General features: G+C 65.0%; 198 protein-coding genes and 1 pseudogene (2 of these 199 running past the window's edge). 128 read left to right on the forward strand and 71 right to left on the reverse strand.

Going from position 1 to position 230686, the window contains the following annotated elements; all coding sequences use genetic code 11:
• The 9 genes from APT63_04165 to APT63_04205 all read left to right on the forward strand — a co-directional run.
• On the forward strand, positions 1–444 hold the 3' portion of the coding sequence (locus APT63_04165) for an exclusion suppressor FxsA (protein AMA44873.1). 18 nt of this gene lie to the left of the window's left edge; 444 of the gene's 462 nt are visible here — the last part of the coding sequence; its start codon lies off the left edge, out of view; it ends in the stop codon at positions 442–444.
• Between the two features lie 269 nt (positions 445–713).
• Positions 714–1007, forward strand: a complete 294-nt coding sequence (locus tag APT63_04170) for a molecular chaperone GroES (GenBank protein ID AMA44874.1) — start codon at positions 714–716, stop codon at positions 1005–1007.
• 45 nt (positions 1008–1052) lie between these two features.
• Positions 1053–2696: a molecular chaperone GroEL gene (gene groEL / locus APT63_04175; protein AMA44875.1), complete on the forward strand. Its 1644-nt coding sequence runs from the start codon at positions 1053–1055 to the stop codon at positions 2694–2696.
• A 223-nt stretch (positions 2697–2919) separates the two neighbouring features.
• Positions 2920–3321 (forward strand): CopG family transcriptional regulator, encoded by a 402-nt coding sequence (locus tag APT63_04180; protein ID AMA44876.1) that lies wholly within the window; start codon positions 2920–2922, stop codon positions 3319–3321.
• Between the two features lie 138 nt (positions 3322–3459).
• The gene (locus tag APT63_04185; GenBank protein ID AMA44877.1) at positions 3460–4143 is read left to right on the forward strand and encodes an XRE family transcriptional regulator; all 684 of its coding nucleotides are present in this window, start codon (positions 3460–3462) and stop codon (positions 4141–4143) included.
• The gene (locus APT63_04190; protein AMA44878.1) at positions 4133–5461 is read left to right on the forward strand and encodes a histidine kinase; all 1329 of its coding nucleotides are present in this window, start codon (positions 4133–4135) and stop codon (positions 5459–5461) included. The genes APT63_04185 and APT63_04190 overlap by 11 nt, the downstream gene beginning before the upstream one ends.
• Before the next feature lie 103 nt (positions 5462–5564).
• Positions 5565–6245 (forward strand): SAM-dependent methyltransferase, encoded by a 681-nt coding sequence (locus APT63_04195; GenBank protein ID AMA44879.1) that lies wholly within the window; start codon positions 5565–5567, stop codon positions 6243–6245.
• Positions 6246–6250: 5 nt separating this feature from the next.
• Positions 6251–6949 carry an InaA protein gene (locus APT63_04200; protein AMA44880.1) on the forward strand — a complete coding sequence of 233 codons (699 nt, stop codon included), beginning with the start codon at positions 6251–6253 and terminating at the stop codon, positions 6947–6949.
• Positions 6949–7164, forward strand: a complete 216-nt coding sequence (locus APT63_04205) for a hypothetical protein (protein AMA44881.1) — start codon at positions 6949–6951, stop codon at positions 7162–7164. The genes APT63_04200 and APT63_04205 overlap by 1 nt, the downstream gene beginning before the upstream one ends.
• Positions 7165–7223: 59 nt before the next feature.
• On the opposite strand, the gene APT63_04210 is transcribed toward APT63_04205, so the two are convergent.
• From APT63_04210 to APT63_04240, 7 genes are all read right to left on the reverse strand, one after another.
• On the reverse strand, positions 7224–8321 hold the full coding sequence (locus APT63_04210) for a hypothetical protein (protein AMA44882.1): 1098 nt from the start codon (positions 8319–8321) through the stop codon (positions 7224–7226).
• A gap of 2 nt (positions 8322–8323) precedes the next feature.
• Positions 8324–9388, reverse strand: a complete 1065-nt coding sequence (locus tag APT63_04215; protein ID AMA44883.1) for an imelysin — start codon at positions 9386–9388, stop codon at positions 8324–8326.
• A 17-nt stretch (positions 9389–9405) separates the two neighbouring features.
• Complete coding sequence (locus APT63_04220; GenBank protein ID AMA44884.1) at positions 9406–10833, reverse strand: thiol oxidoreductase; 1428 nt, start codon at positions 10831–10833, stop codon at positions 9406–9408.
• A 173-nt stretch (positions 10834–11006) separates the two neighbouring features.
• Positions 11007–12341, reverse strand: coding sequence for a peptidase (locus APT63_04225; protein ID AMA44885.1), 1335 nt, complete (start codon positions 12339–12341; stop codon positions 11007–11009).
• Positions 12342–12502: 161 nt separating this feature from the next.
• The gene (locus APT63_04230) at positions 12503–14554 is read right to left on the reverse strand and encodes a diguanylate cyclase (GenBank protein ID AMA44886.1); all 2052 of its coding nucleotides are present in this window, start codon (positions 14552–14554) and stop codon (positions 12503–12505) included.
• 308 nt (positions 14555–14862) lie between these two features.
• Entirely contained in the window at positions 14863–15459 is a 597-nt protein-coding gene (locus APT63_04235) for a superoxide dismutase (protein ID AMA44887.1), read from the reverse strand.
• A gap of 251 nt (positions 15460–15710) precedes the next feature.
• Positions 15711–16310 (reverse strand): lysine transporter LysE, encoded by a 600-nt coding sequence (locus APT63_04240; GenBank protein ID AMA44888.1) that lies wholly within the window; start codon positions 16308–16310, stop codon positions 15711–15713.
• Positions 16311–16436: 126 nt separating this feature from the next.
• Between APT63_04240 and APT63_04245 the strand changes: the two genes are divergently transcribed.
• The 3 genes from APT63_04245 to APT63_04255 all read left to right on the forward strand — a co-directional run bounded on the left by APT63_04245 (position 16437) and on the right by APT63_04255 (position 19259).
• Positions 16437–17327: a LysR family transcriptional regulator gene (locus APT63_04245; protein AMA44889.1), complete on the forward strand. Its 891-nt coding sequence runs from the start codon at positions 16437–16439 to the stop codon at positions 17325–17327.
• Between the two features lie 49 nt (positions 17328–17376).
• Positions 17377–18369, forward strand: coding sequence for a 3-beta hydroxysteroid dehydrogenase (locus APT63_04250; GenBank protein ID AMA44890.1), 993 nt, complete (start codon positions 17377–17379; stop codon positions 18367–18369).
• A 71-nt stretch (positions 18370–18440) separates the two neighbouring features.
• Complete coding sequence (locus APT63_04255; GenBank protein AMA47788.1) at positions 18441–19259, forward strand: ATPase; 819 nt, start codon at positions 18441–18443, stop codon at positions 19257–19259.
• Positions 19260–19292: 33 nt separating this feature from the next.
• Here the strand turns inward: APT63_04255 and APT63_04260 are convergent, their stop codons facing one another.
• On the reverse strand, positions 19293–20342 hold the full coding sequence (locus APT63_04260; GenBank protein AMA44891.1) for an alkene reductase: 1050 nt from the start codon (positions 20340–20342) through the stop codon (positions 19293–19295).
• Between the two features lie 118 nt (positions 20343–20460).
• Between APT63_04260 and APT63_04265 the strand changes: the two genes are divergently transcribed.
• On the forward strand, positions 20461–21093 hold the full coding sequence (locus APT63_04265) for an ACP phosphodiesterase (protein ID AMA44892.1): 633 nt from the start codon (positions 20461–20463) through the stop codon (positions 21091–21093).
• A 323-nt stretch (positions 21094–21416) separates the two neighbouring features.
• On the opposite strand, the gene APT63_04270 is transcribed toward APT63_04265, so the two are convergent.
• A complete protein-coding gene (locus tag APT63_04270; GenBank protein ID AMA44893.1) occupies positions 21417–22214 on the reverse strand; it encodes a glycerol acyltransferase in 798 nt (265 codons plus the stop codon).
• Complete coding sequence (locus APT63_04275; GenBank protein ID AMA44894.1) at positions 22214–22969, reverse strand: hemolysin; 756 nt, start codon at positions 22967–22969, stop codon at positions 22214–22216. Before APT63_04275 ends, APT63_04270 begins: the two co-directional genes overlap by 1 nt.
• A 221-nt stretch (positions 22970–23190) precedes the next feature.
• On the opposite strand from APT63_04275, the gene APT63_04280 reads away from it, so the two are divergent.
• Positions 23191–23772: a hypothetical protein gene (locus tag APT63_04280; protein AMA44895.1), complete on the forward strand. Its 582-nt coding sequence runs from the start codon at positions 23191–23193 to the stop codon at positions 23770–23772.
• 1 nt (position 23773) lies between these two features.
• A complete protein-coding gene (locus APT63_04285; protein AMA44896.1) occupies positions 23774–24934 on the forward strand; it encodes a cardiolipin synthase B in 1161 nt (386 codons plus the stop codon).
• A 6-nt stretch (positions 24935–24940) separates the two neighbouring features.
• On the opposite strand, the gene APT63_04290 is transcribed toward APT63_04285, so the two are convergent.
• Complete coding sequence (locus APT63_04290; protein ID AMA44897.1) at positions 24941–25339, reverse strand: isopropylmalate/homocitrate/citramalate synthase; 399 nt, start codon at positions 25337–25339, stop codon at positions 24941–24943.
• 114 nt (positions 25340–25453) lie between these two features.
• Here APT63_04290 and APT63_04295 point away from each other — a divergent pair, with 114 nt between their 5' ends.
• Positions 25454–26044 carry a GNAT family acetyltransferase gene (locus APT63_04295; GenBank protein AMA44898.1) on the forward strand — a complete coding sequence of 197 codons (591 nt, stop codon included), beginning with the start codon at positions 25454–25456 and terminating at the stop codon, positions 26042–26044.
• 470 nt (positions 26045–26514) lie between these two features.
• Here APT63_04295 and APT63_04300 read toward each other — a convergent pair whose 3' ends face one another.
• Positions 26515–28038 carry a fumarate hydratase gene (locus APT63_04300; protein AMA44899.1) on the reverse strand — a complete coding sequence of 508 codons (1524 nt, stop codon included), beginning with the start codon at positions 28036–28038 and terminating at the stop codon, positions 26515–26517.
• Between the two features lie 262 nt (positions 28039–28300).
• On the opposite strand from APT63_04300, the gene APT63_04305 reads away from it, so the two are divergent.
• Positions 28301–29230 (forward strand): hypothetical protein, encoded by a 930-nt coding sequence (locus APT63_04305; GenBank protein AMA44900.1) that lies wholly within the window; start codon positions 28301–28303, stop codon positions 29228–29230.
• 41 nt (positions 29231–29271) lie between these two features.
• Here the strand turns inward: APT63_04305 and APT63_04310 are convergent, their stop codons facing one another.
• Complete coding sequence (locus APT63_04310) at positions 29272–30723, reverse strand: pyruvate kinase (GenBank protein AMA44901.1); 1452 nt, start codon at positions 30721–30723, stop codon at positions 29272–29274.
• Positions 30724–30889: 166 nt separating this feature from the next.
• Here APT63_04310 and APT63_04315 point away from each other — a divergent pair, with 166 nt between their 5' ends.
• The 3 genes from APT63_04315 (at position 30890) to sbcB (ending at position 33250) form a co-directional block, all read left to right on the forward strand.
• Positions 30890–31276: a hypothetical protein gene (locus tag APT63_04315; GenBank protein AMA44902.1), complete on the forward strand. Its 387-nt coding sequence runs from the start codon at positions 30890–30892 to the stop codon at positions 31274–31276.
• Between the two features lie 123 nt (positions 31277–31399).
• Positions 31400–31759, forward strand: a complete 360-nt coding sequence (locus tag APT63_04320; protein ID AMA47789.1) for a pilus assembly protein PilZ — start codon at positions 31400–31402, stop codon at positions 31757–31759.
• A 60-nt stretch (positions 31760–31819) separates the two neighbouring features.
• Positions 31820–33250: an exodeoxyribonuclease I gene (gene sbcB / locus APT63_04325; GenBank protein AMA44903.1), complete on the forward strand. Its 1431-nt coding sequence runs from the start codon at positions 31820–31822 to the stop codon at positions 33248–33250.
• 66 nt (positions 33251–33316) lie between these two features.
• Here sbcB and APT63_04330 read toward each other — a convergent pair whose 3' ends face one another.
• The gene (locus tag APT63_04330) at positions 33317–33694 is read right to left on the reverse strand and encodes an H-NS histone (protein AMA44904.1); all 378 of its coding nucleotides are present in this window, start codon (positions 33692–33694) and stop codon (positions 33317–33319) included.
• Between the two features lie 295 nt (positions 33695–33989).
• Between APT63_04330 and APT63_04335 the strand changes: the two genes are divergently transcribed.
• Positions 33990–34841 carry a formyltetrahydrofolate deformylase gene (locus tag APT63_04335; protein ID AMA44905.1) on the forward strand — a complete coding sequence of 284 codons (852 nt, stop codon included), beginning with the start codon at positions 33990–33992 and terminating at the stop codon, positions 34839–34841.
• A gap of 150 nt (positions 34842–34991) precedes the next feature.
• Here the strand turns inward: APT63_04335 and APT63_04340 are convergent, their stop codons facing one another.
• The 6 genes from APT63_04340 to APT63_04365 all read right to left on the reverse strand — a co-directional run bounded on the left by APT63_04340 (position 34992) and on the right by APT63_04365 (position 42252).
• Positions 34992–35984: a hypothetical protein gene (locus APT63_04340; protein ID AMA44906.1), complete on the reverse strand. Its 993-nt coding sequence runs from the start codon at positions 35982–35984 to the stop codon at positions 34992–34994.
• Positions 35981–36745 (reverse strand): deacetylase, encoded by a 765-nt coding sequence (locus APT63_04345; GenBank protein ID AMA44907.1) that lies wholly within the window; start codon positions 36743–36745, stop codon positions 35981–35983. Before APT63_04345 ends, APT63_04340 begins: the two co-directional genes overlap by 4 nt.
• Complete coding sequence (locus tag APT63_04350) at positions 36738–37859, reverse strand: glycoside hydrolase (protein AMA44908.1); 1122 nt, start codon at positions 37857–37859, stop codon at positions 36738–36740. Before APT63_04350 ends, APT63_04345 begins: the two co-directional genes overlap by 8 nt.
• 225 nt (positions 37860–38084) lie before the next feature.
• Positions 38085–39959, reverse strand: coding sequence for a chemotaxis protein (locus APT63_04355; protein AMA44909.1), 1875 nt, complete (start codon positions 39957–39959; stop codon positions 38085–38087).
• A 317-nt stretch (positions 39960–40276) separates the two neighbouring features.
• Positions 40277–41749, reverse strand: a complete 1473-nt coding sequence (locus APT63_04360) for a nuclease PIN (GenBank protein AMA44910.1) — start codon at positions 41747–41749, stop codon at positions 40277–40279.
• 302 nt (positions 41750–42051) lie between these two features.
• Entirely contained in the window at positions 42052–42252 is a 201-nt protein-coding gene (locus tag APT63_04365) for a beta-ketoadipyl CoA thiolase (protein ID AMA44911.1), read from the reverse strand.
• 597 nt (positions 42253–42849) lie between these two features.
• Here APT63_04365 and APT63_04370 point away from each other — a divergent pair.
• The 3 genes from APT63_04370 (at position 42850) to APT63_04380 (ending at position 46378) form a co-directional block, all read left to right on the forward strand.
• Positions 42850–43659: an IclR family transcriptional regulator gene (locus APT63_04370; protein ID AMA47790.1), complete on the forward strand. Its 810-nt coding sequence runs from the start codon at positions 42850–42852 to the stop codon at positions 43657–43659.
• Positions 43660–43811: 152 nt separating this feature from the next.
• Entirely contained in the window at positions 43812–45014 is a 1203-nt protein-coding gene (locus tag APT63_04375; protein AMA44912.1) for a beta-ketoadipyl CoA thiolase, read from the forward strand.
• Positions 45015–45088: 74 nt separating this feature from the next.
• Positions 45089–46378, forward strand: a complete 1290-nt coding sequence (locus tag APT63_04380; GenBank protein AMA44913.1) for an alpha-ketoglutarate permease — start codon at positions 45089–45091, stop codon at positions 46376–46378.
• Between the two features lie 311 nt (positions 46379–46689).
• Here the strand turns inward: APT63_04380 and gapA are convergent, their stop codons facing one another.
• Complete coding sequence (gene gapA / locus APT63_04385) at positions 46690–47694, reverse strand: glyceraldehyde-3-phosphate dehydrogenase (protein AMA44914.1); 1005 nt, start codon at positions 47692–47694, stop codon at positions 46690–46692.
• Positions 47695–47954: 260 nt separating this feature from the next.
• On the opposite strand from gapA, the gene APT63_04390 reads away from it, so the two are divergent.
• The 9 genes from APT63_04390 (at position 47955) to APT63_04430 (ending at position 58714) form a co-directional block, all read left to right on the forward strand.
• The gene (locus tag APT63_04390; GenBank protein AMA44915.1) at positions 47955–49781 is read left to right on the forward strand and encodes a phosphogluconate dehydratase; all 1827 of its coding nucleotides are present in this window, start codon (positions 47955–47957) and stop codon (positions 49779–49781) included.
• The gene (locus APT63_04395; protein ID AMA44916.1) at positions 49778–50752 is read left to right on the forward strand and encodes a glucokinase; all 975 of its coding nucleotides are present in this window, start codon (positions 49778–49780) and stop codon (positions 50750–50752) included. Before APT63_04390 ends, APT63_04395 begins: the two co-directional genes overlap by 4 nt.
• Before the next feature lie 29 nt (positions 50753–50781).
• Positions 50782–51504, forward strand: coding sequence for a two-component system response regulator (locus tag APT63_04400; protein ID AMA44917.1), 723 nt, complete (start codon positions 50782–50784; stop codon positions 51502–51504).
• Entirely contained in the window at positions 51485–52930 is a 1446-nt protein-coding gene (locus tag APT63_04405; GenBank protein ID AMA44918.1) for a histidine kinase, read from the forward strand. The genes APT63_04400 and APT63_04405 overlap by 20 nt, the downstream gene beginning before the upstream one ends.
• Before the next feature lie 171 nt (positions 52931–53101).
• Positions 53102–54364: a sugar ABC transporter substrate-binding protein gene (locus APT63_04410; GenBank protein ID AMA44919.1), complete on the forward strand. Its 1263-nt coding sequence runs from the start codon at positions 53102–53104 to the stop codon at positions 54362–54364.
• A 70-nt stretch (positions 54365–54434) separates the two neighbouring features.
• Entirely contained in the window at positions 54435–55343 is a 909-nt protein-coding gene (locus APT63_04415; protein ID AMA44920.1) for a sugar ABC transporter permease, read from the forward strand.
• Positions 55336–56172, forward strand: coding sequence for a sugar ABC transporter permease (locus APT63_04420; GenBank protein AMA44921.1), 837 nt, complete (start codon positions 55336–55338; stop codon positions 56170–56172). Before APT63_04415 ends, APT63_04420 begins: the two co-directional genes overlap by 8 nt.
• Positions 56173–56175: 3 nt before the next feature.
• Entirely contained in the window at positions 56176–57330 is a 1155-nt protein-coding gene (locus APT63_04425; protein AMA44922.1) for a sugar ABC transporter ATP-binding protein, read from the forward strand.
• Positions 57331–57370: 40 nt separating this feature from the next.
• Complete coding sequence (locus APT63_04430; GenBank protein ID AMA44923.1) at positions 57371–58714, forward strand: porin; 1344 nt, start codon at positions 57371–57373, stop codon at positions 58712–58714.
• Between the two features lie 8 nt (positions 58715–58722).
• Here the strand turns inward: APT63_04430 and APT63_04435 are convergent, their stop codons facing one another.
• A complete protein-coding gene (locus APT63_04435) occupies positions 58723–59595 on the reverse strand; it encodes a transcriptional regulator (GenBank protein AMA44924.1) in 873 nt (290 codons plus the stop codon).
• Positions 59596–59795: 200 nt separating this feature from the next.
• Here APT63_04435 and APT63_04440 point away from each other — a divergent pair, with 200 nt between their 5' ends.
• From APT63_04440 to APT63_04450, 3 genes are read left to right on the forward strand one after another with little or no spacing between them, the layout of a single operon-like run.
• On the forward strand, positions 59796–61268 hold the full coding sequence (locus APT63_04440) for a glucose-6-phosphate dehydrogenase (protein ID AMA47791.1): 1473 nt from the start codon (positions 59796–59798) through the stop codon (positions 61266–61268).
• Positions 61255–61968, forward strand: a complete 714-nt coding sequence (locus tag APT63_04445) for a 6-phosphogluconolactonase (protein ID AMA44925.1) — start codon at positions 61255–61257, stop codon at positions 61966–61968. The genes APT63_04440 and APT63_04445 overlap by 14 nt, the downstream gene beginning before the upstream one ends.
• Before the next feature lie 17 nt (positions 61969–61985).
• A complete protein-coding gene (locus tag APT63_04450; protein AMA44926.1) occupies positions 61986–62660 on the forward strand; it encodes a keto-deoxy-phosphogluconate aldolase in 675 nt (224 codons plus the stop codon).
• 114 nt (positions 62661–62774) lie between these two features.
• Here APT63_04450 and APT63_04455 read toward each other — a convergent pair whose 3' ends face one another.
• The 3 genes from APT63_04455 to APT63_04465 form a co-directional block, all read right to left on the reverse strand.
• Positions 62775–64448, reverse strand: a complete 1674-nt coding sequence (locus APT63_04455) for a 2-isopropylmalate synthase (GenBank protein AMA44927.1) — start codon at positions 64446–64448, stop codon at positions 62775–62777.
• A gap of 518 nt (positions 64449–64966) precedes the next feature.
• Complete coding sequence (locus APT63_04460; protein ID AMA44928.1) at positions 64967–65794, reverse strand: peptidase M23; 828 nt, start codon at positions 65792–65794, stop codon at positions 64967–64969.
• Positions 65795–65797: 3 nt separating this feature from the next.
• Complete coding sequence (locus tag APT63_04465) at positions 65798–67177, reverse strand: exodeoxyribonuclease VII large subunit (protein ID AMA44929.1); 1380 nt, start codon at positions 67175–67177, stop codon at positions 65798–65800.
• 143 nt (positions 67178–67320) lie between these two features.
• On the opposite strand from APT63_04465, the gene APT63_04470 reads away from it, so the two are divergent.
• From APT63_04470 to guaA, 4 genes are all read left to right on the forward strand, one after another.
• Entirely contained in the window at positions 67321–68085 is a 765-nt protein-coding gene (locus APT63_04470) for an N-acetylmuramoyl-L-alanine amidase (GenBank protein ID AMA44930.1), read from the forward strand.
• A gap of 135 nt (positions 68086–68220) precedes the next feature.
• Positions 68221–68769 carry a sugar ABC transporter ATPase gene (locus tag APT63_04475; GenBank protein ID AMA44931.1) on the forward strand — a complete coding sequence of 183 codons (549 nt, stop codon included), beginning with the start codon at positions 68221–68223 and terminating at the stop codon, positions 68767–68769.
• Between the two features lie 157 nt (positions 68770–68926).
• On the forward strand, positions 68927–70396 hold the full coding sequence (locus APT63_04480; protein AMA44932.1) for an IMP dehydrogenase: 1470 nt from the start codon (positions 68927–68929) through the stop codon (positions 70394–70396).
• 193 nt (positions 70397–70589) lie between these two features.
• A complete protein-coding gene (gene guaA, locus APT63_04485; protein AMA44933.1) occupies positions 70590–72167 on the forward strand; it encodes a GMP synthase in 1578 nt (525 codons plus the stop codon).
• A 1902-nt stretch (positions 72168–74069) separates the two neighbouring features.
• On the opposite strand, the pseudogene APT63_04490 reads toward guaA, so the two are convergent.
• The 4 genes and pseudogenes from APT63_04490 to APT63_04505 form a co-directional block, all read right to left on the reverse strand.
• Positions 74070–77846: pseudogene (locus tag APT63_04490) on the reverse strand (hypothetical protein).
• A 610-nt stretch (positions 77847–78456) separates the two neighbouring features.
• The gene (locus tag APT63_04495; GenBank protein AMA44934.1) at positions 78457–80454 is read right to left on the reverse strand and encodes a chemotaxis protein; all 1998 of its coding nucleotides are present in this window, start codon (positions 80452–80454) and stop codon (positions 78457–78459) included.
• A 126-nt stretch (positions 80455–80580) separates the two neighbouring features.
• On the reverse strand, positions 80581–82602 hold the full coding sequence (locus APT63_04500; protein ID AMA44935.1) for a chemotaxis protein: 2022 nt from the start codon (positions 82600–82602) through the stop codon (positions 80581–80583).
• 267 nt (positions 82603–82869) lie between these two features.
• A complete protein-coding gene (locus APT63_04505) occupies positions 82870–84816 on the reverse strand; it encodes a histidine kinase (GenBank protein AMA44936.1) in 1947 nt (648 codons plus the stop codon).
• Positions 84817–85006: 190 nt separating this feature from the next.
• Here APT63_04505 and APT63_04510 point away from each other — a divergent pair, with 190 nt between their 5' ends.
• Together APT63_04510 and APT63_04515 are read left to right on the forward strand one after the other, a co-directional pair.
• Positions 85007–85471 (forward strand): hypothetical protein, encoded by a 465-nt coding sequence (locus tag APT63_04510; protein ID AMA44937.1) that lies wholly within the window; start codon positions 85007–85009, stop codon positions 85469–85471.
• 174 nt (positions 85472–85645) lie between these two features.
• On the forward strand, positions 85646–86572 hold the full coding sequence (locus APT63_04515) for a hypothetical protein (protein AMA44938.1): 927 nt from the start codon (positions 85646–85648) through the stop codon (positions 86570–86572).
• Positions 86573–86833: 261 nt separating this feature from the next.
• Here APT63_04515 and APT63_04520 read toward each other — a convergent pair whose 3' ends face one another.
• Complete coding sequence (locus tag APT63_04520; protein ID AMA44939.1) at positions 86834–87112, reverse strand: hypothetical protein; 279 nt, start codon at positions 87110–87112, stop codon at positions 86834–86836.
• Between APT63_04520 and APT63_04525 the strand changes: the two genes are divergently transcribed.
• The 4 genes from APT63_04525 to APT63_04540 all read left to right on the forward strand — a co-directional run bounded on the left by APT63_04525 (position 87105) and on the right by APT63_04540 (position 91751).
• Positions 87105–87443 carry a hypothetical protein gene (locus APT63_04525; GenBank protein AMA44940.1) on the forward strand — a complete coding sequence of 113 codons (339 nt, stop codon included), beginning with the start codon at positions 87105–87107 and terminating at the stop codon, positions 87441–87443. The two genes, APT63_04520 and APT63_04525, sit on opposite strands and share 8 nt — an antisense overlap.
• A 497-nt stretch (positions 87444–87940) precedes the next feature.
• Entirely contained in the window at positions 87941–89680 is a 1740-nt protein-coding gene (locus tag APT63_04530) for a hypothetical protein (protein AMA44941.1), read from the forward strand.
• 194 nt (positions 89681–89874) lie between these two features.
• Positions 89875–91257, forward strand: a complete 1383-nt coding sequence (locus APT63_04535; GenBank protein AMA44942.1) for a copper oxidase — start codon at positions 89875–89877, stop codon at positions 91255–91257.
• Positions 91257–91751, forward strand: a complete 495-nt coding sequence (locus APT63_04540; protein ID AMA44943.1) for a zinc-binding protein — start codon at positions 91257–91259, stop codon at positions 91749–91751. The genes APT63_04535 and APT63_04540 overlap by 1 nt, the downstream gene beginning before the upstream one ends.
• A gap of 8 nt (positions 91752–91759) precedes the next feature.
• On the opposite strand, the gene APT63_04545 is transcribed toward APT63_04540, so the two are convergent.
• A complete protein-coding gene (locus APT63_04545; GenBank protein ID AMA44944.1) occupies positions 91760–93217 on the reverse strand; it encodes a murein transglycosylase in 1458 nt (485 codons plus the stop codon).
• 271 nt (positions 93218–93488) lie between these two features.
• Here APT63_04545 and APT63_04550 point away from each other — a divergent pair, with 271 nt between their 5' ends.
• Together APT63_04550 and APT63_04555 are read left to right on the forward strand one after the other, a co-directional pair.
• The gene (locus tag APT63_04550; GenBank protein ID AMA44945.1) at positions 93489–97385 is read left to right on the forward strand and encodes a phosphoribosylformylglycinamidine synthase; all 3897 of its coding nucleotides are present in this window, start codon (positions 93489–93491) and stop codon (positions 97383–97385) included.
• Between the two features lie 2 nt (positions 97386–97387).
• Positions 97388–97699 (forward strand): NGG1p interacting factor NIF3, encoded by a 312-nt coding sequence (locus APT63_04555; protein AMA44946.1) that lies wholly within the window; start codon positions 97388–97390, stop codon positions 97697–97699.
• Between the two features lie 1497 nt (positions 97700–99196).
• Here APT63_04555 and APT63_04560 read toward each other — a convergent pair.
• The 6 genes from APT63_04560 to APT63_04585 all read right to left on the reverse strand — a co-directional run bounded on the left by APT63_04560 (position 99197) and on the right by APT63_04585 (position 111259).
• Positions 99197–101308: a hypothetical protein gene (locus APT63_04560; GenBank protein AMA44947.1), complete on the reverse strand. Its 2112-nt coding sequence runs from the start codon at positions 101306–101308 to the stop codon at positions 99197–99199.
• 186 nt (positions 101309–101494) lie between these two features.
• Positions 101495–103543, reverse strand: coding sequence for a dTDP-glucose 4,6-dehydratase (locus APT63_04565; GenBank protein ID AMA44948.1), 2049 nt, complete (start codon positions 103541–103543; stop codon positions 101495–101497).
• Positions 103544–103730: 187 nt separating this feature from the next.
• Complete coding sequence (locus APT63_04570) at positions 103731–108269, reverse strand: filamentous hemagglutinin (protein AMA44949.1); 4539 nt, start codon at positions 108267–108269, stop codon at positions 103731–103733.
• A 26-nt stretch (positions 108270–108295) separates the two neighbouring features.
• Entirely contained in the window at positions 108296–109981 is a 1686-nt protein-coding gene (locus APT63_04575) for a TPS family activation/secretion protein (protein AMA44950.1), read from the reverse strand.
• A gap of 145 nt (positions 109982–110126) precedes the next feature.
• On the reverse strand, positions 110127–110687 hold the full coding sequence (locus APT63_04580; GenBank protein ID AMA44951.1) for a hypothetical protein: 561 nt from the start codon (positions 110685–110687) through the stop codon (positions 110127–110129).
• 17 nt (positions 110688–110704) lie between these two features.
• Complete coding sequence (locus APT63_04585) at positions 110705–111259, reverse strand: ADP-ribose pyrophosphatase (protein AMA44952.1); 555 nt, start codon at positions 111257–111259, stop codon at positions 110705–110707.
• Between the two features lie 127 nt (positions 111260–111386).
• Between APT63_04585 and APT63_04590 the strand changes: the two genes are divergently transcribed.
• The 5 genes from APT63_04590 to purT all read left to right on the forward strand — a co-directional run bounded on the left by APT63_04590 (position 111387) and on the right by purT (position 114608).
• On the forward strand, positions 111387–111986 hold the full coding sequence (locus tag APT63_04590; GenBank protein AMA44953.1) for a coenzyme A pyrophosphatase: 600 nt from the start codon (positions 111387–111389) through the stop codon (positions 111984–111986).
• 37 nt (positions 111987–112023) lie between these two features.
• Positions 112024–112548, forward strand: a complete 525-nt coding sequence (locus APT63_04595) for a gamma carbonic anhydrase family protein (protein ID AMA44954.1) — start codon at positions 112024–112026, stop codon at positions 112546–112548.
• Positions 112549–112550: 2 nt separating this feature from the next.
• Entirely contained in the window at positions 112551–112745 is a 195-nt protein-coding gene (locus APT63_04600) for a Fe-S protein (GenBank protein ID AMA44955.1), read from the forward strand.
• A 61-nt stretch (positions 112746–112806) separates the two neighbouring features.
• Positions 112807–113277: a preQ0 transporter gene (locus APT63_04605; protein AMA44956.1), complete on the forward strand. Its 471-nt coding sequence runs from the start codon at positions 112807–112809 to the stop codon at positions 113275–113277.
• A gap of 146 nt (positions 113278–113423) precedes the next feature.
• Positions 113424–114608: a phosphoribosylglycinamide formyltransferase gene (gene purT / locus APT63_04610; protein ID AMA44957.1), complete on the forward strand. Its 1185-nt coding sequence runs from the start codon at positions 113424–113426 to the stop codon at positions 114606–114608.
• Positions 114609–115254: 646 nt separating this feature from the next.
• On the opposite strand, the gene APT63_04615 is transcribed toward purT, so the two are convergent.
• The 3 genes from APT63_04615 to APT63_04625 form a co-directional block, all read right to left on the reverse strand.
• Positions 115255–116559, reverse strand: a complete 1305-nt coding sequence (locus APT63_04615; GenBank protein AMA44958.1) for an MFS transporter — start codon at positions 116557–116559, stop codon at positions 115255–115257.
• A 228-nt stretch (positions 116560–116787) separates the two neighbouring features.
• On the reverse strand, positions 116788–117993 hold the full coding sequence (locus APT63_04620) for a transporter (protein ID AMA44959.1): 1206 nt from the start codon (positions 117991–117993) through the stop codon (positions 116788–116790).
• Between the two features lie 9 nt (positions 117994–118002).
• Positions 118003–118812: a cytochrome C assembly protein gene (locus tag APT63_04625; GenBank protein AMA44960.1), complete on the reverse strand. Its 810-nt coding sequence runs from the start codon at positions 118810–118812 to the stop codon at positions 118003–118005.
• A gap of 239 nt (positions 118813–119051) precedes the next feature.
• Here APT63_04625 and APT63_04630 point away from each other — a divergent pair, with 239 nt between their 5' ends.
• The 12 genes from APT63_04630 to APT63_04685 all read left to right on the forward strand — a co-directional run bounded on the left by APT63_04630 (position 119052) and on the right by APT63_04685 (position 129020).
• The gene (locus tag APT63_04630) at positions 119052–120431 is read left to right on the forward strand and encodes an RNA-binding protein (protein ID AMA44961.1); all 1380 of its coding nucleotides are present in this window, start codon (positions 119052–119054) and stop codon (positions 120429–120431) included.
• Between the two features lie 232 nt (positions 120432–120663).
• Positions 120664–120915 (forward strand): 30S ribosomal protein S16, encoded by a 252-nt coding sequence (gene rpsP, locus APT63_04635; GenBank protein AMA44962.1) that lies wholly within the window; start codon positions 120664–120666, stop codon positions 120913–120915.
• Positions 120916–120920: 5 nt separating this feature from the next.
• The gene (locus APT63_04640; protein ID AMA44963.1) at positions 120921–121457 is read left to right on the forward strand and encodes a ribosome maturation factor RimM; all 537 of its coding nucleotides are present in this window, start codon (positions 120921–120923) and stop codon (positions 121455–121457) included.
• Positions 121458–121460: 3 nt separating this feature from the next.
• Positions 121461–122213 carry a tRNA (guanine-N1)-methyltransferase gene (locus APT63_04645; GenBank protein AMA44964.1) on the forward strand — a complete coding sequence of 251 codons (753 nt, stop codon included), beginning with the start codon at positions 121461–121463 and terminating at the stop codon, positions 122211–122213.
• Between the two features lie 42 nt (positions 122214–122255).
• Positions 122256–122606 carry a 50S ribosomal protein L19 gene (locus APT63_04650; GenBank protein ID AMA44965.1) on the forward strand — a complete coding sequence of 117 codons (351 nt, stop codon included), beginning with the start codon at positions 122256–122258 and terminating at the stop codon, positions 122604–122606.
• A gap of 100 nt (positions 122607–122706) precedes the next feature.
• Positions 122707–123117: an acyl-CoA thioesterase gene (locus tag APT63_04655; protein AMA44966.1), complete on the forward strand. Its 411-nt coding sequence runs from the start codon at positions 122707–122709 to the stop codon at positions 123115–123117.
• 185 nt (positions 123118–123302) lie between these two features.
• Complete coding sequence (locus tag APT63_04660) at positions 123303–124199, forward strand: recombinase XerD (protein ID AMA44967.1); 897 nt, start codon at positions 123303–123305, stop codon at positions 124197–124199.
• Positions 124200–124350: 151 nt separating this feature from the next.
• Positions 124351–125094: a protein-disulfide isomerase gene (locus APT63_04665; protein ID AMA44968.1), complete on the forward strand. Its 744-nt coding sequence runs from the start codon at positions 124351–124353 to the stop codon at positions 125092–125094.
• Positions 125095–125173: 79 nt separating this feature from the next.
• A complete protein-coding gene (locus tag APT63_04670) occupies positions 125174–126478 on the forward strand; it encodes a homoserine dehydrogenase (protein AMA44969.1) in 1305 nt (434 codons plus the stop codon).
• Between the two features lie 178 nt (positions 126479–126656).
• Positions 126657–128066: a threonine synthase gene (locus APT63_04675; GenBank protein AMA44970.1), complete on the forward strand. Its 1410-nt coding sequence runs from the start codon at positions 126657–126659 to the stop codon at positions 128064–128066.
• A gap of 151 nt (positions 128067–128217) precedes the next feature.
• A complete protein-coding gene (locus tag APT63_04680) occupies positions 128218–128658 on the forward strand; it encodes a hypothetical protein (GenBank protein ID AMA44971.1) in 441 nt (146 codons plus the stop codon).
• A gap of 80 nt (positions 128659–128738) precedes the next feature.
• Positions 128739–129020, forward strand: a complete 282-nt coding sequence (locus APT63_04685; GenBank protein AMA44972.1) for a hypothetical protein — start codon at positions 128739–128741, stop codon at positions 129018–129020.
• A 190-nt stretch (positions 129021–129210) separates the two neighbouring features.
• Here APT63_04685 and APT63_04690 read toward each other — a convergent pair whose 3' ends face one another.
• Entirely contained in the window at positions 129211–130410 is a 1200-nt protein-coding gene (locus APT63_04690) for a CoA-transferase (protein ID AMA44973.1), read from the reverse strand.
• Between the two features lie 129 nt (positions 130411–130539).
• On the opposite strand from APT63_04690, the gene APT63_04695 reads away from it, so the two are divergent.
• From APT63_04695 to APT63_04770, 16 genes are all read left to right on the forward strand, one after another.
• The gene (locus APT63_04695) at positions 130540–131082 is read left to right on the forward strand and encodes a hypothetical protein (protein AMA44974.1); all 543 of its coding nucleotides are present in this window, start codon (positions 130540–130542) and stop codon (positions 131080–131082) included.
• Between the two features lie 28 nt (positions 131083–131110).
• Positions 131111–132820 carry a single-stranded-DNA-specific exonuclease RecJ gene (locus APT63_04700; GenBank protein ID AMA44975.1) on the forward strand — a complete coding sequence of 570 codons (1710 nt, stop codon included), beginning with the start codon at positions 131111–131113 and terminating at the stop codon, positions 132818–132820.
• Between the two features lie 103 nt (positions 132821–132923).
• Positions 132924–134030: an oxidoreductase gene (locus APT63_04705; protein AMA44976.1), complete on the forward strand. Its 1107-nt coding sequence runs from the start codon at positions 132924–132926 to the stop codon at positions 134028–134030.
• Positions 134031–134195: 165 nt separating this feature from the next.
• Positions 134196–134972 carry a hypothetical protein gene (locus APT63_04710; protein AMA44977.1) on the forward strand — a complete coding sequence of 259 codons (777 nt, stop codon included), beginning with the start codon at positions 134196–134198 and terminating at the stop codon, positions 134970–134972.
• 110 nt (positions 134973–135082) lie between these two features.
• Complete coding sequence (locus APT63_04715; protein ID AMA44978.1) at positions 135083–136705, forward strand: chemotaxis protein; 1623 nt, start codon at positions 135083–135085, stop codon at positions 136703–136705.
• Between the two features lie 17 nt (positions 136706–136722).
• On the forward strand, positions 136723–137232 hold the full coding sequence (locus APT63_04720; GenBank protein ID AMA44979.1) for a chemotaxis protein CheW: 510 nt from the start codon (positions 136723–136725) through the stop codon (positions 137230–137232).
• Positions 137229–138479, forward strand: a complete 1251-nt coding sequence (locus APT63_04725; protein ID AMA44980.1) for a chemotaxis protein CheR — start codon at positions 137229–137231, stop codon at positions 138477–138479. The genes APT63_04720 and APT63_04725 overlap by 4 nt, the downstream gene beginning before the upstream one ends.
• Positions 138476–139153 carry a chemotaxis protein CheW gene (locus tag APT63_04730; GenBank protein ID AMA44981.1) on the forward strand — a complete coding sequence of 226 codons (678 nt, stop codon included), beginning with the start codon at positions 138476–138478 and terminating at the stop codon, positions 139151–139153. The genes APT63_04725 and APT63_04730 overlap by 4 nt, the downstream gene beginning before the upstream one ends.
• Complete coding sequence (locus tag APT63_04735) at positions 139150–141420, forward strand: hybrid sensor histidine kinase/response regulator (GenBank protein ID AMA44982.1); 2271 nt, start codon at positions 139150–139152, stop codon at positions 141418–141420. Before APT63_04730 ends, APT63_04735 begins: the two co-directional genes overlap by 4 nt.
• Complete coding sequence (locus APT63_04740; protein AMA44983.1) at positions 141417–142430, forward strand: chemotaxis response regulator protein-glutamate methylesterase; 1014 nt, start codon at positions 141417–141419, stop codon at positions 142428–142430. Before APT63_04735 ends, APT63_04740 begins: the two co-directional genes overlap by 4 nt.
• Positions 142431–142482: 52 nt before the next feature.
• Positions 142483–143487, forward strand: a complete 1005-nt coding sequence (locus APT63_04745) for a diguanylate cyclase response regulator (GenBank protein ID AMA44984.1) — start codon at positions 142483–142485, stop codon at positions 143485–143487.
• Between the two features lie 602 nt (positions 143488–144089).
• The gene (locus APT63_04750) at positions 144090–145004 is read left to right on the forward strand and encodes a peptide chain release factor 2 (GenBank protein AMA44985.1); all 915 of its coding nucleotides are present in this window, start codon (positions 144090–144092) and stop codon (positions 145002–145004) included.
• Positions 145005–145097: 93 nt separating this feature from the next.
• Positions 145098–146600, forward strand: coding sequence for a lysine--tRNA ligase (locus APT63_04755; protein AMA44986.1), 1503 nt, complete (start codon positions 145098–145100; stop codon positions 146598–146600).
• Positions 146601–147063: 463 nt separating this feature from the next.
• On the forward strand, positions 147064–147603 hold the full coding sequence (locus APT63_04760; protein ID AMA44987.1) for a hypothetical protein: 540 nt from the start codon (positions 147064–147066) through the stop codon (positions 147601–147603).
• Between the two features lie 23 nt (positions 147604–147626).
• Positions 147627–148904: a hypothetical protein gene (locus APT63_04765; protein AMA44988.1), complete on the forward strand. Its 1278-nt coding sequence runs from the start codon at positions 147627–147629 to the stop codon at positions 148902–148904.
• Complete coding sequence (locus tag APT63_04770; protein AMA44989.1) at positions 148876–149814, forward strand: alpha/beta hydrolase; 939 nt, start codon at positions 148876–148878, stop codon at positions 149812–149814. The genes APT63_04765 and APT63_04770 overlap by 29 nt, the downstream gene beginning before the upstream one ends.
• Before the next feature lie 454 nt (positions 149815–150268).
• Here APT63_04770 and APT63_04775 read toward each other — a convergent pair whose 3' ends face one another.
• From APT63_04775 to APT63_04785, 3 genes are all read right to left on the reverse strand, one after another.
• Positions 150269–151045 (reverse strand): hypothetical protein, encoded by a 777-nt coding sequence (locus tag APT63_04775; protein ID AMA44990.1) that lies wholly within the window; start codon positions 151043–151045, stop codon positions 150269–150271.
• 48 nt (positions 151046–151093) lie between these two features.
• Positions 151094–151507 (reverse strand): chromosome partitioning protein ParA, encoded by a 414-nt coding sequence (locus tag APT63_04780; protein ID AMA44991.1) that lies wholly within the window; start codon positions 151505–151507, stop codon positions 151094–151096.
• A gap of 251 nt (positions 151508–151758) precedes the next feature.
• A complete protein-coding gene (locus tag APT63_04785) occupies positions 151759–152127 on the reverse strand; it encodes a pilin assembly protein (GenBank protein AMA44992.1) in 369 nt (122 codons plus the stop codon).
• 142 nt (positions 152128–152269) lie between these two features.
• Here APT63_04785 and APT63_04790 point away from each other — a divergent pair, with 142 nt between their 5' ends.
• The 6 genes from APT63_04790 (at position 152270) to APT63_04815 (ending at position 158519) form a co-directional block, all read left to right on the forward strand.
• Complete coding sequence (locus APT63_04790) at positions 152270–154897, forward strand: phosphoenolpyruvate carboxylase (GenBank protein AMA44993.1); 2628 nt, start codon at positions 152270–152272, stop codon at positions 154895–154897.
• Positions 154898–155152: 255 nt separating this feature from the next.
• Positions 155153–155800 (forward strand): adenylate kinase, encoded by a 648-nt coding sequence (locus APT63_04795; GenBank protein ID AMA44994.1) that lies wholly within the window; start codon positions 155153–155155, stop codon positions 155798–155800.
• An 87-nt stretch (positions 155801–155887) separates the two neighbouring features.
• Positions 155888–156562, forward strand: a complete 675-nt coding sequence (locus tag APT63_04800) for a tRNA threonylcarbamoyladenosine biosynthesis protein TsaB (protein AMA44995.1) — start codon at positions 155888–155890, stop codon at positions 156560–156562.
• A gap of 111 nt (positions 156563–156673) precedes the next feature.
• Positions 156674–156958: a hypothetical protein gene (locus APT63_04805; protein AMA44996.1), complete on the forward strand. Its 285-nt coding sequence runs from the start codon at positions 156674–156676 to the stop codon at positions 156956–156958.
• Positions 156959–156961: 3 nt separating this feature from the next.
• Positions 156962–157828: a hypothetical protein gene (locus APT63_04810; protein ID AMA44997.1), complete on the forward strand. Its 867-nt coding sequence runs from the start codon at positions 156962–156964 to the stop codon at positions 157826–157828.
• A 1-nt stretch (position 157829) separates the two neighbouring features.
• Positions 157830–158519 carry an extensin gene (locus APT63_04815; protein ID AMA44998.1) on the forward strand — a complete coding sequence of 230 codons (690 nt, stop codon included), beginning with the start codon at positions 157830–157832 and terminating at the stop codon, positions 158517–158519.
• A gap of 2 nt (positions 158520–158521) precedes the next feature.
• Here the strand turns inward: APT63_04815 and APT63_04820 are convergent, their stop codons facing one another.
• Complete coding sequence (locus APT63_04820) at positions 158522–159142, reverse strand: energy transducer TonB (GenBank protein ID AMA44999.1); 621 nt, start codon at positions 159140–159142, stop codon at positions 158522–158524.
• 93 nt (positions 159143–159235) lie between these two features.
• Between APT63_04820 and APT63_04825 the strand changes: the two genes are divergently transcribed.
• Complete coding sequence (locus APT63_04825) at positions 159236–160018, forward strand: SAM-dependent methyltransferase (protein ID AMA45000.1); 783 nt, start codon at positions 159236–159238, stop codon at positions 160016–160018.
• A gap of 1131 nt (positions 160019–161149) precedes the next feature.
• Here APT63_04825 and APT63_04830 read toward each other — a convergent pair.
• From APT63_04830 to APT63_04845, 4 genes are all read right to left on the reverse strand, one after another.
• Entirely contained in the window at positions 161150–161839 is a 690-nt protein-coding gene (locus tag APT63_04830; GenBank protein AMA45001.1) for a hypothetical protein, read from the reverse strand.
• A gap of 158 nt (positions 161840–161997) precedes the next feature.
• Positions 161998–162468, reverse strand: a complete 471-nt coding sequence (locus APT63_04835; GenBank protein ID AMA45002.1) for a hypothetical protein — start codon at positions 162466–162468, stop codon at positions 161998–162000.
• A gap of 89 nt (positions 162469–162557) precedes the next feature.
• Positions 162558–163265: a hypothetical protein gene (locus APT63_04840; GenBank protein ID AMA45003.1), complete on the reverse strand. Its 708-nt coding sequence runs from the start codon at positions 163263–163265 to the stop codon at positions 162558–162560.
• Positions 163266–163347: 82 nt separating this feature from the next.
• A complete protein-coding gene (locus tag APT63_04845; protein ID AMA45004.1) occupies positions 163348–165834 on the reverse strand; it encodes a glycerol-3-phosphate 1-O-acyltransferase in 2487 nt (828 codons plus the stop codon).
• A 217-nt stretch (positions 165835–166051) separates the two neighbouring features.
• Here APT63_04845 and APT63_04850 point away from each other — a divergent pair, with 217 nt between their 5' ends.
• Positions 166052–166261, forward strand: coding sequence for a cold shock domain protein CspD (locus tag APT63_04850; GenBank protein ID AMA45005.1), 210 nt, complete (start codon positions 166052–166054; stop codon positions 166259–166261).
• 92 nt (positions 166262–166353) lie between these two features.
• Here the strand turns inward: APT63_04850 and APT63_04855 are convergent, their stop codons facing one another.
• The 4 genes from APT63_04855 to APT63_04870 all read right to left on the reverse strand — a co-directional run bounded on the left by APT63_04855 (position 166354) and on the right by APT63_04870 (position 171593).
• Entirely contained in the window at positions 166354–166728 is a 375-nt protein-coding gene (locus tag APT63_04855) for a hypothetical protein (GenBank protein AMA45006.1), read from the reverse strand.
• A 20-nt stretch (positions 166729–166748) separates the two neighbouring features.
• Positions 166749–167561, reverse strand: coding sequence for an SAM-dependent methyltransferase (locus tag APT63_04860; GenBank protein ID AMA45007.1), 813 nt, complete (start codon positions 167559–167561; stop codon positions 166749–166751).
• Positions 167561–168712, reverse strand: a complete 1152-nt coding sequence (locus tag APT63_04865; GenBank protein AMA45008.1) for a succinyl-diaminopimelate desuccinylase — start codon at positions 168710–168712, stop codon at positions 167561–167563. Before APT63_04865 ends, APT63_04860 begins: the two co-directional genes overlap by 1 nt.
• Before the next feature lie 280 nt (positions 168713–168992).
• Positions 168993–171593: a beta-(1-3)-glucosyl transferase gene (locus tag APT63_04870; protein AMA45009.1), complete on the reverse strand. Its 2601-nt coding sequence runs from the start codon at positions 171591–171593 to the stop codon at positions 168993–168995.
• A 246-nt stretch (positions 171594–171839) separates the two neighbouring features.
• Between APT63_04870 and APT63_04875 the strand changes: the two genes are divergently transcribed.
• A complete protein-coding gene (locus tag APT63_04875; GenBank protein ID AMA45010.1) occupies positions 171840–172664 on the forward strand; it encodes a tRNA cyclic N6-threonylcarbamoyladenosine(37) synthase TcdA in 825 nt (274 codons plus the stop codon).
• Here the strand turns inward: APT63_04875 and APT63_04880 are convergent.
• The 4 genes from APT63_04880 to APT63_04895 form a co-directional block, all read right to left on the reverse strand.
• The gene (locus APT63_04880; GenBank protein AMA45011.1) at positions 172643–173053 is read right to left on the reverse strand and encodes a Fe-S metabolism protein SufE; all 411 of its coding nucleotides are present in this window, start codon (positions 173051–173053) and stop codon (positions 172643–172645) included. The two genes, APT63_04875 and APT63_04880, sit on opposite strands and share 22 nt — an antisense overlap.
• Positions 173050–174255 carry a cysteine sulfinate desulfinase gene (locus tag APT63_04885; protein ID AMA45012.1) on the reverse strand — a complete coding sequence of 402 codons (1206 nt, stop codon included), beginning with the start codon at positions 174253–174255 and terminating at the stop codon, positions 173050–173052. Before APT63_04885 ends, APT63_04880 begins: the two co-directional genes overlap by 4 nt.
• A 75-nt stretch (positions 174256–174330) precedes the next feature.
• Positions 174331–175365, reverse strand: coding sequence for a 2,3,4,5-tetrahydropyridine-2,6-dicarboxylate N-succinyltransferase (locus APT63_04890; protein ID AMA45013.1), 1035 nt, complete (start codon positions 175363–175365; stop codon positions 174331–174333).
• A 35-nt stretch (positions 175366–175400) separates the two neighbouring features.
• Positions 175401–175748: an arsenate reductase gene (locus tag APT63_04895; protein AMA45014.1), complete on the reverse strand. Its 348-nt coding sequence runs from the start codon at positions 175746–175748 to the stop codon at positions 175401–175403.
• A 383-nt stretch (positions 175749–176131) separates the two neighbouring features.
• On the opposite strand from APT63_04895, the gene APT63_04900 reads away from it, so the two are divergent.
• On the forward strand, positions 176132–177778 hold the full coding sequence (locus APT63_04900; protein ID AMA45015.1) for a sodium:proton antiporter: 1647 nt from the start codon (positions 176132–176134) through the stop codon (positions 177776–177778).
• 9 nt (positions 177779–177787) lie between these two features.
• On the opposite strand, the gene APT63_04905 is transcribed toward APT63_04900, so the two are convergent.
• The 4 genes from APT63_04905 to APT63_04920 all read right to left on the reverse strand — a co-directional run bounded on the left by APT63_04905 (position 177788) and on the right by APT63_04920 (position 183330).
• The gene (locus APT63_04905; GenBank protein AMA45016.1) at positions 177788–178513 is read right to left on the reverse strand and encodes a hypothetical protein; all 726 of its coding nucleotides are present in this window, start codon (positions 178511–178513) and stop codon (positions 177788–177790) included.
• 84 nt (positions 178514–178597) lie between these two features.
• The gene (locus APT63_04910; GenBank protein ID AMA45017.1) at positions 178598–179791 is read right to left on the reverse strand and encodes a succinyldiaminopimelate transaminase; all 1194 of its coding nucleotides are present in this window, start codon (positions 179789–179791) and stop codon (positions 178598–178600) included.
• A gap of 22 nt (positions 179792–179813) precedes the next feature.
• Entirely contained in the window at positions 179814–182513 is a 2700-nt protein-coding gene (glnD, locus tag APT63_04915) for a [protein-PII] uridylyltransferase (protein AMA45018.1), read from the reverse strand.
• 34 nt (positions 182514–182547) lie between these two features.
• The gene (locus APT63_04920) at positions 182548–183330 is read right to left on the reverse strand and encodes a methionine aminopeptidase (GenBank protein ID AMA45019.1); all 783 of its coding nucleotides are present in this window, start codon (positions 183328–183330) and stop codon (positions 182548–182550) included.
• Positions 183331–183623: 293 nt separating this feature from the next.
• On the opposite strand from APT63_04920, the gene APT63_04925 reads away from it, so the two are divergent.
• From APT63_04925 to ispD, 22 genes are all read left to right on the forward strand, one after another.
• Complete coding sequence (locus tag APT63_04925; GenBank protein ID AMA45020.1) at positions 183624–184361, forward strand: 30S ribosomal protein S2; 738 nt, start codon at positions 183624–183626, stop codon at positions 184359–184361.
• A 180-nt stretch (positions 184362–184541) separates the two neighbouring features.
• A complete protein-coding gene (locus tag APT63_04930) occupies positions 184542–185405 on the forward strand; it encodes an elongation factor Ts (protein AMA45021.1) in 864 nt (287 codons plus the stop codon).
• Positions 185406–185588: 183 nt separating this feature from the next.
• Entirely contained in the window at positions 185589–186332 is a 744-nt protein-coding gene (locus APT63_04935; protein AMA45022.1) for a UMP kinase, read from the forward strand.
• Positions 186329–186886 (forward strand): ribosome recycling factor, encoded by a 558-nt coding sequence (locus APT63_04940; protein AMA45023.1) that lies wholly within the window; start codon positions 186329–186331, stop codon positions 186884–186886. The genes APT63_04935 and APT63_04940 overlap by 4 nt, the downstream gene beginning before the upstream one ends.
• A 15-nt stretch (positions 186887–186901) precedes the next feature.
• On the forward strand, positions 186902–187657 hold the full coding sequence (locus tag APT63_04945) for a farnesyl-diphosphate synthase (GenBank protein ID AMA45024.1): 756 nt from the start codon (positions 186902–186904) through the stop codon (positions 187655–187657).
• Positions 187657–188472, forward strand: coding sequence for a phosphatidate cytidylyltransferase (locus APT63_04950; protein AMA45025.1), 816 nt, complete (start codon positions 187657–187659; stop codon positions 188470–188472). Before APT63_04945 ends, APT63_04950 begins: the two co-directional genes overlap by 1 nt.
• Complete coding sequence (locus APT63_04955; protein ID AMA45026.1) at positions 188469–189659, forward strand: 1-deoxy-D-xylulose 5-phosphate reductoisomerase; 1191 nt, start codon at positions 188469–188471, stop codon at positions 189657–189659. Before APT63_04950 ends, APT63_04955 begins: the two co-directional genes overlap by 4 nt.
• Before the next feature lie 47 nt (positions 189660–189706).
• On the forward strand, positions 189707–191059 hold the full coding sequence (locus APT63_04960; protein ID AMA45027.1) for a zinc metallopeptidase RseP: 1353 nt from the start codon (positions 189707–189709) through the stop codon (positions 191057–191059).
• Positions 191060–191131: 72 nt separating this feature from the next.
• Entirely contained in the window at positions 191132–193495 is a 2364-nt protein-coding gene (locus tag APT63_04965; protein AMA45028.1) for an outer membrane protein assembly factor BamA, read from the forward strand.
• 45 nt (positions 193496–193540) lie between these two features.
• Positions 193541–194044 (forward strand): hypothetical protein, encoded by a 504-nt coding sequence (locus APT63_04970; protein AMA45029.1) that lies wholly within the window; start codon positions 193541–193543, stop codon positions 194042–194044.
• 2 nt (positions 194045–194046) lie between these two features.
• Complete coding sequence (locus APT63_04975; protein ID AMA45030.1) at positions 194047–195102, forward strand: UDP-3-O-(3-hydroxymyristoyl)glucosamine N-acyltransferase; 1056 nt, start codon at positions 194047–194049, stop codon at positions 195100–195102.
• Between the two features lie 114 nt (positions 195103–195216).
• Positions 195217–195657 (forward strand): 3-hydroxyacyl-[acyl-carrier-protein] dehydratase FabZ, encoded by a 441-nt coding sequence (locus tag APT63_04980; GenBank protein AMA45031.1) that lies wholly within the window; start codon positions 195217–195219, stop codon positions 195655–195657.
• Positions 195654–196430: an acyl-[acyl-carrier-protein]--UDP-N-acetylglucosamine O-acyltransferase gene (locus APT63_04985; protein AMA45032.1), complete on the forward strand. Its 777-nt coding sequence runs from the start codon at positions 195654–195656 to the stop codon at positions 196428–196430. The genes APT63_04980 and APT63_04985 overlap by 4 nt, the downstream gene beginning before the upstream one ends.
• A 1-nt stretch (position 196431) precedes the next feature.
• On the forward strand, positions 196432–197559 hold the full coding sequence (locus APT63_04990) for a lipid-A-disaccharide synthase (GenBank protein AMA45033.1): 1128 nt from the start codon (positions 196432–196434) through the stop codon (positions 197557–197559).
• The gene (rnhB, locus tag APT63_04995) at positions 197560–198183 is read left to right on the forward strand and encodes a ribonuclease HII (protein AMA45034.1); all 624 of its coding nucleotides are present in this window, start codon (positions 197560–197562) and stop codon (positions 198181–198183) included.
• 118 nt (positions 198184–198301) lie between these two features.
• Entirely contained in the window at positions 198302–201826 is a 3525-nt protein-coding gene (locus tag APT63_05000) for a DNA polymerase III subunit alpha (GenBank protein ID AMA45035.1), read from the forward strand.
• 105 nt (positions 201827–201931) lie between these two features.
• Positions 201932–202879: an acetyl-CoA carboxylase subunit alpha gene (locus APT63_05005; GenBank protein AMA45036.1), complete on the forward strand. Its 948-nt coding sequence runs from the start codon at positions 201932–201934 to the stop codon at positions 202877–202879.
• A gap of 380 nt (positions 202880–203259) precedes the next feature.
• Positions 203260–204555 carry a tRNA(Ile)-lysidine synthase gene (locus tag APT63_05010; GenBank protein AMA45037.1) on the forward strand — a complete coding sequence of 432 codons (1296 nt, stop codon included), beginning with the start codon at positions 203260–203262 and terminating at the stop codon, positions 204553–204555.
• Between the two features lie 270 nt (positions 204556–204825).
• Positions 204826–206454, forward strand: a complete 1629-nt coding sequence (gene pyrG, locus APT63_05015) for a CTP synthetase (protein AMA45038.1) — start codon at positions 204826–204828, stop codon at positions 206452–206454.
• Between the two features lie 255 nt (positions 206455–206709).
• The gene (gene eno / locus APT63_05020) at positions 206710–207999 is read left to right on the forward strand and encodes an enolase (protein ID AMA45039.1); all 1290 of its coding nucleotides are present in this window, start codon (positions 206710–206712) and stop codon (positions 207997–207999) included.
• 161 nt (positions 208000–208160) lie between these two features.
• Positions 208161–208439, forward strand: a complete 279-nt coding sequence (locus APT63_05025) for a cell division protein FtsB (protein ID AMA45040.1) — start codon at positions 208161–208163, stop codon at positions 208437–208439.
• Positions 208436–209143, forward strand: coding sequence for a 2-C-methyl-D-erythritol 4-phosphate cytidylyltransferase (ispD, locus tag APT63_05030; protein AMA45041.1), 708 nt, complete (start codon positions 208436–208438; stop codon positions 209141–209143). Before APT63_05025 ends, ispD begins: the two co-directional genes overlap by 4 nt.
• A gap of 33 nt (positions 209144–209176) precedes the next feature.
• Here ispD and APT63_05035 read toward each other — a convergent pair whose 3' ends face one another.
• Positions 209177–210073 (reverse strand): LysR family transcriptional regulator, encoded by an 897-nt coding sequence (locus tag APT63_05035; GenBank protein AMA45042.1) that lies wholly within the window; start codon positions 210071–210073, stop codon positions 209177–209179.
• Between the two features lie 107 nt (positions 210074–210180).
• On the opposite strand from APT63_05035, the gene APT63_05040 reads away from it, so the two are divergent.
• The 8 genes from APT63_05040 to APT63_05075 all read left to right on the forward strand — a co-directional run bounded on the left by APT63_05040 (position 210181) and on the right by APT63_05075 (position 217327).
• Positions 210181–211293 carry an S-(hydroxymethyl)glutathione dehydrogenase gene (locus tag APT63_05040; protein ID AMA45043.1) on the forward strand — a complete coding sequence of 371 codons (1113 nt, stop codon included), beginning with the start codon at positions 210181–210183 and terminating at the stop codon, positions 211291–211293.
• Between the two features lie 8 nt (positions 211294–211301).
• On the forward strand, positions 211302–212156 hold the full coding sequence (locus APT63_05045; GenBank protein ID AMA45044.1) for an S-formylglutathione hydrolase: 855 nt from the start codon (positions 211302–211304) through the stop codon (positions 212154–212156).
• Between the two features lie 99 nt (positions 212157–212255).
• Positions 212256–212729, forward strand: coding sequence for a 2-C-methyl-D-erythritol 2,4-cyclodiphosphate synthase (gene ispF, locus APT63_05050; protein AMA45045.1), 474 nt, complete (start codon positions 212256–212258; stop codon positions 212727–212729).
• Positions 212726–213784 carry a pseudouridine synthase gene (locus tag APT63_05055; GenBank protein ID AMA45046.1) on the forward strand — a complete coding sequence of 353 codons (1059 nt, stop codon included), beginning with the start codon at positions 212726–212728 and terminating at the stop codon, positions 213782–213784. The genes ispF and APT63_05055 overlap by 4 nt, the downstream gene beginning before the upstream one ends.
• On the forward strand, positions 213772–214521 hold the full coding sequence (locus APT63_05060) for a stationary phase survival protein SurE (protein AMA45047.1): 750 nt from the start codon (positions 213772–213774) through the stop codon (positions 214519–214521). The genes APT63_05055 and APT63_05060 overlap by 13 nt, the downstream gene beginning before the upstream one ends.
• Positions 214521–215195 carry a protein-L-isoaspartate O-methyltransferase gene (gene pcm / locus APT63_05065; protein AMA45048.1) on the forward strand — a complete coding sequence of 225 codons (675 nt, stop codon included), beginning with the start codon at positions 214521–214523 and terminating at the stop codon, positions 215193–215195. The genes APT63_05060 and pcm overlap by 1 nt, the downstream gene beginning before the upstream one ends.
• A 171-nt stretch (positions 215196–215366) precedes the next feature.
• On the forward strand, positions 215367–216215 hold the full coding sequence (locus APT63_05070) for a peptigoglycan-binding protein LysM (protein ID AMA45049.1): 849 nt from the start codon (positions 215367–215369) through the stop codon (positions 216213–216215).
• A gap of 104 nt (positions 216216–216319) precedes the next feature.
• A complete protein-coding gene (locus tag APT63_05075) occupies positions 216320–217327 on the forward strand; it encodes an RNA polymerase sigma factor RpoS (GenBank protein ID AMA45050.1) in 1008 nt (335 codons plus the stop codon).
• Positions 217328–217978: 651 nt separating this feature from the next.
• On the opposite strand, the gene APT63_05080 is transcribed toward APT63_05075, so the two are convergent.
• Positions 217979–218302, reverse strand: coding sequence for a ferredoxin (locus tag APT63_05080; GenBank protein AMA45051.1), 324 nt, complete (start codon positions 218300–218302; stop codon positions 217979–217981).
• A gap of 136 nt (positions 218303–218438) precedes the next feature.
• The gene (locus APT63_05085; GenBank protein AMA45052.1) at positions 218439–221006 is read right to left on the reverse strand and encodes a DNA mismatch repair protein MutS; all 2568 of its coding nucleotides are present in this window, start codon (positions 221004–221006) and stop codon (positions 218439–218441) included.
• Positions 221007–221163: 157 nt separating this feature from the next.
• Between APT63_05085 and APT63_05090 the strand changes: the two genes are divergently transcribed.
• From APT63_05090 to APT63_05100, 3 genes are all read left to right on the forward strand, one after another.
• Complete coding sequence (locus tag APT63_05090; GenBank protein ID AMA45053.1) at positions 221164–221646, forward strand: damage-inducible protein CinA; 483 nt, start codon at positions 221164–221166, stop codon at positions 221644–221646.
• Positions 221647–221749: 103 nt separating this feature from the next.
• Positions 221750–222817: a DNA recombination/repair protein RecA gene (locus APT63_05095; GenBank protein ID AMA45054.1), complete on the forward strand. Its 1068-nt coding sequence runs from the start codon at positions 221750–221752 to the stop codon at positions 222815–222817.
• 7 nt (positions 222818–222824) lie between these two features.
• Positions 222825–223292 carry a recombinase RecX gene (locus tag APT63_05100; protein ID AMA45055.1) on the forward strand — a complete coding sequence of 156 codons (468 nt, stop codon included), beginning with the start codon at positions 222825–222827 and terminating at the stop codon, positions 223290–223292.
• A gap of 99 nt (positions 223293–223391) precedes the next feature.
• On the opposite strand, the gene APT63_05105 is transcribed toward APT63_05100, so the two are convergent.
• A complete protein-coding gene (locus APT63_05105) occupies positions 223392–223808 on the reverse strand; it encodes a hypothetical protein (GenBank protein ID AMA45056.1) in 417 nt (138 codons plus the stop codon).
• A 201-nt stretch (positions 223809–224009) separates the two neighbouring features.
• Here APT63_05105 and APT63_05110 point away from each other — a divergent pair, with 201 nt between their 5' ends.
• The 3 genes from APT63_05110 (at position 224010) to APT63_05120 (ending at position 225992) form a co-directional block, all read left to right on the forward strand.
• The gene (locus APT63_05110; GenBank protein ID AMA45057.1) at positions 224010–224720 is read left to right on the forward strand and encodes a hypothetical protein; all 711 of its coding nucleotides are present in this window, start codon (positions 224010–224012) and stop codon (positions 224718–224720) included.
• A 185-nt stretch (positions 224721–224905) separates the two neighbouring features.
• Positions 224906–225556 carry a LuxR family transcriptional regulator gene (locus APT63_05115; GenBank protein AMA45058.1) on the forward strand — a complete coding sequence of 217 codons (651 nt, stop codon included), beginning with the start codon at positions 224906–224908 and terminating at the stop codon, positions 225554–225556.
• Between the two features lie 73 nt (positions 225557–225629).
• Positions 225630–225992 carry a diacylglycerol kinase gene (locus APT63_05120; GenBank protein ID AMA45059.1) on the forward strand — a complete coding sequence of 121 codons (363 nt, stop codon included), beginning with the start codon at positions 225630–225632 and terminating at the stop codon, positions 225990–225992.
• A gap of 3 nt (positions 225993–225995) precedes the next feature.
• Here APT63_05120 and APT63_05125 read toward each other — a convergent pair whose 3' ends face one another.
• Positions 225996–226922: a LysR family transcriptional regulator gene (locus APT63_05125; protein AMA45060.1), complete on the reverse strand. Its 927-nt coding sequence runs from the start codon at positions 226920–226922 to the stop codon at positions 225996–225998.
• Positions 226923–227041: 119 nt separating this feature from the next.
• Here APT63_05125 and APT63_05130 point away from each other — a divergent pair, with 119 nt between their 5' ends.
• The gene (locus APT63_05130) at positions 227042–227821 is read left to right on the forward strand and encodes a ferredoxin--NADP(+) reductase (protein ID AMA45061.1); all 780 of its coding nucleotides are present in this window, start codon (positions 227042–227044) and stop codon (positions 227819–227821) included.
• A gap of 346 nt (positions 227822–228167) precedes the next feature.
• Here APT63_05130 and APT63_05135 read toward each other — a convergent pair whose 3' ends face one another.
• The 5 genes from APT63_05135 to rimO form a co-directional block, all read right to left on the reverse strand.
• Positions 228168–228869 carry a tRNA-Thr(GGU) m(6)t(6)A37 methyltransferase TsaA gene (locus tag APT63_05135; GenBank protein AMA45062.1) on the reverse strand — a complete coding sequence of 234 codons (702 nt, stop codon included), beginning with the start codon at positions 228867–228869 and terminating at the stop codon, positions 228168–228170.
• Between the two features lie 4 nt (positions 228870–228873).
• Complete coding sequence (locus tag APT63_05140) at positions 228874–229335, reverse strand: hypothetical protein (GenBank protein ID AMA45063.1); 462 nt, start codon at positions 229333–229335, stop codon at positions 228874–228876.
• A gap of 45 nt (positions 229336–229380) precedes the next feature.
• Positions 229381–230091, reverse strand: a complete 711-nt coding sequence (locus APT63_05145) for an RNA-binding protein (protein ID AMA45064.1) — start codon at positions 230089–230091, stop codon at positions 229381–229383.
• A 78-nt stretch (positions 230092–230169) separates the two neighbouring features.
• Positions 230170–230622, reverse strand: coding sequence for an acetyltransferase (locus APT63_05150; protein ID AMA45065.1), 453 nt, complete (start codon positions 230620–230622; stop codon positions 230170–230172).
• Positions 230623–230676: 54 nt separating this feature from the next.
• Positions 230677–230686, reverse strand: the final stretch of a protein-coding gene (gene rimO / locus APT63_05155) for a ribosomal protein S12 methylthiotransferase RimO (protein AMA45066.1). The gene runs 1328 nt beyond the window's last position; 10 of the gene's 1338 nt are visible here — the last part of the coding sequence; its start codon lies beyond the right edge, outside the window — the gene reads right to left on this strand; the stop codon is at positions 230677–230679.

Raw genomic sequence — 230686 nt, forward strand, 5'->3', positions numbered from 1 at the left:
CTGTTCCTGATTTTCCCGGTGCTGGAGCTGTTCGTCTTCGTCAGAGTCAGCGCCGCCATCGGCTTTTTCCCGGCCTTGCTGCTGATCATCGCCGGGTCGGCGCTGGGCCTGGTGGTGATGCGTCTGGCGGGTCTGGCCACGGCGCTGCGCGCCCGTGAGAGCATCCAGCGCGGCGAGCTGCCGGCCGAAGACATGTTCCAGGGCCTGATGATGGCGCTGGGCGGCGGTCTGCTGCTGATCCCTGGCTTCATCAGCGATGTGCTCGGCGTGCTGTGCCTGATGCCGTTCAGCCGTCGCCTGATCGCCCGCAAGCTGCGCGAGCGCGCCGAGGCCCAGACCCTGCGCCAGCGTGCGTTCAACGACGACCCGCTGGCCGGCCGTCCTCAGCAGCCTGGCCACCGTCCGAACGTCATCGAAGGCGAGTACCAGCGACGCGATCAGTGATCGAATCGTTCATGCCCCTCCACGACGGCCCCGAAAGGGGCCGTTTGCGTAGGCGGGTGATCACGGTGCGAAAAAAATTCCAGAGCACACCCTTGTAATCGAAGTCGGCGACCTCATGTTGGAGTCACCGCAAGGTTTCTGGCGCCGCTGGCGCCGGACATAACTTCGGTGACCTGCCCAGGGCGGGTCACCTCCGGCCACGCCGGACCGTATCAAACCCGCCGGTGTCGACACCGGCCGATGAAAACCACAATTGGGAGAGATCGACAATGAAGCTTCGTCCTCTGCATGACCGCGTCGTCATCCGTCGCAGCGAAGAAGAATCGAAAACCGCTGGCGGTATCGTCCTGCCGGGTTCGGCCGCTGAAAAACCAAACCGTGGCGAGATCGTCGCCGTCGGTACCGGTCGTGTGCTCGACAGCGGTGAAGTGCGTGCGCTGGCCGTGAAAGTGGGTGACAAGGTCGTGTTCGGCCCGTACTCGGGCAGCAACACCGTGAAGGTCGACGGTGAGGACCTGCTGGTGATGAGCGAGAACGAAATCCTCGCCGTCATCGAAGCTTGATTCCCCGGTTTCCGGTAACCCCAGCATTTTAAGGATTGAACGATCATGGCTGCTAAAGACGTAAAATTCGGTGATTCCGCTCGCAAGAAAATGCTCGTTGGCGTCAACGTGCTGGCTGATGCGGTAAAAGCGACCCTGGGCCCGAAAGGCCGCAACGTGGTCCTGGCCAAGAGCTTCGGCGCACCGACCATCACCAAGGACGGCGTTTCCGTCGCCAAGGAAATCGAGCTCAAGTGCGCGTTCGAGAACATGGGCGCTCAGCTGGTCAAGGAAGTCGCTTCCAAGGCCAACGACGCTGCCGGTGACGGCACCACCACTGCCACCGTCCTGGCTCAGGCCATCGTCAACGAAGGCCTGAAAGCCGTCGCTGCCGGCATGAACCCGATGGACCTCAAGCGCGGCATCGACAAGGCTACCGCCGCCGTCGTCGCCGAGCTGAAGAACCTGTCCAAGCCATGCGCCGATTCGCGCGCCATCGCTCAGGTCGGCACCATCTCGGCCAACTCCGACAACTCCATCGGTGACATCATCGCCGAAGCCATGGAAAAAGTCGGCAAAGAAGGCGTGATCACCGTCGAAGAAGGCTCGGGCCTGGAAAACGAACTGTCCGTCGTCGAAGGCATGCAGTTCGACCGTGGCTACCTGTCCCCGTACTTCGTCAACAAGCCGGACACCATGGTTGCCGAGCTGGACAGCCCGCTGCTGCTGCTGGTCGACAAGAAGATCTCCAACATCCGTGAGCTGCTGCCGGTACTGGAAGCGGTCGCCAAAGCAGGCCGTCCGCTGCTGATCGTCGCCGAAGACGTCGAAGGCGAAGCCCTGGCGACCCTGGTCGTCAACAACATGCGTGGCATCGTCAAGGTCGCTGCGGTCAAGGCACCGGGCTTCGGCGATCGCCGCAAGGCCATGCTGCAGGACATCGCCATCCTGACCGGTGGTACCGTGATCTCCGAAGAAATCGGCCTGAGCCTGGAGACCACCACCCTGGAGCACCTGGGTAACGCCAAGCGCGTCATCCTGTCCAAGGAAAACACCACCATCATCGACGGTGCTGGCACCGACGCCGACATCGAAGGCCGCGTCAAGCAGATCCGCGCCCAGATCGAAGAGACGTCCTCGGACTACGACCGTGAAAAACTGCAAGAGCGTCTGGCCAAGCTGGCCGGTGGCGTTGCCGTGATCAAGGTCGGTGCAGGCACCGAAGTCGAGATGAAAGAGAAGAAAGCCCGCGTCGAAGACGCCCTGCACGCGACCCGTGCAGCCGTCGAAGAAGGCGTGGTGCCTGGCGGTGGTGTGGCCCTGGTTCGCGCCCTGGCTGCGATCGTCGACCTCAAGGGCGACAACGAAGACCAGAACGTCGGTATCGCCCTGCTGCGTCGCGCCGTCGAATCGCCGCTGCGTCAGATCACCGCCAACGCCGGTGACGAGCCAAGCGTCGTGGCCGACAAGGTCAAGCAAGGTTCGGGCAACTACGGCTACAACGCTGCGACCGGCGAGTACGGCGACATGATCGAGATGGGTATTCTCGACCCTGCCAAAGTCACCCGTTCGGCCCTGCAAGCCGCAGCCTCGATCGGTGGTCTGATGATCACCACCGAAGCCATGGTCGCTGACCTGCCGGAAGACAAGCCAGCGGCTGGCGGCATGCCAGACATGGGCGGCATGGGTGGCATGGGCGGCATGATGTAACAGCCGACCGGCCTGCATGACCCCCATGGGTCACACCCTGTAGCAGCGTCTGTACGAGTTCGACTACGCAGGTGAGCCCCTCAAAAATCCGGCATCAGTCTTCTGATGCCGGATTTTTTTATGTGATTCCATTTCTTTACCAACGGTTGCCGTGAAAAGCATCAGGTCTCGGGCAGGTTTAAAGTAATCAGGTTCCAGGCTTGCAAGCGCTTAGGAGGCAACCATGAGATACCCCATCTGCATCGAGTGGGGCGACGAACACACCGCCATCGGTATTCAGGTTCCTGATATTCCGGGAGCGGTGACGGCAGGAGATACGTTCGAAGAAGCGTATGCGGCGGCGGTTGAGGTGGCCCATATGATGCTGGAGGACATTGCAGCTTCTGGTCGGGCCATACCCATGCTCTCCGATGCGTCTGTCCATCGGAACGATCCTGAGTGGGCGGACATGGGTTGGGGCCTGTTGGACATCGACATCGCGCCGTACTTGGGCAAGACCGAAAAGGTCAACGTCACACTGCCAGGAATGGTTATTCAACGAATCGATCAGTACGTACGCGACCATAATGTCAAAAGTCGCTCCTCCTTTCTGGCCGATGCAGCCCTGGAGAAACTGAGTCGATGAGTCGGTAGCGGGGCACGCGCTTCGGCCTCCTCATGCGTCTCTCGCAAGGCTTTCTGTCCATGCAGCTTGAAGCCCTTCCCGTGATGCCCGTAAGCTGCGCCTGCCGCGCAGACCCACGAGCGCCGCACAGGAGACCCGATGCGCATCTTATTGGTTGAAGACAACCGCGACATTCTCGCCAACCTGGCCGACTACCTCGGCATGAAGGGTTACACCGTCGACTGCGCCCAGGACGGCCTGTCCGGGCTGCATCTGGCGGCCACGGAGCATTACGACCTGATCGTGCTCGACATCATGCTGCCGGGGATCGACGGCTACACCCTGTGCAAGCGCCTGCGCGAGGATGCACGGCGTGACACGCCGGTGATCATGCTCACCGCCCGCGACCAGCTCGACGACCGCCTGCAGGGCTTCCGTTCCGGTGCCGACGACTACCTGCTCAAGCCCTTCGCGCTGTCGGAGCTGGCCGCGCGCATCGAGGCGGTCCTGCGTCGCGCCCAGGGTGGTGGACGACGTGTACTGCAGGTCGCCGACCTCACCTACGACCTGGACACGCTGGAGGTCAGCCGCGAGGGCCGGCCGCTCAAGCTCAACCCGGTCGGTCTCAAGCTGCTGGCGGTGCTGATGCAGAAGAGCCCGCACGTGCTGCGCCGCGAGGTCCTGGAAGAAACCCTGTGGGGCGACGACTGCCCGGACAGCGACAGCCTGCGCAGCCACGTGCACCAGCTGCGCCAGGTCATCGACAAACCGTTCGACCGCCCGCTGCTGCACACCGTCCATGGCGTCGGCTATCGCCTCGCCGAGGGTCGTGATGGAGTTTAGACAGAGCCTTGCCCAGCGCATCATCATCGCCTTCGCCTTGATGAGCGCCCTGGTCGCCGGCGCCTTCGCCTTCGGCATCGTCGCCACCGTGCACTTGGTCGAGGAACGGCTGATCTCGGCGGTGCTCGGTGGCGACCTGCAGCGGCTGTTGCGCATGGACAGCATCAGCGACTGGAGCCACCGGCCGCGCCCGGACCAGCTGTTCTATTTCAGCGATGGCCGTGACGACTTCGCCTTGCCCAAGGACCTGCATCACCTGACGCCCGGTTTCCACGAAGTGTTCCGCGACCAGCTCTCCTATCACGCCATGGTCGAGATCGTCGACGGCCGCCACTACGTGCTGCTGCAGGACCAGAGCGACTTCGAAGAGCGCGAGCGGGTGCTGTTCGCTGTGGTGGTGGTCGGCTTCGTGCTGAGCCTGGCGCTGGCGACGTTCCTGGGCTGGGTGCTGGCGCGACGGGTCATGGCGCCGGTCATCCGCCTGGCGCGCCAGGTGCGCCACCGCGACCAGCTGCTGGGCCTGGCACCGCCCCTGGCGCCGGACTACGCCGCCGACGAGGTGGGGCAGCTGGCCGTGGCCTTCGACGACACCCTGGGGCGTCTGCGCGATGCACTGACGCGCGAGCGGTTGTTCACCAGCGACGTCAGCCACGAACTGCGCACGCCGCTGATGGTGCTGGCCACCTCCTGTGAACTGCTGCAAGAGAACCCCGCACTGGACAGCCGTGCCCGCAACCAGGTCGAGCGGATCGCCCGGGCCACCGAGGAGATGCGCGAGCTGGTTAAGACTTTCCTGATGCTGGCCAGGGCCCAGCGCGATGAAGGCGCGGTGGCCTCCCGCGCGTCGTTGCGGGAAGTGGCGGACGACCTGATCGGCGTCTGGCGCGACACCATCGAGCAGAAAGGCCTGACCCTGCACTACGAGGGCCGCGCCCATGCCGGTTCGGTGCTCTACAACGCGACCTTCCTGCAATCGGTGATGGGCAACCTGCTGCGCAATGCCGCGCACTACACCGACCATGGCTACATTCGCCTGACCCTGGAAACCGACGGCTTCAGCGTCGAAGACAGTGGCGTGGGCATTCCCGAAGAGCAGCGCGAAGCCATGTTCCGGCCCTTCGTGCGCGGTGACGAGCGCCGGGGGGAAGGGCTGGGCCTGGGGCTGTCGCTGGTCCAGCGGATCTGCGACGACCAGGGCTGGCAGGTGACGCTGACGACGACGTTGCCCCATGGCTGTCGCTTCCAGGTCAGCCTGGCGCCCGGCAAGACTGTGGGCACCGTGCCGGTGACCGTGTCCCCCGAAGATGACCCGTCGTGAACCGTTGGAGCAGCCCGAAAGCACCGACGGTTTTTTCACATCGAGGTGACCGGATGCCAACGTTCGCCTGCTTAAGGTGGCGCACCTTCTCCGGAGATGCGCGATGCACGACCCCATCAAGCTTGAGTTTTCCGAAAAATACGATTGGGAACACGCCCAGACCTACCTGCACAAGCATCAGGACAGCCTGGCCCGCAAGCTCTCGCACCAGCGTGACGAGCAGATGGCCAGGCGCGCCCTGGCCTTGGCAGGCGATCCTGGGCTGGTGCTCGACGTCCCCAGCGGGGCCGGACGCTTCTGGCCGCTGCTGGCCGAGAAGCCCAACCGTGTGATCATTGGCGCCGACTATTCGGCGGCCATGCTGGACACCGCGTGCGCCGCCCAGCCGCCCGAGGTGGTGGCCCGGGTCAAACCGTTGCAGACGTCCGCGTTCGCCCTGGACCTGCCGGACAATGCCGTCGACAGCATCTTCTGCATGCGGTTGTTTCACCATGTAGGCCAGGCCGCACACCGGCGGGCCTTGTTGCAAGAATTCAAGCGCGTCAGTCGCGACAGCGTGATCCTGTCGCTGTGGGTGGATGGCAATTTCAAGGCGTGGCGGCGCAAGCGGCTCGAAGCGCGGCGCCAGGCCGACCGCCAGGACGACCGGTATCAGAACCGCTATGTGCTGCCTGCCAAGGTGGTCGAGGCGGAGTTCGCTGCCGCTGGCTTCGCCATCCAGGAGCGTCTGGACTTTCTGCCGTTCTATGCGATGTGGCGCGTTTATCTATTGAGAAAGAGGTAGTGACGATGGCAGTAGCCCACGGGGCATCCCGACAGTTCGAGTTCTACTGGCAACAGCAGGGCGAATGGGTCGAGGAGCCCAACCAGCGTCGTGGCGGCGAGAGCGGTGTACAGCGCCTGCGCGACGAACAGGGGCAGACGCTGTATGCCAAGCGTCAGATCGGCCATGTGTACCGTACCCTGCTGCACCCGTTCGGGCGCCCCACGGTGCTGCGCGAACTCGACGCCCTGCGCAGTTGCCAGGCCCTGGGCGTGCGGGTGCCGGACATCGTGTTCTGCGGCGTGGAGCGCGACGTCGAACGGCAGTGGCGGGCGCTGTTGGTGAGCAAGGCCCTCGAGGGCTTCGTCGACCTCGATACCTGGCATGCCCAGGGTGCACGTCAGCAATACGAACAGGCCGTGCACGACGCCATGCTCCGGGAGCTGGCCGTGAACCTGGCGCGTCTGCACCAGGGGCACCGGCAACACGGCTGCCTCTACGGCAAGCATGTGTTCGTCCGCGTGACAGGCGAGGGCGCCCAGGCCACGGTGGAGGTGGCGTTGCTGGACCTGGAGAAAAGCCGCACGCGGCTGAGCCGTCAGCGTGCAGCAGGCAACGACCTGCGTCAGCTGAAGCGCCATTCGTCACTCACCGAAGCAGAATGGCAAAAGCTGCTCTACTTTTATCGAGAAGCGTTTGGCAGCGCTATCAAAGGGTTAGGGTAATGAAACTAGAAATAGCACGAGCTTTGTTTCTGGTGGCCGCGTTGGTGGTCACCACGGCAGCCGCCGCGGCCTGGCACGAGCCTCGACCGCAGGTGCTGAGCACACCGCAGTGCCTGGTGCCCCGCGAAGCCAAGGTCCACATCGCCGCCGAGCCGGATCAGGACCTGCTGCTGTTCTTGTTCGGCATGCGCCAGGGATTGCGCGCCGGGGGCTAGCCCCTGGCCCTCGGCAGGACAGACGGGACCTGGGCAGGCCCCGTGTTCACTGCCCGCCGTTAGACCAGATGCAGGTGGTTGTCCCAGAAGCCCGATGGCATCTGCAGGGGCTGGCCGATCGGTGCCGGTGTACGGCAATCGTAGTAACGGCACCGGCCTTGCCCCGAGGTCACCACGAACCCGTCCTTCACCGCCCCCACCCCGGCGCAGTCCGGCATGGGTGCATCCAGGCGTACCTGGCCATCGTCCAGGCCCCAGACGAACAACCGATTGGCACGCGGTGCGGTCAGCGCCACCAGGCGCAGCTCGTCATGGATGGCCACGCTGGCGGTGTACTGCGCCATCGAACGCAGTTGCGTCTCCGCCACCGGGAACGGCTGGAACGGCTGGCCCGGACGCTTGATCGCCAGCAGCTCGGCGGTCTCGTCGGCATCGCCCATGAACTGCTGGCAGGCCACGATGGTGCCGTCGCCGCCGATCGCCAGGTGGCGAACGCTGTTCATGGGTTGCGACAAGGTCTCCTTGCTGATCAGGCTGCCGTCGCGCCGCATCAGCACCAGGCTGGGCTCCATCGCGTCGAGGTTCATCTCCACACGGCTTTCCGCTTCGGTGCGAATGCCGCCATTGGCCACGACCAGCGTTTCGCCATCTGGCAACCAGGACACTTCATGGGGCCCGATGCCGTGGGTCGACAGCTCGCCCGTGTGGACCAGGCGCTCACCGTCGAACCGGTACACCCCCAGCACGCCGCGACCTGGATCGGACGTGTCGTTTTCGGTGGTGTACAACCACTCGCCGTCGCGATGAATCACCGCATGCCCGTAGAAGTGCCGGTTCGGCCGAGACGTGAGGGTTTGCAGCAGGCGTCCGTCACGCACATCGATCAGGTAGCTCTCGGTGCCGGGGCGACGGGCGACGAACAACGCCACCGGCAGCCTCGGGTGATCGATGATGGCGTGGCAGCGCTGTCCCACCTCGGTAGCGAACACCTGGCGGCCATCGAGTCGGTAGGCGACCGCATAATGCCTGCCGTCGGCATCGTCGCGCGCCGACAGCAGGAGCTGACCGGCAGTCGTGTCACGGCGCAGCGTCCAGCCACGCAATTTCAGGACGTCGAGCAAAGTACTACCGAACCGCTTGGCCTGGTCTCGCAGCATGATCAGTCACCGTCGTTGGCGTTGAAGCCCAGTTGGATGTTCAACGCCTTGGCCAGCTCGCCTTCATGCAGGCGGTGGACGACGTTGAGGCTGTCGTAGATCTGGTCGAGCGTTTGCTTGCCGGCATCGTCGGCCAGCAGCTCGCCCAAGGTTTTCTGATTGTCGGCCAGCAGCTTGAGCGAGGTGGCGTAGGCGTCGTCGATCTTGTCGGCCAGGGCCGCGTGTTCCTTGCCCAGCAGACCGCGCAGACCCTTGTTGTCGACACCCACCCACAAGGCTTGCGCCGCCTTCAGGCTGGCTTCGAGGCTCTTCATCGATGCATGGCTGCGCCAGGCCTCGGCCTGCAGCGGCTGGACGAAGCCCTTGCTCTGGCGGCCCATCGGCGCGCCGAGTTTCTTCTTCAGGGTGTCGAGGGCGGTGACCTGGGCGCGCAGCACGTCGGCGATCGCCTCATGGGAATCGGCGTAGCGCTGGTTGGGGAATTTGGTCATCTGCGAGAGCATGCCGTCGGTGGTGTTCCAGCCTTTGAGGATCTCTTCGGCCAGCGCCTTCTGGTGCTCGCCGATGGCGACCAGCAACGGGCAGTAGCGGGCCTTCTGTTCGGCGGAGGCGATGTCCGGCTTGCTGTCGAAGAGGATGTACTCGTAGGCCGACAGGCCGCGCACCACGACGCTGGATTTGCCCAGGGTCTGGGCGTCGACGGGCTTGTCGCCGTTGACCAGCTGCTCGACCTGGCGACCGACCAGGTTCTTCTTGTCCGGCCAGAACTGCACCTGCCAGGCGCGGTTGCCCTCGGCCAGGGGGCCGACCAGCAGCGGCTGCAGCTCGGCCCAGGCCTTCTGCGCGGCCAGGAAGTCGCCACGTGCCGCGTCCAGGGTTTCCTTGCCTTCGCAGAAGGCCAGGGCGCTGGCGGCCAGTTGCCGGTCGGCTTCGACCCAACGGCTGTAGGTCGGCAGGATCACCTGCTTGGCGATGGCCGCCGAGGTCACGGCTTGCGGGTCCTGCGGTGCGCAGGCGCCCAGGGCGAGTGCGGCGAGGCTGGTGAACAACAGTTTGGGTCGGAACATGCCCGGGTCCTTTGCGCTTAGAGTGAGTTCAGAAAAGCCAGCAGCGCGGCACGCTGCTCGGCGTCGAAAGTCAGTACGTGGTCACGGGCCGCCTGCGCTTCGCCGCCGTGCCAGAGCACTGCTTCGAGCAGGTTGCGGGCACGCCCGTCGTGCAGCAGTTGCGTGTGACCGCTCACCGCCTGGGTCAGGCCGACGCCCCACAGCGGTGGCGTGCGCCAGTGCTGGCCGCTCGCCTCAAACTCGCTGCGGCCGTCCGCCAGCCCCGGGCCCATGTCGTGCAGCAGCAGGTCACTGTAGGGGTGGATGACCTGGTTGGCCAGTTCGGGCTCGACGCCGTCGGCCGCCGTGGTGAAGGTGGGGGTGTGGCAGGCCTGGCAGCCGGCTTCGTGGAACAGGCGTTTGCCGGCCAGCACCCGGGGCGCATCGACATCGCGGCGTGCCGGGACGGCAAGGTTGCGTGTATAGAACGTCACCAGGCGCAGGATGTTGTCGCTGACCTCCTGCTCGCCATCGGCGCCGTTGCCATTGGGGGCATGTTGGCAGTCGACCTGGGCCGGAGTGCAGTCGTCATGGGGCAGCAGGGTCGTGGTCAGCCCCATATCACCCGCGAACGCATGGGCGTTCTGCTGATTGACGTTGGGTTGCCCGGCCTTCCAACCAAAGCGCCCCAGGACTGTCTCCTGTCGCGCCTGGTCCCAGACCTGATTCGGGCGCCCGCGGATACCATCGCCATCGCGGTCGTCGGGGTCGGCATGGGCCAGGATCGCCGCTTCAGGGATGGCTTCGAGCAGGCCGAGCCCGATCATTGGCGGCGCGACCCGTGCCGACAGGCGCGTATCAGGGTGCATCGGGCCGTAACCCAACTGGGTGATGCGCACATGGGGCCGGCGCAGCTCGACCGTGTAGCCGTCCGCAAAGCTGACCGGCTCGGCGCTGTAGTCGACCCGCACCTTGCCCTCCGGCGCGACACCGGGTACGGCCATGTCCTGCAGTTGCGTGCCGTAGGTGGGCTCGGGAACGACGCCGAGGCGCTCGATTTCCCGAAGGTAGGCGGGCTGGTCGGGGATCGACAGGCGCACCAGCATCGACACGGCATTGCGCGCGCCGGGCTCCGGTGGATGGCCCCGGCCGTCGCGCACATGGCAGTTCTGGCAGGCATTGGTGTTGAACAGCGGGCCCAGGCCGTCGCGCGCGGTGGTGGTGGAAGGGGCGATCACCCAGGGGCTGCGAAAGAAGCTGTTGCCGACGCTGAAGTCCAGCCGGCGCTCCGGGGTCAGGTTGGCCGAGGGCAGGGAAAACGCCTGGCGATCCTGTCGCTGCACGGTCGTGGCGCCGCCCGACAAGGCTTCGCCTGGCTCGGCCTGGGTGAAACGCGGCGCGTCATCACAGGCGGTCAGCGCACAGAGCAGCAGCAAGGGCGAGAGACGGATCAGCGGCGAGGACATCGACAATCCTGGAGGGCTCGAGCGAAAAACAGGGGGTGCAAGCTTAGCAGGCTGGCGAGGTATGAATAAGAGGGATTTGCGTTTGCCGGATGAAATCGACGTTAGTCAGGTGCCCGCCGCGGGGGAGGGGGCGGCCTGAGGCGCCGTCGACGACGCCCCAGGCCGGCGGCCGATCAGAACTCGTGATCAGCGGTATCCGGGCTCAGGTTGGAGATGCCCAGCTTGCCTGCCGCCTGCTCGATGGTGCCGGTCTGCTTGACCAGCGCCGCGATGGCGTCACGTACGATCTGGTTGCCCGCCGCGTTGTCCGGCGCGATCAGCTGGTCGTAGTGCTCGCCTTTGAGCGCGTGGTCGACCATGACCTGGATCTTCGCTTCGGTGGCTGCCAGGTCGGCCTTGAGTGCCGTGTCGGTGGCCGGGTCGGCCTTGGCCACCAGCGACGACAGGCTCGGACCGGTCAGCTGGGTGCCGTCGGCACGGGTGTACTCGCCCAGGTAGATGTTGCGGATGCCTTTGGCGTCGTAGAAGTGTGCGAAGTGGGTGTAGTCGCTGAAGCAGTCCTGCTCGTCTTCCGGCGAGTTGGCCTCCAGGGACACCTTCATGCGCTCGCCGGCCAGCTCGCCCAGCGACAGGCTGCCCATGCCGAACAGCATCTTGCGCAGGCCATCGTTGACCGACTCGCCTTCCAGCGTGGCGCGGTAGTTGTCGGTGACGTTCGGCGCCCAGTTGGCGACCATTTCTTCCAGGTCGCTGACCAGCAGGTCGGTGACCGCCTTGAGGTAGGCGCGGCGACGATCGTTGTGGCCGCCCGTGGCGCCTTCGCCTTCCAGGTAGTCGGACGCAGGGCGATTGCCGGCCCCTGGACCGGTGCCGTTGAGGTCCTGGCCCCAGAGCAGGAATTCGATGGCGTGGTAGCCCGTGGCGACGTTGGCTTCCGAACCGGCCAGTTCGTTGAGGCTGGCGAGTTTCTCGGGCGTGATGTCCTTGACGTCGACCTTCTCTTCACCCACCTGAATCTCGGTGTTGGCGATGATGTTGGCGCTGGCGGCCGGGTTGCCCAGGGCATGTTCGTAGCTGCTGTCGACGTAGTCGATCAGGCCTTCGTCCAGAGGCCAGGCGTTCACCTGGCCTTCCCAGTCGTCGATGATGGTGTTGCCGAAGCGGAAGGCCTCGGTTTGCAGGTAAGGAATGCGTGCGGCGATCCAGGCGTCCCGGGCGGCCTTGAGGGTCTGGTCGTCCGGCTTGGCCAGGAACGCGTCGACCGCGCTTTGCAGGGCCTTGGCGGTGCTCAGCGAATCGCCATAGATGACGTAGGCCAGTTCGGCGTAGTGCTTGACCACGGCCTTGCCGGCCGCTTCATCGACAGCGCCCGGGGCCGCAGCAGGGGCGCTGGCGGCAGCGGGTGCCTGAGCATTCGGCGCGGCAGTCTTGTCATCCTTCTCGCCGCACCCGGCGAGGGCGATGGCGATGGCCAACAGGCTGGCGGAGGCCAGGGGCATACGGATCATGGTCGGTGTTTCCTGCGTCAAGGGAATGGGACTGGGTGCCAGCGGCACGCGAAACCGGCACATAATGCGAAAGATTTGCATTTTATGTAAAGGGGTTGGCGCAAATCTCGAAGGTGAGGGTCGTTACAGGGCGCGTCGTCGATCCAGGCCCGGCGCCGGCATCAGATCGCCGAGACCTGCGCCAACTGGGTGTGTCGGATGAAGTGCGTCAACTCCCGCGCTGGCAGGGGCTTGCTGTAGTGGTAGCCCTGACCCTCGTGGCAGCCCTGGGCAATGATGTAGGCCTCCTGCTCGGCGGTCTCCACGCCCTCGGCGATCACCTGCATGCCCAGGCTCTTGCCCAGCTGGATGATCGCCCGCACGATGGTCGCATCGTCGTCGTCGTCCATCAGGTCCTGGACGAAGCTCTTGTCGATCTTGATCTTGTCCAGGGGCAGTGACTTCAGGTAGCTGAGGGACGAGTAGCCGGTGCCGAAGTCGTCGATGGCGATCAGCGCCCCGGAGCGGCGCAGGCTCAGCAGGTGCTGCGCCGCCGTGCTGATGTCCTCCATCAGGCTGGTCTCGGTGACTTCCAGTTCCAGGCTGCCGGGCGGCAGTCGATAGACCTGCAGCAGGTTGTTGACCACCCGCGGCAGTTCGTTGTGGTGCAGCTGGACGGTCGACAGGTTGACCGCCATGCGCAGCTCGCCGAAGCCTTGATCGTGCCACTCGCGCAACTGCCGGCAGGCCTGATCGAGAATCCATTCGCCGATGGCGACGATGCAGCCATTCTGTTCGGCCAGCGGGATGAACTGGTCGGGCGGGACCAGCCCCAGGCGTGGATGCTGCCAGCGCAGCAAGGCCTCGACCCCGACCACACGCTTGTCGCGGTAGCTGATCTGCGGTTGGTAGACCAGGTAGAACTGGTCGTGCGCCAGGGCTTCGCGCAGGTCTTTTTCCAGCTCGCGTCGGCGACGGATCTCGCTGTCCACGCTGGCGACGTAGAACTGGTAGCGGTTGCGCGAGCGCGCCTTGGCCAGGGTCATGGTCTGTTCGGCTTTCTGCAGCAGTTTCTCGGTGCTGTCACCGTCTTCCGGGAACAGGGTGATGCCGATGGTGGCGCGCAGACGAATCCGTTGCTGGTCGATGAAGAAGGGCGCCTCCAGGTCGTCGAGAATGGTCTGCGCCAGTTCGGCAGCCTCGTAGGGTTGCTCGATGTTGGCCTGGACCAGGGCGAACTGGTCGCCGCCCAGCCGCGCCAATGCACCCAGCCGGCCGCTGTGGGCGCGCAGGCGATCGGCCAGGGCCAGCAGCAACTGATCGCCGGCCTGGTAGTTGAACTGTTCGTTGATGCCCTTGAAGTCGTCGAGCCCGAAGCACAGCACCGCCACGCGCCGCTGCAAACGTCCGGCGTCGTCCAGGATCATGTCCAGTTGCTGTTGCAGTTGCTGACGATTGGGCAGGCCAGTGAGGAAATCGTACTGGGCCATGCGCTGCAGGCTGCTTTCGGCCTCGTGACGCAGGTGCGTGTTGCGCTCGATGGAGGCCAGCAACTGGTTGGCCGTGTCGACCCACAGGCCCAGCTCGTTCTTCTCGTTGCCCTTGAGCGGTGGGATCTGGTACTGGCTGGGGCGATCGGGGTTGATGTGCGTCAGGTGTTCGATGATCTTCGACAGCGGCTTGGTCAGCAGCCAGTGGTACACCAGGTACAGGACCAGACCCATGGCCAGTGCACGCAGCACGCCGGACACGAAGATGATCACCGCGTTGACCAGAAAGCCCTCGCCGTAGCTGGCGGTGTCCAGGGTGATGTTCAGGTCGCCATAGTATTCGCTGTAGGCACCACGGCCCACCAGTTGCGTGGTGAAGCTGCGCTCGCTGCCCAGGATCGGATCGGTGAGCCAGCGCGTGGGTGTTTCCTTCATCGGCCGGACCTTGTCCGCCAGCATGGTTTCGTTGGGGTGGCCGATCGAGGCCATGCGCACCGACTCGTCCTGGAACAGGCCTTCCATCACCTGCATGCCCATTTCCCGGTCCAGACTGTAGACCGCCTGGGTCGAGGGGTCGCGGAACATGTCGAGAATACGCTGGCCATCGGTGGCCACGGCCTGACGCGTCTTGTAGGCATCGAAGACGATTTGCGCGCAGCTGAGGACGACGCCTACCGCCAGCGCCGACAGCAACACGACCCTCAGCAGCTTGACCGACAAGCTGTTCTTGAATTCCAGCTTCAACGGAGGTGTCCTTCATCCATGCGCGTGACGGCATACTGCCATTAAAGTGGCTCGCGCACTATCCACCGATGGCTGCTTGGGCAGCGAGGTTCGTGTCGTGGGGCGCGGCGTCGTCCTGAGGACGTTATCGACCGCTGTCCGGCGCAGCATGAGCGCGTCATCGCGTCCACGGATTGATGTTAGCGTGCCATACGCGCGCGGCAAGTTGTCCCAGCGCACTTTGGAATGAAAAAAGCCCGGCGGTTGCCGCGACGACGTTCGGGATCGAACGGCATCACGGCACGCGCCGGGCTCAGGAAACGTCGGGATCAGGCGGTGAAGGGCGTGCCTTCGAACTGCTCGGCGACGAAGTCCCAGTTCACCAGGTTCCAGAACGCTTCGACGTACTTCGGACGTACGTTGCGGTAGTCGATGTAGTAGGCGTGCTCCCAGACATCGCAGGTCAACAGCGGGGTGTCGCCATTGGTCAGCGGGTTGCCGGCACCGATGGTGCTGGCCAGGGCCAGGGAACCGTCGGCCTTCTTCACCAGCCAGCCCCAGCCGGAACCGAAGGTGCCGATGGAGGTCTTGCTGAACTCTTCCTTGAATTTCTCGAAGGAACCGAACGCCTGAGTGATGGCCTCGGCCAGCGCACCGGTCGGCTCGCCGCCGCCGTTGGGCGACAGGCAGTTCCAGTAGAAGGTGTGGTTCCAGACCTGCGCGGCGTTGTTGAACACACCACCCGAAGAGGTCTTGACGATCTCTTCCAGGCTCTTGCCTTCGAATTCGGTACCTGGGATCAGGTTGTTCAGGTTCACGACGTAGGTGTTGTGGTGCTTGTCGTGGTGATACTCCAGGGTTTCCTTGGAGATGTGCGGCTGCAGGGCATCGTGGGCGTACGGCAGCGGCGGCAATTCAAAAGCCATGGTCGTTCTCCTGTTCAGGTCTGTTTGCGAGGGGACGCAAGGCCGATCACGGGCGGCCTTCAACGCGTCGGCGAGTTTGTACTCTTTGCGACGCGGGGCCGGATCATAGCATTTGGGGAGCAACAAGCTGCAAGCCGCAAGCTGCAAGCCAGAGCGTCAGCGTTGCCTCAACATCCTGCCAACGCCTGACGAGCCGCACTACCGTCAGCTTGAAGCTTGAAGCTTGAAGCTTGAAGCTCGAAGCTTGCCGCTCACCCCACCACCAACTGCACCGCCACCGCGAACATCATGACCGCGACCATGAGATCGACCAGGCGCCAGGTGGTCGGGCGGGCCAGCCAAGGGGCCAGCCAGGCGGCGGCCAGGGCCAGGGTGAAGAACCACACCAGCGACGCGCTGGCGGCGCCGGCCACGTAGGCGCCTGGCACGGGCTGCTGGGCACCGAGCGAGCCGATCAGCAGGACGGTGTCGATGTACACATGCGGGTTGAGCAGGGTCACCGCCAGGGCGCTGAGCAACACCGCCCGACGCGAACGCAGCCCCAGCCCCTGTTGCTGCTCGAGGCTCTGCCGGCTGCAGGCGCGCAGCAGTGCCTTGCTGCCGTACCACACCAGGAACGCCGCACCGCCCCAGCGAGCCACGGCCAGCAACGTCGGGCTGTCGGCCAGTACCGTGGCCAGGCCGAAGACGCCGGCGCTCACCAGCAGCGCATCGCACACCACACACAGTGCGGCCACCGGCAGATGGTGTTCGCGGCGCAGGCTCTGGGCCAGCACGAACGCATTCTGGGTGCCGATGGCCATGATCAGGCCGAGGGAGACCAACAGCCCGTTGAGATAACTTTGCCACATGAGAGAAACGCTCCCCTGGCGCTGGTCCTGATGGACAGCGCGATTTGTCGAGATGGATGCGAGCATTCTGGCGGCAGACGCGGTATAAGAAAAACAAATAACGCTGATCTGGCATTAGAGAAAACGATGTTCGACTACAAGTTGCTGGCCGCCCTGGCGGCGGTCATCGAGCAGGGCGGGTTCGAGCGTGCCGCGCAGGTGCTGGGGCTGTCGCAGTCGGCCGTGTCACAGCGGGTCAAGCTGCTCGAGGCGCGTGTCGGGCAGCCGGTACTGGTGCGGGCGACGCCACCCCAGCCCACCGACGTGGGCCGTCAACTGCTCAACCATGTCCAACAGGTGCGATTGCTGGAACGCGACCTGCAGCGCCAAGTCCCGGCGCTGGATGCCGAGGGCATGCCGGAACGGATGCGCATCGCCCTCAACGCCGACAGCCTGGCGACCTGGTGGGCAGGCGCGGTCGGGCCCTTCTGCGCTGCCCAGTCTCTGTTGCTGGAGCTGGTGGTCGAAGACCAGGACGTGGGGTTGCGACGCATGAAGGCCGGCGAAGTCGCCGCCTGTCTGTGTGGCAGCGAACGGCCTGTGGCCGGTGCACGCTGCCTGCCGCTGGGCGCCATGCGCTACCGGGCGGTGGCGAGCCCGGCCTTCATGACACGCCACTTCCCAAGCGGGTTCGACAAGGCACGGCTGAGCCGATTGCCGGCCATCGTGTTCGGGCCGGACGACTTTCTTCAGCACCGCTACCTGGCCTCGCTGGGCCTGGAAGGCGGGTTCGTCCACCACCTGTGCCCCTCGGCCGAAGGCTTTCTGCGCATGACCGAAGCGGGCCTGGGCTGGGGCATGGTGCCCGAATGCCAGATCCTGGCTCATCTGGAGACGGGCCAATTGGTGGAGATCTGCCCGGACACCCCCATCGACGTGCCGTTGTACTGGCATCATTGGCGCAATGGCGGGATGCTGCTCGGCCAACTGACCGAACACCTGCGACAGGCGGCGGCGCACTGGCTGGTGCCGTTGTAGGCCCGGCGGGCGTCTGTTGCATCTGGAATCTGGCAAGGCGAGGTCAAACATGCGAATTCTGGTCACCGGTGCGAGTGGCTTCATAGGCGGTCGCTTCGCCCGCTTCGCGCTCGAGCAGGGCCTCGATGTCCGCGTCAACGGCCGGCGTGCCGAGGGGGTCGAGCACCTGGTCAAGCGCGGTGCGCACTTCATGCCGGGCGACCTGGGCGATGCACGCCTGGCACGGCGCGTGTGCCAGGGCGTCGATGTCGTGGTGCACTGCGCGGGCATGCAGGGGCAATGGGGCGGTTATCAGGCACTTCATCACGCCAATGTGGTGACCACCGAGAACATCGTCGAAGGCAGCCTCAAGGAACATGTCCGGCGCCTGGTGTATGTCTCGTCTTCAGCGGTATACGGCACCGGTCAGCATCGCATCGAGATCCCCGAAGAGCCGATGCCGCGTCGTCTGCGCGGGCCCCAGGCGCTGACCCGGTTCCTCGCCGAGCAGAAGGTCTTCGGGGCCCAGGAGTTCGGCCTCGAGACGCTGGCCGTGCGCCCCCATCGGGTGACGGGGGCTGGTGATGCCGGGTTCTTCCCGCACCTGATGCAGCGCCATCGCAAGCGCCGCCTGGCGATCATCGGCAATGGCCTGAACCGCGTCGATTTCACCAGCGTGCACAACCTCAACGAGGCGTTGCTGGCCGCGGTCTTCGCCGAGGAGCAGGCGCTGGGCCAGGTCTACAACCTCAGCAACGGCCAGCCGCTGCCGCTGTGGGACGTGGTCAACTACGTCATGCGCCAGATGGGGATGCCGCCGGTGACGCGTTACTGCGATCCTGGGCTGGCCTATGGTCTTGGCGCCCTGAGCGAAGTCGCCTGCCGCGCCTGGCCAGGACGTCCACAACCCAGCCAATCGCGTCACGAGGTGCAGGCGTTGAGCCAGGATTTCACCCTGGACATCAGCCAGGCACGCCAGCGGCTCGATTACCGTCCCCAGGTCAGCCTGTGGGCGGCCCTGGATGAATTCTGCACCTGGTGGAAGGGGCAGGGCGGCCAGTAGACGCGCTGCCGAACACCGTCCTGGACGGTATACTGGCCCTTCTTTTGGTGGCCCCTGCGGTGAAGCTTCAGATGCGTAACGATACCCACGACGATCCCGATGATGTTCCCGCGCTGCATGTCGGCGCCCGTGACGACGCCCCGTTGCGCGCTGCCCATGGCCATCCGCGCCCGCCGCGAACGGCCAGCACCGGGCCGCTGTGGGCGCTGCTGGGCGCGGCGTGCATCGCCCTGGCCGGGCTGGGCTGGTGGAGCGCCCAGCAGATCGCCCTGCTCGAGCAGCAACTGGTCGCCACCCAGGAAAGCTTCGCACGCATCAGCGAGGACGCAGCGGGGCGGTTGAACGTCATCAGTGGTCGTGTCGAGGCCCGCGACTCCAGTGTCAGCACCGACACCGAAGCCCTGAAGCTGCAGATCCGCCAGCTGCAGACCGCGCTGGCCGAGCAAGGCAAGCAGCAAGCCGGGGTGGCAGGCCAGGCCGGTGATCTGGACAAGCGCCTGGAACAGGTGCTGGCCGAATCTCAGCGTCAGCAGACTGCCTTGGGCGAGGCGCAGGCGCGCATGCAGGCGCAGGTGGAGTCGATCACCACCGACCTGGCCGCGCTCAAGGCGGCTCAGGTCGATGGACGTGCCGTGGAAGACGGGCTCAAGCGCCTGGACGGCGAGCTGGCTGCGCTGAAGAAGCAGGGCGACCCGACGACGGCACTCAACGATCTGCAGCAGGACATGCTGGTGCTCAAGGCGCAGCTGGAGAACCGTCCGGCCGCGAGCGCGACCGGGGGCGCTTCGGTGCAGGAGTTCGATGCCTTCCGCACCCAGGTCAGCCGTAACCTCAATACCCTGCAGAGCCAGGTGCAGAACCTGCAGCAGCAGATCAATGCCGGACGCTAGCGCACGGCATCGACCTGTACAGGCGGGGTCGTCTCAGCGCCGGGGGTAATCGGTGTAGCCCACCGGCCCCTGGCCGTAGAACGTCTCGGAGTGAGCCGGGTTGAGCGGCGCGTCGGCGGCCAGGCGTTCGGGCAGGTCCGGGTTGGCGATGAAGGGTACGCCGAACGCCACTGCATCGGCGCGACCCTCGGCCAGCGCCGCCGTGGCACTGGCCTTGTCGAAGCCTTCGTTGGCGATGTAAGTGCCGCCGAAGGCGTGCTTGAGCTGCGGCCCCAGGCTGTCGTCAGCCACGTGTTCACGGGCGCACAGGAAGGCCAGGCCACGTTTGCCCAGCTCGCGGGCGACGTAGGTGAAGGTCTCGGCCCGGTTGGCGTCGCCCATGTCATGGGCGTCGGCACGGGGTGCCAGGTGCATGCCGACCCGCTGCGCGCCCCATACGCCGATCACCGCATCGGTGACCTCCAGCATCAACCGCGCACGGTTTTCCAGGCTGCCGCCGTAGCGGTCGTCGCGCTGGTTGGTGCTGCTCTGCAGGAACTGATCGAGCAGGTACCCGTTGGCACCGTGGATTTCCACGCCATCGAAACCGGCCGCCTTGGCATGCTCGGCGCCGACCCGGAAGGCCTCGACGATCTCGGCGATCTCCTCGGTCGCCAGGGCGCGGGGCGTCGGGTAGTCGGTGATCGGACGTACCAGGCTGACATGACCTTCGGGTTTGACGGCGCTGGGCGCGACCGGTGCCTGGCCGTCGAGGTAGCGCGGGTGCGAGATGCGACCCACGTGCCAGAGTTGCAGGAAGATCCGTCCGCCGGCGGCATGCACTGCCTCGGTCACCTGGCGCCAGCCCTGGACCTGTGCCTGACTCCAGATGCCCGGCGTGTCCGGATAGCCGACGCCCATCGGCGTCACCGAGGTCGCTTCGCTGAGGATCAGCCCGGCGCTGGCGCGCTGCGTGTAGTACTCGGCCATCAGGGCGTTCGGCACACGGCCTTCGCTGGCGCGGCAGCGGGTCAGGGGTGCCATGATGATACGGTTGGGCAGGGGCAGGTCGCCCAGGGTGATCGGATCGAACAGCGTCGTCATCGGTTGACCTCGGGTCAGGGCGCGCCAGGGCGCAGGTCCTGCATTCGAGACGGTGCGCAGGCGAGGGTTCAGTGCAGCGCATCACGGCAGGCGCGTCGTCGGTGCTAGACTCGCACGGATGAACTACCTGGCACATTTGCATCTGGGCGGCGACCAGCCGTCGCAGCTCCTGGGCAGCCTGTACGGCGACTTCGTCAAAGGCCCGCTGGAGGGCCGCTTCGCGCCTGCGCTCGAGGCGGCCATACGCCTGCATCGGCGCATCGACAGCCATACCGACAGCCATCCCCAGGTGCTGGCGGCACTGGCGCGCTTTCCCACGACGCGCCGTCGCTATGCCGGCATCGTCCTGGACGTGTTTTTCGACCATTGCCTGGCGCGGGAATGGTCCACCTATGCCCAGCCCCCACTCGCGGCGTTCACCGGCCGGTTCTATCGCATCCTGCTGGCGCAGCCGGACCTGCCTGGACGGTTGGCGCAGATCGCCCCGTCCATGGCGGCGGACGATTGGCTGGGCGCATATGCCGAGTTCGACACGCTCGCGTTGGTGTTTCGCGGTATCGGGCGGCGTCTGTCGCGGCCAGAGGCCCTGGCGGGCGTGATGGATGAGCTGGAGCCGCTGTACGAAGTTCTGCTCGACGATTTCCGGGCGTTCTATCCGCAGTTGCAACGGTTCGCACAGGAGGAGCAGGTGCGAATCGTGCAGGAGATCGACGCCAGAACGGCGCGTGAAGGGCGCGCGTTCATGGAGTGAAGTGTTTTGAGTGTACGGACCTTGCGGGCCCTTCGAGGACGGGCTTGCCCATGATGCAGGCGGTGTCGGATCGGACGCCATCGCGGGCAAGCCCGCTCCCACAAGCTGCTTGCGCAGCTATGCCTATACCTACAATCGGCTCGCGCAGCCATGCCTATACCGACAGGCTGCCGAGATCTGGGTGGGAGCTGGCTTGCCAGCGATAGGGCCCTGTCAGGCGCCGCCTGCATTGCAGGCAAGCCCCCCAAAAAAGCTTGTGATAGCCGGCCTCAATGCGATGTGATGAGCCGTAAGCAGACCTTGCCGAGGCCGCAGAAACCTCTTCAAGGCACCGTCAAAGCGGATCCGCGCGCAGCCTGGGCCTGTTCATCCTCACTCGGCCTGCGCAAGGCCGCTTTGATCGCCTGCTGCGCTTCGCGTGCCAATGCCGTGCGCTCCCGCCCCAGACTCACCAGCGGTTCCAGCACGTGAACCTGCACCGTCCCTGGCGGATGGGCCAGCAACCTCAGCACGTGCGACAGCAGGTCGTCGTCGCCCGTGAAGGGCGCCAGCGTATCGCGCCTTCCGTCACGCACGTAGGCGATGGCCACCGGCTGCACCGGCAAGCCCGCCTCGATCGCTCCACCCAGCAGGCGCCCATGGAACGTACGCAGCGCCTGGCCGTCGCTGGTCGTGCCTTCAGGAAAGACCAGCACCGGGCATCCCCCTTGCAAGCGGCTCGCGATCCGCTGGCGCAGGCGCGTCCCCTCATGACCCCCGCGGCGGATGAACAGCGTCCCGGCCCGGTGCGCCAGCCAGCCGGCCAACGGCCAGTGGCGGACTTCCTGTTTGGACAGGAACGACAGCGGGACGAGCGTGCCAAGCACGGGGATATCGGTCCATGACACGTGGTTGCTGACCCAGAGCATGGGCCGCGTCGGCAGTCGGCCGCTGACCTGGACCTGAAACGGCAATGCCGCCATCAGCCGCCCCATGAACAGGCGCGTCCAGCGCTGCCGCCGTCGCAGCGAGACCCGCAGGCCCAGCCGTTCGCCCACCACCACGGCGCAGGCCAGCGCCACGCCCAGGCCCAGTGCCGGAAGCAGTCGACAGGCGCGCAATGCCACTCGCCAGCGCCACATCAGACCGCGGCCTTGAAATGGCGTGCATAGCGTGGACACAGCTGATCCCGCTTGAGCAGGATGAACACGTCGGCCACCTGGAAGTCCTCGTCCCAGCAGGGCTCCCCGCACACCTTGGCGCCCAGGCGCAGGTAGGCCTTGAGCAAGGGCGGCAGTTCGGCGATGACGTTGGCTGGCACCTCGCTCATCGGCAGCGGCGTGCGCGGCTCGGCACGCAGGTGCTCATGGCACAGGTGGCGCTCGCGCAGGCGCTGCATGATCGCCTGGGCCTGCACGCCGCCGTCCTGCAGAGAGATGCTGGCGCAGCCCATCAGGTAGCGGTAGCCACCCTCGTTGAGCACCTCGGCCAGTTCGGCCCAGAGCAGGGCGATGGTGCCGCCGGTGCGGTAGGCCGGATCCACGCACGTGCGGCCCAGTTCGAGAATCGGCCCTTGCAGGTGCTCCAGCCCTTGCAGGCAGAACTCCTGCTCGCTGTAGAAGCGTCCAAGCCGGCAGGCCGCGCGGTGGTCCAGCAGGCGGGTGGTGGCGACCAGCCGGCCGCTGGCGGTGTCGCGCACACCCAGGTGCTGGCAGTGGACGTCGTAGGCATCCTGATCCAGCCCAGGCTCCGCGCCCTTGAAGGTTGCCTTGAAGTCGCGACTGAACACCTCGAAGCGCAGTGCCTGGGCCTCGCGCAAGGCGGCCCCGCCAGTCAGGCGCTCGGCCCGCAGGCGTGGCAGGGGAGGGTTACCAATCGAGCGAGCGGTCCGGGTCATGGGCGTCTCCGTGAGCCTGTCAGAAGGGGCCGCGTAGTCGAACCAGGCGGCACCGCCAGACTAGAAAGCCCGGGTGTCAGGCCCGTGACGCCCGGGTGATGCTTGCGTGACAAGGGGACAGGCTGCTTCGGCGTGCGGCGGCCCACGATGAGGCGCCGTGGATGCTTGCCGGGAACCCGACGGCTCGTTAATGTTCACAGCCTCTTTCCGAAGGGTTTCCCATGCTCAAGCTGTCACGTGTCCTGCTTGCCCTGTTGTGTGCCTCGAGCGTGCCGGCCCAGGCCGACTGGCACCTGGACGGCGAGTCGTCGCGGCTGTCGTTCATCGCCAGCCAGAATGGCGACACCTCATGGGTGCATCGCTTCCTGGTGCTGCACGGCAAGGTCGACGACGCCGGTGCCGCCCAGCTGCGTATCGAGGCCGACTCGGTGTTCAGCGGGGTGCCCCTGCGCGATGAGCGTATCCGTGACCACCTGCTGGAGGCCAAGCAGCACCCCGACGTCACGGTGCAAGCGAAGATCGACCTGCAGCCCATCCAGGACTTGGCCAACGGTGCCCAGGTCGAGCTGCGTCTGCCGCTGACCGTCACCGTGCGCGGGCGTCAGCACCGTTACGAGGCGCCTCTGTTGGCCACCCGTCTGGACCAGCGACGCTTTCAGGTGGTAACCCTTGAGCCTGTGTTGCTGCATGCCGAGGACTTCGGCCTGGTGCCTGGGCTGGACGCCCTGCGCAAGCTGGCCGACATCCGCTCCATCAGCCCGTCGGTACCGGTCAACGCGGTACTGATCTTCAACGCCCGCTGACATGGCCGGGCCGGTCTTCCCCTGGCGTGACGGCAACCAGTTCGAGCTGCTGGTCGATGGGCCGACGTTCTTTCCGGAGATGATCCTGGCGATCGTGCGCGCCGAGTACCAGGTCGACCTGGAACTGTACCTGGTCGAGGCGGGTGCCTGCGCCGAGGCCATGGTCGATGCCTTGGAGACGGCCGCCCGACGTGGCGTGCGCGTGCGTTGCCTGTTCGATGGGTACGGGTCGCTGGCGTTCTCCCCGAGCCTGCGCCAGCGCCTGCGCAAGGCCGGCGTCGAGCTGCGCCTGTACAACCCGTTGAACTGGCGCCGTGGCGTGCGCAACCTGTATCGCGACCACCGCAAGCTGTTGCTGGTCGACCAGCGCTGGGCCGTCGTGGGCGGCACCGGGGTCACCGACGAGTTCTGGCGGCCGAGCGAGCCGACCAGCGACTGGCATGAAGTCATGGTGCGTCTGGAAGGCCCCGTGGTCAGCGACTGGCAGGTGCTGTTCGACCGTCAGTGGCATGCCAACGAAGGCCGCACCGCCTGGCGGCCTCCGGAAGGGTTCGAGGGCCTGGCGCGTCTGCCCCGGCAGCCCGCCGAGGGGCAGGGGTTGGGTCGCGTGGCCTACGCCGATGCCCGCCAGCACCGCGACATCCTGCGCGCGTTGGTGCGGGCGCTGAGTACCGGCGAGCGGCGTATCTGGCTGGCCACGCCGTATTTCCTGCCCACCTGGAGCGTGCGTCGCTCGCTGCGCCGCGCCGCTCAACGTGGCGTCGATGTACGCCTGCTGCTGACCGGCCCGCGCACCGACCACCCAGCCGTACGCTATGCCGGCCATCGCTACTACCCTCGGCTGCTGCGCGCCGGGGTGAAGATCTTCGAGTATCAGCCGTGCTTCCTGCACCTGAAGATGGTGCTGGTGGATCAGTGGGTCAGCGTCGGCTCCTGCAACTTCGACCACTGGAACCTGCGCTTCAACCTCGAGGCCAACATCGAAAGCTTGGACCCGGTGCTGACCGGCCAGGTGGTGGCCAGCTTCGAGCGGGACTTCGCCCAGAGCCAGGAGGTCGACCTGGCCAGCTGGCGCGCGCGCCCCCTATGGCGACGAGCCAAGCAGCGGCTGTGGGGGTGGCTCGACCGGCTGGTGGCCAACCTGTTCGACCGTCGCAGCTAGGCGCGATCAGGCCACCTGCTCGAGCCAGTCGTTGAGGTTGAAGTACGTGCTCACCCGGGCGATCTTGCCGAAATGGACGTAGAAGAAGGCGCCGGCCGGCAGCACGTAGGTTTGGCCATGGGCGGCGGGCAGGCCGTCGTCACTGGCCAGGTACTCGCCATGGACGACGAATTCGGCGGCGGCGCGGTCGCCTTCGACGTTCTGCATCACCACCAGGTCGGTCAGGCGCTCGCGGTAGCAGCGGTTCCTCGTGTCCACGAAAGCGGCGAACGCCCGCTTGCCCATCTGCCGCTCGCCCTGGTTGATGTCGTGCACGACGTCCTCGCTGAGCACGGCGAGAAGCCCTGCGCTGTCACCGGCGTTGAGGGCGGTGTAGTAAGCCTGGACGAGTTCCGTAGCGGTCATGGCAAAGTTCCTGTCGTGTACGGGAAAGGGAAGGGCGAGGGGTGGATGATAGGGTCTCCCTTCGAGCCCGGCTTAGCCGAGTGCGCCATTCACATCGGAAAACGACTACTTCCCATGGAAATCCGCCTGCTGCATGGCGCCGCGACCGCGCCCTACATCGATGACCTCGCTCGCCTGCGCCTGACGGTACTGCGCGAGTTTCCCTACCTCTATGAGGGGACTGCGGCGCACGAGGCCGACTACCTGGCCCCCTATGCCCACTCCGACCGCAGCTTGCTGGTGCTGGCGCTCGATGAGGGACGCGTGGTGGGCGCCTCCACCGGTCTGCCGCTGGCCGACCAGGCCGAGGCGTTCCAGCAACCCTTCCTCGAACAGGGGCGTGACCCGGCTGCGGTCTATTACTTCGGGGGGGCACTGGTGCTGCCCGACTACCGCAACCAAGGCCTGGGCGTGCGCTTCTTCATCGAGCGCGAGTCCTATGCCCACAAACTGGGCGGGTTCGAATGCTGCGCCTTCTACGCGGTCGAGCGTCCGGCCGGGCATCCGTTGCGGCCGGTCGACTACAAGCCGCTACAGGGCTTCTGGCGCAACCGGGGCTTTCTTCACGAGCCGTCGCTGCGTACTCGCCATGCCTGGCGCGACCTCGATGAGGCGGATGCCTCGGACAAGATCATGTCGTTCTGGCTCAAGGCGCTGCCGGCCTGATTCGGCCAAGACATGTCTTCACGCTACTGAATCGTTGCTGAGCAGAGCAGGCATGCTGTTCGTCGGTGAATGCAAGGTCGGCGGCCGGTACCACCCGTAGCGTGACTTCAATGTGTTGGCGACCATTGTCATAGACGCGGTCACTGCGGGATATGAGAAACAGACCGGCTTCATCCAGTCCATGTGTGGCAAGTAGAAAGTATCGAAGCATGTGGCATACGTGCCGCTTCCTCTGTATTGACGAGGAAAGCGTACAGGCCGATCAAAAGGGCTCGATATGCAAGTACGTCTAGGTACAAGACGCTGGCCGTGAAGGCAAACGCTGTTTGAAACGCCGCGCAATATGATTCGTCACCGGCAAGTTCGCTAGATCCTGACGTGCAGGAAATTCAAAGCACGCGGGCGCAAGCAGTCTCCAATCAAACGAACGCCCGGCATTTGCCGGGCGCCGTAGGAACCTGTGCAACCGCTTATTTGACTTCGACCGCCAGACTTTGCGCGATCTTGCCCTGCCACAGCGCAGGCCCGGTGATGTGCACCGACTCCCCGTTGCTGTCGACCGCCACGGTCACCGGCATGTCCTTGACCTCGAACTCGTAGATCGCTTCCATGCCCAGTTCGGCGAAGGCCAGCACTTTGGACTTGCGAATGGCCTGGGCCACCAGGTAGGCGGCGCCGCCGACGGCCATCAGGTACACGGCCTTGTTGTCCTTGATCGCCTCGATGGCGGTCGGGCCACGCTCGGACTTGCCGATCATGCCCAGAAGACCGGTCTGCTCGAGGATCTGGCGGGTGAACTTGTCCATCCGCGTGGCGGTGGTCGGGCCGGCTGGGCCGACCACTTCGTCACCGACCGGGTCGACGGGGCCGACGTAGTAGATGAAGCGGCCTTTCAGATCGACCGGCAGCGTTTCGCCACGGTTGAGCATCTCCACCATGCGCTTGTGCGCGGCATCGCGGCCGGTGAGCATCTTGCCGTTGAGCAGGATGGTCTCGCCCGGTTTCCAGCTGGCGACTTCTTCCGGGGTGATCGCATCGAGGTCGACGCGGCGGGCGCTGGGGCCGGCTTCCCAGACGATCTCCGGGTAGGCGTCGAGCGAGGGTGCTTCCAGCTCGGCCGGGCCGGAACCGTCGAGCACGAAGTGCGCATGGCGGGTGGCGGCGCAGTTGGGGATCATGCACACCGGCAGGGAGGCGGCGTGGGTCGGGTAGTCCATGATCTTGACATCGAGCACGGTGGTCAGGCCGCCCAGGCCCTGGGCGCCGATGCCCAGCTGGTTGACCTTCTCGAACAGCTCCAGACGGATCTCTTCGAGGCGGTTCTGCGGGCCGCGGGCCTTGAGCTCATGGATGTCGATGGACTCCATCAGCACTTCCTTGGCCATCACCGCGGCTTTCTCGGCGGTGCCGCCGATGCCGATGCCGAGCATGCCCGGCGGGCACCAGCCGGCGCCCATGGTCGGTACGGTCTTGAGCACCCAGTCGACGATCGAGTCGGACGGGTTGAGCATGGCCATCTTCGACTTGTTCTCGGAGCCGCCGCCCTTGGCCGCGACGTCCACTTCGACCTTGTCACCCGGAACGATGGAGTAGTGGATGACGGCCGGGGTGTTGTCCTTGGTGTTCTTGCGAGCACCGGCCGGGTCGGCCAGGATCGAGGCGCGCAGGACGTTTTCCGGCAGGTTGTAGGCGCGGCGCACGCCTTCGTTGATCATATCGTCGACGCTCAGGGTCGCGCCGTCCCAGCGCACGTCCATGCCCACGCGCACGAAGACCGTGACGATGCCGGTGTCCTGGCAGATCGGACGGTGGCCGGTGGCGCACATGCGCGAGTTGATCAGGATCTGGGCGATGGAGTCGCGCGCGGCGGGCGACTCTTCACGCAGGTAGGCCTCGTGCATCGCCTGGATGAAATCGACGGGGTGGTAGTACGAGATGAATTGCAGGGCGTCGGCGACGCTCTGAATCAGGTCGTCTTGCTTGATCACGGTCATGCAGCGCGCTCCTCTGGATCCGGGAACATTCGTGGAGGCCTCGCGCTGGCGCGGGGCCACGACGCAAAACCTGGCAAGGCGCGCCGGCAGGTCAGGCCGACGCGAAAAAAGGCGCGGCAGTATAGCGCGCATCCCGGGTCGGTACACCTGCAGGTGGTCTGGACCAAGGTCGATTGCCAAGGGGCGGGGTTTCTGCGTCGCCGGCTGGCCGTGGCGCGCGCGAGCGCCTAGAGTGGCGGTTTGCCTGGATGAGGCCCGTGTCATGCCCCAATTGAGTGTCGGTGAGCGCTGCTGGCAGGTGCCGCTGGGCAGCAACCTGCTCGATGCCTTGAACGAGGCAGGTTTGAACGTCCCCTACGGTTGCCGGGCAGGCGCCTGCCAGACGTGCCGCGTCCTGTGCACCCAAGGGCAGCCGTTCGAGGCGCGGCCCGATACGCTGGATCCGGCGCAACGTGCCGAAGGCTGGCGGCTGGCCTGCCAGTGCACGGTGATGGAAGACCTGCGCCTCGTGCTCGACACCGGCCCCGAACGCCAGGCCACCGAGGTGATCGACGTGACCTGGCCGGCCGCCCACCGCGCCCGGTTGCGCCTGATGCCCCACGGGCCGCAGCGTCGTCAGGCCGGTCACGACCTGGAGCTGGCCGTGGGGCCACACCGGATGCCGGCGCTGCTGACCCATGTGGACGACGCGCGCTGGCTGGAGGTGTACGTGGAGGCCCAGGGCACCGACGAAGTCATCGAAGCGCTGCGTGGTCTGGCGCCTGGCGTCCAGGTGCACCTGAGCGCGCGGCGGGCCCGCACCCTGCATTACGACACCCAGTGGCAGGCACAGCCATTGTGGTTGCTGGGGCAGGGCGCCGGAATCGGGCCGCTGCTGGGCCTGGCCCATGAGGCGCGAGCGCAGGGGCATGAGGGCGATGTCTGGCTGGTGCAGGTCACGGACGCAGGGGAGCGATCCTGCCTGGAGGCGCCGCTGCAGCACCTGGCCGAAATCTGGCCGTGCTTGCGGGTCGAAACGCTGACGCGTGAAGGGGTGGAAGCGCGCTTGGCGAGTACGCGCGGGCTCGACCGAGGAACGGTGGCCCTGGTCTGTGGCGATGCGGGGCATGTCGAAGGGTGTGCCCGGCGCCTGTTCATGGCGGGGCTGCCCAGAAAGCAGGTGCTGACCGAGGTGCTGGAGGCACCTCGGTAGCGCGGTTCGCAGGCCGGACGGCACCTGCGAACCGATCAGGCTCAGACCAGCGGGTCGCCCACGTGCAGGATCTTCATGCCGTTGGTGCCACCGATGGTGTGGTAGCTGTCACCCTTGGTCAGGATCACCCAGTCACCTTGTTGCACCAGGCCACGCTGCAGCAGCTCGTCCACGGCCGCCTGGCTCACCTTGTCCGGCGCCAGGGCGGCAGGATCGAAGGCGATCGGGTAGACGTTGCGGAACATCGCGCTGCGCGCCTGGGTGGCGCGGTGCGGCGACATGGCATACACCGGCACGTGCGAGCGCAGGCGCGACATGATCAGCGGGGTGTAGCCGCTCTCGGTCAGCGCGATGATCGCCTTGACGCCGGGGAAGTGGTTGGCCGTGTAGATGGCCGCCAGGGCGATGCTTTCGTCACAGCGCTCGAAGGTGGTGTGCAGGCGATGGCTGGACTTCTGGCTGGTCGGGTGCTTCTCGGCGCCCAGGCAGATGCGCGCCATGGCCTGGACCGCTTCGATCGGGTAGGCACCGGCGGCACTTTCGGCCGACAGCATCACCGCATCGGTGTTGTCCAGCACGGCGTTGGCCACGTCGGACACTTCGGCGCGGGTCGGCATCGGGTTCTGGATCATCGACTCCATCATCTGGGTCGCGACGATCACCGCCTTGTTGTTGCGGCGGGCGTGCTGGATGATCTTCTTCTGGATGGCGATCAGCTCGGCATCGCCGATTTCCACACCCAGGTCGCCACGGGCGACCATCACGGCGTCGGAAGCCGCGATCAGGCCGTCGAGGGTCTCGTCGTCGGCCACGGCCTCGGCGCGCTCGATCTTGGCCACCAGCCAGGCGCTGCCACCGGCTTCGTCACGCAGCTGACGGGCGTACTGCATGTCCTTGGCGTCACGCGGGAAGGAGACCGCCAGGTAGTCCAGGTCCATTTCCGCCGCGAGCTTGATGTCGGCCTTGTCCTTTTCGGTCAGGGCCGGCGCGGTCAGGCCGCCACCGCGACGGTTGATGCCTTTGTGGTCCGACAGCGGGCCGCCGATCAGTACCACGCAGTGCAGGGCATCGGCCGTTGCGGTTTCGACGCGCATGACCACCCGGCCGTCGTCGAGCAGCAGTTCGTCACCGACGCCACAGTCCTTGACCAGGTCCGGGTAATCGATCCCGACCACCTCCTGGGTGCCCTCGGTCAACGAGTGAGCCGTGGAGAAGGTGAAGCGGTCACCGACCTTCAGTTCGATCCGCTTGTTGGCGAACTTGGCGATACGGATCTTCGGACCCTGCAAGTCGCCCAGCAGCGCGACGTGGCGGCCAAGCTTGGCGGCGATTTCACGGATCAGGCGCGCGCGCGCCTTGTGCTCGTCCGGAGTGCCATGGGAGAAGTTCAGGCGTGCGACGTCCAGGCCCGACAGAATCAGCTGTTCGATCACGTCCGGCGAGTTGCTGGCCGGGCCCAGGGTGGCGACGATTTTGGTACGGCGGATGGTCATGCACAGACTCCTATAGTGAAGCGCAGCGAAAGGCTACTCCTGAATCGGGCTGTAGTCATTGTTCGGATGCACTACCGTGGAGGGGGAGAGCAGGTCATCGCCGTCTTCGACCCTCCAGTTTCGCCCACTGCCGCCGATACACCGTGCAGCAAGAGGAGAGCGCCCCATGCGTGCCATGATCGTTTTGATGCTGGCGACCAGTGTCGTCGGCTGTACCCGTTGGTCGATGGACCATCACTTGAACAATGCCTACCGCGCCTATGAGCGGGGCGACTGCCAGCGGGTGATGCTGGAGTTGTCGCAGGTGGACCGTACCAGCCGTGCACGGCCGTTCATTCATCCGGAGGTCGCGTTGCTGCGCGGGCAGTGCCTGGAGCGCCAGAAGCTCTATGTCGATGCGGCGCAGACCTACCAGTACCTGATGCAGCGCTGGCCTGGCAACGAATACGCGTTTCGTGCCCAGGCCCGTCTACAAACGCTCGAGCAGTTGGGGCATTACCGCAGCTTTACCCCGGCGGTAACGGTGCCGCTTGCGACACCTGCTGGGCGGTAAGCGCCAAGGGCAGTGCAAACCGGGGCACAGCTGCCGAACGGTCTGGACGAATCCGTTGAATGAATGTAACGATCAAGGCGATTCCACGCCCATTGCCATCCGCGAAGGACAGTGACCGCCATCATGTTTATCGAGCGCCAGATAGAACGCCACCAACTTCCGCTCTATCTCACCGTCTACAACCGTTACACCGATCAGCTGCTGGGTTACCTGGGCAATGTGTCGGAAGCGGGCCTGATGGTGATCAGCGAGTTGCCGATCCTGGTCGGGCCGGATTTCGAGCTGCAATTGCGCATTCCACTGCCAGGTGATGGCTGGCAGTTCATCAACCTGACCGCCAGCTGCCTGTGGTGTCAGGAAGACCAGATGCCAGGCCATTACGATTCGGGATTCATGCTCTTGCAGGCGCCCGAGGAGTACAACGGCTTCGTACGCACCTTGCATACCTACTTCAGCTTCAACCCGCTCAACGCCTCTGCCTGAGGCTGGCCCACGCACGCCCGAGGCCCTAGACTCTGGTCGATCTTGTTACAGGACGACCCCGTGAGCGCGAGCATTTTCTGGCACGACTACGAAACCACCGGCATCAATCCCCGCTGTGACCGCCCCTTGCAGTTGGCCGGGATACGCACCGACCTCGACCTCAATGAAATCGAAGCGCCGGTCAATCTCTATTGCCGGCCCTCCGACGACATCCTGCCGCACCCGATCGCTTGCCTGGTGACCGGCATCACACCCCGGCAGCTGGCCGATCAGGGCCTGGTCGAAGCCGACTTCATGACCCGCGTGCACACTGAGCTGGCCCGTCCAGGCACCTGTGGCGCCGGCTACAACACCCTGCGTTTCGACGACGAGGTCACTCGCTACAGCCTGTACCGCAACTTCTTCGACCCGTACGCACGGGAGTGGCAGGGCGGCAACAGCCGCTGGGACCTGATCGATGTGGTACGCACGGCCTACGCCCTCCGGCCGGAGGGTATCGTCTGGCCGCAGCAGGACGGTCGTACCAGCCTGCGCCTGGAGCTGCTGAGCCAGGCCAATGGGATCGATCACGGCCATGCCCACGAGGCCTTGTCCGACGTGCGGGCCACCATTGGTCTGGCGCGATTGCTGCGTGAGCGCCAGCCCAGGTTGTACGACTGGTTGTTCGCCTTGCGCAGCAAGCATGCCGTCATGGAGCAGATCAGGCTATTGGAGCCCTTGGTGCATATCAGCGGGCGTTTCTCGGCCGCGCGTCATTATCTGGGTATTGTATTGCCGCTGGCCTGGCACCCTCGTAATCGCAATGCCTTGATCGTGTGCGATCTGCACATGGATCCCTCGCCCTTGACCACCGAATCAGCGATGGACTTGCGCCAGCGTCTGTATGCTCGGCGCGATGCGCTGCTCGACGGGCAACTTCCCGTGCCATTGAAGTTGATCCATGTGAACCGCTGTCCGGTCGTGGCGCCGTTATCGGTCGTCCGCCCTGCGGATCAACAGCGATTGGGGTTGGACCTGTCGCTGTATCAGGCCAAGGCAACCCAATTGGCGCAACAACGGGCCGTGTGGCAACCGGTACTGGATGAACTCTTCGCGCAGGAAGACTTCACGCCGAGCGACGATCCGGAACAACAGTTATATGAAGGGTTCATTCGCGACCGCGACCGCCGCGTGTGCGAGCAGGTACGGATGTCGGACCCCGAGCATTTGTCCAAGGGGCACTGGATGTTCGATGACGGGCGCCTGCCGGAACTGCTGTTCCGTTACCGGGCGCGTAACTTTCCCGAGACATTGAACCCTGAAGAGCGACAGCGTTGGTTGACGTTCTGCAAGGACCGACTCGACGATCCGGCCTTGGGCGCGCCGCTGACCCTGGACGCATTCGAAACGGCCTGGCAGCAAGCATGGCCTGAAGCCAGTGCGCCCCAGCGTGAGGTGCTGCTGGCGTGGCAGGCCCATGTCGCGGCCCTCAAGGCACGTCATCGACCTTGAACGCACGGGCATGAAAAAACGCCAGCAAGCTGGCGTTTTTCAGGTATCGGGAAACAGGTTCCGCGATCAGTCCAGCAGGCTGGACCAGCTTTCAACTTCGTCACCGCCCCACTTGGCTTTCCACTCTTTCAGCGTCTTGTGGTTGCCACCTTTGGTTTCGATGATTTCGCCGTTGTGCGGGTTCTTGTATTGCTTGACCTTGCGTGCACGCTTGGTGGTAGCAGGCTTGGCCGTGGCGCGTGGGCCTTTGCTCAACTTGGACTCTGGGTCGAGCAGGGCAATCACGTCGCGCAGCGACTTGGAGTATTCGCCCATCAGCGTGCGCAGTTTGCCTTCGAATTCCAGCTCTTTCTTCAGCTTGTCGTCTTGCGACAGATTGGCCAAACGGGCCTGAAGTTCTTTGATGGCTTCTTCGGTGGCGCGGTATTCGTTGATCAACGACATGAGGTATTCCTTGCGATGTATTCAGAGAGACAGTGGCGTCGATAGTAAACAGGGTTTATCGACAAGTAAACAATTAAAGCGTGCACGGCCGCGCTGCGAGAGTGTGGCTATATGTACTTTCCGGGTTAAGAAAAATTCACACTGTGTTTGAGAAATGCCGTTCTTGACCCTTGTCCCCCGCCACGCGGTTGTACACACCGGTGGTCTTTCCGGGCGACAGACACTGAATCACTACTGCAGATTTCCTGGCGAATCGTTAGACTAGGCCCCTTTGCAAGTTCTGGAGTTCTTGTTCATGCGCACCTTCCGACTGGTGATCGCCTGCCCCGACGGCGTGGGCATCGTGGCCAGCGTCAGCCATTTCCTGGCTTCTCATAACGGTTGGATCAATGAGGCCAGCCACCATTCCGATGAGCAGAGCGGCTGGTTCTTCATGCGCCATGAAATTCGCGCCGACTCGTTGCCGTTCGGTATCGAAGCGTTCCGCGAAGCCTTCGCGCCGATCGCCGAAGCCTTTTCCATGACCTGGCACATCACCGACTCGGCGCAGAAGAAGCGTGTCGTGCTGATGGCCAGCCGTGAATCGCACTGCCTGGCGGACCTGCTGCACCGCTGGCACACCGGTGAGCTGGACTGCGATATTCCGTGCGTCATTTCCAACCATGACGACCTGCGCAGCATGGTCGAGTGGCACGGTATTCCTTTCTTCCATGTGCCGGTCGATCCGCAGGACAAGCAGCCGGCGTTCGCCGAGGTCGCACGCCTGGTCGAGGCCCATGACGCCGACGTCATCGTGCTGGCGCGTTACATGCAGATTCTGCCGCCTCAGCTGTGCCAGGACTACGCGGGCCAGGTGATCAACATCCACCACAGCTTCCTGCCCTCGTTCGTCGGCGCCAAGCCCTACCACCAGGCTGCGCTGCGCGGGGTGAAGCTGATCGGTGCCACGTGCCACTACGTGACCGAGGAGCTGGATGCCGGGCCGATCATCGAGCAGGACGTGGTACGCGTCAGCCATGCCGACACCATCGACGACATGGTGCGGTTCGGCCGCGACGTCGAGAAGATGGTGCTGGCGCGCGGGCTGCGCTATCACCTCGAGGACCGTGTACTGGTCCATGGCAACAAGACCGTGGTCTTCGACTGATCGAGGTCGGCATGGCGGATCCGCGCGACAAGGCAACGGCCAGCGCACCCCCACGGGTGGGCGAGGGCTGCCTGGCACGCTACGACCCTGAGGCCATGGACGAGACGCTGGGGACCGCCTTCGAAGGCGCTGCCGAGCTGTGGCGTCAGCTCAGCTCGGTTGCCGACGCCAGCGTTTCAACAGGGGACGTGCCAGCAGGTACAGAAATACCGGACCGCCTGCCGCCAGGTAGAAGTAGTACGTGACGATTCGCCAGATGAGAATCGCCGCCGCTGCCGTCGAGCTGCCCACCAGCGGGGACAGCAAGGTCGCCGAGGTCAACTCGGCAGCACCGGCGCCGCCGGGCAGCAGGCTGAACTGACCGGCGCTCAAGGCGAGCATCTGCACCAGGAAACTGGGAATCCACGCCAGGTCCGACCCCAGGCCGCGCAGCGCCAGGTACAGCACGCTGTAACGCAACCCCCAATGCAGGCAGGTCAAGGTGAACACCATGGCCAGCGTGCGTTTGGGCAGCTGCCAGGTTTCCGCCAGGGCGCCCAGAAAGTGCAGCAGCTTGCGCGCCCAGCGTCGACGGCGCGCCTCGGACAGGCCTACGCGCCGCAGGCAGCGGCCGTTGAAGCGCATCACCTTACGGCGCCAGCGCAGCAGGGCGATGACCACGGTCAGGACGCCACACAACAGCAGGGCGCTGCTGATCAGCATCGACTCCTGGCTCCTGCCCAGGCTGTGGAACAGCGCGTAGCCCGCGATCCCCAACAGCGCACAAATGAAGAAGGCCAGGTCGTTGAGCTGGTCCATGGCGAACGCTGCGCCACTGCGTGCAGGGGCAATGCCCTCCTTGTTCAGCAGGGTGATCAGCGCCACCGGGCCGCCACTGCCGCCGGGTGTGGTGCAGATGGCGAACTCGGTGGCCATGAGCACACCCACGCTCTTGAGTCGACCCAGGTGGGCGCCTTGCTGGCCCAGCAGCAGGCGAAGGCGCATGGCGTTGAGGATCCAGCACAGCACGATCATGCCCAGCAGCCCGGTCATCAGCCCGGGTGGGAAGGTGCGCAGGCGCGGTAGCAGCTCGCTGCCACCAAGAAAGGCCGGCACCAGCACGGCCACGGCCAGGGCCACCCCCAGCCAGGCAAAACGACTCATGCGGCGACCCTGTGATCCAGCCAGGTCGATTTGGTCATGGGCACGCGACCTTGCGCCAGCAGCTCGCGCACGGCTTCGAGCCAGTAATCACGCGAGGAGGGATGGCGCATGTCCACCGGGTGCAGCCCCAGGCGCAGGCTGTCGGCGCTCTCGAGGCGTCGACGCTGCCAGTCGCACAGCAGGCGGGACAGCCCGCGACGCCAGGCGCTACGGGCACTCCAGACCAGGCCTGGGGCGGTGATCGGGGTGAAGTCGGGCAGGCTGTACAGATGCTGCGGCGTACTGGTGTAGCGCAGGGGCAGGGTTTTCAGGGCCTCGCGCGTGCCTTCGCTCATCAGCCAGGCCGGTGCGACGAACCCGGCCAGCGGCCAGCCCTGGCGCTCGAACAGCGCCATGCCCTCGTGCAGGCGTTCGAGTGCCTCCGCCTGGCTCAGGCCGTAGAACTCGCCCTCGTGGGTATAGATCCGACGCATGAAGAATTCTTTCGGCGAGCGGGCGGCCGGGCCATCGTCGGCGTGGTAGTAGCCATGCAGCGCCAGCTCGTCGCCCTTGGCCAGGCGCCGTTCGAGCAGGCTGCAGAAGTCCGGCGAGCGCGACAGTGCATTGCGGTGGTGGAAATCAGGCACCACCAGCCAGGTCATCGGTACATCGCCCATGGCGTCCACGGCTTCGACGAACGGGCGGTAGTCGGGCCACGTTTCCGGGGCGACGTCGTGCAGCACGACCATCAGGCTGCGGGTCGTTGGCGTGGCGTCATGCATGGGCCAGCACCTCGGGCTGATGGCCCAGCACGGCCTGGTAATGCCCCAGCAGACCGTTGACCACGGCATCCCAGGCGTAATGCTGTTCGACATGGCGACGTGCCTGGGCACCCAGCTTGCGCGTGCCTTCCTCGAAGGCTTCGCGCACGGCTTCGGCCATTGCCCGGCCATCATTGGGGCGGCAGAGCCGGCCACACTGCTCGTTGACCAGCTCGCTGAAGGCACCGGCACGCACGGCCACCACTGGCGTGCCGCTGGCCATGGCCTCGAGGATCACCAGACCGAAGGTTTCCTGGTCGCCAGCGTGCACCAGCAGGTCGGCGCTGGCCATCAGGCGTGCGACGTCCTGGGCCGGTGAGAAATGGTTGATGACCGTGACGTTGTCGGGCACAGCCGTGGGCATGTTCGAGCCCACCAGCAGCAGATGGTAGGGCTTGCCCAGTTGGCGCATGCAGTCGAGCAGGACCGGCAGGTTCTTTTCCCGCGAGCCGCGCCCGGCAAAGACCAGCAGGCGCGCCGTGTCCGGGATACCGAGCCGGGCCCTGATCTGCGTGTCGCGCTGATCGGGATGAAAGGTCGTCAGGTCGACGCCCAGGCGCTGCACGTGCACGTCCTTGACGCCCAGGCGGGTCAACTTGTCGGCCATGACCTGGCTGGGCGCCAGCACGCGGTCGAAGTTGCCGTACAGCTTGCTGACGTAGGCCTCGACATTGGGCGTGAACCAGCCGCCCATGCGGTTCTTGACCAGCAAGGGCAGGTCGGAGTGGTAGAAACCGATCACCGGCACATCGAGCTGTCGGCGTGCTTCCAACGCGGCCCAGGCCGTGAAATAGGGATCGCCGACCTCGATCAGGTCGGGCTGCAGCCGGCGCAGGACCTTGCACCACGGCGCCAGTCGAACGGGAAAGCGGTAGCCGTTGCCGAAGGGCAGGGCCATGGCCGGCACCTTGTAGACGCCATTGGCATCGCTGGGCTTGGGGCCGGGAATCAAAAGACTGTGTTGCACGCCTGGCATGTTGCCCAGGCGACGGTGCTTGGCATCGAGGTAGGTACGTACACCCCCGCTGGCCGGGGCATAGAACATGGTGATGTCAGCGATGTGCACGATCAGCATCCCTCCGGGATCGTCTTGGTGGTCTGTCATCCGGTAGTCACAGTCCGGAGATGACGCGCCTACCCATTGACCGTTCCGAAGGGTGGTTTGTTCGATCGGCAAGACGGCTGCACACCACGAATCGCGGCGGCGGCAGCGACCTGCATGCCCCCGCGCAAGCCGGTGCCTGCGCCGGGAAAGACGTGCCGTTCTTCGCAAGCACCTCATGCTTGCCTGCCGCCTGCTTCAGATCCTGAAGCTGCCCACTAGGTGCTTGAGTCGAGCTGCCTGCTGTTCCAGGTCGGTGCACGCACGCAGGGTAGCCTGCAGGTTCTCCACGCCTTCCTGGTTGAGCAGGTTGATTTCGTTGATGTCCATGTTGATCGAGTCGACCACGGCCGTCTGTTCTTCGGTCGCCGTCGCCACCGACTGGTTCATGCCGTCGATCTCGCCGATACGCTGGGTCACGCTGCCCAGGCGTTCGCCGGCCTGGTTGGCGATCTCGACACTGTCCTGGCTATGGCGCTGGCTTTGGCCCATGGTGTCCACCGACTCGCGCGCGCCGACCTGCAGCTCTTCGATCATCGTCTGCACCTGCTGCGCCGACTCTTGCGTGCGGTGTGCCAGGTTGCGCACTTCATCGGCGACCACGGCAAAGCCACGACCGGCTTCGCCGGCACGGGCCGCTTCGATCGCTGCGTTGAGCGCGAGCAGGTTGGTCTGCTGCGAGATACTGGTGATCACCTCGAGGATCTGACCGATGTTCACCGTCTTGCTGTTGAGCTTCTCGATGTGTCCACTGGAGCTGACGATCAGGTCGGACAGCCGCGTCATCGCCTGGATATTGCGGTCCACCACCTGTTGACCCTCTTCGGCCAGCAAGCGCGCCGAGCTGGCGTGCTGGGACGCCTGGGCCGCATTGTTGGCGATTTCCTGGGCCGCGGCGCCCAGTTCGTTGATCGCGGCGGCAACGCTGTTGGTGCGGTTGGACTGTTCGTCCGAGTTGCTCATCGACGAATTGGAGGCGCTGACCACGCGCAGCGCCACTTCGTTGACGTGCTCGGTGGCCGACGATACCTCGATGATGGACGTATGGATCCGCTCGACGAAGCGGTTGAACGCCATGCCCAGAATGCCGAACTCGTCCTGGTGATGGATGCGCAGGCGCTTGGTCAGGTCGCCTTCACCTTCGGCGATGTCCTCCATGGCCCGGGTCATGGTGTGCAGGGGCTGCATCAGCGCGCGGATCAGCAGGCCGAGCAGGGCGATGATGATCACCACCGCCACCACCGTGGCGATCACCGCCGAGGTGCGGAAGGTGCTGAGCATGGCGTAGGCATCGGCCTTGTCCACCGACAGGCCTATGTACCAGTTGGCATTCGGCAGGCCTTTGACCGGGGTGAAGCTCAGCAGCCGCGCGTTGCCATCGACGTCGACCTCACTCAGTTCCTGGGTCAGGCGTGGTGCCTGCCCAGGGAAGACGTCCGCCAGGGACTTCATCACCAAGGCATGGTCCGGGTGTACCAGGATCTTGCCTTGGTCGTTGACCAGGAACGCATAGCCCATGCCGCCGAAATTCAGCGAGTTGATGATCTGCACCAGCCCATCGAGTGCCAGGTCACCACCCACCACACCGATGTCACGCGAGACGCTGGAGAGAATGCCGATGACCATCTTGTTGGTGGTCAGGTCGATGTAGGGCTCGGTGAGGATCGCCCCGCTGGCGTTCATGCCATCCTTGTACCACGGGCGCGTGCGCGGGTCGTAACCGGCCGGCATCGGCGAGTCGGGGCGCACGCTGAAGCGGCCGTCGGTACGGCCCAGGTAGTCAGTGAGGAAGCTTGAGGTGACGGCCTGCTGGCCCATGAAGACTTCCGCGTTGTCCGGCGCCTGGGCAATGTTCTGCGCCAGGTTTTCCACCAGCCTGATCCGGCCATCGAGCAGGTTGCGGATGTTGGTCGACGTGGATTCGCCCATCTCGTTCAGGTAGCTCTCCAGGTCGGCGCGAATCGCGTTGCGCTGGAGGTAGTCGTTGTACAGCGTGAACAGGGTGAAGGCGAGTATGACGATCAGTGACGCCGCCAGCAGGATCTTATGGCTGAATTTCAAGCTTTTGTTCATGGCGTAATCGGTTCCGCAAGGGGATGGAACAGGTGTTCGAGCGGGTAGGATCGGCGCTCACCGCGCGCTGCCCGCGTGTCGTCCCGGACTCGTTCCTGGTATTCCGTTGGACATCGACAGGGGGTATCGGCTGGGGAGGGGGGAATCTTGAGGGTAGGGAGGGGAAAAGCGGAAGGACGAGCTGCAAGTGGCAAGTCGCAAGCGACAAGGAGAGGTCGAAAGGGTGTCGTGGCTGCGTAAGCGCAAGCGTGACGGTGCTCGCAGGACGGAACCGAAAGCGGCAAGCGGCGCTTGTTCGCCGCTTGCCGCTTGCCGCCTTACGCCAGCGCCTTGGATGCCAGCCAGAACAGCCCGGCGGCCAGCCCCATGGACGCCGGCAGGGTCAGGACCCAGGCCAGCAGGATGGTCTTCACCGTGCCGCCTTGCAGGCCGCTCTTGTTCGCCACCATGGTGCCCGCCACGCCAGAGGACAGCACATGGGTGGTCGAGACCGGCAGGCTGAACACGTTGGCCATGCCGATGGCGCAGGCCGCGGTGATCTGGGCAGCCATGCCCTGGGCATAGGTCATGCCCTGCTTGCCGATCTTCTCGCCCACGGTCAGCACCACACGCTTCCAGCCGACCATGGTGCCCAGGCCCAGGGCCAGTGCCACGGCCACGATCACCCAGAACGGGGCGTATTCGGTGGTCGCCGTCAGGTCCTTGCGCAGCTTCTCGAGGTCGGACTTCTCACGCGCATCGAGGCCTGGCAGCTTGCCGACCTTCTTCGCGGTGTCGTCCAGGCACAGCAGGTAGCGACGGACTTCGACGCGCTGCTCGGACGGCAGTGCATGGTAGTCGGTCACGCCCTTGAGCGTGCGCTGCAAGGCGGTGATGGTCGGCTCGGTCTGCTGCGGGTCGCAGCTGAACTGCTCCGGCAGGTCGCCCGTCTTGGCCTTGCCCAGGGCCAGGAACTCGCCCAGCGTCGCTTCGTTGCGCTGGTAGAACTGGCTCAGGTGCAGGGTGGCGTCACGGGTACGTTCGATCTGGTAGGTGCTGCTGCCCAGGTCGAGCACGAACTGCGACGGCACGATGCCGATCAGCACCAGCATGATCAGGCCGATGCCCTTCTGACCGTCGTTGGAGCCGTGCACGAAGCTCACGCCCATGGCCGAAATGACCAGCACCAGCCGGTTCCAGAACGGTGGATGCTTCTTGTCGTCGAGCTTGCGGCGCTGTTCCGGGGTCTTGTGCATCTTCGACAGCGGGCGCCACCACTTCAGGCCGATCAGCACCAGGGCCGCGACCACGAAGCCTGCCAGGGGCGAAACCACCAGGGAGAGCGCGATGTCGATCGCCTTCTGCCAGTTGACCCCATCGCCCAGCGGGATGCCGTTGATCAGGGCATTGGCCAGGCCCACGCCGAGGATCGAGCCGATCAGCGTGTGGGAGCTCGAGGCCGGGATGCCGAAGTACCAGGTGCCCAGGTTCCAGGTGATGGCCGCAGCCAGCAGCGAGAAGACCATGGCCAGGCCGTGACCGGTGTTGACGTTGATCAACAGCTCGACCGGCAGCAGGTGGACGATGGCGTAGGCCACGCCGACGCCGCCCAGCAGGACGCCGAGGAAGTTGAAGACACCGGACAGGAACACGGCCAGGTGGGGCGGCATGGCCTTGGTGTAGATGACGGTGGCTACCGCGTTGGCGGTGTCATGAAAGCCGTTGATGAACTCGAAGGCGAGCACGAAGGTGACTGCGAGCACCAGGCTCACCAGAACCCAGGCATCCAGTCCGCTGAATAAATCGATCATGAAGTTTGTCTGGCGGTCGTAGGGGGGCCGGATTATGCCAGAAAACACGGGCAATCGATCCCCCCCTGCGTCAGCCGGCGACGAACCGAGGCCCTGGCGCCTGCCACTGTCGAGGGGCTGGCCTCAAGCCGATCGAGCCAGGACTCGTTTTGATCGCCGGTGAACACGCGGCAAACAAGAACGAAATCGGTCGTTACAAAGCGGCCGGAAAAGTCACATGAAATTTGTCAAAATACGTGTCTGCTCTGGTTCGGACCCCTGCCTGGCAGGGGTTCCTGCGGACTTCGAGGGCAGGATTGCCTTCAGAGCTTGTGTTCACGCAATTCTTTTTCCATCTTTTCCAGTTCTTGCGCAAAGACCTGGTCTTGAACGGTAGAGCGCTTGCGCCACGGCTTGCGTTCAGGTTCCGATTGAGCGGCATAAGTGGTGACTTCGCCACCATACACAGCCTTGTAACGGTCGGCCTGACGCTCGAGTTCGGCGCGCAGTTCATCTTTCGTCACAGTAGTATCCATCATTTATCAATGAAGCCTGGCGACTGCATGCAGACGGCATGCGGCTACGTGGCCAAGGCAAATAACGCGTCGTAGCAACTCGGGTTCAAATACGATTCGAGACGGCAGCATACGTCTGCCGACCATGCACAGACATCGGGTGTGCGAAGTTGGATCCAGAATGGGCCTGATCATGGCAGCGCAAGTTGCTGATTATAGCAACTCCCAACAAGGTCACTCCAGAGTGCCTGTTCGATGCGCCATCAAGTTGAACATTCGGCACGTTGGCAAGCAACCAGAACCTCATGACTCTAAGAGGCTTTGCTTGTAAGAAAGTTCTGAAACAGCAAAAGAGAGGGTAAGACGGCCTCGCCACGGAGCAAGGCCGTGCCTGGGGACTTCCACGGTGGGTACCTGACCAGTCTCTCCAATAGAAGCCACATGGGCCCAGTCAAGGTATAAGCAAATGTATCGGCGGTCAATTGCGATTATCGGTCGATTGTCCGATAATCGCACAAACCACGTGCATCGAGATGAGCCATGAACGAACAAGAGCCGGCACTCTCCCAGGATCCGGGGCATCAGGCGCCGCCTGCTGCGGTAGGCCTGGCGCCCCCGATCGTCGCTTCACCTGCCAAGCGTATCCAGGCGTTCACCGGGGATCCGGATTTCATGACCTCGCTGGCACGGGGGCTGGCGGTGATCCAGGCCTTTCAGGAGCGCAAGCGCCACCTGACCATCGCCCAGATCAGCCACCGCACCGAGATCCCGCGCGCTGCGGTCCGACGCTGTCTGCACACTTTGATGAAGCTGGGCTATGCCACCACCAATGGGCGTACCTACTCGCTGTTGCCCAAGGTGCTGACGCTGGGGCATGCCTATCTGTCGTCGACGCCACTGGCCGTTTCCGCGCAACCCTACCTGGATCGCATCAGCGAGCAACTGCATGAAGCGGCCAACATGGCCACGCTCGAAGGCGACGACATTCTCTACATTGCGCGTTCGGCCACCGTCGAACGGCTGATTTCGGTCGACCTGTCGGTCGGTGGACGTTTGCCCGCCTATTGCACGTCGATGGGGCGAATCATGTTGGCGGCGCTCGATGATGCCAGCTTGCAGGAGTACCTCGACCGCGCCGACATGAAGCCGCGTACCAGCCGCACCCTGCACGAGCCTGTGGCCTTGCTGGCGTGCATTCGACAAGTCCGCGAACAGGGCTGGTGCGTGGTCGATCAGGAGCTGGAGCAAGGGCTGCGCTCGATCGCCGTACCGGTGTACGACGCCTCCGGGCAAGTGCTGGCCGCGCTCAACGTCAGCACCCATGTCGGGCGTGTGACGCGAGGTGAGCTGGAGCAGCGGTTTCTGCCCATTCTGTTGGCCGCCAGCCGCGACCTGTGCGCGCAGCTCTTCGCGTGAGCGGCCCTGGCCTGGTCTTAGGGACGACTGCCAGGCGCTCTAATCTGTTCGGTAATCGCACACAGATGCGCTGACTAGATTGTCGCCTCCGAGCGCGGCTCACTATGCTGCGGCCTCATCTGGCGCCACGGCCGAGAGGCAGGAGAACGACAATGCGCGATGTCTTCATTTGCGATGCGATACGAACCCCCATCGGCCGCTACGGCGGCGCCCTGGCCAGCGTGCGTGCCGACGACCTGGCTGCGGTACCGCTCAAGGCGTTGATCGAACGCAACCCTTCTGTGGACTGGGCGCAGCTCGACGAAGTCTTTCTCGGCTGTGCGAACCAGGCAGGGGAGGACAATCGTAACGTGGCGCGCATGGCCTTGCTGTTGGCGGGGTTGCCCGAGTCGGTGCCTGGGGTGACGCTCAATCGCCTGTGCGCTTCCGGCATGGAAGCCATCGGCACGGCATTTCGTGCCATTGCCAGCGGCGAAATGGAACTGGCCATCGCCGGTGGGGTGGAGTCCATGTCGCGGGCACCGTTCGTCATGGGTAAGGCCGAGAGCGGTTACGCCCGTGCGCAGCAGCTCGAGGACACCACCATCGGCTGGCGCTTCATCAACCCGGCAATGCGCGCGGCGCATGGGGTCGACTCGATGCCGCAGACGGCCGACAACGTCGCCGAGGACCACCATGTTTCCCGTGCCGACCAGGATGCCTTCGCCTTGCGCAGCCAGCAGCGCGCGGCCGCCGCCCAAGCGGCCGGTTTCTTCGCCGAAGAAATCGTGCCCGTGCGCGTGGTGCACAAGAAGAGCGAAACGTGGGTCGAGCATGACGAGCACCCACGGGGCGACACTACGCTCGAGGCGTTGGCACGGCTCAAGCCGGTCAATGGGCCTGACAAGACCGTCACGGCGGGCAACGCTTCAGGCGTCAATGATGGCGCCGCCGCGATGATTCTGGCGTCGGCCGAAGCCGTACAACGCCATGGGTTGACCCCACGGGCCCGGGTGTTGGGCATGGCCAGCGCGGGCGTAGCGCCGCGGGTGATGGGCATCGGCCCGGTGCCGGCGGTGACCAAGCTGGTGGGTCGGTTGGGGCTGGCCGTCACGGACTTCGACGTCATCGAACTCAACGAAGCGTTCGCCAGCCAGGGCCTGGCTGTGCTGCGCGGCTTGGGCCTGGCGGACGACGCTTCCCAGGTGAACCCCAACGGTGGCGCCATCGCCCTGGGCCATCCGCTGGGCATGAGCGGGGCACGGCTGGTCATGACGGCCCTGCATCAGTTGGAGAAGAGCGGCGGGCGCAAGGGATTGACGACGCTGTGCGTAGGCGTGGGGCAGGGGTTGGCGCTGGCGATCGAGCGCGTCTGAGGCCTGCCGCTGGGAACGGTGTTGTTACTAGTTGTGTCTAGACTCACACTATAACTATTCGGGAGCACCCCACCATGACCTCAACCTCTTATTCCCAGGACGAGCGCCGCAAGCGCATCTTCGCGATCGTGGGGGCCTCGTCGGGCAACCTGGTGGAGTGGTTCGACTTCTACGTCTATGCCTTCTGCGCCATCTACTTCGCGCCGGTGTTCTTCCCTTCGGACAATCCGACCGTGCAGCTGCTCAACACCGCCGGGGTGTTCGCGGCCGGCTTCCTGATGCGCCCGATCGGCGGCTGGATCTTCGGGCGCCTGGCCGATCGCCGCGGGCGCAAGCATTCGCTGATGATCTCGGTATTGATGATGTGCTTCGGCTCGCTGGTCATCGCCTGTCTGCCGACCTACGCCAGCATCGGGGCCTGGGCGCCGTTCCTGCTGCTGGTGGCGCGGTTGATCCAAGGTTTGTCGGTCGGCGGTGAGTACGGCACCACCGCCACCTACATGAGTGAAGTGGCTTTGCGTGGACAGCGCGGCTTCTTCGCTTCGTTCCAGTACGTCACCTTGATCGGTGGGCAATTGCTGGCGGTGCTGGTGGTGGTGATCCTGCAACAGCTGCTCACCGAGGAAGAACTGCGTGCCTGGGGCTGGCGCATCCCCTTCGTGGTCGGTGCCATCGCGGCGCTGATCTCGCTGATGCTGCGCCGCTCGCTGAAGGAGACCAGCAGCGCCGAAACCCGCCAGAGTGCCGATGCCGGCAGTGTCACCGGGCTGTTCCGCCACCATGGCGCCGCGTTCATCACGGTACTGGGCTACACCGCAGGCGGTTCGCTGATCTTCTACACCTTCACCACCTACATGCAGAAGTATCTGGTCAACACGGCGGGGATGCACGCCAAGGACGCCAGCTTCGTCATGACCGGCGCGCTGTTCCTGTTCATGTGCCTGCAGCCGCTGTTCGGCATGCTCTCCGACCGGATCGGCCGGCGCACCTCGATGCTGCTGTTCGGCGCGCTGGGGACCGTCTTCACCGTGCCGCTGCTGATGGCGCTCAAGACGGTGACCAGCCCGTTCATGGCCTTCGTGCTGGTCAGCCTGGCGCTGTGCATCGTCAGCTTCTACACCTCCATCAGCGGGCTGGTAAAGGCCGAGATGTTCCCGCCGCACGTGCGCGCGCTGGGCGTCGGCCTGGCCTATGCGGTGGCCAACGCCCTGTTCGGCGGTTCTGCCGAGTACGTGGCGCTGGGGCTCAAGTCCCTGGGGATGGAGAACACCTTCTACTGGTACGTCACGGCAATGATGGCGATCGCCTTCCTGTTCAGCCTGCGGCTGCCCAAGCAGGCCGAGTACCTGCATCACGATCATTGAGGGGTAGGGTGTTGGTCTGACCGACGCAGGGCTGCCTTGCAGCCCATCGCAGCCGGTTTGGCGCCGCTCCACGTGGGGGATTTTATGGCTTCTGCCAAGTGCCAATGTGGGCCCTGCGGGCCCAGTCGCGGCCGGTCCGGCGTCCCGGCAGGGGCCCCCCACAGGTGACCGCGATAGCCTGCAATCCCCCGGTGGGGCTACGGGTGTAGGAGCGGCCCCTGTGCCGCGATTGGGCCCGCAGGGCCCATGAAATCAGCCACGCCTTATCTCAGGCAGACCTGCCGTCAGCCGCCCTCATGCTTCAGCGCTTTTCATTCACCCGCACGCCACGCCGCCAGACAGGTGTCCAGCATCCGGTTGGAGAACCCCCACTCGTTGTCGTACCACGCCATGACCTTGAGCATCCTGCCGCTGATGCGGGTGTGATTGGCGTCGAAGATCGACGAACGAGGATCATGGTTGAAGTCGCAGGACACCAGCGGCAGGGTGTTGTAACCCAGCACCGGCGAATGCTCGCTGGCCTGTTTCAGCGCCTGGTTCACCGCATCGACCGTGGCCTCGCGTTCCAGGGTCACGGTCAGGTCCACCAGCGACACGTTGATCACCGGCACCCGCACCGCCATTCCGGTCAGGCGCCCCGCCAATTCCGGCAGCACCAGGCCCACCGCTTCGGCCGCACCGGTCTTGCTCGGGATCATCGACTGGGTGGCGGCGCGAGCGCGGTAGGGGTCCTTGTGGCTGACGTCGATCAGCACCTGGTCGTTGGTGAAGGCATGGATGGTGGTCATCAGGCCGTGCTCGATGCCGAACTCGCGGTGCAGCACCTGGGCCACCGGCGCCAGGCAGTTGGTCGTGCAGGACGCGTTGGAAATGATCTGGTGCGAGGCGCGCAGCTGGTCATGGTTGACCCCGTACACGATCGTCGCATCGGCGCCCTTGGCCGGTGCCGACACGATGACCTTGGCTGCCCCGGCAGTCAGGTGCGCCGCGGCCTTGTCGCGGTCGGTGAACAGCCCCGTGCACTCGAACACCACATCGATGCGCTCGTCCTTCCACGGCAGTTCGGCCGGGTTGCGGATGGCGCTGAAGGCGATGCGGTCGCCATTGACCGTCAGGCTCTCGTGGTCGGCGTGCACCTCGGCGTCGAACAGGCCGTGTACGCTGTCGTGCTTGAGCAGGTGGGCATTGACCGCGAGGTCGCCGAGGTCGTTGATGGCGACCACCTGCAGGTCCTGGCGATAGCCTTGGCTGTAGAGTGCGCGCAGGACGTTGCGTCCGATACGGCCGAATCCATTGATGGCGATGCGAAGTGTCATGGGCGATACCTCTGGCGAAGGGAAGAGAGCTGTGACAAGAATGTCGCGTCACTGAAACGATTTTGTTGTTGGAATTACAAGATTATTCGTTCAATGATAGAAAACAAGCCCCTGTGGTGGCAGAATTTTTATCAAACCTACAACGAGCAGTCGAGCACTTCAGGCTTACCGATGGTCCGGGCATCTGCTTTCTTGCCCTGGCGATGCGCGAGCCGGACGCTCAAGACCGCCCTGAACGTCAGCCTGGAGTCCAGACCATCATGCACCCGCGCATCCTTGAGGTTACCGAGCGACTGATCGCTCGCAGTCGTCGTACGCGTGAGCGTTACCTGTCGCTGATCGATGCCGCCGCCAGCGATGGCCCGGTCCGTGCCAGCCTGCAGTGCGCCAACTTCGCCCATGGCGTGGCCGGTTGCGGCGGCGAGGACAAGCAACGGCTGCGGCTGATGAACGCCGCCAACGTCGCCATCGTCTCGGCCTACAACGACATGCTTTCGGCGCACCAGCCCTACCAGTACTTTCCCGAGCAGATCAAGCAGGCACTGCGCGAGATCGGTTCGGTCGGCCAGTTCGCCGGCGGCGTGCCGGCCATGTGCGATGGCGTGACCCAGGGCGAGCCAGGCATGGAGCTGGCGATCGCCAGCCGCGAAGTCATCGCCATGTCCACCGCCATCGCGCTGTCGCACAACCTGTTCGATGCCACCTTGCTGCTGGGTATCTGCGACAAGATCGTCCCGGGTCTAATGATGGGGGCCTTGCGCTTTGGGCACCTGCCGACGGTCTTCGTTCCAGGCGGTCCCATGCCGTCGGGACTGTCCAACAAGGAGAAGGCCGACGTCCGCCAGCGCTACGCCGAGGGCAAGGCCAGCCGTGAGGAATTGCTCGAAGCGGAGATGCAGTCCTACCACAGCCCCGGCACCTGCACCTTCTACGGCACGGCCAACACCAACCAGCTGCTGATGGAGGTGATGGGCCTGCATCTGCCCGGCGCTTCCTTCGTCAACCCTTACACGCCACTGCGCGACGCGCTCACTGCCGAGGCCGCGCGGCAGGTCACGCGCCTGACCAAGGCCGGTGGCGCGTTCACACCCCTGGGGCGGATCGTCGACGAGAAGTCGATGGTCAACGCCATCGTCGCGCTGCATGCCACCGGCGGCTCGACCAACCACACCCTGCACCTGCCGGCCATGGCCCAGGCCGCCGGCCTGCAGCTCACCTGGCAGGACATGGCCGATTTGTCCGAGGTGGTGCCGACCCTGGCGCACGTCTATCCCAACGGCAAGGCCGACATCAACCACTTCCAGGCCGCCGGTGGCATGGCCTTCCTGATCGGCCAACTGCTCGATGCCGGTCTCCTGCACGAAGACGTGCAGACCGTGGTCGGCCCTGGTCTGCGCCGCTACACCCAGGAGCCGTTCCTCGATGAAGGGCGCCTGGTCTGGCGCGACGGGCCGCGGGACAGCCTCGACGAAAGCATCCTGCGCCCAGTGGCGCGGCCGTTCTCCGCCGAGGGTGGGTTGCGGGTGATGCAGGGCAACCTGGGCCGGGGCGTGATGAAGGTGTCCGCAGTCGCGCCCGAGCACCGGGTGGTCGAGGCGCCTGCGCGGGTCTTCCATGATCAGCAGTCGCTGGCCGACGCGTTCAAGGCGGGCGAGCTGGAGTGTGATTTCGTCGCGGTGGTGCGCTTCCAGGGTCCGCGCAGCAACGGCATGCCCGAGTTGCACAAGCTCACGCCGTTCCTCGGCGTGCTGCAGGACCGCGGCTTCAAGGTCGCGCTGGTGACCGATGGGCGCATGTCCGGTGCCTCCGGCAAGATCCCGGCAGCGATCCACGTCTGTCCGGAGGCGTATGACGGTGGCCTGCTGGCAAAAGTCCGTGATGGTGATAGGGTGCGCGTAGACGGTGCCGAAGGCACGCTGCAGGTTCTGGTGTCGGCCGAGGAACTGGCCGCACGTGACATGCCACCCACACCCACCGGGAACGACCTGGGATGCGGGCGCGAGCTCTTCGGTTTCATGCGCGTGGCCTTCAGCTCGGCGGAGCAGGGCGCCAGCGCCTTTACTTCGGCCCTGGAGAATCTGGAATGAAAGCCCTGCTGGTAGGCGACATCGGAGGGACCAACGCACGTTTCGCACTCTGGCAAGACCATCGACTGCACGCGGTGCAGGTGTTCCCGACGGCCGAACATGACAGCGTCGAGGACGCCATCGAGCTGTACCTCGAACAGCAGGGCATCGCCCGGGGCGGTCTGGCGGCCGTGTGCCTGGCGGTGGCCGGGCCGGTCGAAGGGGACGAGTTCCACTTCACCAACAACCCCTGGCGCATCCAGCGCGATGGCTTCTGCACGCGTCTGGCCGTCGAGCACTTGCTGCTGATCAACGACTTCTCCGCCATGGCCCTGGGCATGACCTGCCTGGCGCCGGACGAGTATCAATCGATCCGGGAAGGCCAGGCCGACCTGACACGTCCGGCACTGGTGATCGGGCCCGGCACCGGCCTGGGGGTGGCGGGGCTGCTGCACCTGGATGGGCGCCGCTGGCTGGCGCTGCCAGGGGAGGGCGGGCATGTCGACCTGCCGGTGAGCAACGTGCGCGAAGCCGCGATCCATCAGCAACTGCACGCTAGCCTGGGGCACGTCAGCGCCGAGCACGTGCTCAGTGGCGGCGGCCTGGTGCGCCTGTACGAGGCCATGTGTGCCCTGGATGGCGACCGACCCCGGCACGACTCGCCTGCGCAGATCACCGACGCCGCGCTGGGGGGCGAACCCCGGGCGCTGGCGGTGGTCGAGCAGTTCTGCCGCTTCTTCGGCCGGGTGGTCGGCAACCATGTGCTGACCCTCGGCGCGCGGGGTGGGGTGTACATCGTCGGCGGCGTCATTCCGCGCTTCGTCGAGCTGTTCCGCCAGAGCGGCTTCGCCGACAGCCTGTGCGACAAAGGGGTGATGGGCGATTATTTCGAAGGCATCCCGATCTGGCTGGTGACGGCGCCGTTCTCAGGCCTGCTGGGGGCCGGCGTCGCCTTGCAACAATCGCTCGACCATGGGTCACAGCGGGCGTAGACCCGCGTGCTTGTCAAAGGGAGTTAACGTTGAGCACTGCCGGACATTCGATTCTATTGGTCGACGATGACCAGGAGATTCGCGAACTGCTGCACACCTACCTCAGCCGTGCCGGCTTCGAGGTGCATGCCGTCGCCGACGGCCAGGCGTTTCGCCAGGCACTCGACACAGGGCACTGCGACCTGGTGATCCTGGACGTGATGCTGCCCGACGAGGATGGCTTCAGCCTGTGTCGGTGGACCCGCCAGCACCCCCGGCGGGGCCAGGTGCCGATCATCATGCTGACCGCCAGCTCCGATGAAGCCGACCGCGTCATCGGCCTGGAGCTGGGGGCCGACGACTACCTGGGCAAGCCGTTCAGCCCACGCGAGCTGCAAGCTCGGATCAAGGCTCTGCTGCGTCGCTCGTCGTTCGCCCGCGACACCGGCTCGGCAGTGCTGATCTTCGATGACTGGCGCCTGGATACGGTCAGCCACCGGTTGTTCCACCGCGATGGCGAGGAAGTGCTGCTGTCCGGGGCGGACTTCGCCTTGCTCAAGCTGTTTCTCGAGCGCCCGCAGCAGATCCTCGACCGCGACACCATCGGCAACGTGACCCGTGGTCGCGAGCCGATGCCCCTGGACCGCGTGGTGGACATGGCGGTACGCCGCCTGCGTCAGCGCCTGCGCGACGTGGACCGGCCTGCACGGCTGATCCGTACCGTACGCGGGAGTGGCTACCTGCTGGCCGCGCATGTCAGCACCGGTCGCTGAACGTCGCTGGCGCCTGCTGCCGCGTTCGTTGCTGGGGCGCATGCTGCTGCTGACGCTGCTGGTGGTGGCGCTCGCCCAAGGGCTTTCGAGCCTGGTCTGGGTCTCGCAATGGCGCGCCAGCCAGGTGCAGGGGCTGCAGGCCAGCGCCGGCAGTCTGGCCCATTCCATGGGCGCCAGCGCCAGTTACCTGCGCTCGCTGCCGGTGGCCTACCGGCCCATGGTGCTGGACCAGTTGCGGCACATGGGCGGCACACGCTTCTTCGTCTCGCTCAACCAGCACGCGTTGCAGATGCGCACGTTGCCGGCGACGCCACGCAAGCAGGCCGTGATCGACGTGTTTCGTCAGGTGCTGAGCCAGCGCCTGGGCGAGGGTGTGCAGTTCGAGGTGAACTTCGTCAGCCCCGGCGAGCTGCGCATCTTCAACAGCGGCCTGCGCCTGGACGAGCTGCCACGCTCCTGGGCGCACTATTCCCTGACCCTGGAGCCGCTCGACCCGCCCGTACTGGTCACCCAGATCCGCCTGGCCGAGAGCGAGTGGCTGTACATCGCTTCGCTGCTGCCGGCGCCCTACACCGAGCCGGAGCCGCCCGACCTGCCACGTCAGCAATTGCTGTTCATGGTCATCACCAGCGTGCTGCTGTTGCTGTTCATCGGCCTGCTGGTGCACTGGCAGAGCCGCCCGCTCAAGCGCCTGGCCCGCGCGGCACGGGACATGTCGCTCAGCGGCGAGGTGGCACCGATACCGGTGGGTGGCGGCAGCGAGGTGGCGGACGTGGCGCGGGCCTTCAACAGCATGAGCGAGCGCATCACCCGCTACCTGACCGAGCGGGGCCAGTTGTTCAGCGCGATCTCCCACGACCTGCGCACGCCGATCACCCGCCTGCGGCTGCGGGTCGAGCTGCTCGAGGACGAACAGGTGCAGGCCCGTTTCACCCGCGACCTCGACGAGCTGGAACTGCTGGTCAAGGGTGCGCTGCAATGCGTGAAGGACACCGACATCCACGAGAACATCGAGCCGGTGGACCTCGACCACGTGTTGCAGCTGCTGGCCGAGCCTTACCTGGAGGACGGGCGCGTCACCTTGGAGGGCCGCAGCCTGTCAGCGTATCCCGGCAAGCCTTTGGCGCTGCGGCGCTGCATCGGCAACCTGATCGACAACGCCATCAAGTACGGCGAACGTGCCCACCTGCGGGTGCTCGACAGCCCCAGCGGTTTCGTCCTGCAGGTCGACGACCAGGGGCCGGGCGTGCCGGCCCAGCAACTGGAGCAGGTCTTCGAGCCCCATGTCCGTCTGGGCCAGCAGCAGCAAGGGTATGGCCTGGGGCTGGGCATCGCGCGCAACATCGCCCACAGCCACGGCGGCGAAGTGAGCCTGCTCAACCTGCGCCAGGGCGGCCTGCGCGTGACCTTGAGCCTGCCCCGGTGAGTCATGGGCCATTGGCCATGCAATGTCACCATCCTGTGACATTTCTCCAACCTTTCGTGACCTGGCAGCTGTGTTGGCGTGGTTAGACTCTTTGCCCAATACCGGCCATGCCGTCATGGCCTGAATCGTTCGCTCGAAACGACTTCGCATAACAACAACAAGGTATTGCCCATGACTACGTTCACTCGTATCGCTGCTGCCATTTCCCTCGCTTCGCTGATGCCTCTGGCGGCCTTCGCCGACGACCAGGGCACCGTCGAGGTGCTGCACTGGTGGACTTCTGGCGGTGAAGCCGCCGCCGTCAAGACCCTCAAGGACCAGATCGTCAAGGATGGTTTCACCTGGAAGGACAATGCCGTCGCCGGTGGCGGTGGTGCGGCGGCCATGACCGTGCTCAAGACCCGCGCGGTCGCCGGCAACCCGCCTGCCGCCGCCCAGATCAAGGGGCCGGACATCCAGGAGTGGGGCGCCCTTGGCCTGCTCACCAACCTGGACGAGGTCGCCAAGGCCAACCAGTGGGACGCGCTGCTGCCGGCCAAGGTCGCCGGCATCATGAAGTACGACGGTCACTACGTGGCCGTGCCGGTGAACATCCACCGGGCCAACTGGCTGTGGATCAACCCGGCCGTCTTCGAAAAGGCCGGCGCCAGCGTGCCGACCACCCTCGACGAACTGTTCGTCGCCGCCGACAAGCTCAAGGCCGCCGGCTTCCAGCCGCTGGCCCACGGCGGCCAACCCTGGCAGGACAGCACGGTATTCGAAGACGTGGTGCTGAGTGTGCTGGGGCCGGTCGGCTACCACCGTGCATTCGTCGATCTCGACCCCGAGACCCTAACCGGTCCGGACATGGTCAAGGCCTTCAGCGTCCTGCAACGGCTCGGCACCTACATGGACCCGAACCGCGCCGGGCGTGACTGGAACATCGCCGCCGCCGAGGTCATCAACGGCAAGGCCGGCATGCAGATCATGGGCGACTGGGCCAAGAGCGAGTGGACCGCCGCCGGCAAGGTAGCGGGCAAGGACTATCAGTGCGTACCGTTCCCCGGCACCCAGGGCAGCTTCACCTACAACATCGATTCGCTGGCCATGTTCCAGCTCAAGAACGACAAAGACATCGCCGCGCAGAACGACCTGGCCAAGGTCGCCCTGGAACCTGCCTTCCAGACCGCCTTCAACCAGGCCAAGGGTTCGTTGCCGGTGCGCCAGGACATGGCCATGGACGCCTTCGACGCCTGCACCCAGCAGTCCTCCAAGGACTTCAAGCAGGCCGAGCAGGGCGATGGCCTGCAGCCGAGCATGGCGCACAACATGGCCTCCTCGCTGGCCGTGCAGGGCGCCATCTTCGATGTGGTCACCAACTTCATGAACGATCCCAAGGCCGACCCGGCCAAGGCCGCTCAGCAGCTGAACGCGGCGATCAAGGCCGCGCGCTGACGCGTTCGCGTGACGGGTGCGTGACGGCTTGACGCCGCGCACCCTGCCTCTCGTTTCTGGAGATCCGAGCATGACCACAGTCGCCGCCCCGTCGCGGGCCGCACCCCTGGACGCGTTGCAGCGCTGGCTACCGAAACTGGTGCTGGCGCCCAGCATGCTGATCGTCCTGGTGGGCTTTTACGGTTACATCCTCTGGACACTGGTGTTGTCCTTCACCCGCTCGACCTTCATGCCCAACTACCGGTGGGCAGGGTTCGAGCAGTACATCAAGTTGCTGGGCAACGACCGTTGGTGGGTCGCCAGCAAGAACCTGCTGGTGTTCGGCAGCCTGTTCATCGGCATCAGCCTGGTGATCGGCGTGGTCCTGGCCGTGCTGCTGGACCAGCGCATCCGCCGGGAAGGGTTCATCCGCACGGTGTACCTCTATCCCATGGCGCTGTCGATGATCGTCACCGGCACCGCCTGGCAGTGGTTGCTCAACCCAGGCCTGGGCCTGGACAAGCTGCTGCGCGACTGGGGCTGGGAAGGCTTTCGCTTCGACTGGCTGGTCGACCCGGACCGGGTCATCTACTGCCTGGTGATCGCCGCGGTCTGGCAGGCGTCGGGTTTCGTCATGGCGCTGTTCCTGGCCGGCTTGCGCGGTGTCGACCCCTCGATCGTGCGCGCAGCGCAGATCGATGGTGCCAGCCTGCCACGCATCTACCTGCGCATCGTCCTGCCGAGCCTGCGCCCGGTGTTCTTCAGCGCGGTGATGATCCTGGCGCACATCGCCATCAAGAGTTTCGACCTGGTGGCGGCGATGACCGCAGGCGGGCCGGGCTACGCCTCGGACCTGCCGGCAATGTTCATGTACTCGTTCACCTTCAGCCGCGGGCAGATGGGCATGGGTTCGGCCAGCGCGATCCTGATGCTCGCCGCGATCCTGGCCATCCTCGTGCCGTATCTGTACTCCGAACTCAGGAACAAGCGCCATGACTAGTCTTCGCTGGTACGCCCCCAGCCGCCTGGCCATCCATGCCACCTTGCTGGCGGCCTGCGCCCTCTACCTGATCCCCTTGGTGGTGATGCTGCTGACCAGCGTCAAGTCGCCCGAGGACATCCGCACCGGCAACCTGCTGAGCTGGCCCGACGTGATCACCGGGATCGGCTGGCTGAAAGCCTGGGACGCGGTGAACGGGCACTTCTGGAACTCGGTGAAGATCACCGTGCCTGCCGTGCTGATCTCCACGCTGGTCGGTGCCCTGAACGGCTACGTGCTGTCGATGTGGCGCTTTCGTGGCTCGCAGGTGTTCTTCGGCCTGCTGCTGTTCGGCTGCTTCCTGCCGTTCCAGACCGTCCTGCTGCCGGCGTCCTTCACCCTCGGCAAGCTGGGCCTGGCCAGCAGCACGCTCGGCCTGGTGCTGGTGCACGTGGTCTACGGCCTGGCCTTCACCACCCTGTTCTTCCGCAACTACTACTGCAGCGTGCCGCTGGCGCTGGTGCAGGCAGCGCGGCTGGATGGCGCGGGGTTCTTCACCATCTTCACGCGCATCCTGCTGCCGATGTCGTTGCCGATCATCATGGTGTGCCTGATCTGGCAGTTCACCCAGATCTGGAACGACTTCCTGTTCGGCGTGGTGTTCGCCAGCGGCGATGCGCAACCGATCACCGTGGCCTTGAACAACCTGGTCAACACCAGCACCGGGGTCAAGGAATACAACGTCGACATGGCAGCGGCACTGATCGCCGGGTTACCGACCCTGCTGGTCTACGTCGTGGCTGGCAAATATTTCCTGCGCGGCCTCACCGCCGGCGCGGTCAAGGGGTGAGACATGGCACGGCTCGAATTACGCAACGTCAACAAACACTACGGTAGCGGCCTGCCGGACACGCTCAAGGCGATCGATCTGGCGATCGACTCCGGCGAGTTCCTGATCCTGGTCGGCCCCTCCGGCTGCGGCAAGTCGACCCTGATGAACTGCATCGCCGGGCTCGAGGACATCAGCGGTGGCGCCATCCTGGTCGACGGCGCCGACATCAGCGGCATGAGCCCCAAGGACCGCGACATCGCGATGGTCTTCCAGTCCTACGCGCTGTACCCGACCATGAGCGTGCGCGACAACATTGCCTTCGGCCTGAAGATCCGCAAGATGCCCAAGGCCGAGATCGACGCCGAGGTGGACCGGGTCGCACGGCTGCTGCAGATCGAACACCTCCTGGCCCGCAAGCCCGGCCAGCTGTCGGGCGGCCAGCAGCAGCGAGTGGCCATGGGCCGGGCCCTGGCCCGCCGGCCGAAGATCTACCTGTTCGACGAACCGCTGTCGAACCTGGATGCCAAGCTGCGGGTGGAGATGCGCACCGAGATCAAGCTGATGCACCAGCGGCTCAGGACCACCACCGTCTACGTGACCCACGACCAGATCGAGGCGATGACACTGGGCGACAAGGTGGCGGTGATGAAGGATGGTATCATCCAGCAGTTCGGCACGCCCCGCGACATTTATACCAACCCTGCCAACCTGTTCGTGGCCAGCTTCATCGGCTCGCCGCCGATGAACTTCATTCCTGCGACCTTGCACGAGCGCGACGGTCTGGCGTTGGCGAGGTTGGACAGTGGCCAGGGGCTGCACGAATTGCCACTTGGGCGCATGACGCCCGAACTACGAGAACGAACGGTCACCTTGGGTATCCGCCCAGAACAGATCAGCACCAGCCTGGGACAGGGCACTGCCTTGCCCGGCATTCGCGCGCGCGTCCAGGTCACCGAGCCCACAGGCCCGGACCTGCTGGCATTCGTCACGCTCAATGACACCAAGGTCTGCTGTCGCCTGGCGCCGGATGTGGCCTGTCAGGCGGGCGATGACCTGGACCTGGCGCTCGACGCCAGCAAGGTATTGCTGTTCGACAGCGTCACCGGCGAGCGCTTGCGCCATTCGCCCGAGCTGTCGACCGAGCAGGGCGCGGCCCCGGTGCAACAGGGCTGCTGATACGCGTTGGGATACCCATAACAAGAAGAGGAAACACATCATGGAGCAGTGCAAACGCATGGGGGCGCTGGGAGCGCTGGGTCTGCTGGGCATCATCGCCAGCGGCGAAGCTCAGGCATTCGAACCGTTCGCGACGGATTCACCCTGGATGAGCGGGGATTGGGGCGGCACCCGCACCGAGTTGATCGAGAAGGGGTACAACTTCAGCCTGCAGTACGTGGGCGAGGCAGCGACCAACGTGCATGGCGGTTACGACCATGACCGCACGGCACGCTACAGCGACCAGTTCGCCTTCGGCCTGCTGACGGACCTGGACAAGATGCTGGGCTGGCAGAATGCCGAGTTCAAGATCGCCGTCACCGAGCGCAGCGGGCGCAACCTGTCCAATGACCGCATCGGCGATCCGCGCGCGGGCCACTTGAGCTCGGTGCAGGAAGTGTGGGGGCGTGGCCAGACCTGGCGTCTGACGCAGATGTGGTTCCGCCAGACCTACCTGGACGGCGCCCTGGACCTCAAGGTCGGGCGCTACGGGCCAGGCGAGGAGTTCAACAGCTTCCCGTGCGAGTTCCAGAACTTGGCGCTGTGCGGCTCCCAGGTCGGCAACTGGGTCGGCGACATCTGGTACAACTGGCCCGTGAGCCAGTGGGGCGGGCGCCTGAAGTACAACGTCTCGCCCGAGCTGGCGGTACAGGTAGGGGTGTTCGAGCAGAACCCGTCCAACCTCGAAACCGGCAACGGCTTCAAGCTGAGCGGCAGCGGCAGTCGCGGCACGATCGTGCCGGTCGAACTGATCTGGTCCCCGCGTCCGGGTGGGTTGCCGGGCGAGTACCGCCTGGGCTACTACCGCAGCAGCGCGTCGGCGGACGATCTGCACAAGGACGTCGACGGTCAGGAGCAGGCGCTCACCGGCAAGGCCTTCAAGTCCCATGGCAGCAAGCACGGGGCGTGGTTGGTCGCACAGCAGCAGCTGACCTCCCGGGCGTCGGACGCCAGCCGTGGCCTGAGCGTGTTCGCCAACGCCACCGTGCACGACAAGTCGACCAACCTGATCGACAACTACCAGCAGCTCGGCGTGCTCTATACCGGCGCCTTCGATGCCCGTCCCAAGGACGTGATCGGTCTGGGCGTGGCCCGCATCCATGTCAACGAGGATGTGCGCAAGCGGGCCACGCTGCTCAACACCCTCAGTGGCATCGACGACTACGACAACCCCGGGTTCGTGCCGCTGCGCGGCAGCGAATACGACGCCGAACTCTACTATGGCGTGCACGTCACCGATTGGCTGACCGTGCGCCCCAACGTGCAGTTCATCAAGCGTCCCGGCGGTGTCAGCCAGGTCGATGACGCCTGGGTCATGGGCCTGAAGGTCTCCTCGACCTTCTGAGTGACCTTTCAGCCAAGGTCGCTATCCTCGACGGGGTAGCGACTGGCGTTGAGGCTTTCCTTGATCTTGCGCAGGTGTGGCTGGAAATCCACGCCACGGCGCAGGGTCATGCCGGTGGCCAGCACATCGAGCACGGTCAGCTGGATGATGCGCGAGGTCATCGGCATGTAGATGTCGGTGTCTTCGGGCAGCGGGATGTGCAGGCTCAGGCTGCAGGCCTGGGACAGCGGCGAACCGGCCGCGGTCAGGCCAAGCACCGAGGCGCCGTTTTCCCGGGCGAGCCGTGCCACGTCCACCAGCTCGCGCGTGCGGCCGGTGTAGGAAATGATCACGAACAGATCCCCCGTGTGCGCCACTGAAGCCAGCATTCGCTGCATCAGCACGTCAGCGTGGGCGGAGACCGCCAGGTTGAAGCGGAAGAACTTGTGCTGGGCATCCAGGGCCACCGGCGCCGAAGCACCCAGGCCGAAGAAATGGATCTGCCGCGCCTGGATCATCATGTCCACCGCACGGCTGACCTGCTGCGGGTCGAGCTGCTGGCAGGCGCTGTCCAGCGACGCGATGGCGCTGCCGAAGATCTTCTGCGTGTAGGCCGCCGGATCGTCGTCCTCGGCGACCGCACGGCTCACGTAGGCCGCGCCGCTGGCCAGGCTCTGGGCCAGTTGCAGCTTGAGTTCGGGGTAGCCGCTGACGCCGAAGGAGCGGCAGAAACGGTTGACGGTCGGTTCGCTGACCTTCGCCGCCTGGGCCAGCGCCGCGATGCTGAAGCGCGTGGCTTGCTGGGGGTTGAGCAGGATGACTTCGGCCACCTTGCGTTCGGCCTTGTTCAGTTCCTCGAGGCGTCCCTGGATCTGTTCCAGGAGATTTCGCACACGGTCCATGGGGTGTCCTTGAGTCGAGAGGCGACCGACTGGCGAAGCAGCGGGCCGTTTGTGAGGTCTATCGTACTTGCAGCCGTCATGCGTGCACCACCTGTACACACGCGGCGCTCGAAAATGTTGTGTTTATTACTACATATTCCCTTGAAAAAAAGCCAATGAACCGGTATTCCTAGGGTCAATTTATGAAAGAACCCAACATCATGCCTGCGATCAACGTAGAACCTTGTACCTTCGGCCTGTTCGGCGCCCTTGGCGATCTGGCGCTGCGCAAGCTGTTCCCGGCGTTGTACCAGCTTGATCGGGCAGGCCTGCTGCACCCGGATACCCGGTTGCTGGCCCTGGCACGCGAGGCGGGCAGCGACGACGCGCACCTGGCGTCGATCGAAAGTCACCTGCGCCGCTACCTGCCTGCCACCGATGTGGACGAGACCGCCGTGCAGGGCTTCATGGCCCGCATCACCTACCTGCACCTGGATTTTCTCGAGCGCGAGGGCTACCGGCGCCTGGCCGACACGGTCACGCCCGAGCAACCCCTGATCGCCTACTTCGCCACCGCCGCCGCCGTATACGGCGCTATCTGCGAGCACCTTGACGGGGTCGGCCTCGCCGAGCGCACCCGCGTGGTCCTGGAAAAGCCCATCGGCCATGACCTGGAGTCGTCGCGCCGGGTGAACGATGCCGTGGCCCGGTACTTCCCGGAGAACCGCGTCTACCGCATCGACCATTACCTGGGCAAGGAGACCGTGCAGAACCTCATTGCCCTGCGCTTTGCCAACAGCCTGTTCGAGACCCAGTGGAACCAGAACTCCATCTCCCACGTGGAAATCACCGTGGCGGAGAAAGTCGGCATCGAAGGCCGCTGGGGCTATTTCGACAAGGCCGGGCAACTGCGCGACATGATCCAGAACCACCTGCTGCAGCTGCTGTGCCTGATCGCCATGGACCCGCCGGGCGATCTCTCGGCCGACAGCATCCGTGACGAGAAGGTCAAGGTGCTCAAGGCCCTGGCGCCGATCACCGGCGAGGGGCTGGGCAGCCGCGTGGTACGTGGGCAGTACATCGCCGGACACAGCGACGGCCAGCCCGTGCCGGGATACCTGGACGAGGACAATGCCAACAGCCAGAGCGACACCGAAACCTTCGTCGCCCTGCGCGCCGACATCCGCAACTGGCGCTGGTCAGGGGTGCCGTTCTATTTGCGCACCGGCAAGCGCATGCCGCAAAAGCTGTCGCAGATCGTCATTCACTTCAAGGAACCGACGCACTACATCTTCGCCCCGGAGCAGCGCCTGCAGATCGGCAACAAGCTGGTCATTCGCCTGCAACCGGACGAGGGCATTTCCTTGCGGGTGATGACCAAGGAGCAGGGCCTGGACAAAGGCATGCACCTGCGCAGCGACCTGCTGCAGCTGCACTTCTCCGACACCTGGCGCCGCAGTGCCCGCATTCCCGATGCCTACGAACGGTTGTTGCTGGAAGTGATGCGCGGCAACCAGAACCTGTTCGTGCGCAAGGACGAGATCGAGCACGCCTGGACATGGTGTGACCAGCTGATCGCCGGCTGGCAGCAGGCGGGCGACACACCCCGGCCCTATGCGGCCGGTTCCTGGGGGCCGATGAGTGCGGTCGCCCTGATTACACGCGATGGGAGGTCATGGTATGGCGATATCTGAACTGCAACTGCCGGCCAACGTGCAGGCACATACGTTCACCGAGGCCAGCGCCCTGGCCACCGGCCTGGCCCAGGACGTGGCCGAGCGGCTGCGTCAGGCCATCGAAGCCAAGGGGCAGGCGACCGTGGTGCTGTCCGGCGGTCGCAGCCCGGTACCGTTTCTCGAGGTCTTGTCCGGTCAGTCGCTGGACTGGTCCAAGGTGGTGGTGAGCCTGGCCGACGAGCGTTGGGTGCCGGTGGAACACGCCGACAGCAATGCCGGGCTGCTGCGCCGGCATCTGCTCAAGGGGGAGGCGGCCAAGGCACGCTTCGTGGGCCTGTACCGGGCGGCTGACACCCTGGACGCCGCTGCCGAGGCGGCCGACCGCGCCCTGGTCGATCTGCCGCCGATCGATGTACTGGTCCTTGGCATGGGCGACGACGGTCATACCGCTTCGCTGTTCCCGGCCAGCCCGCAGGTACGCGCCGGGCTGCAGCGCACCGGTGAGCACCGCTGCCTGCCGATGCTTGCGCCCAGTGTCCCCCACCAACGCTTGAGCATGACCCGCGCGCTGCTGGCCACTGCCGCCTTCACGGCCTTGTCCGTGCAAGGGCAGGGCAAGCTCGCGACCCTGCGCGAGGCACTGGCCGGCGACGATGCCGTGTCGATGCCCATCCGCGCGTTTCTTCAGGACCCGTTGCATCTGTACTGGTGCCCATGAGCCAAGGATCCCCAGCCATGCCCACGCTTGAACGTCCCCAGCCTCTGCTGACCATGCCCGAAAAGATGGCGCGCATCGACGCCCTGTGCGAGCGTGCCCGCATCTTGCCGGTCATCACCATCGCCCGCGAACAGGACATCCTGCCGCTGGCCGACGCCCTGGCCGAGGGCGGCATTCGTACGCTCGAAGTGACCTTGCGCTCAGAACATGGCCTCAAGGCCATCGAAGTGCTGCGCGAGCAGCGGCCCGAGCTGTGCGTGGGTGCTGGCACCGTGCTCGATTGCAAAATGTTCGCTGCCGTGCAGGCGGCCGGCGCGCAGTTCGTGGTGACCCCCGGCATCACGCCGGACCTGCTCAAGGCCGGGGTCGAGGGCGATATTCCGCTGCTGCCCGGTATCAGCACGCCTTCGGAGATCATGGCGGGCTATGCACTGGGCTACCGTCGCTTCAAGCTGTTCCCGGCCGAAATCTCCGGTGGCGTCGCCGCCATCAAGGCCTTCGCCGGCCCCTTCGGCGACATTCGCTTCTGCCCCACGGGCGGCGTGAATGCCAGCAATGCACGCCATTACATGGCCCTGCCCAACGTCATGTGCGTGGGCGGCACCTGGATGCTCGACAGCAGCTGGATCAAGAACGGTGACTGGGGTCGCATCACCGAGTGCAGTGCCGAGGCGATGGCCCTGTTCGACTGAGGGTACGGGGTCGAGCGCTCGATCTGCAGGGCGCTTACGGAATCCCACGCGTTCGAGCAGCCAGAAACGGAAAAGCCCGCATCCAGGATGCGGGCTTTTTCATGGGGCGATGACTCAGGCCGCCTTGGCCTGCTGCTGGCTCAGCGAGCGGTTCAATGCGCTGAACAGCGCCTTGAAGCTGGCGGTGGTGATGTTCTCGTCGATGCCCACACCGTGCACCGGACGCCCACCCGCTACGCGCAGTTCGATGTAGGCGGCGGCCTTGGCGTGGGTGCCCGCGCCAATGGCGTGCTCGTTGTAGTCCATGATCTCGACGGCCACCGGCAAACCGGCGACCAGGGCCTCCAGGGCGCCATTGCCCTTGCCGGACCATTTCAGGGTGGTTTCGCCTTCACCTGCGACGTCCACTTCCACGGCGCTGTGGCCGTTCTCTTCCCGCAGGCGGTGGCTGACCAGCGCGTAGGGCGTGTTGGCTTGCAGGTATTCCTTCTGCAGCAGGCTGTAGATCTGCTGGGCCGTCATTTCCAGGCCCAGACGGTCGGTTTCGCCCTGCACCACCTGGCTGAATTCGATCTGCATGCGGCGCGGCAGGCTGATGCCGTATTCCTGCTCGAGCAGGTAGGTGATGCCGCCTTTGCCGGACTGGCTGTTGACGCGGATCACCGCCTCGTAGCTGCGACCGATGTCGGCCGGGTCGATCGGCAGGTAAGGCACTTCCCAGCGCTCGCCGTCCTGCTGCTTGCTCATGCCTTTGCGGATGGCGTCCTGGTGCGAGCCGGAGAAGGCGGTGTGGACCAGGTCGCCCACGTAAGGATGGCGTGGGTGAACGGGCAACTGGTTGCACTCCTCGACGACCTTGCGCACGCCGTCGATGTCCGAGAAGTCCAGTTGTGGGTCGATGCCCTGGGTGTAGAGGTTCAGGGCCAGGGTCACCAGGTCGACGTTGCCGGTGCGCTCGCCGTTGCCGAACAGGCAGCCTTCGGCACGGTCGGCACCGGCCATCAGGCCCAGTTCGGTGGCGGCGATGCCGGTGCCGCGGTCGTTGTGGGTGTGCAGGCTGATGATCACGCTGTCGCGGCGGTTGACGTTGCGGCAGAACCATTCGATCTGGTCGGCGTAGACGTTGGGCGTCGCCACTTCGACGGTGGCCGGCAGGTTCAGGATGATTTTGTGCTCGGGCGTCGGGTTCCACACCTCGATCACCGCGTCGCAGACTTCCTTGGCGAACTCCAGTTCGGTGGCGCTGAAGGTCTCTGGCGAGTACTGGAACGTCCAGCGGGTCTCGGGTTGCTGCGCGGCGTACTTGACGAACAGCTTGGCAGCGTTGACCGCGATCTCCTTGACGCCTTGCTTGTCCTGGTTGAAGACTATGCGGCGGAAGGACGGGCAGGTGGCGTTGTACAGGTGCACGATGGCCTGCTTGGCGCCGCGCAGGGATTCGAAGGTCCGCGCGATCAGGTCTTCACGGGCCTGGGTGAGTACCTGGATGGTGGTGTCGTCCGGGATGTGCCCGTCTTCGATCAGCGTGCGCACGAAGTCGAAGTCGGTCTGCGAGGCGGAGGGGAAAGAGGCTTCGATTTCCTTCACGCCCACTTGCACCAGGGTCTGCCAGAAACGCAGCTTCTTCGCCGAGTCCATCGGTTCGATCAACGACTGGTTGCCATCACGCAGGTCGGAACTGCACCAGATCGGTGCCTGGGTGATGGTCTTCGACGGCCAGGTGCGATCGGGCAGGTCGATGGTCGGGAACGCGTGGTACTTGCGAGAAGGGTCTTTGAGCATGGACATGGTGCAATCCTTTAATGAGCGGCCGTGATCGGGCCTGCCAGACGATAACCGGTCGAAAGCGAGGTAACGCGGCTCAACCCGATAGTCGTGCGCTGACCAGGGAAAGGCTGCGATGCTGGCGGAGCAGGATGAGGGTGAGTGGAGTAATCATGCATCCAACCCTAACCACAGGCGCAGGGAATGGCAAGCATCGCAAGAAAATTGATAGGAATGGCCTGAAAGCCTTCATGGGGCCAAGTTGTCAGGCTTGTTTGTTAGGAAATTGTAATTTTTATTGCGCAAAGATTTTCGTGCCCGAAGTCATGCTGGCTGGCGGCTCAGGATTCGCTGATTCGTCAGGCTACCGTGTTGTGGGAGCGGGCTTGCCCGCGATGGCGTCAGTCGCCTCGCCATGGCTTCCTGCAAGGGCCGCTTGGCCGGCATCGGGTCTGTAGAGCCTGTGAAGTCAACGACTTCCCTTCGGCAGGCCCTCGAACGCTTTCACACCACCGCCAGTCCTTTTCGCGACATTCGAGACCTCAGGGCTGGAACGCCCCGATGAAGATCGCCGGGTCCACCCGTGCATCGTTCAGGCTCACGTTCCAGTGCATGTGCGGCCCCGTGGCGCGCCCCGTCGAGCCGACCCGGCCGACTACCTCGCCGCGACGCAGGTCCTGGCCTTTCTTCACGTCGATGCGCGACAGATGGCAGAACATGCTGATGAACCCCTGGCCGTGATCGACGAACACCGTCTGGCCGTTGAAGAAGTAATCACCGATAAGAATCACCTTGCCATTGGCCGGTGTCTTGATCGGCGTGCCCGCCGGCACCGCGAAATCCAGACCGGCATGGGGGTTGCGCTCTTCGCCATTGAAGAAACGGCGTACGCCGAACTTGCTCGACAAGGGGCCGTTGACCGGCTTGTCCAGCAGCAGGTTGCTCGGCAGGACCGGGCTGAAGCTGCGGTAGGCGGTGGTCTGCTCGGCCAGCTCGCGCTCGATCCGCTTGAGGTCGTTGGGCTCCGGGTTGACCTGGCGCTTGTTCTTCAGGGTGATGTGCTGTTCGGGGTACTTCTTGTTACCGACCGTGAACGGCAGGCTGCGCGAGCCTTGCGTCACCACCGCCTGACCCGGCTTGCGGGTCAGGGGGATGCCGACGATTGCCAGCCAGGTCTCCTGCTCCTTCACCACCAGCACGGGTTTGCCCTCAAAGCGCGCGCTGGGCGCCTGTGCCGAAGGGCCCAGGTCGACCACCGCCACGCCGCCCGGCACCGGCTTGTTCAGCTGGCGGGTGATGTAGCTGGCCTGGGCACAGGTGCCGACCAACAGCAGGATAAGGGCGAGCAGGGGGGCGATGAGCCTTGGCATGGGTCAGTCCAGAAGGGAGAGGGTGACGGGCGTCTGGTGGTTGTCTTCGACGCGCACCTTCAATTCGCCATCGTTCAGGCGAGCGGTCAGGCGCTGGCCGGTGTGGGTGTCGGCAGCGCTGCGGATGGCATGGCCCTTTTCATCGAGCAGGATGCTGTAACCGCGCGCGAGGGTCGCCAGCGGGCTGACCACCTGCAGGGTCTGCACCTGGGACTGGAGCCGCTGGCGGCGGTCCTTGAGCAGGTCGCGCATGGCCCGCGGCAGGCGCTCGGCCAGGGCGTCCAGGCGGTGGCCAAGCAAGGTCAGCGTGCGCCCCGGATGCTGCGCGCCCAGGCGTGCCTGCAGCCGCTCCAGGTGTTGCTGGTGCTGGCGCATGTGCAGCGTGAAGGCCCGGCGCAGGCGCATGTCCAGGTCATCCAGGCGCTGGGCCTGCTGGCGCAGACGCTCGCCCGGATGGCGCAGGCGCCGTGACAGGCCCTCCAGCCGCAGGCGATCGTGGGCCAGACGGTTACGCATGCGCATCAGCAGGCGTCGCTCCAGGCTCTCGAGGGTCTGGCGCAGCCCGCTGCTGTCGGGGGCCAGCAGTTCGGCCGCCGCCGACGGGGTCGGTGCGCGCACATCGGCCACGAAGTCACTGATCGAGACATCCGTCTCATGGCCCACGGCGCTGACGATGGGCGTGGTACAGGCGGCGATGGCGCGGGCGACGACCTCTTCGTTGAAGCACCAGAGGTCTTCCAGCGAACCGCCGCCACGGGCCAGGATCAGGGCATCGAAGCCCTGCACATCGGCTCGCTGCAGCGCCTTGACGATCTGGCCGATGGCCTCGCGGCCCTGGACCGCCGTGGGAATCAGGTTCAGCTCGACCTGCGGAGCGCGCCGACCGAACACGCTGATGATGTCGCGGATCACGGCGCCGGTGGGGGAGGTGATGATACCGATGCGCCGTGGGTGGGCAGGCAGGGGACGTTTGCGCTCGACGCTGAACAGCCCTTCGGCCCCCAGCTTGTCCTTCAAGGCTTCGAAGGCCAGGCGCAGGGCCCCATCGCCGGCGGGCTCGAGCGTATCGACGATCAGTTGGTAGTCGCCACGGCCCTCGAACAACGAGACCTTGCCGCGCACGCGTACCGCCAGGCCGTCACGCAGCGCCTGGCGCACCCGTGCGGCGTTCTGCCGGAACAGCGCACAGCGTACCTGAGCACCGCTGTCCTTGAGCGTGAAATAAAGATGCCCCGAGGCAGGCCGGGCAAGGTTGGAGATCTCGCCCTCCACCCAGACGGCACGGAACACATCCTCGAGCAGCACGCGTGCGCGGCCGTTGAGCTGGCTGACGGTGAGGACCTCGCGGTCCAGGCCGAGTCGTTCGAAAGGGTCTCTGATCATGCAGGCATCATAAAGGACAAGCCGGTCGGATGCACCGGCAGGGTGTCGTCGGGAAGCGTCTTACCGTACACGGCGAAATCGGCGGCTTATCCATTCGCAGGCAGGGTTCTAGCCTGGGTGCTTACAGTCCCTGGGAGGTGCCCATGTACGAGATCGATTCCACCACTTATCGCTCGACGGCCTTCAACCGACGCGTGCGGTTTCTGGTCTTCCATTACACTGCGCTCAACTTCAACGGCTCGATCAATGCCCTGGTCAAGGGCAACGCCGTCAGTGCGCACTATCTGCTGCCGACCCCCGACGACCCTACCTACCAGCGCGCAGGCTTCGATCAGGTGCGCATCTTCAACCTGGTCGACGAGCAGGAGCGGGCGTGGCACGCGGGCGTCAGCACATGGGCCGGGCGCAGCAACCTGAATGACACGGCGATCGGCATCGAACTGGTCAACGAAGCCTCGGTGAGCGATGGCCAGTTCACCTTCCCGGCCTATCACCCCGAGCAGATCGACGCGCTGATCCAGTTGAGCCAGGACATTCTGCGGCGGTATCCGGACATCACGCCGACGCACGTGATCGGCCATAGCGATATTGCCGTCGGCCGCAAGAGCGACCCGGGCGCGGCGTTCCCCTGGCAACGTCTGCACCAGGCGGGTATCGGGGCCTGGTACGAGGACGCCCGCAAGGCGCACTTTCTCGACCAGTTCACGCGCGCCCTGCCTTCCGACAGGGAGGTCCAGGCCCACTTGCGCACCTATGGCTATGACGTTCCGGCGCAACCAAATGCCAGTCAGATGCGTTCGCTGCTCCGGGCCTTCCAGCTGCACTTCCGCCCTGGCGACTATCGGGGCGTGCTGGATGCCGAGACGGCAGCGATTCTCTATGCGCTGGTAGAGCGCTACAAGACCTGAGCGTCAGAAGCTGCAGGCTGGACTGCAGGGTACAGGCAGGTAAGGTGAACCGGGCCGTGCGCTGCGCGGTCGCTATCTCGGTCTCCGGGCAGGCGCTAGAATGAGGCCACCCTTGCAGTCCAGGTTCACCCGCCCATGAGCACCCAACGCATCATCGTCCCCAAGCTGTCCACCCTGCCGTTTCACGAAGCCCGCGCCCGGGCCATCCTGCGCTGGCTGGTGCGGGAGAAGGTGGTGGAAGAAGCCTTGACCACCTGCGGTCGCACCGGCAACCGCATGGGCCATGCCCTGGCGGAGGGCGCTCGCACGTTCGCCCTGCACCCCGACAAGCTGCCGTTCGGCGAGCAGGCCAACGGTCTGGAGGTCGTGCTCAAGCGCTGCATCTATACCCCCACCGATGGGTTTCTCGAAGAGGCCGGCTGCCCGGAGTGCCGTCGCGAAGTCGGCGAGCCGCTGTTCGACAGCCTGGACGAATGGATGCCCGGGGTGAGCGACAACTTCACCTGCCCCCTGTGCGGCTTCGAAGACGACATCAATGGCTTTCTGTTCCTGCAGCCGTGTGCGTTCTCCAACCTGGGCTTCATCTTCAACGGCTGGGGCGAGGCCGGGTTCACCCAGGCCTTCGTCGACAGCTTCGCCGACTGGCTCGACCAGCCGGTGGCGGTGGTGAGCGTGGGACGGTAGAGGGGGGGAGGGGCTATCGGTGCAGTCGATCCACACGCGCAGGGATTGACATAAAAAGTCAGCCTTGCGCCCCACCACTCGGCATTTCGCGTTGAGCAAAGGCCCCGGCATGAGTATAATGGCGCGCTTCCATTTTTCCCGCCCGGGAGCATCCGCGATGCTGCGTATCAGCCAAGAAGCACTGACCTTCGACGACATTCTCCTTGTACCTGGCTACTCCGAGGTACTGCCCAACGAGGTCAGTCTCAAGACCCGCCTGACCCGCGGGATCGAGCTGAACATCCCCCTGGTCTCCGCCGCCATGGATACCGTGACCGAAGCCCGCCTGGCCATCGCCATGGCCCAGGAAGGCGGCATCGGGATCATCCACAAGAACATGACCATCGAACAGCAGGCCAGCGAAGTGCGCAAGGTCAAGAAGTTCGAGGCTGGCGTGGTCACCGACCCGATCACCATCGACGCCGACGCCACCGTGCGCGACCTCTTCGAACTGACCCGCCTGAACAACATCTCCGGCGTGCCGGTGCTGGAAAACGGCGACCTGGTCGGCATCGTCACCTCCCGTGACGTGCGCTTCGAGAGCCGCCTGGACGTCACCGTACGCGAAGTGATGACGCCCAAGGATCGCCTGGTCACCGTGCGTGAAGGCGCCAATAAGGAAGAAGTCCGCGAGCTGCTGCACAAGCACCGTCTGGAAAAGGTCCTGATCGTCGATGCCGCCTTCAACCTCAAGGGCATGATGACCGTCACCGACATCGAGAAGGCCAAGGCCTACCCGCTGGCCAGCAAGGACGACCAAGGCCGTCTGCGCGTCGGTGCCGCGGTCGGCACCGGCAAGGACACCGGTGAGCGCGTCGCTGCCCTGGTCGCCGCTGGCGTCGACGTGGTGGTGGTGGACACCGCCCACGGTCACTCCAAGGGCGTGATCGACCGCGTGCGCTGGGTCAAGGAAACCTACCCGCAGGTGCAGGTGATCGGCGGCAACATCGCTACCGGTGCCGCTGCCAAGGCCCTGGTCGAGGCAGGCGCCGATGCCGTCAAGGTCGGTATCGGCCCAGGCTCGATCTGCACCACCCGCATCGTCGCCGGTGTCGGCGTGCCGCAGATCAGCGCCATCGCCAATGTCGCCGAAGCGCTGGAAGGCACGGGCGTTCCGCTGATTGCCGACGGTGGTATCCGCTTCTCCGGTGACCTGTCCAAGGCCATCGTGGCCGGCGCTTCGTGCGTGATGATGGGTTCGATGTTCGCCGGTACCGAAGAATCGCCAGGCGAGATCGAACTGTTCCAGGGCCGTTCCTACAAGGCCTACCGTGGCATGGGCTCGCTCGGCGCGATGGCCCAGTCGCAAGGCTCCTCGGACCGTTACTTCCAGGACTCCTCGGCCGGCGCCGAGAAGCTGGTCCCTGAAGGTATCGAAGGCCGTGTCGCCTACAAGGGTGCCCTGGCGGCGATCATCCACCAGCTGATGGGCGGCCTGCGTTCGTCCATGGGCTACACCGGCAGCGCCAACATCGACGAGATGCGTACCCGTCCGGAGTTCGTGCGCATCACCGGTGCCGGCATGGCCGAGTCGCACGTCCACGACGTGCAGATCACCAAGGAAGCGCCGAACTACCGCGTAGGCTGACGGCCCGCTTCGAGCGGCGCGCCGTAAGCGGTAAGCCCCAAGAGAAGGTATGGCGGTGAGTGCGCATTGCGCAGTCACCGCGCTTGCACAGCAGCTTGCAGCCAGCCGCTCACCGCGTGCAACTGCTCTTCCTGTTTCCCCGATCAACTTGCGGCCCGTGGCTCGACGCCCCGGCTGCACCAGAGAGTTCCCCATGGCCCTCGACATCCACGCCCACCGCATCCTGATCCTGGATTTCGGTTCCCAGTACACCCAACTGATCGCCCGCCGCGTGCGCGAGATCGGTGTCTACTGCGAACTGCACCCGTTCGACATGTCCGACGAGGCGATCCGCGAATTCAACCCGCGCGGCATCATCCTCGCCGGCGGCCCCGAGTCGGTCCACGAAGCCAACAGCCCGCGCGCGCCGCAGGCCGTGTTCGACCTCAACGTCCCGCTGCTGGGCATCTGCTACGGCATGCAGACCATGTCCGAACAGCTGGGCGGCAAGGTCGAAGGTTCCGAGCTGCGTGAGTTCGGCTACGCCCGTGTCGACGTGGTCGGCAAGAGCCGCCTGCTCGACGGCATCGAAGACCACATCGACGCCGACGGCGTGCTGGGCCTCGACGTCTGGATGAGCCACGGCGACAAGGTCACCCAGCTGCCGGCCGACTTCCACGTCCTGGCCAGCACCCCGAGCTGCCCGATCGCCGGCATGTTCGACGATGCCCGTGGCTACTACGGCGTGCAGTTCCACCCGGAAGTGACCCACACCAAGCAAGGCGGTCGCATCCTGTCCCGTTTCATCCAGGACATCTGCGGCTGCGAAGCCCTGTGGACCCCGTCCAACATCGTCGAAGACGCCATCGCCCAGGTGCGTGAGCAAGTCGGTTCGGCCAACGTTCTGCTCGGCCTGTCCGGCGGTGTCGACTCCTCCGTGGTCGCCGCACTGCTGCACCGCGCCATCGGCGACCAGCTGACCTGCGTATTTGTCGACAACGGCCTGCTGCGCCTGCACGAAGGCGACCAGGTCATGGCCATGTTCAAGGAGAACATGGGCGTCAAGGTGATCCGCGCCGACGCCGAGGCCCAGTTCCTCGACAACCTGGCCGGCGAAGCCGACCCGGAGAAGAAGCGCAAGATCATCGGCCGCACCTTCATCGACATCTTCGATGCCGAAGCCAGCAAGCTCGAGAACATCCAGTTCCTGGCCCAGGGCACCATCTACCCCGACGTGATCGAGTCGGCCGGCGCCAAGAGCGGCAAGGCCCACGTGATCAAGTCCCACCACAACGTCGGCGGCCTGCCCGAGGAAATGAACCTCAAGCTGGTCGAACCCCTGCGTGAACTGTTCAAGGACGAGGTGCGCAAGATCGGCCTGGAACTGGGCCTGCCGTACGACATGGTCTACCGCCACCCGTTCCCGGGCCCAGGCCTGGGCGTGCGCATCCTGGGTGAAGTGAAGAAGGAATACGCCGACATCCTGCGTCGCGCCGACCACATCTTCATCGAAGAACTGCGCAAGGCCGACTGGTACCACAAGACCAGCCAGGCGTTCGTGGTGTTCCAGCCGGTGCGTTCGGTCGGCGTCGTCGGCGACGGCCGCCGCTACGCCTGGGTCGTAGCTCTGCGTGCGGTAGAGACCGTGGACTTCATGACGGCCCGTTGGGCACACCTGCCGTACGAGCTGCTGGAAACGGTCAGCGGGCGCATCATCAACGAGATCGAAGGGATCTCGCGGGTGACCTACGACGTGTCGAGCAAGCCGCCGGCGACGATTGAGTGGGAGTGATTCTGCTCTGTTAGCGTGATCAAGAAGCCCGCATCGTTGCGGGCTTCTTGCATTGTGCGTCTGGCATTTCCGGCAGAGCAAGCAGCCTGCGTAGCATGGGGTCGACTAAGCGCTTATCCATGGCGTGATGAATGAGATTGTCATGCTAAAAACGAAGTGCTGAGCGGTAGTGTTCTGGCCTTGCCAAATTGACTGCACTATCGTATTTTGCTGTCATTGAATGCATTTTTTGAGGTGTGACTATGGCAATCTTGACGGTAAGAAATGTACCTGATGAGGTGCACCGCGCCATTCGCGTTCGGGCCGCTCAGCATGGCCGTAGCGCAGAAGCAGAGATTCGGGAAATCTTGGCCAATGCGGTGAAGCCTGATCAGCGTTTGCGTCTTGGTGATGCATTGGCAGAGCTGGGTAAGAAAGTAGGCCTGACCCATGAAGATTTTGCAGTGCTTGATCAAGTGCGCGACACCGCACCAGCAGAACCTATGAGGTTTGAATGATCGTCCTGGACACCAATGTCGTATCTGAGGCGATGAAGCCAATACCAGACCCAAAAGTCCGGGATTGGTTGAATGAACAAGCCGCAGACACGCTTTATCTTTCCAGCGTGAGCATTGCTGAGTTGACGTTCGGAATTGCCGCACTGCCAGCAGGCAAGCGTAAACATATGCTGGACAACGCCTTTGAAGGTCTCCTGGGGTTGTTCAAAGGGCGAGTGCTGAACTTCGATACACAGGCTGCACGTTGCTATGCAGGGTTGGCTGTAACTGCCAGAGCCCGTGGAAGAGGATTCCCAACGCCGGATGGTTATATTGCAGCGATTGCTGCATCACGTGGGTTTATCGTGGCCTCACGTGATACTGCTCCTTATGAGGCAGCAGGTGTCACAGTCATAAATCCATGGGAAGGCAGCTGAACATTATTAACTGACACCGTCATTTAGGATTTGTACGAAAAGCCATTGTGGCCAAAATTGATGCCATGGCTGGTAGGAACCCAGATGGCAAGGCGTTACGAACTCTTTAATGCATAGTGGATACTGATTAAAGACTTAGTTTTTCAGAGCAGAAATGGGCAGTCCTTGCAACGATGATCGCTTGGTTTTACACGGAATTCTGCGAATTCTAAGCTCTGCCGCTCTGTGGCGTGATCTGCCTGAATGCTTTGGGCCTTGGTCGACGCCGCATCAGCGCTTTCATGACTGGTGCGACGACGGCACACTTGAGCGAGTGCTGGAGAGTCCGCACATCTGGCTGAACCGGGAAGGAATGATCAACTCGGACACCTGGATTAACGACTCTACCGCAGTACGAGCAACGTGAGCCTCTTCAGGCGTCGAAATAAAAGGGGCCTGAAGAACCGTTAGATCATGCTTCGGGACGTAGTCGAGGCGGTCTGACCACCAAGATTCATATGGTTTGCAATGCCAATGGCGTGCCACTGCATTTCAGGCTTTCATCAAGACAAGCCTGTGATGTCTCCCATGCTCAGCCGTTGCAGGCAATTGCAAGAATTGCTGGCAAGCCAGGGCAACCGTATAAATGCAGCTGGTGATTAGTGGCTGACAAGAGATACGATGCCGAAAACCTGCCTCGGCACTACGACTGCTGCTGGATGCAACCGGTGATCCGGTTGCATACCATGGCGCGCAAACCTCGGTCTGGTTTGCTCCGATTTTTGGCCGGCCAAGTGCCGCCAGCGGAACATTATTGAGTGGATGTTTGGCTGGCTGAAAGAGAATCGTCGGATCGTCACGCGCTTGGACAAGCTCGCAAAAAGCTACGCTGCTATGGCTTCACGGGCTTGTACCACGCGGTGTTTGCGACATTTTTTTCGTACAGAACCTACGATTCCGCGAAGACCGCGATCGGCATCAGAGCCGCGCTGGGGTGCGCGGATCAGTGGCTATTCGAAACTCTGCTCGCCTTCCTGATCGCGCTTGCTCTCATGTTCGATCCAGCGTTCGAGTTCGGGCAGCATGTCGGTGACCCATTGCCGAACCTCGCTTTCAGCATTTTCATACAGCGTGGTAATAGCCGCACGACGCCGAACCAGGATACCGGCTAGCGAGCCGCTCCAGCTGCGCGGATACAGCCGCGACCAGATGTCACCGAGGAACGCCCGCTTGTCTGGCGCGTGGTCCAAAATCTCCAAGAAAAGTGTGTAGACACTATTTTCCTCTTCGCCCTGCCGCCGCTTGAACATGGGGATGCTTTTGCCAAGCAGCGGATAGCGCCGATTCGGATCAATATTCGCCCACTGAACAAGGGTCTCGGCGCTGACATCTTCCACCGGCGTGCCAGACCCGAAGTCCTCCTCAAACAGTCCCTGATTTCTAGGCCTAAGTTCGGGGAGCAGGAATTCATCGAGTGCAATCAAGGGATGGGTCTCGAAGAGCGCCTTCAAGACATAACCAAGATCGTAGGACGATAGATAGACGGTCTCTAGTCCAGTCCGGATACGAGCGCAGATTTCCCGCAATGTCGCCTCTCCATCGGGTCCGGGGCAGCAGATCCTAATAACGGTATGCAGCCCAAAATCGCGCATCGACTGCTTCTTTCTGAAGTCAGCGCGCAGTAGCAGCTCACGGCCAACAGCGATCAAGGATGGCGCACATTGGCGGCCTTCTTTCCGATCGCAGTAGAAATGCATGTGTAGCAAATCAAGCGCGATCTCGACGCCGTCGGCCAAATTGCTAATGTCGATGAGTAGCAGGCCAAGTGCGTCGGGTGGAGACTCCCCGACACTGCCATTGGCGATGCTTTGAAAATTCCACGCCGAAAGGACGCCAATTTTGATCGCACGCCGAAGCCGCGCTATGCCTTGAGTATCGATAGCAACACACGCCTGAAGATACGGCAGACTTCCTGCAAGATCGGGATTCTGGATCACATTCTCTAGCGTAGCGTTGGCAAAGGTCGGAGTCTTGGCGTGCGCGCCATGGATGAACCCGCCCAGCACCGTCGGATTCCGATTGTCCGCCTTGGCTACAGAGAACAAATCCAACAGTTCACACCACATCGCGTCAAGATCGGCGGCACCATCTGAGAGACCAATGCCGCATTCATAGGCGCGCTGCGGATTTTGTTCGACGAGCAATTCGGCGATGAAGGCAACTCGCGTCTCCGGGGTGTTCGCGAGTGCGGTGCCGATTTCTTTCGCCTGCTGGGAAGCGCGTTCATACGGTTTCATGAGGTCGCTGTCATCAGCGTCGCCGTCAACCATATCCCAACCGTAACTGCTGCGCCCCAGTACGACTGCACGGGCCTGATGAAGAAGATCGGTGGGTTTCAAGCGTTCGATGAGTGCAACGAGACGGGTACGCACCTCATCCGGCATCTTGTCGCCCTCGAAGCGCAGCGCTTTGCGAAAGCCAATCCACCCCTCGATCCAAGGTCGCTCGGAAGAAAAATGGATCGCTGCCTGCTCGAGCGCATCGTGGCAGGCCCCGAAGTGCCACAGCGTTCTTACGCTGTGAGCAAGGTAGTCCCTGACGTTTTCGATGATTGGCGATAGCTCGACCGCCAGGTCGACCGCGCCGTTGTACCAGGCCCAGATGTCACCATAGGTCGGCGGGTGCCAGCCATAGTCCCGTGGCCGGGCGCCGAAGTCGAAGTCGCTGGATGAACTGAAATGGTGCGCCTTCAGCAGCGCACCGAGTGCGACGCCGGCGCAGCGTGCCAAAGCCGGATCACCCGATTGCGCGAATCGGCGTATGAGCGCTCGCCGCTGATCTGGTAAAGCCTTGGTGCCGGACAGGTGCAGGTGATACAGCTCGGCGAACATGTCCGAAGCCGAGTTGTTGTGGTGGTCGGGCGATTCAGCGGAAAGGAACCGCGCAAGCAGGGTTGCCGCGCGGTCGAACAGCGGCGGATCGTAAGCGAGGAGCTTGATCAACCGTATCCATTGCCACCGGTTGCTCGACTGCGGATCGATGATCTTGCCGCCATCTGGGCCGGCAATATCACGCTCGATCCTCGCGAGCACGGCATCGGGTGCAACCGGGGCGATGTTGGCGATGATCTGAAGGCCGTTTTTTCCCAGTGTCGTAAGATCGCCGAGTGGCCCGTCGGCACTGAGCCAACGCTCGACCGCGGCCCGCGCCTCGGCGCTGTCGTGCAGATAGCCGAGGCGGCGCGAAAGGGACTTCTGCATCCGCGTTGTAAGCGACGCGCAGAAGCGATCGAAATCGGCCGGCGGCATGCGTTCAAGGGCGAACCCGGCGAGCGGGTTGGCGATCGCATGCGGCAGGATAGCGCGCCACCGTCCCCGCAACTGCGCGACTCCCCGCTGTCGAAGCGTATTCAGCGCCTCATATATCCTTGCTACGGGAACACCGCGAATAGCGGCGACCCGCGCAAGCTCACCACCTTCCGAGGTATCCTCGCCATCGATCGAATAAAGCAGGGCAAGGTCCTCGGCAGCGGAAAGCAGATCCCGATCAGGATCGTTGCGCTGATGAAAAATCCGCCCGAAGAGGTCGCGGCTCTTGAGCTTTCCCAGGGTCTCGCCTTTTCCGAGCGTGTCGGCGAGAGCGCGCGCCACGCGGAAGTTGCCGTCGCTGAACTCTGATATGGTTCGCCTGTCGACCTGCGTCACATTGGGGGAGGTCTTTTCCAGCCACAGTTCTACCATTTCGGACGATGCTGATTGTAAGCGAAAGACCTCGGTACGCTCGGGTTCGTCGTCGCGAACATCATATTCGACAGTTAAGAGACTGACTTGGCTTCCCGCTTCCGAACAGATGTGTGCCAATTCGCTGTGCGTCGCCGGGTTACAGTTGTCGACGATCAGGATCGCACGGTGCCGTGCGATCACCAGCTGGCGCGCCATGTCCCGTGCGGTCGGGTCAGTCTCCGCCGAATAGTCGGTATAAACGGCGAGCCCCGGATCGAGCGGCACCTCGCCCACACCATCCTCGAACAGTGCCTGCACGAGACGAGTCTTTCCGAGACCGGACAAGCCGATCAACCGGATACATTGGCGAGCTTTGGTCAGAGAGGCGCGAAGCCGGGCGATACCCTCGCCGATGGTGAGTTGCTCGCGGTCGCTCGTTCGCTCATCGGTTAGGCAGGCCTTATCGTTGAAGAGATAGGATGTCTCCTTGCTCACGCCGACGCCGCACCAATCGCCGATGCTGCTCCAGCCCTACATACCGATGCCGAGCCGCGTGCGGACCCAGGCGGCAATTCCGGGATGGTGATTGACCCATGTCGCCAGCCGGTTGCGATCATAGAAGTCGCTATGCAACTGCCCGGACTCAGGCAGATCGTCGAGTTGCGCCCGGATCGCATCGCGACGATCGCTCAGCGGCTTGTCTGCTACTGACCCTTGCGCGCTGACGATGATGTAGGCGCCAGAGCGAGCGGCGAGTTCGGCGATGACCGGCCGTAGTACGCCGCCAGGACGCATCTCATCACGGATTGCGCTCGCCGGCATGTCGGGCTTTTTCACTTGAAACCCTGTGTGCTGGCGCGGCACGAAATCCGGGATCAGCAGTGCGGACGGGCACTCGATCCGGACGTCAAGTCCGCCATCGGCCGCATCCTGATTGCCGCCAGCCGTTACCGACGAACTGGGGCAGCCCTGCGCCCGCAATTCTGCCATAGCGAGACGTGCGACGAGTGTCCGCAGATCAGCATCATTGAGGTCGGCGACTTGTGCGCCAGTAATTTCGAACATCGCCCCAACCCCCTTTTATCAAATATTAGATAGCATGCGGGAGAACGAAGAGCAGTCAAGCGATAGTTGGTCCGCCACGAAGGCGACGGAACTGCCAGTGATCCCGTCGCCACGCATGATGCCGGCGACTGGCTTGTCGAGCTGACGCTCCAGCGCCGTTTGCCACGGCACGAGCGTGAACTCGCGCGATCCGTCGAAGATGCTGTTGGGCCGCCATCCGCGTGATTTATGCTAGGTGCGGAGCATCTGAAACCTCTCGAGATGCTTAAGCGCCGTGCTTTCCAGTCCGTTCTTGAAGAAAAAGCCCGGACCTTTAGTTCGAAATGAGTTCGAAGTATCGTATCAATCATGGCATTTTTGGTTGATTGATTTATATCATATTGATAAATATGGATTTTATATGGCTATAAATAATCGAGTGGGAGTAATTCTGTAGCGTGAAAAAAACCGGCTTCTGCCGGTTTTTTTCTATCTGTAGAGAGCAAAAGGATGCCTTCTGGCTCATCTCCGTACGTCCTGCTAACGATGCCTGCTTCGTGAGAGGCGAGGGCGTAGGCAGACCAGCACCAGCCCCAAGAAACTAATGCCCACCCACCTCTCAAAAACCTACTCAGCCCCCCCGACTCAACCCCCCCAAACGCGCCGAAATCGACTGCATCCCCCTACCCAGCTCCCGAAGAGTACTCGCATCCCGCGCCCCTTCCTCACTGGCCGCATGGATACGCACCGCCAGCTCATTGATTTCCTGCGTCACATGACTCTGCTCCTGGGCCGCGACGGCGATCTGTTGAGCGCGCTGAACAATGTCATCGAAACTGCCCACCGTAGTACCCAAGGTAGCGGACACGCCCACAGCCTGTTGCACCGACTCGCGGGTGCGCTGGGCGCCGTTCTGCATGGTCGTGACGGCCGCATTCGACGCCTGCCGCAGCTGAGTGATCATCTCCTGGATCTCGTTGGCAGACGTCTGGGTACGGCCTGCCAGTGTCCGCACCTCATCGGCCACCACCGCAAACCCCCGGCCTTGTTCACCGGCCCGTGCAGCCTCGATGGCCGCGTTGAGCGCCAACAGGTTCGTCTGTTGGGAGATCGACTTGATGACCTCCAGCACGCTGCCGACGCGCTCGATGTCTTCCCCCAGCTGAGTGATCGCGGTGGCCGCGCCCGAGATGTCGGTCGCCAGGCTTTCGATGGATTCACCGTTGCGGTTGACCTGGTGCTGACTCTTCTGCGCCTCTGCCAGCGAGCTGCGCGCCGTGTCCGAGCAGTCCGTGGTATTGCGTGCGACCTCATGGGCGCTGGCCGACATTTCGGTGATGGCGGTGGCGAGCAGGGTGTTGTCCTGGCGTTGTGCTTCTGCCCGTTCCGCCAGGCCGTTGGACAGTTGCGCCAGCTCGTTGGCCTGGGTTTCCAGGGACACCGACTCATCGGCAATCTGTCGCAGCATGGTCCGCAAGGAGCCGGCGTAATGGTTAACGGCGCGGCGCAGCGCACCCAGTTCATCCGACCGCTGAATCTCCAGCTCAGCACCAGCTTGACCGCCTTGGCCGAGCCGTTCGATTTGCGTGGTGGTTTCCTCGATCTGGGTGAGCAGTCGTTTGCCCGCCAGCCAGGCGAGCCCCAGCAGAATGCCCAGCAGCGGCAGGAGGAACAGCAGGATCTGCCCGGTCAGTGTGTTCGCCAGTCCGACCACGCGAGCCTCGGGCGTGACCAGCCCGATGCGCCAGCCGGTGCCTTCCATGGTGGCCAACGTGACGTAGGCCGGCCCCTCCAGGCGCGCGTCGTGTTCGAGATACAGCGTCGTCGTGCCGGCGCGCTGGCTCGACAGGCTGTCGGTGACTGGCTTCAACCACGGTTGTTCCTGGCTCAACCCGGCCAGGGTCGGCAGGCCCTTGGTGCTCTTGGCATCGGGGAAGAACAGCAGATTGCCTGACGTGTCGACCGCGAACGCGTAGCCGCCGGTGACCGTGCCGTTGGCCTTGAGAAAGGCTGCCAGGCCGTCCAGCTTGAGGTCGATCGTGGCGACACCGGCAAACGTGCCCTGTGCCTGATAGGGCACGCTACACGTCGTCATCGCCACACTACTGACCGGGTCCTGGTAGGCATCTGACCAGACGCAACGTCCCTGGGGCGCGGATTTGGCGCCGGTGTACCAGGACTCGGCCTGATACGACGGGGTTTGCGCGGCGTTGTACTCGTCCGAATAGTCCAGCCCATTGCTGGCGTTGCGCGCCCAGAAAAAGCTGCGGCGCTCGGTGCCGGCCGTAAAGCGGTTGGGTTCTGGCCACACCCCGCCGCCTGCGATGGCGGCATCGCCCTGGCTGTCGATCACGTTGGGCAGCGTGGCCTTGAACAGGGCTTCTTCGTGGGGCAGGGTCTCGGCCAGGTGCGCCATCGCCGCCGTGGTGCCTTCGATACGGTTCACTTGCATGGCCAGCTGACGGGTGATCGCATTGGCCGATTGTTCCGCAGCCTCGGTGCCTGCAGCGACCAACTGCGGCTTGCCGCCCAGGGTCATGACGGCGTAGATCGCCAAGGCAGTCAGCACCAGCAGCGTCAGGATACCCAGTGTCATGCGCCCTGAAATGCGGTCGGGAAGTAGCGGCATGCTGAAACTCCACAAAAATTGAGGTCGGCTGTAGTGGGTAACGGCAGTCGGGCGCGATAGTTGAGGCGCTACCTGAGGGTTTGCGTGATCAAGTGACGGTCGATCGAGAAAACACCGCCAAAGACGTCACGCATGGGTCAACCCGGTCAACGTGTCCGCAATGGTCTTGGTCCGCTGCGCCGTGCCCTCGGTCGCCCGACTCGACGCTTCCAGCGTGTCCAGCATCTCCCGCAGCGCACCTACCCCGGTGGACTGATCCTCGATCTGCTGGGCCACCCGCTGGATCTCTCCCGACAGCACCTCGATGTCCGCGCCAATGTCCGCCGCGTTCTTGCGTGTGATTTCCGCCAGCTTGCGCACCTCGTCCGCCACCACCGCGAAGCCCCGGCCCAGGTCGCCCGCGCGTGCAGCCTCGATGGCCGCGTTCAGCGCCAGCAGGTTGGTCTGCCCGGCGATCTGCTGGATCACCTGCACGATCGACTGGATCCGCAAGCTCGACCCTGCCAGCGCACGCGCACCTTCCACCGCGGTCTCTGCCTGGCTGGACAGCCCTTCGACCGTGGTCCCGGCCTGGACGGACACCGTGTTCTGCTGGCCAATGGTGCCCACCAGTTCGTCCATCGAGGCATGCAGTTCACCGGAGTACTGCTTGAGCTGCGACGCGATGTCTTCCTGTTGGCGCTCGGCCTGGGCCAGCACCTGGCCCAGGTCGGTCAGGCCTTCGAAGACGGGCAGGATCGTGCGGTCCAGGCCACGGGTATTGAAGGTGTCGGTGAAGTCGTTGTTCTTGAACGCGGCAATCTGCTTGACCACCACATGGTTCAAGCCCGCCAGCTTCTTCACCTGGCGCCGCAGGAAGAAGGCTTTGAACTCGCCGTAATGGGCGATGAAGTTGTCTACATACTCGGCCGTGAAGCTCGCCCCCTTGGCCATCCGAAAGAAGAAGATCGCCGTCAGCGTCTGGTTCAGGTTCAGGCCCAGGATTTCCCCGAAGGTCGAAAACCCTGCCAGCGGCACGTCACCGAACACACCGGTCATGTTGCCCAGCTCGGCGCCGTTGTTCAGCCGGCGCAGGATGCAGTCGTTCAGGATGCCCGCCACCGGCTGGCCGCCCTTGCCACGCAGGAACTGCTCATAGTCCAGGCGCGTCGCTTCCCGCAACGGTGTACGCCGCACCATCACCAGCTCTTCGCCCGGCGCCACGTCGCAGAACAGCTGCACGATCTGCTGTTCGTAGTCGATTCGCGCGATGGAGCGTACGAACAGCTCATTGCCCACCCGAATCGCGAATGAATAATCCGCCAGCTTCGATTCCAGCGCCTGTGGCGCGCAGGCGAACGCGTCGCACAGCGCCTGCACCATGCTCTTGATGTTGCCGCTGCTGTCGATCACCTGATCGATCGTGCGGTCCTCCACCGAGGCCGTCAGCACACTGAACGTCAGGTTTTCTGCCTTGAAGTTCTGGCTCTTGAACACGTCGAACCGCACGTTCGCCGCCGTCTTCAGGAACACGATCTGCACGTGGTTCTGATAGCTGCGCTGGCCGTCATGGATCAGCGTCTTCTGGAAGTCCGACTTGCCCCCGGCCGACCCGCCCACGAACAGACACGGAAAGCGCCCGGACTCGTACAGCGCCTCCATGAAGAACGACTCCGACGCCGACAACCCGTCGAACACCACGTACGCCAGCGTATCGCGGTGATCGATCGAGGTGCGCACCTGCGCTCGCTTGATATTGGCCACCAGCTTGGCGATCCGCTCCTGCATCCCCAGCCGCGGGCCCCCACCGCGAATGTCCTCGCACTCGAGCGGCACCATCACCACCTCGGCCGAGGCGATCACACTGTCGTCGAATAGCTGCAGCACGATCCGGTCCCAGCGCTCGCCCGTGGCGCAATACAGCGAGGTGGGCGCATTGCAGAGTTCGCCGGAGGTCGTGCACAGGCTGATGCTGGCGTGGGGGAACCGGCGCTTGAGCTTGGCGGCGATGGCATCGATGTCCAGGTGCGGCGAGATGAAGCCGGTGATCAGCAGCGGGGTGATGCGCAGGGCATCGAGCGCCGCGTCCAGGTCGTTGGCAGTGCTGGTGAGCGTGGCGGTGCCTGGGCGCGATGGCCGGGTTTTTTTCAGGAAGGCGAGTGGGTTCATGAAGGCTCGGTCGAAAAGGGGACGGCGTACGGTTAAAAGAACTATCGGCAAGTTGAAGAGGGGCTGGAGGGGATGCGACGGATGGACGCGTTACAGCACTTTCCCTATCCGCGACGGGCGACTGCCGATCGTTGGCGAGTACTCAAGGTGTTGATGACATCGGCAGCCGCCTGCGAGATGACGTCGCTCCCTACCGGACGAATGAAGGGCTATTCGCCCCAAGGCGCAACCAACACCCTCGGGCGAATGACCACCTTCATCGACGAATCAAACCGCCTGCACCCTGGCCAGTTGCTCGCCTTCGAGCCAGGCGCCGATCTCGCTGGCACGCATGGGTCTGGAAAACAGGTAACCCTGGGCCAAGGTGCAGCCTAGGTTTTTCAGGGTGCCGAGCTCGTCAGCGGTTTCCACGCCTTCCACGATGCATTCCAGCTGCATGTCCTGGCACAGGGTCACCAGCGACTTGACGATCTTGGAGCTGGCTGGATTGAGGTGGATGTGGGTGACGAAGGTGCGGTCCACTTTCAGTTTGGTCAGCGACAGCGCGTGGATCTGGCTCAGGCTGGAATAGCCGGTGCCGAAGTCGTCCAGGGAAATGCCGCAGCCCAGTTCGCGGAACCGGCCGATCGCACGCTGGGCTTGGGGCAGGTCCTGGATGACGGCGGTTTCGGTGATCTCCAGGTCGAGGCAGGTCGGGTCGAACCGGCTGCGCTGGATCAGCTCGACGATCTGCTGGGCGGCATCCTCAGACCCGCAATCGTGGGCGGACAGGTTGAACGACAGGCGAATCCCTGTCGGGAAGTTCGCGGCGGCGTCCAGCGCCTTGCTCAGCAGCGGCACCGTGAGCTGATTGACCATGCCGATGCGCTCGGCGATCGGGATGAAATCGCTGGGCGGCACGTGGCCCAGTTCCGGGCTTTCCCAGCGGGCCAGTGCCTCGAAGGCGACGGTGTGCTCGCGGTAGATGTCCACGATGGGCTGGAACACCATGTAGAACTCGCGATCCAGATCGGCCCTGCGCAGCGCCTGTTCGGTCAGGCCTTCGCGGTTGAGCTGCTGGCGATGGGCGCCGCTGAACAGGCAGACCGTGCCAGGGCGGTGGCGTTTGCTCTGGTACAGGGCATAGTCGGCGTATTCGTACGCTTGCGTGGCGCAGGATGCCTGGTCGGGGAAGGTCGCGATGCCCAGTGAGCCACTGATCTGGATCGGGATGTCCACCAGCAGGAACGGCTCGCGCAGGCGGTCGCAGATGTTCTCGCCGAACGCCCGCAATTGGTCGTCGCCCATGGCCCGCGTGATGATCAGGCCGAACTCGTCGCCCCCCAGGCGGGCCAGGTGCACCCCCTCGTCGAGCAGTCCGGTCAGGCGCTGCCCCACCTGATAGAGCAGCTTGTCACCGATGCTGTGGCCGTAGAGGTCGTTGACCGGCTTGAAGCCGTCCAGGTCGATCAACCCGACGGCCAGACGAGCCTCCTGCTCCGGGGCGTGGGACAGCAGGGTTTCGAGACGGGAAAAGAACTGCCGCCGATTGGCCAGCCCGGTCAGGCTGTCCTGATTGGCCAGGTGAAGGTTTTCTTCGCTGAGCTTGGCCGTCTGTGCCTGCATGTTCACCAGGCGGGTGAAGTCGGCGTACTGCGCCTTGAGGATGACCAGCATGGCGATGGACACCAGCAGGACATCGATCGCCGTGGCGATGAAGGTCGGGATGGTGGTGGAGGCGAAGAACACCACGAACGCCGTGTTCACCACCGCCGTGGTGGCCAGGGCCGCGGGCAGCAGGTGCATCATGCAGAAGATGCAGCCGATGACGGTGATCGCCATGTAGAAGGCGACATGCGCCTGGGTATAGCTGTTGCCATGGGGAAACAGCGCCAGGGACCAGGCGGTGAACGCCACGGCCACGAAGGGTGCGAGCATGTTGGTGCGCCTGAGCGCCGCCAGCATCTGTTCTGGCGTGCGGGTGCGCTTGCGCGTGCGTATCCAGTTCGCCGCACGGATCACGCCGAACAACGTCATGAGCAACGGGCAATACACCACCAGCCAGCGGGGCGCGACCTCAAAATGGGTGCCCGCCAGCATCAAGGTGTTGATCAGCAGGATGAAATACATCATCGGCAACTGGCGCGACAGCGAGATGTATTGCGCCTTGACCAGGCCAGGGTTGTCCTTGGGCACGGACATCGACGCTCGAAGACCGAGCAGTATGTTCTTCATTAGGCGATGCTCTGAAAAGACGACCAGGTGAACGACCGACTGGATTGCCCTTTCCAGCCTGGACCGAGCGGGGCTGAATGCATGCTCCCAGGAAGGATATCGGCCGATCCTGGGGTTTCTACAGCGTCTACGACTAGTGGCACTTTGACTTCGTTCCGTCAGCCGGTCGCTTTCGCCCCCTGAAGCGCGCATGCGCACTGCGTTTCTGGCGGCGCACCCATGTCGCCTGCCGTGCTACCTTGACCCGAACCTGGCAGTCCGGCCGCTTGCCAACCCTCACGCCACCCACACAGTTCACCTGCCCATGCCTGTGCGTCCTTCGTCCACTCCGCGTTCCGATGCCCTCAGCCTCCGTCGACTGCTGGGCTATTACACCCTGTTCATGCTCGGCATCGCCCTGTTCGCCGCCGCCCCCTTGCTCCTGGCGATCGGCGCAGGCACGATGGCCAGCCAGTTCGGCTGCCAGGTGGACGAGGGGAGCCCGCATGCCTGCTGGATCCTGGGCTGGGACGCCGGCCCGACGTTCTATCGGCTGGGCGTCATGGGCTGGTACATGTTGGTCACGTTACCAGCAGGCGCCATGCTGATGCTCGGGGCGACAGCGCTGCTGGTGGTGCAGCTTGTCCGCCACTGGGGCTCTGCTCGACGTCACTGATACGTAGGCACTGGGTGGGCGTTCGCCGAACAGGGCCGTCGCACAGGATCGCTGTCTTGGCCATACGGCATCGCCTGACAGTTCTGCCAGTTGTACTGCGTCTCTACAAACCACAAGCTGGGTGTCTGGTATGTAAAGAACACTGTGAGGTTGGGGGACTGCATGGACAGGCGGATGTATTTCTATCTTCATGACTCCTCTAGACAGGAGATCCAGCAAGCACTGAGCTGGACGTTCATGCACGGTCACGGGCAGCCACTTGTCGAGTTGATGCATGCAGGTGCAGCGTCCGATGCGTGCCCACTGGCGGTCGATGGCGCCGCTTCGGTGCTGCACACGAGCAGTGCAGGGCACAGGGTCGATCATGCCTATACGCCCTACGGTCATGTCTGGCGTAGGGATCGACAAACGCATCGGTTGGGATTCAAGGGCGAGCGTTACGATCCATTGAGCGACACGTATGCCTTGGGTCAGGGGTATCGTTTGTATGGTCCTGGCCTAATGCGCTTCCTGGCGCCCGATAGCTTCAGCCCCTTTGGCCAAGGAGCGCTTAACAGTTATGGCTTTTGTATCGGCGATCCGATCAATAGGTCGGATCCGACAGGCCATGTATCGGTGGAGGAGCTAAAATTAAGGATGAAAAGTATGGGGTTGAAGGCGACTGACCATTCGCCAGTCCTGCACAGATCGTGCGTTTCGTCAGCGCCTGAACGGTCTGAACAATCCCGGCAGAGTACATCTACCCCTGAAGACGCCCGGCCCAGCCAGGTGGCCAAGTCAAAAAAAACAGTCTCGTTCGAGGGCGTCGTGCGTGCGTTTGAAACCGACGAATTTACCGGGCTGCGTGCCCCCGTCGAGGTAAGGGCGTCTTTCCGCGAGCGTCTAGCGCTGTCTAAACAAGCAGGCGAGTTGTTCGGCCAGTATGAGGACCAACTGAAACAGTACACCACCGCGCTCTCCTATTCCCGAAGCGCGACCAATATCAGATTTACCAGAAATCCTTATTTTGCTGACAAGATGACTGCAATCAATAAGGAAAGACGCCACACAGTCCAGCGCTTGCTCGATGTGCAAAAGGCTATTGCAAAACTGCGCTATTAAGCCTGTCGGCAGGGGCAGTCTCGGCAGTTCCGTGGGGTTTTAAAGACCTAAGTGGGTGTTGCAAGGCAGCCGCACCCTGCATCATTGGAGGAACAGAAGATGACCAAGGACCTACGTTTCTACCAACACAAGCAGTTGAAGACCGAAGTGGAAAACGCGCAATGTCGAACGCTCTTCTCGAACGGTCATCAGGCGCTCGCCGAGTGGCGCAATGCGGGTGCAAAAGCGCACGGCCTGCTATTGGCAATCGATGCTTCTCATTCAGTGCTGTATACCCGCAGCCAGTCCGGGCTCGTTGGCCGAGCCTACTGCCCCTACGGTCATGGCGCCTTTGATGGGACATCCAACCAGGGATTCAACGGCGAGCGTTACGAAACGCTCATCAAGGCATATGCCCTGGGGCAAGGTTATCGTTTCTACAGTCCAAACTTGATGCGTTTTCTGGCTCCAGATACCGCGAGTCCGTTCGATCGTGGCGGTCTGAATAGCTACCTGTATTGTTCGGCCGACCCTGTGAACCGTCAAGACCCTGATGGGCATGCAGATTTCAGTCAGATGCGCAGAGTGCCGCAAAAATTCCTTGCAGAGGCAGCACGGCAGCGGACTGCACGGCAGCAGGTTGAAGCGTTTCGACGGCGCCGTGGTATCAATCAGCCTCCTCAGCCTCCTCAGGCGGCTCAGCCCCCTCAGGCTGCTCAAACACAGCCTAGAAATCCTCTGGCCTTACGCCATGGCGCTCAATTCTACGAACGACCTAACGTCACTAACAACGCGCTTGCCGTACCTGTACGGCCGCCTGAAGCAACGACTGATTCACGTTCTCCTGAATCGACCGCAGCTCGCACGCCGACAGCCCTGCATGAGGAATTGATAGAGCTCCATAGCCATATACAGCGCTACGAGAACTCTACACGTTATCTGACACCAGGAACCGAGGTGACCGATAATTATGTGGCCGATATCGAACGTTTCCGGCAGCGTGCCCACTCAATTCGGCAACAGCTTGATGTGAGTCAACTCAGCTGGTTTCATTTTTAAGCGTCTGCTGGATATGGTAATGACGACCCTGTCCATTCAGTGCGTAGCGCAAACGCTTACGTCCAGGCAACGATGCTGTAGGCTGGTACAGGTTCCATCCCAGCCAAAAGGATTCGCATGTCGCTTCGTCACTCCCCCGACTTTCTTCACGCAACGCATTGTCCCCAAGTCGTACAAGACCTAATCGAAGCGCGCTTCGACGCCGTCGATGGCCATTTGCAGAGCCTGTCGTCGGCAGGCGACAGTGCCAGCGAGCAGGCCCTTGGCACCCACTGCGCGACGCTTCAGGCGTTTGCCGGAGCCTGCCAGCAGTACGCTGAACAATGGCCCGTGTGGAAACACCAGTGCCCGGACAGCGTCTGGCCGGACGTCGTCGCCTGCCTGTTGTGGGAAAAGGCTGCCAGCGAGACACGCGGCCAGGGCTTGGCTGAAGACGTCAGCGAAGGGCAATGGCAGCAGGCCCAACTGGCCTGCGATGCGCTTTTTCTCCAGGCGTTGGACGTGGCCCAGCGTCAGCCTCTGCCCTGGGTGATGACCGTGAGCCTGATGCGCTCCGTGCTGGTATTCGGCGAACCCGATTGGCTGATGCCCTGGCTGACAGGCCAGTCGAGCGACGCCGAGCTGGCCGCGTTGCATCAGCGTCGACAGGCGGCGCTCGCCCACTGGCCGAACCTGCCACCTGTCCCGGCGCTGCCCGCCGTGCCCCCGACCCGCCTGGTGGCTGCCTTGGCCGCTTACCCCCGTCGCGAAGGCGAGCCGCAAGGGTTCTTCTGGCTGCATCAGGCGCTCCAGGCTTCGCCAGTCGGCGCCTGGGCCTTGGAGCTGTATGCCTTTTTGCGCACGCCGCGCTGGGGCGGCAGCCATGAGGAGATCCTCTGGCTGGCCGATTCGCCGCTGGCCGCGCGCCTGGATGAATCGCAGCGCAACGCGATCCGCCTGGTCGCCTGGCTCGACGACCTCGATGCCGACAGCGTGGACGTGGAGGACGACGCAGCCTGTCAGGCCGCCTTCCAGCGGGGCCGGCATTTGCTGGAGCGACCATTGCCGGCCTCGGCACGGGCCCGGGTCAGCCTGGCCTTGGGCGACCTGGCGTATCTGGCCGATCACATGGCGCACGCCCAGACCTATTACGCGCAGACCCTGGCCGAGTGGCCCCAGCTGACCGCGGCGGACGACGTGCTCTACCGCATGCTGTGCGTGGCGGCGCACAGTGGTATGGACCCCTGGTTTGGCCAGGTGGTGTCCCAATCGCGCCTTCAGTCGGCCTTCGCTTCGGTGCTTTATGGCCTGCTGTGCGACACCGGCTGGTGCGGCGTGCCGCGTGATCCCGCCCAGGCCGAACACTGGTACCGGCAGGCACTCACCTACGGGCCGATGCCGGTACCGGAAGGCGAATGCCCCTTCAATGACGTGTACTACGCCTTCGATGAAAGCCTGCACGGCACGGCCCTGCGGCACATGGTCGAGTACGCGGCCGGGCTGGGTGTGCCCGAGATGCAGTTCGCCCTGGCCTACCTGCACGAAGAGGAGGACCCGGTGACGGCTCTGCACTGGTATCGCCAAGCGGGTGCCCAGGGCTTTGGACGGGCGTTGTACAACCTGAGCGTGGTCTGCGACCGTGGCGTGGAGGAGGGCGGCCTGCCTGGCTGGAGCGTGGAAGCCTTGCGCGAGCTGGGCAACGACTGCGAGGTGGCGTGCCTGGAAGAGCTGGTCGACCAGCCGACGCTCACGCCTCGGGCGCTCAACCGCATTCCGAACTGCTTCATCGGTATTCACGGCTACCTGACCAAGCACAAGGTCGACTCCGAACGCGTGCGGCGCAACCTGGCGGTGTTGCGGCAGTATGCCGAGCGGGGCTGGGCCGAGGCCATGTACGTGCTCGCCGAACACTACCGCGCCGAGGACTGCCCGCAAGGCCATGACTACCCGCAGGCGGTCTACTGGTGCGAACAGGCCTGTCGCCTGCAGCCGGACGATGCGCGCAGCGTGCGATTGCGCGAGCGCTTGAGCGAAGGGCTGATGGGCGGTATGCGCTACCGGCGGGCGTTGGCCAAGGCAGAAAAGCGCTAGGCGCACGGGTCTGGCGGCTTAGGTGGATCGCTGCACTCCGTCCATCTGAGCCGCCTTGGGCAGGCCAACATGACATTTCTTTCAGCTCCAGCCATCACGCATCGCTTAATCTTTCGCAATTGCAGGTGTATCGTATTCGCCCTTCGCTGCCACGCTGTTGGCACAACGCTCCTGCATGACGAGGTACCCGCCCGATGTCCCTGACCCGCCGACAAATTCTCAAGGGCCTGACTGGCCTGGCCGTGGTCGGCCTAGGCGCAAGGGGCGCCACGCGCTATTGGCTGGGCAAGGTGGAAGACGAGAATGCCGGGCACGATTACGAACTGATCGCCGCGCCCCTGGACGTCGAGCTGGTGCCAGGCCACATCACCCCGGCCTGGGCATTCGGCCCCTCCGCGCCAGGCACCGAGCTGCGGGTTCGTCAGGGCACCTGGCTGCGGGTCCGCTTCATCAACCACCTGCCGATCGAGACCACCATCCATTGGCACGGCATCCGTCTGCCACTGGAGATGGACGGCGTGCCCTACGTCTCCCAGCTGCCCGTTAAACCGGGCGAATATTTCGACTACAAGTTCCGCGTGCCGGACGCCGGCAGCTACTGGTACCACCCCCATGTAGCCAGTTCCGAAGAGCTGGGCCGTGGGCTGGTCGGGCCGCTGATCGTCGATGAGCGCGAGCCGACCGGCTTCCAGCACGAGCGCGTGCTCAATCTCAAGACCTGGCACGTGGACGAGCAGGGCGCCTTCATGCCGTTCAGCGTGCCCCGCGAAGCGGCGCGCAACGGCACGGCCGGGCGCTTGATCACCATCAATGGCGACGCTGAATCGGTCACCGAGTTGCCGGCAGGGCAGGTGGTGCGGGTGCGTCTGCTGAACCTCGACAACACCTGGACCTACCGGATCAACCTCAAGGGCAATTGCGAAGCCCGGATCTACGCGATCGATGGCAATCCGGTCCGGCCCAGATCGCTGGAGAAAGAGTACTGGCTCGGCCCCGGCATGCGCCTCTGCCTGGCCATCAAGATTCCCGAGGCCGGCGAGGAAATCTCGCTGCGTGATGGTTTCGTGCGCCTGGGCACCTTGCGCTCGGTCGCCAGCGACCAGCCTTCTGGCGAGTGGCCACCGGCCTTGCCGCCCAACCCGATCGCCGAGCCGGACCTCGAAAACGCCGAGACGCTCAACTTCAACTTCGAATGGTCAGGCAAGCTGTCGACCGGGGTGGACGACGGCAAGCCGCCCAGCCTGTGGCAGATCAACGGCAAAGCCTGGGACATCACCGACAAGACCTGTGCGGACCGGCCCATCGCCACCTTGCAGCAGGGCAAGAGCTACATCTTCGAGCTGAAGAATATGACGCAGTACCAGCACCCGATCCACCTGCATGGCATGAGTTTCAAGGTGATCGGCTCCAATCGCCACAAGATCACCGAGCCCTGGTTCACCGACACCTACCTGCTGGGACGCAACGAGCGGGCCCAGGTGGCACTGGTGGCCGATAACCCGGGCACCTGGATGTTCCATTGCCATGTCATCGACCACATGGAAACCGGCCTGATGGCCGCGATCGCGGTGGTCTGATGCGGCCACGGATCATCGATCGCAGTCGCGATCAGGCCTTCATGGAGCTGGCCCTGGCGCTGGCGGCACAAGGCGCAGCCCTGGGCGAGGTGCCCGTGGGCGCCGTGCTGGTCCAGGACGGGCAGGTGGTGGGCCAGGGCTTCAACCGCCCGATCCTCGACAGCGACCCGAGCGCCCACGCCGAGATGGTCGCCATCCGTGAGGCGGCGCGCATGGCAGGCAATTACCGGCTACCGGGCAGCACGCTGTACGTGACCCTCGAGCCGTGCAGCATGTGCGCCGGGCTGATCGTGCATTCCCGGGTGGCACGCGTGGTGTATGGCGCGCTGGAGCCCAAGGCCGGCGTGGTGCAGAGCCAGGGGCAGTTCTTCGAGCAGGGGTTTCTCAATCACCGTGTGCTGTACGAAGGGGGTGTGCTGGGGGAGGCGTGCGGGCAGATGCTGAGCGCGTTCTTCAAGGCCAGGCGCGGGCGCAAGGCGAGCCCGCAGGACTAGGGCGGCCTTTACTTCGGCGCAGCGCCTTCGGTCGGCTTGCCCGGATTGACCGCCGGCACGTGCAGGCTGCCGTCGGCGGCCTGCCCCTCGAGCTGCGGCTGGGTCACCCAGGTGAGGATGTCGTAGTAGCGGCGGATGTTGGCGACGAAGTGCACCGGCTCACCGCCGCGCGCATAGCCATACTTGGTCTGGCGGTACCACTGCTTCTGCGCCAGGCGCGGCAGCATCTTCTTCACGTCCAGCCACTTGTTGGGGTTGAGCTTTTCGCGCTTGGCCAGGGTGCGCGCATCCTCCAGGTGGCCGCTGCCGACGTTGTAGGCGGCCAGGGCGAACCAGGTACGGTCCGGTTCCTGGATGCTGTCGTCGAGCTGTTCCTTGATCAGCATGAAGTACTTGGCCCCGCCTTGAATGCTCTGGCGCGCATCGAGCCGGTTGGACACGCCCATGGCCTGGGCCGTGCGCTGGGTCAGCATCATCAGGCCGCGCACGCCGGTCTTGGAGGTGACTTCCGGCTGCCACATGGACTCCTGGTAGCCGATGGCCGCCAGCAGTCGCCAGTCCACCCCCTCGACCTTGGCCGAAGCCTTGAAGTGCTTCTCGTAGCGCGGCAGGCGTTGCTGCAGGTGCTGGGCGAAGGTGTAGGCGCCGACGTAGCCCAGCACGTCCACATGCCCGTAGTAGCGGTCCTTGAGGCGTTGCAGCACGCCATTGCCTTCGGCTTCGTCGAGGAACGCGTTGACCTCGTTGAGCAGGCTGTTGTCTTCGCCTGGCGCCACGGCCCAGCGCTGGCTGCGTGCTTCGCCCAGGTCGAAGGCCACGCGCACGTTGGAGAAGTACACCTGGTTCATCGCCAGTTCGTTGGAGTCCACCAGGGTCAGGTCGATCTGCCCTTCGTCCACCATGCGCAGCAGGTCGACGACCTCGACCGCATCGGATTCTTCGTACTCGAGCGCCGGGTACTGTTTCTTCAGGGCGGCCAGCTGCTCGGCGTGGCTGCTGCCTTTGAGCACCATGATCTTCTTGCCGACCAGCCCCTGGGGATCGGTGGGCCGCGACCGGCCGTTGCGGTAGATGACCTGGGGCGAGACCTCGAGGTAGGGGTGCGAAAAGCGCACCTGGGCGTTGCGCTGTTCGCTGCTGACCAGCCCGGCCGCCGCCAGCACCGGCCCCGAGGGCGCACTCAGCTGGGCGAAGATGTCGTCGAGGTTGTCGGCGGTCTGGATCTCCAGCTTGACCCCGAGCTCGTCGGCGAAGCGCTTGACCAGCTCGTACTCGAAGCCGGTTTCGCCATTGCGGTCCTGGAAATAGGTCGCCGGGCTGTTGCGGGTGACCACGCGCAGCACGCCGTCCTCCTTGATGCGCTCGAGGGTGCTGGGTTTTTCAACGCAGGCACCGAGCATGAGGAAGAGGGCGGTTGCGAGGAGCCATCTGGCGCAACGCTGGCGCAAAGCAATGGTGGCGGACATAGGGTGCAGTATACGCAAAGCATTGGCTGCGCCATATCTCGACAATCGACTAGGGCTCTGGTAGCGGCTGCGAGCTGCGAGCGACACGTCACGCGCAGCAGCTGCAAGCGGACGGTAGGGCGGTGGGGCAGGTGGACAGGACATTGAGGTCGCGCTGACTTGCAGCTCGACCGCATCGCCGACCGCTCGTTCCAACCGGGTGCCGATTCCCCGTGTTTTACGCTAGAATGCCCGGCCTCCAAGCACACCCCTTCTTGAGGCTGTCCCGACGATGTTGATCCTGCGCGGCGCTCCTGCCCTTTCTGCCTTTCGCCACGGTAAATTACTCGAGCAACTGAGCCAGAAAGTCCCCGCTGTTTCTGGTTTGTATGCCGAATTCGCCCACTTCGCCGAGGTCGACGGCGAGCTGACCGCCGAGCAGCAGCAGGTGCTGGGTCGCCTGCTCAAGTACGGTCCGAGCGTCCCGGTGCAGGAACCTGCCGGCCGCCTGTTCCTGGTCGTGCCGCGTCTGGGCACCATCTCGCCCTGGGCGAGCAAGGCTACCGACATCGCCCATAACTGCGGCCTGGGCAACGTCCGTCGCCTCGAGCGCGGCATCGCCTATTTCGTCGCCGGCGAGCTGTCCGACGCCGAGGCCGCCGTGGTCGCCGCGCACCTGCACGACCGCATGACCCAGCGCGTGCTGGGCCAGCTGGAGCAGGCTGCCGACCTGTTCAGCCACGCCCAGCCACGCCCGATGACCTCCGTGGACATCCTCGGTGGCGGCCGCGCCGCCCTGGCCCAGGCCAACGTCGACCTGGGCCTGGCCCTGGCCGAGGACGAGATCGACTACCTGGTCCAGGCGTTCCAGGGGCTGAAGCGCAACCCGAACGACATCGAGCTGATGATGTTCGCCCAGGCCAACTCCGAGCACTGCCGCCACAAGATCTTCAACGCCAGTTGGGACATCGATGGCCAGGCGCAGGACAAGAGCCTGTTCGGGATGATCAAGAACACCTACCAGATGCACAGCGACGGCGTGCTCTCGGCGTACAAGGACAACGCCTCGGTGATCGTCGGCAACGTCGCCGGCCGTTTCTACCCCAATCCCGAGACGCGCCAGTACGGCGCGGTGCGCGAGCCCGTGCACATCCTGATGAAGGTCGAGACCCACAACCACCCGACCGCCATCTCGCCGTTCTCCGGTGCCTCCACCGGCTCCGGTGGCGAGATCCGTGACGAAGGCGCCACCGGTCGCGGTGCCAAGCCCAAGGCAGGCCTGACCGGCTTCACCGTATCGAACCTGCGCATCCCCGGCTTCGAGCAGCCCTGGGAGCAGGCCTACGGCAAGCCCGAGCGCATCGTCGACGCCCTCGACATCATGATCGACGGCCCGCTCGGCGGCGCAGCGTTCAACAACGAGTTCGGGCGCCCGGCGCTGACCGGCTACTTCCGTACCTTCGAACAATCGATCCAGACCCCCCATGGCGAAGAAGTGCGCGGCTACCACAAGCCGATCATGCTCGCGGGCGGCCTGGGCAACATCCGCGAAGACCACGTGCAGAAGGGCGAGATCACCGTCGGCGCCAAGCTGATCGTGCTCGGCGGCCCGGCCATGCTGATCGGTCTGGGCGGCGGTGCGGCCTCGTCGGTCGACACCGGTACCAGCTCCGCCGACCTGGACTTCGCCTCGGTACAGCGCGAGAACCCGGAAATGGAACGCCGCTGCCAGGAGGTCATCGACCGCTGCTGGCAGCTGGGCGAGCAGAACCCCATCGCCTTCATCCACGACGTGGGCGCCGGTGGCATTTCCAACGCCTTCCCCGAGCTGGTCAACGACGGGGGCCGTGGCGGCCGCTTCGAACTGCGCAACGTGCCCAACGACGAGCCGGGCATGGCCCCGCACGAGATCTGGAGCAACGAATCCCAGGAGCGTTACGTGCTGGCCGTCGGCGCCGACGACTTCGAACGCTTCAAGGCCATCTGCGAGCGCGAGCGTTGCCCGTTCGCAGTGGTCGGCGAAGCCACCGAAGAGCCGCACCTGACCGTCACCGACAGCCACTTCGACAACACGCCGGTGGACATGCCGCTGGACGTGCTGCTGGGCAAGCCGCCGCGCATGCACCGTTCGGTCACCCGCGAAGCCGAGCTGGGCGATGACTTCGACCCGAGCACGCTGGACCTGGACGAAGCCGTGGAGCGCGTGTTGCGTCACCCGGCCGTGGCCAGCAAGAGCTTCCTGATCACCATCGGCGACCGCTCCATCACCGGTCTGGTCGCCCGCGACCAGATGGTCGGCCCGTGGCAGGTCCCGGTCGCCGACTGCGCCGTCACCGCCACCAGCTTCGACGTCTACACCGGTGAAGCCATGGCCATGGGCGAGCGTACCCCGCTGGCCCTGCTCGACGCCCCGGCGTCCGGGCGCATGGCGATCGGCGAGGTGCTGACCAACCTGGCCGGCGCACGTATCGAGAAGCTGTCCGACATCAAGCTGTCGGCCAACTGGATGTCGGCTGCCGGCCACCCCGGCGAAGACGCGCGCCTGTACGACACCGTCAAGGCCGTCGGCATGGAGCTGTGCCCGGAACTGGGCCTGACCATTCCGGTCGGCAAGGACTCCATGTCGATGAAGACCCGCTGGAGCGAGGAGGGCGCCGAGAAGAGCGTCACCGCGCCGATGTCGCTGATCGTCAGCGGCTTCGCCCCGGTGGTGGACATCCGCGGGACCTTGACCCCACGCCTGCGCATGGACAAGGGCGAGACCGACCTGATCCTGATCGACCTGGGTCGCGGCAAGGACCGCATGGGCGCGTCCATCCTCGCCCAGACCTACGGCAAGCTCGGCGCCCAGGCACCGGACGTCGACGATGCCGAAGACCTCAAGGCCTTCTTCGCCGTCATCCAGGGCCTCAACGCCGACGGGCACCTGCTGGCCTACCATGACCGTTCCGACGGCGGTCTGGTGACCACCGTGCTGGAGATGGCCTTCGCCGGCCATTGCGGTCTGGACCTGCACCTGGACCCGCTGACCGACAGCCGCAGCGAAGTCCCGGGCATTCTGTTCAACGAAGAGCTGGGTGCGGTCATCCAGGTCCGCCAGGACGCCACCCCCGACGTGCTGACCCAGTTCAGCGTCGCCGGCCTGGGCGAATGCGTCGCGGTGATCGGCAAGCCGATCAACAATGGCGAGGTGTCCATCAGCCTCAACGGTGACGTGCTGTTCGACGACCAGCGCCGTCTGTTGCAGCGCCAGTGGGCCGAGACCAGCTACCAGATCCAGCGCCTGCGCGACAACGCCGACTGCGCCGACCAGGAATACGAGGCGCTGCTCGAAGAGAACAACCCAGGCCTGGATGCCAAGCTGGGCTTCGACGTCAACGAGGACATCGCCGCCCCGTACATCAAGACCGGCGTTCGACCCCAGGTGGCGATCCTGCGCGAGCAGGGCGTCAACGGTCAGGTCGAGATGGCCGCGGCCTTCGACCGCGCGGGCTTCGCCGCCATCGACGTGCACATGAGCGACCTGCTTGCCGGACGTGTCGATTTTGCCGACTTCAAGGGCCTGGTCGCCTGCGGCGGCTTCTCCTACGGCGACGTGCTCGGTGCTGGTGAAGGCTGGGCCAAGTCGGCGCTGTTCAACGCCCGTGCCCGCGAGGCCTTCCAGGCCTTCTTCGAGCGCGGCGACAGCTTCGCCCTGGGCGTGTGCAACGGTTGCCAGATGATGTCCAACCTGCACGAGCTGATTCCGGGCACCGAGCACTGGCCGCACTTCGTGCGCAACCGTTCGGAGCAGTTCGAGGCGCGCGTGGCCATGGTCGAGGTGCAGAAGTCCAACTCGATCTTCCTCGAGGGCATGGCCGGTTCACGTATGCCGATCGCCATCGCCCACGGTGAAGGCCATGCCGAGTTCGCCAGCGAACAGGCCCTGATCGACGCCGATGCATCGGGTTGCGTGGCGCTGCGCTACGTCGACAACCATGGTCGCGTGACTGAAGCCTACCCGGCCAACCCGAACGGCTCGCCGCGCGGGATCACTGGCCTGACCAACCGGGACGGCCGCGTCACCATCATGATGCCGCACCCGGAGCGTGTGTTCCGCGCCGTGCAGAACTCCTGGTACCCGGATGACTGGCAGGAAGACGGCGCACTGATGCGCATGTTCCGCAACGCGCGGGTGTGGGTGAACTAAGCGTGTACAAGCTCGCCTTCTTCGTTCCGCCCAGTCACCTGAACGTGGTCAAGGCCGCTGTGTTCGCCGCAGGTGGCGGACACCTCGGCGACTATGACCAGTGTGCCTGGCAGACGCTCGGCCAGGGCCAGTTTCGCCCGTTGGACGGCAGTCAGCCGTTCATCGGTCAGGCTGGCCAGCTCGAGCAGCTGGAGGAATGGAAGGTCGAGCTGGTGGTGACCGACGACCTGATCGCTCAGGTCGTCGGTGCACTCAAGCAGAGCCACCCGTACGAGACGCCCGCCTACGACGTCTGGCGACTTGTCGAGTTCTAACCCGCAATAACGATATTGACGACAGTTTTACCGCGACGCTAGGGGAACGTAGAGTACTTTGGTCGGCCTAAGGGATGTCCACTCCCCGGCAAGTGCTTTCGGTCTTAACCATCGCGCTAAAAGGTGAGGGGATGAAACCCGATGAATTTCAAGCAGCGATGGGGCAAATAATCGTGTTGAGCGTTCAGACGCGATAACCGAGTTTGAGATCATCAAGGCTGCCTGATGTTATCGACAATGGCCCTAATGTCTTCGAACCTTGAAAGAGCAAAAAGAGTCTGGCCTCCAACCCCCCCTAACGCTAGCGCCGCACCTGCTGCAAACGAACTTCCCGTCGCTGCAAATGTTCCGTATCCGGCGATAGCCGTTATGGCTGCGATAGTCGGCGCGTCACCAACTAAAGGCACCCCCGTGGTCCCGAGTACATCATAATCATCATTAAATACAGGCACCCCCGTGATCCTGGACCTCTCCTCATCAACCCTGCCGCGCAAGGCGATAATAGCGTTATTCACGACACCTATGTCCTCGTCATGCAATGCGATGGATATTTCAATATGAGATCCGGGCCGGTTGGGTGAGTTTTCCACGCGATGAACGTCGATGCCGGGACTCACAACGCCGTGCGTAGTCTGTACCGAAAAATTCGGTAACTGCCCAAGCACCCAATTTCCAGCTCTTCTCAACCAATGCCACCATTGGCCGCTTGGGTCTTCTCGATTGATGGGATCTCCTTGACAGTAGCTATAGGCATTGATACCGCCTTGACGAAAAGGGGATAACGTATCCGCTTGTAGGAAGCGCATTAATCGTGGACTGTAATATCGATGTCCATTTCCAAGCGCATAACAGTTCGAGAAAGGATCGAGTCGTTGTCCAGTGAAGGCTGCCAGAGAAGCAGCAGGCGAGGTGTACAGAAAACCATAGGGCGAATAGGTTTGGTGGAGGTTGCCAGGGAGGCGGCGTAGAACCGTATTTGTAGCATCACAGGGTAAAAGGTACTTGGCCCTCTGCGTGCAGCCGTCCTCTGCCAATACCATGCCAGCGGCCCGTATCAATCGGCGTGGTGAGTGACTGGACTCAGCTGTCAATTGGTTGTTCTGGTAGAAAAAGTCCCTTCTGTGCATCGAACATGTCATAGAGCGCATCGACGGAAACCCTGACCTTGGACGTTTATGACAGGGTTCTCTATAAGCCCGGAAGGTGTCTACTGATAGAAGTGCCAGGTGCATCCAACAGTGCCTTGGATGCGGACGGTGTGAGAGCGCTGAACGGCACGCGCGCCTAGCTTGCTTTGTATGTGTCAACAGACAAGGCTGAGACGGGGAACGTAGGCAAGGCCTGTAGAGAGGGCAATATTCGGAGCAGCCTCGCTGTGATCGATGACCTGATCGCTCAGGTCATCGACGCACTCAAGCGAAGCCCTTGCTCCCCGACAGCTGTCTGCGAGGTCTAAAAAGCGTCGGATAGTCCTCACAGGCTAGCCCTCTGTCGCGATCACAGGGGAATGAAGTCCGGTGCGAAGGTGGTTTGAATCCAGCTGGCCCCCGTCGCGTCCTCGATCTCCTGAATGAATTCGCCGGTTTCCTTCAATACCTTCGACAGCCGGTCACTGAGATGGCCTAGCTCGGAGAACTGCAGGGTCCGTAACGTTTCGATCGACGTGCCTTGCGCGACCTTGCGCGGGTTGTCTTGCGCCCATTGAACGACGGTCGCCTCCCACCAGGTCACGTCCCACGGATGCACGAGAAAGCCCTTGGCGATGTCGATCGGACTGTCGGCCTGCTCGGTATGCCCTGCCCAGTGAGCGTACATCGCCTGACCCACTTGCTTGACCGCCACGCCGGCCAGTTGCACGGCCAATGTGTGGAACGGGTGCGTGGCATGGTCCTTGGCCAGCTGTGAGTGGGTCAGGAGCGCCTCAGGGTCAGTGTTGGGATCCTTGTCCAGCAGCACCTGCAAGGTCGCGATATGGTCGCCGGCCCATTTCACCAACGGCTTCATGAGAAAGTTGCCGGCATAGTTCAAGGGCTTGAAGTGGTGCTGCAATGCGCCGGTCGTGGCGTTGTAGATCTTGTAGTAGTAGTTGCTGGCGATTTGTCGGCGGGCCTGCACGTAGAGCCCGTACAGCCTGAGCAGCAAGGGCAGTCCTTCTTCCTCCAGGATCGTCGTGACGATCTGGTCGAACACCGCCTGCTCGTCTTCGCTCTGGCTTTCGTCCAGGTCGGTGGGGAAGAAGTGGTTGGCCAGCGGGTCGAGCAGGCTGTTGATCAGGTCGAGCTGGCCGAACATGCCCGTCACTACAGGCCAGCCATGGCCCGAGGGCGCAACCTTTTCGAGCTTCGGGGTCCACACCAGCACCCGGTCATCGACGGCGCGCTTGAGGCACAGTTCGACGACGTTCGAGTGCGCGAAGTAGTCTTCCAGGACATGCAGCGCTTCACCCAGGTAGCGCAACCCGACAGGGGTCGGTCCTTCTTTCATGGCAGCGGACAGTTTTGCCTGCACGTAGGCGATGGAGCGGCGGATGTAGCGTTTGATCGAGCGCTTGGGCAGAAGCCCAAGCCGAGGGTCGCCCGGAAACACCAGGGGCAGGAAGTCGGGGTCGATCTGCCGAGGGTCGTAGGCCTGTGGGGTGGGCACTAGCGGATTGTCGATATGTTCATGGGGCCGGTAGACCCCGAGCCTGTCGGGGGTGACCTTGTAGGCGGCACGGCTGTCCGGCGTCGTCTGCAGAGGCGCGAACGCCTTCAGGGCCAACAGGTCGATGAGGGTCGTCAATCGTTCACGAGAGAACCGCAGCGAGGCTTTGCCGATCTGCTCGCGCGTCTCGGGCGTCAAGGCAGACATATCCGCGGGGCGTACGAGTTTCTGATCGATCAGTTGCGAGTGATCGCGCAGCCAGTTACCGAAATAGATGGCATCGCATTGGGCCGTGCTGAAGCCGACTTCGACCAGCAGACGTGAGAGCGAGCCATGCCCCGATGAGCCGGGCACATGCGCTTCACCGTAGCCGGCGGCGAAACGCTTGGTTCGGCGCCGGCGGCTTTCAGGCAGTTCCAGCGTGCCCAGCGAAATCGTCACCGCGGCGGCTTCGGCATTGGGGCGGTAGGTCGCCAGGACGTCACCTGGCTTGACGGGCTCTGCATAGAACAGCAGCGCTTTGGCGAAGGCGACAGCTGCCCCTTGATCCAGCGGACTGGGTGCGTCGCTTGTCTCGAGAGCGTCCGGACGCCGTGACAGGCTGTCTTCGACATAGCCAGCGAAGGCCTCGAGCAGTCCGGTCAGCAAGTCGAAGCCGGCTCTGGAGGTCTGGAGTGCGCTTTCGATGAGCGCTTCGCTCACGTCGATACAGCGGGTGTCGGGGTTGTACACCGCCGCCCGCTGCTGATCCGACACGAGGGTGTAGGCGGGCGGAGCGATGCGGTCATGTTTCAGATCCTCCCGGAAAGCCAGGAACGCTTTCAGCGTGCAGTGGCGTCCGACCATCGGCCTGAAGAGCAGGACGAACGACGATTCATCGGTGTGTGCGGCCACGTGCTTCAGCAGGTCGAGGGCCAGGCGGCTGGCGAAGGAGGCGGTCGGGGGCAAGGCGTACAGGTGGCTCATGACTCATGCTCGTTGAGGGATCGGACGAGCAGCATGCGCAATAGGTCCTTCGATTTTAACGATGGAAGATTACCGGGTCAGGCGCCGCGACAAGGGCGTCTTTGACCGTGTGACGCCGCGCGACAGGCCTGTCGTGCCTGCCGCGAGCCGCCTGAGGCAGACGCTCGGATGAGTAGGCCGCCGTGGTCAACCGACGCCGATCGGGCCGCCATCGTTGCGCTGGATCACCACTGTCGCCGAGCGGGGTCGCACGCGCTGGTGGGCAGGCGTGGCCACGGTCGCGTCATCGCGCCAGGGCCAGTTGTCCGGGTGCTGGATGTTGAGGAACAGCGTGGTGTGGTCCGGGGTGAACGCCAGGCCAGTGACCTCGCAGCCATTGGGCCCGACGAAGAACCGCCGCAGGTCCACCTGGTTTCGGGCATCGACCGGCACCTGCTTGCCGCTGGCATCCACCAGTTGCGTGGGAATGACCGCCAGCAGTTGATCGTTGGTGTAATCGGTCACCGAGGTCTCGCCATTGTCCGTCTCGAACCAGAGGATCCCGCGGCCATCGAAGCGCATCCCATCCGGGCTGGCGAACTGATTGAGTTCGGTCAGACCCGAGCGGTTGATGTCCGGGGCGCCTGTGGCGTTGGCGCCGAACACGAAGATGTCCCAGGTGAAGTGCGTGTGATCGTCGCTGTCGTGCCAGCGGATGATATGGCCGTGACGGTTGGGGCCGCGCGGGTTGGCCGCATCGACGTTCTCCGGGGTGCGCACGCTGTTGTTGGTCAAGGTCAGGTAGACGTCGCCGTTGAGCGGATTGACTGCCGTCCATTCGGGGCGGTCCATGGGCGTGGCGCCCACGGCGTCGGCTGCGCTGCGGGTGTCGAGCAGGATGCCGGCCAGGTCACCGTACAGGGTGCCCAGGGTCGCGCCGGAGACCGTGGGCGCGTTCACCGTCAGCGGCAACCAGACCCCGCTGCCATCGGCGTCGAAGCGCGCCACATAGAGTGTGCCCTTGTCCAGGTACTTGGCGCCGGTGGCCAGGCGATCGGCCGGTGAGGCATCGGCCGGATCCCAGACGGCATCGGACACGAACTTGTACAGGTACTCGTTGTTCGAGTCGTCGCCCATGTACCAGACCAGGGGCTTGCCGGCCACCGGAAGGCCGGGACAGCAGCCCTCATGGCGGAAGCGACCCAGTGCGGTGCGCTTGGTGGCCGGGGCCTGTGCATCGAACGGGTCGATCTCGACGATGTAGCCGTAGGTGCTGGCTTCGTTGCGGTAATCGTCGGTGGCGCTGTCGCCCCGCGGCGTCACGTCGAAGCGGGCGAACTCGTCGTCCACCTCGCTGGGGTCGCCTGCGGCGGTTTCCCAGCGGTGCTGGCCGCTGCTGGTGGCGATGCCCAGGCGGCGCTGGTCGGTCGGCAAGGGTGCTTTGTTGACGAAGATGCCCGGCCAGTTTTCTTCGCAGGTCAGGTAGGTCCCCCAGGGGGTATAGCCATTGCCGCAGTTGTTGTTGGTTCCTCGCGCCTGGGTGCCGTCTGGAGAAAACCGCGTCCTGACGTGCGCCGATCCACGCAGAGGGCCGGCGATGGCCATCGGCGTGGCCGTGGTGAAGCGCCGGTTGAGTGGATCGTTCATGACCACCTGCCAGCGCCCGTCGACCTTGTCCAGACGTACGACACCGACGCCATGGGCGTTGATCTCCTTGCGCGCTTCCTCGGCCGGACGCCTGCCCTGGGCATCCTGGGTCGGGCCGTTCGGGTGCAGGGCCTGGGTGTCGATGTACTCGAAGTTGATGGCCAGCAGCCCGGCATCGGAGCGGCCCTCGAGCGGGAAGAACTGCATGCCATCGTGGTGCATGCCCATGGCATTGGCCTGGTCGGCCGCGCTGTTGCTGCCGTCGGCTTTCCAAGGGGTGGCGCGATCGTTGAGGGGTGTGCCCCAGGGGGCGAGTACGTGAGCGCTGTAGCCGGGTGCGACCGTGCAGGCATCGGTGCGCGAGCCGGGGATCGACTGGAAGCCCAGGGCGAGCGGTGACGGGCTGGGTCCAGCGGGCGGCTGCCCGAGCGTCGTGGCCTGCGCATCGCCCAGCCAACTGGCCAGGCCTGTGCCGACCATCATCGTGACGGCGGCCCCCAGGCCACCACGCAGTACCGTACGACGACTGAGGTAGGCGTCCATCACGCTGGCCATCGGCGCGTGGTCGCTCGGGTTGCGGTTCAGGCTATCGCCAGACGCTCGACTCATCGGGAAATCCTTGCGGCTCTTAAGGGAAACGAACGGCGACTGTAGTACGTCAATGTGACGTTCAGTTGGCAGAATGATGAACGCCCCTGGCACGGGGCCAGGGGCGTACGGTGCACGGCTTGTGAGGCCTGCTCAGACGGGGAGGCACCAGGCCGACCGGGGTCGAACGGCCTGGCTCGGCCGTGGGTCAGCGATCCTGCTTGCCCCGGACCGTCGCGTCCCACTGTGCGGAGTTACTGTGACCGCTGGTGCGCAGCAGCCCCAGGTCCAGGGCGTTCTCGCCCGCCGCCGCGCCCACGTTCTGGCTGACCTGGACGATCGCTGTCCCCAGGTCCACCGGCGCGTTCGACGCATCCAGGCTGACGTCCCGACGGTAGTCATGCCCACTGAGGGTTTCCTTGCTCAGCGACGCGGTCTGCAGGTCGACGGCCCCGTTGACCGATTGCAGGCGCGCGCCGACCAACGAAGTGCTGCCGCCCACGTTCAGGTCGATGCCGTTCTGGCCGTTGATCGAGGTCTGCTGCGCGACCGTGTCGCGTTGCTGGTGCGAGACATCGACCTTGATCGTCGGCGAGAAGCCTGGCTCGGCTTTGCTCAAGGCCGGCCCGACCTTGTCCAGGACCTTGCCACTGGCCGGCCCCGTCACCGCGGCCACCGCGTTGGTGTAGCCCTGTGGGTTCTTCTCCTGGCTCAGGCGTGCATCGGCCTTGACCGACAGGGCATCGACGTGGTCCTTGCGGCTGGCCACGTGCAGGTCGCCACCGACCTCGCCCGAGACCTGGCCGGCCTGTACCTGTACACCCTCCAGGCGGGTATCGCCTTGACTGAGCAGGGTGAGGCGGTCAGCGCGCAGTTGGCTGTCGACGTGGGTGCGATTGTCGCGCTTGTCCAGGTCGACCTGCAGGCGACCGTGCAGCCCTCGAGTAGCGTTGTCAGGGGTGCCAGTCTTGCTCATGGCAAAACCGGCGCCACCTGTGACGTCGAGGTTGTTACGGTGCTCGCGGCTCTCGCTCGCCTCCACCCGCAGGCCGCCGTTGGGGGCTCGAAGGTCGATCTCGCCCGCCGTCATGTGCACCCCTTGCAGGTGCACGGCCTGATCGTCGCGGGCCTGACCGGCGACCGTGACCTTGCCTTTGGCATGGACTTCGGCCACCGAAGACGTGGAACTGCGCTCATCGATGCGCCCGCTGGTGAGGTGCCCGCCCAGGCTGCCGCCGCGGGTCGCGCCCTGCTTGTAGCCCACCTCGCCACCGCCGCCGAGGGTCGAACCGCTGACCTCGTGGGTGTCGACCGCCGCCACGACCTGGGTCACGCCGCCACTGTCCAGCTCGACGCTCGCCGCAGGCCGCTCGCGTGTCCCGATGCGCAGGCCTTCCAGGCGCAGGTCGCCAGCGCTGGTGAAACTCACCTGGCCCTCGGCCTGGGCCTGGGCGACCCGTGCCTGGGTATCGGTACCCTGTCGATGGGTGCGGTCCAGGTAGCCGCGTGCTTCTGCCCCGATGTTCGTCGGGCGGTTGCCACCCTTGGCCCAGGCATTGCCGCTGAGCTGGTCGATCTGCTCGGTCTGCGTGTCGTTGGCCTGTACGACGTCGAGTTTCCCTTCGCTGCGAACCGTCACATCGCCCTGGCCCCCCTCGAAGCCACTGCCTTCGTAGCGACCGTCGCTGCCCAGCTGGATCTGCACGCCCTGGCGTCCCTGGAACAGGGCCGGGCGCGCCGTGCTGCGCTCGGTGTGCTGCGTCAGCGAGCTTCCCTTGCCGGCCACGCGCAGGTTGATGTCTTCACCGGTGCTGGTGTCCACGCGGCCGTCGCCGTCCACGGCCAGCTCGTGCACCTGCCGGCGGGTAGTGTCCTGCGCCGCGCGTGCCTGGTGGGTTTCGGCTGCCAGATCCAGTCGCCCGGCGTCGGCCTTGTACGCCGTGCCCTCGTCCAGCAGCGTGTCGGCCTCGACCTTGACCGCGCTACCGGTGTATTGGGCTACCTGGGCCTGGGTACTCGCGTCGACAATCTCACGGCGCAGATGGCCACCGGTGACGTCGCCGCCCACACTGGGCGGCGCCATGGCGTCTTCCGGGCCGGCCTGCTGGAAGCGCGCGGCCTCTTCACCGGTGACCAGGCGCTCGATCGGCCGGGTCACGTCGCGGTATTCCAGGCTGGCGCCCAGCGTGCCCTGCCAATCGGTCTGCCGCTGCGTGCGCTCATGGGTGTCGCTGACCGCCTGGTTGTCGACGGTCTTGGCCACGGCGTGTACCTGCTTGCCGGCGCTCAGGTGCGCTGCCTGGTTGACCAGGTGCGGTGTCTCGATCGTCAGGTCACCGGCCGACGTGATCGTGGTGCGTGCCACCGTGGTGTCGCGCACCTGATCGACCTGCTGGCGGCGATGGCCTTCGAAGGCACTGCTGACACGGTCGATACCGCCCCCCACGACCAGGCCGCCGCCGGTGCGTGTGGTGGTGGTTTCGCTGTCGTGTTCATCATGGCTGGCGGCCAGTGTCACCTTCTGGCCCTTGACCGTGACATCGCCGCTGTCGGTGACAAGGGTGGCCGTGTCCAGGCGCACGTCACCGGCGCCATCGAGCACGATCTCGGCGCCCTTGAGCTGGCTGCCGATGGCGGTGTCCGTGCGCGTGCGGGTGGTGGTGTCGTCGACCTCATAGCCGACGCTGGCCGCGTACTGCTTCGAGCCTGGCGTGCCGTCCTTCGCTTCGCGCGTCTGCCCGGCGCTCGCGGTGAAGCCGCGGCGTTGCTCGGTGTCGTGCTGCGTCTGGACCTGGCGTTCGGGGGTGATGTCCAGGTCACCCTTGGCCTGCAGCTCGAGGCGTTGTCCCGCCTTGAGGTGCGCGCCACGGACCTGCAGTTCGGCCTCGCTGGCCAGGCGCAGGTTGGTGTCCGACGAGACATCGCTGACCAGCACGTCCTGACGCTCCTTCTGGCTCTGGGTACGCGTGCCGAGCAGGCCGAAGACCTGGCTGTCCTTCTGCTGTCGCTGTTGACGTTGAGTGTCGACGGCGGCTTCCACCGACAAGGCGCCGCTTCGGCTGTACAGCACGGCATCTCCCTGGCTGCGTACCTGGCTGCCTTGGATGCGGACCTGATCGGCCGTGACCTCGAGTGCGCCGCCGGCCTGTACCGCGCTGCCGAAGGTGCGTTCGCCCTGGGTGTCGTCGTTGCCGCGCCCACCGAAGAACGTCCCTGACACCAGATCGCCGCGGTAAGCCTGTTCGGTCGCGGTTTGCCGCATCTTCTGCCCATCGATGGTGACCTGCCGGGCCGTGAGGCTCATGTCGCTGCGGCTGGTCACCCGACTGCCAGTCACGTTCAGTGCGTCCTGGGCGGTGAGGGTGACCCGCTGGCCGGTCAACGTGGTCGGGTTGCCCGACTCCTGATAGCGCTCGGCCTCGGTATCGCCGCGCCACAGGTGCTTGCGGTGTTTTATGCGCTCTGCAACGTGCTGGCTGTCGAGGGTCGAGCCGAGGCTCAGCTTGCCCGCGCTGTCGAGACTCAGGTCGCCACCGGCCTCGATGCGTGCGCTGCGCACGTCGAGATCGCCGCCGGACTTCAGGCGTACATCGCTGCGCGCCAGCAGCTCGGTGCCCGCGTGCGTGCGCGTGGTGAGGGTCTTGTCGCTGTCGTAGGTTTCGTAGGTGACGAACAAGGTCTTGTTCTTCCAGTTCTCCCGTTGCCGCTCGATGTCCTGCCGCATCTTGGCGTCCAGGGTCAGTGCGCCGCCGGCGCTCAGGTCGATGCGCTCGGCGCGCGCCTTGACGTCACGCATGTACAGGCCGCGCATGGCCGCCAGCACCACGTCACCCCGTTCCGTGAGCAGCTGGCCGTGCCCGGTCTGGCTGCCTTCGATCTGCAGGCCACCAGCGGAGCGCACGTCGATCCCGTCCTGGGCCTGGATGTCGGTTCTGACCATGCGTACGCCTGCCCCATCGGTGGTGCTGACGATGCGCACGCGCCCGGCGCGCATGGCACCGAACAGCGTGGCGTCCAGCTCGGTGGACGGTGCACTGGCATGCGCTGCGATGCTGCCATCGACCCTGTCGACCCGGTTACGGCCGGCGATCACGTCCAGGTCGGCCTTGGCTTCCAGGCTGCCCAGGGCCTCGATGCGTGGCGCGATCAGGGCCAGGGCGCCCTCGCGATTGGCGGCGCCCTCCTTGAGCACGGTCAGGCTGCCTTCGGCGCCCAGGGTGTCGAGGTAACGGATCCGCCCGTCTTCGAGGATCGGAGTGCCGACCAGAAAGCCCGCGCGGGTGGTGTTGATGAACTGGCCGCCATTGACCGTGATGCCATTGGGGTTGGCCAGCACGTAGTCGGCCGGACGGCCGAAGATTTCCTGCCGGCCTTCGATGAGCGACGCATTGCGGCTGACCACTTCGTTGAGGATGGTCGAGGCTGACTGGCCCTGAAACTGCGGGTTGGCCGCCAGGGCCCCGGCCAGCTGTGAATACCCCGCCTCCAGGGCATTGTTCAGCACCAGGCCAGGCTTGCCGACGTTGTAGTCGAGGAACTGGTTGTGCGACAGGCCATTGGCCGTGGGCGGCACGATATCGATGACCGGCACGCCATGGGCGTCGTTGATGAGGGGCGTGCCCCCAGGGCCCGTCGTCGCCTGCAAGGGCCCGGCGGCCAGGGCAGGGGTGCTGCCCAGGACGGCCAGGAAGATGGCCCAGCGCAAGGGGTCGGGGTGTCGGGGGGAGGTGGGTGTGTGCTGTTTCACAGGGGTCTCTCTTCTTGTTGGATGAATCACAGATCGATGCTCAGCTCGGCCACCCAGAACCCAGGTTCCAGGCTGCCTCGGCGTGGCCCGTGAGCGGACAACGCACGCTGGTGGTCCAGGCGCAGCCGCGCGTGGGGCAAATCCAGGTGCAGGCCCAGGGCGGCGCCGACCAGACGTTGTGACGGTTCGCCCTGGGCATAGCGGCTCCAGCCGACGTCCAGCCCGGCGGATGCGCGCAGGCCCACGCCCTTGAGGTCGGGTTGCCAAAGGGGATGGCTGAACGTGTTGCGCCACAGGGCGCCCGTGGCGCCGGCCACGTAGTGCTGGCGAAAGCCGCGCACGGCCAGGTCGTCGCTCAGCGCCAGCTGTTCGAGGGCAGGCAGGCGGTCGGCGCTGTACTGCAGGTTCACGAGGCTCTGCCAACGCCAGTCGGTGGGGCGTTGCCCCTGGCGCAGGTGCAGCAGGCTGGCCCGGTACTTGCGAAAGTCCGGGCGGGGCGCCTGGCGCGAAGCGCTCGGCGCGTCGGCGCCCAGGGAGGGCAACCCCTGGGACACCCCCAGCGAGGCATGCCACAGGCCTGCTTGAAGCCAGAGCAGGTCCAGGCCGACATCGAGTGTGGTCAGGCGCGTACTCTGCAACAGGGTCTTGCGCGCGTAGAGGCGATTGAGGGTGTGCTTCTGGTCGAACCGTACCGACGCATTCAGCAGACCTTGCTGGTTGCGCCACAGCATCCGGTTCACGCTCAGGCCTTGGAAGCGGCTTTCGCCCTCGGGGCGTCCAGGCGTCTGTGGCGTGGCGCGATAGGCGATACGGCTGGCCATGGCGCCGAGGGTCCATGGCCCGTAGGGCACGCTGTAGTGCAGTGCCAGGGCCTGGCTCTGACCTGCGGTGCCGGGTGGTGCAGTGGACAGCGAGACGTTGAGGGCATCGTTCAGGTGGGCGGGCGAATCCAGACTGAACCGCAGGCCCAGGCGGTGGCGTCCGACGGTCTCACTGGCGCGGTTGTCGAGCGTGCCGGACAGGTGCCAGCGTTTGCCCACGTGCTGAGGGTGCAGCACCAGCCGCGAGCCACCGGGCAGCTCGCCCGGCAACAGGTCGGCCGACAGGGTGAAGGCCGGGAGGCGGTTGAGCTGGTCGAGCCCCTGTTCGAGGTCGGGCAGGTGTAGCGGCTCGCCAAGCATGTCCGGGAACGCGCCGCGCAGCGACAGGGGCAGGCTGGGGTCGGCCAGCACGATCGACTCGACGAAGCCTTCGACGATGACGACCTGCAGCGGCTCGCCCTGGCGTGGCGTGCTGGCCAGGTAGGGGCGCGCGGCAGGGTAGCCGGCCTCGACGTAGCGTCGGGTGATGGCGGCAAGCAGCTGGTTGATGTCGGCCACGCCCGTGCAGGGACGCAGGATCGGCTGGACGGCCGCCTTCAGGGCGGCGCTCGATACGACCTGGTTGCCGCTCAGGTGCAGGCCGGGGAAGGGCCAGCAGGCACCGTCCACGTCCGCCGACGTCTCGGCTTCGGGCGTTGGCGCCGTCTGCTCGCGCTGTTGCCAGCGTTTCAGGCGCTGCTGCTGTTCGAGGGTGCGAAAGTCCGATTGCTGTTCGCGCAGCAGCTGGCTGGCCGGGTCGATGCCCAACGCCACCGAAGGCAGGGCCAGGCAGCTGACCAGGCACAGCCGCCGCAGGGCCGTGGTGTGGGTGGACGGTGTGAGAAGGAACATGCCGCAGATACCCATCGTGGTGGATCTGCGACGACTGTAAAAAGCGGGGCGCGTGGGCGATGCCGTCCCGGGCCGAGAAACGTGTCGGCCAGGGGCGAGGGATCAGGTAGGGGGGTTCTGGAGACTTTTCCTACATCCTAGGACGTCAAGGACGAATCTCGATCAGCGTCCCATCCTTGACCAGGCTCCAGACCTCGCGCATGTCGTCATTGCGCATGGCGATGCAGCCTTCGGTCCAGTCCAGGGTGTGGAAGTACCACTCCGGGTACTGCGCGTCGATCGGCGTGCCGTGGATCATGATCATGCCGCCGGCCGGAACACCCTCACGGGTGGCACGGGCCGCATCGCTGATGTTGGGGTAGGAGATGTGCATGGCCAGGTTGTAGCGATCGCTGACCTTGCGCCAGTCGATCCAGTACAGCCCTTCGGGCGTGCGCTTGTCGCCTTCCTGCAGCTTGGGGCCGTTGGGCCGCTTGCCCAGCGAGATGCGGTAGGTCTTGAGCGGCTCGCCCCGGCTGATCAGCTGCAGACGGCGCTCGGACTTGATCACCAGCACCTTGTCCACCACGCGTTGGGTGACCTGGGCGGGCACGGTGGCCGGTGCCTGTCCCGGAGCGGGCAGGGGCTTGCGAATGAGGGTTTCGGTAAAGGCCGCCTGGGACAGGCTGGCGAAACCGACGCAGAGCAGGGCGAGCAACCAACGCATGGAGCGATCCTGTGGAACTAGCTATGGGGTGAGGCGAGCTGCATCGGCGGCAGGTATTCGTTGCCGATGGGGTAATGCTGCGTGAGGCGGTCACGATAATAGCATTGCAGGGTGCGTGTCACGGTGCGGAACGCCAAGTGCGACCAAGGGATCTCGTGTTCCTCGAACAGCCTGACTTCCAGGCTCTCGACGCCGATGGCGAAGTCCGTGTCGGCCAGCTCGGCGCGGAAGAACACGTGCACCTGGTTGATGTGCGGCAGGTCGAACAGCTGGTACAGCGCCATCTCGCCGACGCGTGCGCAGGCCTCCTCGACGGTCTCGCGACGAGCGGCCTGTTCGAGGGTCTCGCCGTTTTCCATGAAGCCGGCCGGCAGCGTCCAGTAGCCATGTCGCGGCTCGATGGCGCGACGGCACAACAGGACGCGGCCTTCGTGGGTCGGCAACACCCCGGCGACGATGTTCGGGTTCTGGTAGTGGATGGTATGGCAATGCTCGCAGACATACCGCAGGCGGGTATCGCCCTCGGGAATACGCTGGATGACCGGTTGACCGCACGCGCTGCAGAAATTCATGTCTGGCTTCCTGGTGGATGCCGCTATCTTGGCGTGCCGGTGCGGTGCGCCGCAAGTCGTGGCAGGGCTTGGGTTGCGTCATGGCTTTGGTGCATGATGCAGACAGGCCTTGATTCGAGACTGCGTGATGCTGGATGAGCTTGTTCGCCGGATGAGCACCCACACCCCCGGCACCCTGACCACCGACCGCCGCCTTCCGGAGGCTGCGGTGCTGCTGCCCATCACCCGTGGCGAGGAGCCGGAGCTGGTGCTGACCCTGCGTGCCAAGGGGTTGTCGACCCATGGCGGTGAAGTGGCGTTCCCGGGCGGTCGACGTGACCCTGAAGACCCGGACCTGATCTTCACCGCCCTGCGCGAGGCCCATGAGGAAATCGGACTGCCACCCGGCCTGGTGGAAGTGCTCGGCCCGCTGAGCCCCTTGATCTCCCTGCATGGCCTGAAGGTGACACCCTTCGTCGGGGTGATTCCGGACTATGTCGACTACGAAGCCAACGATGCCGAGATCGCGGCGGTGTTCAGCGTGCCGCTGGCGTTCTTCCGTGAGCCGCCCCAGGAGCACACGCACCGGGTCGATGCCCAGGGTCGGCATTGGTACGTGCCCAGTTACCGCTTCGGCGAGTACCGGATCTGGGGCCTGACCGCGATCATGATCGTCGAGCTGGTGAACCTGCTCTTCGATGCCGACATCGGCCTGCACCGGCCGCCTGCGCACTTCATCGAGATTTGACCGGCGTGCTTTTCCCTGCCGATTGCGAGGATTTTTCATGAACTACCGCCTTGGCGACCTGCGTGTCGACACCCACCCCAGCAGCTGGACCGCCCCAGGCGCGATCCTGATCGGCAAGGTCCGCCTGCAGGCGCAGGCCAGCGTCTGGTTCGGCGCCGTGTTGCGCGGCGACAACGAGCTGATCGACATTGGCGAGGACAGCAACGTCCAGGACGGTGCGGTCCTGCACACCGATCCGGGTTCGCCGCTGACCCTGGGGCGTGGCGTGACCATCGGCCACAAGGCCATGCTGCACGGGTGTCACGTGGGCGACTACAGCCTGATCGGCATCAATGCGGTGATTCTCAACGGGGCGCGTATCGGCAAGCATTGCATCATCGGCGCCAATGCCCTGATTCCCGAAGGGCGGGAAATCCCCGACGGCTCGCTGGTGGTCGGCTCGCCGGGCAAGGTCGTGCGTACCCTGAGCGATGCCCAGATGCGCCTGCTCGAAGCCAGCGCCGCGCATTACGTGGCCAATGCCCAACGCTATGCGCGCGACCTCGCGCCCCAGGAGGACTGAGCATGGAGGTCAAGGAACGGCCGGTCGCCTCGCCCTGCGTGAGCATCTGCGCACTGGACGAGCAGGACATCTGCACCGGCTGCCAGCGCAACGTCGATGAAATCACGCGGTGGTCGCGCATGGACAATGCCGAGCGCCGCCAGGTCCTGGCCCTGTGTCATACGCGTGCCCTCGAGGCCGGGCTGATCCTCGGCTAGCCAGGCTTGGCCGAGGGCAGCGACTCACGTACCCTGTGCGACCTGTCCGACGGTCCTGCTCATGTTCTATCTTCTTGCCTATGTCAGCAGCGTGGTGCTGATCAACTACGCGTTTTCCAGTGCGCCGCACCTGGACGTCATCTGGTCCGCCTGGGGCGGGTTGGTGTTCGTCCTGCGCGACATGGTCCAGACCCGCTACGGCCATGGCGCATTGCTGGCCATGCTGGCAGCGCTGGTGCTGTCCTACGTCACCTCCGAGCCGGCCATCGCCCTGGCCAGCGCCACCGCGTTCTTCGTCTCCGAGCTGATCGACTGGCTGGTGTTCAGCGTCACCCGCCGGCCTCTGCGTGACCGGCTGTGGTTGAGCTCGGCACTGAGCATCCCGGTCGACACCTTCATCTTCTTCGGCATGATCGGTGCCCTGACCCCAGCGGTGGCTGGCACGGCGCTGCTGTCGAAGTTCGCGGGCGTGACCGCCGTGTGGCTGATCATGAGCTGGCGCGACCGGCGCAGTGCCCTGGCCAACTCCTGAGTCACAGGCCGGCACCGTTCCGCTTCTGCTTGCAGCTCAAAGCGTGCAGCCCTTCACCCCCCAAACCAGAACGTCAGGTGTAAACTACCGGTCCTTTTCAGCGGCGGGCCCCAGCGGTCCGCCCCGCACGCTTTCGAGGACCTGAGATGACGACCCGTATCGGAACCCCCTTGTCGCCTACCGCGACCCGTGTACTGCTCTGTGGCTGTGGTGAACTGGGCAAGGAGGTGGTCATCGAGCTGCAGCGCCTGGGCGTCGAAGTGATCGGTGTGGACCGCTACGCCGATGCGCCCGCCATGCAGGTCGCCCACCGCAGCCATGTCATCGACATGCTCGACGGCGCCGCGCTGCGCGCAGTCATCGAGGCCGAGAAGCCGCACTACATCGTGCCGGAGATCGAAGCCATCGCCACCGCGACGCTGGTGGAACTGGAAAGCGAAGGCTTCAACGTGGTGCCCACGGCGCGTGCCACGCAACTGACCATGAACCGTGAAGGCATCCGCCGCCTGGCCGCCGAAGAACTGGACCTGCCTACTTCACCGTACCATTTCGCCGACACCTTCGAAGACTATGCGCGTGCCGTGGCCGACCTGGGCTACCCGTGCGTGGTCAAGCCGGTGATGAGTTCGTCGGGCAAGGGCCAGAGCCTGCTGCGCAGCGAAGGCGATCTCGAGAAGGCCTGGCAGTACGCCCAGGAAGGCGGCCGTGCAGGCAAGGGGCGGGTGATCGTCGAAGGCTTCATCGACTTCGACTACGAAATCACCCTGCTGACCGTGCGCCATGTGGGCGGCACCACCTTCCTGGCCCCGGTCGGTCATCGTCAGGAAGGCGGCGACTACCAGGAATCGTGGCAGCCCCAGGCCATGAGCCCCAAGGCCCTGGCCGAGTCCGAGCGGGTGGCCAAGGCGGTCACCGAGGCGTTGGGTGGGCGTGGGCTGTTCGGCGTCGAACTGTTCGTCAAGGGCGATCAGGTCTGGTTCAGCGAAGTGTCGCCACGGCCCCATGACACCGGCCTGGTCACCCTGATTTCCCAGGACCTGTCCCAGTTCGCCCTGCATGCCCGGGCCATTCTTGGCCTGCCGATTCCGGTGGTGCGCCAGTTCGGCCCATCGGCCTCGGCGGTGATCCTGGTGGAAGGGCAGTCGAGCCAGACGGCATTCGCCAACCTCGGCGCGGCCCTGGCCGAACCCGATACCGCGCTCCGCCTGTTCGGCAAGCCGGAGGTCAAGGGTCAGCGGCGCATGGGCGTGTGCCTGGCCCGGGACGAATCGATCGAGGCGGCCCGCGCCAAGGCGACCCGCGCATCGCAGGCGGTGTCTGTAGAGCTTTAAGAAACGATCAGTGGGTGCCGGACGCACGAGCCTCCCGGCAGGCGGCACCCACCGGGTTGGGTGAGCCTGCCCGCGATTGCCTCCCCCGAGTCACCGTCTGCATCGCGGGCAAGCCCGCACAAGCTGCTTGCGCAGTGAGGCCCATATTGATGGCTGCAGAGGTCTGGGTGGGAGCTGGCTTGCCAGCGATAGGGCCCTGCCAGGCGCTGCATGCGGTCGGGCATGTACCGAGTAGAAAAGACAGTTGCTCCCACAGGCGGCTTTGCCGTCATGTGGGTGCCTGCTCGAAATGGATATCTATGGAAGTCTGTCCGCCGCCTTGGCGCTGCGCTGTCGCGCAGAGAACATGGCGATAGCTGGCAGGATCCGAAGCTTCATTGCTGATCGATTTAAGGGCCGCCTTGCGGCCCATCGCGGCACTGGGGCCGCTCCTACACCCGTAGCCCCACTGCGGCGTTGCAGGCTATCGCGGTCACCTGTAGGAGCGGCCCCTGCCGGGGCGCCGGACCGGCCGCGATTGGGCCCGCAGGGCCCACAAAGCAGTCAATGCGGTGGAGCAGAAAAGGACAATGCCTCCCCCAGCGCGCGCGCACCCCGTTCATCCTGGCAACCCCCCTTGCGAGAGGCCGCCTGACCCGCCTGCCGCTCAGAGCGCCCGATCCCGTGTTTCCTTCAGGCACATCACCGCCACCAAGCTGATCACCGCCGCGCCCGACACGTACCCGCCGACCCAGCTCAACCCACCCAGGCTGACCAGCTTCTGCGCGAAGAACGGGGCTGCCGAGGCGCCGACGATTCCACCCAGGTTGTAGGCGGCAGAAGCACCGGTGTAGCGCACGTGGGTCGGGAACAGCTCGGGCAGCAGGGCGCCCATCGGTGCGAAGGTTACGCCCATCAGGAACAGCTCCAGCGCCAGGAACGCCGCCACGCCCATGCTCGAGCCGGACGTCAGCATCGGCTCCATGGCAAAGCCCGACGCGACTGCCAGCACGCCACCGATCATCAGCACCGGCTTGCGCCCGTAACGGTCGCTGAGCCACGCCGACAAAGGGGTGGCCAGGGCCATGAAGATCACCGCGAAGCACAGCATCGCCAGGAAGCCCTCCCGGGTATAGCCCAGGGTCGAGACACCGTAGCTCAGGGAAAACACCGTGGAGATGTAGAACAGCGCATAGCACACCACCATGGCCATGGCCCCCAGCAGCATCGGCTGCCAGTAGTGGGCAAACAGCTCGACCACCGGCAGCTTCACGCGCTCCTGGCGGGCGACGGCCTTGGCGAACACCGGGCTTTCCTCGAGCTTGAGGCGCACGTACAAACCCACCAGCACCAAGGCTGCGCTGAGCAGGAACGGAATACGCCAGCCCCAGTCGCGGAATTGCTCGTCGCTCAGCACCAGGGCCAGCGTCAGGAACAGACCGTTGGCGGCCAGGAAGCCGATGGATGGGCCCAGTTGCGGGAACATGCCGAACCAGGCGCGCTTGCCTGCCGGAGCGTTCTCGGTCGCCAGCAGGGCCGCGCCGCCCCATTCGCCGCCCAGGCCCAGGCCTTGGCCGAAGCGCAGCAGACACAGGATCACCGGCGCCCACAGGCCGATGCTGTCATAGCCCGGCAGTACGCCGATCAAGGTAGTCGAGACCCCCATCAGCAGCAGCGAGGCAACCAGCGTCGACTTGCGTCCGATGCGGTCGCCAAAGTGCCCGAACAGCGCCGAACCCAGCGGCCGCGCCAGAAAGGCGATGCCGAAGGTCATGAACGCCGCCAGCATCTGGGCGGTGCCTGAGCCCGAGGGGAAGAACACCGGCCCGATCACCAGGGCCGCCGCCGTGGCGTAGACGTAGAAGTCGTAGAACTCGATGGCGGTGCCGATGAAGCTGGCGGTGGCCACGCGGGCAGGAGAATTCACCGGCGCGGTCGGCGCGGTGGAGGCGAACGTGTCGCTGGAAGTCATGGCATCGATCCCTGGCAGTCTGGTGCTTCATGGCCTGCGCAGGCGCGCAGGCTGGAGCCTGTTCTTGTGATTCGACGTCTCGACGGGCGGGGCCGGATGGGGCCGGGAGGGCAGCGCTCAGGATGGCGAGGCGATGCCGCAGGTACGTCGAGCCGTGGACTGGCCGCTGACCCCCAGGCGCGGGTAGCAGGGGGGCGGCAGGGCTGGGTAAGCGTGGCTCGAGTATAGCTAGCGGGTCAGGGTCCAGGCCAGCACCTTGCTGGCGCGGTTGTCTTCGGTCTCGAGGATCTCCAGGCGATAACGCCCGACCTTCAGGCACACGGCGCTGGCCGGAATGCTTTCCAGCGCTTCGGTGACCAGCCCGTTGAGGGTCTTGGGCCCGCCATCGCAGGGCAGGTGCCAGCCCAGGCTGCGGTTGATCTCGCGCAGCGAAGCCACGCCATCGATGACGTAGCGCCCATCGGCCTGGGGGTGGACGTGGGGGTTGTCCAGCCCGTGCTCGTCCTCGAACTCGCCGACGATCTCTTCCAGGATGTCTTCGAGCGTGACCAGGCCCAGCACATCGCCATACTCGTCCACCACCAGGCCCAGGCGGCGCTGTTGCTTGTGGAAATTGAGCAGTTGCTGCTGCAGCGGCGTGCCTTCGGGGATGAAGTAGGGCTCGTGGCAGGCCGCCTTCATCTGCTCGACGGTCAGGCTGTCGGTCCTGAGCAGGTGCTCGATGGTCTTGCGGTTGAGCACCGCCTGCACCTGGTTGATGTCGGCGTGGTAGACCGGCAGGCGGGTATGGGTGGTGCGCTGGAGCTGGGCGGTGATCGCCTCGATCGGGTCGTCGAGGTTGATACCGTCGACCTCATGGCGCGGAATCAGGATGTCGTCGACGGTGATGCGCTGCAGGGCCCGCAGCCCCTCGAACAGGTCGGCGCGTGACGGTTCGTTGCGCGGCGGCTCCTCGAGCGCATCGTGCTGTTCGACCTGCGCAGGGTGGGCGACCGGCCCGCGCTGGAACGGCCGCAGCAACAGGCGCGCGCAGCCATCGAGCAGGCAGGCCAGCGGCTGGACGATCAGCAGCGGCAGGCGCAGCAGGCTGTGGCCCAGGCTCAGCAAGGCCCGAGGGTGACGGAGGGCCAGGCGTCGCGGCAGGTAGTCGGTGAGCACCAGCAGGGCCAGGGTCGCCCCCAGGCCGGCCAGCCAGAAGCCCTGGGCCGGTGCCTGGCGCTGGCCGATCAGCAGCGCGCTGCCCAGGACCAGCAGACGTCCCAGGCCGGCGCACAGGATCAGCGCGCGCACGGACAGTCGCGGTACGTCAGGGGAGGCGTCGGGCGAGGCCGTCGTGACCTGCCGCTGCGCCGCCTCGGCCGCGCTGAACAGCATCGACCACAACAGGGCCAGGACCAGAAGGGCGATCAACGGATCGAGCGTGGGAGCGTCCATGATGAGCGATCAGATGTGCAGGATGAATTCACGTACCAGCTTGCTGCCGAAGTACGCCAGCATTAGCAGGCAGAACCCGGCCAGTGTCCAGCGGATCGCCTTGTGCCCGCGCCAGCCCAGTCGATGGCGCCCCAGCAGCAGGACGCTGAACACCACCCAGGCGATGCACGACAGCGAGGTCTTGTGCACCAGGTGCTGAGCGAACAGGTTGTCCAGGAACAGCCAGCCGGAGATCAGTGACAGCGTGAGCAGCCCCCAGCCGGCCCACAGGAAGCCGAACAGCAGGCTTTCCATGGTCTGCAGGGGCGGGAAGTTGCGGATCAACCCCGAGGGATGCTTGTGCTTGAGCTGGCGGTCCTGCAGCAGCAGGAGCAGGGACTGGAACATCGCCATGGTGAACAGCCCATAGGCGAGGATCGACAACAGGATGTGCGCCAGGATGCCCGGTTGCTCGTTGACCAGCGGCACGGTGCCCGGCGGCGCGAACTGCGACAGCAGCGCGGTGATGGCGCCCAGCGGGAACAGCAACAGCAGCAGGTTCTCCACCGGGATGCGCAGGCAGGCCAGCAGGGTCAGGGCGATGACGGCAGTGGCGATCAGGCTGGCGGCGCTGAAGAAGTCCAGGCTCAGGCCCAAGGGGGTGAGCAGCTGGAAGAACAGGGCGATGCCCTGGGCCACGACGGCGATGCCCCCCAGTGCGCCGAGCAGCCGCTTGTCGGCACGCGTGCCCTTGGCCAGGCAGGTGCCCTGATGGAACGCGGCGATGGCGTACAGGCAGGCGGCGATCAGATTGGGGATGAGGCTGGGTGAGGAGAGCATAAGTCCTGGTAGGCAAGCCCTAAAGGCCGGAGTTTGGCATAGAACGCGCTCGCCTAGGAAGCCTGCCGGCCAGTCGGCGCCGGGACAGGCGGCGAGCGCCGTTCGGCATCGGCGCGCTGTCCGGGCAGGTGGGCGACGGCGCCAGTCTTGGTTATACTCGCCGGCTTGTTGCGCCCCCCGCGTGTCGTCTGCCGCCCCGGCGCCTGAAAATCTCGGCTCGCCAGCCTGAAAGGATCACCATGTTCGAAAACCTGACCGACCGCCTGTCACAGACGCTGCGCCATGTCACCGGCAAGGCCAAGCTGACCGAAGACAACATCAAGGACACCTTGCGCGAAGTGCGCATGGCCCTGCTCGAAGCCGACGTCGCGCTGCCGGTGGTCAAGGATTTCGTCAACAGCGTCAAGGAACGTGCGGTCGGCACCGAAGTGTCGCGCAGCCTGACGCCGGGCCAGGCCTTCGTGAAGATCGTCCAGGCCGAACTCGAAAGCCTGATGGGCGCCGCCAACGAAGAGCTGGCGCTCAACGCCGCGCCACCGGCGGTGGTGCTGATGGCCGGCCTGCAGGGTGCGGGCAAGACCACCACGGCGGGCAAGCTGGCCAAGCTGCTCAAGGAGCGCAAGAAGAAGTCGGTCATGGTGGTCTCGGCCGACGTCTACCGTCCGGCGGCGATCAAGCAGCTCGAGACCCTGGCCAACGACATCGGCGTGACCTTCTTCCCGTCCGACATCAGCCAGAAGCCGGTGGCCATCGCCGAGGCGGCGATTCGCGAAGCCAAGCTCAAGTACATCGACGTGGTGATCGTCGACACCGCCGGCCGTCTGCACGTCGACGCCGACATGATGGACGAGATCAAGGCGCTGCACGCCGCGGTCAAGCCGGTCGAGACCCTGTTCGTGGTCGACGCCATGACCGGCCAGGACGCCGCCAACACGGCCAAGGCCTTCGGCGATGCGCTGCCGCTGACCGGCGTGATCCTCACCAAGGTCGACGGTGACGCCCGTGGCGGTGCCGCACTGTCGGTACGCGCCATCACCGGCAAGCCGATCAAGTTCATCGGCATGGGCGAGAAGAGCGACGCGCTCGAACCGTTCCACCCCGAGCGGATCGCCTCGCGGATTCTCGGCATGGGCGACATGCTCAGCCTGATCGAGCAGGCCGAGCAGACCCTGGACAAGACCAAGGCCGACAAGCTCGCCAAGAAGCTCAAGAAAGGCAAGGGCTTCGACCTGGAAGACTTCCGCGACCAGCTTCAGCAGATGAAGAACATGGGCGGCCTGGGTGGCCTGATGGACAAGCTGCCGAGCATCGGCGGCATGAACCTGTCGCAGATGGGCAATGCCCAGGGCGCGGCCGAGAAGCAGTTCAAGCAGATGGAGGCGATCATCAACTCCATGACCCCGGCCGAGCGCCGCGACCCCGACGTCATCAGCGGGTCGCGCAAGCGCCGCATCGCCTTGGGTTCCGGCACCCAGGTGCAGGACGTCGGCCGTCTGATCAAGCAGCACAAGCAGATGCAGAAGATGATGAAGAAGTTCTCCACCAAGGGCGGCATGTCGAAGATGATGCGCGGCCTGGGGGGGATGCTGCCAGGCGGCGGCAACATGCCCAAGCTCTGACCCGATTCAGGTCGGTCGCGGGCGCCGCGATCGACCGGAAATCCCCGCCCCGGCGGGGCCATTGCCGCTTTTGCGAGCGGCGTAACCGGCAGGTCCGGACGCAGGCGAACGGCCTTTTTTCCAAAAGGCGTTTGCAAAAGCCCGTATATTCCCTGAGAATATGCGGCCTTTTGGGCACCCGTGCCCACTGTGCATTCAGATTTGCAGCACCGACTACAGGAACGATGTTCACATGGTAACCATCCGTCTTGCCCGTGGCGGCTCCAAAAAGCGCCCATTCTACCACCTGACCGTGACCAACAGCCGTAACGCCCGTGATGGCCGTTTCGTCGAGCGTATCGGTTTCTTCAACCCGATCGCAGCTGGCGGCGAAGTTCGTCTGTCGGTCGATCAGGAACGTGCTACCTACTGGCTGAGCCAGGGTGCGCAGCCGTCTGAGCGTGTTGCTCAGCTGCTGAAGGACGCTGCCAAGGCCGCTGCCTGAGCACTATGAACGCGACGCCAGAAAACGCGGACGACCTGATCGTCGTCGGCAAGATCTTTTCGGTTCACGGCGTTCGCGGCGAGGTGAAGGTGTATTCCTTTACCGATCCGATTGAAAACCTGTTGGATTATCCCCGCTGGACGCTTCGGCACGAAGGCGTGGTAAAGCAGGCAGAGCTGGTCAGCGGTCGTCCCTCGCAAAAGGGATTGGTCGTCAAGCTCAAGGGCCTCGACGATCGTGATGAAGCACGTCTTCTGAGCGGTTACGACATCTGTGTCGAACGAAGCCTTTTGCCCAACCTGACCGACGGCGAGTACTACTGGTACCAGCTGGTGGGTCTGAGTGTCATCAACCAGGACGAACACCTGTTCGGCAAGGTCGATCACCTGTTGGAGACCGGCGCGAACGATGTACTGGTGGTGCGGCCCTGCGCAGGCAGCCTGGACGATCGCGAACGCTTGTTGCCCTACACGGCGCAATGCGTGCAAGCCATCGATCTGGATGCAGGCGTGATGCGGGTCGACTGGGACGCGGACTTCTGACCGATGGGTAACCTTCGCGTCGATGTGGTCACGTTGTTCCCCGAGATGTTCTCGGCCATCACGGCGTACGGCATTACCAGCCGCGCGGTGAAACAGGGGTTGCTCGAAGTGACCTGCTGGAACCCGCGGGACTACACCACGGACCGACACCACACGGTGGACGATCGGCCCTTCGGTGGCGGCCCTGGCATGGTGATGAAGATCAAGCCTCTGGAAGATGCCCTGGCCAGCGCCAGGCAAGCGACCGGAGCACAGGCGAAGGTGATCTACCTGTCGCCGCAAGGCCGCAAGCTGACACAGCAGGCGGTCAAGGACCTGGCGCAAGAAGGATCGTTGATCCTGATCGCCGGTCGTTACGAAGGCATCGACGAGCGTTTCATCGAGACGCATGTCGATGAGGAGTGGTCGGTTGGCGACTATGTTCTGTCCGGTGGCGAGCTGCCGGCCATGGTGCTGATCGATGCGGTTACACGACTGCTGCCCGGAGCTTTAGGGCATGTGGACTCGGCGGAAGAGGATTCCTTTACCGACGGTCTGCTGGACTGCCCGCACTACACCCGACCTGAGGTGTATGCGGATCGGCGTGTACCCGACGTGTTGCTCAGTGGCAACCATGCACACATCCGGCGTTGGCGAATGAAGCAATCCCTCGGGAGAACCTTCGAGCGACGCGCCGATCTTCTGGAAAGTCGCTCGCTTTCTGGAGAAGAGAACAAGCTGCTCGAGGAATATCTCCGCGAGCGGGACGATAGTTAAACGTATCGATGGTGGATCGAACATCCGCCTTAGGAGCACAGCATGACCAACAAGATCATCCAGCAGCTCGAAGCCGAGCAGATGAGCAAGGAAATCCCGACCTTCGCACCCGGCGACACCGTTGTCGTCCAGGTAAAAGTGAAGGAAGGTGAGCGTTCCCGTCTGCAGGCATTCGAAGGTGTCGTGATCGCCAAGCGTAACCGCGGTCTGAACAGCGCCTTCACCGTGCGCAAGATCTCCAGCGGCGTTGGCGTCGAGCGTACCTTCCAGACCTACAGCCCGCAGATCGACAGCCTGGCCGTGAAACGTCGTGGTGACGTGCGTAAAGCCAAGCTGTACTATCTCCGCGACCTGTCCGGCAAAGCCGCTCGCATCAAGGAAAAACTGTCCTGAGTGCAGTTTGACCGGTGGCCCTGGCCACCTCGCGAGACAAAAAGCAGCCTTCGGGCTGCTTTTTTGCTATGTGCCCCTCCCGTTTTCGTGAAGCGATGCCATGACGACCCGTGACCATGAAATCCAGCGCCGTACCGAAGCCTCGGTCACGCGCGTGACCAAGGCGGTATTCCCGTCCACCACCAATCACCACAACACCTTGTTCGGCGGCACGGCCCTGGCCTGGATGGACGAAGTCTCGTTCATCGCCGCGACCCGTTTCTGCCGATTGCCCTTGGTGACGGTGTCGACCGATCGCATCGACTTCAAGCACCCGATCGCCGCCGGCTCCATCGTCGAGCTGGTCGGGACGGTGATCAAGGTCGGCAACACCAGCCTGCAGGTGGAGGTCGAGGTCTTCGTCGAGGACATGTACGTGGACGGGCGCGAGCGGGCGATCCACGGCGTGTTCAGCTTCGTGGCCATCGACGAGGACAAGCGGCCCGTGCCGGTGTTGCCGGTGGGGGAGTGAGCCGCAAGCCATAAGCCATAAGCCATAAGCTGCAAGCTGCAAGCTGCAAGCTGGACTGCGGCGCTGTTTGAATGTTGATTGAATGAATAATGTCGGCGCGACTTGCTCTAGCTTGTAGCTTGTAGCTTGTAGCTTGTAGCTTGTAGCTTGTAGCTCGAAGCTCGCCGCCCCCGCCCAGGTAGCCCATGCCCGCACTCGACCATCCTCTGATCGATCCCTTTCTCGACGCCCTGTGGCTGGAAAAAGGCCTGTCCGACAACACGCGTGTGGCCTATCGCAGCGACCTCGTCCTGTTCAACGGGTGGTTGCAGACGCAGGGCGTCACGCTGGAAGCGGTAGGGCGCGAGCTGATCCTCGATCACCTGGCCTGGCGCGTGGACCAGGGCTACAAGCCACGCTCCACGGCGCGCTTCATCTCCGGGCTGCGGGGCTTCTTCCGCTACCTGCTGCGCGAGGGGCACGTGGCGGTCGATCCGACCCTGCTGGTGGACATGCCGCAACTGGGCAAGCCGCTGCCCAAGTCCCTCTCGGAGGCCGATGTCGAGGCGCTGTTGCAGGCCCCGGACCTGGGCGAGCCGATCGGCGAGCGTGACCGGGCCATGCTCGAGGTGCTGTATGCCTGTGGGCTGCGGGTGACCGAACTGGTGAGTCTGCGGCTCGACCAGATCAACTTGCGCCAGGGTGTATTGCGGGTGATGGGCAAGGGCAGCAAGGAGCGCCTGGTGCCGATGGGGGAGGAGGCGGTGGTCTGGGTCGAACGCTACCTGCGTGGCGGCCGTGCCGACCTGCTCAACGGGCGGCCGAGCGATGTGCTGTTTCCCAGTCAGCGTGGCGAACAGATGACCCGCCAGACCTTCTGGCACCGGATCAAGCACCATGCGCTCGTGGCGGGCATCGACAAGGGCCTGTCGCCGCATACCTTGCGTCATGCCTTCGCCACGCACCTGCTCAACCATGGCGCCGATCTGCGAGTGGTGCAGATGCTGCTGGGGCACAGTGACCTGTCGACCACGCAGATCTACACCCACGTGGCCAAGGCGCGGCTGCAGCAGCTGCACGCCGAGCACCACCCGCGTGGATGAGCCGCGCTCATGTTGCGCCACACGGCCCGTGACTGTCGGTCAGCAGCCTCGGGTTGTGGTAGGCTTGGGCGCTTTGTAGCCTGCGCTGTCGAGTCGCCCCGTGGCGTCCACCCGGCAGCTGCGCCGTCCTTGTCCGCCCCCAGGAGTTTTCATGCGCGTGACCCCGCTTTTCGCCGCCGCCACCCTGGCGCTGGCCAGCACGTTCGCCGTCGCGGCGAGCCCTGATCCGGCCGCCGAGCAGGCCATCCGCAAGACACTCAAGACCCTCGAGCTGGACGTGCCGGTGGAAAGCGTGTCGGCCAGTCCGGTCAGCGGTCTGTACGAAGTCCAGCTGCAGGGCGGTCGTGTCCTGTACGCCAGTGCCGATGGGCAGTTCGTCATGCAGGGCTACCTGTTCCAGGTCCAGGACGGCAAACCGGTCAACCTCACCGAGAAGACCGAGCGCACCGGCGTGGCCAAGCTGATCAACAGCATTCCCGTGGGTGAGATGGTGGTTTATCCTGCCCAGGGCAAAGCCAAGTCGCACATCACCGTCTTCACCGACACCACCTGCCCGTACTGCCACAAGCTGCACGCCGAAGTGCCCGAACTCAACCGTCGCGGTATCGAAGTGCGCTATGTCGCCTTCCCGCGCCAGGGGCCCGGCTCGGCGGGCGATGAGCAGTTGCAGGCAGTCTGGTGCTCCAGCGATCGCCGTGCGGCGCTGGACAAGCTGATCGACGGCAAGGACGTCAAGGCCGCCAGTTGCGCCAACCCGGTCGCCAAGCAGTTCCACCTCGGTCAGTCGATCGGCGTCAACGGGACGCCTGCGATCGTGCTGGAGAGCGGCCAGGTCATTCCGGGGTATCAGCCCGCGCCACAGCTGGCCAAGCTGATCCTGGGCGAAGCCAAGTAATCTAATCTGACGCCGTCGCCATGGGGAGACGGCTGTTTTCACGGTCGGCACGTCGTCGGCCGTTCATGGGGAGTTGACAGTGAAACCGGTCAAAGTAGGCATCTGTGGGTTGGGGACCGTCGGTGGCGGTACCTTCAATGTGCTTCAGCGCAACGCCGAGGAAATCGCCCGGCGGGCCGGCCGTGGCATCGAAGTGGCGCAGATCGCCATGCGTTCGCAGAACCCCAACTGTCAGATTGCCGGTACCCCCATTACCGCCGATGTGTTCGAGGTCGCGAGCAACCCCGAGATCGACATCGTCATCGAACTGATCGGCGGCTACACCCTGGCGCGCGATCTGGTGCTCAAGGCCATCGAGAACGGTAAGCACGTGGTCACCGCGAACAAGGCGCTGATCGCCGTGCATGGCAACGAGATCTTCGCCAAGGCCCGCGAGCAGGGCGTGATCGTCGCCTTCGAAGCGGCCGTGGCCGGTGGCATCCCGGTGATCAAGGCCATCCGCGAAGGCCTGTCGGCCAACCGGATCAACTGGCTGGCCGGCATCATCAACGGCACCGGCAACTTCATCCTCACCGAGATGCGCGACAAGGGCCGCACTTTCCCCGATGTGCTCGCCGAAGCGCAGGCCCTGGGCTATGCCGAGGCCGACCCGACCTTCGACGTCGAAGGCATCGATGCCGCCCACAAGCTGACCATCCTGGCGTCGATCGCCTTCGGTATCCCGTTGCAGTTCGACAAGGCGTACACCGAGGGCATCACCCAACTGACCACGGCCGACGTCAACTACGCCGAGGCACTGGGCTACCGCATCAAGCACCTGGGCGTGGCCCGCAGCACCGACAGCGGTATCGAGCTGCGCGTGCATCCGACCCTGATCCCGGCCGACCGCTTGATCGCCAACGTCAACGGCGTGATGAACGCGGTCATGGTCAACGGCGATGCCGCTGGTTCGAGCCTCTACTATGGCGCTGGCGCCGGCATGGAGCCGACCGCCTCGTCGGTGGTGGCCGACGTGGTCGACGTGGTCCGCGCCATGACCTCCGACCCGGAAAACCGCGTGCCGCACCTGGCCTTCCAGCCCGACGCGCTGTCGGCCCATCCGATCCTGCCGATCGAGGCCTGCGAGAGTGCCTATTACCTGCGCATCCAGGCCAAGGATCACCCCGGTGTGCTGGCCCAGGTCGCGAGCATCCTGTCCGAGCGTGGCATCAACATCGAGTCGATCATGCAGAAGGAAGCCGAGGAGCAGGATGGCCTGGTGCCGATGATCCTGGTCACCCACCGCGTCATCGAGCAGCGCATCAACGATGCCATCGTCGCGCTGGAAGACTTGCAGGACGTGGTCGGCAAGGTGGTCCGCATTCGCGTCGAGCAACTGGGCTGAGGGGGTGAACGGCGAGTGGCAAGCTGCAAGCTGCAAGCCGTAATCCTTCGCTTTCGAGACCCTAGAATTCATTACAGTCGCGTGGGGCGACAGAACGTAACGCTCAGCACCGCTAGACGAGCTTGAAGCTCGCCACTTGCAGCTTACGTCCCCGCCCCGCGCCCAGAGGTTTGCACACATGCGCTACATCAGCACTCGCGGCCAGGCGCCGGCCCTGAACTTCGAAGACGTCCTGCTGGCGGGCCTTGCCAGCGACGGCGGCCTTTACGTGCCGGAGAACCTGCCACGCTTCACCCAGGAAGAGATCGCGTCCTGGGCCGGTCTGCCGTACCACGAGCTGGCCTTCCGGGTGATGCGTCCGTTCGTCGAAGGCAGCATCGCCGATGCCGACTTCAAGCGGATCCTCGAAGAGACCTACGGCGAGTTCGCCCATGCTGCCGTGGCGCCGCTGCGTCAGCTCGACAGTAACGAATGGGTCATGGAGCTGTTCCACGGCCCGACCCTGGCGTTCAAGGACTTCGCCCTGCAACTGCTCGGTCGCCTGCTCGATCACGTGCTGCTCAAGCGCGGCGAGCGTGTGGTGATCGTCGGCGCCACCAGTGGCGACACCGGTTCGGCCGCCATCGAAGGCTGCCGCCGGTGCGACAACGTCGACATCTTCATCCTGCACCCGCACCAGCGCGTGTCGGAGGTGCAGCGTCGGCAGATGACCACCATCCTCGGCGAGAACATCCACAACATCGCCATCGAAGGCAACTTCGACGACTGCCAGGAGATGGTCAAGGCCAGCTTCGCCGACCAGTCCTTCCTCAAGGGCACCCGTCTGGTGGCGGTGAACTCGATCAACTGGGCGCGGATCATGGCCCAGATCGTCTACTACTTCCATGCTGCCCTGCAGCTGGGCGGGCCGGCGCGTTCGGTGGCCTTCTCGGTGCCGACCGGCAACTTCGGCGACATCTTCGCCGGTTACCTGGCGCGCAACATGGGGCTGCCGATCAGTCAGCTGGTGGTCGCCACCAACCGCAACGACATCCTGCACCGGTTCATGAGTGGCAACCGCTACGTCAAGGAAACCCTGCACGCCACCCTGTCGCCGTCGATGGACATCATGGTGTCGTCGAACTTCGAGCGCCTGCTGTTCGACCTGCACGGTCGCAGTGGCGCGGCGATCGCCGAGCTGATGGATCGCTTCCGCCAGGGCGGCGGCTTCACGGTGGAAGAAGACCGCTGGACCGAAGCCCGCAAGCTGTTCGACTCCCTCGCGGTCAGTGACGAGCAGACCTGCCAGACCATCGCCGAGGTCTTCGCCCGGACCGGCGAGGTGCTCGACCCGCACACGGCCATCGGCGTCAAGGCCGCCCGCGAGTGCCGTCGCAGCCTCGACACCCCGATGGTGATCCTGGGGACTGCCCATCCGGTCAAGTTCCCGGAAGCCGTGGAGCAGGCCGGCGTCGGCAAAGCCTTGGAGCTGCCAAGCCACCTGAGCGACCTGTTCAGCCGCGAAGAGCGTTGCACGGTCCTGCCCAACGACCTCAAGGCCGTCCAGGCCTTCGTGGCGCAGCATGGCAACCGCGGCAAGCCGCTTTAATCCAGCGGTTCGGGAACGGCGCCAGAAGGCGCCGTTTTCAGGTCGCCTCTAGGCTATTTCCCTACGTCCTTCAGTTATTTCCTACAGACCGCTCTAGAAGACCTTCCCTACAGTGGCCGGCCGTCGTGCCCGTCTACTGCAGGAGAAATGCATGGACCGTCTGAGCGTCCTGATTCATCAGCACAGCCCCTTCCACCAGATTCACCTGCACCAGGCCTTGAACGCCCAGGGCGTGTACGACGTCCGGGTGAGCGACGACCTGGCACTGGCCTGCACCTGGCTCAAGCGTGATCGCCCCTTCGACCTGCTGGTGGTGGACCATGGCGTTCGCCTGGCAGAAGGCACGCGGTTGCTCCAGCGCATGGCCCGCAGTCAGGGCGCGCGTGCTGTCCTGTTCGTCGGTCATCCGCGCGACGGCGAACGCGACCTGGCCCGCCAAGCGCAGGCGCTCGGCCTCTGGGTGCTGGGCGAACTGGACTGGCCCTTGTCGACCCTGGCCCTGGCGCGTCACCTGCAGCGGTTGCGGCGCAGCAGCCCGCGCCTGAGCAGGCGCTGTCAGCAAACGGTCATGACGACCTCGCATGCTCGCTGAACCAGGCCAGGCATGCGCGAACTTTCTCTGCCCTGGCACGGTCAGTCTTCCTACCTAACCAGAACAAGCGAGTGAGTCGGATGGAACGAATCTGCAAACTGCTCAATGAAGCCTTGACTCCCTATCACGCCACCCTCGGTGAAACCGATGCCCGTTCGATGCGTGACCTGTCGCTCTTCGACCGTCAAGGTCGCCTGGTGCTGCGGCGCGCCGTGACCCTCTCGCAACTGCAGGACCAGCGCCTGCTGGTAGACCTGGTGGATGGGTTGCACCGCGACTTGCAAATCGCCGAAGGACGTCTGCAGCCCTGTGTGATCGCTGCCCTGCAGCACTGCCAGCAGTCGGTGGGAACCTTCGCCTGAGGGCGCCGTCAGACAGGTAATGGCAGTCGTGCGGCGCTTTGCTCCGGTGTTGGCTGGCTGCCTCGGAAAGCTCCCAAGGGCTTTCGCTTGACCCCGGGCGTCTTCCCCAGCGCCCGGGGTTTCTTTTTTCCGGCGTTCATGTGGGCGTGTGGAACGTCCCCGCGATACTTTCCGTCCGCGCCCCGCTGTACTAGACCACCCCGCGTGCCCGCAGCCCTGCGATGGCTTCAGCGTCGAATCCCAGCCCCGCCAGCACCGTCTCGGTATGCTCGCCCAGCGCCGGCCCCACCCACTCGGTGCCGCCGGGCGTTTCCGACAGTTTCGGCACGATCCCCGGCATCCGGAATGGCGTGCCATCGGGCAGCTTGGCCTGAAGGAACATCTCGCGTGCCAGAAACTGCGGATCGCTGAACATGTCTTCGGCCGAGTAGATACGGCTGACCGGCACGCCCGCCGCATTGAGTACGCTCACGACCTCGTCCAGGGGCAACCCGCCTGCCCAGCGATCGATCACGCCGTACAGCTCATCGCGCCGCCGATCACGGCCATCGTTGCTCGCCAGCGCCGGGTCATCGGCCAGGTCGGCGCGATCGATGGCGCGCATGAAGCGCTGGAAGATCGCATCGCCGTTGGCGCCGATCTGCACGTGGCGGCCATCGGCGCAGGTGTGGATGGAGGAGGGGGTGATGCCGGGCATGATGTTGCCGGTGCGCTCGCGAATGAACCCGAACACGTCGAACTCCGGCACCATGCTCTCCATCATCGCGAAGATGGCCTCGTACAGCGCCACGTCCACCACCTGGCCCTGTCCACCGTTGACGTCGCGATGACGCAAGGCCATGAGCGCGCCGATCACGCCCCACAGCGCTGCAATGGAATCACCGATGGAAATGCCCGTGCGCACGGGCGGGCGGTCCTCGAAACCGGTGATGTAGCGCAGGCCACCCATGGATTCACCGACCGCGCCGAAGCCTGGCTGGTCCTTCATCGGACCGGTCTGGCCGAACCCCGACAACCGGACCATGACCAGGCGCGGGTTGAGCGCGTGCAGCACCTCCCAGCCCAGGCCGAGTTTCTCCAGCACCCCGGGGCGGAAGTTCTCGATCAGGATGTCGGCCTCGGCCAGCAACCGCTTGAGCACGTCCAGGCCCTCGGGGTGCTTGAGGTTGAGCGTCAGCGACTGCTTGTTGCGCGCCTGCACGAACCACCACAGGGACGTCCCCTCGTAGAGCTTGCGCCACTTGCGCAGCGGATCACCCCCGTCGGGCGATTCGATCTTCACGACCTCGGCACCGAACTCGGCACAGATGCGCGACGCGAAGGGGCCGGCGATCAAGGTGCCGAGTTCGACGACCTTGAGGCCGGCGAGGGGTTTGCTGGGCATAGTCATGACGCATCCATGGCGGTGGGAACAGGCGCCCGGTTTTACCACAGGCCCTCGTCGGGCCGATACCGCTGCGACCCACCTGGCAGCAGGATCAGGTAGACTGTGCGCCTTTTCTTGCAGAAGCCCGCGTCCATGGCCCAGCCGTCCACCACCTACAAGTTCGAACTCAACCTGACCGACCTCGACCGAGGTGTCTACGAAAGCGTTCGCCAGACCATCGCCCGCCATCCGTCCGAGACCGAAGAGCGGCTGGCCGTGCGCTTGCTGGCCTACGCGCTGTGGTACAACGAGCAACTGGCGTTCGGGCGCGGTCTGTCGGACGTCGACGAAGCCGCCTTGTGGGAGCGCAGCCTGGACGACCGCATCCTGCACTGGATCGAAGTCGGCCAGCCGGATGCCGAGCGCCTGACCTGGTGCTCGCGCCGCACCGAGCGCACCAGCCTGCTGGCCTATGGCAGCCTGCGCGTCTGGCAGGGCAAGGTGGTCGATGCGGTCAAGGGCTTGAAGAACCTGAACATCGCCGCCGTGCCGCAAGAGGTGCTGGAGGTCCTGGCCAAGGACATGCCGCGCACCATCAAGTGGGACGTGATGATCAGCGAAGGCACCGTGTTCGTCACCGACGACCGTGGCCAGCACGAAGTCCAGCTCGAGTGGCTGCTCGGCGAGCGCGGCTGATGTCCCCCGATTCCAACTGAAGATGGCCATGCGTATCGAACCCCGTCCACTGCCTGACACCCTGCCGTTCCTCGGGCCGCTGCCGCCCTTGCTCACACGCCTGTACGCCGCGCGTGGCGTGCAGTGCGAAGGCGAGCTGGACAAGAGCCTGGCGCGCCTGCTGCCGTACCAGCAGCTCAAGGGGATCGACAGGGCGGTCGAGCTACTGGTGCAGGCGATCGAGGCGGGCCAGCGCATCCTCATCGTCGGCGACTTCGATGCCGACGGCGCCACCGCCAGCACCGTCGGTGTGCTCGGGCTGCGCCTGCTCGGCGCTGCCCACGTCGATTACCTGGTGCCCAACCGCTTCGACTATGGCTACGGCTTGACCCCGGAGATCGTCGAGGTCGCCCTGCAGCGCCAGCCGGACCTGCTGCTGACCGTGGACAATGGCATCTCCAGTGTCGAGGGGGTCGCCGCCGCCAAGGCCGCTGGGCTGACGGTACTGGTCACCGACCACCACCTGCCGGGGCCGCAGTTGCCCGACGCCGATGCCATCGTCAACCCGAACCAGCCCGGCTGTCCGTTTCCGAGCAAGTCGCTGGCCGGCGTGGGGGTCATCTTCTACGTGCTGATGGCGCTGCGCGCGCGCCTGCGCAGCCTGGGCCGCTACGACGCCCAGCCACAGCCGAACATCGGCGAACTGCTGGACCTGGTGGCATTGGGCAGCGTGGCGGACGTGGTGCCGCTGGATGCCAACAACCGCATTCTGGTCCACCAGGGCCTCGAACGCATCCGTGCAGGGCGCGCCCGTCCCGGCATCAAGGCGATCCTCGAGGTCGCACGGCGCGAGCCTCAGCGCATCAGTTCCACGGACCTCGGCTTCATCCTCGGGCCTCGGCTCAACGCGGCCGGCCGCCTGGACGACATGAGCCTGGGGATCGAGTGCCTGCTGTGCGACGACCCGGACCTGGCACGCGACATGGCCGCCCAGCTGGACGACCTCAACCGCGACCGCAAGTCCATCGAGCAAGGCATGCAGCGCGAGGCGCTGGCGCAGCTCAAGGACCTGCCCATCGAGTCCATGCCCTACGGCCTGTGCCTGTTCGACGCCGACTGGCATCAGGGCGTGATCGGCATCCTGGCCTCGCGCCTGAAGGAGCGCTACCACCGCCCGACCATCGCCTTCGCCGATGCAGGCGACGGCATGCTCAAGGGCTCGGCGCGTTCGGTGCCAGGCTTTCACGTGCGCGATGCCCTGGATGCGGTGGCGGCCCGTCACCCGGCGCTGATCAGCAAGTTCGGCGGGCATGCGATGGCCGCCGGGCTGTCGCTGCCCGCCGAGCATTTCCCGGCGTTCGCCGAGGCCTTCGACGAGGAAGTGCGACGCCAGCTGCGCGAAGAGGACCTGACCGGCCGCCTGCTGTCGGACGGTACCCTGGCGGTGGAGGAGTTCCACCTGGAGCTGGCGCGCGCGTTGCGCCATGCCGGCCCCTGGGGCCAGCATTTTCCAGAACCGCTGTTCCACGGGGTGTTCCAGCTGGTCGAGCAACGCATCGTCGGCGAGCGTCATCTGAAGGTGGTGCTCAAGAGTGAATGCGGCAGCGTGCGTCTGGATGGGATCGCCTTTGGCGTCGATCTCGCCGTCTGGCCCGACCCTGCCGTGCGTTGGGTGGAAGTGGCCTACAAGCTGGACGTCAACGAGTTTCGCGGCCAGGAAAGCGTCCAGTTGCTGATCACGCACCTCGAACCGCGCTGAACCGGGTACGGCAAAACGGGTCTAGGCTCAGAGAAGCCGGCATGCGGCTTGCCCTCCACGGGTGAGCACGGCCGGTCCCCTTGCCGCCTTCGGAGGACCTTCCATGAGCCTGCTGCTCGAGCCGTACACCCTGCGCCAGCTGACCTTGCCCAACCGCATCGCGGTCTCGCCGATGTGCCAGTACTCCAGCGTCGATGGCCTGGCCAACGACTGGCACCTGGTCCACCTGGGCAGCCGCGCCGTCGGTGGCGCAGGGCTGGTCATGACCGAAGCCGTCGCGGTGACGCCGGACGGCCGCATCACCGCCGAAGACCTGGGGCTGTGGCACGACGAGCAGATCGCGCCGCTGCAGCGCATCACCCGCTTCATCGTCGCCCAAGGCTCGGTGCCAGCCATCCAGCTGGCCCATGCCGGGCGCAAGGCCAGTACCCATCGCCCCTGGTTGGGCAAGCACGGCAGCGTGTCGGTCGAGCAGGGCGGTTGGCAACCCGTCGGGCCCTCGCCGATCGCCTTCGACCCTGAGCACACCGCGCCCCTCGAGCTGAGCGAGGGGCAGATACAGGACATGGTGCAGGCCTTCGTGGCCTCGGCCCGCCGCGCCCTGACGGCGGGCTTCAAGGTGGTCGAGCTCCACGCCGCCCACGGCTACCTGCTGCACCAGTTCCTCTCGCCTCTGAGCAACCAGCGGCGCGACAGCTACGGCGGCAGCTTCGAGAACCGTATCCGCCTGACGCTGGAAGTGACCGAGGCCGTGCGTGAGGTCTGGCCTCAGGACCTGCCGCTGTTCGTGCGCGTTTCGGCCACCGACTGGGTCGAGGACGGCTGGAACCCGGAAGAAACCGTCGAACTGGCCCGGCGCCTGAAGGCCTTGGGTGTCGACCTGATCGACGTGTCCTCTGGCGGCACCTCGGCCAACGCCGAGATCCCGACCGGGCCAGGCTATCAAACGCGCTTCGCCGAGAAGGTGCGCAAGGAGTCGGGGCTGGCCACCGGCACGGTGGGCATGATCACCGAACCGGCCCAGGCCGAGCACATCCTGCGTACCGGGCAGGCGGACATGATCTTCCTGGCCCGGGAGCTGCTGCGCGATCCTTACTGGCCCCTGCATGCCGACGACGACCTGGGCGGCAAGCAGGCGGTCTGGCCGGCGCAATACCAGCGCGCCACCCACCGCGATCAACCGATTCACGAGTCGGACCTGCGCGACTGACGGCATGGCCCTGGGCCGCTCGTCGCGTGCCCAGGGTCGCGCCCTGGCCCAGGGTGCGGGGCAGACGGCTCTCGTAGCCCACGCAACATCCCGAAGCACAATCTTTTAAGCGCCCGTTAAGCCAAGGACTCTAATCTGCAAGCCATTCCCTTCAGGAGACTGCAGATGAACACCCGTGCCTTGCTCGAAAACCTGTTCAAATCCGGCCAATCGCTGCTTCAGGACCGCGCCTCGGGCAAAGGGGGCGGGCTGAGCGATCTGCTGGGCGCCGCCAAGGGCGCCACCCAGGGCGGGGGTGGGCTGGGCAGCCTGCTCGGGGGCGGCAAAGGCCAGTCGGGTGGGTTGGGTGGCCTGCTGTCGGGGGCCGGTGGCGGCGCCATGGCCGCCAGTGCCCTGGGCGTGCTGATGGGCAGCAAGAAGGCCCGCAAGTACGGCGGCAAGGCGCTCACCTATGGGGGGCTGGCCGCACTGGGCGTACTGGCCTACAAGGCGCTGGGCAACTGGCAGGCGCAGCAGGGCCAGGCCAACGCTGCCGAGCCGCAGACCATCGACCGGCTGCCGGCCGACCAGGCCGAGCAGCACAGCCAGGCCATCCTCACCGCCCTGGTGGCCGCGGCCAAGGCCGACGGGCATGTGGATGAGCAGGAGCGCGCAGCCATCGAAGGTGAGTTCGTCAAACTGGACAACGATCCAGAGATGAAACAGTGGTTGCATCAGCAGCTCGAGCGCCCCCTGGACCCGGCCGAGGTCGCGCGCGCGGCGCAGACACCGGAAATGGCTGCCGAGATGTACCTGGCCAGCGTCATGGTGGTGGATCAGGAAAGCTTCATGGAGCGCGCCTACCTCGACGAACTGGCCCGCCAGCTGAAGCTGGAGCCTGCCCTGCGCCAGGAGCTTGAAAGCCAGGCCAAGGCCGCTGCGGATGTCACGCCTGGCCCGTGATGCCTGACAGGGCAAGGACGCCCGTTCGCAATCAGATCAGCCGCAACGTGTAGGACGCGTGCGCTATACTTCGGCGATTTTTCCGCTCGTAGTATCGTTGAGGGCTGACCGTGAAGAACTGGACACTGCGCCACCGTATCCTGGCAAGCTTTGCCGTGATCATCGCCATCATGCTGCTGATGATCGTGGCGGCCTATTCCAGGCTGGTGGCCATCGAGGCCAGCGAAGAAGCCGTCGGCTCGGATAGCATTCCCGGCGTCTACTACAGCTCGATGATCCGCAGCGCCTGGGTCGACAGCTACGTCACCAGCCAGCAGCTGGTCGGCCTCAGCGGCCATCGCGAGATCACCTCGACGGACCTGGAGCTCTACAAGAACTTCGAGGACCGCCTCAAGCAGCACATGGCCAGCTACCAGGGCACCATCCGCACCCCGGACGACCAAGCCAGTTTCGACGTCTTCGTCAAGCTGGAGCAGGACTACATGACCCTGGTCAACCAAGTGCTGGCAGCCTATCGGCAGCGCAACTATGCCCAGGCCGAACGGCTGATCACCGACCAGTTGACGCCGGTCTGGATGGAAGGGCGCAAGCACCTCAATACCGTCATCGAGCGAAACCGTGAAGCCGCCGATCAGGCCAGCGATGCGATCGTGGTCGCCGTGGCCACGGCCAAAGGCAGCATGATCGTGTCCCTGGCCCTGGCGATCGTCGCCGCTGGCGTCTGCGGCCTGCTCTTGCTGCGCGCCATCACCACACCCATGCGCGCCATGGTCGAAGCCCTCGATCGCCTGCGCTCCGGGGATTTGAGCATGCGCCTGAACCTCGACCGCAAGGACGAGTTCGATGCCGTGCAGACCGGCTTCAACGAGATGGCCGAATCCCTGGCGGCCCTGGTGTCCCAGGCGCAGCGCTCGTCGGTGCAGGTGACCACCTCGGTCACCGAGATCGCCGCCACGTCGCGCCAGCAGCAGGCGACGGCCACCGAGACGGCCGCGACCACCACCGAGATCGGCGCGACCTCGCGGGAGATCGCCGCGACCTCCCGTGACCTGGTGCGCACCATGACCGAGGTGACCTCGGCAGCGGACCAGGCTTCGGTGCTGGCCGGTTCGGGCCAGCAGGGGCTGGCGCGCATGGAAGAGACCATGCACCAGGTGATGGGCGCCGCCGATCTGGTCAATGCCAAGCTGGCGATCCTCAACGAGAAGGCCGGCAACATCAACCAGGTCGTGGTGACCATCGTCAAGGTCGCCGACCAGACCAACCTGCTGTCGCTCAACGCCGCCATCGAGGCCGAGAAAGCCGGCGAGTATGGCCGCGGCTTCGCCGTGGTCGCCACCGAGGTGCGTCGCCTGGCCGACCAGACCGCCGTGGCCACCTACGACATCGAGCAGATGGTGCGCGAGATCCAGTCTGCGGTGTCGGCGGGGGTGATGGGCATGGACAAGTTCTCCGAAGAAGTGCGCCGAGGCATGTTCGAGGTGCAGCAGGTGGGCGAGCAGCTGACCCAGATCATTCATCAGGTGCAGGCGCTGGCCCCCCGGGTGCTGATGGTCAACGATGGCATGCAGGCCCAGGCCACGGGCGCCGAGCAGATCAACCAGGCGCTGGCCCAGCTCAGCGATGCCAGCACCCAGACCGTCGAATCCCTGCGCCAGGCCAGCTCGGCCATCGACGAGCTGAGCCAGGTCGCGGTGGGGCTGCGCGGCGGCGTGTCGCGCTTCAAGGTGTGAGCGCGGTGGACTTGCCGATGTCCGCACCTTCGTCATCGACGCATGCCAAGGGCACCCTGTATCTGCAGTTCACCCTGGGCGAGCAACGCTTTGCCGTGGACGTGCGCGAGGTGATCGAAGTGCTGCCCTGGCGTGCGCTCAAACCGATCGCCGAGGCGCCTGCCTGGGTCGTCGGCCTCCTGGCCCACCGAGGCCAGCTGATTCCGGTGCTCGACCTGTCGTCACGCAGTGTCGGTCGGCCAGCGCAACGCCGGACCAGCACCCGCCTGGTGCTGGTGCACTATCAGCCCGAGACGACTGCGGCACGCCAGCCATTGGGGCTGGTGCTCGAGCGGGCCACCGACACCGTGCGGCATCCTGCCGAAGCCTTCAGACCCTACGGGCTGGACACGGGCCAGGCACGTTACCTGGGGCCGGTGCTCGAGGATGCGCAAGGCCTGTTGCAGCGCATCGAGGTCGGGCAGTTGTTGCCCGATGATGTCCGCGCCGTGCTGTTCCCCGTGCCGGTCGAGACGAGGTCATCATGATCGAGCAGCGGTTCTTCGATTTTCTCCACCAGCGGATCGGGCTGGACGTCGCTTCGGTGGGCGAGACCATGGTGCAGCGCGCCCTGCGTCAGCGCTGCGACGCCCTTGGGCTGAACGGCCTGGATGACTATTGGCTGAGCCTGCAGCATTCGCCCCAGGAGCAGCAGGCCCTGATCGAAGCGGTCATCGTTCCGGAAACCTGGTTCTTCCGCTACCCCGAGTCGTTCGGCGCGTTGGCGACACTGGCCCGCACACGGCTGGCCGCGCTCCACGACAGCCGCCCCCTGCGCATCCTGAGTCTGCCCTGTTCCACGGGCGAGGAACCGTATTCCATCGCCATGGCCCTGCTCGATGCCGGCGTGCCGGGCAGCGCCTTCAGGGTCGACGCGATGGACATCAGCCCGGACTCGATCGCCAAGGCCGAACGCGGTGTCTACGGGCGCAATGCCTTTCGCGGCACCGACCTGGGGTTTCGCGAGCGCTACTTCCACGTGGAGGCCGACGGCCACCGGCTCGACGAGCGGGTCCGCCGTCAGGTCGACCTGCGCGCTGGCAATCTGCTCGACCCGCGGCTCGAAGCCCGTGCCGGGCATTACGATTTCGTGTTCTGCCGCAATCTGCTGATCTATTTCGACACCCCGACCCAGCAGCGCGCCTTCGAGGTGCTGACGTTGATGACGCATGCCGACGGCGTGCTGTTCATCGGGCCTGCCGAAGGGAGCCTGCTGGCGCGCCTGGGCATGCGTCCGTTGGGCGTCCCGCAGTCGTTCGCCTACGTCCGCCAGGCGCCGCCGCCGACGCCCCGTGCGCCCGCGAGCAGGCCTCGAGCGTTTTCCCCACCCCCGATGCCTCGGCCCTTGCCTGCACCGCCACGGCCACTGCGCCAGGTGGCCTCGGCACCCGCGCCGGTGGCCGCCCCGATTCGCCGCGACAGCGAAGCCGAACTGCTCGCCCAGATTCGCGCCCAGGCCAATGCCGGGGCCAGCGACGAGGCGCGGCGTACCTGCCAGCGCTACCTGCAGCAGTTTGAACCGCGCGCGCAGGTGTTCTACTGGCTGGGTCTGCTCAGCGATACCGCCGGCGATGCCCAGCAGGCCCAGCAGCTGTACCGCAAGGCGCTGTATCTGGAGCCTCAACATGCCGAGGCCCTGGCGCAACTGGCCGCGCTGCTGACGGCCAACGGCGATGCGCCCGGTGCACAGCGTCTGCTGGCCCGGGCGGCACGTGCACGCGGGGAGGTTGAATGATGGACGCGCCACGCATCCCCCTGATCGCCGAGGACGCTGACCGTATCGACGACTGCTGGAATCGCATCGGTGTGCAAGGCGATCGCAGCTGCGCGCGGCTGGTCGAGCACGTGCACTGTCGCAACTGCGAGGTCCATGCCGAGGCGGCGACACGCCTGCTTGACCGGTATGCGCTGGTTCGTCAGGCGGCAGAGGCGGAGCAGGCGACGGTGCCGGTCTCGTCGGCATCTGCCGAAGGGCGTCCGCTGTTGCTGTTCCGTCTGGGGCAGGAATGGCTGGCCCTGCCTACGGCCTGCCTGGTCGAGATCGCTCCGATGCAGACCATTCATTCCTTGCCCCATCAACGCTCGCAGGCCTTGCAGGGCGTGGCCAACGTGCGCGGTGCCCTGGTGCCGTGCCTGTCGTTGGTCGCGCTGTTGCAGATCGACCCTGGGACATCGCCAGCAGCGACCCGGCGCTGCGTGCCGCGCATGCTGACGTTGACCACGCCCCAGGGGCCGGTGGTGTTGGCCGTGGATGAAGTCGAGGGCATTCATCGCCTGGCGATCGATGTACAGGCGAACGAGGGGCAGGCCGCGCCCTTCACGGCGGCGCTGTTGCACTGGCGTGAGCGCACCGTGCGCGTGCTCGATCAACAGCAGGTGGTGGCCGCCGTGAACCGGAGCCTGTCATGACCCCCGAACAGATGCGCGATGCCTCGCTGCTGGAACTGTTCGCCCTCGAAGCCGAGGCCCAGACGCAGGTGCTCAATGTCGGCCTGCTGTCGTTGGAGCGCGATCCCCGGCAGGCCGATCAGCTGGAGGCGTGCATGCGTGCGGCGCACTCGCTCAAGGGGGCGGCGCGTATCGTCGGCCTCGATGCCGGCGTGCAGGTCGCCCATGTCATGGAGGATTGCCTGGTCGCCGCCCAGCAGGGGCAGTTGCGCCTGCGTGCCGAACACATCGATGCGCTGCTGCAAGGTACCGACCTGCTGATGCGCATCGCCACGCCGAGCGATACCCAGGCCCGTGACGCCGTGCCGGGGTTCCTGGCGCGTATCGCTGGGCTGCTGGCTTCGCCTGCTGCGCCGGAGCGCACGTTCGAGCCGCCTGCGCCCGTGCCTGAAGCCTCGCCGTCACCCGCACCGTCGATCCCGTCGCCTGCCGTGGCAGAGCCGACTATCCCCGAGCCGGCCAGGCGTGCCGGGGAGGGCGCCGAGCGGGTGCTGCGGGTCACTGCCGACCGGCTCGACAGCCTGCTGGACCTGTCCAGCAAGGCACTGGTCGAGACGCAGCGGCTCAAGCCCTTGCTGACCACCTTGCAGCGCCTCAGGCGCCTGCACGACCAGGGCATGCGCGCGCTCGACGACCTGCGCACCCAGATCGAAGGCAAGCCCCACGATGTCGAGGTCATCGATGCGCTGGCGCAGACCCAGCGCCTGCTGGTCCAGACCCGTGAAGTGCTGCAGCAGCAGGCCGCCGAGCTGGACGAGTTCGGCTGGCAGGCCGGCCAGCGTGCGCAATCGCTCTACGACACTGCGCTGGCCTGCCGCATGCGCCCGATCGCCGATGTGTTGACCGGGCAGGGCCGCATGGTGCGTGACCTGGGACGATCGCTGGGCAAGCAGGCCCGGCTGCACATCGAGGGCGACAAGACCCAGGTCGACCGCGACGTGCTGGAAAAGCTCGACGCGCCCTTGACCCACCTGCTGCGCAACGCGGTGGACCATGGGCTGGAACTTCCGGCGCAACGGGTACTGGCTGGCAAGCCCGAGCGCGGCACGATTCGCCTGCGTGCCTCGCATCAGGCCGGCCTGCTGGTGCTCGAGCTGAGCGACGACGGTGCCGGGGTCGATCTGCGGGCCTTGAGCCGCAGCATCGTCCAGCGCGGCCTGTCCCCGGCCGAGACCGTGGCCGAAATGAGTGAAGAGGAGCTGCTCAGCTTCCTGTTCCTGCCAGGCTTCAGCCTGCGCGACACGGTGACCGAGGTGTCCGGGCGGGGCGTAGGGTTGGATGCGGTGCAGCACATGGTGCGCGAGCTGCATGGGGCCATTCGCCTGACCCAGGTGGCTGGCCAGGGCTGTCGTTTCCACCTCGAAGTGCCGCTGACCCTGTCGGTGGTGCGCAGCCTGGTGGTCGAGGTCAGCGGCGAGGCTTATGCCTTCCCCTTGGCGCACATCGAGCGCACGGTGCGGGTGGCGAGCACGTCGGTGGTGCAGGCCGAAGGGCGCCAGCATTTCTGGTACGAGGGGCAACTGGTCGGCCTGGTCGCCGCCAGTCAGCTGCTCGACCGGCCTCGGGACACCGGGCAGGCGTCCGACATGGCCGTGGTGATCATCCGCGAGCAGACGCGCCTGTACGGCGTGGCGGTCGACCGTCTGCTCGGCGAGCGCGTGCTGGTGGTGATGCCGCTCGATCCACGGCTGGGCAAGGTGCAGGACATTTCGGCCGGTGCCTTGCTGGACGACGGTCGCGTGGTCCTGATCGTGGATGTCGAGGACCTGCTGCGTTCGGTGGACAAGCTGCTCGGCACCGGACGCCTGGAGCGCATCGAGCCCGGCGCCGGTACCGTGGCAGGGCTGCCACGCAAGCGCATCCTGGTGGTGGACGACTCGCTCACCGTGCGCGAGCTGCAGCGCAAGCTGCTGACCCACCGAGGCTACGACGTGGCCGTGGCGGTGGATGGCATGGATGGCTGGAATGCCCTGCGTGGCGAGGCCTTCGACCTGCTGATCACCGACATCGACATGCCGCGCATGGACGGTATCGAGCTGGTGACGTTGGTACGCCGTGACCAGCGGTTGCAGTCGTTGCCGGTCATGGTGGTGTCCTACAAGGATCGTGAAGAAGACCGACGGCGTGGTCTGGACGCCGGGGCCGACTATTATCTGGCCAAGGCCAGCTTCCATGACGACGCGTTGTTGGATGCCGTGGTCGATTTGATCGGAGTGGCGCAAGGATGAAGATTGCTCTTGTCAACGACATGCCCATGGCGCTGGAAGCCCTGCGCCGCGCCTTGGCGTTCGAGCCGGCCCATCAGGTGATCTGGGTGGCCAGCAACGGTGCCGAAGCCGTCCGGCGCTGCACCGAGCAGACGCCGGACCTGATCCTGATGGACCTGATCATGCCGGTGATGGACGGTGTGGAGGCCACGCGCCAGATCATGGCCACAACCCCTTGCGCCATCGTCATCGTCACCGTCGATCGCAAGCAGAACGTGCACCGGGTCTTCGAGGCCATGGGGCACGGCGCGCTGGACGTGGTGGACACCCCGGCACTGGGTGCAGGCGATCCGCGCGAGGCGGCGGCACCCTTGTTGCGCAAGATCTTCAACATCGGCTGGCTGATCGGCCAGCAGCGCAGCGAGACAGTACGCAGCCTGCCGGCTGCCCCGCGGCCCACCGTGCAACGGCAGAAATTGGTGGCCATCGGCTCGTCCGCCGGTGGACCCGCCGCGCTGGAAGTCATCCTGCGGGCACTGCCCAGAAATTTTCCTGCGGCCATCGTGCTGGTGCAGCATGTCGACCAGGTCTTCGCCGGTGGCATGGCCGACTGGCTGAACAGTGTGTCCACCTTGCCCGTGCGTCTGGCCCGCGAAGGCGAGACCCCGCAGCCGGGCCAGGTACTGCTGGCTGGCACCAATCACCATCTGCGCTTGCTCAGTAGTGGCATTTTGGCTTATACAGCCGACCCAGTGGACGAGATCTATCGACCTTCCATCGATGTGTTCTTTGACAGCGTTGCGCGGTTCTGGACCGGGGACGCGGTTGGGGTCTTGCTCACCGGCATGGGGCGCGATGGCGCTCAGGGGTTGAAGGCCATGCGCCAACACGACTTTCTGACCATTGCCCAGGACCAGCACAGCAGTGCAGTGTATGGCATGCCCAAGGCTGCCGCGGCCATCGACGCCGCGGTGGAAATTCGCCCATTGGACGGCATCGCTCAACGTTTGACGGACAGTTTCCCGACATGAAAACCAGCAATGACATGCAGCGCCTACCCGCCGCCAGCCCAGTGGTCCCTCAATGAGCGAACTCTCGCTGGAAGGCTTGATGCACACCGACGCGCAGTCGGCGATGGTGCTGCTGGTCGATGACCAGGCCATGATCGGTGAAGCGGTGCGGCGTAGCCTGGCCCATGAAGACAACATCGATTTCCATTTCTGTGCCGACCCACGCCAGGCGCTGGAGCAGGCCATCGAGCTCAAGCCGACGGTCATTCTCCAGGACCTGGTCATGCCCGGGCTCGACGGCCTGAGCCTGGTGCGCGAGTACCGTGCCCATCCGGCCACGCAGGACATCCCGATCATCGTGCTGTCGAGCAAGGAAGACGCCCTGATCAAGAGCGCGGCCTTCGCCGCCGGCGCCAACGACTACCTGGTCAAGCTGCCCGACACCATCGAGCTGGTGGCGCGCATCCGCTACCACTCGCGCTCTTACCTGACCTTGCTGCAACGCGACGAGGCCTACCGCGCCTTGCGCGTCAGCCAGCAGCAGTTGCTCGACACCAACCTGGTGCTGCAGCGGCTGATGAATTCCGACGGCCTGACCGGGCTGTCCAACCGTCGCCATTTCGACGAGTACCTGGAGCTGGAATGGCGACGCGCGATGCGCGAGCAGCAGCAACTGTCGCTGCTGATGATCGACGTGGACTATTTCAAGGCGTTCAACGACACCTTCGGGCACCTGGCCGGCGATGAGGCCCTGGGCAAGGTCGCTGGCGCCATTCGCGGTTCGTGCGGCCGGCCCAGCGACCTGCCGGCGCGCTATGGCGGTGAAGAGTTCGCCCTGGTACTGCCCAATACCTCCCCGGGCGGCGCCCGGTTGGTGGCCGAGAAACTGCGTCAGAGCGTGGTGGCGTTGAACATCCCGCACACCTCGCCCCATGCCAACGCGTGCCTGACCGTGAGCATCGGCCTGGCCACCCATGTGCCGAGCATCGGCAGTCAGTGTCGGCAGTTGATCCTGGCGGCCGACAAGGGGCTGTACCAGGCCAAGGCTTCGGGGCGCAATCAGGTGTGCGTCGTCTAGGACCGAGGCAGGGAAGGGCCGCTGTGCGGCCCAATCGCGGGCAAGCCCGCTCCCACAGAAGGGCGCTCGTCACGCCGAAGCAGGGGTGCAATCGGGACTTGTGGGAGCTGGCTTGCCAGCGATAGCGTCCGGTCCGTCACCGCCTGCATCGCGGGCAAGCCCGCTCCCACAGAGGGGGCGCTCGTCACACCGAAGCATGGTTGGAATCGGGACCTGTGGGAGCTGGCTTGCCAGCGATCAGGACGTGCAGCCCTTGAGCACGTTCACGCGTGCCGCCTGCCCGCCAGCGACCGGCGTTCGCTTGTCGCTCGACACGCGCTTCAAGCCACCCGGCGTCTCATCGCTTCCCGGTTGCCGCGCCCCGCAGGGCTTGAGGTATACTCCTCGGCTTTTCACTGTTTACCGACGAGAGCCGCCCGCCATGGAAATCCAACCGATCCTGAACACCATCAAGGACCTCACCGAGCGCTCCCAGTCCATTCGGGGGTATCTTTGACTACGATCACAAACATGATCGTCTGACCGAAGTCAACCGCGAGCTGGAAGACCCCAACGTCTGGAACAAGCCCGAGTACGCTCAGGCCCTCGGTCGCGAGCGTGCCATGCTGGCCCAGGTGGTCGAGACCCTCGACAAGCTGGCCAACGGTCTGGCCGACTGCAAGGACCTGCTCGACATGGCCGTCGAGGAAGACGACGAAGGCACTGTCAGCGACGTCGAGACCGAACTGCAGGCCCTGGACGAATCCCTGGCCCAGCTCGAGTTCCGTCGCATGTTCAGCGGCGAGATGGACATGAACAACGCCTACCTGGACATCCAGGCCGGCTCCGGCGGCACCGAGGCCCAGGACTGGGCCAACATCCTGCTGCGCATGTACCTGCGCTGGGCCGACAAGCGCGGCTTCGACGCCACCATCATTGAGCTGTCCGAAGGCGAAGTAGCCGGCATCAAGGGCGCCACCGTGCACATCAAGGGCGAGTACGCCTTCGGTTGGCTGCGCACCGAGATCGGCGTGCACCGTCTGGTGCGCAAGAGCCCGTTCGACTCCGGCGCCCGTCGTCACACGTCGTTCTCCGCGGTGTTCGTCTCGCCCGAGATCGACGACAAGGTCGAGATCGAGATCAACCCGTCCGACCTGCGCATCGACACCTACCGCTCCTCCGGGGCCGGTGGTCAGCACGTCAACACCACCGACTCGGCGGTGCGGATCACCCACGTGCCGACCAACACGGTCGTGGCCTGCCAGAACGAACGTTCCCAGCACGCCAACAAGGACACCGCCATGAAAATGCTGCGGGCCAAGTTGTACGAGCTGGAGATGCAGAAGCGCAATGCCGCGTCCCAGGCGCTGGAAGACAGCAAGTCGGACATCGGCTGGGGTCACCAGATCCGTTCCTACGTGCTCGACGACTCGCGCATCAAGGACCTGCGGACCGGTGTCGAGCGCAGCGACTGCAACAAGGTGCTGGACGGTGATATCGACCAGTACCTGGAAGCCAGCCTCAAGCAGGGGCTGTAACCCTCCCGTCCGTGGCAGGCCCGTGTCGGCGAGCCTGCCAGCGCGATCCCTCACCCGCGAGGGCAATGAATACCTGATGGAAACGATGACGACATGAGCGACCTGAAGACCGAATCGCAAGACCTGCAACAGGAAGAGAACACCCTGATCGCCCTGCGCAAGGAAAAACTTGCCGCCGAGCGGGCCAAGGGCCAGGCCTTCCCCAATGACTTCCGCCGCGACAGCTACTGCAACGACCTGCAGAAGCAGTACGTCGACAAGACCAAGGAAGAACTGGAAGCCGCAGCGATTCCGGTCAAGGTCGCAGGCCGCATCATGCTCAACCGTGGCGCGTTCATGGTCATCCAGGACATGACCGGTCGCATCCAGGTCTACGTCAACCGCAAGACCCTGCCGGCCGAAACCCTGGCAGCGGTCAAGACCTGGGACCTGGGCGACATCATCAGCGCCGAAGGTACCCTGGCCCGTTCGGGCAAGGGCGACCTGTACGTCGAGATGACCGACGTGCGCCTGCTGACCAAGTCGCTGCGTCCGCTGCCGGACAAGCACCACGGCCTGACCGACACCGAGCAGCGCTACCGTCAGCGCTACGTCGACCTGATGGTCAACGAAGACACGCGCCATACCTTCCGCGTACGTTCGCAGGTCATCTCGCACATCCGCAAGTTTCTCATCGAGCGCGACTTCCTCGAAGTCGAGACGCCGATGCTGCAGACCATTCCCGGCGGTGCCGCGGCCAAGCCGTTCGAGACGCACCACAACGCCCTGGACATGGCCATGTTCCTGCGCATCGCCCCGGAACTCTACCTCAAGCGCCTGGTGGTCGGCGGCTTCGAGAAGGTCTTCGAGATCAACCGCAACTTCCGCAACGAAGGCGTCTCGACCCGGCACAACCCCGAGTTCACCATGCTCGAGTTCTACCAGGCCTACGCCGACTACCGCGACAACATGGACCTGACCGAGGAACTGTTCCGCGAACTGGCGCAGCTGGTCCTGGGCAGCACCGACGTGCCGTACGGCGACAAGGTCTTCCACTTCGGCGAGCCGTTCGTGCGCCTGTCGGTGTTCGATTCGATCCTCAAGTACAACCCTGAGCTGACCGCCGCCGACCTGCAGGACGTGGACCGTGCGCGCGACATTGCCAAGCGGGCTGGCGCCAAGGTGCTGGGCCACGAAGGCCTGGGCAAGCTGCAGGTGATGATTTTCGAAGAGCTGGTCGAGCACAAGCTGGAGCAGCCGCACTTCATCACCGAATACCCGTTCGAGGTTTCGCCGCTGGCCCGTCGCAACGACGAGAACCCGAGCGTCACCGACCGCTTCGAGCTGTTCATCGGTGGCCGCGAAATCGCCAACGCCTACTCCGAGCTCAACGATGCCGAGGACCAGGCCGAGCGTTTCCTGGCCCAGGTGGCCGAAAAGGATGCGGGTGACGACGAGGCCATGCACTACGACGCCGACTTCGTGCGCGCACTGGAATACGGCATGCCGCCAACGGCCGGCGAGGGCATCGGCATCGACCGCCTGGTGATGCTGCTGACCAACTCGCCGTCGATCCGCGACGTGATCCTGTTCCCGCACATGCGTCCGCAGGCGTAACCGGCGGCTGGGGCCTACAGAGCGACAGCCGTGCTCTGATACCCCAGGGCCGCGATCACAGCTGAGCAAACAGCTGGCTTGGATCGCGGCCGTTCCGGTGCCCCGGCAGGGGCCGCTCACACGGACCGCCATACTCCGCCTCATCGCGGTGTGGCTACGGGTGTAGGAGCGGCCCCTGCCGGGGCGCCGGACCGGCCGCGATCGGGCCCACAGGGCCCGTAAAATCCGCCACCCCTCCCTATCAGATCAGCACTGCAGACACGCGCTCACCTACACAGGCTCGACGCTTCTCGCGACACCCACCCTCATTCAGGTTGACGCCCCCCAACCGCTCAGCTAGAAGATCGAAACCTGCCAGGGCTGCACGCCTGCACCCGTGCCAGGCCAAGGCTCGCGGTCTCGGCCACTGACCTTTCCTGCTCAGACGCCCCGACCGGCCACCGCACCTTCCAAGGAGTGCTTCATGAGTGTCTGGCGCAAGCTGTTGATCCTGTCCTTCCTGCTGCTGGGCGGCTGCCTGGCGACGTTCGATGACCCCCTGCCGGGCACCCAGCCCGCACCCAAGGGCTTGCTGGGCCACTGGAGCAGCAAGGACGGCTGGGGCGAACCGGTCGATCTGGTGATCAGCGCCCTCCCGAACAACACCTACCGGGCGAAGGTCCGCCTGCACGGCAAGCCGGCCCGCAGCTACACCTTCACCGTGTCGCACCATGGCGGGCGCTGGTACGCGTCGAGCGTGCAGCCCGACGCCCGTGGGGCCCTGATCGGTGGATTCGAATTGATCGAAAACCGGCAGTTGGTGATCTACACCCTGGACGTCGAACCGTTGCGCCAGGCGATCGCCCATCGCGAGCTGTCCGGGCGCATCACCACCGTCGGGCAGGACGACGTCCCCGGTGTCCACATCGACAGCCCGGCCGAACGCGTCGTGGCCTACCTCGACGACCCGGCCAATTCGGACGTGTTCGTCGAAACCGCACGGCTGCAGCGCGTCGCTCGCTGACGCCCCAACCCAAGGAGTACAGGGTGGACGATTACCAACAGACCATACGCGCGCTGTCCGACCGCATCGTGGCCGCGCAGACGCCGATCCGCGTGCTCGATGCGGTGAAATGGGACGAGAACATCCGTCAAGGCTTCATCGAGGGCAAGGGCCGCGAACCGCCGGCGATCGACAAGGCGTACTACCAGTCGCGACCGCTGTCGTTCGACGCCAGCGCGGTCAAGGCCGAGTTCCAGAGCATCGAGCGTGACGTGACCCGTCGGCTCGGCCAGTTCAGCCCGGTCGGGCAGATCATGCGACGGATGTGTCGCGAGTACCGCATGGTGGTGCGCATGCTCGAGGCACGGGGCACCGAGGACTTCGGGCTGATCTCCCAGGAGCTGTACGGTGCTGCCTCCGATGCGTTCCACGCTGGCGACCCGACGCTCGCCGACCTGGGCCTGATGCTCTCGGACTACCTGAACAACATCGACGGCCGTGGTGACCTGAAGGACGAGCCGAAGAACCTGACCGCCACCCAGGCCGTGGAGATCCTGCAAACCCGCTTGAACAAGGTGTTCGGCGAGACCGAAGGCACCATCCGTGTGTTCGAGTCCGATGGCATCGTCGCCGACGCCGCGGCGGGCGCCGACTACATCAAGGTGCGTGCCGACGCCATGTTCAACACCCGCGACGTGCGCGCGCTCGAGGTGCACGAAGGCCTGGTCCACGTCGGCACCACCTTGAATGGCCTGAACCAGCCCATCTGCACGTTCCTGTCGAAAGGGCCGCCATCGTCGACCGTGACCCAGGAAGGGCTGGCCATCCTCATGGAGGTCATTGCTTTCGCCTCCTACCCCAGTCGCCTGCGCAAGCTGACCAACCGCACGCGCGCCATCCACATGGTGGAGGAGGGCGCCGACTTCATGCAGGTGTATGGCTTCTTCCGTGACCAGGGCTTCGAGATGGCGGACAGCTACGGCAATGCCAGCCGCGTGTTCCGGGGTTCGGTGCCCGATGGCTTGCCGTTCACCAAAGACCTGTCCTACCTCAAGGGCTTCATCATGGTCTACAACTACATCCAGCTCGCCGTGCGCAAGGGCAAGCTGGAGCAGATCCCCTTGCTGTTCTGTGGCAAGACTACCCTGGAAGACATGCGCACCTTGCGCCAGCTGGTCGACGAGGGCCTGGTGGAGCCGCCGCGCTACCTGCCGGAGCAGTTCCGTGACCTGAACGCGCTGTCGGCCTGGATGTGCTTCTCCAACTTCCTCAACCACCTGAGCCTCGACCGCATTGAAGCCGACTACTCGAACATTCTCTAGGCGCGCCCGCCATTGGCTGCTGGGGCTGACGCTGGTGGGCCTCGGCGGATGCAGCAGCCTGCTGTTCTATCCCGAGCCCGGTCAACCGTTCACCCCCGCCTACGCGAAACTGGCGTTTCGCGAGCTGACCTTGACGGCCGAGGATGGCACACGCCTGCACGGCTGGTGGCTGCCGGCCAAGCCCGGTGTACCGGTCAAGGGGACGGTGCTGCACTTGCATGGCAACGGCGGCAACATGGCCTGGCACCTGGGAGGGAGTTATTGGCTGCCCGAGCAGGGCTACCAGGTGTTGATGATCGACTACCGGGGGTATGGCCTGTCCCAGGGCACGCCACGCTTGCCCGAGGTGTACCAGGACCTGCAGGCGGCCATGGACTGGCTGGGGCAGGCGCCGGAGGTGAAAGGCAAACCGCTGGTATTGCTGGGCCAGAGCCTGGGTGGGGCGCTGGCGATCCATTACCTGGCCGCACACCCCGAGCAGGCCGGACGCTTCACCGCCCTGGTGTTCGACAGCGTGCCGGCCAGCTACCGGCAGGTGGGGCAGTATGCGTTGAGCACGTCCTGGCTGACCTGGCCGCTGCAGGTGCCGCTGTCCTGGGCGGTGCCCGACGGCGATAGCCCGATCCGCTCCATGGGGCGTCTGCAAGGGCCACCCAAGCTGTTCTTCCACAGTCTCGACGATACCCTGGTGCCGTTGGACAACGGATTGTCGCTGTACAAGCAAGCCCCGCCGCCGCGCGTCTTCCAACTGACCCGGGGACCTCACGTGCAGACGTTCGCCGATCCGACCTGGCGGGAGGTGATGCTGCGGTTTCTCGATGATCCGAAACGGTTCGATGGACTGCGTCGGTTGGGCGAGGTGCCGAACTACCCTGAAAAGCCGCAGGGGGCGAAAGGGGCGGGGGATTGACTCATGAGAACGTCGAGCGTTGGGCGGGGGAAGGCTGATCGTGGGCAGCAACCTTACAGACAACGAGGTTCTGCAGGGGGAGTCTGCAAGCGCACATGGCTTTTCCAGTCCTGATCCATGCATGACCACTTCGGCGGATTTCATGAGCCCTGCGGGCTCAATCGCGGCACGGGGGCCGCTCCTACACCTGTAGCCCCACCGCGGGGTTGCAGGCTGTCGCGGTCACCTGTGGGAGCGGCCCCAGTGCCGCGATTGGGCCGCAAAGCGGCCCACACTGGAAGACACCATAGAACCTATCAGTGCGCCCAAACGCACATCGCCGACCAGTCAGCTCTCATATCCACTCGCTATCACGACGGAAATGAAAGTCGGCTGGCCGGCGATGAAGCCTGCCTGGTGCCTGAGCCTGGCGCCGAGACGCCAACCGCTCAGGCTACCGGTCGAGCACGGTCGCTCAGTGAGTGCGCGGCGCGACAGGCTGGTTGTCGTTGGAAATGGTCACTTCCACGCGACGGTTCTGGGCACGGCCCGAGTTGCTGGAATTGTCGGCAACCGGGTATTCCTTGCCATAACCCTGCGACACGATGCGCGCTGGATCGACACCGGCGCGGACCAGGGCCATGCGCACGCTGCCAGCACGACGCTCGGACAGGCTCTGGTTGTACGAAGCCGAGCCGACGCTGTCGGTGTAGCCTTCCACGATCACCTTGCGCTCTGGGTTTTCCTGAAGGAACTGAGCCAGCTTGGTGATGTTCGGGAAGGCGGTGCTCTTGAGCTCGGCCTTGTTGAAGTCGAACAGCACGTCACCGAAGGTCACCAGGGTGCCACGGTCGGTCTGCTTGGCGTTCAGGCTGTCCTGCAGCTTCTTGATCTCGGCGTCGCGGGCATCCAGGCGAGCCTGGGCGCGCTGGGCAGCGGCGTTCTTCAGGTTGCCTTCGGCAGTGCGCAGGGCGATGGTTTCCTTGGCGACTTCGACGCGCTGGTTGGCCAGGTAGGCCAGCTGATCGACTTTCTTGTCGTCGTCACGGTCGAGGTAGGCCTTGTCGGCCTTGTTCAGCCAGTCCTGCGCATCCTTGGTTTCCAGGGCAGCGATCTTGCTGGCCTGCGGATCGCTCTGCAGCGTCGAGAAGTTGCTGCGCGCCGCTTCCAGGTTAGGGTTGGGCTGGTGGGAGCAGGCAGCCAGACCGACGCTCAGGGCCAGCAGGGCGGGGATCATGACATGTTTACGCATAATGGTTCATCCTTTGATCGATAACGAGTGCATGGGTCGGCGACAGGCTTATTTAGCGCTGCGCATACCTTCCTCACGCAGTTCCTCTACGCCCTGACGAGCATCCTGGACGGCTTTCTGGGCCTTGGCAGCCTGCGCCTTGCGCTCGGCGACACGGGCGTCCCACTCAGCCTGCTCGGCCAGGCGCTTGGCCTCTTCGTATTTCTTGTCGTGCATGGCGATTTCCGCCTTCTTGAACTTGTCCTGCGCCGATTTCATCTCGACAGCGGCAAATTCGGTGCCCCCGGCGCTCACAGCGGAATTGACCGCCGATTGAGCCACGGCATATTGCTCGGTAGGCGGGTTGCCAGCGCAACCGGCCAGGACCAGGCTGCTGCCCAGGGCCAGCGCGGCCAGCTTGAGCCCGCGCAGGTGAGTGGACGGGGTTTTTGCGATGCGGGTCTTCATGGTGGTCAACTCCATTGGAACACTCCTGATGAACGACGATGTCCGTAGCAGTCCATCGGTGACGCCCTGACAGTACGAGCGCGGATCAAAACCGCGGACCGCCCGTGTTTACAGGGTTTTACCGTAATGGCTACTGGCTGTGACCGGGTCGTTTTTTGAATAGTTCACAGAAATTTGCGCGACGGGTATTATTTTTCCTGACTGATCAGTCAGCCTTTTTTCACCCGGAACTTTCACGTTTCAGCGTGGTTTTACCTACCTTGCGACTAACGATTTCGCGTCTCTTCGTCCACGCTGGCATCGTCGGTCCGAGTGCCTTCGAGACGGTGCAGATGCTGCCGTGACAACGCCAGGAAACGCGGCGTGGCGCCTACGTCTTCGTACAGCGGGTCACCCTCTTCATCGGTGGAAATGACCTGCTCGCCCTTGACGTAGGGAAAGCTCGCTTCCAATTCTTCGAGAGCGGCGCCGACCAACTCGCCCAGCAGCGCGTCGACCGTACGCCGGGGGTACATCTCGGCGAGGGCCGCCAGGCGAGCCTCGGCTTCGACATCCAGGTGCAGCACATGCCCGGTCGGGCTGAGCTGGCCGTTGGCATCCTGTTCCCAATGGTGGGCAAGTTCACGAATCTTCATGGCATCCTCCAGCGAATGTAGGTCGGTCACTGTGTGAGACGGTGGGACCTCGGGTTAGTTGCCCACGACCTGGGGCCTTGTAAGGCGTCTGCGCAGGCGGCACTCTGACGGCTGTGCTGTTTCCCTGGACTGGAGAGGCTCGATGACCGATATCGATCAGCGTTTGCGAGAGGATGTGCACCTGTTGGGCGAGCTGCTGGGCGAGACCATTCGCCAGCAGCATGGCGATGCCTTCCTGCAGAAGATCGAAGCCATTCGCCACAGCGCCAAGGCCGACCGCGGGGGTGCAGAGGAGCAATTGCGCGGCACCCTGGACGACTTGGCCGAAGACGACCTGTTGCCCGTGGCGCGAGCTTTCAACCAGTTCCTCAACCTGGCCAACATCGCCGAGCAGTACCAGTCGATTCGCCGTCTCGAGACCGATCAGCCCGCGCCTTTCGAGCAGCGCGTGCTGCCCGAACTGCTGGCCCGCCTGCGCGACGCCGGACATGCGCCAGCCGAGTTGGCGCGGCAATTGATCGGCCTGGACATCGAACTGGTGCTGACCGCGCACCCGACCGAAGTGACTCGACGCACCCTGATCCAGAAGTACGACGCCATCGCGGCGCAGCTGGCCGTGCAGGATCACCGCGACCTGAGCCCTGCCGAGCATGGGCAGGTGCGCGAACGCCTGCACCGGCTGATTGCCGAGGCCTGGCACACCGAAGAGATCCGTCGCGAGCGCCCGACCCCGGTAGACGAGGCCAAGTGGGGCTTTGCGGTGATCGAGCACTCCCTGTGGCATGCCATTCCCGAGCACCTGCGCCAGGTCGACCAGGCGCTGTTCGACGCCACCGGGCAACGCCTGCCGCTGGACGCCGCGCCCATCCGCTTTGCTTCCTGGATGGGCGGCGACCGCGACGGCAACCCCAACGTCACTGCCGCCGTCACCCGCGAGGTGCTGCTGCTGGCGCGCTGGATGGCCGCCGACCTGTTCCTGCGCGACGTGGACCACCTGGCGGCCGAGCTGTCCATGCAGCAGGCCGATGCGGCGCTGCGGGCACAGGCCGGCGACAGTGCCGAGCCCTACCGCGAAGTGCTCAAGCGCCTGCGCGAGCGGCTGCGGGCCACGCGCGCCTGGGCCCATGCTTCGCTGCAGGGCCCCCAGCCGATGGATCCCGCGGTGCTGGTGGACAACCAGGACCTGATCGCACCCCTGCACGCCTGTCATGCCTCGCTGCAGGCCTGTGGCATGGGCGTGATCGCCGACGGTGCCTTGCTCGACAGCCTGCGCCGCGCCCACACCTTCGGCCTGTTCCTCGTGCGCCTGGACGTGCGGCAGGATGCAGCCCGGCATGCCGCTGCGCTGTCCGAGATCACCCGCTACCTGGAACTGGGCGACTACCAGGCCTGGGACGAGGAGCAGCGCGTTGCCTTCCTCCAGCAGGAACTCAAGAACCGTCGTCCCTTGCTGCCGTCCTGCTTCCAGCCTGAACCCGACACCGCCGAGGTCCTGGCGACCTGCCGCGAAGTCGCTTCGGCACCGGCCGCCTCGCTGGGCTCCTACGTAATCTCGATGGCGGGCGCCGCCTCGGACGTCTTGGCCGTGCAGTTGCTGCTCAAGGAAGCCGGCCTGACCCGGCCGATCCGGGTGGTGCCGTTGTTCGAGACTCTCGACGACCTGGACCATGCCGGCCCGGTCATGCAACGCCTGCTCGACCTGCCGGACTACCGGGCAAGCCTCGCCGGCCCTCAGGAAGTGATGATCGGCTATTCGGACTCGGCCAAGGACGCGGGCACCACGGCCGCGGCCTGGGCCCAGTACCGGGCCCAGGAAGCCTTAGTAGAGATCTGCCGCGAACGTGACGTGGCACTGCTGCTGTTCCATGGCCGGGGCGGCACCGTCGGACGCGGCGGTGGCCCGGCGCATGCGGCCATCCTGTCCCAGCCGCCGGGATCGGTGGCCGGGCGCTTCCGCACCACCGAGCAAGGCGAGATGATTCGCTTCAAGTTCGGCCTGCCCGGCATCGCCGAACAGAACCTCAACCTCTATCTGGCCGCCGTGCTCGAGGCAACCCTGCTGCCACCGCCGCCGCCCCAGGCCGACTGGCGTGCCTTGATGGACCAACTGGCGAGCGACGGGGTCAAGGCCTATCGGCACGTGGTGCGCGAGCATCCCGACTTCGTCGAGTACTTCCGCCAGGCCACGCCCGAGCAGGAACTGGGTCGTCTGCCCCTGGGCAGCCGGCCCGCCAAGCGCCGCGCCGGGGGCATCGAGAGTCTGCGGGCGATCCCCTGGATCTTCGGCTGGACTCAGACGCGGCTGATGCTGCCCGCCTGGCTGGGATGGGAGGCGGCGTTGAGCAACGCCCTGGCGAGCGGGCAGGGCGAATTGCTGGCGCAGATGCGTGAGCAGTGGCCGTTCTTCCGCACGCGCATCGACATGCTGGAAATGGTCCTGGCCAAATCCGATGCCGACATCGCCCAGGCCTACGACGAACGTCTGGTGCAACCCGAGCTGCTCGAATTGGGTGCGCATCTACGCGACCTATTGTCGCAGTCGTGCCAGGTGGTGCTGCAGCTGACCGGCCAGCCGGAGCTGCTGGCGCACAGTCCGCAGACCCTGGAATTCATCCGCCTGCGCAATACCTACCTCGACCCCTTGCACCACCTGCAGGCCGAACTGCTGGCCCGTGCCCGTGCGCAGGACAGCGTGCCAGACAGCCCGCTGCAACAGGCGTTGCTGGTGACCATCGCCGGTATCGCGGCCGGTCTGCGCAACACCGGCTGATGCCAGCGCCTGCGCCGGAGCGGTCTGCGAACCCTCCGGCGCAGGCCCGGCATGGGGCGGTTGCACCCTGCGCAACCGGGGCGGCCGAGGGGCTTGGAGCGTCCCCTTTTGCGACATTGGGATGCTTGTCTGCCTGCCGGGCGCTGTGTATCTTGAGCAGCCTTTTGGCCGATTCATGGCCACGATCCGATTGTCCGGAATTGGCCCTGAGCGCCGACTCCACAGATCTGCATAAAAAAACATGAGGAGCACAAGATGCGCGTAATCCTGCTGGGAGCTCCCGGGGCCGGTAAAGGTACTCAGGCAAAATTCATCACCGAGAAATTCGGCATTCCCCAGATCTCCACCGGCGACATGCTGCGCGCCGCGGTCAAGGCCGGCACGCCGCTGGGCCTCGAAGCCAAGGCGATCATGGACGCCGGCCAGCTGGTCTCCGACGACCTGATCATCAACCTGGTCAAGGACCGCATCGCCCAGCCCGATTGCGCCAAGGGTTTCCTGTTCGACGGTTTCCCGCGCACCATTCCCCAGGCTGAAGCCCTGGTGACGGCCGGTATCGAACTGGATGCCGTGGTCGAGATCGCCGTCGAGGACGAAGAGATCGTCCAGCGCATCGCCGGTCGCCGTGTGCACGAAGGCTCGGGCCGCGTCTACCATGTGGTCTATAACCCGCCAAAGGTCGCAGACCTGGACGACGCGACCGGCGAGCCGCTGGTGCAGCGCAAGGACGATACCGAAGAAACCGTGCGTCATCGCCTGAGCGTCTACCACCAGCAGACCAAGCCGCTGGTGGCGTTCTACCAGAACCTCGAGGCCCAGCAAGGCAAGCCCAAGTGCAGCCACATCGAAGGTGTCGGTTCGGTCGAGGCCATCACCGCCAAGGTCATGGCCGCGCTTTCCTGATCGCGCCTGCCTGGTATCGACGGCCCGCTTGCGGGCCGTTGTCGTTTATACTGCCGCCTTTGTCTTCTGCCTCTGGATACCTGTTCGATGACCACCTTGCTGGCCCTGGATACCGCCACTGAAGCCTGTTCCGTCGCCCTGCTGCACGACGGTCGCGTGACTGGCCATCACGAGGTGATACCGCGCCTGCACGCGCAGAAACTGCTGCCCATGATCCAGCGCCTGCTGGCCGATGCTGGGGTCGCGCTGAGCGCCGTGGATGCGATCGCCTTCGGTCGTGGTCCGGGCGCCTTCACCGGCGTGCGCATCGCCATCGGCGTGGTTCAGGGCCTGGCCTTCGCCCTCGAGCGTCCCGTGCTGCCGGTGTCCAACCTGGCGGCCCTGGCCCAGGGTGCGCTGCGTCACCATGGCGTGCAGCAGGTCGCGGCGGCCATCGATGCGCGCATGGACGAAGTGTATTGGGGCTGCTACCAGGCCCAGGACGGCGAGATGCGCCTGCTCGGCCAGGAGCAGGTGCTGGCCCCGGAACGTGCCGTGCTGGTCCCAGGCAGCCAGGGCCAGTGGTACGGCGCCGGCACCGGCTGGAGCCTGCGCGAGCGCATCAGCGCCTCGGTCACGGCCTGCGACCCCGCCCAGCTGCCCGACGCCCTGGATATCCTGCACCTGGCCACGGGCGCCTGGGCACGGGGCGAGGCAGTCGTCGCCGAACAGGCGCAACCGGTGTACTTACGTGATAATGTCGCTACACCCAAGGCGCGTTGAGCGTACCCCGATAAAACCTTCGGCGCGCCGGGTGGTCTAGTCATAGGCAGGCATCGGCGAGGGAACCCGATACTGCGGGATTGCCTTCATTGCTCCCCGAGTAGATGATCCATGCGCATCGACGGTTTTTCACCCCAGTCCTACCCGGTCAAGCGTGCGCCGCGAAAGCCGGCGCCGCGCGACGACGTGGCCGAGGACGCCGAGCTGATCGAGGACACGCCGGTCCCGCCTCAGCGTGCCCTGCGCCGCAATGCCGGGCTGCCCGCGCGCCAGCAGGACATGATCTACCCACGTGCCCGCGATCGTCGCACGGCCGCTGCCCTGGCCAGCTACCTGAGCACGGCCACGCTGAACGACTGGGACATGGACGTCCTGGGCCTCGACCTGTACATCTGACCCATGACGGCGGCACTGCCTTACTACCTGGGTTGCCCTTCCTGGAGCGATCCGGTCTGGCGCGAGTACCTGTACCCGGCCGACGCACGCTCCACCGACTTCCTGGCGCTGTACTGCCACGTGTTCAATGCCGTCGAAGGCAACACCACGTTCTATGCCCGTCCGGCGGCGGCCACCATCGCACGCTGGGCGCAGATCATGCCCGCGCACTTTCGCTTCACGGCCAAGTTTCCCGGTGACATCAGCCATCAGGGCGACTTGCGCGAGCAGATCGACGCGGCCAGGGACTTTCTCCAGTTGCTGTCGCCCTTGGGCCAGCGCGTATCGCCTGCCTGGCTGCAGTTGCCGGCCACCTTCGGCCCCTCGCGCCTGGGCGAACTGGCTGCTTTTCTCGACGGGCTCGACGCGCACGTGGCCGTGGAGGTGCGCAACGACGCGTTCTTCGCTCGCGGCGACGAGGAGCGTGTGCTCAACCGGCTGTTGCACGACCGCGGTATCGAGCGCATCTGCCTGGACCCGCGTGCCTTGTTCAGCGGTGACCCCCGCGAACCGAGCCTCCGGCATGCCCAGGCCAAGAAACCCCGCGTCCCACCGCGTCCGGCGGCGTTCACCGCCTGTCCGCAGGTGCGCTTCATCGGCCATCCGCACCTGGAGACCAACGATGTATTTCTGCTGCCCTGGCTGGACAAGGTGGCCGGTTGGATCGAAGAGGGGCGCACGCCTTATGTGTTCCTGCACACCGCCGACAATCGCCTGGCTGCCGCATTGGCGCAGCGCTTTCACCAGCAGTTGAGCCTGCGCTTGCCTGGCCTGCCTCCGCTGGAGGAATGGCCGCGTGCCCCCGAGGTCGAACAGCTGGGACTGATCTGACGTGCGCCTGCTGCTGTGGGTGGCATTGGTCCTGATAGCGTTCGGGGCCGTGACCTGGCAACCCGGCTGGCGACTGCCATCGCAATTCGACCCTTGGGCCACGCTCGATGTGCGCCAGCCGCCGAACCTGCTCACCTCCTACAAACTGGCCCGGTTGCGTGATGATCCTGAACTGTGTCGCCAGGCGCTCGCCACCTCGACCCTAAGGTACCGTGCTCAGGCCGACAGCCCCGACAGTGCGCGTTGCCCCTTGCGCAACGTCTGGCGTATCGAAGGCGGGCAGGCCCGACTGAGCAGCAGCTTTCTCGCCAGCTGCCCGTTGGCAGTGGCCTATGCGATGTTCGAGGTGCATGGGTTGCAGCCCATCGCCCAACGGGTATTGGGCCAGCCCGTGACCCAGGTCGATCACCTGGGCAGCTTCGCCTGCCGGAACATCTACCACCGACAACAGGCGCCATTGAGCCAGCACGCGACGGCCAATGCCCTGGACATCAGCGGCTTCCGGCTCAAGGACGGGCGACGCCTGGCCCTGCTGCGCGACTGGCAGGGCACGGGGCTCGAGGCCGAGTTCCTGAGGCAGGTGCGCCAGGCCGCCTGCGAGCACTTCAACACGGTACTGGGGCCGGATTACAACGCGGCGCATCGCAATCACTTCCACCTCGACATGGGTCGCTGGCAGGTCTGTCGCTGACCTCAGGCCGTCAGGCGCACGTTGTTCAGCACCACCGGGCGTGCCCAGTGCGCGTCGAACGCCAGGTCCGTCGTCTGCGCGGCGAGGGTCTGCTCATCGAAGGGAACGGGCGCTTCATCCAGCAGGGACCAGTCGAACTCGGCGATCGGCAGGTGCAGAGGGCGTGGCGCGGGTCCATCGCCGGGCAGGGGCAGGGGATGGCCTTGACGCATCACGGTTGGCCGTTGCCACTGGGTCTCGATCTCCAGATGACGCTGCTGGGCGATCAGCTCGGCCGCACTGAAGGGTTCGGCGGCAGGCTCGAGCAGGTCGGCTTCCAGTTCGGCCTTGGGCAGGAACAGCGGCTCGGGTGGACGCACGTCACGGTCGCCGATCTCGCAGTCGCGTTGCGTCCTGATCAGGGCCAGGGTATCGCTGCCGGCCACCGGCTCGCCCGTGCGCGGGTCCACGGTGGCGTGACGCTGCACGTCGTCGAGCGGCTGGCTGCCTTGCTGCTCGCTCAGCGCGCGGGCGAAGAAATCCGACCACAGGTGACTGACGCCGCCGAGCGCTTGGGTGTTGTGTCGACCGTAGTGGTCGACGGGCGACAGGTAGGTCAGGCCAATGGCAAGAGTGTCGGACATGGCAGCCGCGCGTGAAGTGGTCTGGCAGAATGGGCGATACTGTTGTATCGGCGAAGGCCGAGGTTTCATTAATCCATTCGAGTACGGGCACAGATGAGCGATTCACACGGCGACACGGGGATCAGGGTCGAGGCCCTGTCGACAGCATTCGAGACGCAGGCCGCCGCCTGGGCCGCGCGCCTCGACCTGCCCCGGCAGGACCCTGCTGCCGGGTTCGCCGTGCAGGTCGGCGCCGAGGGTCTGCAGATCCAGCAGTTGGGGCCCCAGGCGCCGGGACCTGTGCGAGTGGACTTCGTCGACGGCCAGGCCGCGCACCGACGCCAGTTCGGCGGTGGCAACGGGCAGATGATCGCCAAGGCCGTCGGCATCGCTCAAGGCGTGCGTCCATCGGTCCTCGACGCCACGGCAGGCCTGGGCAAGGATGCCTTCGTGCTGGCCAGCCTGGGGTGCACGATGACGCTGATCGAGCGGCAGCCGCTGATCGCCGCCCTGTTGGAAGATGGCATGGCCAGGGCGCGTGCGGACGAAGACGTCGGGCCGATCATCGTCCGCATGCGCCTGCTCACCGGCAATGCCATCGAGCGCATGCGAACCTGGGAAGGGGAGGCGCCACAGGTGATCTACCTTGATCCCATGTTCCCGCACCGCGACAAGAGCGCGCTGGTGAAAAAAGAGATGCGCGTATTCAGGCCTCTGGTCGGCGATGACCTGGATGCGCCCGCCTTGCTCGAGGCCGCCTTGGCGCTGGCCACCCACCGGGTGGTGGTCAAGCGGCCGCGCAAGGCGCCGATCATCGAAGGGCCGAAGCCCAGTCATGGTCTGGAGGGCAAGTCGAGCCGGTATGACATTTATCCGAAGAAGGCGTTGAAGGCCTGATGCTGCACGTGAGGGGCAAACCAGCCACATCAAGAGGCTCGAAGTGCGTTGACGTCCTCGTCAATATAATTGCCTGTGAAGGCTAAATAGTTTCTTGAAAATGCATTCCTTCTTGGAAGTGTCATGAAGGGGCCGGCAGGCGCAATTAAAAAGTCAGGAGCTTTTTCATCGGCGGCGCCATGTGCTTTCTTCAATGCTTCGAATCGTTCAGCCAGCGTTTCCCATGGTATCAAACTGTCCGGGTCAACGTACCTTGTCTTTTGGCCTTTAGGCTTGTGAGGTGTGAGAGACTTCAACCTGTGATCTAGAGAAGAAGTTATTTTGACGCGTTCCATGCCTTTGGATTGATAATGGGTTTGGTAGTTTCCTAGCTCCCTATCAGCCTTGGTGTTTTGAGCGGTGATGTATTTTTCTGCTATTCTATATTCACGTTGCGTAAGGCGAGGCTCTTCTTTCATCATATTTTTAATAATGGTCTTGGGCCTATAACCTCCCCTCAATAATTTAAATATCGAATACCGACCACTGGGATCCGATCGATTGACCGGGTCATTGTTGCAGTAGGCATATGCATTGAGACCTCCTGCCTCGAAGGGCGATAGGCTGTCAGCGCTGTAGAACCGCATCATCGCTGGGCTGAACAGCCGATGGCCGTTGCCCAGCATGTAACCGACCGCCGAGGGTAACCAGGGTTGGCCGGTGAATCGGGAAATCACCCGTGCATCGGAATGCCGATCGTCGTGGCCGTAAGGTCCGTACGCAAACGCCGTTCGATTTTCCGAAGCGACCGTGACGGTCGACTGCTGCACGTCTGTGGCCAACAAGCGCGCCTCCAAGCGCGTCGTCTCGCTCAGATTGTGCGCGTTGGCACTGACTATGACGTGGTGGTCATTGTCCGTCTGCACGGTAGAGAGGGTGTTGTTCTTGTAAAAGAAGTTTAGTGTGGGCGCTGCCATGAGCTGTTTACTCCCGTTCGAGGATCGAGCATGAGCTTGAGAGAAAGCAGCAGGAGAAACCACTGGCAAAAATGACAGGAAAACAGAGCGCTCTGGCAGGCTTCGACTGACGAACGCGCCGGCCGTGTAGCCACATCCTTGCTATACGATGGGCTGCAGAGCAGCCCGAGGTGCTTCAAAGCACGCCAAAAACCTTCTTTGCCAAGCGTGTCGCTGCCTCGGCAGGATTCTGGCGGATGCTCTGCTCCTGCTGGGCGATCCGCTTGAACAGGCCATCGAGCGCCTGTTCGGTCACATACTGTTCGACGTTGGCATTCTTGGTGTCGACTATTCCCAGGGCTGCCGCCTGACCCGCGAAGCTGTTGTATTTCTGCACCACGCCGACCTTATCGGTCGCCGCCTTGACGATGGGCAGGAACTTGGCGCGGATCGCCTCGCGACTGCTCTTGTCCAGGTACTGTGTCGCCGAATCCTGGCCGCCAGCCAGGATGCCCTTGGCATCGGCGACGCTCATCTTCTTCACGGCGTCCACCAGGATCACCTGCGCCTGGGGCACCGCTGCCTCGGCTGCCTGGTTGAGACTGCTCTCCAAGGCCTCGACCTGAGCGCCCTGCCCAAGCATCTTCATCGCTTTGGCAGCCTTGCCCAGTTTGCCAGGCAGCTCGATGCGCACCTCGGGATCGTTGCTGAAGCCGCCAGGCGTACCCAGTTGTTTGACGGCGACCTGTGCGCCTTGGATCAGCGCATCCTTCAGGCCACCTGAGGCATCGGTCTGGGTCAGGTCGCCCAGCGACAGCGCCATGGCGTGGGCACCGAACAGCAAGCTGGTGCAGAAAAGGGCGAGACGGAAGGGCGTGCGAAGCATGGGATGTTCCTTGCGAGGTCAATGAGCGGGCCCAGCGTACCGGATCGGTACGCGTCCGCACAGCAAGGAGAAGGCAGTGAGCAGGGTACGAGTGGCCTGCCTGGCCGACGATCGGGGCGGGCCAGCCGCACGGTCGTCAGCTGACAGGCCACAGCGCTTCACTGCCTGTGTTCTTCCATCCGGTTGCCGCCGTGGATGCCTTCAACAAGGTTACCGCCATGGATGCCATCGATCAGATTGCCGCCGTGAATGCCATCGATCAGGTTACCCCCGTGGATGCCATCGCGGGGCCTTGTATCGACCATGACCAATGGGACCGTGACAGGAGCGATGTCGGGCCAGGCAACGGGCACCTGTTCATCGTTGATCAGCAACAGGTTGCCTTCGCACGCGATGCTGACCTGAATGCTCAAGCTGCCCTTGGGATCCACTGCGCGCGGATCGTAGTGCAGAACGAGCGAAGCGGGCGGCGTGCCCACGCACCGTATCGTCTGACGCGCGAGCGTGACGGCCGCGGCGTCAGCGCGTGCATGATCTTCGAGGGCATAGGTCATGAGCGCGCCTTGGGGCAGATGCAGCGATGCTGGATAGACCAGGTTGAGGGTGAGCTGGCTGAGTGTGTATTCCATGGTGAAACTCCTGATATGAATGTGGCTCCACGCGCCTGGGCCTGAGCAGACAGAGGCAGGCTGTGGTTACGGGTGTGTCTGGCTCGGCGTCATGGTTTGCGGCGTGGTTTGCGCAGCGTCAGCGCGGACAGGTCGGGCACGGCGTTCAGGTCGATGTCCCTCAGCACGGTGCCGGCGTATAGCTGGGTCCGGTCAAGGCTGTACAGGCCAATGTGCAGTTTGCAGCGGCTGTCGGATGGCAATGCGGCAAGGTCCACCGTTAGCGCGAACGTCGCCTGGTCACCTTCCAGGTAGGCGGAGTGCTCGGCGATGTTGCTCGAGTAGCGATTGCTGTAGCCATCCTCCTGAATCAGCAACAAGGTGCAGTCCAGATAAGCTTGTGCCTGACGCAATTCGGCGGGAATCGACACGCCGCCCTCGAGCACGACGAACGAGCCAGGTTGCGGAGCAGCAGCCTCGGGCGCAGTGTCCGTAGGGTTCAGCACCAGATCGAAAGACTGGGCCTGGCCCAGTTGTTCGAGCGCATACGTGTCCAGGAACTGGGCGATGATCGCCTCTTCACCCAGGCCGACCGTGCAGCGGGCTTCCAGTGTGAAGGTCGTGAAACGCTGTGCTGCCGTCGGATCTAGGGTCAGCGTGAAAGGCGCGGGGGCGCCGGTGCATTGGCCGCCGCAGGTGCCCAACAGTTGATGATCATCGCCCTGGTGGCCGATCAACGAGACGAACAGGCGTGGCGCGCCGTCGTCGAGCGAGGGTAGGGCGGGAGGGCTGAGCGTGCCGGTAAGAGACAGGGTCATGGGGGACTCCAGACAGTGGGTGAGAATCGATGCAGCGCACCGATCCTGCGCGTCCCGCCCCCTCTGGATGAAGCCTGAAACGCTACCCTGCGTCGACGCCGCTCACCGTGTCGGTGTTCGACGTGACCTGACGGATCGACAGGCGCAGTTCGGCCGACAGCACGCGCTTGGCCACGCCCTCGGCCAACTCGCCCAGGCGGGCGGGATAGCTTAGCCGGCCCTGTTCGTCGGCGCGCACCACGCCTTCGCGCAGCAGGGTCTGGATGAAGTGCCGGAACAGGCTCTTGTCGAAGAACTCCGGTGCGTTCAGCCCGTGCAGGATCGACAGGCGCTGGGCCATCGTCACGCACAGGCCTTCCAGGGTTTCGGCGGTCAGGCGGCGTTGGCCATTGTCCAGCAACAGCGACGTGGCCATGTAGAAGCGCTGCAGGGTCTGCGTGATCGCCCGCGCCAGCAGGGTCAGCAGGACGAACTGGCGCGAGCTGGGCGCCGGGCGCAGGTACACGCCGTTCTCCTGGCGCAGCAGCCCCTGCGCGACCAGGGCATCGAGCCACTGATCGATGACCGCCTCGAGCTGGTCGGGCGACCAGCGCAGGAACAGCTCCGCCTGCAGGTAGGGGTACAGGGCCCCGGCGTAGGTGCCGATCTGCTGGCGATTCATGCGCGAGCTGCTCATGAAGAAGCTCGCCAGCAAGCCTGGCAGGGCGAAGATGTGCAGGACGTTGTTGCGGTACCAGGTCATCAGCACCGCGTTGGCCTCTTCCAGGTAGAGGATGCGGCCCAGCGCGTCGCTCTGCTCCGACAGCAGGCCCATGCCCTTGACGTGTTCGATCAGGGCCAGACCATCGCCCTCGGGCAGGGTCGAATGGGGGGAGTAGGGCACCTGCCGCAGCAACGCCAGGTAGGTGTCGAGCACCCGCCGCAGGGCGCGCTCGTCGAGGGCCAGGCGGCTGGTGGACAGCAGCGCCAGCGCCACCAGGTTGACCGGGTTGATCGCTGCGGCCTCGTTCAGGTGCTGGGCCACGGTATCGCCCAGGCGGGTGGTCACCGCGTTAAGCCACTCCGGCCGGGCCTCGGGCGCGTCGGTCCAGGTCCGCCAATCCGGACGCTGCTGGTCGAGGAACTCGGCCAGCCGAATGGGTTCGCCGAAGTTGACCGCCACCTGGCCGTAGCGCTGGCGCAGCGCGCCGATGACCTTGAAGATGTCGAAGATCGATTCCTTCTTCTTGCTGGCGCCGCGCAGCTCGCCCAGGTAGGTCCGCCCTTCGAGCACGCGTTCGTAGCCGATGTACACCGGCACGAAGACGATCGGGGTGCGCGACGAGCGCAGGAAGCTGCGCAGGGTGATGGCCAGCATGCCGGGACGCGGTTGCAGCATGCGACCGGTCCGCGAGCGCCCGCCCTCGACGAAATACTCGACCGGAAAGCCCTTGGTGAACAGCGTGTGCAGGTATTCGTTGAACACGGCGGCGTACAGCGGGTTGCCCTTGAAGGTACGCCGCATGAAGAACGCACCGCCGCGACGCAGCAGGTTGCCGACCACCGGCATGTTCAGGTTGATGCCGGCCGCGATGTGCGGAGGCGTCAGGCCATTGCGGAACAGCAGGTAGGACAGCAGCAGGTAGTCGATGTGGCTGCGGTGGCAGGGGACATAGATGATCTCGTGCCCCGGCGCGAGGTCCTGCACCTGCTCGATGTGATTGACCTTGATGCCGTCGTAGATCTTGTTCCAGAACCAGCTGAGCACCACCTCCAGGAAGCGGATGACGGTGTAGGTGTAGTCCGATGCGATCTCGTTGGCATAGCGCAAGGCCTGGGCCTCGGCCTTGGCCAGCGGGATGGCGTCGCGCGCCGCCTGCTCGGCGATCGCCTGACGCACCAGCTCGGCGTGCAGCAAGCCTTTGACCAGGTGGCGGCGGTGCGAGATGTCCGGTCCGATCACGGCCGTCTTGAGGTTGCGCAGGTGGACCCGCAGCAGGCGCTGCGCCAGGCGCACGGTGCGCTCGGGCCCCTTGCCCTGGGCCACCAGGGCGCGCACCCGCAAGGGTTCGGAGAACTGCACCCGGGTCTTGCGGCCCAGCACCAGGATGGTCAGCAACCGGCGCAGGCGTCCGGTCACCGCCCAGCTGTCGGCGAACAGCAGCTTCCAGGGGCTCGACTCGCTGTCCGGCGACTGGCCCCAGAACACGCTGACCGGAATGATCTGCACATCCGTTTCGGCCTGCTCGCTCAGCGTCTCGACGATGCGCCGCAGGGCCGGTGGCGCGCCACGCTTGTCGCGGCGCCCGAGCCAGTCGGCTTCCGGTGTCAGGTAGAAGAATGCCGCAGGCTCCTGGTGATGCCCCACCGTCACGGACACCACCGGGCGTGGCAGACCGGCCTTGACGCACTCACGGTCGAGCACTGCCAGGTCGCTCGCCGAGGGCGAAGGCAGCGCATAGACCACCGGGCAGGTGGGATCGGGCTTGAGCCCTGGCGACGACGGGTTGATGGTCTCGGAGCGCACCCACAGGTACAGCACGCGGCGCAGGGCGCCGAACATCAGGCGACGCAGGGGAGAACGGGTCATCGGGGGCAGGGCTCTGGCTGGACGGGGTGAAGGGGTGTACGAGCCCTCAGTCTGCCGGATCCGTCAGTGTTCGGCAAAAGTCCGTGACAGGGTTTTTTGGATACATGATGCGAAATCCGGTCCGTAGCTTGCAGGAAACTTCTTTGAGTCGTGTAGGCCTTGCAGGAGCCGCAGGGCTGCGATGCTCGTCAAAAACAAAAGATCAGGAGTGGTACCGATGTCGTCTCGTGAAACTGGAAGCGTGAAGTGGTTCAACGATGCCAAGGGCTATGGCTTCATTCAGCGGGAAGGGGGCGCGGACGTCTTCGTCCATTTCCGGGCCATTCGGGGTGAAGGGCACCGTACCCTGCTCGAAGGTCAGCGGGTGGAATACGCCCTGGTCGAAGGCCAGAAGGGCCTCCAGGCCGAGGACGTCCTGGGCCTGTGAAGCACCGTCGGGCCGCGCCCCACAAGGCGTGGCCCGATGCGCAGGACGCCGGACGGCAGGACGTGGTCAGGCAGGCTGCCACGCCAGGACGGTCAGGTCCGCCAGGTGATTTCCTGCTCGCCATCGGCGCTGATGCGCACCCAGCGGTCGGCATCTTCTTCGCCTTCTTCTTCCACCCAGCTGCCCGGTGCGCAACGCACTTCCACCTGCAGCGCGGCGTACACGGCGTGGGCGCAGGCGATGTCGTCCTCCCATGGGGTCTGGTCACTTTCCAACAGCAGGCTGTTCCATTTCCCTACAGCATTGGGTACCCAGGTGACCGGAATGTTACCGGCACGGCACTTCCAGGTCTGGCCCTGCTGTTGCCAGGCCGAGCATTGACCCAGCGCCTGCTCAAGCCAGGTGGTCACCTGATGGCGGGAAACGTCGCTGTCCTTGAGGTAGATCTCGATATCGGGTTGGCGCATCAAAGGGGCTCCAGGTGTGCTCAGTCTTGGCGCACGAAATAGTCATAGCGCATGGAAACGGTGACGTCGAACGGTTCGGGCTGGTCGATCACCTGCGCGCGCCGTTCGGCGCTGGCGCGCCAGCCATGGGGCGTCATTGCCAGCAGGTCAGCGCGCGCCTGGGGTTCGGCCAGTGACAGGCGGAAGGTCAGGGTTTCGCTGTGGGCATGCTGCATCGACGCCGGGACCAACGCCAGGTGCTTGTCGTCGGCATACGGGCGAACCTCGTCGTAGAGCACCTGGCGCAGCTCCATCAGGTGATCGCGGGTCGGGCCGACCCGCATCAGGCCGCCCCCGGGGCTCAGCAGGCGCAGAGCCTCCTGCCAGTCGAGCGGGCTGAAGACGCTGGCGATGAACTGGCAGCTGGCATCGGCCAGTGGCACCCGCGCCATGCTGGCGACCAGCCAGGTGACCTCGGTGGCGCGTCGGCAGGCACGCTTGACCGCTTCGCGGGAGATGTCCAGGGCATAGCCGTCGGCCTCAGGCAGGGCCTGGGCAATCTGCGCGGTGTAGTAGCCTTCGCCGCAGCCGATGTCCAGCCAGGTGGCCGGGTGGCGCTCGGCCGCCAGCTCGGCCAGGCGCTGGGCCACTGGCGCATAGTGGCCGGCCTCGAGAAAGCCGCGACGGGCTTCGACCATCGCCTGGTTGTCGCCCGGGTCGCGGCTGTTCTTGTGCTGCACCGGCAGCAGGTTCAGGTAGCCCTGGCGCGCACGGTCGAAGCGGTGACCGGCCGCGCAGGCCACACCGTTGTCGAGGCGCGACAGGGGCGCATGGCACAGCGGACAGGCGAGCATCAGGCGAGCAACCTCACCAAGGTCTGGTAGTAGATTTCGGTGAGCAGGTCGAGGTCGCTGGCCAGGATACGCTCGTCGACCTGATGGATCGTGGCGTTGACCGGGCCCAGTTCGACCACCTGGGTGCCGAGCGTGGCGATGAAGCGCCCGTCCGAGGTGCCACCGCTGGTGGAGGGCTGGGTCTGGCGGCCGGTCACGGCGTGGATGCTGGCCGCCACGGCATCGAGCAGGTCACCTGGTTCGGTCAGGAACGGCAGGCCGGACAGCGACCAGTCGATCGACCAGTCCAGCTGGTGCGCATCGAGGATCGCCGCGACGCGCTGTTGCAGGCCTTCGACCGTCGACTCGGTGGAGAAGCGGAAGTTGAACAGCGCCGTCAGCTCGCCCGGCACCACGTTGGTGGCGCCGGTACCGGCACTGAGGTTGGAGATCTGGAAGCTGGTCGGCGGGAAGAACGCATTGCCGGCATCCCAATGCTCGGCGGCCAGTTCGGCCAGCGCAGGCGCGGCCAAGTGGATCGGGTTGCGCGCCAGGTGCGGGTAGGCCACGTGGCCCTGCTTGCCGCGCACCGTCAAGGTGGCACCGAGCGAGCCACGGCGGCCGTTCTTGACCACATCACCGAGCAGCGAGGTGCTGGACGGCTCGCCGACGATGCACCAGTCCAGGCGCTGCTGGCGGACGCGCAGGCGTTCGACCACGGCCTTGGTGCCATGGTCGGCCGGACCTTCCTCGTCGCTGGTGATCAGGAAGGCGACCTGCCCACGGTGGTCGGGGTAGTCGCGCACGAAACGTTCGCTGGCCACCACCATCGACGCCAGGCTGCCCTTCATGTCGGCGGCGCCCCGTCCGCACAGCATGCCCTGCTCGTCGATCAGCGCCTCGAAAGGCTGATGCGTCCAGGCCTGGAGCGGGCCGGTGGGGACCACGTCGGTGTGACCGGCGAAGCACAGCACCGGGCCGTCCTGGGTGCCATGGGTGGCCCAGAAGTTGTCGACGTCTTCGATGCGCATCGGCTCGAGCGCGAAGCCGACCTGTTCCAGGCGGCGCATCATCTGCGCCTGGCAATCGGCATCGACCGGGGTCACGGACGGACGGCGGATCAGGTCGCAGGCCAGTTGAAGGGTAGGCGAGAGGTCGGCTGAGGCCGTCATGGGTCACTCCAGGGGCAGGGCGAGGGGGCGAGGTGGTCGGCGTCATCATGCGGCCTCTGTGCGACAGGACCGCTCCCCTCCGAGCCATGAGGCCGACCGGTAGGAGCGGCCCCAGTGCCGCGATGGACCGCGCAGCGGTCCCAGAATCGACCAGACCCTGACGAACCGAAGCCACGCATAAAGCCCGTTATCTTATATCAAAGCCACGCCGAGGGCACGTCCGACACGACCGCGCGGTGGCCCCTGACTGCGCCGGATTTCGCACGCCACGACCCTCGACTCACGCGCCCTGCTCATGGGAAGCCCGCTCGGCCAGCGTTTCCCGCCGTGGCAGCGACGACAGAAACGCCATCACCAGCGCCGCCAGGTACGGCAGCGATTGCACCAGCAGCATCACCACCCAGAAGCGCATGTCCATGTTGGGCAGGCCCTGGACCAGGCAGATGCCTGCCGCCGCGCCCCACAACAGCAACAAGATGAACAGCTCCTCCCGGGCCTCGGCGATGGCCACCAGCACGCCATGGCTGTCGGCATGCTTGGGCGTGCGGATGAACGGCATGCTGCGGGTGAAGAACCCGTACAGCACCGCCTTGGCGATCGTGTGCGACAGCGCCAGGCCCGCCAGGGCCGCCGCGAAGGCGTCCTTCAGGTCAACGCCCACCGCCCGGCGGTAGAGGAAGATGATCTTGCCGACCTTGAAGCCGAACAGGGCCAGGGGTGGGATGGCGAACATCAGCAGGGGCGGATCGACCCGCTGCGGCACGATGATCATCGCCGCCGACCAGAGCAGCGCGCCGACGGTGAAGAAGATGTTCATGCCATCGGCCACCCAGGGCAGCCAGCCGGCCAGGAAGTGGTAGCGCTGTCCGCGGGTCAGCTCGCTGCCACGACCACGCAGCAGGGCGCCGGCGTGGTGCTTGATGATCTGGATGGCGCCGTAGGCCCAGCGGAAGCGCTGCTTCTTGAAGTCGATGAAGGTGTCCGGCATCAGCCCCTTGCCGTAGCTGTCGTGGGCGTAGGCGGCCGAATAGCCACGCTCGAACACCCGCAGGCCCAGCTCGGCGTCCTCGCAGATGCACCAGTCGGCCCAGCCCAGTTCGTCGAGCACCGAGCGGCGCGTCATGGTCATGGTGCCGTGCTGGATGATCGCGTTGCGCTCGTTGCGGGTGACCATGCCGATGTGGAAGAAACCTTTGTACTCACTGTAGCAGAGCGTCTTGAACAGGCTTTCGTGCTGGTCACGGTAGTCCTGGGGCGACTGCACCACGGCGATCTTCGGGTCGGCGAAGTGCGGCACCATGTGCTTGAGCCAGTTGCGATCGACGCAGTAGTCCGAGTCGATCACCGCGATCACCTCGGCATCCGGCGCGGTGAGCGGCAGCAGGTAGTTCAGCGCGCCGCCCTTGAACCCGGCGAGCGGCGACACGTGGAAGAACCGGAAACGCTCGCCGAGTCGCTCGCAATGCGCCTTGAGCGGTTCCCACACGGCCGGATCCTTGGTGTTGTTGTCGATCACCAGCACTTCGAAGTCCGGGTAATCCAGCGCGGCCAGGGCATCGAGGGTCTGCTTGACCATCTCTGGCGGCTCGTTGTAGCAGGGCACGTGCACCGACACCTTGGGCCGATACGCGCTGTCGGTGTGCACCGGCAGGAATTCCCGACGGCGCTTGTGGATCCAGACCGCCTCGGCCAGCTCGTGCGCTTCGGTCAGCAGCACGATGAACACGCCCAGCGCCCCCAGCCCCAGCAGAACGCCCACGGTCAGGCTGAACCAGGTGCTGTACTGCTGGCTATAGTCGTAGGCGATCCACACCAGCACCGAGCCGCACAGGAAGGCGATGAAGGTGAGGAAGGTACGCCCGCGCTGGCGCAGGGTCGAACCGTCGATCAGCAGCAGCGCCAGGGCCAGCAGGGCCAGCACCACCGAGGCCACGGCCAGGGCGCGCCACTGCGGGATCGCCACCACCGGGCCTTCGAAGTTGAATTTCTGTTGGCGCGCCGCATTGAACACGCCCCAGTACGCGCCCACCGACCCTTCGTCGCTGGCTTTCCAGGGCTGGTCGTAGGCTTCGATCACGAAGTAGTTGTAACCGCGCCGGTTGAGGGTGTTGACCAGGGTGCGCAGGTAGATGGCCTGGTCGGCCTGGGTCGCGTCGGCCCCGCCGCGCATGCGCCCGTTGCTCGGCCAGCCGACCTCGGACAGCAGCAGCGGCTTGCGCGGGAACTGCTGCTTGAGTTCGCGGGCGCGGTCGAGCACGAACTGCACCGAGTCCTGCATCGGCACGAATTCCCAGTACGGCAGGATGTGTGCGGCGATCAGGTCCACATGCCCGGCCAGCTCCGGGTGCGCCTTCCAGATGTGCCATTGCTCGCTGGTGGTGACCGGAACCTTGACGGCAGCGCGCACCCGGTCCAGGTAGGCGATCAACCCTTCCGGCGTGACCTCCTCGCGGAACAGCGCTTCGTTGCCGACCACCACGCGGATCACGCTGCGCGAGGTGTTGGCCAGTTCGATGGCGCGGGCGATCTCGCGCTCGTTGCGCTCCAGGTCCGGGCTGATCCAGATGCCCAGGGTCACCCGCAGGCCCATCTCCTCGGCCAGTCGGGGGATCTGCGCCTGACTGCCCTCGACGGTGTACAGACGGATGCTGTCGGTCAGCGTGCTCAGTTGCGCCAGGTCCTCGCGCAGCTCCTGCTCGCTGGGGTACTGGCCGCGCTGTGGACTTTCGTTCAGGCGAAACGGCGAGTACGAAAAACCCGAGATCTGCTCGGGCCAGGCGGGGGCGGACACGGGGCGATTGATCAAGGCCCAGAACCCGGTGAACAGGGCGGCGATGAGCAGCACCACGACCAGGTTGAGGCCGAATTTGCGTGATGACATAAGCGTGTGAGGTTCCAACGCCCGCGCCGACGAGGGCGTGGGCGGCTGTCCGAAGGTGAGGGTTCCGTCCTGCCGGGAGCACGGGCTTTTCCAGGTGAATAGTGGTTATTAAAGCAGGCTTGCGCGGATTAATCCCCTTGAAGGGACCGTCCAGGGCTTGCAGCGCTGTGCACCCGGTCTGCCGAGGGTTCGTCATCCGGCCAACTGCTTTATACTGCGCGCCGGTTTTTTCCAGGGTTTGGCGACATGAGCACAGAAGATCCACGCTTCGCCGGCATTGCCCGGCTGTATGGCGACGACGGCCTCGAGCGCCTGCGTCGCGCCCATGTCGGCGTGGTCGGCATCGGCGGGGTCGGCTCCTGGGTGGCCGAAGCCCTGGCGCGCAGCGGGGTGGGCGAGATCACCCTGTTCGACCTCGACGATGTCTGCGTCAGCAACACCAACCGCCAGGCCCACGCGCTCGAAGGGCAGGTGGGGCGGGCCAAGGTCGAGGTCATGGCCGAGCGGCTGCGCGCCATCAACCCGGCCTGCGTGGTCCATGCGGTGGCCGATTTCGTGACCCGCGACACCATGGTCGAGTACATCCACGAAGGCTTCGACGGCGTGGTCGACTGCATCGACAGCGTCAACGCCAAGGCGGCGCTGATCGCCTGGTGCCGGCGGCGCAAGATCGCCGTCGTCACCACCGGCGGTGCCGGCGGGCAGATCGATCCGACCCAGGTGCAGGTCGGTGACCTCAACAAGACCTTCAACGACCCGCTGGCGTCGCGGGTGCGCTCCACCCTGCGCCGCGACTACCAGTTCTCGCGCAACGTCAGCCGCAACTACGGGGTGCCGTGCGTGTTCTCCAGCGAGCAGCTGCGCTACCCCAAGGGCGATGGCAGCGTCTGCCTGCAGAAGAGCTTCGTCGGGGAAGGCGTGCGCCTGGACTGCTCCGGCGGTTTCGGCGCGGTGATGATGGTCACCGCGACCTTCGGCATGGTCGCCGCCAGCAAACTGGTGGAGAAACTGGTAGGCGGGGCGCGCCGACCTTCGGAACGTGCCGTGGCTCAGGCGCCTGCGGCCAGTTGAGCCATGCGCTGCAGCACGGCGTGCAGGCCGTTGCTGCGTGACGGCGTGAGCTGGCGCTCCAGGCCCAGCTGCGCGAACCAGCCGGGCAGGTCGACGCGGGCCAGTGCGTCCCGGTCGAGCCCCTGCACGCGCACCAGCAACACCGCCAGCAAGCCCTTGAGCAGCCGCGCCTCGCTGTCGGCCTGAAACTGCCAGTGCCCGTCGACAGCCTGCGCGGTCAGCCAGACCACGCTCTCGCAACCGTGGACGCGGTTGGCCTCCACCTTGTCGGCTTCATCCAGTGGCGGCAAGCGTTGGCCCCATTGCATCAGCAGGCGCGCGCGCTGCTCCCAGCCGTGGGCCTGCTCGAAAGCCTGCAAGGCCTCGCGGGCCGCGTTCGACAGGCTCATCGCAACAGCGCCAGGGCATGGTCGAAGGCGTCGAAGAACCGCGCCAGGTCGTCGCCATCGTTGTACAGGCCCAGCGACACGCGGATCGCGCCGCCCAGGCCAAGCTGCTCGAGCAGCGGCATGGCGCAATGATGCCCCGCGCGCACGGCGATGCCCTGTTCGGTCAGCAGGTGGGCGATGTCGGCCGTGTGCACGCCGTCGACCACGAAACTGGCCAGTGCCACCTGCGGATCGCCCAGCAGACGCACGCCTTCGCGGGCAACCAGACCCTCGCACAGGGCTCGGTGCAGCGCAGCCTCGTGGGCCGCCACCGCCGACAGGTCCAGGCCATTCAAATACGCCAGGGTCGCGCCCAGGCCGATCACCCCCGCCACCGGCGGCGTGCCTGCCTCGAATCCCAGGGGCGCGGGACGGAAACTCGCCTCGTGGTAGCCGGCCAGGTGGACCATCTCGCCACCGTACTGCCAATGCTTCAGATGGGCCAGCGCCGGCGTGCGGCCGTAGAGCACGCCCACGCCGTCCGGCCCATACAGCTTGTGGCTGGAGAACACGTAGAAATCGCAGCCCAACTGGTGCAGGTCGGGGCGGCCATGGACCACGCCCTGGGCCCCATCGACCACACTCAGCGCGCCTTGGGCGCGGGCATGCGCCAACAGGGGCGCCAGCGGCTGCCAGGTGCCCAGCACGTTGGACAGCTGGCTGACCGCCAGCAGCCGGGTCCGTGGGCCGATCAACTGCAGCGCCTGCTCCAGATCGATGCGGCCTTGGGCATCGATCGGCAGGATCACCAGGCGTAGGCCTCGGCGCCGTGCCAGCTGTTGCCACGGCAGCAGGTTGGCGTGGTGCTCCAGGGCGCTGACGGCGATCTCGTCACCGGCCTCGAAGCCATGTTCCAGGCCATAGGCGAGCAGGTTCAGCGCCGACGTGGCCCCGTGGGTGAAGATGAACTGCTGGGCCTCGCCAGCCCCCGTCCAGGCGGCCAGTGCACTGCGCGTCGCCTCGAACGCCTGGGTCGCCAGGGCGCCTGGCACGTGCTGGGCCCGATGCACATTGGCGGCGCCACCCCCGTAATAACGGGCGAGGGCGTCCAGCATGGCCTGGGGCTTCTGGGCGGTGGCCGCACTGTCCAGATAGGTCTGGTGCTGGCGGTGCAGGGCGGCGACGGCGGGGAAGTCGGCGCGCCAGGGGGAGGGCTGGAGCATGATGGTGGACCTGGAAAAGAAACGGGCCTGGCAGAAAGCCAGGCCCGATCTTATCACTTCAGGTCAGTGCAGGCCTCAGTTGTGGGCGTGCAGGGCCTCGTTCAGCTCGATGGCCGACTTGTGGGTCTTGCACTCGACCGCGCCGCTGACCGAGTTGCGACGGAACAGCAGGTCGGTCTGGCCCGCCAGATCGCGCGCCTTGACCACCTTGACCAGCTGGTTCTGCTCGTCCAGCAACTGCACCTTGGTGCCGGCGGTGATGTACAGGCCTGCCTCGACGGTGTTGCGATCGCCCAGCGGGATGCCGATACCGGCGTTGGCACCGATCAGGCAGCCTTCGCCGACGGTGATGACGATGTTGCCGCCACCGGACAGGGTGCCCATGGTCGAGCAGCCGCCGCCCAGGTCCGAACCCTTGCCGACGAACACGCCGGCCGAGACACGGCCTTCGATCATGCCCGGGCCTTCGGTGCCGGCGTTAAAGTTGACGAAGCCCTCGTGCATGATGGTGGTGCCTTCGCCGATGTAGGCGCCCAGGCGAACCCGCGCACTGTCGGCGATGCGCACACCGGCCGGGACCACGTAGTCGGTCATCTTCGGGAACTTGTCCACCGAGAACACTTCCAGCAGGTCGCCGCGCAGGCGTGCTTCGAGCTGCTGCTCGGCCAGTTCGGCCAGGTCGATGGCGCCCTGGCTGGTCCAGGCGATGTTCGGCAGCAGCGGGAAGATGCCGGCCAGGCTCACGCCATGGGGCTTGACCAGACGGTGCGAGAGCAGGTGCAGCTTCAGGTAGGCTTCCGGGGTCGAGGTCAGCGCGCCGTCCTCGGCCAGCAGGGTCGCCACCAGCGGCTTCTGGCTTTCCGCCAGGCGGGTCAGCAGGGCGGCCTGGGCAGCGTCGACCGAGCGCACGGCTTCGGCCAGTTGCGCCGCCTGGGTGGTGCTGATGGTGATGGCCTGGTTGCCGCCTTCGTAGCCGAGTACCGGGGCGATCGCCTCGACCAGGGCGCTGGAAGGGGCCACCAGAGGCAGCGCGTAGAAGACTTCCAGCCAGGTGCCCTGGCGGTTCTGGGTGCCGACGCCGAAGGCCAGGCTGAACAGGGTAGTGGACATGCAGTTACCTCTTGCGAATAAGGGAAAGCGGAAAATCAGGTCAGCGCAGCGGCATACCGGTCGGGCGCGAAGCCCACCAGCGTGCGTTCGCCCAAGTCCAGCACCGGGCGCTTGATCATCGAGGGCTGGGCCAGCATCAGGTCGATGGCCTTGGCCTGGTCGAGATCGGCCTTGCTGGCCTCGTCGAGCTTGCGGAAGGTGGTGCCGGCACGGTTCAGGACGATCTGCCAGCCATGCTCGTCGCACCAGCGCGCCAGGCTGTCACGGTCGATGCCTTGGGTCTTGTAGTCGTGGAAGGTGTAGGCGATGGCCTGCGCGTCGAGCCAGGTACGGGCCTTCTTCATGGTGTCGCAGGCTTTGATGCCGTAGAGAGTCGGGGTCATCGCGTGTCGGAGGCCATTACGCGGTTCGAACGGGCAGGAAGCGGTGCGGGGAGGCTGACCGACCGGAAGGGAACCGCAACGGGCTCTACCGTCTCCGAACGGTACAGGGCAACTCGACCGACCCCTGTCCGAGCCTGGGCGTGCCGCCTCGGTGCTCCTTGAACAGTGGACGGCCGATTATGCGTCATCGACGGCGCGGATGCCATGAGCGCGGCACCTGAGGCCCACGCCGTGGTCCATTGCAGGTCGTCGCGGTCGTCGACGCAGGCGGTGCAGGGGTACGACGTTGGTCGCACGGCCCTGCCTGGCCTTTCGCCCTACCATGGCGCCGCTCGCGCACACCGGCCGCCCTTGGCCCTCGCTCACACAGGACACATGCTCCAATGCAGTCAGCCTACACCGTGCTTATCCTGCTGACGCTGGTAAGTCTTTCCAAATTGCTGGTTCGCGTCGTTCCGCTGCCGCTGCCGTTGATCCAGATCGCCGCCGGGGCCTTGCTGGCCTGGCCAACCCTGGGCCTGCACGTGGCGCTGGACCCTGAACTGTTTCTCTTCCTGTTCCTGCCACCGCTGCTGTTCGTCGATGGCTGGCGCATTCCCAAGCGCGCCCTCTGGCGACTGCGCGGCCCCGTGGTCGGGTTGGCGGTCGGGCTGGTGCTGTTCACCGTCGTCGGCGCCGGGTACTTCATCCATTGGCTGCTGCCGAGCATTCCGCTGGCCGCCGCCTTCGCCCTGGCGGCGATTCTCTCGCCCACCGATGCGGTGGCCGTGTCGGCGATCACCCAGGACCGCTTGCCCAAGCCCTTGATGCACATGCTCCAGGGCGAGGCCCTGATGAACGATGCGTCGGGCCTGGTGACCTTCAAGTTCGCCCTGGCGGCCGCCATCACCGGGGCCTTCTCGCTGGCCGAGGCCAGCGTGACCTTCGTGCTGGTGGCCCTGGGCGGGCTGGCGGTGGGCGTGGCCCTGAGCTGGCTGATCGGGCGGCTGCGCATGTGGATGATCGGCCGGGGTTGGGACGATCCGGCCACCCACGTGGTGTTCATGCTGCTGCTGCCGTTCGCCGCCTATGTCCTGGCCGAGCGCCTGGGCGCCTCGGGCATCCTCTCGGCGGTGGCGGCCGGCATGATGCAGAGCTGGCTCGACTTGCTGCCGCGCCAGACCAGCACCCGGCTGCTCAACCGCAGTGTCTGGTCGCTGCTGGAGTTCGCCTTCAACGGGCTGATCTTCCTGCTGCTGGGCCTGCAGTTGCCCGATATCGTCAAGGCCGTGGCCAGCCACGAGACCTCGCTCTGGCCGACCCTGGCCTGGCGCTGCCTGGACGTGCTGGCGATCTTCGCCACCCTGGTGCTGCTGCGCTTCGTCTGGGTACAGAGCGTCTGGCGCATCATCGGACGGGTCCGTCACTGGCGCGGCAAGTCGGCCCTGGTGATGCTGCCGACCGCGCGCTCCTGCTGGCTGCTGACCCTGGGCGGTGTGCGCGGGGCGGTGACCTTGGCCGGTGTCATGTCGGTGCCGCTGCTGATCGGCGCCGACCAGGCCTTCCCTCAGCGCGACCTGCTGATCTTCATCGCCGCCGGGGTGATCCTGCTGTCGCTGGTCAGTGCCTGCATCGCCCTGCCGCTGCTGCTGCGCGGGGTCGACAAGAGCGCTGACGAGCGCATGGACCAGGAAGTGCAGGAGGCCTGGCGGCGGACGGCCGAAGCGGCCATCCATGCCCTGGAGGCCGAGGATCTGAGCGAAGCCGACGCGCCGCAGAACGCCGACCTGGCCACCCTCGCGGTCGAGCTCAAGGGGCGGCTGATGGCCGAATACCGTGATCAGCTCGAGCGCTACAACCACAGTGACGAAAGTCGTGCCCTGGCCGAGCGCATGGACCAGCTCGAGCGGCACCTGCGGCTCAAGGCCCTGCGTGCCCAGCGCCTGGAGCTTTACGCGCTGCACCGTCGGCACCAGGTCGGCAACGAGGTGGTCCGGCAGATCCTTGGCGAACTCGACCTGAGCGAGGCCAACCTGGCGCGCAACAAATGATCCGTCGCTTCAGCGCGGGTAGGCCAGGCGCATGAGCTGCTTGTCCTTCTCGCTGATGCGTGTGTTGATGCCGACCTCCCAGTCGCCCAGGGTCAGTTCCTGGGGCACTGGGTAATGCATGATCGAGTGACGGTCGTAGGGCACCTTGCGCACCCGCGGATTATCGATCTTGGCCAGCACCGACTCGTCGACCACGGCTTTGGAATGGCCCTTGGCGGCGTACCAGGCATAGACCTTCGGAATGTCCCAGGGGATGTCGGCGTCTGGATGCTGGTGCTCATGCTCGGCGCCCAGCGCATGGCCGAACTCATGGATGACGGTGCGCTCGAAGTTGTCCATGTCCGGGGTGACCCCGAGCACCATGGAGGCATCGGCGCTGGTCAGCGCATCGGTGCCGAACATTGAGTAGTTGAAGGTTGGCGACCCGCCGGTGAAGACCTTGATCTCGCTGTCGCTGTCATCCTCGACCAGCTCGAAACGCAGGTTCACGTAGGGCAGCCACTGGCAGGCCGCTTCGAAGATCGCCTGCTTGAGCGCAGCGTCCGGGTCATTGGTGAAGCTGATGCGCAAGGTACGGCCCGGCGCCCACAGCTTGTCGACATAGGCGATCGAGCGCTTCTTGCGCTGCCCGCCCGAAGCCGGGCCGGCGTTGGCCGGGTTTTCGGCGACGGCGACCTGGTAGGCAAGCAGCGGATCGAGGGGTTTGCGGCAGTGGCACAGCATCAGTTCCAGCATGGCGAGACTCCAGTGAGATAGAGCCCCGGAGTCTCGTGCCGTCTGGTGCGCGCTGCGCGTTAGATAATGCTGGGGCCGGTGGGCTCAGCGCGACAGAAAGTCGCGAATGCGCTCGGCCGCCTCGATGCATTCGGCCAGCGGGGCGACCAGGGCCATGCGCACGCGCCCGGCGCCTGGGTTGACGCCGTCCACCTCACGCGACAGGTACGAGCCGGGCACCACCGTCACATGCTCGGTCTCGAACAGGTCACGGGCGAAGGCGGCGTCGTCCCCGGGGACCTTGGCCCACAGGTAGAAGCTGCCGTCTGGACGCTGGACGTCGAGCACCGGCTGCAGGATGTCCAGGACCGCGTCGAACTTGGCGCGGTACTGGTCACGGTTGGCACGCACGTGCGCTTCGTCGCCCCAGGCCGCGATGCTGGCGCGCTGGGTCGGCACGGGCATGGCGCAGCCGTGGTAGGTGCGGTACAGCAGGAACGGCTTGAGGATGCGTGCATCACCGGCCACGAAACCCGAGCGCAGGCCCGGCAGGTTCGAGCGCTTGGACAGGCTGTGGAACACCACGCAGCGGTGGAAATCCTGGCGGCCCAGTTCGGCGCAGGCCGTCAGCAGGCCGGCCGGCGGGCTGTCTTCGTCGAAGTACAGTTCGCTGTAGCATTCGTCGGCGGCGATCACGAAATCGTGCTGGTCGGCCAGGGCGATCAGTTTCTTCAGGGTCTCCAGGGGGACCAGGGCGCCCGTCGGGTTGCCTGGCGAGCACAGGAAGAGGATCTGGCAGCGTTCCCAGATCTGCGCCGGCACGGCGTCGAAGTCGGGGTTGAAGCCATTGGCTTCCAGGCACGGCAGGTAATGGGGGGTGGCGCCGGCCAGCAGCGCTGCGCCTTCGTAGATCTGGTAGAACGGGTTGGGGCTCACCACCAGGCCATCGTCGGCCCGGTTGACCACGGCCTGGGTGAACGCGAACAGGGCCTCGCGCGTGCCGTTGACCGGCAGCACGTGACGCTCGGCGTCGAGCCAGCCGGCCGGCACGTCGAAGCGCCGTTCGCACCACTGCGCGATCGACTGGCGCAGCGCCGGCAGGCCGAGGGTGCTGGGGTACACCGCCAGATCACCGAGGTGGTCCGCCAGGGTCTGGGTGACGAAGGCCGGCGATTCGTGCTTCGGCTCGCCGATCGACAGGGCGATGGGCCGTTTGTCCGCCGCCGGTTTCACGCTGCCGAGCAGGGCGCGAAGTTTCTCGAACGGGTAGGGCTGAAGCTGGGTCAAGGCATGGTTCATCGGCGCAAGGTCTCGTCAATCGTCAAAAGGTGACACGGGTAGGGGTGCCATCGCTCTGCTGGCCTGCCTGCAACTGGCGCACGATCGCCTCCTGCAGGCGGCTGCACAGCTGCGGGTCGGACAGCGGCTGGTTGTCGGCATCAGTAATGAAGAACACGTCCTCGACCCGCTCGCCCAAGGTGGCGATCTTGGCGTTCTGCAGGGACAGATCGAACTCCAGGAAGATCCGGCCGATACGTGCCAGCAGCCCGGGACGGTCGGGAGCGGTCAGTTCGAGGACGGTCACCGGCCGTTGCGCGTCGTTGTGGATGGTCACCTGCGGGGCGAAGGTGAAGTGCTTGAGCTGGCGCGGCACCCGCCGCTGGATGATCGTCGGGTAGTCTTCGGGCGTGCGCAGCGCTTCGGTCAGCCCCTCGCGAATCTGGCGCACCCGCTGGGGGTCGTCGCCGATGGAGCCGCCATCGGTGTCCAGCACGATGTAGGTGTCGAGGGTGAACTGGCTGCTGGAGGTGATGATCCGGGCATCGTGGATGTTCAGGTTGAGCTGGGACATGGCCGCCACGGTCACGGCGAAGAAGTCGTGCTGGTCCGGCGCATAGATGAAGATCTGCGTGCCGCCCTCGAACTCGCGCTGGGTGGTTTCCTTGATCAGCACCAGGGGGCCGCCATCGGCCGGTTGCTGGAGAATGGCGTCGGTGTGCCAGGCGACGTCGGCGGAGGTGTGGCGCAGGAAGTAGTCGTCGCCCAGTTGCGACCAGAGCTGTTCGACATCGTCCGGGTCGGTGCCTTCGCGCACCAGGATGTCCAGCGCCGCGCTCTGGGTCTGGCGGATCAGCTCCTCACGGTCCAGCGGGTTTTCCAGGCCGCGGCGCAGGGCCCGCTTGGTCTCGGTGTAGAGCTGGCGCAGCAGGCTGGCACGCCAGGAATTCCACAGGCTCGGGTTGGTGGCGTTGATGTCGGCCACGGTGAGCACGTAGAGGTAGTCCAGGCGCGTCTCGTCGCCGACCAGCAGGGCGAAGTCGTTGATCACCTGGGGGTCGGACAGGTCCTTGCGCTGGGCCGTGGTGGACATGCTCAGGTGATGGCGCACCAGCCAGACGATCAGGCGGCTGTCCCAGGCCGGCAGGTGGTGACGCCGGCAGAACGCCTCGGCCTCTTCGGCCCCGATTTCCGAATGGTCGCCCTGACGGCCCTTGCCGATGTCGTGGTACAGGCCGGCCAGGTAGATCAGCTCCGGCTTGGGCAGGCGTCCCATCAGCTTGCTGGCCAGCGGGAATTTCTCCGACACCGGCGTGTACTGCAGCTTGCGCAGGTGCTTGATCAGGTTGAGCGTGTGCGCATCGACCGTGTAGATGTGGAACAGGTCGTGCTGCATCTGTCCGACGATGAAGCCGAATTCGGGTAGGTAGCGCCCGAGGATGCCGTAGCGGTTCATGCGGCGCAGGTTGCGATGGATGCCCACCTCGCACTTGAACAGCTCGATGAACAGGCTGGTGTTGCGGATGTCGTGGCGGAAGGTGTCGTCGATCAGGTGCCGGTGCTCGCGCAGCAGGCGCACGGTATCGGCACGCACCCCCTTGATCGCCGGGTGCTGGGCCATCAGCACGAAGATCTCCAGCATGGCGAACGGCGTGCGCTTGAACACCTGGGCGTTGACCGCCTCCAGGTAGCCGTCATGCAGGCGGAAGCGCGGGTTGAGCGGCTGGGTCGTGCCGTTGTCGTCGGCCAGGATCACCTCTTCAAAGTGCTGGATGATCAGGTCGCACAACTGGCTGATGCTCATCACCACCCGGTAGTACTGTTGCATGAACTGCTCGATGGCGCGCTTGGGGTTCTCGTCGCTGTAGCCGAGCAAGGTGGCGACGCTGCGCTGGTGATCGAACAGCAGGCGATCTTCGGCGCGTCCGGCGAGCATGTGCAGGGCATAGCGCACCTTCCACAGAAACGACTGGGACGAGGCCAGCAGCTCGTTCTCGCTCTCCAGCAGGAAACCTTCGCCGGCCAGGGCGTGCAGGTTCAGCGTGCCGTAATGGCGCCGGGCGACCCAGAGCACGGTCTGGATGTCGCGCAGGCCGCCGGGCGAGCCCTTGACGTTGGGCTCGAGGTTGTACTCGGTGTCGTTGTACTTGTGGTGGCGGGCCTGCAGCTCGGCGCGCTTGGCCAGGAAGAACGCCTTGCTCGGCCACATGTGCGCGGTGCCGGTGGCCTCGAGCATGCGCTTGCGCAGGGTTTCGGGGCCGGCGATGGTGCGGCTTTCCATGAGGTTGGTGATGACCGTGATGTCGGCACGCGCCTGCTCGGCGCATTCGGCGACGCTGCGCACGCTCTGGCCGACCTCCAGGCCAATGTCCCACAACAGGGTCAGCAGCCCCTCGATGGCGCCCCGGTAGCGCTCATGGTCGTCTTCGCCCAGCAGGATCAGCAGGTCGATGTCCGAGTAGGGGTGCAGTTCGCCGCGACCGTAGCCGCCCACGGCCACCAGGGCGATGCCGCCCGGTTCGCCCCAGTCGAACTGGTTCCAGGCCTGCTGCAGCAGGTTGTCGACGAGCCAGGCGCGGTCTTCGATCAGCCGGCGCACGTCGCGGCCGTCGCGAAAGCGCCGGTCGAGTACCTCGCCGGCCTGGCGCATGGCTTTCTTGAAGGCCGCGATGGGGCTGGCCTTGAGCGCCAGCTCGGCCTGGAACTGGCCGCGGTCGAACAGTTCGGGATCCACCTGGGGCATCGATCGGGTTCCTGTCTGGACAGCCGGCCTGGGGTCAGGCCGAGGTGCGCGGGAGGGTGTCGTCCTTGCGCAGGGTGAAGATCTCGTAGCCGGTGGCCGTCACCAGCAGCGTGTGCTCCCACTGCGCCGACAGCTTGCGATCCTTGGTGATCGCGGTCCAGCCATCGCCCAGCACCTTGGTGTCGGCCTTGCCCTGGTTGATCATCGGCTCGATGGTGAAGGTCATGCCTTCCTGGAGGATCATGCCGGTGCCGGCCTTGCCGTAGTGCAGGACCTGGGGCTCCTCGTGGAACACCTTGCCGATGCCGTGGCCGCAGAACTCGCGCACCACGGAGAAGCCGTTCTTCTCGGCGTGCTTCTGGATCACTTCGCCGATGTCGCCGAGGCGGCAGCCTGGACGCACCAGCTCGATGGCCTTGTACAGGCATTCCTGGGTGACCTGGGACAGGCGCTCGGCCCAAGGCGCGACGGTGCCGACGTGGAACATGCGGCTGGTATCGCCGTGGTAGCCGTCCTTGATCACGGTGACATCGATGTTGAGCGTGTCGCCGTCCTTGAGCGGCTTATCGCCCGGGATGCCGTGGCAGACCACGTGGTTGATCGAGGTGCAGATCGACTTGGGGAAGCCCTTGTAGTTCAGGGGCGCGGGGATGGCCTTCTGCACGTCGACGATATAGTCGTGGCACAGGCGATCGAGTTCCTCGGTGGTCACGCCAGGCTTGACGTGTGGCTCGATCATTTCGAGCACGTCGGCGGCCAGGCGGCCGGCGATCCGCATCTTTTCGATGTCTTCGGCGGTCTTGATGGTTACGGTCATTGCAGGCTCTCTACGGCGCCGCCAGGGCGCGAACGAACGGAAAACCGCGATTCTAGCAGACCTGGCCAGGTTTCTGGGCCTTCCGCCCGCGTGCCATGCCGTGTCCGCAGGCGCAAGGTTCTGGTTCCGTTCCCCCGTCGGCTGTGGTATAACATGCGCCGCTTTCGGGGACGACCCCGTCAGCCTGAACCCACACACGTGTCGGCACGATGGCCTGGGTGCCGCGAATCACTGGATTCGCGGTTGGTCATTGGGATGCGTGGAGGCCCAACCCGACTTATCAAGGAACAATCATGTCCCAAGTCAACATGCGCGATATGCTGAAGGCCGGTGTGCACTTCGGCCACCAGACCCGTTACTGGAACCCGAAGATGGGCAAGTACATCTTCGGCGCGCGCAACAAGATCCACATCATCAACCTGGAAAAAACCCTGCCGCTGTTCAACGACGCACTGTCGTTCGTAGAGCGTCTGGCCCAGGGCAAGAACAAGATCATGTTCGTCGGCACCAAGCGTTCCGCGGGCAAGATCGTCGCCGAGCAGGCAGCACGTTGCGGTTCGCCGTACGTCGACCACCGCTGGTTGGGCGGCATGCTGACCAACTACAAGACCATCCGCGCTTCGATCAAGCGTCTGCGTGACCTGGAAACCCAGGCCGAAGACGGCACGTTCACCAAGCTGACCAAGAAAGAAGCGCTGATGCGTTCGCGCGACCTGGAAAAGCTGGACCGTAGCCTGGGCGGCATCAAGGACATGGGCGGCCTGCCGGACGCACTGTTCGTGATCGACGTCGACCACGAGCGCATCGCCATCACCGAAGCCAACAAGCTGGGCATCCCGGTCATCGGCGTTGTCGATACCAACAGCAGCCCGGAAGGCGTTGACTACGTCATCCCAGGCAACGACGACGCCATCCGCGCCATCGAGCTGTACATGACTTCGATGGCCGACGCCATCATCCGCGGCCGCAACAACGTTGCTGGCGGCACCGAAGTCTACGCTGAAGAAGCGGCTGCACCGGCTGCCGAGTAAGAGACGCTAGCGTCGACTGGGCACGCGAAAAGGGGGCTATGCCCCCTTTTTGCCACCTTGAGATCCTGCTGTCGGCAACCGTGCCTTCCAGGCATGCAGGCGCTGACAGCGGATTGGCAGAATTGAACGCCCGTCATCGACGGGTGGAATGGTTGAAAAACTTTCCAAGAGGATTTTGAAATGGCAGCAATTACTGCAGCGCTGGTCAAAGAACTGCGCGAGCGTACCGGCGAAGGCATGATGGATTGCAAGAAAGCCCTGGAAAAGGCTGACGGCGACATCGAAAAAGCCATTGACGACATGCGTGCCTCGGGCGCCATCAAGGCCGCCAAGAAGGCTGGCAACGTCGCTGCCGAAGGCGCGATCGCCGTCAAGACCGACGGCAAGTCCGCCGTTCTGCTGGAAGTGAACTCGCAGACCGACTTCCTGGCCCTGCAAGACGACTTCAAGAACTTCGTGGCCGAAAGCCTCGAAGAAGCCTTCGCCCAGAAGCTGACCGACGCTGCGCCGCTGATCGCCTCGCGCGAAGCCGCTCGTGAAGCCCTGGTCGCCAAGTGCGGCGAAAACGTCAACATCCGCCGCCTGGTGCGCGTGGAAGGCGACGTCGTCGGTGCCTACCTGCACGGCAACAAGATCGGTGCTGTCGTCGTTCTGAAAGGCGGTGACGTCGAGCTGGCCAAGAACATCGCCATGCACGTCGCGGCGTCGAACCCGGAGTTCCTGGATTCGTCGGAAATCTCCGCCGAAGCCATCGAGCGCGAGAAGGGTGTCTTCCTGCAGCTCAACGCCGACAAGATCGCTGGCAAGCCAGAGAACATCGTCGAGAACATGATCAACGGCCGTATCACCAAGTTCAAGGCCGAAGCGTCGCTCAAAGAGCAGGCCTTCGTCATGAACCCGGAAGTCAAGGTCGGCGAACTGGCCAAGAAAGCCGGTGCTGAAATCGTTTCCTTCACCTACTTCAAGGTTGGCGAAGGCATCGAGAAGCCAGTCGACGACTTCGCTGCTGAAGTTGCCGCACAGGTCGCTGCCGCCAAGCAGTAAGACAGACCCGTCTGTCGCCCCGAAGAGGCTGCCCGCTCACGCGCGCAGCCTCTTTTTCAAAGCGCCTGCCGGTTTACCCTGCCGGCAGGCGTTGGCGCTGAAGCAGCGCCGCGCTACAGTCTTTGGCAGGCTGCATCCAGCCCGCTCTGAATTTTCTATACAACGCCGCAGGAGAGACTCGCAATGGCTCAGCAGGTGAGTGGTCGCCAACCTCGCTATAAACGCATTTTGCTCAAACTTAGCGGCGAGGCCCTGATGGGTTCGGAAGAGTTTGGCATCGACCCGAAGGTCCTGGACCGCATGGCCCTGGAAGTCGGGCAGCTGGTCGGCATCGGCGTCGAGGTCGGCCTGGTGATCGGCGGTGGCAACCTGTTCCGGGGTGCCGCGCTGAGTGCCGCCGGCATGGACCGCGTCACCGGTGACCACATGGGCATGCTGGCCACGGTCATGAACGCCCTGGCCATGCGCGACGCCCTGGAGCGTTCGAACATCTCGGCCATCGTCATGTCGGCGATTTCCATGGTGGGCGTGACCGATCATTACGATCGCCGCAAAGCCAATCGTCAACTGAAGTCCGGCGATGTGGTAATTTTCTCCGCCGGCACGGGCAACCCGTTCTTCACCACCGACTCCGCCGCCTGCCTGCGCGCCATCGAGATCGATGCCGACGTGGTGCTCAAGGCGACCAAGGTCGATGGCGTGTACACCGCCGACCCGTTCAAGGATCCGCACGCGGAGAAGTTCGATCGCCTGACCTACGACGAGGTGCTCGATCGCAAGCTCGGCGTCATGGACCTGACCGCGATCTGCCTGTGCCGTGACCACAAGATGCCATTGCGTGTCTTCAACATGAACAAGCCTGGCGCCCTGCTGAACATCGTGGTGGGTGGCGCCGAAGGAACCCTGATCGAGGAAGGCCAAGCATGATCAACGACATCAAGAAAGACGCCCAGGACCGCATGGGCAAGTCCCTCGAAGCCCTGGCACGCAACCTGGCGGCCATCCGTACCGGCCGTGCCCACCCCAGCATCCTGGACAGCGTCAAGGTTCCGGCCTGGGGCAGCGAGATGCCACTGAACCAGGTCGCCGCCGTCAGCGTCGAGGATGCGCGGACCCTGAAGATCGTCGCCCATGACAAGAACCTGAGCGCCGCGATCGAGAAGGCCATCCTGACCTCCGACCTGGGCCTGAACCCGTCCAGCGCCGGCACCACCATCCGTGTCCCGATGCCGGCCCTGACCGAAGAGACCCGCAAGGGCTACACCAAGCAGGCCAGCGGCGTCGCCGAGGATGCCAAGGTCGCCGTGCGCAACGTGCGTCGCGATGCCCTGGCCGACTTGAAGAAGCTGACCAAGGACAAGGAAATCAGCGAAGACGAAGAACGTCGCGCTGCTGACGAGATCCAGAAGCTGACCGACAAGTACGTCGCCGAAGTCGATGCCGCCTTCAAAGCCAAGGAAAAGGACCTGATGGCCGTTTAAGGCCAGGGTTTTTCAATGGAAAAGACCAAGCCAGCGGCCCCGTCCTCGGTGCCGCGTCATGTCGCGATCATCATGGACGGCAACAACCGCTGGGCGAAGCGTCGCCTGCTGCCTGGCGTCGCCGGGCACAAGGCAGGTGTCGACGCCGTCCGCGCGGTCATCGAGGTGTGTGCCGAGGCCGGGGTCGAGGTACTGACCCTGTTCGCCTTCTCCAGCGAGAACTGGCAGCGTCCCGCCGACGAGGTGGGTGCGTTGATGGAGCTGTTCTTCTCGGCCCTGCGCCGGGAAGCCCGGCGCCTCAACGAAAACGGCATCTGCCTGCGCATCATCGGCGATCGCTCGCGCTTTCACCCCGAACTGCAGCAGGCGATCCGCGAGGCCGAGTCGCTGACGGCGGGCAATACCCGATTCACCTTGCAGGTCGCTGCCAACTATGGCGGCCAGTGGGACATCGCCCAGGCCGCGCAGCGCCTGGCGCGCGAGGTCCAGGCCGGGCACCTGCGTCCGGAGGACATCACCCCGGGGTTGCTGCAGACCTGTCTGGTCACCGGTGACCTGCCGCTGCCGGACCTGTGCATCCGGACCGGCGGCGAGCACCGCATCAGCAACTTCCTGCTCTGGCAGCTGGCCTATGCCGAGCTGTACTTTTCCGACCTGTACTGGCCGGATTTCAAACACGACGCCATGCGCACCGCGCTGGCCGATTTCGCTTCGCGCCAGCGTCGTTTCGGTAAGACGAGCGAGCAGGTCGAATCTGGAGCTCGTGCCTAATGCTTAAACAACGCATCATCACCGCGCTGATCCTGCTGCCGATCGCCCTGGGCGGTTTCTTCCTGCTGCAAGGCGGGGACTTCGCCTTGTTCATCGGCCTGGTGGTGAGCCTGGGGGCCTGGGAGTGGGCGCGCCTGGCCGGGCTCGAGGCGCAGCCGCTACGGCTGGCCTATGCGGCGGTCATCGCCGGCGCGCTGATGGTGCTGCACCTGATGCCGGACCTGGCGCCCTGGGTGCTGGGTGCCTCGGTGATCTGGTGGGGGCTGGCCACCTGGCTGGTGCTGACCTACCCGCGCAGCAGCGAGCTGTGGGCGAGTGCGGCCTGTCGCCTGCTGATCGGCGTGCTGGTGCTGCTGCCTGCCTGGCAGGGCCTGATCCTGCTCAAGCACTGGTCGATGGGCAACTGGCTGATCCTCTCGGTGATGGTGCTGGTCTGGGCGGCAGACATCGGTGCCTACTTCTCCGGGCGCGCCTTCGGCAAGCGCAAGCTGGCGCCCCAGGTCAGCCCTGGCAAGAGCTGGGAAGGCGTCTACGGCGGCCTGGCGGTGAGCCTGGCGATCGTGGTCGCGGTCGGCCTGTACCGGGACTGGAGCCTGGGCCAGGTGCTGATCGGCGTGCTGGGTGGGGCGCTGGTGGTGATGGCCTCGGTGATCGGTGACCTGACCGAAAGCATGTTCAAGCGTCGCTCCGGCATCAAGGACAGCAGCAACCTGCTGCCCGGCCACGGAGGCGTGCTCGATCGCATCGACAGCCTGACGGCGGCCATCCCGGTGTTCGCCGTGCTGTTGTGGGCTGCCGAATGGGGTGTGATGTGAGCCACGCGCAACAGGTCACCGTACTGGGAGCGACCGGCTCCATCGGGCTGAGCACGCTGGATGTGATCGCCCGCCATCCCGAGCAGTACCAGATCTTCGCCTTGAGCGGGTTTTCCCGCATCGACGAGTTGCTGGGGCTGTGCGTGCAACATCGCCCGGTCTGCGCCGTGGTGCCGGACGAGGCGGCAGCCGCGCGGCTGCGCCAGGGTCTGGCGACGGCGCAGGTTGCTGTCGAGGTGCTGGTGGGCGAGGCCGGCCTGTGCCAGGTGGCGTCGGCGCCGGAGGTCGACACGGTGATGGCGGCCATCGTCGGTGCCGCTGGCCTGCGGCCGACCCTGGCGGCGGTCGAGGCAGGCAAGAAGGTGCTGCTGGCCAACAAGGAAGCGCTGGTGATGTCCGGCGCGCTGTTCATGCAGGCCGTCCAGCGCAGTGGCGCCGTGCTGCTGCCGATCGACAGCGAGCACAATGCGATCTTCCAGTGCCTGCCGGCCGACTACGGCCGTGGGCTGGAGGCGGTGGGCGTGCGGCGCATTCTGCTCACCGCCTCGGGCGGTCCGTTCCGCGAACTGTCGGCCGAGGCCCTGCACGACGTCACCCCCGAACAGGCCTGCGCACACCCCAACTGGTCCATGGGGCGCAAGATCTCCGTGGACTCGGCGAGCATGATGAACAAGGGGCTCGAGCTGATCGAGGCCTGCTGGCTGTTCGACGCGCCACCGTCCAAGGTCGAAGTGGTGGTGCATCCCCAGAGCGTCATCCATTCGCTGGTCGACTATGTGGACGGGTCGGTGCTGGCCCAGCTCGGCAACCCGGACATGCGCACGCCCATCGCCCATGCCCTGGCGTGGCCCAGGCGCATTGCCTCGGGCGTGGCGCCGCTGGACCTGTTCGCCATCGCGCGGCTGGATTTCCAGACGCCGGACGACCAGCGCTTCCCCTGCCTGCGCCTGGCGCGAGAAGCCGCGCAGGCGGGCGGCAGCGCCCCGGCCACGCTCAACGCGGCCAACGAGATCGCCGTGGAGGCATTCCTCCAGGGGCGTATCCGCTTCCCCGAGATCGCGCGTATCATTGCCCAGGTCCTCGAGCAGCAGCCCGTCGAGCCCGTGGCCTCGCTGGAGGCCGTGTTCGAGGCCGACCGGCGTGCCCGCGAGCTGTCGAGACACTGGCTGGAGCGGCATGGCCGATAAGGCTGCCACCGCGCGCTGACCCTGGCTGAACGCCTTCGGAGATTCCCATGACTGCGCTCTACATGATTGTCGGCACCCTGATCGCCCTGGGCGTGCTGGTCACCTTCCACGAGTTCGGCCACTTCTGGGTGGCCCGTCGCTGCGGGGTCAAGGTGCTGCGTTTCTCGGTCGGCTTCGGCACGCCCCTGGTGCGCTGGCATGACCGCCAGGGCACCGAGTTCGTGATCGCGGCCATCCCCCTGGGTGGCTATGTGAAGATGCTCGACGAGCGCGAGGCGCCGGTGCCGGAGGCACAGCTCGATCAGGCGTTCAACCGCAAGACGGTGGGGCAGCGCATCGCCATCGTCGCGGCCGGGCCCATCGCCAACTTCCTGCTGGCCATCGTGTTCTTCTGGCTGCTGGCCATGCTCGGCAGCCAGCAGATCCGTCCGGTCATCGGCGCGGTCGAACCTGGCAGTCTGGCGGCCCAGGCCGGCCTGCGCGAGGGGCAGGAGATCGTGTCGGTCGACGGCGAGCCGACGACCGGCTGGTCGGCCGTGAACCTGCAGCTGGTCCGGCGCCTCGGCGAGACCGGCACCGTGCGGGTCGGTGTGCTCGAGCCGGGCAGCAGTACCGAATCGGCCCATGAGATCACCCTGAAGGACTGGCTCAAGGGGGAGGGCGAGCCCGACCCGATCCAGTCCCTGGGCCTTCGCCCCTGGCGGCCGGCCATCGTGCCGGTCCTGGCCCAGCTCGACCCCGACGGTCCTGCCGCAGCGGCAGGGCTCAAGACCGGTGATCGGTTGCTGGCGCTCGACGGCAAGGCACTCGACGACTGGCAGCAGGTGGTGGACACGGTGCGCGGTCGTGCCGACGGCACGGTGCAGGTGCGCCTGGAGCGCGATGGCCAGGTCATCGAACGCAGCGTCACGCTGACGCACCGCGGAGAAGGCAGTGCGGCGGCCGGCTACCTGGGTGCGGGCGTGAAGGGCGGCGAATGGCCTGCCAAGATGCTGCGCGAAGTCCGCTACGGGCCGCTGGAAGCCGTCGGTCAGGGGTTGTCCAGGACCTGGTCGATGAGCGTGCTGACCCTTGAGTCGCTGAAGAAAATGCTGTTCGGCGAGCTCTCGGTAAAAAACTTGAGTGGACCGATAACCATTGCTAAAGTGGCGGGCGCTTCAGCCCAGTCCGGCGTCGGTGATTTCCTGAATTTCCTCGCCTACCTGAGCATAAGCCTGGGAGTTCTGAACCTGCTGCCCATTCCCGTGCTGGATGGGGGGCATTTGCTGTTCTACCTGATCGAGTGGACGCGCGGTCGTCCGCTCTCGGATCGGGTGCAAGGTTGGGGGGTCCAGATCGGTGTCAGTTTGGTCCTGGGGGTGATGCTACTCGCCCTGATCAACGATCTGGGTCGACTTTAACGCTACGCGCATTGCGAACCTGCCGCCCCCGTGCGGCAGGTTGTTTATTGCCAGTTGGAATAAAAGGACTTCATGAAACGTCTGCTGCTAACTGCGGTGCTTTCCGCATTGATGATCGCTGAAGTTCACGCCGAGTCCTTCACCATCTCCGATATTCGTGTCAATGGTCTGCAGCGGGTGTCCGCCGGCAGCGTGTTCGGCGCCTTGCCCCTGAACGTGGGCGACCAGGCCGACGATCGGCGCCTGGTGGACTCGACCCGTTCGCTGTTCCGGACCGGCTTCTTCCAGGACATCGAACTGAGCCGTGATGGCAACGTCCTGATCATCAACGTGGTCGAGCGCCCGTCGGTGGCGAGCATCGAGATCGAAGGCAACAAGGCCATCAGCACCGACGACCTGATGAAAGGGCTCAAGCAGTCCGGTCTGGCCGAAGGCGAGATCTTCCAGCGCGCCACGCTCGAAGGCGTGCGCAACGAGCTGCAGCGCCAGTACGTGGCCCAGGGCCGCTACTCGGCCGAGGTCAATGCCGAGGTCGTGCCCGAGCCTCGCAACCGCGTCGGTCTGAAGATCAAGATCAACGAAGGCGAAGTCGCGGCCATCCAGCACATCAACGTGGTCGGCAACACCGTGTTCGACGACGACGAGCTGAGCAGCCTGTTCGAGCTGAAGACCACCAACTGGCTGTCGTTCATCCGCAACGACGACAAGTACGCCCGCGAAAAGCTCTCCGGTGACCTGGAGCGCCTGCGTTCCTACTACCTGGACCGCGGCTACATCAACATGGACATCGCCTCCACCCAGGTGTCCATTACGCCGGACAAGAAGCACGTCTACATCACCGTCAACATCAACGAAGGCGAGAAGTACAGCGTTCGTGACGTGAAGCTTTCGGGCGACCTCAAACTGCCCGAGGACCAGGTCAAGTCGCTGCTGCTGGTGCAGCCGGGCCAGGTGTTCTCGCGCAAGGTGATGACCAGCACGTCCGAGCTGATCACCCGCCGCCTGGGCAACGAAGGCTACACCTTCGCCAACGTCAACGGCGTGCCGCAACCGAACGACCAGGACCACACCGTCGACATCACCTTCGTGGTGGATCCGGGCAAGCGGGCCTACGTCAATCGCATCAACTTCCGCGGCAACACCAAGACCGACGACGTGGTCCTGCGCCGCGAGATGCGTCAGATGGAAGGCGGCTGGGCCTCGACCTACCTGATCGACCAGTCCAAGACCCGTCTGGAGCGCCTGGGCTACTTCAAGGAAGCCAACGTCGAGACGCCGCCGGTGCCGGGCACCGACGACCAGGTCGACGTGAACTACAGCGTCGAGGAGCAGGCCTCCGGTTCGATCACCGCCAGCGTCGGCTTCGCCCAGAGCGCCGGCCTGATCCTAGGGGGTTCGATCAGCCAGAGCAACTTCCTCGGCACCGGCAACAAGGTGTCCATCGGCTTGAACCGCAGCGAATACCAGACCCGGTACAACTTCGGCTTCGTCGACCCCTACTGGACCGCCGACGGCGTGAGCCTGGGCTACAACGCCTTCTACCGCAGCACCGACTACGACGACCTCGACGTCGACGTGGCGAGCTATGCGGTGGACAGCCTGGGCATGGGCGTCAACATCGGCTACCCGATCAGCGAGACCTCGCGCCTGACCTACGGGTTGAGCGTGCAGCAGGACGAGATCAAGACCGGCAAGTACACCGTCGATGAGATCTTCGACTTCCTCGACAAGGAAGGTAAGGACTTCACCAACTTCAAGGCGTCGGTCGGCTGGTCGGAATCGACCCTGAACAAGGGTGTGCTGGCAACGCGGGGTCACTCCCAGAGCCTGACCCTGGAAACCACCATTCCCGGCAGCGACCTGTCGTTCTACAAGCTCGACTACCGTGGCCAGGTGTTCAAGCCGATCACCAACAACTATACCCTGCGTCTGCACACCGAGCTGGGGTATGGTGATGGTTATGGATCGACCTCGGGGCTGCCGTTCTATGAAAACTACTATGCCGGTGGTTTCAACTCGGTGCGTGGTTTCAAGGACAACACGCTTGGGCCGCGTAGTACGCCAAGTAGAGGCGAGGGTAATCCTGGTGGTAAGCCTGGAACCATTGCTGACCCTGATCAGGACCGCCTGGCCTTCGGCGGCAACGTCCTCATCCAAGGCGGCGCCGAACTGCTCTTCCCGCTGCCCTTCGTCAAGGACCAGCGCTCGCTGCGCACGTCGGTCTTCTGGGACGTGGGTAACGTGTTCGACACCAACTGCAGCTCCTCGCGCAACTGCCCGAGCGTCGGGTTCGGCGACATGGCCAGTTCGGTCGGCCTGGGCGTGACCTGGATCACCGCCCTCGGCCCGCTGAGCTTCAGCCTGGCGATGCCGATCAAGAAGCCGGACGATGCCGAAACCCAAGTGTTCCAATTCTCCCTGGGCCAGACCTTCTAAGGTCTGACCCGAGCTCAACGACAACGGATCTTGCAGGAGTACACCGTGCGCAACCTGTTCAAACTGGCCATCGTGGCCGCGGCGCTGGTCGCCACCCCGGCCTTCGCCGAAATGAAAGTCGCCGTGCTGAACTATCAGATGGCCCTGCTCGAATCCGATGCCGCCAAGAAGTACGCGGTCGATGCCGAGAAGAAGTTCGGCCCGCAACTGACCAAGCTCAAGAGCCTGGAAAGCAGCGCCAAGGGCATCCAGGACCGCATCATCAAGGGCGGCGACAAGATGCCGCAGCCTGAGCGTGAGCGCCTGGAACTCGAATTCAAGCAGAAGGCCCGCGACTTCCAGTTCCAGTCCAAGGAGCTGAACGAAGCCAAGGCCGTCGCCGACCGTGACATGCTCAAGCAGCTCAAGCCCAAGCTCGACGGCGCGGTCGAGGAAGTGATCAAGAAGGGCGGTTTCGACCTGGTGCTCGAGCGCGGCGCGGTCATCGATGTCAAACCTCAGTACGACATCACCCGCCAAGTCATCGAGCGCATGAACCAAGCCCGTTGAACATGAGCGCGACCATCACACTCGGCCAGCTGGCCGAGACCCTCGGCGCCACCTTGCAGGGCGCCGAGTCCGTATCGATCACCGGACTGGCCACCTTGCAGGAGGCCGGCCCCGGTGAATTGAGCTTTCTCGCCAACCCGCAGTACCGCAAGTACCTGGAAGGGTGCACGGCGGCTGCGGTGTTGCTCAAGGCGGCCGATGCCGAAGGGTTCCAGGGCAATGCGTTGATCGTCGCCGATCCGTACCTGGCCTATGCGCGCATTTCGCACCTGTTCGACCCCAAGCCCAAGGCGGCAGTGGGGATCCACCCGAGCGCCGTGGTGGCCGATGACGCCCAGGTGGACGCCACGGCCAGCATCGGTCCGTTCGTGGTGATCGAGTCGGGGGCCCGGATCGGCCCGGCGGTGACCATCGGTGCGCACTGCGTGATCGGCGCCCGTTGCGTGATCGGCGAAGGCGGCTGGCTGGCACCGCGGGTCACGCTGTACCACGATGTGACCATCGGCAAGCGGGTGGTGATCCAGTCCGGCGCCGTGCTCGGCGGTGAAGGCTTCGGCTTCGCCAACGAGAAGGGTGTGTGGCGCAAGATCGCCCAGATCGGCGGCGTCCGGCTCGGTGACGACGTGGAAGTGGGCGTCAATACCGCCGTCGACCGCGGCGCGCTGTCCGACACCGTGATCGGTGACGGGGTCAAGCTCGACAACCAGATCCAGATCGCCCACAACGTCCAGGTCGGCGACCACACGGCCATGGCCGCCTGCGTCGGCATCTCGGGCAGCACCCGGATCGGCAAGCACTGCACCATCGCCGGCGGCGTGGGCATGGTCGGTCATATCGACGTCTGCGACAACGTGTTCGTCTCCGGCATGACCATGGTGACCCGTTCGATCACCGAGCCTGGGGCCTATTCGTCGGGTACCGCCATGCAGCCTCTGGCCGATTGGCGCAAGAGCGCCGCGCGCATTCGTCAGCTCGACGACATGTCCAAGCGTCTCGCGCAGCTGGAAAAACGCGTCGTCGCCGTGACCTCGGACGGACAGCCACCATCAGAAGGCTGATAACATTTTCCGAGCAAGCGTGAACCGTGGCTCGCTGGCTCCTCTCTGGCATTGCATGAGGAGCGTGTGGTCAGCACCTGCGCTCCTTATTATTACTACAGGCTTCCCCCCGAAATGATGGACATCAACGAGATTCGCGAATACTTGCCTCACCGCTACCCGTTCCTGCTGGTGGACCGTGTGACGGAGCTGGATTTCGAGGCCCAGAGCATTCGTGCCTACAAGAATGTCAGCATCAACGAGCCCTTCTTCAACGGCCACTTCCCGGCGCACCCGATCATGCCGGGCGTGCTGATCATCGAGGCGATGGCCCAGGCGGCCGGCATCCTCGGGTTCAAGATGCTCGACGCCAAGCCGGCCGACGGCACGCTCTATTATTTCGTGGGCTCCGACAACCTGCGCTTCCGCCAGCCCGTGCTGCCGGGCGATCAACTGATCCTCGAGGCGAAGTTCCTCAGCCGCAAGCGTCAGATCTGGAAGTTCGAGTGCCAGGCCACGGTCGATGGCAAGCCGGTGTGCTCGGCCCAGATCATCTGCGCGGAACGCGCACTGTGAGTTTGATCGATCCACGGGCAATCGTCGATCCTTCGGCCGTGTTGGCCGACGGTGTCGAGGTCGGACCCTGGTCGATCGTCGGGCCGGGTGTCGAGATCGGCGAGGGCAGCGTCATCGGTCCCCACGTGGTGCTCAAGGGCCCCACGGTGATCGGCAAGCACAACCGCATCTACCAGTTCTCGTCCATCGGCGAGGATACCCCCGACCTGAAGTACAACGGTGAACCGACGCGTCTGGTGATCGGCGATCACAACGTGATCCGCGAAGGCGTCACCCTGCACCGCGGTACCGTGCAGGACCGGGGCGAAACCACCATTGGCGATCACAACCTGATCATGGCCTATGCCCACATCGGCCACGACAGCGTGATCGGCAACCATTGCATCCTGGTCAACAACACCGCGCTGGCCGGGCATGTCCACGTCGGCGACTGGGCGATCCTCTCCGGTTACACCCTGGTGCACCAGCATTGCCGCATCGGCGCTCACAGCTTCTCCGGCATGGGCACCGCCATCGGCAAGGACGTCCCTGCGTTCGTCACGGTGTTCGGCAGCCCGGCCGAGGCCCGCAGCATGAACTTCGAGGGCATGCGCCGGCGCGGGTTCGGCGAGGACGTGATCCACGCCCTGCGCCGTGCCTACAAGATCGTCTACCGTCAGGGCCTGGGGGTCGAAGAGGCGCTCAACGAGCTGGACCCGCTGGCGACCCAGTTCGCCGAAGTCGAACTGTTCCGCCAGTCCATCCTGACCTCCGCCCGCGGCATCACGCGCTGACATGGCCCAGCTCTGTGTTGCGTTGGTCGCGGGCGAAGCGAGCGGCGACATTCTCGGTTCCGGTCTGATGCGCGCGTTGAAGGCGCGCCACCCGGACGTGCGCTTCATCGGCGTGGGTGGCCCGCTGATGGAGGCCGAAGGCCTGGTCTCGAGCTTTCCCATGGAGCGCCTGGCGGTCATGGGCCTGGTGGAAGTGCTCGGCCGTCTGCGCGAGCTGCTCAAGCGGCGCAAGGCGCTGGTCGCCGACCTCATTGCCCAGCGGCCGGACGTGTTCATCGGCATCGACGCGCCGGACTTCAACCTCGACATCGAGCTCAAGCTGCGCCGCGCCGGGATCAAGACCGTACATTACGTCAGCCCGTCGGTCTGGGCCTGGCGGCAGAAGCGGGTGCTGAAGATCCGCGAAGGCTGCGACCTCATGCTCACGCTGCTGCCGTTCGAGGCACGCTTCTACGAAGAGCAGGGTGTACCGGTGCGCTTCGTCGGCCACCCGCTGGCCGACACCATCGCCCTGAGCGCCGACCGCGAAGCCGCACGCGCCGAACTCGGCCTGGGCGACGGCCCGGTGGTGGCCTTGATGCCAGGCAGCCGCGGCGGCGAAGTCGGTCGCCTCGGCGCGCTGTTCCTGGACACGGCACGCCTGCTGGTCGAGCGCGTGCCGAACCTGCGGTTCGCGGTGCCCTGCGCCAATGCCGCCCGCCGTGCCCAGCTCGAGCAGATGCTCGCCGGGCGTGAGCTGCCGGTGACGCTGCTCGATGGCCGTTCGCACCAGGCGCTGGCCGCCTGCGACGCGGTGCTGATCGCTTCGGGCACGGCCACGCTCGAGGCCCTGCTGTACAAGCGTCCCATGGTGGTGGCCTACCGGTTGTCGCCGGTGACGTTCTGGATCCTCAAGCGGATGGTCAAGAGCCCCTACGTGTCGCTGCCCAACCTGCTGGCCCAGCGCATGCTGGTGCCGGAACTGTTGCAGGACGCCGCCACCGAGCAGGCGCTGGCCCAGGCGTTGCTGCCCTTGCTGGCCGATGGCCGTGGGCAGACCGAACACTTCGAACAGATCCACCACAGCCTGCGCCGCGACGCCTCCAATCAGGCGGCCGACGCGGTCCTGGCCCTGGTCGAGGAGCGCTAGATGCAATTGGGACTGGATTTCACCCTGGTCGAGGAACTGGTCGCCGGGGTCGATGAAGTCGGCCGCGGCCCCCTGTGCGGCGCCGTGGTCACCGCGGCGGTGATTCTCGACCCGTCGCGTCCGATCGCCGGGCTGAACGACTCGAAGAAGCTCACCGAGGCCAAGCGCGAGCGGCTGTTCGACGAGATCTGCGAAAAAGCCCTGAGCTTCTGCATCGCCCGGGCCGAGGTCGAGGAGATCGACCGCCTGAACATCCTGCAGGCCACGATGCTGGCCATGCAGCGCGCGGTGGAGGGGCTGCACCTGACCCCACGCCTGGCACTGATCGACGGCAACCGCTGCCCGGTCCTGGCGGTGCCGTCGGCACCGGTGATCCAGGGTGATGCCAAGGTCCCGGCGATCGCTGCCGCGTCCATCCTGGCCAAGGTCAGCCGTGACCGCGAGATGAGCGCCTTCGAACTGATCTATCCGGGCTATGGCATCGGTGGCCACAAGGGCTACCCGACGCCGGTGCACTTGGAAGCCCTGGCCCGCCTGGGGCCGACCCCGATCCATCGGCGTTCGTTCGCGCCGGTGCGCGCCGCCTGGGACGCGCACGGCGCGCTGGCCGGTTCATTGCTCTGAACCCTGCGTGCACGCGGTCGTCGGGCTGCGTCGATCGATCCCTCCGTGCGCCGGGCCAAGGACGTGGCCTTACGGTACAATCGCGCCTCTGTCGTTGCGCCCAGCCATAGGAACATCCATGTCGGTCTCCTTCGTTCATCTTCGTGTGCATTCCGAATACTCGCTGGTCGATGGCCTGGTGCGGATCAAACCGCTGGCCAAGGTCCTCGCCGGGATGAACATGCCGGCGGTGGCCATCACCGACCAGAGCAACATGTGCTCGCTGGTGAAGTTCTACAAGAGCGCCATGGGCGCAGGGATCAAGCCGATCTGCGGGGCAGACCTGTGGCTGGCCGGTGCCGAGGCCGATGCGCCGGTATCGCGCATCTGCTTCCTGGCGATGGACGCCCAGGGCTACCGCAACCTTACCGAGCTGATCTCCCGCGGCTGGATGGAAGGCCAGCGCAACGGCCTGGTGATCATCCAGCGCGAGTGGATCGCCGAGGCCTGCGAAGGCCTGATCGGGTTGTCTGCCGCGCGGGAAGGGGACATCGGCATGGCCTTGCTCAATGGCCATGCCGAGGAGGCCGAGCGCCTGCTGCGCGACTGGATGCAGAAGCTGCCAGGCCGGTTCTACGTCGAGGTGCAGCGCACCGGCCGTCCGGGTGACGAAGAGCACCTGCATGCCGCCGTGGCCCTGGCCGACCGGGTCGGCGCCCCGCTGGTGGCGACCAATGACGTGCGCTTCATCAAGCAGACCGATTTCGATGCCCATGAAACCCGCGTCTGCATCGGCGAAGGCTGGACCCTGGACGATCCGCGTCGGCCGCGCCTATACAGCGACCAGCAGTACCTCAAGAGCCCGGAAGAAATGGCCGAGCTGTTCAGCGACCTGCCCGAGGCGCTGGCCAACACGGTGGAGATCGCCAAGCGCTGCAACATCCAGGTGCAGTTGGGCAAGCACTTCCTGCCCGACTTCCCCACGCCCAACGGCATGGGCATCGACGATTACCTGCGGCACGTCTCGCACGAGGGGCTGGAAGAACGTCTGGCGGTGATCCTGCCCAAGGACAGCACCCCGGACTACGAAGAGCGCCGTCAGGTCTACCTGGACCGCCTGAAGTTCGAGCTGGATATCATCATCCAGATGGGCTTCCCCGGCTACTTCCTGATCGTCATGGACTTCATCAAGTGGGCCAAGAACAACGACGTGCCGGTGGGGCCGGGTCGAGGCTCAGGCGCGGGTTCCCTGGTGGCCTACGTGCTGAAGATCACCGACCTCGATCCGCTGGCCTATGACCTGCTGTTCGAACGTTTCCTCAACCCCGAACGGGTCTCGATGCCGGACTTCGACGTCGACTTCTGCATGGACGGCCGCGACCGGGTGATCGAGTACGTGGCCGACGCCTACGGGCGCAATGCCGTGAGCCAGATCATCACCTTCGGCACCATGGCGGCCAAGGCGGTGGTGCGCGACGTGGCGCGGGTCCAGGGCAAGTCCTACGGCCTGGCCGACCGCCTGTCGAAGATGATCCCGTTCGAGGTCGGCATGACCTTGGAGAAAGCGTTCGAGCAGGAAGAACTCCTGCGCGACTTCCTCAAGAGCGACGAGGACGCGCGCGAGATCTGGGACATGGCGCTCAAGCTCGAAGGCGTCACCCGGGGTACCGGCAAGCACGCCGGTGGCGTGGTGATCGCCCCGACCAAGCTGACCGACTTCTCGCCCATCGCCTGCGATGAAGAGGGCGGGGGGCTGGTGACCCAGTTCGACAAGGACGACGTCGAGGCGGCCGGGCTGGTGAAGTTCGACTTTCTCGGCCTGCGGACCCTGACCATCATCAAGTGGGCGATGGAGACCATCAACCGCGAGCAGGCCAAGCAGGGCCTGCCCGACGTGAACATCGACTTCATCCCGCTGGACGACAAGAAGACCTACGAGCTGCTGCAGAAGGCCGAGACCACGGCTGTGTTCCAGCTCGAATCGCGCGGCATGAAGGAGCTGATCAAGAAGCTCAAGCCCGACTGCCTGGAAGACCTCATCGCCCTGGTGGCGCTGTTCCGTCCCGGACCGCTGCAATCGGGCATGGTCGACGACTTCATCAACCGCAAGCACGGCCGCGCCGAGCTGGCCTATCCGCACCCCGATTACCAGTACGACGGGCTGCAACCGGTCCTGGCGCCGACCTACGGCATCATCCTGTACCAGGAACAGGTGATGCAGATCGCCCAGGTGATGGCCGGCTACACCCTCGGCGGTGCCGACATGCTGCGCCGTGCCATGGGCAAGAAGAAGCCCGAGGAAATGGCCAAGCAGCGCGGCGGCTTCATCGAAGGCTGCGCCAACAACAACATCGACGCCAACCTGGCGGGCAACATCTTCGACCTGGTGGAAAAATTCGCCGGCTACGGCTTCAACAAGTCGCACTCGGCCGCCTACGGCCTGGTGTCGTACCAGACCGCCTGGCTCAAGACCCATCACCCCGCGCCGTTCATGGCCGCGGTGCTCTCGGCGGACATGCACAACACCGACAAGGTGGTGGTGCTGATCGAAGAGGTGCGCTGCATGAAGCTGCGCCTCGACGCCCCTGACGTGAACACCTCCGAGTTCAAGTTCACCGTCAACGACGACGGGCGCATCGTCTATGGCCTGGGTGCGATCAAGGGCGTCGGCGAAGGGCCGGTCGAGGCGATCGTCGAGGCGCGTGCCGAGGGCGGACCGTTCAAGGACCTGTTCGATTTCTGCGCACGGGTCGACCTCAAGCGCATCAACAAGCGCACCCTCGATGCGTTGATCCGCAGCGGCGCGCTGGATCGCCTCGGGCCGCACTTCCATGACGAGCTCAAGGCCTACCACGCCAACATCGACCGTAACCGGGCCATTCTGCTGTCGGCCCTGGAGGAGGCGATCAAGTCCGCCGAGCAGACCGCGCGTACCGCCGACAGTGGTCATGCCGACCTGTTCGGCGGGTTGTTCGTCGAGGCCGATGCCGATGTCTACGCCAACCACCGCAAGGTCCGCGAGCTGACCCTCAAGGAGCGTCTGCGTGGCGAGAAGGACACCCTGGGCCTGTACCTGACCGGTCACCCGATCGACGAATACGAGGGCGAGATCCGCCGCTTCGCCCGGCAGCGCATCGTCGACCTCAAGCCGTCCCGCGAGACCCAGACGATCGCCGGGATGATCATCGCCCTGCGGGTGATGAAGAACAAGAAGGGCGACAAGATGGGCTTCATCACCCTCGATGACCGCTCCGGGCGCATCGAGGCGTCGTTGTTCGCCGATGCCTTCATGGCCGCGCAGGCCCTGTTGCAGAACGATGCGATGGTGGTAGTCGAAGGCGAAGTCAGCAACGACGACTTCTCTGGGGGGCTGCGCCTGCGCGTCAAGCAGGTGATGACCATGGAGGATGCTCGCACCCGCCTGGCCGAGAGCCTGCGCCTGAAAGTCGCGCACGAGGCGCTCAAGGGCGACCGGCTGCACTGGCTGGGCGAGCTGATCAACCGTCACCGCGGCGCCTGCCCGATCACCCTGGAGTACACCGGCAGCGATGCCAAGGCCATGGTGCAGTTCGGCGACAGCTGGACCATCGACCCGGGGGACGGGCTGATCCAGGCCCTGCGTGACCAGTTCGGACGTGAGAACGTCTTTTTGCAATACCGTTGAACGAACGCTTTTTTAATCTCGACCTGAATGTGCCCTTCCTTTAAGGTAGGGCGCCAAACGGATCAACCGGCCGGCCGCCTGGCCGTAGACCCAAGACGGATGACTATGAACCCGAATTTCCTGGATTTCGAACAGCCGATTGCCGACCTGCAAGCCAAGATCGAAGAGCTGCGCCTGGTCGGCAACGACAACTCGCTGAACATCGGCGATGAAATCGCCCGTCTGCAAGACAAGAGCAGCACCCTGACCGAAAGCATCTTCGGCAACCTGACCAGCTGGCAGATCGCGCGCCTGGCGCGCCACCCACGCCGTCCCTACACCCTCGACTACATCCAGCACATCTTCGACGAGTTCGAAGAGCTGCACGGCGACCGTCACTTCTCCGACGACGCCGCGATCGTCGGCGGGACCGCGCGCCTGGACGGCAAGCCGGTCATGATCATCGGCCACCAAAAGGGCCGCGAAGTGCGCGAGAAGGTGCGCCGCAACTTCGGCATGCCGCGTCCGGAAGGCTACCGCAAGGCCTGCCGCCTGATGGAAATGGCCGAGCGCTTCAAGATGCCGATTCTGACCTTCATCGACACCCCGGGCGCCTACCCGGGCATCGACGCCGAAGAGCGCAACCAGAGCGAAGCGATCGCCTGGAACCTGCGGGTCATGGCGCGGCTCAAGACCCCGATCATCGCCACCGTGATCGGTGAGGGCGGTTCGGGCGGCGCGTTGGCCATCGGCGTATGCGACCAGCTGAACATGCTCCAGTACTCCACCTACTCGGTGATCTCGCCCGAAGGCTGCGCGTCGATCCTCTGGAAGACCGCCGACAAGGCGCCGGATGCCGCCGAAGCCATGGGCATCACGGCCGAGCGCCTGAAGAGCCTGAACATCGTCGACAAGGTCATCAGCGAGCCCCTGGGCGGCGCCCACCGCGACCCTGCTGCCATGTCGGCCAACATCCGTGCCGAACTCAACGAGCAGCTCGACATGCTGAGCACGTTCGACCAGGACGCGCTGCTGGCGCGCCGTTACGACCGGCTGATGAGCTACGGCGTCTGAACCCGGCCATCGCCGGCTTGCCGGCGAGCAGGGCGAGGGTTGGGCTGGCACCATCGCTGATCGATTGCCAAGGTCGCTCACCCCTGGCTACGCCGCAGTAAGTCCGACTGTCACGGACCTTGTGGGAGACTCTATGGTTTCTGCCAAGTGCGATGTGGGCCCCGGCGGGCCCAATCGCGGCACGGGGCCGCTCCTGCACCTGTAGCCGCACCGCGATGAAGCAGAGTATTGCGGTCCGTGTGGGAGCGGGCTTGCCCGCGATAGCGTCGGGTCCGCCAGCGCCTGCATCGCGGGCAAGCCCGCTCCCACGAAAGGCTCCCACAAAAGGCTGCGTCGGCCCATCGGGAACACGACCGGTCGACGGTCGAGGACTCTCTTCGATGCTCGATCTTTCCAAGGCACTCGCCCCTTGGCTCACGGCCCCCACCTGGTACGTGGCCTTCTCCGGCGGTCTCGATTCCACGGTCCTGCTGCATGCGCTGACCCTGCAGCGCGCCCAACGGCCTACGCCCGTGATCCGCGCCCTGCACATCCACCATGGCTTACAACCTGCTGCCGATGCCTGGCCTGCGCATTGCCAGCGCGTGTGCGAGGACCTGGGCGTGCCCCTGGACATCGTGCACGTGCAGGTCGCGCCGGGTGCCAGCCTCGAACAGGCGGCGCGAGATGCGCGTTACCAGGCATTCGCCACGGTGCTGGGACCAGGCGATGCCTTGTTCACCGGGCAGCATCGCGACGATCAGGCCGAAACCCTGCTGTTCCGCCTGCTGCGCGGGGCCGGTGTGCGCGGCCTGGCGGGCATGCCCCGGCAGCGTCCCCTGGGGCGCGGCACCCTGGTCCGGCCGCTGCTGGGGCATGGACGGGCCGAGCTGCTTGCTCATGCCACCGAAGCGGGTTTGTCATGGATCGAGGACCCCTCCAACGACGACACCGCGTTCGACCGCAACTTCCTGCGCGCCCAGGTCCTGCCCGTGATGGAACAGCGCTGGCCGCGGGCCAGCCTGAGCCTGGCCCGCAGTGCCGATCATCTGGGCGAAGCGCTCGCGCTGCTGAACGAGATCGCCTGCGACGATGTGCAGCAGGCCCGTTACGGTCATCCCGTGGACTGGCCCGGGCTCGACTCCCTGGACCTGGGCGTGCTGGCCACGCTGTCCGAGGCTCGCCAGCGCAATGCATTGGGCCATTGGCTGGCGGCACGCACGCGCCTGCCCGACAGTCGCCACTGGGCCGGCTGGCAGACGCTGCGCGATGCGGCAGAGGACGCCGCGCCGATCTGGCGCCTGACCGACGGCCAGGTACAGCGCGCCTGCGGACGCCTCTGGTGGCTGTCGGGGCCGTGGCTGCAGGCCCCGCAGGCCGGAGTGGCCTGGCCACACCCTGGGCACCCGCTGGCGTTGTCGGGCAATGGCCAGGTCAGGCTGGAAGGCGATCTGCCCCCCGGTCGCCTGCGCATCGCCTACCGCCAGGGCGGGGAGCAGCTGACCGTCGTCGGCCGCGGACAGCGTGATCTCAAGCGTCTGCTCAACGAGGCGCGCGTACCCTCGTTCATCCGGTCGCGCCTGCCGTTGCTCTACGATGAGCAGCGCCTGCTGGCGGTGGCGAACCTGCCGGCCCTCAGCCAGGGCAAGTGGCGTCTGCACTGGCAACCGCCGACCTGCGCGCAGCGTTTGAGCTGAAAGGTACATTCCGGTAGACTACCCTCCCTTCTTGATACAACTTCTGTGGGTTCTTCGAAAACACAGGGGTTGCCGATTACCAAGCAGTTCTTTGCTGGGCGATTCCAGAAATGACGAGCGAGCTCCATGCCGGGTATCCACCCCTGGTCTGTACAGACGCGGCAGTATTTCAAGGTGCACTGTGATTGACGCAGGTGATCGGGGGCTTCGGCCTTCCTTCGCTTTCTCCGGCGGCGCTGGCCGCCTTAACGCAGACTTCTAGGGTTTTTCATGACGCGCTACATATTCGTCACGGGCGGTGTTGTTTCTTCATTGGGGAAAGGCATTGCCTCGGCTTCCCTGGCGGCCATCCTGGAGGCGCGGGGGCTCAAGGTCACCATGCTCAAGCTGGACCCGTACATCAACGTCGACCCGGGCACCATGAGCCCGTTCCAGCACGGCGAAGTGTTCGTGACCCACGACGGCGCCGAGACCGACCTGGACCTGGGCCACTACGAGCGGTTCATCCGCACCACCATGACCCAGAACAACAACTTCACCACCGGCCGTGTCTACGAGCACGTCCTGCGCAAGGAGCGCCGGGGTGACTACCTGGGCGCGACCATCCAGGTCATTCCGCACATCACCGACGAGATCAAGCGCCGCATCATCAAGGGCGCCGGCGATGCCGACGTGGCCCTGGTCGAGATCGGCGGCACCGTGGGCGACATCGAGTCGCAGCCGTTCCTCGAGGCCATCCGCCAGCTGCGCGTCGAAGTCGGTTCCAAGCGCGCGATGCTCATGCACCTGACGCTGGTGCCGTACATCGCCACCGCCGGCGAAACCAAGACCAAGCCGACCCAGCACTCGGTCAAGGAGCTGCGCTCCATCGGCCTGCAGCCGGACGTGCTGATCTGCCGCTCCGACCACCCCGTCGATGCCTCGTCGCGCCGCAAGATCGCGTCGTTCACCAACGTCGAAGAGCGTGCGGTGATCTCCCTGGAAGACGTCGACACCATCTACAAGATCCCGGGCGTGCTGCATGCCCAGGGTCTGGATGATTTCGTCGTCGAGCGCTTCGGCCTGCAGTGCAACGGCGCCGACCTGTCCGAGTGGGACCAGGTGGTCGATGCCAAGCTCAACCCCGAGCACGAAGTGACCATCGCCATGGTCGGCAAGTACATGGAGCTGCTGGACGCGTACAAGTCGCTGATCGAAGCGATGAGCCACGCCGGTATCCAGAACCGCACCAAGGTCAACCTGCGCTACATCGACTCCGAGGACATCGAGAACCAGGGCACCGGCCTGCTCGAGGGCGCCGATGCCATCCTGGTGCCGGGCGGCTTCGGTCTGCGTGGTGTCGAGGGCAAGATCACGGCCGTCCAGTACGCCCGTGAGAACAAGGTCCCGTACCTGGGCATCTGCCTGGGCATGCAGGTGGCGGTCATCGAGTTCGCCCGTAACGTGATGGGCTGGAAGGACGCCAACTCCACCGAGTTCGACCGCGACAGCGGCCATCCGGTCGTCGGCCTGATCACCGAATGGTCCGATGCCACCGGCGCCGTGGAAACCCGCACCGAGACCTCCGACCTGGGCGGCACCATGCGCCTGGGCGCTCAGGAATGCCAGATCGCCGGCAACTCCAAGGTCCACGACTGCTACGGCAAGGACGTGATCGTCGAGCGTCACCGTCACCGCTACGAGGTCAACAACAACCTGCTGCCGCAGCTGATCGACGCTGGCCTGCTGGTCTCGGGTCGTTCCGGCGACGGCGCGCTGGTCGAAGTGGTCGAGTCCAAGGACCACCCATGGTTCGTGGCCTGCCAGTTCCACCCGGAGTTCACCTCCACGCCACGCGACGGTCACCCGCTATTCAGCGGTTTCGTCAAGGCGGCGCTGGCGCAGAAGAGCAAGGCCTGAGGCCTTGACCGACCCAGGGGTGTCGCCGGCGCGGCGGTGCCCCTGGCGTCAGATCGCCGTGCCCCGGCACGGCGACACGTTTTCCGACGGTATTCGCCACGCAGGACGCATTTCTCCGGTAGAGTACCGCCCGTTCCGCTTGCGACCGCCAGGTCGCAGGCTGCCCTTGCCAGGCCTGCCCGTTGCCGATCGCCTGGGCAGTGGCCGATTTCCTCAGCTGCGTTGTTATTAGTCAATTTTGGAGTGCTTACAACAATGGCAAAAATCGTCGACATCAAAGGTCGTGAAGTTCTCGATTCGCGTGGCAACCCCACCGTGGAAGCCGATGTACTGCTCGACAACGGCATCGTTGGCAGCGCCTGCGCGCCTTCCGGTGCCTCCACCGGCTCGCGCGAAGCGCTGGAGCTGCGTGATGGCGACAAGAGCCGCTACCTGGGCAAGGGCGTGCTGAAGGCCGTGGCCAACATCAATGGCCCGATCCGTGACCTGCTGCTGGGCAAGGACCCGGCCGATCAGAAGGCGCTGGACCGTGCCATGATCGAGCTGGACGGCACCGAGAACAAGGCGACCCTGGGCGCCAACGCCATCCTCGCCGTCTCGCTGGCTGCCGCCAAGGCCGCCGCGCAGGACCAGGACCTGCCGCTGTACGCCCACATCGCCAACCTCAACGGCACGCCAGGCCAGTACTCTATGCCGGTGCCGATGATGAACATCATCAACGGCGGCGAGCATGCCGACAACAACGTCGACATCCAGGAATTCATGGTGCAGCCGGTCGGCGCCAAGACGTTCTCCGATGCGCTGCGCATGGGCACCGAGATCTTCCATCACCTCAAGGCGGTGCTCAAGGCCCGTGGCCTGAGCACCGCAGTCGGTGACGAAGGCGGCTTCGCGCCGGACCTGGCGTCCAACGAAGACGCACTCGGCGCCATCGCCGAAGCCGTGAAGAACGCCGGCTACACCCTGGGTACCGACGTGACCCTGGCCCTGGACTGCGCGGCTTCCGAGTTCTACGAAGGTGGCAAGTACAACCTCTCCGGCGAAGGCAAGTCCTTCGACGCCGAAGGGTTCGCCGACTACCTCAAGGGCCTGACCGAGCGCTTCCCGATCATCTCGATCGAGGACGGCCTGGACGAGTCCGATTGGGCAGGCTGGAAGATCCTCACCGACAAGATCGGCGAGAAGGTCCAGCTGGTGGGTGACGACCTGTTCGTGACCAATACCAAGATCCTCAAGGAAGGCATCGACAAGGGCATCGGTAACTCGATCCTGATCAAGTTCAACCAGATCGGCTCGCTGACCGAGACCCTCGAAGCCATCCAGATGGCCAAGGCAGCCGGTTTCACCGCGGTCATCTCGCACCGTTCGGGCGAAACCGAAGACTCCACCATCGCCGACCTGGCCGTCGGTACCGCAGCAGGTCAGATCAAGACCGGCTCGCTGTGCCGTTCCGACCGCGTGTCCAAGTACAACCAGCTGCTGCGTATCGAAGAGCAGTTGGGTGCCAAGGCCGCCTACCACGGTCGTGCCGAGTTTCGCGGCTGAGCGATAGATGGTAAAAAGACAGCTGCCCAGGTGCTCTGACACGTCGCACTGACGTGTCGAACCCTTCAGGTGGCGTTCTGTCGAAGAAGCCTGGCCTCGGCCGGGCTTCTTGCTGTCCGACGCGCCGAAGCGCTGGCCTTTTCACTCCCGGATGACCCCTGATGCGCAGTCCCTATTGGTTGTTCCTGATCCTGCTCCTGCTCCTGGGAGGCTTGCAATACCGCCTGTGGGTGGGCACTGGCAGCCTTGCGCAAGTCAAGGAACTCACGCAGCAGATCGCTGACCAGCATGCCGAGAACGAACGGCTGCTCGAGCGCAACCGTGTCCTGTACGCCGAGGTTCTGGAACTCAAGAAGGGCATGGAGACCGTCGAGGAGCGCGCGCGTCACGAGCTGGGCATGGTCAAGGAAGGGGAAACCCTGTACCAGTTGCCGAAATGAGCCAGCCCTTGCCTCGCTTCTGGGCCGTCGTGCCCGCCGCCGGTGTCGGTGCCCGCATGGCCGCCGATCGCCCCAAGCAATACCTGACAGTGGCCGGGCGCACCGTGCTCGAACACACCCTGGCCTGCTTCCTCGACCATCCCGCGCTGTTGGGCGTGGTGGTCAGCCTGGCGGACCACGATCCTTACTGGCCCCACCTCGCGTGCGCGACCGACGAGCGCATTCGCCGGGCGGCAGGCGGGCGTGAGCGTGCCGACTCGGTACTCAACGCCTTGCAGGTCTTGCAGGAGCAGGGCGCTGCCGACGAGGACTGGGTGCTGGTCCACGATGCCGCACGGCCGAACCTGGCGCGCAGCGACCTGGACCGGCTGCTGTCGATGCTGGCCGATGACGCGGTGGGCGGCCTGCTCGCCGTGCCGGCCCGGGATACCCTCAAGCGGGCGGGTGCGGACGGGCGCGTCAGCGCGACCCTGGATCGCAGCACGGTCTGGCAGGCCTTCACACCGCAGATGTTCCGGTTGGGGATGCTGCACCGGGCCCTGGCCGACTGCCTGGTCGCCCAGGTCACGGTGACCGACGAAGCCTCGGCCATCGAGTGGGCAGGCCAGGCGCCGAGGCTGATCGAAGGGCGAGGGGACAACCTCAAGGTGACCCGTCCCGAAGACCTGGACTGGTTGCGCCAGCACTGGTCCGGCCGCGCCTGAAGACAGGTTGCCGGGTCGCTGCCGCGTCCCGGTTCAGTCGCTGCGGTACTGAGGCAACTGCGCCAGGCCTTCCTTGAGGTAGTCCACCAGGCGCCGGACCTTCGGCGACAAGTGCCGCTGCTGGGGGTACAGGGCCCATACGGCCGTGTTGGGCGGCTGGTGCGCTTCCAGCAGGGGCACCAGCGCGCCGCTGTGCAAGTGCTCGAGCACGTAGTAGTCGGGCAACTGACACAGCCCCATGCCCTGAAGCGCCGCATCCAGCACGGCCTGGCCACTGTTGCAGCGCCAGTTGCCCTGTACCCGCTGACTCAGCTCCCGGCCATTCTGCTGCAGGATCCACAGGTCCGAACTGCCGATCAGGCAATTGTGCCGGGCCAGCTCCGACAGGCTGTGCGGGCGGCCATAGCGGGCCAGGTAGGAGGGCGAGGCGCACACGTACATGCGCCGGGGCGCCAGGCGCGTGGCCACCAGCCGTGAGTCCTGCAGGCGGCCCAGGCGAATGGCCAGGTCCATGCCTTCGTGCAGCAGGTCCAGCGGTCGATTGGTCAGTTCCACGTCCACGCGCAGCTGCGGGTAGAGCGCCATGAAGCGCGTGACCAGGGGCACGATGAAGCGCTCGCCGTAGGCCACCGCACAGGTGGTGCGCAGCAGGCCCTTCGGCTCGCTGGCCAGATCGCCCATGGCCCGCAGCGCCTCTTCGCGACCGTCCTGCAGGCGCTGGCAGTGATGCAGAAAGGTCTGCCCGGCCTCGCTCAGGGTGACCCGCCGGGTGCTGCGGTAGAGCAGACGCGTCTGCAGGCGCTCTTCCAGTCGCGCGACCTGACGGCTGATGTGCGAAGACGACACTCCCAGCCGCTCGGCCGCAGCGGTGAACTGGCCCGACTCGGCCACCGCAACGAACTCGTCGATGCCTTCCCAACGGCTGTGCATGGATTGTCCCTGTACGGCAATAATGTTTTGTGAGCGGCCCGATTATTCATCAAAAGCCGATCAATTACACTCGAAGGCTGATTCGAGCCATTGTCTGGAGAGCATTGATGATCAAGTCCCGTGCCGCCGTCGCCTTCGAAGCGAAGAAACCCCTCGAAATCGTCGAAGTCGACGTGGCCATGCCCAAGGCGGGCGAAGTCCTGTTGCGCGTCGTGGCGTCCGGTGTCTGCCACACCGATGCCTACACCTTGTCGGGCGCCGACCCGGAGGGCATCTTCCCGTCGATCCTCGGCCACGAGGGTGGGGCGATCGTCGAGGCCGTGGGCGAGGGCGTGACCTCCGTGGCGGTCGGCGACCATGTCATCCCGCTGTACACGCCCGAATGCGGCCAGTGCAAGTTCTGCAAGTCCGGCAAGACCAACCTGTGCCAGGCCATCCGTGCCACCCAGGGCAAGGGCCTGATGCCGGACGGCACCACGCGCTTCTCCTACAAGGGTCAGCAGTTGTTCCACTACATGGGCACCTCGACCTTCTCCGAGTACACCGTCCTTCCGGAAATCTCGGTGGCCAAGATCCAGAAGGAAGCGCCGCTGGAGAAGGTGTGCCTGCTCGGTTGTGGCGTGACCACCGGCATCGGCGCCGTGCTCAACACCGCCAAGGTCAAGCCGGGCGACACCGTGGCCGTGTTCGGCCTGGGCGGCATCGGTCTGTCGGCGATCATCGGTGCGGTCAAGGCCAAGGCCTCGCGCATCATCGCCATCGACATCAATCCGGCCAAGTTCGAGATCGCCAAGCAGCTCGGTGCCACCGACTGCATCAACCCGAAGGACTATGACCGTCCGATCCAGGAGGTCATCGTCGACCTGACCGACGGCGGCGTCGACTTCTCCTTCGAGTGCATCGGCAACGTGCAGCTGATGCGCGCAGCCCTGGAATGCTGCCACAAGGGCTGGGGCGAGTCGGTGATCATCGGCGTCGCCGGTGCCGGTCAGGAAATCGCCACCCGTCCGTTCCAGCTGGTCACCGGTCGCGTCTGGCGCGGTTCGGCGTTCGGCGGCGTGCGTGGGCGCAGCGAGCTGCCCAGCTATGTCGAGATGTCGGAGAAGGGCGAGATCCCGCTGGACACCTTCATCACCCACACCATGGGCCTGGAAGACATCAACAAGGCCTTCGACCTGATGCATGAAGGCAAAAGCATCCGCAGCGTCATTCACTTCTGAGGTCTGCCATGAGTCTGGAGAACATCTCCTGCCAGAAGAGCTTCGGTGGCTGGCACAAACGTTACCGTCACACCTCGCAGACCCTGGGCTGCGAGATGGTCTTCGCCGTCTACCTGCCGCCCCAGGCCGAGCAGGGCGAGAAGCTGCCGGTGCTGTACTGGCTCAGCGGGCTGACCTGCACCGACGAGAACTTCATGCAGAAGGCCGGTGCCCTGGGCCTGGCGGCCGAGCTGGGCATGATCATCGTCGCGCCCGACACCAGCCCCCGTGGCGATCAGGTGCCGGGCGACCCGGACGGGGCCTGGGACTTCGGCAAGGGGGCAGGTTTCTACCTCAATGCCACCCAGCAGCCGTGGGCCCAGCATTACCGCATGCACGACTATGTGGTGAACGAGCTGCCTGCGTTGATCGAAGCGCATTTCCCGGCGTCCGACCAGCGCAGCATCAGCGGTCACTCCATGGGCGGGCACGGCGCACTGGTCTGCGCCTTGCGCAACCCGGGGCGTTACCGCTCGGTCTCGGCGTTCTCGCCCATCAGCAACCCGATGGATTGCCCCTGGGGCGAGAAGGCCTTCTCGCGCTACCTGGGCGACGACCGTGCGCGCTGGCGGGAATGGGACGCCAGTGTGCTGTTGGCCGAAACGCCGGCGGGTCAATGTCCGCCGCTGCTGGTGGACCAGGGCGATCGCGACGATTTCCTCGACCACCAGCTCAAGCCTCAGGCGCTGGAGCAGGCGGCACGCAAGGGCGGCCATGCGCTGACCCTGCGCCTGCAGCCAGGTTACGACCACAGCTACTACTTCATCGCCAGCTTCATCGATGAGCACCTGCGCCACCATGCCGTGGCGCTGGGACGGGTCTGAGCCCGTGCCGCTGAGCATGCCGCGCACCTGAACGTCAGCGCGCCCAAGCGTTGCCAAAGCAGGTAGAATCACGCCCTGAATCCATCAGGGCGTTTTTCTATGCGTATTGGCCATGGCTACGATGTGCACCGCTTCACCGACGGTGCGTTCATTACCCTGGGTGGGTTGCAGATCGCCCACACCCGCGGCCTGCTGGCCCACTCCGATGGCGACGTGCTGCTGCACGCCTTGAGCGATGCACTGCTCGGCGCGGCCGCGTTGGGCGACATCGGCAAGCATTTCCCGGACACCGATCCGCAGTTCAAGGGGGCCGACAGCCGCGTGCTGCTGCGCCATGTGGTCAGCCTCGTGCGGGCCAAGGGCTGGCAGGTCGGCAACGTCGACGCCACCATCGTCGCCCAGGCGCCGAAAATGGCGCCGCACATCGAGCGCATGCGTGCCCTGATCGCCGAAGACCTCGGCGTGCAGGTCGACCAGGTCAACGTCAAGGCCACCACCACCGAGAAACTCGGTTTCACAGGCCGTGAGGAAGGGATCGCCGTGCATGCGGTCGCCTTGTTGCTGCCCGCATGAACGAGCCGCAACTGCTGGGCCCTCGGGCCTATGGCGAAGCGCTCGGCACGGCCGTGCTCAAGGCGGTGGCCGAAGACTTCCAGGTCGATGAAGTGCTCGACCTTCCCTTGAGTGGGCAGGGCGAGCACCTGTGGCTGTGGGTGGAAAAGCGTGACCTGAACACCGAAGAAGCCGCGCGTCGCCTGGCGCGTGCCGCCGGCGTTCCGGTACGGGCCATCAGCTACGCCGGGCTCAAGGATCGCCAGGCGCTGACCCGTCAGTGGTTCAGCCTGCACCTGCCGGGCAAGGCCGACCCGGACCTCACGCGTGCCCAGGACGAGACCCTGCGGGTCCTCACGCAAACGCGGCACTCACGCAAGCTGCAACGTGGCGCCCATTCGGCCAATGGTTTCACCCTGCGTCTCACCGCACTTCAGGCCGATCATGCGGCCCTGGACGCCCGCCTGGAGCAGATCGCTCGGCGCGGCGTACCCAACTATTTTGGCGCGCAACGTTTCGGGCATGCCGGTGGCAACGTACAGGACGCCCAGGCCTGGGCCGAACGGGGCGCTCTGCCGGAGCAGCGCAACACCCGCTCGCGTCTGCTCTCCAGTGCGCGCAGCTTCCTGTTCAACCAGGTGCTGGCCGAGCGCGTCCAGGCCGGCGACTGGCAGCACGCGATCGTGGGCGACCTGCTGGCGTTCACCGACAGCCGCAGCTTTTTCCCCGCCGATGCACAGACCTGTGAAGATCCGCGCCTGGCGCTGCTCGACCTGCACCCGACCGGCCCGTTGTGGGGTGAAGGCGAGCCGGCCACCGACGGGGCGCCCGGCGCACGGGAGCGCGCGATCGGCGCACGTCATGCGGCCCTCTGCCGCTGGCTGGCGAGCGCTGGCCTGAAGCAGGAGCGGCGTGTGCTCCGGCTCCCTATTGGCGCGCTGACATGGCATTATCCCGAGCCTGATACCCTGCAACTGGAATTCGTCCTGCCGGCTGGATGCTTCGCCACCGTTCTGGTACGCGAACTCGTCGATCTGCTGCCGGCAGGGCCTTTGGAAAGCCCATGCGTATTCTGATTTCCAATGATGACGGTGTCACCGCACCGGGCATCGCCGCGCTGCATGCGGCACTGGCCGACCACGCCGAGTGCGTGGTCATCGCCCCGGACCAGGACAAGAGCGGTGCCGGCAGCTCGCTGACGCTGGATCGTCCCTTGCATCCCACGGTCCTGGGCAACGGCTTCATCAGCCTCAACGGTACGCCGACCGACTGTGTGCACCTGGGGCTCAACGGACTGCTGCCGCAGACGCCGGACATGGTCGTCTCGGGCATCAACCTGGGCGCCAACCTGGGCGACGATGTGCTGTACTCGGGGACCGTGGCCGCGGCCCTGGAAGGGCGTTTTCTCGGCGGCACGTCGTGGGCCTTCTCCCTGGTGTCGCGCCAGCCGGACAACCTGCCGACCGCCGCGTACATCGCCCGGCGGCTGATCGAGGCGCAGGCGCGCCTGCAGCTGCCACCGCGTACCGTGCTCAACGTCAACATCCCGAACCTGCCGCTCGAGCGCATCCGCGGCCTTCAGCTGACCCGCCTGGGCCATCGCGCCCGCGCCGCCGCGCCCACCAAGGTGGTCAACCCGCGTGGCAAGGAAGGCTACTGGATCGCCGTGGCCGGGGATGCCGAGGACGGCGGTCCGGGAACGGACTTCCATGCGGTGATGCAAGGGTATGTCTCGATCACGCCACTGCGCCTGGACCGGACCTTCAACGAGGCATTCGAGAGCCTGGATGGCTGGCTGGAGGGGGTGCTGTAATGCGTCGGGAAAACGACCAGTACCACGGCATCGGCATGACCTCGCAGCGCACCCGCGAGCGTCTGATCCAGCGTCTGGGCGAGGAGGGCGTGTCCAACCCGCAGGTGCTCGACGCGATCCGTCAGACGCCCCGGCACCTGTTCGTGGACGAAGCCCTGGCGCACCGCGCCTACGAAGACACCGCCCTGCCCATCGGCCACAACCAGACCATCTCGCAGCCGTACATGGTCGCGCACATGAGCGAGCTGCTGCTCGAAGCCGGCCCCCTGGACAAGGTGCTCGAGATCGGTACCGGCTCGGGCTACCAGACAGCCATTCTCGCGCAACTGGTCGAGCGGGTGTTCTCGGTCGAGCGCATCCAGAGCCTGCAGGACCGCGCCAAGGAGCGGCTGCAGCAACTGACCCTGCGCAACGTGGTGTTTCGCTGGGGCGACGGCTGCGAGGGGTGGCCGGCGCTGGCTCCCTACAACGGCATCATCGTCACGGCGGTGGCGCCCCAGGTGCCTCAGGCGCTGCTCGATCAGCTGGCGCCCGGTGGGCGGCTGGTGATCCCGGTCGGCATGGCCGGCGAGCCCCAGCACCTGATGCTCATCGTGCGCGAGGACCACGGATTTTCCCGGCGGGTGCTCGGTACGGTACGCTTCGTGCCATTGCTGAACGGCCCGTTGGCCTGAAGCACGACGGATTTTTTGCACGGTCGACGAATTCCGCGGTCATTGCCCTGTCTATCAGGCGGTGCCGCGACGGTGGCGCACAGCGCGTCCAGCACTGGGCATCGCGGCAATTCGACTCGGCCATGGAAGACAACTTTGCGATCAAGATCGTCAGACGAGAGGAAGCGGCGGGTGGGGCATACAATCATTGAGCAGCGCAAGGCGTGGACCGGCAACCTGCTGTTGCCGATCGTATTGGCGCTGGGGGCTCTGCTGACCGGTTGCTCCAGTTCGGGTTCCAACAGCGCGAGCGTGGTCGACCGCAATGCCAGCGCGCCCAAGCGCCAGGCCGTGACTTCCGGTCAGTACAAGGTCAGGCCGGGCGACACCCTGTATTCCATCGCCTTCCGCTATGGCTGGGACTACAAGGAGCTGGCGGCGCGCAACGGCATCGGCGCGCCCTACACCATTCATCCTGGCCAGACCATCCGCTTCAGCAGCGGCTCCTCCGGCAGCACCACGGTGGTCTCGAGTCCGTCCTCGTCGAGCAAGACCACGGTGACGCGACGCGTGGTCGGCACCACACCTGCCGTGGCACAGACGACCACCACCACCGCGTCGAGCGGCAGCAGCACCACGGTGACGAAAGTCCCTGCGGCCGAGGTATCGGCCGGGGGCTGGATGTGGCCTGCCAACGGGGTGGTCATCGGCAAATTCGCTTCAAACGGCAGTTTGAATAAAGGCATTGATATCGCAGGTGATTTGGGACAGCCTGTTTTTGCTGCGTCCAATGGGTCAGTGGTGTACGCCGGTAGTGGATTGAGGGGCTACGGCGAACTGATCATCATCAAGCACAGCGATACCTACGTGAGTGCCTACGGTCACAACCGCAGGCTGTTGGTTCGGGAGGGGCAAACCGTCAAGGCAGGGCAAACGATCGCTGAAATGGGGTCCACGGGCGCTGATCGGGTAAAGCTGCACTTTGAAATTCGTCGTCAAGGCAAACCCGTCGATCCGCTCCAGTTTCTGCCACGCCGCTGATGACTGCATCCAGCCTGTTCTTGCGTAAAGGGACAGGCTCAAGCGCCGCCAGGGAAAAAGGTGACGCTCGAGTCTGAGTTCGAACTCAGCAAAGGACTATAACAATGGCTCTCAGCAAAGAAGTGCCGGAGTTTGACATCGACGGCGACCTGCTCATCATGGAAGCGGACGTCGTGTTGGAAACGGAAGAGGTGTCGGACGAACCTGCTGCTTCCCCGGTTCGGACAAAGGCCAGGCAGGGCGCTTCATCCAAACAGCACAAGTACATCGACTACACGCGCGCACTGGATGCCACCCAGCTGTACCTCAACGAGATCGGTTTTTCGCCCCTGCTGTCGCCCGAGGAGGAAGTGCACTTCGCGCGTCTGTCGCAGAAGGGTGATCCGGCTGGCCGCAAGCGCATGATCGAAAGCAACCTGCGCCTGGTGGTGAAGATCGCTCGCCGCTACGTCAACCGCGGGCTGTCGCTGCTGGACCTGATCGAAGAGGGCAATCTCGGGCTGATCCGCGCCGTGGAAAAATTCGACCCGGAGCGGGGGTTCCGATTCTCCACCTACGCCACGTGGTGGATCCGCCAGACCATCGAGCGCGCCATCATGAACCAGACGCGCACCATCCGTCTGCCCATTCATGTGGTCAAGGAGCTCAACGTCTACCTGCGGGCAGCCCGTGAACTGACCCAGAAACTCGATCACGAACCCTCGCCGGAAGAGATCGCCGCGCTGCTGGAAAAACCGGTGGCCGAGGTCAAGCGCATGCTCGGGCTGAACGAGCGGGTATCCTCGGTGGACGTTTCCCTGGGGCCGGACTCTGACAAGACCCTGCTCGACACGCTGACCGACGATCGTCCCACCGACCCGTTCGAGCTGCTGCAGGACGACGATCTCTCCCAGAGCATCGACCAATGGCTGGGCGAGCTGACCGACAAGCAGCGGGAGGTGGTGATTCGACGCTTTGGCCTGCGCGGGCATGAAAGCAGCACCCTGGAAGACGTCGGGCTGGAGATCGGTCTGACCCGCGAGCGGGTACGGCAGATCCAGGTCGAAGGGCTCAAGCGCCTGCGCGAGATCCTGGAAAAGAACGGGCTCTCCAGCGAGTCGTTGTTCCGTTAGGCCGCACAGGTGCCATGCCGCCTGAAGGGCGGTAAATTGGCGCTTGGGCACATCAGGACAGGGCAATGGGCGCTCGCGAACAGCCGCCCTGGCACGTGTGATGGATCGACCATCGCGCTGGCCAGGGCGGCTTTTTCATGCCCTGTCGTTCGGGCGGGCCAGGGCAACGACGAGCCTGGGCCTGGCACCTTCAGCCGGAAGCAGGCGCGTGCTGCCTGTGGTATGACTTCCTCTGTAGGACATTGCTCACAAGAAAGGTAAGCCAACAGCAGGAACAACAGTAAACAGTTAGCGATTGCAGCTGTTGGATAATTTCAAGCCATTGATTTCAAAGCAGTTTTATAACTGTAACTTAAGGTTTGGCTGAATTGATTTGAGAGGTATTGCGCTTGTTCGGCGCGGGGAAACCGCTAGTATTCGAACTGTGCCCACGGACGCGGCACGGTCGACACGGACGATGACCAGGACATCGCAGGACGCGATTCATCAGGACGATGACAAGGAATACAGGGACCAGGGACGAAAAGTGGGCGGGCAACCGCCCCTTTTTTTGCGCTCGAAAAAGCGTCGAAGGCGATAGGGCCCGGAACAGGCCCGACGCCAGCCCCCTCGCGCAAGGCGACGGGGTGCTGGAGGGTCATGCCGGGGGCATCAACGCGCCAGGTACTGGATCTTGCCAGGCGTGCCGTCGAATTCCTTGGCTTCCGGCAGTTCGTCCTTCTTCTCGGTGATGTTCGGCCAGATCTCCGCCAGTTCGGCGTTCAGCTCGATGAAGTTCTCCATGCCAGCCGGGATCTCGTCTTCCGAGAAGATGGCTTGAGCCGGGCATTCCGGTTCGCACAGTGCACAGTCGATGCATTCGTCTGGATGAATGACCAGGAAGTTCGGACCTTCGTAGAAGCAGTCCACCGGGCAGACCTCTACACAGTCGGTGTACTTGCACTTGATGCAGTTGTCGGTGACGACGAAGGTCATTTCTAATTTTCTCCTCAGGCAACGGCAGCGTACCCCCGATACAGGGCAGCGCGGTTCGCGAAAGAGGCCACACGTCAGGCTGGGCGTGTGGCGCTGGCGAACCGCGCGGGATTCTAACAGCTTGTTACGGCACGCGTTATAACAGGTTCTTAAGTTGATATAGCGTTTCGATCGCTTGGCGCGGCGTCATGTTGTCCAGGTCCAGGCCACCGAGCCGATCCATGGCCGGGTGCGGCAGGCTGGCGAACAGATCGCTCTGGTGAGGCGCTGCCGTTGGATGCGACGGTGTCGCCGGAGGTTCCTGCGGCAAGCTGGCGGTTTCCAGCCTGCCCAGGTGCTCTCGCGCACGGGCGATGACCGCACCAGGCACGCCCGCCAGCTGCGCCACGGCCAGGCCATAGCTCTGGCTCGCCGGCCCCGGCAGGACATGGTGCAGGAACACGATGCGCTCGTTGTGCTCGGTGGCCTTCAGGTGCACGTTGGCCACCAGTGGCTGGCTGTCCGGCAGCACCGTCAGTTCGAAGTAGTGGGTGGCGAACAGCGTGTAGGCGCGCAGTTCGGCCAGGCGTTCGGCGGCGGCCCAAGCCAGCGACAGGCCATCGAAGGTGCTGGTGCCACGGCCGACTTCGTCCATCAGCACCAGGCTGCGGTCAGTGGCGTTGTGCAGGATGTTGGCGGTTTCGCTCATCTCGACCATGAAGGTCGAGCGGCCGCCGGCCAGGTCATCGCTGGAGCCGATCCGCGTGAAGATGCGATCGACCAGCGACAGCTCGCAGCGAACGGCCGGTACGAAACTGCCGATGTGCGCCATGAGCACGATCAGCGCGGTCTGGCGCATGTACGTGGATTTACCGCCCATGTTCGGGCCGGTGATGATCAGCATCCGCGTGCTGTCGTCCAGGGTCAGGTCGTTGGCCACGAACGGCGTGGTCAGCACCTGTTCGACGACCGGGTGACGGCCCTGCTCGATGCGCAGGCAAGGGGTGTCGACGAACTGCGGGCAGTTCAGGTCGAGGGTCAGGGCGCGCTCGGCCAGGTTGCTCAGGACGTCGAGTTCGGCCAGCGCCGCCGCGGTGTCCTGCAGCGGGGCCAGGTGGCCGATCAAAGTTTCCAGCAGCGCGTCGTAGAGCATCTTCTCGCGCGCCAGGGCCCGGCTCTTGGCCGACAGCGCCTTGTCCTCGAACGCCTTGAGCTCGGGCGTGATGAAGCGCTCAGCGCCCTTGAGGGTCTGGCGTCGGATGTAGTCGCCAGGCGCCTGTTCGGCCTGGCGGGTCGGCAGCTCGATATAGTAGCCGTGGACCCGGTTGTAGCCGACTTTCAGGTTGGACAGGCCGGTGCGGGCCCGCTCGCGCGTTTCCAGGTCGATCAGGAACTGGCCGGCGTTCTCGCTCATCGACAGCAGCTCGTCCAGCTCGGCGTCGTAGCCGAGCTTGAGCACGCCGCCGTCGCGGATCACCGCCGGCGGGTTGTCGATGATCGCGCGCTCGAGGAGGTTGGCGAGCTCCGGGTAGGTGCCGGCGATGGCGGCCAGACGCGCCAGGTGCGGCGCTTCCAGCTCGGCCATGGCGTTGTGCAGCTCGGGCAGGGCGGCCAGCGCGTCGCGCAGGCGGGCCAGATCCCGTGGGCGGGCATTGCGCAGGCCGATGCGCGCCAGGATGCGCTCGATGTCGCCGATGTCCTTGAGTTGCGGCTGGAGCTTCTCGAAGCGGTAGCCGTCGAGCAGGCAGCGGATCGAGCCCTGGCGCGCCTGCAGGATCTTCAGGTCGCGCAGGGGGCGGTTCAGCCAGCGGGTCAGCAGGCGACTGCCCATGGCGGTCTGGCAGCGGTCGATGACCGACTGCAGCGTGTTGTCACGCCCGCCGGCCAGGTTGACGTCCAGCTCCAGGTTGCGCCGACTGGCGCCGTCGAGGATGACCGTGTCGTCCAGGCGCTCATGACGCAGGCTGCGCAGGTGCGGCAGGGCGGTGCGCTGGGTTTCCTTGGCGTAGGCCAGCAGGCAGCCGGCCGCGCCGATGGCCAGGGTCAGCTTGTGGCAGCCGAAGCCCTTGAGGTCCTGGGTCGCGAACTGCTGGCACAGGCTCTTGCGCGCGGTATCGCGGTCGAAGTCCCACGGTGCCCGGCGCCGACAGCCACGGCGCTTCTCCGCCGGCAGGCTCTGGGGCCAGTCGTCGGGGATCAGCAGTTCCACCGGGTTGATGCGCTCCAGTTCGGCCAGCAGGTTTTCCCAGCCTTTGAGCTCCTGCACGGTGAAGTTGCCGCTGGTGATGTCCAGCACGGCCAGACCGAACAGGCGCTCATCGCCCAGCACCGCGGCGATCAGGTTGTCGCGGCGCTCGTCGAGCAGGGCTTCGTCGCTGATGGTGCCGGGGGTGATGATGCGCACCACCTGGCGCTCGACCGGCCCCTTGCTGGTGGCCGGATCGCCGATCTGCTCGCAGATGACCACCGACTCGCCGAGCTTGACCAGCTTGGCCAGGTAGCCTTCGGCAGAGTGGAAGGGGATGCCGCACATCGGGATCGATTGCCCGGCGGACTGGCCACGGGCGGTCAGGGTGATGTCCAGCAGTTTGGCTGCGCGCTTGGCGTCTTCGTAGAAGATCTCGTAGAAGTCGCCCATGCGGTAGAACATCAACTGGTCTGGATGCTGGTTCTTGAGCTTCCAGTACTGCTGCATCATCGGGGTATGGTGAGAAAGGTCGGACATTCAAGGCCTTGAAACGGTGCGTCAATTAGACAGAAGCGGATCGTCCAATACTACAGGGTTTCGCCAGGCGATGCCGCCCCCGGCTCGCCCGGTCGACGCCTGGACAGGCCAGGCCGGTATCGATGCTAAGGTGAGTCTTCTCACACAAGGAGCCGCCATGACCGCCATCACCGTCCTGTCCCAGCATCTGGGTGAACATCTGACCCGTCTCGGTGCCCAAGTAAGCACGGCCGAGTCGTGCACCGGCGGCGGCATCGCCGAGGCCATCACCCGCGTGGCGGGCAGTTCCGCCTGGTTCGAAGCCGGCTATGTGACGTATTCGAACCGGCAGAAAACCCTGCAGCTGGGCGTGCCCGCCACGTTGTTCGAGACCGTGGGCGCGGTCAGTCAGGCGGTCGTCGAGGCCATGGCCCGGGGCGCCCAGGTCGGCAGCGGTGCGCGTTTCAGCGTCGCGGTCAGCGGCGTGGCCGGCCCGGGCGGCGGTTCGCCTGCCAAGCCGGTAGGGATGGTGTGGCTGGCCTGGGCGGACGGCGAGCAGGTACACAGCGTCAGGCGTCAGTTCGACGGCGACCGACAGGCGGTGCGTGAGCAGACCGTGGTCGCGGCGCTCGAAGGGCTGTTACGTCTTGGTGCAGAGTAAATTGCACGCAGGGGTAGGCGGAAGCCTCACCCTGTGGAATAATACTGGCTACTTATACAGGTATTGAGGCCGTCAGGGCCTTGTCGATCACGTGAGGATTTCAATGGACGACAACAAGAAGCGCGCCTTGGCTGCGGCCCTGGGTCAGATCGAACGTCAGTTTGGCAAAGGCGCGGTCATGCGCATGGGTGACCATGAGCGTCAGGCCATTCCGGCCATTTCCACCGGCTCGCTGGGGCTGGACATCGCACTGGGCATCGGCGGTCTGCCGAAGGGCCGTATCGTGGAAATCTACGGTCCGGAATCGTCGGGCAAGACGACCCTGACCCTGTCGGTCATCGCCGAAGCCCAGAAGAGCGGCGCCACCTGCGCTTTCGTCGACGCCGAGCACGCGCTGGATCCCGAGTACGCCGGCAAGCTGGGCGTCAATGTCGACGACCTGCTGGTCTCGCAGCCCGACACCGGTGAGCAGGCCCTGGAAATCACCGACATGCTGGTGCGCTCCAACGCCGTCGACGTGATCATCGTCGACTCCGTGGCCGCGCTGGTGCCCAAGGCCGAGATCGAAGGCGAGATGGGCGACATGCACGTCGGCCTGCAGGCTCGACTGATGTCCCAGGCGTTGCGCAAGATCACCGGTAACATCAAGAACGCCAACTGCCTGGTGATCTTCATCAACCAGATCCGCATGAAGATCGGCGTGATGTTCGGCAGCCCGGAAACCACCACCGGTGGTAACGCGCTGAAGTTCTACGCCTCCGTGCGTCTCGACATCCGCCGTACCGGCGCGGTGAAAGAGGGCGACGAGGTCGTGGGCAGCGAAACCCGCGTCAAGATCGTCAAGAACAAGGTCTCGCCACCGTTCCGCCAGGCCGAGTTCCAGATCCTCTACGGCAAGGGCATCTACCGCAACGGCGAGATCATCGACCTGGGCGTGGCCCACGGGTTCGTGGAGAAGTCCGGTGCCTGGTACAGCTACAAGGGCAGCAAGATCGGCCAGGGCAAGGCGAACGCCGCCAAGTACCTGCAAGAGAACGAGGCCGTTGGCGCCGAGCTCGACAAGCTGATCCGCGACAAGCTGCTCAACGCAGGTGCGGTCGCGGCGGCCGGCAAGGCAGCGGCGGCCGAAGCTAGCGCTGACGACGTCGCTGACGCCGACGCCGGTAACTGATCGGCCCATGTCCGCCGTACTCGATACCCCCGTCGCGGTGCGGCGGACGGCCATGGACCTGCTCGCGCGACGCGAGCACGGGCGTGTCGAGCTGACACGCAAGCTGCGTCAGCGCGGCGCCCCGGACGAGTTGATCGAGCCTGCGCTCGATCGGCTGGCCGAGGAAGGTCTGTTGAGCGAAGCACGCTACCTCGAGCATTTCATCTCTTACCGAGCCAACGCCGGTTATGGTCCTGCGCGGATTCGCGAGGATCTGGGTCAGCGTGGGTTGGACAGAGGTGATGTGGAGCAGGCCCTGCGCGACAGCGGTGTCGATTGGGCGGCGCGGTTGCGCGATGTCTGGCAGCGCAAGTTCGCAGGCGAGCGGCCTACCGAGCCCAAGCGCCGGGCTCAACAGATGCGCTTTCTGGCGTATCGGGGATTTTCCATGGACATGATCGGTCGTCTGCTCAGCGGCCGGGACCTGGACGAGTGATCGCTCTACCCTGACCGCCGTTCGGCGGAGCAGGGTAGCCGTCGTTCAGTAAGCCTCTTCGGTCACGTGGCAACACGTGCCGATCCATTCCACAAGGCCTTACTTCTTCTTGCCACCGGCACAGGTCGCAGCGTTGAACACCTGCTGATCGATGGGGCGGTTGGTCTTGTATTCGGTGAAGTCATAGCGCAGCACGGCACCTTTGGCCATCAGCTGGCGGAACCCCGGGTTATGGCAGACGCTGTTACCGAGCTGGTCGCGCACCTTGTCGGGGTTGGAGCGCATTTCGGCCGCATGGCTGGTGCGCACGCTCAGGTGGTTGATCAACTGATTGCCTTCGACGGTGTAGCCCTGGTCGAGGATGTCTTCGTTGATGGCGCGCGGCGTGCCGACGCTGCTTTCCTGGGCAACCTTGTTCAGCATCTGGGAGAGTTCGTACTCCTGCTTGGAGGCGGCTTCAGCGGCCAGGGGCAGCGCAAGCGCCAGGCTCAGGGTCGGGACAATAAGGCGTAGCATGCATCTCTCCTGTTCGTTGACTGGCGCTTTGACAGGTGTCACGCCAGGGTGTTCCGTGCTGACGGCTCGGAGTATACAAGCCGGCACGGCGGATCGCTCGTGCGACGCGGCAAACCGTCGACCTCTGGTAGACTGTCGGTCCTTTCGCCGCTCCCGAGTCTTTCTCGTGTTCATCATCGTTTCCTCGCCGGTCGCTCAACCATGAGCCATGCCGTCGCCCGACTGCGTGCCGAACGCCTGGCCCGCAGCAGCAAGCCGTTCATCGCACGCGGATCTCGTGCGCCACGCTGTGCCGAGTGCCGCGTCATCCACAGCCATTGTCTGTGCCAGTGGACGCCGCGCGTCGACGCGCAGGCGGGCATGTGCCTGGTCATGCACGACACCGAGCCGTTGAAGCCCAGCAACACCGGCTGGCTGATCGCCGACGTGATCGAAGACACCTCGGCTTTCGGCTGGCAGCGCACCGAGGTCGACGAGCGCCTGCTGGCCTTGCTCGACCACCCGCAGTGGCAGCCCTACATCGTCTTTCCAGGTGAGTTCGTGGCGCCCGAACGTGTCGTGACCGAGGTGGGCACGGTGCCCGGCAAACGGCCGCTGTTCATCCTGCTCGACGCCACCTGGACCGAGGCGCGCAAGATGTTCCGCAAGAGCCCGTACCTGGAGCGTTTTCCCGTGCTGAGCCTGGAAGCCGAACAGATGTCGCGCTACCGGCTGCGCCGCTCCAAGCGCGACGATCATTTCTGCACTGCAGAGGTGGCCGCGATGTGCCTGGAGTTGGCAGGCGACACCCAGGCGGCCCGGGCGCTGGATGCCTACCTGGACGTCTTCAGCATCCATTACCTGAGCGCCAAGCAGCACCGGGCGATCGACCCGCAGGATACGGCGCACCAGCAACTGAGCGCTTTTCTCTGACCGCGTCGTCGACCTTGAAGCCGGCTTTGGCTTGACCGTCCCGGGCGCGCTGGGCATGCTTGGCGCCGCTCCCCGACGCGAGTGGCCCAGGCCGCTCGACCTGCCACCCGTACTGTGCGTCACGCACCGATTCGCCCGCCTGCTGCGCGACGTCGCTGCCGGCACACCACAGGATCCATGAACCGATGGCCACCTACGACATCCTGATAGCCGACGATCACCCGCTGTTCCGTAGCGCGTTGCGCCAAGCCGTCACCTTGGGGCTTGGGCCCGACGTGCGCCTGGTCGAGGTGGCGAGCATCGCCGAACTCGAAACGCACCTGGCGGAAAAGGCCGACTGGGACCTGGTGCTGCTGGACCTGAACATGCCCGGCGCCTATGGGTTCTCCGGCCTGGTGCTGCTGCGGGGTCAGTATCCGCAGATTCCGGTGGTGATGGTGTCGGCTCAGGAAGAGGCAGCCGTGGTGGTCAAGTCCCGCGAATTCGGGGCCAGTGGGTTCATCCCCAAGTCCAGTACCCTCGACGTGATCCAGAACGCCGTGCAGCAGGTGCTGGACGGTGACGCCTGGTGGCCGCCCCAGGCCTTCGACAAGGTCGACGTGTCCGCCGAAGCCAAGGCCGCCAGCGAAGGGCTGGCAAGCCTCACCCCCCAGCAGTTCCGCGTATTGACCATGGTCTGCGAAGGCCTGCTGAACAAGCAGATCGCCTACGAGTTGAACGTGTCGGAAGCCACCATCAAGGCGCACGTGACCGCGATCTTCCGCAAGCTGGGCGTGCGCACGCGGACCCAGGCAGCCCTGTTGCTGCAACAACTGGAATCAGTCGCCACGCATTGAAGCGCCGACAGGCCTCCTTTCTCGTTCGTGCTCGCAGTAGAATGCGGGCCCTTTCACGGTACAGTAGCTCTTCATGTCGCCATTCAAAGGCCGCACGGGCCTGAAACGCATCGTCAACGCTGCAGGCTATTCCTTCGACGGCCTGCGCGCCGCCTTTCTGGGCGAAGCTGCGTTTCGCCAGCTCGTCCTGCTCAACGTCATCCTGGTACCGCTGGCCTTCTGGCTGCCGGTCAGCCGCGCCGAGCGCGCGATCCTGGTCGCCGTCTGCCTGCTGGGGCTGGTCGTGGAGCTGCTCAATTCCGCCGTGGAGGCCGCCATCGACCGGATCTCCCTGGAGCGCCATCCGTTGTCGAAGAACGCCAAGGACATGGGTAGCGCCGCGCAACTGGTGGCATTGACGGCGATCGCCCTGGTCTGGGGCATCATCCTGCTCTGAGTGTCAGGCGATCGATGGCAGCACGATTTCGTCGCTGCGCCGCACGCCGGCGGTGAAGGTGCGGCACAGTTCGAGGAACTCGCGCATGGCCGAGGTCTGGTACTTCTGCTTATGCCAGATGAAGTAGAACTGCCGGGCCAGGTCCAGCTCGGGGGTTTCGACGGGCACCAGGCTGCCACGCCGGAAGGCGTCGCGCAGCGCCAGCCGGGAAATGCAGCCGATCCCCAGCCCTGACTCCACGGCACGCTTGATGGCCTCGGTGTGTTCCAGCTCCAGGCGAATGTCGAGGTGGGCACGGTGGTGACGCATGGCCTGATCGAAGGTCAGTCGCGTGCCCGAGCCCTGTTCGCGCAAGATCCAGGCCTCACCACACAGGGTGTCCAGAGTGGCCTTGCCGACGCCGGCCAAAGGGTGTTGCGGGGCGCAGAACACCACCAGCTCATCCGCGACCCAGGGCTGCACCTCGAGGTCGGGATGATTGCAGTCGCCTTCGATCAGCCCCAGGTCGATCTCGTAGTGCGCCACTTGTTGCACGATGTGGGCGGTGTTCTGCACGTGCAGCTTCACCTGGCTTTCCGGGTGGCCCTGCATGAAGCTGCCGATCAGCAGGGTCGCCAGGTAATTGCCGATGGTCAGCGTGGCGCCGACCGACAAGGCCCCGAAGCCGGACTTGCCGCCGAGCAGGTCTTCGATCTCCTTGGCCTGGTCGAGCAGGGCGACGGCCTGGGGCAAGAGCTGATGACCCAGCGCGTTGAGGCTCAGGCGTTTGCCTGCACGATCGAACAGCTGGCAGCTGGTCTGCCGCTCCAGTTCGGTGATGGAGGTGCTGGCCGCCGATTGAGACAGCGCCAGCAGGCCGGCTGCCCGTGACACACTCTGGTGCTGGGCGACGGCGACGAAGACTTGCAGTTGACGCAGCGTGAATCGCATATCTATATAACCAATAACACATATCTTGATAATTGATTTTCCAGATATTCTCACTCCCACTACACTAGCGCGCAAGAGCGCTGTGAATAGCGTTGCGTCTTTTTTCAGGAGCCCCATCGATGAGCAACATGAACCACGAACGTGTCCTCAGTGTGCACCACTGGAACGACACCCTGTTCAGCTTCAAGTGCACCCGCGACCCGGGGCTGCGCTTCGAGAACGGTCAGTTCGTGATGATCGGCCTGCAGCAGGAAAGCGGCCGTCCGCTCATGCGTGCCTACTCCATCGCGTCGCCCAACTGGGAAGAGCACCTGGAGTTCTTCAGCATCAAGGTGCCGGACGGCCCGCTGACCTCGCAGCTGCAGCACCTGAAGGAAGGCGACGAGATCATCATCAGCAAGAAGCCCACCGGCACCTTGGTGCTCGACGACCTGAACCCGGGCAAGCACCTGTACCTGCTGAGCACCGGCACGGGCCTGGCGCCGTTCATGAGCGTCATCCAGGACCCTGAGACCTACGAGCGCTTCGAGAAGGTGATTCTGGTCCATGGTGTGCGCTACGTGAACGAAGTCGCCTACCGCGAGTTCATCACCGAGCACCTGCCGCAGAACGAGTTCTTCGGCGACGCCGTGCGCGAGAAGCTGATCTACTACCCCACCGTGACCCGCGAGCCGTTCGAGAACCAGGGCCGTCTGACCGACCTGATGCGCAGCGGCAAGCTGTTCAGCGACATCGGTCTGCCTCCGATCAACCCGCAGGACGACCGCGCCATGATCTGCGGCAGCCCGAGCATGCTCGACGAGACCAGCGAAGTGCTCGACAGCTTCGGCCTGAAGGTCTCCGCTCGCATGCGCGACCCAGGTGACTACCTGATCGAGCGCGCCTTCGTCGAGAAGTGATGCCAGCCGCCTGGCCGCTGGCCAGGCGCATTGACGTACAAGGTTGGCTTGCCACCAGCAGGCCGACCTCGCTGAACCCGGCAGGCCTGCCGGCAGTGCGCTGAAGCTGCCGCCGCCATCGCGGGCAAGCCCGCTCCCACAAAGGCTCATCCAGGGCCAACGGCTGCAGCAGATGGCACACGCCTTGTGCAGCCGCCCAGGTGCCGCCATCGGCCCTGGACAACGTGTCACAAGTCCCCGTCACTGACACAAATTGGCAGCCCTCACTGGCCCTATGTGGGAGCTGGCTTGCCAGCGATGGCGCCCGCCCAGGCGCCGCCTGCAGCGTGAGCAGTGCTCAAAACGATCACGCCCCGTGATCGCGCTCCACGTTCAGCACCACGATGCGTCCCGGCTCCGGGTAGTGCCAGCGCACCTGTACATCCCAGAACTTCACGCCATACACACGTTCGGCAGGCGGCTTCTGGTAGGCCGGGCGCGGATCCTGTGCCAGGCACTGTTCGATCAGGGCCATCAACGGTTCGCCCAGACGCAACCCGTGCTGCTGGGCCTGGTCCAAGGCCGTGTCGTGCCACTCGACGACGATGCGTGCCGGCGCCTCGCTGGCCATGTGGTTGCAGGCCCCAGCGACGCTGTCGGCATAAGGCACGTAGGGCTTGATGTCCAGCACGGGCGTGCCGTCCAGCAGGTCGATCCCGGACAGCAATAGCCGTCCCGGCTCCACGGCCTCCAGCCTGACCACCGACTGGCCGATGCCGTTGGGCCGATGCGTGGCGCGGGTGGCGAACACGCCCATGCTCTTGTTGCCGCCCAGCCGAGGCGGGCGGACTTTCAGCCGGGGCGTGTCCTCCAGTGCCTGGTGGAACAGGAACAACAGCCAGACGTGACTGACCTGTTCCAGGCCCGCCACCGCCTCGCCCTGGTCGAAGGGCGGGACCAGCTCCAGCACACCCCGAGCGGCGGGCGCCAGGTGCGGTTGGCGGGGGATGGCGAACTTCTCCTTGAAGCAGGAGCGCACGTAGCCCACGGGCGAGACGCTGTGCTGCATGGGATCAGCCACGCACGCGCAGGGTCAGGCCCTTGAGGAAGTTGCGCAGCAACTGGTCGCCACACGGGCGGTAGTTGTCGTGCCCGACCTTGCGGAACAACGCACTGAGTTCCGGCTTGGACACCGGGAAGTTCACCGACTTGAGCACGGCGTGCAGGTCGTCCTCCTTGAGCTCGAACGCCACCCGCAGTTTCTTGAGCACCGTGTTGTTGGTCACCGGCAGCTCGAGCGGCTGTGCCGGGCGGCTCTCGTCGCGACCACGGCGGTGCGTCACCAGGCCGTCGAGAAAGTGCGCCATGACCTTGTCGGGGCACTGCACGAAGCCTTCTTCCTCTTCTTTCTTGAGGTAGCCGGCGACCTGGGCCGTGGACAGCGTCAGACCGGACAGCGCGAAGATCTTGACCATCTGCGCGTCGTTGGCCTTGATCATGTAGCGCACGCTGCGCAGTACATCGTTGTGATTCATGGGTCAATCCTGTTCAGGTGCCGCACCGTGGTGCGGTCTTCGAGACTAGAAACGTTCGTGGCTGCCGACATACCGCCACTGCCCGACCGGCAGCTTGCCCATGGGCACGCCCCCCAGGCGGATACGGCGCAGGCTGACGATCTCGAGCTTCAGCGCGCTGCACAGCTCGCCGATCGTGCCCGGCTGAGGGGCCTTGATCGCCAGGCGCAGGTGGGTCTCGTTCTGCCAGCTGGCCTTGGCCTTGGGCAACTCGCGGCCGTCGCGCACCAGGCCGCGTGCCAGGCGTTCCAGCGCCTGGGGCGTCGCCGAGCCGCGCACCTCGATGATGAACTCCTGTTCCAGCTTGCGCAGGTCCGCCTCGATCTTGCGCTTGGTGCGCCAGTCCTGGGTGAAGACCTGCAGGCCGCTGGCACCAGGGGGCAGGGCGGCCACGCATTCCTGTCGGGCGAAGTGACCGTGCAGCGGGCGGATGTCGCTCGGTTGCGTGGTGCCCAGGCTGGCCATGGTGATGCTGGCGCGCGCTTCCTCGAGCCACTGCCCGGCAGGCTGGTTCAGCAGCAGGGTGACCGGTGCCAGAGGCTCGGCCTTGGCGCCCGGCAGCAACTCGACACGCTGTTGCTCGATCTTGAATTGCGGCTGCTCGATGACCACGCCATCGACCGTGACCCAGCCACCTTCGATGAACAGTTCGGCCTCGCGGCGGGAGCAGCCAAGCTGCGCGATGAGGCATTTGGAGAGACGAACGGGTTCACTCATGGTCGGTGTTTCGCAAGACAGGAAATAAGACCCGCATTGTACCTGCCCAAGCCCCTTCGATGGCCGCTATCTGCGTGCCTATCGATCGATCAGGCGCAGGTGCAGGAGCGGGTAGGGCTGACCCAGGCCATCGGTCTCGGCACGCCCAGTGACCTCGAAACCATGGCGCCGATAGAAGCCCAGTGCCTGGGGGTTCTGTTCGTTGACGTCCAGCGTGCGCACACCCAGCACATCGACGGCATGGCTGAGCAGGCGCGTACCGATCCCTTGGCCATGGTAGGCAGGGGCGACGAACAGCATGTCCAGGCGCTGCTGGGCGACACCGGCGAAACCCAGGAAATGGCCCGCCTGATCCTTGCAGCCCACCAGGGTGACGGCAGGCAGGTACTTGGGCAGCACATGATCGCGCAGGATCAGCAGGTAAGGCTCGGGCAGGAAGTCATGGGTGGCGCGAACCGACGCCTCCCAAAGCGCCATGAGCGCCGGGTAGTCCGCCACGGTAGGCGTGTCGAGCGTCAGCATGCGTGTCATCCTTGTCGGTGCGTGCAGGCCGCCCACACGGAGCGGCCTGGTATCGGGCAAGCTTCAGATGGGC

This window comes from Pseudomonas monteilii (assembly GCA_001534745.1).
In the GTDB taxonomy this organism is placed as follows: domain Bacteria; phylum Pseudomonadota; class Gammaproteobacteria; order Pseudomonadales; family Pseudomonadaceae; genus Aquipseudomonas; species Aquipseudomonas alabamensis.

What these genes read in the sequence shown, in the direction of transcription:
- APT63_04950 (AMA45025.1), top strand. Translation starts at nt 187,657, where the DNA reads ATGCTTAAACAACGCATCATCACCGCGCTGATCCTGCTGCCGATCGCC.
- APT63_04330 (AMA44904.1), bottom strand. Translation starts at nt 33,694, where the DNA reads ATGTCGTTGATCAACGAATACCGCGCCACCGAAGAAGCCATCAAAGAA.
- APT63_04440 (AMA47791.1), top strand. Translation starts at nt 59,796, where the DNA reads ATGCCTGCGATCAACGTAGAACCTTGTACCTTCGGCCTGTTCGGCGCC.
- APT63_05000 (AMA45035.1), top strand. Translation starts at nt 198,302, where the DNA reads ATGTCGGTCTCCTTCGTTCATCTTCGTGTGCATTCCGAATACTCGCTG.
- purT (AMA44957.1), top strand. Translation starts at nt 113,424, where the DNA reads ATGACGACCCGTATCGGAACCCCCTTGTCGCCTACCGCGACCCGTGTA.
- APT63_04245 (AMA44889.1), top strand. Translation starts at nt 16,437, where the DNA reads ATGTTCGACTACAAGTTGCTGGCCGCCCTGGCGGCGGTCATCGAGCAG.
- APT63_04510 (AMA44937.1), top strand. Translation starts at nt 85,007, where the DNA reads ATGCGCACTGCGTTTCTGGCGGCGCACCCATGTCGCCTGCCGTGCTAC.
- APT63_04900 (AMA45015.1), top strand. Translation starts at nt 176,132, where the DNA reads ATGCAGTCAGCCTACACCGTGCTTATCCTGCTGACGCTGGTAAGTCTT.
- APT63_04860 (AMA45007.1), bottom strand. Translation starts at nt 167,561, where the DNA reads ATGCTCGCCTGTCCGCTGTGCCATGCGCCCCTGTCGCGCCTCGACAAC.
- APT63_04380 (AMA44913.1), top strand. Translation starts at nt 45,089, where the DNA reads ATGACCTCAACCTCTTATTCCCAGGACGAGCGCCGCAAGCGCATCTTC.
- APT63_04180 (AMA44876.1), top strand. Translation starts at nt 2,920, where the DNA reads ATGAGATACCCCATCTGCATCGAGTGGGGCGACGAACACACCGCCATC.
- APT63_04465 (AMA44929.1), bottom strand. Translation starts at nt 67,177, where the DNA reads ATGATCAGAGACCCTTTCGAACGACTCGGCCTGGACCGCGAGGTCCTC.
- APT63_04455 (AMA44927.1), bottom strand. Translation starts at nt 64,448, where the DNA reads ATGTCCATGCTCAAAGACCCTTCTCGCAAGTACCACGCGTTCCCGACC.
- pyrG (AMA45038.1), top strand. Translation starts at nt 204,826, where the DNA reads ATGACGCGCTACATATTCGTCACGGGCGGTGTTGTTTCTTCATTGGGG.
- APT63_04960 (AMA45027.1), top strand. Translation starts at nt 189,707, where the DNA reads ATGACTGCGCTCTACATGATTGTCGGCACCCTGATCGCCCTGGGCGTG.
- APT63_05125 (AMA45060.1), bottom strand. Translation starts at nt 226,922, where the DNA reads ATGCGATTCACGCTGCGTCAACTGCAAGTCTTCGTCGCCGTCGCCCAG.
- APT63_04800 (AMA44995.1), top strand. Translation starts at nt 155,888, where the DNA reads ATGACCACCTTGCTGGCCCTGGATACCGCCACTGAAGCCTGTTCCGTC.
- APT63_04345 (AMA44907.1), bottom strand. Translation starts at nt 36,745, where the DNA reads ATGCATGACGCCACGCCAACGACCCGCAGCCTGATGGTCGTGCTGCAC.
- APT63_04340 (AMA44906.1), bottom strand. Translation starts at nt 35,984, where the DNA reads ATGAGTCGTTTTGCCTGGCTGGGGGTGGCCCTGGCCGTGGCCGTGCTG.
- APT63_04285 (AMA44896.1), top strand. Translation starts at nt 23,774, where the DNA reads ATGGCCGGGCCGGTCTTCCCCTGGCGTGACGGCAACCAGTTCGAGCTG.
- APT63_05105 (AMA45056.1), bottom strand. Translation starts at nt 223,808, where the DNA reads ATGCTACGCCTTATTGTCCCGACCCTGAGCCTGGCGCTTGCGCTGCCC.
- APT63_04430 (AMA44923.1), top strand. Translation starts at nt 57,371, where the DNA reads ATGGAGCAGTGCAAACGCATGGGGGCGCTGGGAGCGCTGGGTCTGCTG.
- APT63_04750 (AMA44985.1), top strand. Translation starts at nt 144,090, where the DNA reads ATGCTGGCCCAGGTGGTCGAGACCCTCGACAAGCTGGCCAACGGTCTG.
- APT63_04270 (AMA44893.1), bottom strand. Translation starts at nt 22,214, where the DNA reads ATGTGGCGCTGGCGAGTGGCATTGCGCGCCTGTCGACTGCTTCCGGCA.
- APT63_04495 (AMA44934.1), bottom strand. Translation starts at nt 80,454, where the DNA reads ATGCCGCTACTTCCCGACCGCATTTCAGGGCGCATGACACTGGGTATC.
- APT63_05135 (AMA45062.1), bottom strand. Translation starts at nt 228,869, where the DNA reads ATGCAGCACAGCGTCTCGCCCGTGGGCTACGTGCGCTCCTGCTTCAAG.
- eno (AMA45039.1), top strand. Translation starts at nt 206,710, where the DNA reads ATGGCAAAAATCGTCGACATCAAAGGTCGTGAAGTTCTCGATTCGCGT.
- APT63_04390 (AMA44915.1), top strand. Translation starts at nt 47,955, where the DNA reads ATGCACCCGCGCATCCTTGAGGTTACCGAGCGACTGATCGCTCGCAGT.
- APT63_04945 (AMA45024.1), top strand. Translation starts at nt 186,902, where the DNA reads ATGGAAAAGACCAAGCCAGCGGCCCCGTCCTCGGTGCCGCGTCATGTC.
- APT63_04865 (AMA45008.1), bottom strand. Translation starts at nt 168,712, where the DNA reads ATGACGGCCTCAGCCGACCTCTCGCCTACCCTTCAACTGGCCTGCGAC.
- APT63_04265 (AMA44892.1), top strand. Translation starts at nt 20,461, where the DNA reads ATGAACTACCTGGCACATTTGCATCTGGGCGGCGACCAGCCGTCGCAG.
- APT63_04875 (AMA45010.1), top strand. Translation starts at nt 171,840, where the DNA reads ATGAGCACAGAAGATCCACGCTTCGCCGGCATTGCCCGGCTGTATGGC.
- APT63_04605 (AMA44956.1), top strand. Translation starts at nt 112,807, where the DNA reads ATGTTCTATCTTCTTGCCTATGTCAGCAGCGTGGTGCTGATCAACTAC.
- APT63_04790 (AMA44993.1), top strand. Translation starts at nt 152,270, where the DNA reads ATGACCGATATCGATCAGCGTTTGCGAGAGGATGTGCACCTGTTGGGC.
- APT63_04755 (AMA44986.1), top strand. Translation starts at nt 145,098, where the DNA reads ATGAGCGACCTGAAGACCGAATCGCAAGACCTGCAACAGGAAGAGAAC.
- APT63_04360 (AMA44910.1), bottom strand. Translation starts at nt 41,749, where the DNA reads ATGATCGATTTATTCAGCGGACTGGATGCCTGGGTTCTGGTGAGCCTG.
- APT63_04355 (AMA44909.1), bottom strand. Translation starts at nt 39,959, where the DNA reads ATGAACAAAAGCTTGAAATTCAGCCATAAGATCCTGCTGGCGGCGTCA.
- APT63_04920 (AMA45019.1), bottom strand. Translation starts at nt 183,330, where the DNA reads ATGACCGTAACCATCAAGACCGCCGAAGACATCGAAAAGATGCGGATC.
- rnhB (AMA45034.1), top strand. Translation starts at nt 197,560, where the DNA reads ATGCAATTGGGACTGGATTTCACCCTGGTCGAGGAACTGGTCGCCGGG.
- APT63_04775 (AMA44990.1), bottom strand. Translation starts at nt 151,045, where the DNA reads ATGCGTAAACATGTCATGATCCCCGCCCTGCTGGCCCTGAGCGTCGGT.
- ispF (AMA45045.1), top strand. Translation starts at nt 212,256, where the DNA reads ATGCGTATTGGCCATGGCTACGATGTGCACCGCTTCACCGACGGTGCG.
- APT63_04475 (AMA44931.1), top strand. Translation starts at nt 68,221, where the DNA reads ATGAGCACCCAACGCATCATCGTCCCCAAGCTGTCCACCCTGCCGTTT.
- APT63_04195 (AMA44879.1), top strand. Translation starts at nt 5,565, where the DNA reads ATGCACGACCCCATCAAGCTTGAGTTTTCCGAAAAATACGATTGGGAA.
- APT63_04885 (AMA45012.1), bottom strand. Translation starts at nt 174,255, where the DNA reads ATGCTCCAGCCCTCCCCCTGGCGCGCCGACTTCCCCGCCGTCGCCGCC.
- APT63_04535 (AMA44942.1), top strand. Translation starts at nt 89,875, where the DNA reads ATGTCCCTGACCCGCCGACAAATTCTCAAGGGCCTGACTGGCCTGGCC.
- APT63_04650 (AMA44965.1), top strand. Translation starts at nt 122,256, where the DNA reads ATGACCAACAAGATCATCCAGCAGCTCGAAGCCGAGCAGATGAGCAAG.
- APT63_04290 (AMA44897.1), bottom strand. Translation starts at nt 25,339, where the DNA reads ATGACCGCTACGGAACTCGTCCAGGCTTACTACACCGCCCTCAACGCC.
- APT63_05145 (AMA45064.1), bottom strand. Translation starts at nt 230,091, where the DNA reads ATGAGTGAACCCGTTCGTCTCTCCAAATGCCTCATCGCGCAGCTTGGC.
- APT63_04725 (AMA44980.1), top strand. Translation starts at nt 137,229, where the DNA reads ATGATCGAGCAGCGGTTCTTCGATTTTCTCCACCAGCGGATCGGGCTG.
- APT63_04220 (AMA44884.1), bottom strand. Translation starts at nt 10,833, where the DNA reads ATGTCCTCGCCGCTGATCCGTCTCTCGCCCTTGCTGCTGCTCTGTGCG.
- APT63_04810 (AMA44997.1), top strand. Translation starts at nt 156,962, where the DNA reads ATGACGGCGGCACTGCCTTACTACCTGGGTTGCCCTTCCTGGAGCGAT.
- APT63_04685 (AMA44972.1), top strand. Translation starts at nt 128,739, where the DNA reads ATGGAACGAATCTGCAAACTGCTCAATGAAGCCTTGACTCCCTATCAC.
- APT63_04880 (AMA45011.1), bottom strand. Translation starts at nt 173,053, where the DNA reads ATGAGCCTGTCGAACGCGGCCCGCGAGGCCTTGCAGGCTTTCGAGCAG.
- APT63_04305 (AMA44900.1), top strand. Translation starts at nt 28,301, where the DNA reads ATGCCCCAATTGAGTGTCGGTGAGCGCTGCTGGCAGGTGCCGCTGGGC.
- APT63_04700 (AMA44975.1), top strand. Translation starts at nt 131,111, where the DNA reads ATGCGTATCGAACCCCGTCCACTGCCTGACACCCTGCCGTTCCTCGGG.
- APT63_04470 (AMA44930.1), top strand. Translation starts at nt 67,321, where the DNA reads ATGTACGAGATCGATTCCACCACTTATCGCTCGACGGCCTTCAACCGA.
- APT63_05140 (AMA45063.1), bottom strand. Translation starts at nt 229,335, where the DNA reads ATGAATCACAACGATGTACTGCGCAGCGTGCGCTACATGATCAAGGCC.
- APT63_04895 (AMA45014.1), bottom strand. Translation starts at nt 175,748, where the DNA reads ATGACCCCGACTCTCTACGGCATCAAAGCCTGCGACACCATGAAGAAG.
- APT63_04825 (AMA45000.1), top strand. Translation starts at nt 159,236, where the DNA reads ATGAGCGATTCACACGGCGACACGGGGATCAGGGTCGAGGCCCTGTCG.
- APT63_04735 (AMA44982.1), top strand. Translation starts at nt 139,150, where the DNA reads ATGACCCCCGAACAGATGCGCGATGCCTCGCTGCTGGAACTGTTCGCC.
- APT63_04435 (AMA44924.1), bottom strand. Translation starts at nt 59,595, where the DNA reads ATGGACCGTGTGCGAAATCTCCTGGAACAGATCCAGGGACGCCTCGAG.
- APT63_04415 (AMA44920.1), top strand. Translation starts at nt 54,435, where the DNA reads ATGACCACAGTCGCCGCCCCGTCGCGGGCCGCACCCCTGGACGCGTTG.
- APT63_04525 (AMA44940.1), top strand. Translation starts at nt 87,105, where the DNA reads ATGGGCATGCAGATTTCAGTCAGATGCGCAGAGTGCCGCAAAAATTCC.
- APT63_04940 (AMA45023.1), top strand. Translation starts at nt 186,329, where the DNA reads ATGATCAACGACATCAAGAAAGACGCCCAGGACCGCATGGGCAAGTCC.
- APT63_04820 (AMA44999.1), bottom strand. Translation starts at nt 159,142, where the DNA reads ATGTCCGACACTCTTGCCATTGGCCTGACCTACCTGTCGCCCGTCGAC.
- APT63_04990 (AMA45033.1), top strand. Translation starts at nt 196,432, where the DNA reads ATGGCCCAGCTCTGTGTTGCGTTGGTCGCGGGCGAAGCGAGCGGCGAC.
- APT63_05080 (AMA45051.1), bottom strand. Translation starts at nt 218,302, where the DNA reads ATGACCTTCGTCGTCACCGACAACTGCATCAAGTGCAAGTACACCGAC.
- APT63_04780 (AMA44991.1), bottom strand. Translation starts at nt 151,507, where the DNA reads ATGGAGTTGACCACCATGAAGACCCGCATCGCAAAAACCCCGTCCACT.
- APT63_04925 (AMA45020.1), top strand. Translation starts at nt 183,624, where the DNA reads ATGTCCCAAGTCAACATGCGCGATATGCTGAAGGCCGGTGTGCACTTC.
- APT63_04250 (AMA44890.1), top strand. Translation starts at nt 17,377, where the DNA reads ATGCGAATTCTGGTCACCGGTGCGAGTGGCTTCATAGGCGGTCGCTTC.
- APT63_04500 (AMA44935.1), bottom strand. Translation starts at nt 82,602, where the DNA reads ATGAACCCACTCGCCTTCCTGAAAAAAACCCGGCCATCGCGCCCAGGC.
- APT63_04335 (AMA44905.1), top strand. Translation starts at nt 33,990, where the DNA reads ATGCGCACCTTCCGACTGGTGATCGCCTGCCCCGACGGCGTGGGCATC.
- APT63_05120 (AMA45059.1), top strand. Translation starts at nt 225,630, where the DNA reads ATGTCGCCATTCAAAGGCCGCACGGGCCTGAAACGCATCGTCAACGCT.
- APT63_05110 (AMA45057.1), top strand. Translation starts at nt 224,010, where the DNA reads ATGAGCCATGCCGTCGCCCGACTGCGTGCCGAACGCCTGGCCCGCAGC.
- APT63_04405 (AMA44918.1), top strand. Translation starts at nt 51,485, where the DNA reads ATGTCAGCACCGGTCGCTGAACGTCGCTGGCGCCTGCTGCCGCGTTCG.
- pcm (AMA45048.1), top strand. Translation starts at nt 214,521, where the DNA reads ATGCGTCGGGAAAACGACCAGTACCACGGCATCGGCATGACCTCGCAG.
- APT63_04665 (AMA44968.1), top strand. Translation starts at nt 124,351, where the DNA reads ATGCGCGTGACCCCGCTTTTCGCCGCCGCCACCCTGGCGCTGGCCAGC.
- APT63_04840 (AMA45003.1), bottom strand. Translation starts at nt 163,265, where the DNA reads ATGACCCTGTCTCTTACCGGCACGCTCAGCCCTCCCGCCCTACCCTCG.
- APT63_04720 (AMA44979.1), top strand. Translation starts at nt 136,723, where the DNA reads ATGTCCGCACCTTCGTCATCGACGCATGCCAAGGGCACCCTGTATCTG.
- APT63_04805 (AMA44996.1), top strand. Translation starts at nt 156,674, where the DNA reads ATGCGCATCGACGGTTTTTCACCCCAGTCCTACCCGGTCAAGCGTGCG.
- APT63_04410 (AMA44919.1), top strand. Translation starts at nt 53,102, where the DNA reads ATGACTACGTTCACTCGTATCGCTGCTGCCATTTCCCTCGCTTCGCTG.
- APT63_04615 (AMA44958.1), bottom strand. Translation starts at nt 116,559, where the DNA reads ATGACTTCCAGCGACACGTTCGCCTCCACCGCGCCGACCGCGCCGGTG.
- APT63_04660 (AMA44967.1), top strand. Translation starts at nt 123,303, where the DNA reads ATGCCCGCACTCGACCATCCTCTGATCGATCCCTTTCTCGACGCCCTG.
- APT63_04190 (AMA44878.1), top strand. Translation starts at nt 4,133, where the DNA reads ATGGAGTTTAGACAGAGCCTTGCCCAGCGCATCATCATCGCCTTCGCC.
- APT63_04645 (AMA44964.1), top strand. Translation starts at nt 121,461, where the DNA reads ATGGGTAACCTTCGCGTCGATGTGGTCACGTTGTTCCCCGAGATGTTC.
- APT63_04580 (AMA44951.1), bottom strand. Translation starts at nt 110,687, where the DNA reads ATGCGTTGGTTGCTCGCCCTGCTCTGCGTCGGTTTCGCCAGCCTGTCC.
- APT63_04830 (AMA45001.1), bottom strand. Translation starts at nt 161,839, where the DNA reads ATGCTTCGCACGCCCTTCCGTCTCGCCCTTTTCTGCACCAGCTTGCTG.
- APT63_04870 (AMA45009.1), bottom strand. Translation starts at nt 171,593, where the DNA reads ATGTCATCACGCAAATTCGGCCTCAACCTGGTCGTGGTGCTGCTCATC.
- APT63_05130 (AMA45061.1), top strand. Translation starts at nt 227,042, where the DNA reads ATGAGCAACATGAACCACGAACGTGTCCTCAGTGTGCACCACTGGAAC.
- APT63_04625 (AMA44960.1), bottom strand. Translation starts at nt 118,812, where the DNA reads ATGCTCTCCTCACCCAGCCTCATCCCCAATCTGATCGCCGCCTGCCTG.
- APT63_04395 (AMA44916.1), top strand. Translation starts at nt 49,778, where the DNA reads ATGAAAGCCCTGCTGGTAGGCGACATCGGAGGGACCAACGCACGTTTC.
- APT63_04965 (AMA45028.1), top strand. Translation starts at nt 191,132, where the DNA reads ATGAAACGTCTGCTGCTAACTGCGGTGCTTTCCGCATTGATGATCGCT.
- gapA (AMA44914.1), bottom strand. Translation starts at nt 47,694, where the DNA reads ATGACACTTCGCATCGCCATCAATGGATTCGGCCGTATCGGACGCAAC.
- APT63_04240 (AMA44888.1), bottom strand. Translation starts at nt 16,310, where the DNA reads ATGTGGCAAAGTTATCTCAACGGGCTGTTGGTCTCCCTCGGCCTGATC.
- APT63_04225 (AMA44885.1), bottom strand. Translation starts at nt 12,341, where the DNA reads ATGATCCGTATGCCCCTGGCCTCCGCCAGCCTGTTGGCCATCGCCATC.
- APT63_05010 (AMA45037.1), top strand. Translation starts at nt 203,260, where the DNA reads ATGCTCGATCTTTCCAAGGCACTCGCCCCTTGGCTCACGGCCCCCACC.
- APT63_04710 (AMA44977.1), top strand. Translation starts at nt 134,196, where the DNA reads ATGAACACCCGTGCCTTGCTCGAAAACCTGTTCAAATCCGGCCAATCG.
- APT63_05045 (AMA45044.1), top strand. Translation starts at nt 211,302, where the DNA reads ATGAGTCTGGAGAACATCTCCTGCCAGAAGAGCTTCGGTGGCTGGCAC.
- APT63_04835 (AMA45002.1), bottom strand. Translation starts at nt 162,468, where the DNA reads ATGGAATACACACTCAGCCAGCTCACCCTCAACCTGGTCTATCCAGCA.
- APT63_04505 (AMA44936.1), bottom strand. Translation starts at nt 84,816, where the DNA reads ATGAAGAACATACTGCTCGGTCTTCGAGCGTCGATGTCCGTGCCCAAG.
- APT63_04585 (AMA44952.1), bottom strand. Translation starts at nt 111,259, where the DNA reads ATGAATTTCTGCAGCGCGTGCGGTCAACCGGTCATCCAGCGTATTCCC.
- APT63_04565 (AMA44948.1), bottom strand. Translation starts at nt 103,543, where the DNA reads ATGAGTCGAGCGTCTGGCGATAGCCTGAACCGCAACCCGAGCGACCAC.
- APT63_04655 (AMA44966.1), top strand. Translation starts at nt 122,707, where the DNA reads ATGACGACCCGTGACCATGAAATCCAGCGCCGTACCGAAGCCTCGGTC.
- APT63_04760 (AMA44987.1), top strand. Translation starts at nt 147,064, where the DNA reads ATGAGTGTCTGGCGCAAGCTGTTGATCCTGTCCTTCCTGCTGCTGGGC.
- APT63_04975 (AMA45030.1), top strand. Translation starts at nt 194,047, where the DNA reads ATGAGCGCGACCATCACACTCGGCCAGCTGGCCGAGACCCTCGGCGCC.
- guaA (AMA44933.1), top strand. Translation starts at nt 70,590, where the DNA reads ATGGCCCTCGACATCCACGCCCACCGCATCCTGATCCTGGATTTCGGT.
- APT63_04450 (AMA44926.1), top strand. Translation starts at nt 61,986, where the DNA reads ATGCCCACGCTTGAACGTCCCCAGCCTCTGCTGACCATGCCCGAAAAG.
- APT63_04375 (AMA44912.1), top strand. Translation starts at nt 43,812, where the DNA reads ATGCGCGATGTCTTCATTTGCGATGCGATACGAACCCCCATCGGCCGC.
- APT63_04690 (AMA44973.1), bottom strand. Translation starts at nt 130,410, where the DNA reads ATGACTATGCCCAGCAAACCCCTCGCCGGCCTCAAGGTCGTCGAACTC.
- APT63_04675 (AMA44970.1), top strand. Translation starts at nt 126,657, where the DNA reads ATGCGCTACATCAGCACTCGCGGCCAGGCGCCGGCCCTGAACTTCGAA.
- APT63_04680 (AMA44971.1), top strand. Translation starts at nt 128,218, where the DNA reads ATGGACCGTCTGAGCGTCCTGATTCATCAGCACAGCCCCTTCCACCAG.
- APT63_05025 (AMA45040.1), top strand. Translation starts at nt 208,161, where the DNA reads ATGCGCAGTCCCTATTGGTTGTTCCTGATCCTGCTCCTGCTCCTGGGA.
- APT63_04740 (AMA44983.1), top strand. Translation starts at nt 141,417, where the DNA reads ATGAAGATTGCTCTTGTCAACGACATGCCCATGGCGCTGGAAGCCCTG.
- APT63_05040 (AMA45043.1), top strand. Translation starts at nt 210,181, where the DNA reads ATGATCAAGTCCCGTGCCGCCGTCGCCTTCGAAGCGAAGAAACCCCTC.
- APT63_04930 (AMA45021.1), top strand. Translation starts at nt 184,542, where the DNA reads ATGGCAGCAATTACTGCAGCGCTGGTCAAAGAACTGCGCGAGCGTACC.
- APT63_04545 (AMA44944.1), bottom strand. Translation starts at nt 93,217, where the DNA reads ATGTCCGCCACCATTGCTTTGCGCCAGCGTTGCGCCAGATGGCTCCTC.
- APT63_04630 (AMA44961.1), top strand. Translation starts at nt 119,052, where the DNA reads ATGTTCGAAAACCTGACCGACCGCCTGTCACAGACGCTGCGCCATGTC.
- APT63_04910 (AMA45017.1), bottom strand. Translation starts at nt 179,791, where the DNA reads ATGAACCATGCCTTGACCCAGCTTCAGCCCTACCCGTTCGAGAAACTT.
- APT63_04210 (AMA44882.1), bottom strand. Translation starts at nt 8,321, where the DNA reads ATGCTGCGAGACCAGGCCAAGCGGTTCGGTAGTACTTTGCTCGACGTC.
- APT63_04420 (AMA44921.1), top strand. Translation starts at nt 55,336, where the DNA reads ATGACTAGTCTTCGCTGGTACGCCCCCAGCCGCCTGGCCATCCATGCC.
- APT63_04300 (AMA44899.1), bottom strand. Translation starts at nt 28,038, where the DNA reads ATGACCGTGATCAAGCAAGACGACCTGATTCAGAGCGTCGCCGACGCC.
- APT63_04255 (AMA47788.1), top strand. Translation starts at nt 18,441, where the DNA reads ATGCGTAACGATACCCACGACGATCCCGATGATGTTCCCGCGCTGCAT.
- groEL (AMA44875.1), top strand. Translation starts at nt 1,053, where the DNA reads ATGGCTGCTAAAGACGTAAAATTCGGTGATTCCGCTCGCAAGAAAATG.
- APT63_04170 (AMA44874.1), top strand. Translation starts at nt 714, where the DNA reads ATGAAGCTTCGTCCTCTGCATGACCGCGTCGTCATCCGTCGCAGCGAA.
- ispD (AMA45041.1), top strand. Translation starts at nt 208,436, where the DNA reads ATGAGCCAGCCCTTGCCTCGCTTCTGGGCCGTCGTGCCCGCCGCCGGT.
- APT63_04600 (AMA44955.1), top strand. Translation starts at nt 112,551, where the DNA reads ATGGAGGTCAAGGAACGGCCGGTCGCCTCGCCCTGCGTGAGCATCTGC.
- APT63_04310 (AMA44901.1), bottom strand. Translation starts at nt 30,723, where the DNA reads ATGACCATCCGCCGTACCAAAATCGTCGCCACCCTGGGCCCGGCCAGC.
- APT63_04445 (AMA44925.1), top strand. Translation starts at nt 61,255, where the DNA reads ATGGCGATATCTGAACTGCAACTGCCGGCCAACGTGCAGGCACATACG.
- APT63_04460 (AMA44928.1), bottom strand. Translation starts at nt 65,794, where the DNA reads ATGCCAAGGCTCATCGCCCCCCTGCTCGCCCTTATCCTGCTGTTGGTC.
- APT63_04550 (AMA44945.1), top strand. Translation starts at nt 93,489, where the DNA reads ATGTTGATCCTGCGCGGCGCTCCTGCCCTTTCTGCCTTTCGCCACGGT.
- APT63_04745 (AMA44984.1), top strand. Translation starts at nt 142,483, where the DNA reads ATGAGCGAACTCTCGCTGGAAGGCTTGATGCACACCGACGCGCAGTCG.
- APT63_04980 (AMA45031.1), top strand. Translation starts at nt 195,217, where the DNA reads ATGATGGACATCAACGAGATTCGCGAATACTTGCCTCACCGCTACCCG.
- APT63_04350 (AMA44908.1), bottom strand. Translation starts at nt 37,859, where the DNA reads ATGCTGATCGTGCACATCGCTGACATCACCATGTTCTATGCCCCGGCC.
- APT63_04320 (AMA47789.1), top strand. Translation starts at nt 31,400, where the DNA reads ATGTTTATCGAGCGCCAGATAGAACGCCACCAACTTCCGCTCTATCTC.
- APT63_04260 (AMA44891.1), bottom strand. Translation starts at nt 20,342, where the DNA reads ATGACGACGCTGTTCGATCCGATCACCCTGGGCGACCTGCCCCTGCCC.
- APT63_04575 (AMA44950.1), bottom strand. Translation starts at nt 109,981, where the DNA reads ATGTTCCTTCTCACACCGTCCACCCACACCACGGCCCTGCGGCGGCTG.
- APT63_04480 (AMA44932.1), top strand. Translation starts at nt 68,927, where the DNA reads ATGCTGCGTATCAGCCAAGAAGCACTGACCTTCGACGACATTCTCCTT.
- APT63_05075 (AMA45050.1), top strand. Translation starts at nt 216,320, where the DNA reads ATGGCTCTCAGCAAAGAAGTGCCGGAGTTTGACATCGACGGCGACCTG.
- APT63_04845 (AMA45004.1), bottom strand. Translation starts at nt 165,834, where the DNA reads ATGACCCGTTCTCCCCTGCGTCGCCTGATGTTCGGCGCCCTGCGCCGC.
- APT63_04185 (AMA44877.1), top strand. Translation starts at nt 3,460, where the DNA reads ATGCGCATCTTATTGGTTGAAGACAACCGCGACATTCTCGCCAACCTG.
- APT63_04705 (AMA44976.1), top strand. Translation starts at nt 132,924, where the DNA reads ATGAGCCTGCTGCTCGAGCCGTACACCCTGCGCCAGCTGACCTTGCCC.
- APT63_04905 (AMA45016.1), bottom strand. Translation starts at nt 178,513, where the DNA reads ATGCTGGAACTGATGCTGTGCCACTGCCGCAAACCCCTCGATCCGCTG.
- APT63_04590 (AMA44953.1), top strand. Translation starts at nt 111,387, where the DNA reads ATGCTGGATGAGCTTGTTCGCCGGATGAGCACCCACACCCCCGGCACC.
- APT63_04595 (AMA44954.1), top strand. Translation starts at nt 112,024, where the DNA reads ATGAACTACCGCCTTGGCGACCTGCGTGTCGACACCCACCCCAGCAGC.
- APT63_05005 (AMA45036.1), top strand. Translation starts at nt 201,932, where the DNA reads ATGAACCCGAATTTCCTGGATTTCGAACAGCCGATTGCCGACCTGCAA.
- APT63_04620 (AMA44959.1), bottom strand. Translation starts at nt 117,993, where the DNA reads ATGGACGCTCCCACGCTCGATCCGTTGATCGCCCTTCTGGTCCTGGCC.
- APT63_05150 (AMA45065.1), bottom strand. Translation starts at nt 230,622, where the DNA reads ATGACACGCATGCTGACGCTCGACACGCCTACCGTGGCGGACTACCCG.
- APT63_05100 (AMA45055.1), top strand. Translation starts at nt 222,825, where the DNA reads ATGTCCGCCGTACTCGATACCCCCGTCGCGGTGCGGCGGACGGCCATG.
- APT63_04730 (AMA44981.1), top strand. Translation starts at nt 138,476, where the DNA reads ATGATGGACGCGCCACGCATCCCCCTGATCGCCGAGGACGCTGACCGT.
- APT63_05115 (AMA45058.1), top strand. Translation starts at nt 224,906, where the DNA reads ATGGCCACCTACGACATCCTGATAGCCGACGATCACCCGCTGTTCCGT.
- APT63_04200 (AMA44880.1), top strand. Translation starts at nt 6,251, where the DNA reads ATGGCAGTAGCCCACGGGGCATCCCGACAGTTCGAGTTCTACTGGCAA.
- APT63_04935 (AMA45022.1), top strand. Translation starts at nt 185,589, where the DNA reads ATGGCTCAGCAGGTGAGTGGTCGCCAACCTCGCTATAAACGCATTTTG.
- glnD (AMA45018.1), bottom strand. Translation starts at nt 182,513, where the DNA reads ATGCCCCAGGTGGATCCCGAACTGTTCGACCGCGGCCAGTTCCAGGCC.
- APT63_05095 (AMA45054.1), top strand. Translation starts at nt 221,750, where the DNA reads ATGGACGACAACAAGAAGCGCGCCTTGGCTGCGGCCCTGGGTCAGATC.
- APT63_04785 (AMA44992.1), bottom strand. Translation starts at nt 152,127, where the DNA reads ATGAAGATTCGTGAACTTGCCCACCATTGGGAACAGGATGCCAACGGC.
- APT63_04215 (AMA44883.1), bottom strand. Translation starts at nt 9,388, where the DNA reads ATGTTCCGACCCAAACTGTTGTTCACCAGCCTCGCCGCACTCGCCCTG.
- APT63_05060 (AMA45047.1), top strand. Translation starts at nt 213,772, where the DNA reads ATGCGTATTCTGATTTCCAATGATGACGGTGTCACCGCACCGGGCATC.
- APT63_04425 (AMA44922.1), top strand. Translation starts at nt 56,176, where the DNA reads ATGGCACGGCTCGAATTACGCAACGTCAACAAACACTACGGTAGCGGC.
- APT63_04540 (AMA44943.1), top strand. Translation starts at nt 91,257, where the DNA reads ATGCGGCCACGGATCATCGATCGCAGTCGCGATCAGGCCTTCATGGAG.
- APT63_05085 (AMA45052.1), bottom strand. Translation starts at nt 221,006, where the DNA reads ATGTCCGACCTTTCTCACCATACCCCGATGATGCAGCAGTACTGGAAG.
- APT63_04235 (AMA44887.1), bottom strand. Translation starts at nt 15,459, where the DNA reads ATGGCTTTTGAATTGCCGCCGCTGCCGTACGCCCACGATGCCCTGCAG.
- APT63_05090 (AMA45053.1), top strand. Translation starts at nt 221,164, where the DNA reads ATGACCGCCATCACCGTCCTGTCCCAGCATCTGGGTGAACATCTGACC.
- APT63_04795 (AMA44994.1), top strand. Translation starts at nt 155,153, where the DNA reads ATGCGCGTAATCCTGCTGGGAGCTCCCGGGGCCGGTAAAGGTACTCAG.
- APT63_04640 (AMA44963.1), top strand. Translation starts at nt 120,921, where the DNA reads ATGAACGCGACGCCAGAAAACGCGGACGACCTGATCGTCGTCGGCAAG.
- APT63_04280 (AMA44895.1), top strand. Translation starts at nt 23,191, where the DNA reads ATGCTCAAGCTGTCACGTGTCCTGCTTGCCCTGTTGTGTGCCTCGAGC.
- APT63_04275 (AMA44894.1), bottom strand. Translation starts at nt 22,969, where the DNA reads ATGACCCGGACCGCTCGCTCGATTGGTAACCCTCCCCTGCCACGCCTG.
- APT63_04315 (AMA44902.1), top strand. Translation starts at nt 30,890, where the DNA reads ATGCGTGCCATGATCGTTTTGATGCTGGCGACCAGTGTCGTCGGCTGT.
- APT63_05055 (AMA45046.1), top strand. Translation starts at nt 212,726, where the DNA reads ATGAACGAGCCGCAACTGCTGGGCCCTCGGGCCTATGGCGAAGCGCTC.
- APT63_04890 (AMA45013.1), bottom strand. Translation starts at nt 175,365, where the DNA reads ATGTCCACTACCCTGTTCAGCCTGGCCTTCGGCGTCGGCACCCAGAAC.
- APT63_05035 (AMA45042.1), bottom strand. Translation starts at nt 210,073, where the DNA reads ATGCACAGCCGTTGGGAAGGCATCGACGAGTTCGTTGCGGTGGCCGAG.
- APT63_04850 (AMA45005.1), top strand. Translation starts at nt 166,052, where the DNA reads ATGTCGTCTCGTGAAACTGGAAGCGTGAAGTGGTTCAACGATGCCAAG.
- APT63_04515 (AMA44938.1), top strand. Translation starts at nt 85,646, where the DNA reads ATGTATTTCTATCTTCATGACTCCTCTAGACAGGAGATCCAGCAAGCA.
- APT63_04295 (AMA44898.1), top strand. Translation starts at nt 25,454, where the DNA reads ATGGAAATCCGCCTGCTGCATGGCGCCGCGACCGCGCCCTACATCGAT.
- APT63_04520 (AMA44939.1), bottom strand. Translation starts at nt 87,112, where the DNA reads ATGCCCATCAGGGTCTTGACGGTTCACAGGGTCGGCCGAACAATACAG.
- APT63_04205 (AMA44881.1), top strand. Translation starts at nt 6,949, where the DNA reads ATGAAACTAGAAATAGCACGAGCTTTGTTTCTGGTGGCCGCGTTGGTG.
- APT63_04855 (AMA45006.1), bottom strand. Translation starts at nt 166,728, where the DNA reads ATGCGCCAACCCGATATCGAGATCTACCTCAAGGACAGCGACGTTTCC.
- APT63_04560 (AMA44947.1), bottom strand. Translation starts at nt 101,308, where the DNA reads ATGAGCCACCTGTACGCCTTGCCCCCGACCGCCTCCTTCGCCAGCCGC.
- APT63_04695 (AMA44974.1), top strand. Translation starts at nt 130,540, where the DNA reads ATGGCCCAGCCGTCCACCACCTACAAGTTCGAACTCAACCTGACCGAC.
- rpsP (AMA44962.1), top strand. Translation starts at nt 120,664, where the DNA reads ATGGTAACCATCCGTCTTGCCCGTGGCGGCTCCAAAAAGCGCCCATTC.